Genomic DNA, 230,686 nt, shown 5'->3' with positions numbered 1-230,686 from the left:
CGCTCCGGCTTTATAGCGGGTGACGCGAATCTTCTCGCGCCGTTTAAGCGCTACCGCACCTATCACGGCTGTGCAATGTCGCTGCCGCTTCAGCACGCCTCTATCGCCGCTTGGCAGGATGAAACCCACGTACGTGCCAACCGGGACGCTTATCGCGAAAAATTTAGCGCTGTCACCAACGTTCTGGCACCCGTAATGGACTTCCCTACGCCAGAAGCTAGCTTTTACCTGTGGCCAGCAGTGCCCGACAGCGATGACATCGCCTTTACTCAGCGGCTATTTAGTGAGCAACACGTCAGCGTGTTACCTGGCAGCCTCATGGGCCGCCCAGGGAAAAATGGCCATAACCCCGGTTCGGGTCGACTACGTTTAGCATTAGTGGCGGAGCTTGCCCCCACCCTCGAAGCAGCTGAGCGACTTCGTCAACTGCTTGAGCGCGGCTAGACACCGTAGACTTGTTTAAGGAGGTTATATGCTGACACTCTATATCATCAACACATGCGACACCTGCCGCAAAGCACGCAACGTACTTGAAGAGAAAGGCATCCCTTTCAAGACCCATGACCTGCGTAAAGATGGTCTTTCAGCCGGCTTACTTGAGCACATTCTTGAGCGCGTACCGCTATTAGAAGCGCTTAATAAGCGCAGCAAAACATGGCGTGACTTACCCCAGGAAGAAAAAGACAGCCTGGATGCTACGTCTGCCCGCAGGCTAGTGCTTGAACAGCCCACGCTGCTCAAAAGACCACTGCTAGAAGTTGATGACGACACTATTTTAGTGGGCTACCGCGACGGCGATTACGACTCTCTCAGCGGCTAACACGCCACTGAATCCTAACAACTGATTGTTATTCAAAACTTTAAAGGAAGACGCGTTATGCTGAGCTTCGCGCTTGGAATCGGCACCCAAAACACCCAGGGCGACTGGTTAGAAATCTACTACCCAGCACCACTGTTTAATCCTGCAGACAGCTTGGTAGCCGCAGCCAAAGAGGCGTTAGACGCCCCCGCTGGCAATACGGCAATCAGTTTCCTGCCCGAAGATTGCACGCGCTTGGCCAAAGCATTGGAAGCGGCTGGTCACCCTGAGCAGGCAGCACTCGCCGAATCACTCGCCGCCAGCCATCGCCCTCTGGTCGCGATGTTTTTAGAAAGCGATCAGGCACCGCAAACCGTTCCTGAAGTTTACTTAAAGCTGCACTTACTTTCTCACCGCTTAGTGAAGCCTCACGGCTTGGATCTGACGGGAATGTTTGGCCTGCTGCGCAACATCGCCTGGACCAACGAAGGCGCGATTGATATCGAAGAGCTGCCCGCCCGCCGCCTAAAAGCGCGTTTAGCGGGTCGCGCGCTGTCAGTCGACTGCGTCGATAAATTCCCCAAAATGACCGATTACGTGGTACCCACCGGCATCCGCATTGGCGACACTGCTCGCGTGCGCTTGGGCGCTTACCTGGGTGAAGGCACCACGGTAATGCATGAAGGCTTCGTCAACTTCAACGCAGGTACTGAAGGCCCCGGCATGATCGAAGGGCGCATTTCTGCTGGCGTCATGGTCGGCAAAGGCTCCGACCTGGGCGGCGGCTGCTCCACCATGGGAACGCTGTCTGGCGGCGGCAATATCATTATCAAGGTAGGCGAAGGCTGCCTGATTGGCGCTAATGCAGGCATCGGTATTCCGCTAGGTGATCGCTGCACCGTAGAAGCGGGCTTGTATATTACCGCAGGTTCGAAAGTTACTCTGCTCGACGATCAGAAACAAGAAGTTAACACCGTGGCAGCGCGCGAGTTAGCAGGCCAAGATGACTTATTGCTGCGTCGCAATTCACAAAATGGCCGTATTGAGTGCCTAACGAATAAAAGCGCCATTGCGCTGAACGAGGCACTGCATGCCCATAACTGAGCCTGAAACGCTGTCGCCCACGTTGCAGCTCGCGTTTGAGCTACTTAGCCGGGCGTCGGTAACGCCGGATGACGAAGGCTGCCAGGAACTCATGATCGAGCGCTTAACGGCGCTCGGTTTTCATATCGAGCAACTACCGTTTGGCGATGTCAAAAACTTCTGGGCAATAAGAGGCCATCATGGCCCCGTATTGGCCTTTGCTGGCCACACCGACGTCGTGCCCAGCGGCCCCCACACGAACTGGGAATTCCCACCGTTTGAGCCGTGTATTGATGAGCACGGCATGCTCTGTGGGCGAGGCGCCGCAGACATGAAGGGCAGCCTAGCGGCGATGCTCACTGCTGTTGAGCGCTTTGTGGCTACCCATCCAGAGCACGATGGCCGGATAGCGTTTTTAATCACATCCGATGAGGAAGGCCCTGCCATTGATGGTACCAGCGCAGTGGTTGAGCATTTACGCGAACGCAACGAGCGCTTGGACTACTGCATTGTCGGTGAACCCTCATCGACCTCACGGCTGGGCGATATGATTAAAAACGGGCGCCGCGGGTCATTGGGCGGCGTTCTACATCTCAAAGGGATTCAGGGTCATGTGGCCTACCCACACCTTGCGCGCAACCCTATTCACCAAGCGATGCCGGCACTGGATGCGTTGGTTAACGAGCACTGGGATGCGGGCAATGACTTCTTCCCTGCCACCAGCTTCCAGATATCTAATTTTCGCGCGGGCACCGGGGCCACTAACGTCATTCCAGGTGAAGTAGAGGTCGTGTTTAACTTCCGCTACTCCACGGAAGTTACCCATGAGATGCTAAGAAGCCGCACCGAGTCGATTTTGGATAAGCACGGCCTTGAGTACCATATTGATTGGACGCTCAACGGCGAACCATTCCTGACCGCAGAAGGCGAATTAGTCGATGCTGCCATTCGCGGTGTAGAAGCCGTTACCGGCGAGCGCCCTGCGCTTTCGACCAGCGGCGGCACCTCGGATGGTCGCTTCATCGCGACACTTGGCGCCCAAGTGGTCGAGCTTGGCCCGCTTAACGACACTATTCATAAAGTGAATGAGCGCGTGCGCGCCAGTGACTTGGATGAACTAAGCCGCATTTATGAGGCAACGCTTCAAGCCTTGTTAACGGACGACGAGGTAAGCGTATGATGGAGCGGTTTCCGGATATCGAGGTATACCTTGCCAGCGTAGCGATAGACAAGCTCAATGCGTGGCTAAGCGAAGCTCTCGATGCGCCGCCTCTTAGCCCAGCCGGCAAGGGCAAATGGAAGACTCGCGGCCACCATCAAGGTGACGTTGTGCCCGTACTATTGGTGGACAAAGCGGCCGATGGTTTTGCCAGCTTGTGGTTTGATAGCCACCACACCCCGTGGCACACCGACCAAGAGTGCGCTCAGCACGCCGCCGAAGCTTTACAGACCGAGGTGCGCTGCTCGCTAGGTGGCTGGCACCCCGGCGATGACCCTGACCGCTTCTGGCAGGTATTGCCAGGGGGCCAGGAAAAAGCCATTGAATGGCCTGATTCAGGCCGTTAAACGCACAAGACCCCGCTAAGCGGGGTCTTGTTTTTCAGCAGTTGACGATGCCAGCGCGATTCAATCAAAGCGATTTACTAACGACTACTCAATAATACTAACGTCGTCTGCCTGAAGGCCACGGTCATTCTTAATCACGTGATAGCGAACAATCTGTCCTTCAGCAAGCATACGCGGGCCACGACCACGAATAGCACGAAAGTGAACAAACACATCCTCGCCATTATCTCGGGTAATAAAGCCGTAACCTTTATTGGTGTTAAACCACTTTACTTCGCCCTCTTCGCGACCATCATTGGGATCGATGATATCTTCCTCTTCATCATCTTCCACTTCAGGTACCGCTTGAGGCTGACGCGGCGCAGATTTAGTTCGAGAAACATCAGCTTTCACTACCATAGGCGGCGCCAGAGCAGCAGCGGCTAAAGTACCTATAAATAACGCAATAAAACATCCCAGAGCAGCGGCAATATACACACCACTTACCCCGCTGATGGCAAGCTCAGCCAGCCACTGCTCAGCAAGCGGTGCATTCGTTAAATGAACAATCCCCGCCAGAAGAAGTGGCGTGGGGGCGGCAAGTAAAACACTGATGAAGAAACAGCGAAAAACAACTTTTGGATTCATAGATGATAAAAGCTCTCTTGTTGTATGGGTAACAGACGAAGGACAATACTCGGCCAACTAGGCCCATTCCTAACAGTACCGAGCATACTACACAAGGTCACGATGTTATCATGACAAACGAATTATCGCCTGCAGAGCTAACCCAACTTCTTGAATCTTTAGAGAGTCGACTGGCTTACCAAGAGCATTGGCTAGACACCCTTGACCAAGCGGTTGCTCAGCAAGAGCGTCGGCTAGAAAAGCTGGAGCAACTGAGCACGCTGATGCGTGACCGCTTGCGCGAGCAGTATCAGGCGCTCCAGGCGGGTGACTCACAGGGAGATACCCGACCAGATGACGAAGTGCCCCCTCACTATTAGCACCACCACTAGCAGCACTACCCGGGCATCAGTAGTATCACCTACTACTAATTGACGTACCGATTATCACGCCACCGCACTCGCTGGGTCGATGCTCTTGAGTCCAAAAGCATCGGCAACAGCCTGATAAGTCACTTGACCATTATGGACGTTGAGCCCGGGCAGGAAGTGTGGGTCGTCTTTAAGCGCCTGTTGCCAGCCCTTATCAGCCAGCGCCAGTACAAACGGCAAGGTGGCATTGGTAAGACCCAAAGTAGATGTCCGCGCCACCGCGCCAGGCATATTGGCCACACAGTAATGAACGATGCCATCCACAATATAGGTCGGCTCGGCATGCGTCGTAGGCTTGCTGGTTTCAAAACAGCCGCCCTGATCGATGGCTACGTCTACCAATACACTGCCCGGCTTCATATCGGCCAGCATGGCACGGGTAATCAACTTGGGAGCAGCGGCTCCGGGGATAAGTACGGCGCCAATGATCATATCGGACTCTTTAACTGCCTGATCAAGGGCGTCTGCCGTTGAGTAGACAGTTTTGATGCGCCCCTGGTAACGGTCGTCAAGCACCTCTAAACGAGCGATCGACTTGTCCAGAATGGTCACCTCGGCTCCCAACCCTAACGCCATACGGGCGGCGTTTTCGCCGACCACACCACCGCCAATCACGGTAACTTTACCCGGCGCAACGCCTGGCACACCGGGCAATAGTACGCCGGAGCCACCCTGGGCTTTCTCCAAGCTATGCGCGCCCGCTTGAACGGCCATGCGCCCAGCGACCGTGCTCATCGGCGCGAGCAGCGGTAGCCCACCTTTTGCATCGATGATGGTTTCATAGGCAATGCAGGTAGCACCGCTGGCCATCAGCCCTTGCGTTAATTTTTCCTCAGCAGCCAAGTGCAAATAGGTGAACAGCGTTTGGTTAGCAGTTAGACGCGCCACTTCTTCGGCTTGAGGTTCTTTTACTTTGAGAATCAGTTCGGCGCTTTGCCACAACGCATCTACATTAGCTTCCACCTGGGCGCCTGCGGCTTCGTAGTCGCTGTCGCTAAATCCGGCTCCCTCTCCTGCAGCTGCCTGCACGCTTACCGAGTGGCCACGCCCTACTAGCTCCCGTGCACCTGTCGGAGTGAGTGCCACCCGATACTCGTGGTTTTTGATCTCTTTTGGGACGGCGATTTTCATTAGCGTTTTCCTTCTCTATTGATTGTTAGTGCTAAATCTCAACGGCTAAGTCTCAACTGCTAGATCGTCAGAGCCTCATCTTTACTATCTATCTTTACCATCTAACCGTTAGAGCCAGGCCATCAATAAGCGCTATTAAGCAAATTACAGCACAGCTGGCACTAACCACCACCCCAAGCAAGAAAAACAAAAAAAACGCCGGCTAAGGCGTTTTTTGGGAGAAGAATCTAGCGTTTAACGAAAATCAGCAAAAAAATCGACGGCATTTCAGCATTAGCTACTCCGCCACCACCGCACCCCCGTAAATGCGCTGGTACTCATCAGGCAGCCGCGTGGGCCGCCCACTGCTAAGCGCCACACAGGCAAACCTGGTGCGGGCATTTAGCAGTGTTTTGCCATTCTCCGCACGCTTAAGCTGAAACCGGCGGGTCAAACTAAAACGGCCATCGCAGACAACAATCCATGTCGCCAGTTGCAACTTATCATCGACAAAGGCGGGAGCCAGATAGTCCAGCTCATGACGATGAACGACCATGGCACGGTCAAGGGACTGATAGCGCTCAAGGGATAGCCCCAAGGCTTCGGAGTGGGCCCAACTGATCTGCTCAACCCAGCGCAAATACTCGCTGTTATTGACATGCTGGTAAGCGTCAATGGCCTCCGGCGTCACCTGAAGGTCGATCACAAAAGGATCTGGTAGTGCCCACTCCATAATGCAACTCCTTGTGGTTACTCCTTGATGCTATTTTTTTGTCTTGCCAATGTTCTTCAAGCAGCATCCTTGGCTTAGTCGCGGAATACCCGCACGCCCAGTGCCTTCAGGTACGAGGTTTCCGGGATAGCCGGATGAACAGGGTGATCGGGACCCTGATGCCCCTGAAAAATCACCTGGCCATGACGGTCTTGGTGGCGAACAGCACCACGAACCACATCCACCAAACGTTCAGGCGCGAGGTGCATAGAACACGAGGCCGACAACAGCAAGCCATCGCGGCCCAATAGCCGCATCGCTTCACGGTTTAGTCGTGCGTAAGCGCGCTCACCATTAGGGATATCCTTGCGCTTTTTGATAAACGCAGGCGGATCAAGAATGATCACATCGAACTGCTCGCCGTCAGCTTTCAATGCCGCTAACGCTTCAAAGGCATCGCCTTCGGCTACCGCAACTTGCTCCTGCACACCATTTAGCTCAGCATTGCGTGCCACCTGATCCAGCGCTGGGGCAGAAGCATCAACACACAACACTTCCGAGGCACCGCTCGCAGCCGCCTGAACACCCCAACCGCCCACGTAACTGAATACATCCAGCACGCGCTTGCCCGCCACTTGGCTGTTCAGCCATGCGCGGTTGACGCGATGGTCGTAGAACCACCCTGTCTTTTGGCCATTCAGCACAGGCACCGCAAAGGTAACCCCATTCTCTTCCAGCAGAACCTCATCAGGAAGCGTGCCCTTTACCACTTCGACGTGGGCTTCAAGACCTTCCTGGCGGCGGCCGCCGGTATCATTGCGGAACACAATGGCGTTAGGTTTAACGACTTTTTCCAGTGCATCAACGATATCTTCCGCCAACGCTTGCATGCCCGCAGTATTCAACTGCACCACCAGCACATCGCCGAAGCGGTCGATCACCAAGCCTGGCAACAGATCACCTTCACCGTGAATCAAACGGTAAAAAGGCTTATCGAACAGACGCTCACGCAGCGCCAGCGCTTGGTTGAAGCGGTGTACGAATAACGAGCGATCTAGGCGCATCTCTGGATCACGCGACATCACCCGACCACAAATCAGCGAGTGCGGATTAATGTAAGCGACGCCAAGGGTCTTGCCATTGGAAGCCTCAACTAACGCAGGCTCTCCAGCCGCAAAGTTTTTTAGTGGCGTCTCTTTGATATCTACCTCATTAGAGTAGATCCACAGATGGCCCGCTTTCAGGCGGCGATCGGCATTTTTATTCAGGCGCAGGCGTTGAGTCACAACAATCTCCAAAAGAGCAATCTTACAAAGCACATAGACTCTGAAAGCATAGGCAAAACAGTTAATATCAAAGAGCGGCCGCTAACGCTGGCAACCAGGACAAAACACGCTGGCCCGCTGGCCTAGAGTGATACGACGCAGCTCAACGCCACAGCGCAGGCAAGGCTGCCCATGGCGCCCATATACATTCAGTTGCTGGGCAAAGTAACCTGGCTCGCCCTGCCCACTGACAAAATCCCGCAGCGTGGTGCCACCTTGGGTAATCGCTGCTGCCAGCACCTCTTTAACCGCCGCGGCTAGCTGCTGGTAACGGGCCAGGGAAATTTTCCCAGCAGCACGCCGGGGATCAATGCCCGCCATAAATAGCGCTTCGGCAGCGTAAATATTACCCGCACCGACCACCACGCGGTTATCCATTAAAAAAGGCTTTACCGCAACGCGTTTATTACGCGATGCGTTATAGAGCCAGCGACCGTTAAACGCGTCATCCAACGGCTCAGGACCAAGGTGCGCAAGGCGCGTATCCAAACTGCCATCGCCCTGCTGCCAGTCAACAAAACCAAAGCGGCGCGGGTCATGGTAGCGCAGCACATGCCCCTTGGCCGTCACCACGTCAACATGATCATGCTTTTTAGGCAAATCGCCGACGTTTGCAATCCTGAGGCTGCCCGACATGCCCAGATGCCACAACAGCGTGGCCTCACCTTCGAGAGTCGCCACGGGAATTTGTAGGTACTTAGCGCGGCGCTTTAATACGCCAACCCGAGCGCCTACTAGCCGCTCGGCTAGATCCTCGGGCACCGGCACGCGTAACCGGGTCTGACGCACCAGCACCTCGGTGATCTCCTGCCCTTCTAAATAGGGGGCAATGCCGCGTCGCGTCGTTTCAACTTCAGGCAATTCGGGCATGATGAAAGTCTATGATGACAGCACCGTGACAACCATTCTGTCGCCTAAGCGGTGCCGAAGCTTAGGGACAGATACCGCCCACCTACAAAGTAAGCGGCTAAATACCGGGCATGCAAAAACCCGGCTTAGGGCCGGGTTTTTCAACAGGCACTCGCCTGCGGTGAAAGCCGATCATTGTAATCGCGATTACTTGATCTTAGCTTCCTTGTAGATAACGTGCTTACGGACGACCGGGTCGTATTTCTTGAATTCGAACTTATCCGGTGTATTCCGCTTGTTCTTATCAGTGGTGTAGAAGTGGCCTGTACCGGCACTAGACACCAGCTTGATCTTATCGCGCATGGTTTAACTCTCCCAAAATGCTAGCTTAGATGGCGTCGCCGCGTTTGCGGATATCAGCCAGAACCGTTTCGATACCTTTCTTGTCGATGATACGCATTCCTTTAGAGGAAACGCGCAGCTTGACGAAGCGGTTTTCAGATTCAACCCAAAAACGATGGGTGTGCAGGTTCGGCAAGAAACGACGACGTGTCTTACGCTGGGAGTGAGAAACGTTATTACCAGTTACCGGACGCTTGCCGGTAACCTGACATACTTTGGACATGAGAGCCTCCAACCGCTTGGCGAGTTGTTCAAAACTGTCGGGCAAACCGGAGCAGGGAGGGAGTCGACGCAGTTAACTGCCTAGCTGTACCCAAATCCGTTATTCAACCCAAGTTTAAAGGTGGCACTTTATACCAGAGCACCCGGCTACCAGCAAGCAAAAACGCCCCAAAATGCCAAAAAAGGCATCTTTTGGACAATTTACTTAGGTAAACGACGAGATTTTGTCGTCGCACCGTTTTCATTAATTGCTATAGCCAACCGCGCTCGGCAAACGAAACCACGTTACCGTCCCCCACCACGAAATGATCAAGCACTCGCACATCGAAGAGTGCAAGGGCATCTTTTAGACGTTCAGTAATACGTCGATCAGCATCGCTTGGTTCAGCAACACCCGATGGGTGGTTGTGAGCCAGGATGACAGCACCAGCGTGTAATTCAAGCGCACGCTTGGCTACTTCGCGGGGGTAAACGGATGCGCTGTCTAGGGTACCGCGAAACAGGGATTCATAGCGAATAATTCGATGCTGTGTATCTAAAAAAAGCACGGCAAACTCTTCATGACCCAGATGACGCAGCTGGGAGCTTAAGTAATGACGCACAAGCGCCGGCGATGTTAGCGCATTGCCACGGGCAAGCTGGCTCGCCAAATGACGCCTGGAAAGCTCCAGGGTCGCCTGAAGCTGGGCAAATTTCGCACTACCAAGCCCTCGAGCCGCACAAAACTGATCCTGATCTGCCTCCAAGAGCTGCCTCAAACCACCAAAACTGGCCAACAGGTCCCGCGCCAAATCCACCGCAGAGCGCCCCTGAACGCCCACCCGCAGAAAAATAGCAAGTAGCTCAGCGTCAGAAAGCGCCTGCACACCCATGTTCAATAACTTCTCGCGTGGCCGCTCACCTTCCGGCCAGTGATTAATTCCCATCGCCGCCTCCTTGCCCACCCCTGATAGCGCCGTCCGCGTTTGCTACTGCGCCCACCCAAACTGGCTTTTCCAACCGCTGCTTGAGCATGCCAAAATAACCCGTCAAATGGTATGGTACTCACCTTTAACAAACGCTACATGGGACTACCCATCATGGCCTTATTATCGCCATCCCCGTTAACGTCGCTTGCTGGCAAGCGCCTGCTGCTTGGTATTAGCGCCGGCATTGCAGCTTATAAAAGCGCGCTGATTGTTCGGTTACTCAAGCAAGCTGGCTGTGAGGTTCGCGTGGTAATGACCGAGGGTGCTCAAGCGTTTATCACGCCGTTAACGCTTCAGGCGCTTTCAGGGGAGCCGGTACGCACTTCGCTGCTTGATCCTGAAGCAGAGGCTGGCATGGGGCATATTGAGTTAGCCCGCTGGGCAGATGCCGTATTGATTGCCCCAGCAACGGCTGATTTGATCGCCCGATTGGTACATGGCATGGCTGACGACTTGCTAACCACTCTGTGCCTAGCCTGTGAAGCACCCAAGCTGATTGCACCGGCCATGAATCAGGCCATGTGGCGACACCCTGCAACCCAACGCAATGTCTCTCAGCTAGCCAACGATGGCTGGCAGCTGATAGGGCCAGCAGCAGGCGACCAAGCGTGTGGCGACGTCGGCCCTGGGCGAATGAGCGAACCCGAGGTTATTGTTGATTGCTTAGCACAGCACTTTGCTTCTGCTGCAACATTACCCGCGCCAGCCTCTGCGCCGCACGTAGTGATTACTGCGGGTCCCACCCGCGAGGCGCTAGACCCCGTGCGCTATCTATCCAATCACAGCTCAGGAAAAATGGGTTACGCACTCGCCGCTGAAGCGGCGGCTCAGGGAGCACGAGTAACCCTGATAAGCGGCCCAGTTAATCTACCCACTCCTCTCGGCGTTGAGCGGATTGATGTGGAAAGCGCTGCACAAATGCATCACGAAGCGTTAACACTCGCACCCCATGCTGACCTATTTATTGGCTGTGCTGCGGTCGCTGACTACCGCGCTGCCAGCGCTGCCGAGCACAAAATCAAAAAAACCGACGACAGCGATACGCTAACGCTTACGCTGGTCAAGAATCCTGACATTATTGCCGATGTTTCCGCGCTGCCTACTGACCAACGCCCTTTTGTGGTGGGCTTCGCCGCCGAGACTCAGGATGTCGCACGCTATGCGGAAGACAAATTGACCCGCAAAGGGTTAGATATGATTGTGGCCAACGACGTTTCCCAGCAGGGGCTCGGTTTTGGCAGCGATAACAATGCCGCTCTGCTGCTTTGGCGCTCTGCGACGGGAACCAAACAACGGGAAGCCCCACCCCAGCCTAAAACCCAGCTAGCCGCGCTAATTATTCGTCACGCACTATCACTATTGCCTTCTCAACGACCATCTCAACCACCTTCTCAATTACCCTCTCAATCCTCCGGAGAATTATCATGAGCGGTTCTCGCCCACGCTTGCAGTGCAAAGTATTGGATGAACGCCTGCACGACTACCTCCCCTCATATGCAACAACAGGCTCAGCGGGGATGGATTTGCGAGCACTGCTAGATGAACCACTGGTGCTTGCACCTGGTGACTGCCAGTTAGTGCGAACAGGCCTTGCCATTTACATAGAAGATCCTGGTTTGGCAGGCATGATCTTGCCTCGCTCGGGGCTAGGTCATAAGCACGGTATCGTGCTGGGCAATCTCGTCGGTCTCATCGACTCTGATTACCAGGGCGAACTGATGGTATCCGTGTGGAACCGTGGCCAAAGCAGCTTTACGTTATCGCCCTTTGAGCGTCTCGCTCAGTATGTCGTTGTTCCTGTCGTGCAAGCGGAATTGACACTTGTCGATGCCTTTGAAGACTCCACTCGCGGCAGCGGTGGTTTTGGCAGCACAGGCAGCCAATAAGCCAAGCGCTGTTTTAGCGCATACCTAGGAGCGACAATGAACGTACCTGCGTCGATATTTCGTGCTTACGACATTCGCGGCATTGTGGACGATACGCTGAGCGAGGCCACTACTGAACTCATTGGCCAAGCCATTGGTTCCGAAGCCGCCGCTCGGGGCGAGCAAACGGTCATTGTTGCCCGTGATGGACGACTTTCCGGGCCACATCTACAAGCAGCGCTGATTCGTGGCCTAACAGCCTCAGGACGAGACGTTATCGATATCGGCATGGTGCCTACACCCGTGCTTTATTTCGCCACCCACACACTGCCTGAAAGCTGTTCTGGGGTAATGCTAACCGGCAGTCACAACCCACCTGACTACAACGGCTTCAAAATCGTCTTAGCGGGTGAAACGCTCTCCGGTGATGCTATCACCGCCCTCTATGAGCGCATCCAAGCAAACGACCTCACCAGCGGCCAAGGCAGCGTTCGCCAGCACGACCTACGCACGGCGTATCTGGAAAGAATTATTAGCGACATCCAGATTGAACGCCCACTGAGCGCGGTTGTGGATTGTGGCAACGGGGTTGCCGGAGAGCTTGGCCCGCAGCTTATCGAGCGTCTGGGGGTAAAAACCACCCCATTATTTGCCGACATTGATGGGCACTTCCCGAACCATCACCCCGACCCAGGTAAACCTGAAAACCTGCGCGACTTGATCCACAGCGTTAAGGAAACAGGTGCCGATATTGGCTTGGCCTTTGACGGCGACGGCGACCGTTTAGGCGTTGTCACACCAAGTGGCCGGATGATTTATCCTGACCATCTACTGATGGTATTTGCAGCTGATATGCTGTCGCGCACCCCCGATGCCAAGGTGATCTTCGACATCAAGTGCACCGGTAACCTGGCAAGAGTTATTAGCGACGCTGGCGGCGAACCGGAAATGTGGCGGACCGGGCATTCACTGATCAAAGCACGCATGCGGGAAACAGGTGCTGAGCTGGGCGGTGAGATGAGCGGGCATATTTTCTTCAAGGAGCGCTGGTACGGATTTGACGACGGCCTCTACGCCGCGGCCCGCTTGCTTGAGATTCTAGCGCGATACACCGGCAGTGCTGATGAATTGTTTGATCAATTTCCACAAGATATCAGCACGCCAGAAATTAATATCACGGTCGCCGATGAAGAAAAATTCGTGCTCATCAAGAAGCTTGCTAGAGAGGGCGACTTCGGCGAAGGTATCAAAACCACAATTGATGGCATTCGCGTGGACTATGCCGATGGCTGGGGGCTTTGCCGAGCCTCCAACACCACACCTGCGTTAGTACTGCGCTTTGAGGGTAGCGATGCCGCAGCACTTAGCCGAATAAAAGCGCGGTTTGCCAAGGCCCTGGCAGAGATCTCGCCAGCACTGACGATCCCTGAACCTCAATAATGTAAGCAAATACGACAGGGTGAACAGAAGAAAAATGATCGCGCCAGGAGAACGCGCGACACAATAAGAATGTTAAACAACACGCCGCATGAAAAAGCCAATGCTCGTGCTGTAATAACGGTCGTGATAAAAAAGTAGCGACGGAAAAAATCAAAAGGGACAACGTCATGAGTTCAACTAGCCGCGACCCCCAGGTCGTTGTAGAGGTATTGTCAGAAGCCCTCCCCTATATCCAGCAATTTTCGGGCAAAACGGTTGTCGTTAAATATGGCGGCAACGCTATGACTGAAGATACCTTGATCGACTCATTCGCGCGCAACATCGTGCTGATGAAAGAGGTCGGTATTAACCCAGTCGTCGTCCATGGGGGCGGGCCACAAATCGGCAGCCTACTGGAAAAACTGAATATCGAATCGCGCTTTGTGAACGGCATGCGAGTGACCGACTCCCAAACCATGGATGTCGTGGAGATGGTGCTAGGGGGCCTAGTCAATAAAAGCATTGTTAATCTGATCAATCAAAGCGGCGGCAAAGCCATTGGCTTAACCGGCAAAGATGGTGCGCAAATTCGTGCTCGCCAACTGAAAGTAGAGCACCAAAGTCCTGAGATGACCGCACCGGAAATTATCGATATTGGCCACGTAGGTGAAGTGGAGTCTATCTCCACCGACCTTATTGAGATGCTTGCCGCCAGAGACTTCATTCCGGTGATTGCACCTATCGGCGTTGACGGTGAGGGACACAGCTATAACATCAACGCCGACTTGGTGGCAGGCAAACTGGCCGAGGCACTCAACGCTGAAAAACTGATGCTATTGACCAACGTCGCGGGCCTGATGAACAGCGAAGGAGAGGTGCTAACGGGACTAACCACTGCTCAAGTTGACGCCTTAATCGCCGACGGCACGATTTACGGTGGTATGCTACCCAAAATACGCTGTGCACTAGACGCGGTAAAAGGCGGCGTTAATAGCGCTCACATTATCGACGGCCGCGTTCCCCATGCGGTCTTGCTGGAAATCTTTACCAATGCTGGGGTAGGCACCCTGATTACTGACGCAGGTTAACCGCGACGGAGTGCTAACGTCATGAGTGACGAACAAAAACCTCGCCGCCGCGAGCAAATCCTGCAAGCGTTAGCCGTTATGTTGGAAGAGGATAGCGGCAAGCGCATCACAACCGCTGCGCTTGCCCGCCAGGTTGGTGTCTCAGAAGCAGCGCTGTACCGGCATTTCCCCAGCAAAGCGCGCATGTTTGAGGGGCTGATCGACTTCATTGAAGAAAGCATCTTTGCGCGCATTACCCGCATCCTAGAAGATATCCCCGATGCGGCGTCTCGATGCGGCACTATCTTGGCCTTGCTTCTCGGCTTTGCCGAAAAGAACCCTGGGCTTGCCAGGGTACTGGGAGGCGATGTACTGACTGGCGAAACGGCTCGGCTGCGCCAGCGCGTTCACCAACTGTTTGAACGTATGGAAACCCAGTTAAAACAGATACTGCGGGAAGCTGAGCTGCGCGAGGGGCTACGCACTAGCATATCCGCTTCAGCAGCCGCCAACCTGCTGATCGCTCAGGCTGAAGGGCGTATTTCTCAGTATGTGCGCAGTGATTTCAAGCGTTTACCAACCGAGCACTGGGAAGACCAATGGGCGCTGCTGTCCAGCCAGCTGTTACGAGCAGCCGTACAATCGGCTTAGAAAACGTTGACACAGCATCCACGCCCAATAAAAACGCCCCAAAGGCAGAGCCTTCGGGGCGTTTATCTTATGCTTAACCGATATGTGTACGTGATTAAGCAGCGATAGCTTCGCCCATTTTTTGGCGCAGCTTTTTCATCGCGTTCTTTTCGAGCTGGCGAATGCGCTCAGCGCTGACGCCATAAACATCGGCCAGATCGTGCAGTGTCGCTTTGTTATCAGTGAGCCAGCGACGCTGCAAGATGTCCCGCGAACGCTCATCAAGGCCTTTCAAGGCTAGCTGTAAGCGACGCGTTGAATCTTCCTCAAAGTTGCTGTCTTCCAGCAGCGTTGCCGGATCAGCGGAAGCGTCATCTAAAAAATACGCCGGCGCTTGATAGGTGCTCTCTTCGTCGTCGCTAGGCGACGCATCGAAGCCCGCATCATAAGCCGACAGACGTCCTTCCATATCGCGCACTACTTCTGGCTTTACGTTGAGGTCTTCCGCAATCGCGTTAACTTCATCGTTATTTAGCCAAGCTAAGCGTTTTTTAGCGCTACGCAGGTTAAAAAACAGCTTGCGCTGAGCTTTCGTAGTGGCAATTTTGACAATACGCCAATTGCGCAGCACAAACTCGTGAATTTCCGCTTTGATCCAATGCACAGCAAATGATACCAAGCGAACGCCTTGATTAGGGTCGAAACGCTTTACGGCTTTCATTAGACCGACGTTACCTTCTTGAATCAGGTCAGCCTGCGGCAGACCATAACCCGAGTAACTACGAGCAATATGCACAACAAAACGCAGGTGCGATAGCACCAAACGGCGTGCTGCTTCCAAGTCACCTTCATCGTGGAGGCGGAATGCAAGCTCACGCTCTTCATCAACGCTTAGTACGGGGATGCCGTTAACCGCTTGAATATAGCCGCCCAGATCGTGACCTGGAGAAAGCTGACCCACCGGTAGAAGACTAGTGCTCATGTGCAGGTGGTCTCCCTTAAAACCTATCGTGGTTGGTGTTCCGTTAACTCTAAGACCTTAGCCTAAGCATAAGGTTCAAATGACCGATGCATTCACTGCATAAGACACAAAACGGGGTGGAAATTCCCGCTACTGACCGCATAACAAACATAATCAACGCGGGCGTATGCTAGAGAGATGGCGTGTAACAGCCAACCAAGCTCCCAGCCAGCCCAGTAGTGTACTGCAAGATAGCAGAATTGTAGAGCCTGTCACATCTAACTGCGGCAACACAAAGTTCGCTCCGTAGCTTGCCGCCAAGGCGGCAACAGGCATCGACAGCCAGTGGTTGCCAAATCCCAACAATCCCAGCGCCAGCAGACCGCCCCCCACGCCGTACCAAGCTCCGCTATAGAGGAAAGGTCGACGGACAAAGGCATGGGTCGCGCCAATGAGCATCACTACTTCGATTTCTCGTCGCCGGCTCTCAACCGAAAGACGGATAGTGTTGCCCACCACCAGCAGCACACCACAGCCAAACAGCACCCCAAGCGCGAGCGCCACCCGCCGCCCAAGATCCGCCAAATGACGCAAACGCTCTACCCAGGCCAAATCCACGCGCACCTCGTCTACCCCAGAGAACGCTTCCAAGCGCTGTGCCAGTTGTGCCATAGCGGCGGGCTCAACGCTGTGTGGATAAATCACAATACTGGCCGGCAGTGGATTATCGTCAAGTCCTGCCAGGGTGTCTTCTATCCCCAGCGACTGCTGAAACTCAACCATACCTTGCTCGGCGCTAATGAGACGCGTCGTTTCGACGCCTGCGTCCGCGATGACCGCTTCTTCAATGCGAACGGACTGTGCAGCGTCTACGGCCGTTTCCAAATAAACGGTGAGGGTTGCACTCTCATCCAGTTCTGCGTCTAGCAGCTTGGCGCTATCCAAGGTTAACCAAAGCGCTGCAGGCAAGACTAACGCAATGGCGATGGCCAGCATGGTTAGCAAATTACCCACAGGATGGCGTACCAGGCGATAAAGGCTATCCAATGCCATTGCACGGTGATGGCGTCCCCAGGCGCGTAAGCGGCTGCTAAAACGTGTTTGCTGTGAACGTGCGCCACGCCGCTCGGCGGGCGGCTCACTGGGGGTTTTGGCCGTTTGTCGTTTTCCCTTGGGCGCTGCGCCTATAGGACGGGGTGTCGCGGCACGTTTCATACGGCCCCCTCATCAGCCACCAGACGACCATCCTGCAAACGCAAAATGCGGTGACGTAGTCGCGCAATCAGCGCTAAGTCGTGACTGGCAACCATCACGGTGGTGCCAATACGATTGAAGTCTTCAAACAGCGCCATAATGTCGGCAGAAAGCTGTGGATCAAGATTACCAGTAGGTTCATCAGCAAGCAGCAGAGCTGGCTTATTAACCACCGCGCGGGCAATGCCCACTCGCTGCTGCTCACCGCCGGAAAGTTCTACCGGTAGCGCTTTTTCGCGGTGTAAAAGCCCGACTTTATCCAATGCTGCACGAACGCGCCGCGCCGTTTCGCGTGGTTCTACCCCCTGGATTTCTAGCGGCAGAGATACATTGCGGAACACGCTGCGATCAAACAGCAGTTGGTGATCTTGAAACACCACGCCAATTTGACGACGGTAAAACGGCACTTGGCTGGCGTGGAGCTCGGCAATATCGTGCCCAGCCACCACGACTCGGCCCCGGCTAGGCTTTTCGAGGCGCATAATCAGTCGCAGCAACGAGCTTTTACCAGCACCAGAATGCCCGGTCAGGAACACCATTTCGCCTCTTGCAACGCGAAAGTTTAGGTGTGCCAGCGCCTCAAAGCGCCCTCCATAGCGCTTACCCACATGTTCAAAAGCGATCATGCGCGGCCATCATCCCCTTGCCGATCAAACAGCGCGTTAACAAAGTCACCTGCCTCAAAGGGGCGGAGATCATCCAGCCCTTCACCCACGCCAATAAAGCGAATCGGTGTTTTTAGCTGCTTCGCCAATGCGAAAATAATCCCGCCCTTGGCGGTACCGTCCAGCTTGGTCAGCGTAATACCACTGATCGGCACGGCGTCGTTAAATGTGCTGGCTTGGGAAATAGCGTTCTGCCCTGTCCCTGCATCCAGCACCAACATCACCTCATGGGGAGCAGTGCTATCCAGCTTCTGCATGACCCGATGAACTTTTTTCAGTTCTTCCATCAGATGGCTCTTGTTGTGCAGCCGTCCTGCTGTGTCGGCAATCAGCACATCCACGCCACGTGATTTGGCAGCCGCCACCGCGTCGTAAATCACGGAAGCGCTATCAGCCCCCGTGTGCTGCGCAATCACCGGCGCGTTGTTACGCTCGCCCCACACTTTAAGCTGCTCAACCGCCGCTGCACGAAAGGTGTCGCCTGCGGCGAGCATGACGCTTTTACCTTCACGCTGAAAACGCTGGGTCAGCTTACCGATAGTCGTTGTTTTACCTACGCCATTAACACCTACCACGAGAATGACAAACGGCCCTTCACTCTCTTTTTCAAAACTTAGCGGCGTCGCTACCGGCGCTAGCATCAACGCCAGCTCTTCTTGCAACCCGCGATAAAGCGCTTCCGGGTTATTCAGTTCTTTGCGCGAAACGCGCGCTTCAAGGCGCTCAATAATCTCGCTAGTGGCTTCAATGCCTACATCCGCCATCAGCAGTTGGGTCTCAAGGTCTTCCAGCAGCTCATCATCAATCTGCTTTTTACCCAGAAACAGATCGGCAATACCGTCCGTTAGATTGGCGCGGGTTTTGCCTAGCCCTGACTTAATACGAGCGAACCAGCCTCTCTTTTCGCCTTTTTCGGCCACGGGCTTCTCTTGAAGAGCCGGCTTAGGGGCAGGCATTGTGGCTGGCTCTGGCTCTGGCTCTGGCTCTGGCTCTGGCTCTGGCTCTGGCTCTGGTTCTGGCTCTGGTTCTGGCTCTGGTTCTGGCTCTGGTTCTGGTTCTGGTTCTGGTTCTGGTTCTGGTTCTGGTTCTGGTTCTGGTTCTGGTTCTGGTTCTGGTTCTGGTTCTGGTTCTGGTTCTGGTTCTGGTTCTGGTTCTGGTTCTGGCTCTGGAACAGAGGCTAACTCAAGCTCTGATTCAATTGTTTGTGCCTCTTCAGCGGTTTCTTCAACGGATGCCTTGTGATCCGCTGGCGCGGTTTCAGGCACTGACGTTTCTTGCACAACCGCTTCCGTCGTTGGCGAGGCCTGCTCTGTTTCATGCTCTAGCGCTGGCTCTTTGGTAACCTCTACTTCGCCATGCTCCTCCTGAGACAGCGCCCGCCGATCTTGCTGCTCCTGTTGGGAGTCGTGCTTTTTCTTACGTTTGAAAAAACCGAACATAGGTGTCATCCGACTAAATAGGTGAACATTGCGATTATCCTACCACCGCAGACCAAGACTTTGGATAAGTAGCCCGCTACAATCCGCGTTATGAAACGACAACGCTCTTCTCGCCCCTCTACTTCTCGCTCATCGACGGCGCAGCGCGGACCTGCCAAACCGCCGGGTAAGCTACGCATAATCGGCGGCGACTTTCGCCGCCGTCAGTTGCCTGTACTCGACCACCCAGGGCTACGCCCCACTCCTGATCGTGTGCGCGAGACCCTATTCAACTGGCTAGGCCAACACCTGTTTGGCAAACAAGTGCTAGACCTCTTTGCCGGCACGGGAGCGCTAGGCTTTGAGGCCCTTTCCCGCGGCGCCAGCAACGTGACGTTTGTCGAGCGCGATTCCCGGGTAGCCGCGCTAATTAGTGAAAATATTATCACCCTTGGCGCCAGTAATGGCCGAGTGGTATCTACCGATGCACTCGCTTTTCTCAACCAACCCTGCCAACTGCCTGCGGATGTTGTCTTCCTTGATCCACCGTTTCATCAAGGCTTAGCCGATTCCTGCTGCTCAGCATTAGAAACCGGCGGCTGGCTTGCAGACGATGCCATGATCTACCTGGAAACTGAAAAGTCGCTCTCTCCAAACGTGCCCACTAACTGGCAGCTGTATCGGGAAACCCAGGCGGGCGAAAGTGCGGCTCGCCTCTATCTTCGTAAACCCGTGTAAACTGCGCTTGCCGCAATCTTGCAGCGGCGTTACGCTCGCCTAACTGAATTACGTTTTTGTCCCCGTTATGACAGGTAGTGTGCCTGTCGACGTTATTGGAGGTAGGCATGAGCCTTGAGTTATTTAACCAGTTGGAACAGAAAATTACCGACACCGTTGAGGCGTTGGAATTAATGAAGCTTGAAAACGAAGAACTGCGTGGCGAAAACGCGCTGCTAAAGCAGGAACGTGAGGAGTGGGAGCGTCGCTTACAGGGCGTACTCAGCAAATTTGAAGATATCGAAAGCGATAGCGTGTCTTAAAGCAAGCGCGACATCAGTAGCGCATCTTCTCTCCCGGCTGCCCCCCGTGCAGCCGGGTAGTAATCTCGCCGCCGACCATCTTCATTGAACTCGTAGTGCTGATAGAGCTTTATCGCACGCTGGTTACTTGCCCGTACTTCGAGCAGTAAGCGCTCGCTTTGCCACTGCCTAGCACAGGCGACCACTTCGCCAAGTAGCTCGCCACCGATCCCCTGCCCCTGCTGCTGTGGAAGCACCCCAATCGCTTGAAGCTCTGCCTCAAATGGCAAACGCACCACGATGGCATAACCAAGTAATATATCGCCAACGGACACATGGCCAACTGGTACAAGTTGTTGCCAGTAACCAATCACCTGTGAACTAGGGTCGTTTAGCGCGTCATGGAGATGCAGCGAACTTATGCCACTGTGAGCTTGCGCTTCTAACGCCTGTAACGCAGCACTATCAGCAACGCTTAATGGGCTTATCACTGGGTGGCAACCTCAGCACGCCACTGCTGACCAAGCGACACCAGCGCAGGCCAAAGCTTACGCTTGGCACTCGCCTGTTCGACAAGTGTCCTCAATGCAGGGCCCTGCCACACGGGCAGCGACAACGTTTGGCTGCGTTGCTGGCTAGCAGCTATGACCCGCGCTAAGGGGGAATCATCGGTTAGTTCGTCAGCTCCCCACCACAACAAGCGTTCCAACTGCCAGCCCTGCCTACCTGCCGCGCCAGCAATAAAGGCAGCTACTCCGTCTTGCGCTTCTTCCAGCGGCTCCTCCGGCGTGAACGTGTTGGCCATTGGCGGCCATTTAAAATACGTCACTGCGGGCATTTCAGCGCTCAACACGCCTGCTGCCCGCAGCATATTAGCCAGCAGTTGCTGCTCAATAGGCGTTATTTCCCCCTCATGAAGGCTTAACCAGCGCCCACCAACACATATACAGGAAAGACTGAACGTCAGAGGCTCAACTTTGCTAACCGGCTTTTTTTCCGGCGTAGAATTTTCCAGTGTAGAAGCAACGGGGGCGTCGGCTGGCTTACTGGCAGGAACAGGAGGCTGGCCCAACAGCGCGCGCACTGCCGCCGGGGCCGAAGAGGATGCCGATGCCGTACCAGTGGTAGCAGCACTATCACCTTTCGGTGACTGATGACGCGGGCGAGGTGCGGGTGCATCGTCTAATAGCGCATGAAGGCGCTCTCGCGGCGGAGTAACAGCAGGCGCATCCTCCCACTCGCACGCCTCCGTAGGTCGTGCGTTAGGCAGTTGATATTTGGCTGCCCAGGCTGTGATACCCATTGCATCCAAATACTGCCGACGGATAACGTCTGGCGTCACTGGCCACCGCCCCGACAGTTAGGCGAATTCGGGCGCTCGCCGCCACGTGCCTGCCACTCTGTTGGAGTGTACAGATGCAACGCCAATGCATGCACGGGCCCAGACAGCTCATCGGCGAGCAGCGCATAAATCTGCTGATGGCGCTTCACCGGCATTATGCCATCGAAGCTATCGCTTACCAGGGTGACTTTAAAGTGTGTCTCAGCGTTAGCCGGCACGTTGTGCATGTGGCTTTCATTTTCTACGTGCAGCACGTCGGGCGTTAACGCCGCTAACTTCTGCTCAATCTGTGTCTGCATCGCCATGAGTACTTTCTCCTTCAATCAGCAACCAATTTATTGTACGCCCTTACTTACTAACAGACGATGCCCGTCGCTCAATGAGAGCACGCTGGGCTAACGCCACCCGGGAAAGGCTCGCCACTAACGCTAGCAGCGTGGTGCCAGCTCCCAGCCATAGGGTTATCTGTACAGGCGAACCCAACGCCAAGGCCGCCCCTACCAATGCCACCCCAAGTGATTGTCCAACGGTACGGGTAGTGCTCATCACGCCGGAGACATTAGCACTTCGCTCAGGCGGAAGACTGCCCATCATTTCGCGGTTGTTAGGTGGCTGAAACAGACCAAAGCCGATGCCACACAAGGCGGTGCGCCACAGGCTGCCTGCCACGCCGGTAGATTCATCCACGAGTGCTAGCGCCACTAATCCCATCATCAGCATTATCAAGCCTGCGCTTGAAAGAAGACTCGGGTTGATCCGGTCAGCTAAACGACCAGCCAGGGGGCCAACCACCATAATCGCTAACGGCCAAGGGGTGAACAACCAAGCTGTTTCCAGTGGCGAGAATCCCATCTGCTCCTGATAAAAAAACGACAGCGCAACAAACGTTAGCCCCTGACCGATAAAGGCCAACCCTGACGCTGAAACAGCCAGCGTAAAGCGTTTCTCAGCAAATATACTCAGCGATAACAGCGGATAAGGTGCGTAGCGCTGGCGTCGAATAAACAGCCCACAAGCCAGCACCGCTATCACCGCCCAGCCACCGCTTTGCCATAGCGGTGCAGCATGGCCAACTGCATCCATCGCGAGAAAGAAACTGGCTAGCATCAGCATAGACAACAGTGCACCCAGCACATCAAAGCTGCCCCGACGTGGTTTATCTCGGGGCAACGCACGACTAGCCAGCCATAGTGAACACACACCAAGCGGAACATTAAGTGCAAACAACCAAGGCCAGTCGACAAACGAGAGGATGACGCCGCTCAACGTTGGGCCGGCTGCATAGCCACCGGCTACCACTAACGCGCTAAGCCCTAAAGCGCTACCCAATAGACGTGACGGAAAAATTGCCCGATACAACGACGGACCGATGGACAGCGTGGCCGCTGCCCCCAACCCTTGCAGGGCGCGGAATATCAGTAGCGTTTCTAGATTACGCGACAGCGCCGCCCCTAACGCCGCGAAAACGAAGGTGGCCAAACCAAATAAATAGAGCCGCCTGCGGGTGATCAGCTCACTTATGCCTGCGAACACTAATAAGAACGCCGCGCAGACCACTTGAAATAAATTGGTGATCCATACCGCTCTGGAGGCAGGCACATTTAGATCTGCGGCAATCGTCGGGAGTGCTAAATTAATCATGGTGGTGTCGACCACCGCCATTAGCGTGCCGGTGACGAGTGCCAGTACGGCAAGCGCACGCGCGGGGCCCGGCAAACCATCGTCACCCGCCCGAGTTTCAAACAATCGCATGGTGGTTCGTTCCTAAACTGCACCATTAAAAACAATAAAACCGGCCTGGGCCGGTTCCACAATACGCTTACATTAAGACGGCAATGCGCTAGTCTTGCTCATTGTCGAGCAGAAGTGCGTCATCAACCTCTGAAATTTCGAGGGCGGTTTCGTCGTCAAGGTCAATCGCAAGGTAGCTATGCTCAATGCGTAAAAAGTCTTGAAACAGTGCCCAGTCAAGCTTTTCTGGCCATTGGCGCTCATCCTCTTCCCAAGCACGCAGCTCGGTCTCTAGGATTTCTACATAGCGCTCACGAACAAACGTTTCCAGCGCTTCAGGGGTATCCATCTCTGGGATAAGGTATACCGTACTTTCACGTTCGACGTCGTCCAGGGTCAGGTCGTCGTCTCCCATGGTGGGTTCGAGCGCATTGATCCAGTCCACGAAGGTCTGGGTCGGCCTGACGCTCAGGGCAGAGCGATTTAGCAGTTTCATGGGATTCTCCTCGCCGTCGAAACGTTGATCATTATGGGTGCTAACGGATTAGTTTGCCATCGGTGCAGACGCAATATCGATTGATTCGGTAAAATGCTGAAGAATTTTTAGCTAACAACACCGTTACTTACCGACACGGCTGTTACAGTCCTATGTACAGCCCTTGCCGGATAGACCATTAGGATACGCTCAATGAATACACAGACACGACTTGAAGCGATTAAGCACAGCGTCGAACAGAACGAGCTGACCTGGCCTAACGCTGACATCACTCTCGACCAAGACAACGATTCACTGGTATTTACGCTCAAGGACTACGGCGACTTACCTGTTACCCTGACGCATTGCGAGCAAGAGTGGTTGGTGATGACCGAAGTGGCTCCCACCAGCGCGGTTGAGAATATCCATACCTTCAACGATGCTTTGTTACGTTTAGGCATGACCCTACCGTTAGTGAGTGTTGGTATCCACACCCTGGGTGACGAAGATTACTATGTGGTCTATGGCCAACTGTTTGCAGATTGCAAACTTGAGGCCATCAGTGCTGAAGTCGAAGCTTGCGCTCAGGCTGCACTGGAAATTGCCGATTTAATCGGTTGATTCAAATACTCACGAGTTAACGTGATCCAGGCACCAGCCAAGTATCGCCTGTTGTTAAGTATCACCCTGTTGTTCGTCCCGCGCGCAAGCGTCGGATTGGCTCGACTTAAGGAGTTACCCAATGTTACTACGCAAAATGTTTACCGCCCTGCGCGGCAAAGCCACTGAAACCGGCGAAGCGATTGTCGATAGTCAGGGGATTCGTATCATGGAGCAGGAACTGCGTGACGCTAAAACAGCCATGAACCGGGCCAATGAAGAACTCACGACCATCATGGCCAGGCGTAACCTTGCCGCCAAGGAAGTGGATACGCTGTCGGACAAAATGGCCGAGTATGAAAAAAGCGCCATGGCCGCGCTTGAAAAAGGCGAGCAGAGCTTAGCTGAAGAAGTCGCAGGGGAAATTGCCCGCTTGGAAAGCGAGCGCGAAATCTCTCAGGCCAATGTCACCCAATACGATGGCACTATCGAAGCACTGAAGTCGACCATCGCTAAATCGAAAAGTGAAATTCGCCGCGTTGAGCAGCAGATGTCCCACGTCAAGGCCACTGAAGCCGCGCAAAAAGCACAGGCTGCTGTCGCGTCTCAACACGCTGGACAAAACGCTAGCATGAACAGCGCCGTTGCCTCCCTTGAGCGTATTAAAGAGCGCCAAGCCCTACAGGCTGAAAAGCTCAAGATCGGCGAATCAATGCAAGCGCAAGACTCCGGCGCTGACTTGGAAGCACGCCTTTCCCAGGCGGGTATCGGTAAACAGCAAACATCAGGAAGCGATGTTCTGGCTCGCCTAAAAGCCAAGCAAAATGCTGGCAACTGAGTGCCAACGTTAATACAACCGTCTGAACGCAAGGAAGACTGACGCCATGCCAGTGCTACAACGGCTACTGAAAGTTCTTAAAGCCTCTACGATTAACGTCAGTTGGACATTCTTGCTGTTGCTGGCGCTGGCACATATGGCAACCTCATGGATGTTAATGGGGCTCTCCGGCGAAGAGGTTGCCAACTCACTACCATTGTGGCTGTATTTTTACGTCGTTACAGCCTCCACGGTGGGCTATGGAGACTTCTCACCAAGCTCAACCGCGGGGCAGTTGATCGCTGTGTTTTACCTGATCCCGGGCGGTATTGCGCTATTTGCTGCCCTGATTGGCAAGGCAACCGTCACGGTAGGCAACTTTTGGAGGCAGCAAATGCAAGGAAAAGGCGATTACAGCGATCTTACCGGTCACACGGTCGTGCTGGGCTGGCATGGAGAAACCACTGAAAAAATTATTGATATTCTCAAAGCTGATCGGCAGCTCCCCGATGAAATCGTGCTATGCGTCACCAAAGATATCAATAACCCTCGTCCAGGCGACCTAAAATTCGTCAAGGGCGATAGCTTCGCCAACATCGAGCTTCTCAAGCGCGCCGGTGTTGAAAACGCCAGCCGTATTATTATCTATGATGGCAGCGATGAACGCGTGGCTACCGTAGCGCTTTCCGCTTACAGCCTGAAATCACCTGGCTGCCATATCGTTGCCCACTGCGAAAACCCTAATACCGCAGCGATGTTGCGCCGAACATTGCCGGGCATCGAATGCACCGAGGCCCTGGCACTGGAAATGCTCGTGCGTTCAGCCACCGATGCAGGCATAAGTCGCGTCGTGAATGAGCTGCTCGCCGTCAATCATGGTGCCACTCAATATCAAACGCGGCTGCAAGATATTCCTAAAGGCAGCACATTTGGCCAATTATTCGCCCTAGCCAAGGAAACGCATAATGCCACCCTGCTCGGCGTCACTTCCGTTAGCGGCGAGGCGAATATGCTCAACCCGCCCTCCACCCGTGAGCTAAGCGACGGTGATGTGCTGTATTACATGGCCTATGAGCGTCTGACGTCGGCACATTTTTCATCGCTGCTGGCATGATATCCCACCGTTCCATGGAGGTTCATCACCATGCTTGGTTCACTTAAATCACTGTTTCGTGCCAACAGTAAAGGCGTGCAGCAAAAGCATGCCAGCGACACCGCCCAACGCTCTAGCGGACTGCCCGTCGGCATGACCCCTGACGACTTCAACGGTCTTCGGCTTGGCGGTATGGTGTCGCTCAATATGCTGTCGCTGAAAGCGTTCGACAGCCTGAACTTTGATGCCAGTTGGAGTGGCGCAGCGCAGGAAATAGCCGCGATTGGCGTCGTCGAACTCGGCCAGGGCGAACAGCTCGCGCGCTTTTATCTGGAAAATGACACCTGGATCCAAGCCTCCATTGCTAACGGCAAGGTGTTTGAATACAAACTGTTCGATTTCCTGTCGTCACAACATGTTTCTAATCTTGAATTTGATGGCCTGATCAATCAGCCGGATAGCCAGGCACCCGCTCATCCACTCGGCCAGAGCAGCTTTACGCTGGAAGCAGGCGACGACATTCCAGACGACCTTAAACGCTATCAACGCGTATGGGGCGCTGAAAGCAGCGCATGGTCAGCCCCGGTAGTGCTTGAGGAAACAGTGACTCGCGCTAATGGCAGCGGGATTTCCCAAGTCACGCACCACTGCATGCTTTATGAGCGCCAAGATCAGGCCTCAGAGCGCTTTGAATATATCCTACTCAGTGCTGAAGCAGATGAGCTGGAAGGCAGTTATCAATTAGTCACCAGCCTGGGCATCGATATCAGCGCAGTGATTATCGAAGCGCATTGATGGCCACCGGTAAGACTCACTGATCACCATTCACGACTTACGCTCACCACGTACGGCTTACGATTCACCACTCACAATTGACGACTAAAAAAGGAAACGATAATGGGCAATATCGGTATGTATTTGGCAGGCCTGCCAGCATTTTTCGCCTATCTGGTCACCGCCGCCATCCTGCTGGTAGCGTTCATGGTCGCGTACAGCAAGATTACCCCGCATCATGAATGGAAGCTGATCCAGGAAGGCAACGTCGCAGCGGCAACCGCCTTTGGCGGCGCTACCCTAGGCTTTACCATACCGCTCTACAGCGCTATGGCGAACAGCGTGAGTTTCATTGATTTTATCGCCTGGGGCATCATCGCCTTTATCGTGCAGATCGTTACCTTCTTTGCCATCAAGCTGGTGTTGAAAAGCAAAGGACAGAGCCTTTCCGGACATATTACCGATGGCCACGTCGCATACGGTATTTTCGCGGCAACTATCGCTATCGCGGTTGGCCTGCTCAACGCCGCGTCCATGATCTGGTAAGGGGAGACTTTCATGCAATCATCTAACCAGCCACCGCGCCGCAAGCGCAGTTCTCGGCTAACCCTGGCCTTGATGGGCGCGGCCGGAACAGCCGCGTTAGCCGGCTGTGGGCAGTCATCTCCGCCGCAGGACACGCTATCGGACATCAACTTTTCTGAGCCTAAGGCCTACCAGAACGTCGACGAGTGCGTAGCAGACGAGCTTTACACGCGCACCGCCTGTGAAGCGGCGTTTACGGCAGCCGTTGAAGCGGTTCCGCGCTTTGACTCCTTAGAAGCTTGCGAACAGGTACATGGCGAAGGTGCCTGTGAGCCCCCTCCCCAATCAGCTCAACAGGGGCAAGGTGGCAGTTGGTTTGGTCCCGCACTGATGGGCTATATGGTTGGCAATATGATGGCCAACCGCAATGGCGCGCGGGTACAAAGCCTGTATCAAGAGCCGGTCTACCGTACCCGTCAGAATCGCGGCGACTGGAACGCTGCGTCGTCTTCGGCTTCTTCACGGGTGGATCAACGTAACAAGGCCTTCCGCTCATCGGTTATGCAGTCCAACCAACGGGCAACCCAACGCTCTGGGTTTGGTTCGCGCTCCAGCGCGCGAGGTGGGTTTGGCTCCTAAGCTAACCACCGTTTGGTTACTATCTTTCGACGCACTCACCTGCGCCAGCAAGGAGCCGTTTTATGTTGCGCGTTGCCATTACTGAACGCCCTCAATGGCGCGAACTGGCGCACCAGCTAGGGTTTCACTTCCATACTATTGAAGGGGAGCCCTACTGGACAGAGGATGCCTATTACCAGTTCACGTTGGCCCAGATCGAACAAGACATTGAGGATCCCACCGAGGCGCTGCACGAGATGTGCATGGATGCCGTTGACCGGGTCTGCCAGTCTGATGCCCTGCTTCACCAGTTAAATATTCCCGAGCAGATGTGGGGCGTTATTCGTGCCTCCTGGCACAATGGCCAGCCACACCTCTATGGGCGCATGGATTTTGCCTATAGCGGTAATGGGCCTGCCAAACTGCTAGAGCTTAACTACGATACCCCCACCAGTATTTACGAGGCGGGCTTCTTTCAGTGGCTGTGGCTTGAGCAGGTGATCGAACAGCGCCTGCTGCCTGCCCACGCCGACCAATTCAATTCGATCCAGGAACGCATGATTGCTGCCCTCGCCCACATCGGGCAGCGCCTTGAACGCGATCCACCAGCCTCTCCGGCACTGCACTTCGCCTCCATCAAAGCGCATGAAGAAGATCGCGCCACCGTTGCTTACCTGCAGGACTGTGCCCTACAGGCAGGGCTGAATGCCCCTTTTATCCATATCGAAGACATCGGCTATCAACCCAACACCGACCACGGCTGTTTTGTTGATCTGGAAAACCGGCCCATCCGCGCACTGTTTAAGCTCTACCCCTGGGAAGAAATGAGCGATGACGCTTTCGGTGAGCTGCTGCCCATGATGCAAACCCACTGGTTCGAACCACCGTGGAAAGCCATTCTCAGCAATAAGGGCATCCTGCCGTTGCTCTGGCAGTGGCATGAAGGTCACCCCAACCTGTTACCGGCGTATTTTGACACTAGTGATGGCACGTCGCTGACACCCGGTTGGGTGCGCAAACCGTTTTTCTCTCGAGAGGGTAGCAATATTGAGCTGATGACCACGAGTGGCCAGTACGAAGCCGTTGATGGCCCCTATACCGACAACCCGCGTATTTTGCAGGCCTACCACCCACTGCCGCGCTTTGGTGAGCGGCATGCCCTGATCGGCAGTTGGGTAGTCGGTGACAAGGCGTGCGGCATTGGTATTCGTGAAGACGTTGGCAAAATCACCAAGGACTCCAGCTGCTTCGTACCGCACGCTATTGTCTAGAGCTTGTCAGCGTTACTCGCTAGCTTCGGGGCGCATCGCTGGGAACAGCAGTACGTCCCGAATAGAGGGGCTATCGGTAAACAGCATCACTAAACGGTCAATGCCAATTCCCTCACCCGCCGTTGGCGGTAAGCCATACTCCAACGCGCGGACGTAGTCAGCGTCAAAATACATCGCCTCCAGGTCACCGGCATCTTTCTCGGCTGCCTGTTCGCGGAAGCGTTCAGCCTGATCTTCGGCGTCATTAAGCTCCGAGAAGCCGTTGGCAATTTCTCGGCCACCAACAAAGAACTCGAAACGGTCGGTAACGAAAGGATTAGCATCGTTACGACGCGCCAGCGGGCTAACTTCTGCGGGATATTCAGTAATGAACGTCGGCTGGTCCAGCTTGTGCTCGGCCACCTCTTCGAAGATCTCGGTCTGAACTTTACCCAGTCCCCAGCTCTCCTTCACTTTAATGCCCAGCTTTTCTGCAACCACTTGTGCGGCTTCCAGCGTGTCCAAATCCGCATCGGTGATGCCGTCGCCATGATCAAGAATCGCTTGGCGTAGCGTCAGCCGTTGAAACGGCTTCCCGAAGTCGTAGCTCGCGCCTTGGTACTCTATCATCGTGGTGCCCAGCACTTCTTGGGCCGCCGTGCGCAGCATGGCTTCGGTCATATCGAGCAGGTCACGATAATCCGCGTAGGCCCAATAGAATTCGACCATGGTGAACTCAGGGTTATGTCGTGTAGATAACCCTTCGTTACGGAAATTACGGTTGATTTCAAAAACCTTCTCGAAACCACCCACCACCAGACGCTTGAGGTAAAGCTCCGGTGCAATACGCAGGTACATATCAATATCCAGCGCATTGTGGTGAGTAATAAACGGCCGTGCTGCCGCACCGCCGGGGATCGGCTGCAGCATCGGCGTTTCAACTTCCATAAAGCCGCGAGCTTCAAAGAAGCGGCGCATGGAGCTGATTACCGCCGCGCGAGTTTCAAATACCTTACGTGACTGCGGGTTCATGATCAGGTCCACGTAGCGCTGGCGATAACGCGCTTCCTGATCGGTCAGGCCGTGGAACTTATCCGGCAGCGGACGCAGGCTCTTGGTCAACAGCTGCGCCTCAACCATCATCACGTACAGATCGCCCTTACCCGATTTGTGCACTGGGCCACGGGCAGCGACGATATCACCGATATCCCACCCTTTGATGTCCTCAAGCACATCAGCAGGCAAGCCCTTTTTATCCACGTAGAGCTGGATTTGGCCAGCCACATCTTGAATCACGATAAACGGGCCACGCTTACGCATGACGCGACCAGCCACCGACGCCTGATGATCAAGCGTTTCAAGCTCCGCTTTATCCTTTTCGCCCAGCAGGTCGTGTAGCTCAACCGTGAGGCTGTCACGGCGAAAATCGTTCGGGAAAGCGCTCTTACCTTGCTCAGCGGCGCGCTCACGGCGAGCCGCGAGCTTGGCACGGCGCTCAGCGATTAGGTGGTTTTCGTTATCGAGAGAAGACGCGTCTTGGTTAGCCATCGGGCACCCTGTTCAATGTTCAAACGCTAAAAAAATTACAAACCCTGCTTTAGGCTAGCGACGATAAACTGGTCTAAATCGCCGTCGAGCACTTTGTCGCAGTTACTAGACTGAACGCCAGTGCGCAGGTCTTTGATGCGCTGATCGTCCAGTACATATGAGCGAATTTGGCTACCCCAGCCGATATCGGCTTTAGAGTCTTCCGCTTCCTGCTTGGCCGCATTGCGCTTTTGCATTTCGTGCTCCCACAACTTGGCCTTCAACTGCTTCATGGCGAAGTCGCGGTTAGCGTGCTGGCTGCGCTGATTCTGACATGCCACCACGATACCGCTGGGCTCGTGGGTAATCCTCACCGCTGAGTCGGTGGTGTTAACGTGCTGACCACCTGCACCGCTGGAACGGTAGGTATCTACTCGCAGATCAGAGGGATTAATTTCAACCTCAAAACTGTCGTCAATTTCAGGCGACAGAAACACCGATGCAAACGACGTATGACGACGGCCGCCGGAATCAAACGGGCTTTTACGTACTAAACGGTGAACACCTGTTTCGGTGCGCAACCATCCGAAGGCATAGTCACCTTGAATATGCAGCGACGCCGATTTAATGCCTGCTACTTCGCCAGCAGAAATTTCGATAATCTCTGCTTTGAAACCGTGGCTCTCTGCCCAGCGTAAGTACATACGCAGCAGGATATTCGCCCAGTCTTGAGCTTCGGTACCGCCCGACCCCGACTGAATATCCAGATAAGCGTTGTTCTCATCCATTTCACCGGAAAACATGCGACGAAACTCAAGCTTCTCCAGTGCTACTTGCAGACCATCGAGCTCTTTGCGCACCTCATCAACGGTGCCTTCATCCTCTTCCATCTCAGCAAGTTCAAGCAGGTCACGGCTATCAGCCAGGCCCTGATCAAGCTCATCGATGGTGGCGACAATCGCTTCAAGCGATGCGCGCTCTTTACCCAGCTTCTGGGCATAGTCTGGATCGTTCCAGACATTAGGGTCTTCAAGTTCGCGGGATACTTCTTCTAGCCGATCTTTGCGTTCGGCATAGTCAAAGATACCCCCTAAGAACGTCTGTCCGCTCAGACAGGTCCTTGATCTGGTTATGAATCGGATTAGTTTCCAACATGGATCGCCTAGCCTTGGTCAGTATCGCACGGTTCAAAAGAGACAGGCGCCGCTGGGGCAGCTAGGCGCCTAGGCTTAAAAATGCCAACGCTAGCCGCCCCAGCGGCGAAATTCTGAGACACATTGTAACGAAAGCCAACGCTTACCGCACCCACCCTGAAAAAGGATCGCCATGCAAAAAACCCGGCTTACGCCGGGTTTATAGGTAAAGCGAGTCAAACAGTCAGCTTATGATCAGAAGCGATAGGTAAGCTGAGCACCGAAGCCATGGGCTTCGTTTTTGAAGTCGGCCGAGTAGTTAGAGGTAATCGGTGGTGTTTGCTGCCCCGCCACGGTGAAGCTGTCGGTTTTGCTTTGATCAACATGGGTGCTGCGCTCGGTAAGGTACGAGTAGGCAACGTCCAAGGTTAGATCTGGCGTCGGGCTCCAGCCTGCACCAATCGAGAAAATACGGCGGTCGTCAGAGGGAATACGCACGCTGCGCGTGGCATCCTGGGTGGGTGTAAAGTCCAGTGCTACCCCGGCACGCAGTGCTAGCGTTGGCGTTAACTGATACTCGCCACCGGTAGAGAATGCCCACGCATTAGAGTAGTTCTGCTGTTCGTTGGTAATCTCACCACGCTCAGTACCGGTGACCAAAATCTGGTCAAAGCGGCTCCAGCGTGCCCAGGAAACACCAAACATCAGCTTCAGCTTGTCGCTCATTTGCTGAGTCAGCGAGAAGTTGACTGTTTCAGGCGTTGTTAAATCCAACGCTGCCGTATCTGTTACTGTACCGATCCCTAGCTGATCCAGCACAGGTGAGTTCGCCGCAAAGCTGCCTTCTAGATTGAAATCTACTTTTGAACGGTACGTTAAACCAAAGGTAGTTTCAGGTACTGGCTGATAGATGACACCCAAGTTATAGCCCCAGGCCTCATCATCACCTTCTACACGTGAATCCACTTCAGAAAGGCCCAGCGGTGTTGCCACTGGTACCTGACGGCGAAGTTCGCCTTCTACGCGGTTATAGGTAAGACCCGCACCAACAGACCACTGCTCGTTGAAGCGATAAGAGACCGTCGGCTGAGCTGTCATCACTTTTACTTCGGTGTAGTTGCCCTGGTTACGCCCCTGAAAATCATTTTCGTATTCGGTTTTAGAACCAAATGGCGCGTAGACGCCAAAACCGAATGCCAGTTGCTCGTTAACAGGGTGTGCATAAAAGGCGAAGGGAACTAATGTACCTGGCACCATATCGCCATCGTTAGAACCTGCCACTGGCAACGTATCTGTCGCGCCTCCTGTCGCCTGAAGAAAAGCAGGGCTACTCTGTGAGGCACGGACATTAGAAATGTCACTATTCACGTTTAGGAACGTGCCACCTACTGTAATTTGGGCACGATCAAGAAACGACATACCCGCCGGGTTACCGTACACAATAGTTGCATCATGCACATTTGAGCTACGTCCTGCATGACCATACCCCTGTCCGCTGACGCTCTGCTCATTGATTTGATAACCGCCTGCTTGCGCCTGACTGGCAAAAGCGACTGATGCTACTGCGGCCGCCAAGGTGAGCTTTTTAAATTTATTATGCATAGTGGGCCTCTCTTCCCGATGATCCGATGGATACTTCCATCCACCTTCTTTGTTCTAACACCTCAGTTTTCGCCCAATGGCCGCTTGGGATCAAGGGCAAACGAGCGTTTTATTCCAGTTTTGACTTATACATTAGTCGAACGGTTGTTTTAAATCAGTGTTTTAGTCATTTCGACCGAAGGCGTCAATATCGCTTGACCTGTGTGTTACCCATAGGTTTTACACTTAAAAACATCACAACTTCCACGCAGAGGACGTTATGCAGCCTGGAACGATGAAGGTCGGCGAACTTGCCAAACGCGGTAGCGTTACCGCAGAAACGGTTCGCCATTACACCCGTGAGGGGTTGCTGGCACCAACACGCCACCCCGAGAACGGTTACCAGTTATTTTCAACCACTGACTTAGAGCGACTGCACTTTATTCAACGAGCACGCAAGCTCGGCTTTAGTGTAGCGGAGATTCGCGACATCCTGGCTCACGCCGACCAAGGCGACTCGCCATGTCCATTGGTGCGCGACCTGCTTACCCACCGGCTACCACAGATCCGCGCACGCATCGCCGAGCTTGAAGCGCTCGCCCAACGCATGGAACAGGCATTAGAGAGCTGGCAGCACATGCCCAATGGCATACCAGACGGTCATAGCCTATGTCGTTTAATTGAGAGTTTTCCTGAGGAGGCACCATGCAGTCACGAACCCTGCAGCCACAAACACTGAGGCGCACTGTGCCGGGCATGACCTGCCAGGGCTGCGTTAAGCGCATGCGCGAGGCGGTTCAAGCCGTAGACCCCAACGCCTACGTAGAAGGTTTTCCCGCAGAAAAACGCTTGGAAGTTACCAGTACGTTAGAAAACGATGCGCTGGATAGCACGCTAAGTGAAGCTGGTTATCCGCCGGGTGCCCACAGCGGCGAGACTCAACCATCTACAGAAAGTGATACTGCGCCAACGGTCGATAAGGGTAACGACAAACAGGCGGCTGGAAATGAGACGCTCACCCACGCGCCTCAGCAGAGACTGTTGATTAGTGGCATGACCTGCGCAGGCTGTGTGAATAGCGTCGAAAAAGCGTTGGCCAACACCCCGGGCGTTACCGATGCCTCGGTGAACTTTGGCACCCATACCGCCCAAGTAACCGGCAAGGTTGAGCGCGAGGCTCTGATTAACGCGGTGGCGGCAGCAGGCTACCGCGCCGAGCCCATAGTCGACATGCGCGAGGCCGAACGCATTCGTGAGTCCCAAGAGGCTGCAACCTATCGCCAGCGTCTGCGCGGCAGCATGCTGTCATTAGCGCTGGCTATTCCGCTCATGCTGAGCATGTTTGTTTACCACCCACACCCCATGGGAATGGGTCGTCTTTATTGGCTGGTCATTGGCCTGCTTACCCTGGCTATTTTGGCATTTCCAGGGCGGCACTTTTTTACCAACGCTTGGAAACAGTTCAAGCTCCACCAGGCCAATATGGACACGCTCGTGGCCATGGGCACCGGTACCGCCTGGCTGTATTCGATGATGGTCGTGGCGTTTGCTCCTTGGCTACCCGAGGTCGCTCAAGGCATCTACTTTGAAGCATCGGCCATGGTGGTGGGGCTCATCCTGCTCGGCAATGCCATGGAGCTGCGTGCCCGCGGACGCACCAGCAGTGCATTAAAACGCTTGCTAGACCTACAGGAGAAAACAGCCCGCGTGATCCGTAATGGCCAAGAACAGGAGTTGCCTGTTGACGACGTAGCGATAGACGATCATATCCGCGTACGCCCCGGCGAACGACTGCCTGTGGATGGCATCGTACTCGATGGTCAAAGCTATATTGATGAGTCCATGCTGACCGGTGAACCGCTGCCCATTCATAAAAGCGCGGATGACGATGTCAGCGCGGGTACTGTTAACGGCAATGGCAGCTTGGTCTATCGCGCCACTCGCGTGGGCAGCGACACCCGCCTGGGTCGTATAACCGAACAGGTCGCCAGCGCACAAAACTCCCGTCCGCCAATTGGTGAACTGGCCGATAAGGTATCGGGAATTTTTGTTCCCAGCGTGATGATCATCGCCGTACTGACCGCACTGATTTGGTTTAACATCGGCCCCGCTCCCGTGATGATCCATATGCTGGTGACCGCCACCACGGTGCTGATTATCGCCTGCCCCTGCGCCTTAGGGCTGGCAACACCGATTTCCACCATGATTGGGGTGGGTAAAGCCGCCGAGCACGGCGTATTGGTAAGAAGTGGTGAAGCGCTGCAAACCGCCAGCCGTATTAACACCCTGGTGGTGGACAAGACCGGCACGCTGACTGAGGGCAAGCCTCAAGTGACCGATGCGACTGTGCTACATAGTGATTCCTCGCAAGTGCTCGCTTGGGTAGCCGCTTTGGAAAGCCGTTCAGAACATCCGTTAGCCAATGCCTTAACAGCTTATGCGGAAGCGCATAATGCCCCCGCTGAAACACTGGATACGTTTGATAGCGTCACCGGTGGCGGCGTGAAAGGTAGCACCCAAGCAGGCGACTCACTGCTGTTGGGCAATGCCCGCCTACTAGAAGAGGCTGGCGTGGACCTAACCCCCGCAGAAGAGAGCGTACGCCAGCTAGAGGCGAAAGCACGCTCATTGGTATACCTGGCAGCCAATGGCAAGCTAGCCGCTCTATTCGGCATCAGTGACCCACTGCGTGCTGACGCGGCTGCCGCAGTGAAACGCTTACAAGAAGATGGCTTAACCGTCGTCATGCTTACCGGAGATAATCAACACACCGCGGCCGCCGTGGCACGGGAAGTGGGCATTAGCGAGTTTAAAGCAGGCATGACGCCAGATGATAAACACGCGGAAATTGAGCGTCGCCAGCAGGCAGGAGAGGTTGTAGGCATGGTGGGTGATGGCATTAATGATGCCCCAGCACTGGCACGTGCCAACGTTGGCTTTGCCATCGGCCAGGGCACCGACATCGCGATGGAGAGCGCCGGGATTACCTTGATGCGCGGTTCGCTACATGGTGTGGCTACGGCTATCGAGTTAAGCCGGGCGACGCTCACCAACATCAAACAGAACCTAGTCGGAGCCTTTGGCTATAACGTACTGTGCATCCCGATTGCTGCGGGCGTGCTTTACCCCTTCACCGGCATGCTGCTGTCACCCATCATTGCCGGTGCCGCCATGTCGCTATCGTCAATCACCGTGGTGAGCAACGCCAACCGCTTACGGCTTTGGAAACCCGCCCAACAGGAGGCCTTATGAGCCTATTGATCAACCTGGCAGGAATCGGTCTTATCGCCGCTATCGTATGGTGGTTTTGGCTTAGCGCCTGATCAGTCATTTCAGCGTGGCTGTAGCATCATGGGTAGGCCGCCTTGTGGGCGTAATGTCAGTCGACACTCAATGTTCACTTGGTGGCCTGTCACCAGTTTAGGTGTGAAATGCTGTGCCAATGTTGCCAAGCAGAGAACACCTTCGTAAAGCCCAAAGCGTTTGCCGAGACAAACACGTGGCCCCACGCTAAAGGGTAGATAAGCAAATTTGTCTGGACGTGGAGCCTCTGGAAGAAAACGCTCAGGTACAAAATGATCGGGCGCTTCCCACAATTTACGGTGCCGGTGCAGCAGCCAAGGGGATACGAGCAAAACGGTCCCCTCGCGCACATCGCGATTGCGCACCTTATCGTCTCCTCGCGCTTGTCGGCTCAGCATGGGTACCGGTGGATATAGCCGCATGGCTTCCTCAAATACCGCCATTGTATAAGGCAGCTTAGCGACATCTTCAAAGCACGGTGTTCTACCACCGAGCACGTCATCAAGTTCATGCTGCAGGCACGCCATAGCCTGAGGGTCATAATCAAGCAGATACCAACACCACGCCAATGCGTTAGCCGTCGTTTCATGGCCTGCCATAAACATGACAATCGCTTCATTGCGCACTGCTTTTCGGCCCATCGGACAGCCATTATCTCCGCCATCTTTCATAGACGTCATAAAGCTCTCAATCAGGCTATGCTGCCCTTGCCCTGATCTGTGCGTATGACGATCAATAATACGGTCAATAATTTCATGCACTTGTTTTGCTGAATAGCGCGTACGCGCTCTTCGCAGTGGATTACCTAGCAAACTTAAAAACGGCAATCCCAGCATATTGGCCATATCTAAATGTTCAGAATGACGCTGATATTCGGTAAAGCCAGCCACCACCTGCTCTGCTTCTTCGTCGGTGGTGTCATCCCCAAAAATCGTTCGGCCAATGATACGCGCTGTTAAATGCGCCATCTCAGTCAGCATATCAATAGGCGCATCTGCGGGATGCTGGGCCCATCGCTTGGCAGTCTCCTCCGCCGAGGCGGTCATGGTGGTACAGAAGCCAGGTAACAGAGCGTTGGTTAGCGATGGCGCGCACTGACGTCGGCGCTGGTGCCACAAATCGCCATCGCTGACAAACAGCCCATCATCAAGAAGCGGTTCCAGAGCACGGCGCATTTGCGGACTTTTACGATCATAGTTGTCGTGCTGCTCAAGAAAAACACGACGAACCGTATCAGGGCTATTACACAGAACATAGTCTTGCTTCATCAGCGCCATGCGCGAGGTACGTATTGAGTAATCTTCCTCCCGCCAGACCGAAAGCAAATTTTGCTGCGCCAAACGCAAGCGATGCACAATGCCTTTACTGGATGAAACAGGCGTTACCTTGACCGGAGGTTCCAAGCCCTTAGCCCGGCTCAATGCCTCTGCAAGCCCCTGTTGGCCATTCACACTGTTGGTTGTTACCGTTTCGCATAAAACACTATCGTGGTGCATTGTCCCCTGCCCTACTTTATATGTTTGGAAACCGACTCTTATTTGCGGGACATACTTTTTAACTAAATTTAACGACGTCTACCTTAACAGTAACAGCCGGCTTGGCGCATCGACGGTTAGTTACCCTGCTTGATAAGAAATCTCTAGCGACCTGTCTCGTTAGTTCTATTTAACTAACACCGATATACCGCCCTGGTTTGTGATTCAAGGCAATAATCAAATTCAGCGTCAGCGCCCCCAACACGGAGTAACCCACGCGATCCAGCGGTAGCTGGGTCAGCGCCACCAGCAAAATTAGCCCATCGATACCCAACTGCACATAGCCTGCCCGTAGACCGTGCTTTTCTTGCAGATAGAGCGCGAGAATATTAATTCCCCCAAGGCTGGTTCGATGCCGGAACAACATCAACATGCCTATGCCCATTAAAGCGCCCCCCATCAACGCAGCGTACAGCGACGGAACATTGGCGAACTGTACCCAGCCTTGGGTGAGTTCAGAAAACAACGACACCAAGCCAATCGCCGCAAACGTGCGCAGCGTAAAACTCCACCCCATGCGCTTAATCGCCAAATAGTAAAAGGGTACATTGATGGCAAAAAACCAGAAACCAAATCCCCACCCAGTCACGTAATTCAGCAGTAATGCCAGTCCAGCGGTGCTGCCAGTGATCAATACTGAATGGGTATAAAATGCCACACCTAAAGCAACAAACAGCGTGCCAAGTACCATGGCCATCATATCTTCATAGTATTTATGCGGATCTTGAGGCAGATCGTCCCGCATGAGAATGTCCTTTAGTAGAATTATTCGAGCACTTATTCCAAGAGACTCTGTAACGTCAGTGTCCTTACAGAGAATCACCGGGAAGGGAGCAGGTATTTCCGACGCAATGGCGCTTATTTCATCAACGCCCCAGAGCACTCTCTAGTATATTCGCGGCATTGACTGCCCCATTTGCTTTCTGCACGGCGCTTGAAAAACGCTGGGCAGATTGACGAAACACGGGCTCATGCATTAGCCGCTCTAGCTGTCGCACCAATTTATTGGGATTAATTCTACGCACTGACATCTGCAAGCCGAATTTTTGGCGCACGCCAATTTGAGCATTGAGACGCTGCTCATAGTGGGCAGGCAGCGCCAGCATTGGCACACCCGCCGCTAATGACTGATACATACTGCCATTGCCACCGTGATATAGCATTGCTTGAGCATGAGCCAAAAGCTGTGAGCCAGGCGCATAGCGCGTAAAACGAAAATTACTCGGGGCAGCGTCCATCACCTCTTCGCTTACCTGACCACCGGTGGTCACCATAAAACGGTAAGGCAGCGCTCCCAACGTGGGATACGTGCTGCGCAGGAAGTGCTCTAACAACCCGGTTGACCCCATGGTGATATAAATATTGGGCGTGCCATCTTGAAGTTCATCAAACCATTCAGGTAACGGGGCCGTTAGATCCGGGGAGATCGGCCCTACCATATGATAATCGCGAAACCGTTTAGGCAAGTTGTAGAGCCCTGGTAAATCAGGCGAAATCATTGGCATGTGATAGAGCATGTCAAAGGCATTTCGGTCTGGCCGCTGATACTTCTGATAAAGTCGCCGTCGGATACCAGACAGTAAATAGCGGTCTAAGCCTTTAGCAGCGTAGTAGGTAGGTGTTGGCGGCGTTAACAACCTCGCGGCATAGCCATTCATGATGCCAGCACACGGGACGCCGGCAATGTACGCAGCGGTACTGGCACTTACCGTGGCATCACCCACCACTAGATCAGGTTTGACCTGTTCGATAGCCTGCAATTGGGACTCAATAATCTTGGTCAGAGGCGCCCAATAGCGTAGGTGCACCATATCCCAAAAGGAGGCTTTCCAGCCAAGACGCTGAAAGCGTGACCATATATCAGGAAGATTCGGCTCCCGAGCATAGAGCAGAGGGAACCCAGCTTCCTGAACAAGGTTCAAGCGAGAGCTGGGATGGTTAGGATCATCACCCGCGAAAATCACCTCGTGCCCGCGTTGGCGCAGCACGTTGGCTATCTCGATACAACGCACGGTATGCGCAAGCACCCACCCCAGAGGGAAAAACAGGATACGTGACGGTCTGGCAGCCACATGGCTACCACTAAGCGAGTCTGACATACCAAGTTTCCTGTCTTATTCAACCATCAAACGATGTTGTCCACTGACTAAAATCCGCGAATAGCAACGAGGATTAGACGGGGCTGGCGTGTTCTACCATCAACTGCAATGACTCTCGTCCTCGCCAGCGGTTGCGATTGAGCTTATAGGCGCAGTGCAGCGTGTCGCCCACGCTAAAGGAGGGGAGCTCCCCTGGCGTTAACGCCCGGAACCAAATTGCTTTGCTGGTCACTGCGCCCATGGAAAGCTCCATCATCAGGTGAGCACCTTCAGCACCGACTGGACGCAGTGCTTCAACAATAAAGCGCCCTTCAAATAGTGGCGGGTCAAACTCACGCCCGTAAGGGCCAAGCGCTTCAACTTCGCTTAGCGTTAACAGCGATAGCTGCGACGTAGAGAGCTCGCCATCTGTCCATAGCCGCGGGTAAAGCGGTGTATCGCCCAGTTGCTCACCAACGGCCTGTAAAAATGCCGCTTTAAAGGCCGCTAACTGTTCTCTTGGTACACCGACACCCGCCGCTCCACTATGGCCGCCAAAGCGCGGTAGCGACTCAGGGGCTAACTCAAAGGTGCGTTGCAGCGCATCCCGTAGGTGCAGGCCATCAATCGAGCGACCAGAACCGGTCAACATATTGGGCGCCGACGCGCGGGTCAGCACCAACGCGGGACGGCCATAGGCCTGCACTAACCGCGAAGCGACAATACCTTGCACGCCAGGGTGGCCATCTTCCAGCAGTACCACCACCGCCGGCTCATTAGACTCCAGTGACGAAACGGCAAGCGCACGCGCCTCTTCGGCCATGTCCGCTTCAATCGCCTTGCGGGACTGGTTGTCTTGATCAAGCACTTCTAGCTGACGATTGGCGACACTATCTCTTTCCGCGAGCATAAAGTGTAACGCCGCATAGGGGTCATCCAGCCGTGAGCGAGCATTAATTCGTGGCCCCATTTGAAACGCCAGCGTTTCAGCGTTAAACGGCACACTATCTGCCCCAAGCCGCGCCGCCATGGCGCGCCAACAGGCAGCGTCCATACGGTTGATCAGCGTTAATCCGTAGTTAACCACTGCTCGGTTAGCCGGACTACCGCCCAGCGAAACACAGTCCGCTACGGTGCCCAACGCGACGTAAGAGAGCCACGGTGAGAGCTTAGGTGTCGCATCAGGCAATGCCCCCCACTCAATCAATACGCCGCGGGCGAGTGACATCAAAAGCCATGCCACCATGCATCCGGCGATCGTTTTATCGGGGTAGTCACAATCACTGCGTGTCGGGTTAACGCAGGCATAGGCAGAAGGCGGTGGGCCTTCCAACGGCAGCGCGTGGTGGTCGCTGACCACCACATCAATACCAGCAGCTTTCAAGCGTGCAATTCGCGGCTCATCCGAGCTACCGCAGTCAGCGGTAATCACCAGCGTGGGCAGCGGTTTTAAACCAAGTGTGCGCTCCACCAGCGGCAGGCTAATGCCATAGCCATCGTGGATACGGTGACCAATCAAACTATGTAATTTGTGTTCGGATACGCCAAACAGCTCCACCAGCGTACGCCGAATCACCACATGGGAGGTGATGCCGTCCACATCGTAGTCGGTGAGAATGCCGATGGACTCCCCTTCTGCCACTGCCTGGGCAATACGTTCAGCGGCACGGCGACCATCGGCTAGCCTTTCTGGATGCGCCAAGTAACGCAAGCTCGGCGCCACCAGTGGTGCGAGCTCGCCCTTATAGCCCGGCAATCGTGAGGCCAATAGCCGCGCTTGTAGCTCGCTTAAGCCTTCCGCTTGGGCACGCACATAGATAGCCTCGTCCAGTGGACGAGGCTCTAAGCGTGGCTGATTGGCGTTCTGCTGCGTGAGTGCTGGTTCGTCGGCCATGACGCCTCAGCGCCGATTGTCAGCGACAAACTGCTGCACGGCACTCAGCTCAGCGGGCAGCACCGTGTAACGCTCTTCGCGCTCAAGCAAATCATCCATATGAGTGGGCAACGGCACACCCTGGAAACCTGCCTTGACCACGGCTTCAGCGAATTTCGCCGGATGCGCGGTAGCAAGCGTAATCACCGGCGTCGTGGTATCCACTCGTGCGCGCTCTGCAGCGCGATAGCCAGTGGCCGTATGGGGGTCAAGGATCTCCCCAGTACGGTGATGGGCTTCACGAATGACTTCCAGAATGGTCGCATCATCAACGCTATGGCTGGCGAATTTTTCGCGCAGCTTGGCCAGCGGTGCATCGGCAAGCGCGGTAGGCTCTTGCTGGAAACGTTCTAGTAACGCTGCCACAGCGGCACCATCGCGGTCGTAAGCGTCAAACAGCAAACGCTCAAAATTTGACGAAACAACGATGTCCATTGACGGCGCGAGGGTCGCTGCCAACTCTTTCTTGGAGAAATCATTGGCGGCAAGGGTGCGATGCAGAATGTCGTTGGCATTAGTAGCAATAATGAACTGCTTCACCGGCAGCCCCATCTTAAACGCCATATAGCCTGCGAAGACGTTACCGAAGTTAGCCGACGGAACGCAGAAGCTCACTTCCCGCTGAGGCGCGCCCAATGCAACACCAGCGGCAATGTAGTAAACGATCTGCGCCATGATGCGCGCCCAGTTGATCGAGTTCACCGCCACTAAGCGCGTGCCATTCAGGAAATCCTGATTAGCAAAGCTCGCCTTAACCATTGCCTGAGCATCATCAAAATTGCCTTCGATAGCAATATTGAAGACGTTGTTGGCGAGCACCGAGGTCATCTGACGACGCTGTACTTCTGATACGCGGTTGTGCGGGTGGAGAATAAAAATATCGAGGTTATCGCAGTGGCGGCAGCCTTCAATGGCCGCTGAGCCGGTATCCCCAGAGGTGGCGCCCATAATGACGGCACGTTCACCACGCTTTTTCAGGAAATGATCCAGCAGCCGCCCTAATAGCTGCAGTGCGACATCTTTAAACGCCAGCGTTGGGCCGTGGAACTGCTCTAGCAGAAAGTGATTGGCATCCAACTGCTTTAACGGCACAACGGCGTCATGATTGAACGTGGCGTAAGCTTCTGTCACCAAGCGACGGAAGGTATCGTCGTCAATTTCACCATTTACAAACGGCTTCATGACCCGAAAAGCAATCTCAGCGTAGGAAAGGCCAGCCATGCTGGCCAGCTCTTCCTTAGAAAACTCGGGCAGCGTTTCCGGCACATAAAGTCCGCCGTCGCTGGCCATTCCAGTTAACACGACCTCTTCAAAGGAGAGCGCGGGCGCTTGGCCGCGCGTGCTGATATAACGCATGAGTTACTCCCCTTCGCTCAGGCTTTCAACGCGAATACGGGTAACCGGCCCAGCAATATCCGCCATGGACTCGATTTCACGGATAGCATCGTTCATCTGTTTCTCTTTTGTGCGATGCGTCAGCAAAATGATCGGCACCAACTCACCTTCAGTCGCCTCTTTCTGGATCAGCGCTTCAATAGAGATGCCCTGCTCGGCCAGAATGGTAGCAACACGCGCCAACACACCCGGGCGATCCACCGCCAACAGACGCAGATAATACGCGGTGGTGATATCTTCCATCGGCATAATGGGCAGTTGACTGGCATCATCATCGATGCCACTAAACGCTAGGTAAGGCACTCGATAGTGGTGGTCCGTGGCGATATCACGGGCAACATCTAGAAGGTCGGCTACGACGGCAGACGCTGTCGGCTCAGCACCGGCGCCAGCGCCGTAATAGAGTGTTGGACCAACCGCATCGCCCATCACAGCAATCGCATTTTTAACGCCGTGCACATTCGCCAGCAGGCGCTCTTTAGGAATCAACGTCGGGTGAACCCGGAGCTCTAGCCCTTGGTCGGTCCGTTTAGAGATACCCAGGTGTTTAATCACGTAACCCAGGTTATCGGCCTGTTCGACGTCTTCTGCCGTAATGCGAGAAATACCTTCGGTGAAGGCTTTATCAAACTGCAGCGGCACGCCATAGGCAATTGACGCCAGGATGGTCAATTTATGGGCGGCATCAATACCTTCCACGTCGAAAGTGGGGTCAGACTCCGCGTAACCTAGTGCTTGAGCTTCAGCCAACACGTCTTCAAACGCGCGGCCTTCATCACGCATATGGGTAAGAATGTAGTTGCCGGTGCCGTTTATGATGCCCGCCACCCACTCGATACGGTTAGCACCAAGGCCTTCGCGTAGCGATTTGATGACTGGAATACCGCCCGCCACAGCCGCCTCAAAGGCAACAATGACGCCTTTTTTGTGCGCGGCGCGGAAAATTTCATTACCGTGAACAGCAATCAAGGCTTTGTTGGCAGTCACAACGTGCTTGCCGTTTTCAATCGCCGTTAGCACCAGCTCACGAGCGAGATCGTAGCCACCAATCAGCTCTACCAACACATCCACGTTAGGGTTATTAGCCACCTCAAACACGTCAGAGGTCGCATTAATGCCGGTAATATCGCAGTCAGGGTGAATACTGCGGTGGGCAACCTGCTCAATCACAATCGGGCGGCCAGCACGACGGCTAATGTCATCAGCGTTACGTGTTAAGACGTTAAATGTACCGCCACCGACCGTACCTAACCCACAAATGCCTACTCTTACCGGTTTCAAAATACTTCCCCTTTCGTGATGGGCACCCATAGGTGCCGCCTCTTAAATCAGTGTCTCAGCGTTATCGTTCGTCACTACTCGTGACGTTATTCGTCTTCCAAGCCTAACATGCTAACGAGCCGGTCGGGGGGTACAAACCCTGGCACCATTTTCCCGTCGGGCAACACAATCGCAGGCGTACCCTGCACGCCCACAGCTTTACCTAATTCGTACTGATCGGCAACGGGGTTATCGCAGTTTGCCGATGCCGCAAGCGTTTGGCCTTGTTTAGCTTGAGTCATGGCCTCGCTACGGTTATCCGAACACCACACTTGCTCAAGCGTCGTCGCAGCACCACTTCCCATGCCTGCGCGTGGAAAAGCCATATAGTGAACTGCAATGCCGCGCTCGTTAAGCTCAGGCACCGTTTCATGTAGGCGCTCGCAGTATGGGCAGGTAGGGTCCGTAAACACAATTACCGTGGCTTTCGGCTCACCCACACCTTGAAAAACGACTCGCTCGCTCGCTGGAATGGCAGAAAGCACTGTAGCCCTTTCCTGATTACGCGCCTGCTCGGTTAAGTTAACCAAACCATTATCCGCATTTTGATAGAGGTCCCCTACCAAAAAGTGGCTGCCATCGGCATTGGAGTAAAAAGACTCCCCACTTTCCAGGACGACGTGATACACCCCGTCCATTGGCGTTGCGTTTACCTGCTCCACCGGCATTGACTGGCCATTAACTTGTAAATTCTCCATCAGCTGCTCGGACACTGCATCAGCACTGGCAACAGCAGGCAGTAAACACCCTGCCAGCGCTAGCCAAGAAACACAGGATTTAGCAACGAAAGACATATGTTGATGCATTGTATCTTCAACCTCGCGGATGGTGTTCTGCATGCAGTTGCTCCAGGCGCGCCTGGGCAACATGCGTATAAATTTGCGTTGTAGATAGATCGCTATGACCTAACAACAGCTGTACGACCCGCAAATTAGCGCCATGATTCAATAAATGGGTCGCAAATGCGTGGCGTAACGTGTGAGGCGACAAGGGCCGAGTAATACCCGCAGTGATAGCGTGGGCTTTAATGCGGTGCCAAAACGTTTGCCGGGTCATGGCTTTATCCGCCCGCCCAGGAAACAGCGCGGGCCGTGTAGGATCTTGCATCAACGCGGGCCGCGCCGTTTTTAGGTAACGCTCTATCCACTCGGCAGCCTCTTCACCCATTGGCACCAGCCGATCTTTATCGCCCTTGCCCCTAACACGAACAACCCCTTGGCGAAGATTGACCGCATCGCCAGTCAATCCAACCAGCTCCGACACGCGTAGCCCGCAGGCATATAGCAGCTCAAGCATGGTGCGGTCGCGAACGCCAAGCGCGGTGCTGATATCAGGAGCGAGCAACAGACGCTCAACCTCTTCCTCTTCCAGGGTATTCGGCAAACTAGGGCGTACCCGCGGCAGTGACACATTGGCCAATGGGTCGCTGGCAATATGCCCATAGAGCCGTGCCCAACGGTAAAAACTGCGCAGCGACGAGAGTAGCCGTGCATTACTGCGTAATTGATAGCCCTGTTCTCGACGTACTTCCAACCACTCGCTAAAACGCTCTGACGAGGGAGTTAACAGTGTTTCTCCCGCACTTTCGAGCTGCTGTTGCCAAGCAGTTAAGTCATGCCGATAGGCCGCTAGCGTATGGTCGCTTGCCCCTTGCTCTAACCATAAGGCATCTAGATAGGCATCTATCACGCTCATAGGCTAACGGTCTCTTGACGGTGGTACCACAAACAAAAACCCCGCCCCGCAAAGCGGTGACGGGGTCTTGGTATCCGAGCGCGACGCATGTCAAAAACAGCGTGCGCCCGTGAAAAAGTGGCGGTTAAGCCAGCTTTTCCTTGATACGCGCCGACTTGCCGCTGCGCTCGCGCAGGTAGTACAGCTTGGCTTGACGAACGTCACCGCGACGCTTGACTTCAATAGAGTCAACCAACGGGCTGTAGGTCTGGAAAGTACGCTCAACACCAACACCGTGAGAAATTTTACGTACGGTGAAAGCGGAGTTCAGGCCACGGTTACGCTTACCGATGACCACACCTTCAAACGCCTGCAGACGCTCACGAGTACCTTCCTTTACTTTAACCTGAACGACGATGGTGTCGCCCGGTGCAAAGGCCGGAATCTCTTTGCCCATTTGCTCGGATTCGATCGCCTGGATCACCTTGTTCTTGCTGCTCATTTTCATACTCCTAAATAACGTAATGGCTTGCCACGCAGTTGTGGAAGGGGCAAACCGTGATCCCGGCGCTCGAAACGAGCTACGCGGGAGTCGTTATGGGTGACGCAGGTGCGTAGGCTAAGTCTCGTAGACTAACTGTCTCATAGACTATCTGTCTCACAGACTACCGGCCTAATTTGCCCTGCACCGCCGCCCTGTTCTATGCAATTGAAAAACAATCACTTAGTTGACAGAGCGTGTTCCTCGATAAACTCGTCTAGAAGCCGCTGTTGCTCGGCATCAAGCGTACGCCCCGCTAATAAATCAGGACGGCGCTGCCATGTACGGCCTAACGACTGTTTTAACCGCCAGCGCTTGATGGCCGCATGATTACCACTTAACAGCACATCAGGCACTTGTCGCCCGTCGATCGTTTCAGGACGGGTATAGTGCGGACAGTCTAACAAGCCATCATTGAACGAGTCTTCGATAGCGGAATCCTGGTGGCCCAACACACCGGGTACCAGCCGTGCCGCCGCGTCAATTAGCACCATTGCTGGCAACTCACCACCGCTCAGCACATAGTCACCAATTGACCATTCTTCATCAATGTCACTTTCCACCACGCGCTCATCAATGCCTTCATAGCGCCCAGCGACCACTACGAGAGGGCCTGCTGAGGCGAGCGCTTGAACTCCCTGCTGATCCAGCTTACGCCCTTGGGGCGAGAGATAGATCACGGTAGGCGATTGTCCCGTTGCTTGCTCTGCTCGTTGCCGAGCATCAAAGATAGCAGCCCGCAGGGTGTCTACCTTCATCAGCATACCGGGGCCGCCGCCGTAAGGGCGATCGTCCACGCTGCGGTGGCGGTCGGTGGCGTAATCGCGCGGATTCCAAAACTCCAGGGCAATACGCTGTTTCTCTACCGCTCGACCGACCACACCTTGTTGGGTAATCGCATCGAACATCTCTGGAAACAGCGATACCACGCCAATCCACATCGCGGGAGCATCCGTTAAGCTGCTTTCTTCACCGTTTGCTGCAGTAACAGTTGAATCAGTTACTGTGAGCTCGCTCGACAACTGCTTACTCAAACTTGTTTTCAAAACTCAGGATCCCAATTCACGACCATACGGCCATCTTCGAGGCTGATTTCAACAATCACATCATCGGGTAAGAAAGGTAGCAGCCGCTCGCGCTTATCAATTGCGTCGTTATCACCGCGCACCACCATGACATCGTTTGCGCCGGTTTCAAACAGGTAACTGACCTGCCCTAGCCGCTCGCCTGACTGAGTGAAGACGGTTAAGCCTTCAAGCTCATGCCAGTAATACTCATCATCGGAAAGCGTAGGCAGTGCCTCTTTCGGCATCAGAATGTCCGTTTGCGCCAGCGCTTCGGCTGCCGTTCGGTCATCAACACCTTTTAGCTGCACTACAAGACCCTTGCCTTGCCGACGTCCCTGAATCACGGTCATACGCGTGAGGGATTCCCCTTGGCGCACCCACCATTCTGGGTATTCCATGATGCTGTCTATGGGATTGGTATAGGAGTAGACCTTAAGCCAACCTTTAATCCCGTGAGGGCTAGTTAGCTTACCAAGCACCACATGTGCGTCGTCTGTATGGCTAGTTTCAAAACGCGTCATCGACGACCGCTCCAACAAATTACAACGACAACATCACCTGCTATCACTTACTGACAGTCACGCATTAACCGGCTTAAGCCTGTTTACGCGCTTCTTTAACCAGCTCAGCAACACGACCAGACAACTGGGCGCCTTGGCTCTGCCAGTGAGTAACACGCTCAAGATCAACGCGCAGACGCTCTTCTTGACCACGGGCAACCGGGTTGAAGAAGCCGATACGCTCGATGAAACGGCCATCACGGGCGTTGCGTGAATCAGTAACAGTCAGGTGATAAAAGGGACGCTTTTTGGCGCCACCACGTGCCAAACGAATGGTAACCATACGATAACTATCCTTCGGTTGAGGTTACGAGAGTGTGCAATAGCGCAGATCGCTAACAGAACACTCGTCATACTATTTTCTCGGCACTGCAGACTAAAATCAGTGATTTGCTGCGTACCATCAGGTTCTTCACTGGCAGATGGTAAGGCGATGCTCGCGCATTTTTGCCAACACCCACGCATGAAGAGGCCGCATTCTACGCAAATGCGCTCTGCTTGGAAAGCCTGACAGCCAGAAAACTCTTAAGCCGTCAACCTTGCCAAGCACGTTACAACGTTGCTAACAATGGCTTAACGCCAGGGAAGACCGCCGGGGCCACCCATACCGCCCATGCCACCTGCGCCGCCAGGACCACCCGGCCCGCCGCCGCCCATCATGCCCGACATGCCGCGCATCATTTTCTGCATCCCGCCTTTTTTGCCGGCTTTTTTCATCATTTTCTGCATCTGCTTATGCTGTTTTAGCAGGCGATTCAGGTCAGGTACTTGCAGGCCAGCACCCGCTGCAATACGGCGTTTGCGCGAACCATTGATAATATCGGGCTTGCGGCGCTCTTTGGGGGTCATTGAGTTAATCAATGCCTCCAGCTTGCCAAGCTCTTTTTCCGGACCAGGGCCTTGTGCCATATCAGCCATTTGCCCCATGCCAGGCAGCTTGCCAAGCAGGCCACCCATGCCGCCCATTTTTTTGAGCTGCTGTAACTGATCGCGGAAATCTTCCAGATCAAAACCGTCACCCTTCTTGACCTTGCTGGCCAGCTTGGCGGCTTTGTCTTTATCTACCGTGCGCTCGGCTTCTTCGATCAGCGACAGCATGTCGCCCATACCCAGAATCCGTGATGCCACACGGTCCGGATGGAAGGGCTCTAGGGCGTCTACTTTCTCACCAACCCCCATAAACTTAATGGGCTTACCAGTGATATGGCGTACCGAAAGTGCTGCACCACCACGGGCATCACCATCAGCCTTGGTGAGAATCACCCCGGTCAGTGGCAGTGCATCGTGAAATGCTTTCGCCGTATTCACCGCATCCTGGCCGGTCATGGCATCGACCACAAACAGCGTTTCTTCCGGTGAAATTGCCTTATGCAGTGCCTGGATTTCGGCCATCATCGCTTCATCGATGGCCAGCCGCCCGGCGGTATCGACTAATACGACATCATGGAACTGAATTTTGGCGTGTTTGATTGCCGCCGTGGCAATATCCACTGGCTTCTGATCGGAACGAGACGGAAAGAAATCAACCTGGACTTCTTTTGCCAGTGTCTCTAGCTGATCAATCGCTGCCGGACGATAAACGTCGGCGGAAACCACCAGCACTTTTTTCTTTTCGCGTTCACGCAGGTAACGCGCCAGTTTAGCAACAGAGGTGGTTTTACCCGCCCCTTGCAAGCCTGCCATCAACACGACCGCAGGTGAGCCTTTTAGGGATAAACCTTCATTGGCTTCGCCCATAATCGCTTCCAGCTCTTGCTGGACGATTTTAACGAATTGCTGGCCTGGCGAGAGGCTCTTCGAGACTTCCTGACCAACAGCACGTTCACGAACACGCTCAATAAATGCCTTCACCACCGGCAAGGCGACATCTGCCTCTAACAGTGCTTTACGCACTTCGCGCAGGGTGTCTTTGATATTGTCGTCAGTTAGCCGCGCTTGGCCTTTGATCGACTTCAACGTCTGGGAAAGACGCTCACTCAGATTCTGAAACATGGGGCCTCTGCCTCCGTCGTTGTCGCCGGGCGGTTACACCGGACGAATGTAGGATCGATTATACGCGCTCGCCGCGCGAGTCTCCATGGTCGTCAACATTGGTTATCGATGGCTGTGCGACGCCGCTATGATTGGTTATAGTAGGCAGACTGTTCTAGCTTGAACGATTTAGCACCGCTGACTTTCACAGCGTTGATTCAATGACTCTGGATTCAACAACGCGCTGCAAGGCGCACGGATAGCATCATGCAGGCGCTCCCTTTCGCCACGATCGCTTTTATACTCTATGTCGCCGCTGCTATTTGGCAGGGCATGACTCTATTTCGTCGCGTACCACCACGCCAGGGCATGGTGCGCCTACTTGGTGCGCTTGGGCTTTTACTGCATATCCCAGTAGTTGTGGAGCTTGTTAGCTCAGCCCCAGGGCTACTGCCCGGTTTCACTACCAGCGCAACGCTTCTGATGGCCGTGGCCGTCAACGTTGTGCTCGTCGCCAGCCTGTTTAAGCCGGTGCTCAACGCTGGCATTGTGCTATTCCCTCTCGCGGGTATCGCGCTTATTTTTGCCACTTGGTTACCAAGCCAGGGGAGCCAAAGCGGCTTAACGCCCGGCATTTTACTGCATGCCGTCAGCTCTGCGCTGGCGTTTGCCGTCTTGGCAATTGCGGCGATTCAAGCGGTGCTGGTCGGCCTACAGAACCAAGCACTGCGCCATCACCATATTCGTGGCATCGTGCAATCGCTACCACCGCTCACCACCATGGAAAGAGTGCTGTTTGAACTGGTATGGTCGGGCATTATATTGCTGACACTTTCGATCATCAGCGGACTAATCTTTCTCGACAATATGTTCGCGCAGCATTTGGTGCATAAAACAGTCCTTTCGTTGGGAGCGTGGATTATTTTCACCACACTTTTAGTGGGTCGCTATCGTTTTGGCTGGCGTGGCATGCGCGCTGTGCGCTGGACGCTGGGTGGGTGCATACTGCTACTGCTGGCTTACTTTGGCAGCAAGTTTGTACTGGAAGTCTTGCTCAATCGCTAAACATATACTCACCGCATTATCAGCACCGATTTAATTTGGCGTTGATAACAGTGGCCTTGACAGGCCACTTCCATACTTCTAAAAATCGAGCCTAATACGCCATAAAGGAACTTTCGACTTGAGCGACGACTTCCCCCTGGGGTTACTGTTCGGCCTGCTAGCCATTTTGATATTGCTGTCTGCCTTTTTCTCCAGCTCTGAAACAGGCATGATGTCGATAAACCGCTATCGACTAAGCCATCAAGCTAACAGCGGTGATCGCCGCGCAAAGCGTGTCATGCGGTTATTAACGCGTCCCGATCGACTAATTGGCGTTATTTTAATTGGCAATAACTTCGTCAATAACTTAGCCGCCTCAATTGCGACCATCATTGCCATCCACTTCTTTGGCGACGTCTCCGGCCCCGCTATCTCAACGGCGCTGCTGACGATTACCATCCTTATTTTTGCCGAAGTCACACCGAAAACCTACGCGGCCATCAAGCCTGAGCGGATCGCTTACCCTACTTCCCTGGGCCTGGAACCCCTGCTCAAACTACTTTACCCATTGGTATGGTTAGTCAACGTCATCTCAAATGGCCTGCTACGCCTAATGGGCGTTAAAAGTGTTGAGAACGGCGGCGACAGCTTAACCCGCGATGAACTGCGCACTGTCGTTCACGAAGCAGGCACGCTAATTCCCTACCGACACCGCGCTATGCTGCTGTCGATCCTTGATCTTGAGAATGTCACGGTTAACGACATCATGGTGCCCCGACACGAAGTTCTTGGCATCGATCTTGACGACACGCTGGAAGATATTCTGACCCAGATCCGCACCAGCCAACATACCCGTTTACCGGTGTATAAAGGCGATATCAACAATATTATTGGCATGCTGCATCTACGCAATGCAGCACGCTTTTTATCGCGTAGCGAAGTCACCAAAGCGGCGATTGTTCAAGAAGCACGGGAGCCGTATTTCATTCCCGAATCCACACCGTTACATACACAGCTGCTGAACTTCCAAAAGCAGAAGCGGCGTATTGGTATTGTGGTGGATGAGTACGGCGACGTGGAAGGCTTGGTAACCTTAGAAGATATTCTTGAGGAGATTGTCGGGGAGTTCACCACCGATGTCTCAGAAGATGATGAAATTCATCAGCAAGATGATGGTAGCCATGTCATTGAGGGCACTGCCAATATTCGTGAAATTAACAAAATGCTTGGCTGGCAACTGCCCACTGACGGCCCCAAAACCCTGAATGGCTTAATCCTTGAGCACCTGGAGGCGTTTCCGGAAGGGCCTGCCTGCTTGCAGATTGGTAATACGCGGATGGAAATTTTAGAAATCCGTGACAACCTGATCACTTCAGCACGCTGCTGGCAAAAGCTGCGCCTTGCACGCCGAACGTAGCGACTGACCGTCTAACCAATTTGGCGGTGGGTGATTTCGCTATCACCCGCTGCCTTCAGCGCCCTCACACGGGCCTCTAAATAGCGACGCAAGGCAATATCCTCCACCTCATGAACCAATACCGGCGGCCCGAAGTGTAAGCTGACCGGCGCACGAAAACGTGACGGCCATTTTTTAAGTGCCTTGCCACCGTAGTGTGATGTCCAAGACCCCCACAGCCCCGCCAAGCCAGCCGGAATCACGGGCACATTATCGCGAGCAAGAATGGTTTCGAGCCCGCGCCTAAAGGCGTGGATATCGCCATCTGGGGTGATGCGCCCTTCAGGAAACACCATTACGATATCACCTTCGCGAAGCGCACGGCTCACCTCATCCAGCGTACGACGCAGCGCACCAGGACTATGCCGCTCTGACTCAATCGGAATCGCGCCCACGAGCTGGAACCACCACTTTAGCCAACGAGATTCAAAGATGGGCTGATCCATCACAAACCGTAGTGGCCTGGGACTACCGCCGCCTAACACCAACGCATCCATAAAACTGACATGGTTACAGACTACCAGGGCAGCACCGCGCTTAGGTACATTCTCTTGGCCATGTACAGAGAACCGATAACACACACACATAACGACATAAATGGCGCGACGCAACGCGCAACGCACCATTTCCAACCACCACGTCACGTCGCCGCCTCCCGGAGGCGCAGGCCAGCCAGCACCGTGCTCATTAGCTGATCCAGCAGTTCATCCACCTTCAACTGCTGGCCTTGCCAATAGCCTAAGCGCTCGTTTAATCCAAGCTGTACCAAGCCGTGTACGCTCCCCCAGAGGGTGCGACCTAGACGTCGTGCTTCAAGGTCATCCAATGCTGGCTGATACCGTTTCAACGACGTCTCCACCTGAGTGAACAGTGCTTCAATAAGATCGCTCTGGCGCTGATCCAGCTCGCCTTCTTGGGCCAGTGGATAATCAAATAGCAGCTGCCAGCGGTAGCAACCTTGCTCAGCGAAGCGCCAATAAGCGAGCGCTAGCGAGCGCAGCCATGGCTCAGGATCATCTTCTGCCAGGCTAGTAATGGTATGCTGTAAGCGTGCCAACGTTTCAACGTTGACGTGCTGCAATAAGTTATTAAAGCTGCCATATAATTTAAGCAGCGTACTTGGCGCGCAGCCCACTTCTCTGGCCAGGGCACGCAGTGACAAACCATGGACTGGCTGCTTAGCCAACCACTCATCACAAGCGTGCATGACCTGCGCGTGGAGGGCATCGGGCGCATGCTGTCTAGGACGGGCCATGGCGATCTCTTAAGGTCAACGGCAAACAGGAAGAATGCCTCATCGCGCTTTAGCGTGAGCAAGGGATACGCTAGGATACCTTACATCGAACACTGTTTTCGACACTAAAACACGACATTTAACCTATTGTTGCGTTACCCCGCCATTTTGTACTCTCACGACCCCCATTTCGCATAAGGAGACAGGCATGACGGGACGCCTTCACGTGCAGCGCCTCACGCTATCACGCCTTGTGCCCTCGCTGACTGATACTGAACCACTTATCGAATCGCCTAACTTAGCGCCCCGGCAGCCTGTATCGGCAATACGGCTTGAGCAGGGACGTTTGCGGCTTCAGCCATTATTTTGGGGGCTAACGCCTCCTTGGCTGAAAGTACTCGACCACGCGCCCCATTGCGCTAGAGCAGAAACGCTTAACCAACGCGCTATGTTTAACGAGGCGTTTAGCGCCCGCCGCTGTGTCATTCCAGTCAGCGGGTTTTATATCTGGAAGATACAAGCACACAGCAAGCAACCCTATTTAGTGACCCACGTTAACCGAGGACCACTGTTACTGGGTGCTTTATGGTGCCGTTACCACACAACGCTCACCGCATTTACTGACTCGACGGCGCTGATCAGCGTACCTGCCAACGCCTGCCTATCTTCACTGACTGACCGATTACCTGTCGTTATCCCTCCTGAAGCGTTAATGCGCTGGCTGGACCCGACGACCGACCTTGAAGCACTCAATGCGCTATTAATGCCTGCACCATTGGAACTGTTGGGCGCTTTTCCGGTATCAAAACATGTTAATAATCCTGCCTATCAGTCATCATCCTGCGCCCACCCGGTGGGGCCGATGCTGCGCTGGGCTGTGCCATAGGAACCGTAATGTTACGATCTAATGAACCTCTGCCTAACCGTCACGCTGTACGGCAGGCCGTCATCGGCGTCGTGATTGGCGTCACTTGGTGCACTCCTTTTTTCGCCTTCGCTCAAGACACCCCTGTGAAGGACGCCATCACGCCCATCGTCAGCCCATTTGACGAACGCGATTACCGCGTACTGACGCTGGAAAATGGCCTTCAAGCGCTGCTAGTTAGTGATCCAGAGGCCGATAAAGCTGCCGCCTCAATGAACGTTCGCGTAGGCAGCGCTCAAGACCCTGACGACCTGCAGGGGCTAGCCCACTTTTTAGAGCATATGCTGTTTTTAGGCACTGAACCGTACCCTCAGTCCGATGCCTACCAGCGCTACATTTCTGATAATGCGGGCTCCCACAACGCGTTTACCGCCCAACAAGACACCAACTATTTTTTTGATGTTGAGCCTTCGGCTTTGCCAGGCGCGCTGGACCGCTTTAGCGAGTTCTTCCTTTCGCCGCTATTTAACGCCGACCACTTAGAAAGCGAACGGAATATTGTTCACTCTGAGTACATGGCACGCATTCGTGATGAATCCCGCCGTGAAAACGATGTGTTGAATCAGCTACTAAATCCTAGCAACCCCACCACGGGCTTTGCAGTGGGCAGCCGTGACACCCTCGCTAACCCAGCCGAGGGTGAAGCCACTCTCCGCGAGCGGGTGATTGATTTTTATCATCGCTACTATGATGCCAACGTCATGAACCTGGCCATTGTTGCCCCCCAGTCACTCGATACTCTTGAGGCATTAGTTGTCGAACGCTTTGCAAGTCTTCCCGATAATGACCTAAGCGTTCCCACCATTGACACGCCGCTGATCGATCCAGACACGCTGCCTCGCTACATTGAGCGTCAGTCATTACAGGATCGCCGTCAGCTACGCTTCTATTTTCCGATCCCCGACCCTATCGACGACTACCGCACAAAGCCGTCTCAGCTCCTTTCCCACCTGCTTGGCGATGAAGGCGACGGCAGCTTGCTGGCAGCGCTACGCAACGAGGGTCTTGCAGATGCACTTTCGGCGGGAGTAAGCCGAGGAGACGGCAATGAGGCGCTCTTTGCCATCTCGATTAGCTTAACGCCAGCCGGGGCACAACGACTGGACGATATTGAGGCTACTCTATTTGCTGCCATTGAGCAGATACGCGAGGAAGGGTTAGCTGAGTGGCGCTACGAGGAACAAAAAAACCTGAATGAACAAGCGTTCCGTTTCCAGCAGCATGGCGCACCTCAGCAGGAAGCCACCCGCTTAGCTATGAGCCTTTCTCGTTATCCGGTGGATGATGTCCAGTATGCGCCCTACCGGATGGATGGTATGGATAGTGAGCGTCAGCAGCTATATCTCGATGCACTAACCCCAGATAATATGCTGCGCTTTTACTCTGCGCCAGACGTAGAAAGCGACACCGTCTCACCCTGGTTCAACACCCAATGGAAAGAGCAACCACCCACTCAACTGGGGCAAGCACTAAGTGGCCTAGCGTTACCGGAACCCAACCCTTTTATCGCCAGTGACCTTACTCTCAAAGCGGGGCAAGATGAGCACCCAGAGGTGTTGATTGATGCGCCTTCATTTACCTCATGGCACATGCAATACAGCCGCTTTAACACGCCAAGCGTTGAGTGGCGGGTAAGCCTTCAGCACCCCAGCGCCAGCTATTCGCCGGAAGAAGCGGTACTTACACATCTCTTAGCGGGATGGCTAAATGACAGCCTAAACGAGTCGTTATATCCAGCTTGGTTGGCTGGCCAGTCGTTCAGCGCCTATGCTCACGGGCGTGGTATGACGCTGTCATTTTCAGGCTGGCGCGATGGACAAACACCACTGATAGAGCAAGCGATTGAACAGCTTAAGCGCGCTGACATTTCCCCCAGCGCCTTTGAACGTGTGCGCTATCAGCTCCAGCGCGAGTGGCGAAACGCCCCCCAAGCATCGCTTTATGGCCAGGCAAGCCGTGCACTGGGCGAAGCGCTACTGGCCCCCCAGTGGTCAGCGACTGAATTACTTGATGCCAGCCAGCGGTTAGAGCGTCACCACTTAGAAAACTTCCGCAAGCGGTTTTTAGACGCGCTTTACATCGACGCAATGGCCGTTGGCAATTTGGATAAAGAGCTGGCTCGTGAACAGGCCAGTGTAATACGCGGCGCGTTATCACCACGTCTCTCTCGTGAGGATATCCCTGCGCTTGAAGCGCTACAGGTGAGCAATCAGCCTGAGGTGCTTCACCCACACAGCAGCCGCGAAGAGTCGCTTGTGCTGCGTTATTTACAGGGTCGCGACACGTCACCTGAAGAGCAGGCGCGCCTCAGCGTATTGGCTCAATGGCTGGATACGCCCTTTTATCAGCAACTACGTACTGAGGAGCAGCTTGGCTACATCGTTAATGCGGGTTACTCACCGCTGTTAGAAGCGCCGGGAATTGCCTTGGTAGTTCAGTCGCCGGATGTTGAGAGCGGCATGATCGCCGAGCGCATGGACGCCTTTATGGCGGCAGCAGGCGAGCGCCTGGAGACATTAACCGAGGAAGCGTTAGCAGCGCATCGTCAAGCGGTTCATTCTCGCTTGACCCAGCGAGACACAAGCCTACAGGGCATGGCAAACCGCTACTGGCAAGCCACAGCACTGGAGGACGTGCGCTTTGATCGCCGTGAACAGCTCGCCACACTAGCGCTGGGTGTTAGCGTACAAGAACTGCAGGCCCTGTGGCCTACGCTTCAATCGCACCAGTTAGATATTCGCTATAACCCTGGCGACTCACCCAGCGATATCGCTGCCTACCGAGAAGTACGCATGCCGTTTAGCGACGCACAATGAGTGCTCACTAGCGACACAAATTCGCTTAACTAAGTATTGATTTAGCTAGGCCCACCAGCTCAGGCATCAAATGCCTGAGCTGGCATCATCGACTCAACGTACATCACCAACTCTTCCAGCACTTGGCGCTCGCGATCCGATAGGGTCTGCTGGTTATAACGCTCTATCTCTCGCGCAAATGCTTTCAGCGTAAAGCCCGCCAAGGCCGGATCATTAATGCGCATCCAGCGAAACGCGTCCCACTGATCCCGCTCTTCGCCCTCCAGCGTGTCTGGATAACTACGCGCACGGTAGCGAAACAGCATTTCCTCCAGGCGAGGATCTTGAAAGGCAAAGCGCTGGCCGACTAAATCCCAGGGATCCATTGCCAATGCTCGCTCCATTTGCTGGCGATCAGCCGCAGAGAAAAAGCTGCCGGAATAGAGCATTAGGTCAGGGTCTTGAGGCACATCTTCGTAGGCTGCGTTAAATACTTCAGCTACTTTTTGCGCCACACCGCTAGCCTCTCGCAGCGTTTTCCAATGACCGCGACAGGCATCAATATCAATCGTTAACCGCTCAATGATCGTGCCGTATTCACCTTTATGGGGGCCATCCACATCCTTTAACGCCGTCGCTGGAAAGATGACTGGACAGCGATTGATGTGGATCACTTTCAGCGGTATACGCACTTCCCCCTCGGAAAGGTCCTGCTGACTGACGAACACACGCTCTCTGATTTGCTCGGCACTCATGGTCAGCAAATCACTAGGATCAACGCTTAAATCGTAAACAATAACGCCATTAGGATTCGTCGGATGCTCGGCCAGCGGCATGACTAATGCACTACAGCCACGGCTAGCAGGGTAACGACGGGAGATATGCAAAAGCGGTTTAGCGCTAGGCAAGTCTAACTGCTTGGCCACTGCACGCTTGCCACGCATGCCCAGTAAATAGTCGAATAATTTTGGGTTTCGGGCTTTTAGCAGACGTGCCAGCGCAATGGTGGCACGTACATCAGCTACCGCATCATGCGCGCCTTCATGGGCAATATTGTTGGCCGCTGTTAAGTGCTCAAGTTTAAAGCTAGGCGCACCATCTTCCCGCTGCGGCCACTCAATGCCGTCGGGACGCAAGGCGTAAAACGCGCGCACCACATCAATCAAGTCCCAACGGGAATTGCCGTTTTGCCATTCACGGGAATAAGGGTCAAGTAGGTTGCGATAAAACAAGTGGCGGGAGATTTCATCATCAAAACGAAGGCTGTTATAGCCCACCACGCAAGTGCCTGGCTCACTCATAAAGCCTTGGACTTGGCGGGCAAACTCCCCCTCAGGCAAGCCTTTCCGCTGCGCTTTTTGCGGTGTAATGCCAGTAATCAAGCAAGCAGCCGGGTGCGGCAGGTAGTCATCAGCAGGTTTGCAGTAGAGCTCTATCGGCTCACCGATTTCATTAAGCTCGGCGTCAGTACGTAATGCGGCAAACTGAGCGGGCCGATCACGACGCGGATCAGCACCAAATGTCTCATAGTCATGCCAGAGAAAACTGGCAGGGGCAGCATTAGGTGGCGCCATTGATGAAATCTCCTTGAGCGTAGCTTCCCGCCTACAAGCCAACGAAGCGCTTGCCGAAGCGGGTACAAAAGCCCAAGCCTAGCACAACCGCAGCGCCTCTCGCCGCCCCTCTTAGCGAATAGCCACGCTTAATGACTGGCTATGCTGCTTCCATATGGAAACGTCAACCTTTCGGCAGCGTAACGTTGAGCTCCAACACTGAGCAATTGTCTTCGCTATCCAGCGAAATTTGAATGGCATCATCATCGACCTGTACATAACGACGAATGACTTCCAACAGCTCGCGCTCGAGCAGCGGCATATAATCTGGCTGACCGCGCTGGCCGCGCTGATGCGCCACGATAATTTGCAAACGCTCCTTAGCCACCGAGGCGGATTTCTTGCGCTCACGCTTCAAGAACTCCAGCAATTTCATCGCCGACCACCCCCGAACATACGGTTCAACAATCCCTTACGCTGTACTTCATGGAAGCGCAGAGGCATATCTTCACCTAATAGGCGCGATACAGTATCTGAATACGCCTGACCTGCATCGCTCGCCGCATCGTGAGTAACGGGAACCCCCTGGTTCGATGCACGTAATACCGCTTCGGACTCAGGGATTAAGCCAAGCAGATCGATAGACAAGATTTCACGAATATCATCAAGGGTCAGCATGTCCCCAGACGTTACGCGAGAGGGGTTATAGCGCGTAATCAGCAGATGCTCTTTAACAGGATCTAAGCTTTGTTCAGCGCGCCGCGTCTTGGAGCCAAGCAATCCCAAAATGCGGTCAGAGTCACGCACTGAGGAAACTTCAGGATTCGTGACAACAATCGCTTCATCAGCGAAGTACATAGCGAGTTGAGCCCCCCTCTCGATACCTGCGGGAGAGTCACACAAGATAAAATCAAAATCTTGTTTGAGCTGCTCAAGGATTCGCTCTACGCCTTCCTGCGTCAGTGCATCTTTATCACGGGTTTGAGAGGCTGGAAGAATAAATAAGTTTTCAACGCGTTTATCGCGAATCAGCGCTTGGTTAAGCCCTGCTTCCCCTTGGATAACGTTTACCAAGTCATAAACAACGCGGCGCTCACAGCCCATGATCAGGTCGAGGTTACGTAGACCAACGTCGAAATCAATAACGACTGTTTTTTTACCGCGCAGGGCAAGTCCTGTTGAAATAGCGGCAGCGCTAGTGGTCTTACCAACCCCCCCTTTACCGGAGGTCACTACAATAATTTTGGCCAAGAGTTACTTCCTTCTTGAAGTCGTTCATCGCGAGCGCGTTTTAAGGGTCGCACTGCGCATAACGGGAACATCAATGTCAACAACATGACATACTGTAACGTATAGCGCTTGCGACGTCGCTAGGCATTAAGCACCAACACACGCTCATGCGTTTGAATTAACCCAGCGGCTTAATTTCCAGCTGCTCTTTAGCGAAATGCACCTCTGTGGCACGGCCAAGCAACTGTGAATCAATGTCTTCTAACCGTTTGTAATTGCCTGCCACAGAAAGAAGCTCTGCTTCTAATTCTCGACAGTAAATACCCGCCTGGGTATTGCCATGAATACCCGCCAAGGCACGTCCGCGAAGCGCTCCGTAGACGTGGATACTACCAGCCGCCAGGACTTCAGCGCCCGCATTTACTGCCCCAATAACCACTAAATCGCCTTCTGATGCGCTTACCTGCTGGCCAGAACGCACCGTACCGCGAAATAATCGCGTTGCTACCGCAACCACTTCCTGGTCGGCAGCTTCCACCTCGTCTATGGCGTCATCAGAGGTAGCAGTAGCATCAACGCTCTCTAATAGCCTAGCCCGCCCTTCTTCAACAGGGGCAAACCAGCCTAGTCCTAATGCCCAGGCGGATTGACGTACTGGCTCGGCTCCGCCACGTACAGCTACCGGCAGTAATTTATGATCGCGACATACCGCGCAAATGCGCTCAAGCGCCAAGTGAGGTTCATCGAGTTTTTCCACGCTCAGCACAACCGGTGTATGCTGAAAGAACGCGGGGGATTGCGACAACTTGCCAGCTAGCTGACTTCGTATGTGTTCCGGGTCAGCACTGCTCAATTCCATGACGGTCATTGGCAGCATGCCACCTTTAAAGGTGAAGGCAATGTCGGCACTGTTGGCGTTGAGGCTCATGGCCGAACTCCATGTCATGTTCAGGTAAGATAAAGGTAGCGCAATCTCGCGCTGGGTGTTGTGAAGAAGTATTAATCATCACAGCGCCTACAGCAAAGCTAAGCGACAGCGCCGATGACTGCAACTATCTGTCATCGGTAGTTGATTTTTTTTCACGCTACGCACCTCTCTGCAGGATGATCCATGCACGGACTGTTAAGACGCCTGTTCGCTCCTCGGTGGCAGCACCCTGATCCCGAGGTGCGTCTCAAGGCACTCGACCAGCTTGACCCTCAACAACCAGAACAGCAACAAGCGCTAAAGCAATTAGCACAGGATAACGAGAGTAACATCCAGCTTGCTGCTCTACTGGCCCTTGATGACTTAGCGGAGCTTGTCAATGCGCTTCCAGAGCATCGTCAAGACGAGGCTTGGTTTAACGCAGCTTGCCAGCGCTTATGTGGCGCACAGGGCCATACCGACCTACAAAAGCGGCAGGCTATCGTGTCAGAGCTATCGGAGCCTCGGTTGCTCAACGCCATTGCGCTTCAGGGAGACAATCTTAACCTGAGGCTCGCTGCGTTAGAGCAATTAACCGATGAAAACGACCTCGTTCACCAAGCTTGCCATAACGGCGTGGCAGCGGTGCGCCATCAAGCAGCTCAACGAATTGACAGTGAAGAGAGTCTCAAAAAACTATTAAAAGAAGCGCGTCGTGACCGCCAGGTCATTCGTCTGGCGCGAGAAAAGCTCACCCAACTGCGCAATGATGCTGAGTGGCTAGCGGATCAGCAAGCCCAGCGTGAGCATCTGCTCAGACAGTTAGAACAGCACGCCAGGGCTCCCTGGGAGCCGCTGTATGGTGGTCGTTTCCGTCATTTGGAGCGTGAGTGGCAAAGCCTTTCCCACCCACCCAGCGTGACGCAAGAGCAGCGTTTTCATCAGGCAGCGCTTAGCTGCCGAAAAACACTGCATCATCATGAAACGCAAGAACAAGCGCGTCAGCAGAGCATTGCTCATCGCGAAGAGATTGAACGAACTCGCGATCAACTGCTGGAAGGCCTTGAAGAAACGTTAGAGGGCCTGACACATGCAGAGCAGCTAACAGTTCAGGATATCGATAGCCTACGGGCTCAACGCCATCTACTCGGCCAGCGTTGGCAGTCCCTGTCAGATCAACACCCGCCTGGTGAGAGTGTTCAGCAACGCTATAACCAAGCACTGAAACGCTATGAAGTATGCATGGAAGCATGGCAGCGCTGGCAAACCATCAGCGCAGATATAGAAACAGCCATTGCCAACCAAGATAACGTAGCCATTGCCAGGTACGTTAAGCAGTGCGCTTGGCCTAAACACATAACGCCTCCAGAGCTACTCAAGCATGCACAAGCGCTAAAAGATGCTGACGTTTCTACCAAACCCACCCCTACCGCGTCACTTAACGCGCTTAGCGCCGACGTGGATAACTTTGAACACTTGTTAGAGCGTGGTGCCTTTAAAAGTGCCAGCCGCCTCTATCAACGCCTCAAGCCCTCCATCGACGAACTGATAGGGGAAGAAGCCAAGCCGCTAAAAGCACGCGTGAAACAGCTAGGCGCACGCTTGGCAGAACTACGCGATTGGCGCGGTTTTGTGGCCGGTCCTAAACGCGAGCAACTCTGCGCTAGCATCGAAGCGCTGGCTGACGATCAACACATGGCAGACGTCGCCTTAGATCGCCATCATCGCCAGTTGGTAAAGGAGTGGAAATCGCTCGGCGATGCCGCTGCTAACCGCGAACAGTCGGCACGCTTTCGCGCGGCTTCTGATCGCATTCACGAGCTTTTGGCTCCCTGGCGAGAACAGCTTAATCAAGAGCGTGACGCCAACCTTAAAGGCCGTGAAGCACTCTGCGAACAACTTGAAACATTGCTTGATCAGCCAGCAGAGGATGCCGACCCCGATGTATTGCGCGAGATCCGTGATAAAGCCCGCCACCAGTGGCGTCACTACTCTCCAGTTCCTCGGGATCAATCAGAAACCGTTGGCCGTCGCTTCGGGGCTATCCGTCATCGCCTTCAAGCGCTTATTGACCAGCGAGCGGAACAGATCGCCAGTCAAAAGCGCATGCTTATCGAACAAGCTAAAAGCTTACAAGATGACGCCGAGTCACCCTTAGCCGCCCGCATCGCAAGCACAAAGCAGCTACAGCAGCAGTGGCGCGCGCTGGGTCGTGCTCCAAAAGGCGAAGAACAAGCCCTATGGAAAGCCTTTCGTCATACCTGCGATCAGCTCTTTGCTCAGCGTGACGCCCATAAGCATGAGCAGGCAACTCGCCAACAACAAAAGCTCGATCAGCTGCAAACATTAATTGACGAAATGGATAGCTGGCAGCCGACGCAAGCCGAAGAATCTGCCACCCTTGAGTCTTATCTAGAAAGCATAAGCCAGCTTGAGCCGTTGCCGCGTAATCGACGAAGTGACGGCATGCAGAAACGCCTTAGCGGCATTGTAAGAGCTAAACGCGAGCGCTTAAGCCGCCTGGAAATTGCTCATACCGTGCAGCAATGGCACAGCGCCTTACCGCTGGTAAATGCGCATATCGCCGCAGACCAACAAGCGCTAGCAGGCGAAGAGCCACAAGCAATTAATGCGAAAGAGGTATTGAGTGGGGAGCTGCCTGCTATTTTTATGGAGGCTCATCAGCAGCGCAATCATGCGCGGCTAACCACTCCCACTCCCCTCTCAGCCGAAAAACTTACTGAGCTAGAAGATGGGCTGGCTCGCCTGAGAGTGCATTTGTCTTTGCTCGCGTTAGGTAGCGTTAAGCAGCGTGATGAACCTCTCCGCCTGGCGATTCAAGTAGAACGGCTAAATGAAGGAATCAATAACGAGCGTAGCCGACCAGATGAGATCATCGGCATATTAGCAGCACTCATAGCGCTTGGCCCCATGCCTAACCAATTGTGGCGCAAGGAAGCAGAAGAGTTTGACAATCTTTTTAGTCGCCTAGCGCGGGTACCACATCCCTAACCTCTATTCTATATAGGTATTTTATCCCCAGTAATGACAACGGGAGGCGAATGGCCTCCCGTTTGCGCTTTACCGTAATTGAATAAATCAGCTAATCGCGTTGGGCGATTAGCCCATAAACTGACCGCCGTTAATATCAATATTGGCGCCAGTAATAAAGCCTGACTCTTTATCTGCCAAGAATGTTACCAAGCGACCGATCTCCTCCGGTGTACCGTAACGCTTCACTGGAATAGTTTCACGAATGGCTTCACGCACCTGCTCGGGAATTTTCATGATCATATCGGTGGCAATGTAGCCGGGCGACACGGTATTCACCGTAATACCTTTGGTTGCCGTTTCTTGAGCCAGCGACATGGTCAACCCATGCATACCTGCTTTGGCAGCCGCATAGTTCACTTGCCCGAATTGACCTTTACGGCCATTGATAGAAGAAATATTGATGATGCGACCGTAGCCCTGCTCCAGCATCATTTCAATAACGCTGCGGCACGTGTTGAAGACGCTATTAAGGTTGGTATCGATCACTTGATACCACTGCTCATAGGACATCTTCTTCATGGTGCCATCGCGAGTGATGCCAGCGCAGTTAACTAACACGCTGATAGGCCCATATTTTTCTTGGATTTCGCGAGCACCTTCTAGGCAGGCATTGTGATCGGAAAGATCAACACCCGATAACGCGATGTTGTCGTAACCGGCGGCTTGCTGGGTTTCCAGCCAGGTTTTGGCTTTTTCAGGATTATGATATCCCGCGACTACCAAATAACCCGCATCCGCCAATGAATGGCAAATTGACGTTCCGATTCCACCAGTTCCACCAGTTACCCAGGCGACGGGGGCTTGATTGGCCATTGACTACCTCCCTGATATGACAAACGGCTTGGACGCTAAGCACTATGATGATGTCGCAAGCCATTCTTAATAAGCGCCGTAGCGCTTCAGCATTCACAGCACGTCGTATTGTTAGTTGGACGACATACTGACAGTAAGCTTTTTGTTATCCCTATTGGAAGCATAGCTTTACTCTTCCAATGTTGCAGCACGATGAAGGTCGTGCCTAACAATATAAGCGTTTTATGCAGGGGGTTGACTTCGCGCTAAAAATGCGTAGAATACGCCACACGTTGATGCGGGGTGGAGCAGTCTGGTAGCTCGTCGGGCTCATAACCCGAAGGTCATCGGTTCAAATCCGGTCCCCGCTACCAAACATAGAAAAAGCCGTTACCGAAAGGTAGCGGCTTTTTTGTGTCTGAATTTTGTGAAGAAAACGCTCAAAGACATCGACTTAGCCCTTCATCATTCCACGTATGTCATCGGTTCGCTTTTGTTTTCACGTCGGCGGTCCCCGCTACCAAACATAGAAAAAGCCGTTACCGAAAGGTAGCGGCTTTTTTGTGTCTGAATTTTGTGAAGAAAACGCTCAAAGACATCGACTTAGCCCTTCATCATTCCAAGCAGGTCATCGGTTCGCTTTTGTTTTCACGTCGGCGGTCCCCGCCACCAAACATAGAAAAAGCCGTTACCGAAAGATAGCGGCTTTTTTGTGTCTGAATTTTGTGAAGAAAACACGCAAAGACATCGACTTAGCCCTTCATCATTCCAATCAGGTCATCGGTTCGCTTTTGTTTTCACGTCGGCGGTCCCCGCCACCAAACATAGAAAAAGCCGTTACCGAGAGGTGAACTACACCCCAAAAGTTGAATACTCATCCAACGATTGGGGTGTTTTTCATGACGAAATACAATGAAGTGTTCGAGCTGTTAGTCGTACAAAGCTACAAAGTAGGGTTATCAGGAGAGACTTCGCACCATAACCACTAGAATCATTAATGGGCAGACCACACGGATATACCATGGCCACAGCCGCCAAAATAGAGTGCTCTCGATCTCCGGAGCGCCTTGACACAACTCTTTAAGCTTAGCGTTTCGAGACATCAGCCAGCCTACATAGAGACAAACTAAAGCGCCAATCACCGGCATGCTATTAATGGTGAGACCGATCGCCAAACCAAACAACAGATCAAAATTAAGCAGGATGAGCGTCGATCCTGCAAACGCAACTCCGCCAATCAGAAATGTTGAAAAACGACGTGACAGACTGCCTGTTTCCTCCAGCGTCGATACTGGCACCTCTAGCGCAGGAAACATTGACGTCAGTGCCGCAACCGCTAATAACCCAAAGAACAACACTTCCATCACGCCACCTATGACACCCAACCGAGTAAACATCGCCGGCATCACATCGAACAGCAACGTCGCAGAGCTGGTCAGTTCCCCCTGCTCATTCAAAACCTCAACTCCAACAGCCTTGGCCACATAGAGCGACGGAATAATCAAAAGGCCAGCGATAAACGCCACTCCCATATCAATAAACATCACCTGGGCCCCCACTCGGGGTAAGTTCGCTTTGCGGCTCAGATAAGAACCATAAACCACCATGGCACCAATACCGATGGACAGTGAGAAGAAAGCCTGCCCCATGGCATCCAGCATCAGCTCGGCATTAATTTGTGAAAAGTCAGGCAATAGATAAACCATTAACCCTTCTATCGCCCCGTCGAAGGTGAGAATAGTTAAAATCAATACCAGCATGGTAACGATCAGTAGAGGCATCAGACGTTTGGTCCAGCGCTCAATGCCGCGATTAACCCCCAGTAGCACCACGCAAATCGTCATGGCCATAGCCACCAATGCCAACCACCAATCGCGTCCGATGCTACTCTCCGCCAACCAGCTCTCCACCGTGCTCATTCCAAGCACATGTGCTACAGGCCCTAATGCTTGGCTAATTAGCCATCCTGTAACAATGGCATAGAAGGTCAAGCCTAACGTAGCCACACAGATGGCTCCCAGGCCAATCAGTTGCCCCGCTCGTCGCGGCACTCCCTTTCCTCCCAGCTGCCCCATGGCATTTATAACGCCACTTTGGGCATAACGCCCTAAAGTCAACTCCGCCATCAACGCGGGATAAGCGAGGACAAAGGCCATCCCGACATAGATCAACAGAAAAGCGCCACCACCGTTATTGGCGGCCATTGAGGGAAAGCTCCATACATTACCAAGGCCCACCGCCGCGCCCGCAGCAGCCATTAAAAAGCCGAAACGGCTTTTGAACTGGGCACGACCACTAGGAGCAGCTTTATTATCTGCATTTTCAGTTTGAGATTTTGTCATTGGAATTATCTCATCACGTTAAGAAATCAGCTCAGAAAGGTAGTGCCTCGAGCCGTTCGAGAATGTCGAAATGATCACAATTGGGCAGCGGACATAGCTCTGCCGCCACACCAGCTGCTAAAGCGCGCTCATATAACGCCTCTCCCTGGCTACGAAAGCTCGGTGGATCAAATTCACCATGCACAAGCATTAGTGGCGGCAGGCCTTGCAAGTCATGACATAAAGGACTAAGCCGTTCAGCCTGTGCGCCATCCAACTGAAGAGGTTCATCGATATAGGTTCCTGCCAGTGGGCGTAGATCATAAATACCGCTGATCAACCATAGAGCATCAATCCCCGCCAGACGCCCATCCCCCAGGCAGCTCATGATAGCCAGTTGAGCACCGGCACTATGGCCTCCCAGGTAGATACGACCATTTAACCCAAGGGTGCTGGCTTCGCGTTGCAAATGCCTCACGCCCCGCTGACAAGCGGCTACCATGGTCTCGATATTGACCTCTGGGGCCAGTGGATAATCCAGCGAGGCAAAAGCCCATCCTCGAGACAGCCATGACGCAGCCATGAAATCAGTCGCCATCGCGTCCAACTGCTGCCAATAGCCACCATGCAAAAAAACCATCAACGGCCAGGGACCCTGGTTTTCGGGAAGAAAGAGATTGAGCCCCTCCAATGCGTGGGTTCCGTAAGCCAAACGCCTCGGCTGATGACGCGCCCGTAGACAAGCCCCACGTTCAGCTTGGCGATCCAGAGTCGCTTCGAAGTCCCGTGCCCAAAGGCTTGGTGAATAGGCCCGTCCTCGTGCAGCACGTTCCTCACAGGAACTCACCTCAGGTGACCTCTGAGCGCACTTGGAAACGTGTCTCTAGATATTCACGATGCTCCATCACCTCACGGAAATGGCGTGCGGCCTGCCAAACATCTTCATAACTGAGATAGAGAGGAGTAAAGCCAAAGCGCATTAACCCAGGCTCTCGGTAGTCACCGATCACACCCCGAGCAATTAACGCCTGAACGATGGCATAACCATGCTCAGGGTGAATTAATGCCACCTGACTACCGCGTTCAGCATGAGGCGGGGTGATGTCTTCGATACCCTCGGCTTTAATGAGGTCGGCTAGACAGTTGCGGAACAAATCCCCCATGGCTAAGCTTTTTTGCCGCAGGGCATTCATATCGACCTCCTGCCAAAGCCGCAGTGAGGCTTCTAGGGGAGCGTAAATAAGTGCCGAGTGGGTGCCACTGCGAAATCGAGTGATGCCCTGAGCCGGCACATAGTCACCATCGAAGGCAAACGGAGCAGCGTGGCCATGCCAGCCGGAGAGTGGCTGCCAGCCGCCATCCTGATGATCCCGATGCACGTAGATAAAGGCAGGCGCTCCAGGTCCTCCGTTGAGGTATTTGTAGGTGCAGCCAACTGCGTAACGAACACCACAACCGTTCAGATCAACCGGTATAGCTCCAGCGGAGTGAGCCAGATCCCAGATGACTTCGGCGCCCTGCTTATGCACTTCAGCGGTAATGGTAGCCATATCGCGCTGGCGCCCGGTGCGATAATTGACCTGGCTCAGCACCACGGCGGCCACTTGCTCATCCACATAGTCCGACAGCGCTGCGCCCTCGGGAAGAACCCGATGCTCGAAACCGGCGAGACGGCATAACCCCTGTGCGATATAGCCATCCGTCGGGAAGTTGCCACCCTCGCTTAAAATCACTGGACGTGAATGCCCTTGAGAATCAGCGATATAGCCTAATAACTTAAATATATTAAGCGAAATATTGTCATTGATAATGACCTCTCCAGCCTGAGCACCGATCAGCGGTGCCAGCAGATCCCCTAAGCGTTCAGGCGCATCAAACCAACCTTGGTTCCAGCCCTTAATCAGCTCATCGCGCCATTGATCCAAGGTGGCTGCCAACGCATCTCTGGCAACGACTGGCTGGGCACCTAGAGAATTACCGTCCAGGTAGATCATGCCCTCCGGAAGGGCAAAGCGAGCCTTAAAACCGGCCAAAGGGTCATGGCGATCCATTTCATGCACGTTATCAAGGGTTGTTGTCATCGTGTGCTCCAGGTAATTGAGTTGGATACCTGTGCAAAATTCTAAAAGGAATACGTGGGGAAAGGTTTGCGTAATTCAGCGCTAAAGCGCCAATATATGCAAAATTCTTGCATTAAACCAAAGGGAAATACATTGGAAAACCTAGATCGCTTTGATCGACGAATTCTTCACGCTCTACAGCGTGATGCACGCCTGACCCTGACCGCTCTGGCCGAGACGGTAAATCTCTCTCCCAGCCAGTGCTCACGACGCATCGTCCGACTGGAGGAGAGCGGAGTTACCCAGGGGCACGCCCTGCGCCTCGACCCGGAAGCGCTAGGGCTTAAAGTCACCGCCTTTATTTTTCTCTCGATGGATAAAGCCCGCATGGCTTCACCCAGCGACGCTGTGGCAGAGTTATTAACCAGGGATGAAGTTATCGACTGCCACGCAATTACCGGCAACCACGACTTTATCCTCAAAGTCATGGTGGAAGATTTGAGCGAGCTATCGCGCTTTCTCTCCACGGCAGTAACCAGCCTGCCCGGGATACGTGACATTGCCACTCAGGTGGCCATGAACACCCTCAAGGTGGGTGGCCCGCTCAAGATTATGATCTAGCCGACGGCCAGACGCCTGGAGCAGCAGGAGTGTCTCCAGGCTCCTCTTTACCTCTTTCCTCTTTTTCAGCGCGCCCCTCGCCAACACATCATTCGAATTCTTCTAAATAAGCCCTGGGCTAATCCCCCTCGTCACGCTAGTCAGCAGCCCAGTATTACCTGAAGGAATACCAGAGCCATATTTTTTTATTCAATCGTCATGACGAATTGAGGCTAGCATCACTTTAGAAAAATCAGACCACCCACCAGAGGAGTATTAAAAACACTTTCATCTCCAGTAAAAACAATACATCCAAAAGTTAGGGCGCCTACTTCGTCACAACACTCACAATAAAAAAGGCTAACAATGAACAATAAACCTTCTAGGGTTGATTCAATTATTTCCAGCAACACATACCGATATAAGCTAGCCATAATGATCGCTCTCCTATCGAGCCCAGTGCTCCAGGCAGCCGAACATGGCCCGATCAATATTATTGATCCTCATGTAAAGAGCCAGGCATCACTAGCTCCAGGAAAGGAAACTCCCCATCCCACCTCAGACAGCTATGGCATGGACCCACAAACAGGTCGCTTTACACACCCTGTGGCTACTCCCTTCTCACACGATAACCATCCTTTCGAGGGACAGCTAGATGAGTGGGATACCCGTAGCTATATCCATAACATGGCAATTGAGGCTTACTATCCGATTACGGTGGAGCCCTTTCACACTTGGCAAAACATAGTCGATTTCGATGGAAAGCGCTTTCTTTATCAGTATGTTAGACGTGACCTAAAGATATTCGATATCACTAACCCAAGAGACGTTCAGCTTGTCTATACCAAGGGGGCTACCTGGGATGAAAATGGTTCAGGTGAAGAGATCAACCCCTACCCCGAAAATGATATGTTCGGTGCCGCTTCCATTCAGTGGAGTAGTAGCCTCGGCAAGTACATCATGGTTCAGGCCTTCGAAATAAGGCGCTTCGGGGTTCTCGAAGATAAGTACCGACAACCGGAAGAAGTCGAGGAGATCAGAAACGCTAATCACCTCAAGGGTTTCAAGGTATATGAGATGAATGGTCCTCTTCCCGAAGACTGGGAGCTGATCGCCACTCGCACGACAGACATCAACAATCCCGACGCTCCCAATGATCAACAGGAAGGGTCCGGTGTACGTGATATTCCCACCTACTTTGGTGGTGATGTGATGTATGTCGCTGCCGCGCCGAGTGATAGCCATGCACTCACCGAATACCCCAACGACCTTTACAATGCCGGCTACCAGTCCTGGGATATGTCTGACCCCAGGAACCCAAGACTACTCGATGTACTCACCGTCCCTGGGCAGATCGTTGGTGATCCGGAGCACGAGGCGGCTTTTCTGGCCAACCCCAGAGCCGGCAACCGTAGCTCATGGATGGGAGCGCGCATGTCACTATTTGTTCCCACTCCCGTCGAGGAAGGCGGCCAATATGGCTATGCCGCCATGGGGGGAATGGGGCTATATGTTGTGGACATTACCGATTCGCAGAATATGCGGGTCGTTGGCCACCTTGATTTCCCAGTCAGCTTAGCGGGTACCGAGGGAGACAACATCGATGTCTCTCAGGTAGAGGCGACAGGATTAATCTATTACAGCGGCTATCCATTGGCAGAGGATTGCTATGAAGCCTACAAGGATATCTATGCAGTAGATGTCAGCGACCCTACTAACCCACATATTCGACATCTACTTCCTCGCCCGACACCACCAGCCGATGCCGAATTTACCGATTTCTGTCAGCGGAAAGGTAGCTTTGGCCCGAAGAGAACCGGCTATTACACCCAGCCGGGTTCATCTCGTGAGGGCATCCTTCCCTATGCCTTTTACAATGCCGGCGTTCAGGTTTTCGATGTCAGCAACCCCGATGAGCCATCTATCGAAGCCTATTTTGTACCCCCTTTCGCCCCTGACAGGGTCGTCAGTTACGCCATGGGCAACTTGGCGCATGGCGTATATGTCGAATACGACAGAAATATTATCTGGCTCTTTACCAACCATGGGTTCTATGCCCTTTCCACCCCACTTCTTGGGGAACCAAGCTTTTCCCCTCCCGAGACCTCCTGGCCTTCTCGCGATTAACAAAAATTAAACAATCACAAAAATATTGAGAATGGATCGCGGCAGCGAATACCAATCTGCTGCCGCGTACCTCTTCCTATCGGAGAAAATCATGCGAAAACTCCTACTCGCGCTTCCTTTCGTGAGCGGATATGCCTGCGCCGACATTAAAGTTTCCGGAATACTGGATATCGCCTACGAAGTAGCAACATCGGGAGGGGAAACCGTTGAGCGATTCACCGGCGCAGGCCTAAGCGCCAATAGAGTTCAATTAAAAATTCAGGAAAACCTGAGCGATGATATTTCCATTCTGGGCATTTACGAGGCCATGTACCGACCGCACTCAGACGATGACATAGGTCAGCGCGAGGCATTCGCTCAGATAACCTCCCAACGTTTTGGAACACTGAGCATCGGTCGTCAAGATACTCCTTCAGCCAATGCTTATGGCTATGCAGACCCCTTGTTCGGTAACGAATATAGCTTGGTCAATAATGTCGCTGTCTTCTATGCCCCATGGCGTGAAGACCGTTCCTTAATGTATATCAGCCCTCGCATCGAAGGGTTTCAGTTTAGAGGGATGGCAACCCAGGGAGAGCGAGACGGGAGCCGAAACGGTCGTGTCTATAGCATATCTCTGGATTACTGGAATGACAGCCCCTGGTATTTCTCTATCGCTATGGATAAAAAGTATCAGAGAAACCTATGGGACCGGGATACGATAGAGCAGTCCACAGATATCTACCTGACGTCGGTATACTCTATAGAAAACACCGATTTCACGGCCATTCTTCATCGTTACTCTGGGTATTATGCCTATGCACCTTGGGTAGACTTCGAATCAAGTGGTAATGACCTTCAGTTGGGCATAAGGCACAATTTTGGAAATAAGCACAATATAGCCGCGAGCCTGATTTATAAAAACGATGACAACAATGACGCACTTAGCGATGCTGCCGGAATAAATCTTGGCTACATTTACAATTACAGACAGAATATTGACCTATATGGTGTATATGGCTACATCCATCACCAGAGCAATACAGATATCAGATACCCGATCAGCTGGAACCTTGACTCTCCTCTAACGGACGAGAATCCACAAGGAGTTCAACTTGGATTTCGCCTGAAGTTCTAAGTCTCCAGCCCCGGGTATAAAACATCTTATTAAATTCCAATAATAAGCGGCATGAGGTAATGCTCATGCCGACTTTGCATCTTTGCAGTCATGTCTAGAAGTGAATCGAGCACAATATTGCCGGGGTACACTCACTCCGTGGGAGGTATTGGCCAAGAGTAAGATACAATCCAGTCCCAGTAGCGCACCGATAGCCGCCATCATTAGGTAAAGCCAATACGGCGCTAACGCGTGTAGACAGGAGAAACGTTGGCGAACAACGCGCAATAGAGCAAAGCGCGTTGTCGTTTCGGGAACAAGGCGGGAAAGACTAGAGCAGCGCCAGGGTCAACCAGGGCTGCCAAGCCAGCAGCACCAGGGCCACCAGACTCATCAGCAGAAAGGGTAATAGAGCTCGGAAGATGCGCAGCGGCGGCACGCCGGTCATAGAGGAACTGATAAACAGCCCAGCGCCTACCGGCGGCGTCAACAGCCCCAGCACCAGGGCCAAAGAAACCACCACGCCGAATTGATAGGGGGTGATATCAAACTGCTGGGTGGCGATAGGTAACAGAATCGGCACCACCAGGATGAGCGCAGCGATGCCGTCGATGATCATTCCCACAAGCAATAGCACACCGATTACCAACAGCAGAAAAATAAAGGGATCCGTGGTCAGCGAGGCGATCCAAGCGGCAGCCATCTGCGGCAGTTGTTCATAGATGATCACCCAGCCGAAGACACCGGCAGCAGCGATCAACATAATCACCAGGCCAGCATTAAAGGCCGTACGCCGCAGAATATCAGGTAAGCGCGCGAAAGTTAGGTCGCGGTAGACATAGCGGCCGATCAGTAGGGCCGCCAGGGAAGCGAGGGCTGCCGACTCGGTAGGTGTGGCCAGACCGCTGAGGATGCCACCGATGATGATCAGCGGGATCGACATCGCCGGCACTCCCATCAGCAGGTAGGCGCGCGCCTGTGCACGACTTGGCCAGTCACCTTTGGGATACTGCTCCACTAAGCCGATGACAGTGATGGCAATAAAGAACAGCAGCCCCATCAACAAACCAGGCAAAATGCCAGCGACGAACATATCGGCGATGGGCACCTGGGCGATCACTCCATATAGCACGAAGAGCATTGATGGGGGGATAATCGGTGACATCAGCCCACCCGCAGCGGTAATCGCGGCACTAAAGGGTTTGTCGTAACCCTCTTGCTCCATGGCAGGCACCATGGCCCGCGACATGATAGCGATCTGCGAAGCCGCCGAGCCAACAATGGCCGCCATCATCATATTGGCCACTAGGTTGATATACACCAGCCCCCCGCGGAAGCCACCGACCAGGATTCGCGCTAGATCTATTAGCCGCCGAGTCAAACCTCCTTCGTTCATCAGCTCGCCTGCTAGCATAAAGAGTGGAATCGCTAGCAAACCATAGTGCTCGATGGCACCGAATAACTGTTGGGGATAAGAAACGAACAGCAGGGTGTTGCCGGAAGCGACGATATACCAAGCAGCGGTTAACGCCAGTACAAGAGCAATCGGTACCGCTCCCAGTAGCAATAAGGTAAATACGGCGAGCGTCATACCAGACTCCTATTTCCAGACAACAGCCTCTTCAGGCTGTCGATCAAGTTAACCAGCCCGTGCAGTCCCAGCGAGATCGAGAAGACCGGTATACAGAGCCAAGACAAGTATTTGGGCAGCCCTAGGGTTCTAGTTCGCTCGGAGTAGATGAAATTAAAACTTTCCGCCTGGAAGGCACTGGTATCGAAGCCCACCCTCCATAACGTTAGTGGGTCATACCAGCGCCAGCACAACCACAGCATCAGTGCGGCAAACAACAGCACAATGGCATCTACTGTGAGCCGGGAAAGCACCTTAAACCGGGGTGGAAGCGAATCAGTGAGTAGTGTCACCGCGATGCCTTCGCGGCGCTTGAGCACTACCGAGGTAGTCAAAAAAGTCATCCATACCATGGCATGAATGGCCAGTTCTTCGACCCAATAGAGCGGGCTGCCTAGCGTCCGGGTCACGATATTGAGCAGAATCAGTCCGGTGACAGCTGCCGCCAGCAGCGCCGCAACAGCGACCTCGAGCCGAGCCAGTCCATGGGAAATTTGCTTGAGCATAGATGGCTCCAACCCCGAGCTACCCCGGGGCACTTATTAACACGTCAAGAAGAATTACTCAGCCTTCAGCTGAGCAGCCGTTTCACGCAGTTCTGACAGGACCGGTGCCTTATCAGCCCAGATGCCCTCCCAACGCTCAACAGCTTCCTGGAAGAAGCTTCCGTTAACCTCGACCACACTGATATCTTGCTCGCGTAGCGAGGCTTCCTGTGCTGGCTCACGCTCTAACACGCTGTCAATGACGCCGTTCAGGTGCTCTTGCATAGTGGTTCTGATCAGTTCCCGATCGGTTTCTTCAAGCTCACGCCAGACGCGCCCAGATACTACCCCTACCATCGGGAACATCATGTGGTTGGAGATCAGCAGATGCTCTGCCTGATCATAGAATTTAAGTGCCTCGATAGCCTCGAAATCCATGTCAATGGCATCCACTTGACCGTTTGCCAAAGCGTCATAAACATCCGGTAAGGGCAGCGGTGTAGGCGCTGTTCCGGCCGCTAAGTAAAAGTCGCGGATCGGCTCGAAGGGAGTGATGCGCAGCCGCAGTCCCTCGAGATTCTCAGGTGACTTAACACTATTGCGGCTGAGGATTTGACGCATTCCAGACATACCATAGCCAATGCCGACTAATCCCGTTTGGGCTGGCAGCAGTTCAAGCAGGTCGGTTGCGGTATCGGAGCGTAGCAGGCGCGCAGCATGTGCCACATCTTCTACCAGATAGGGTGCATAGAGCGCTCCGAAATCAGGCACTCGGTTAGACATTTCAGCAATGGTCAGAAAGGCCATATCCAGCGAACCTGCTTGCAACTGCTGTACCATTTGTGCCTCGTTGCCAAGTTGCTGAGAAGGAAAGACGCTGACGCTATGCTCACCGCCACTAGCAGTGGCCAGATCATCGCCAAAGGCTTCGGCTGCTTGCGTCCAAAGATGGGAAGGCGGCGTAATCATGCCCAAGCGAAAATCCCGCGCCTGAGCGCTCCAAGAAACCATAGTCAGGCCAATGGCAAAGGTCGCCAATACCAGTTTGTTGACGTTATTCATGAGGATATCTCAGCTTTTTTATGTTGTTAGAATCACGCCTGGATCTATCCCAAACGCGGCAGGTGGATGCTTAAGAAGTCTAGCTGGGACGGCTATTATTTATAAATCAACCATTCCGCCTCAGATATTGCTTTATGGAATACCTGAGGCGTATGCGCTTTCTGTACTGGCGTTAAATTCCAAAAAAGTCGCGGGCATTACCGGCCAGAATTCTTGCCTTATCCTCTGCCGCCAGCGTTGGGTGTTCACTAACGCCTGCGCCAATAGACTGCTCTCCCAGAGGGAAAGGAGCATCCGAACCAAGCATCACTCGATCACTGCCCATCACGTCGACTAAGAGGCTCAGCGCGCCATCATCGAAAACCGCCGAGTCCACATAGAAACGTTTTACATAGCTGGAGGGCAGATTGGGGCAGTCTTCGCGCACGATGTCGCGATGGCGCCAGGCGTTGTCGGCCCGTCCCAGCAAATAAGCAAAGCCACCACCCCCATGGGCAAAGCAGAGTTTTAGCGACGTAGGGATACGCTCAAAGGCGCCGGATAGGATCAGTGACAGAATTCCTAGCTGGGTCTCCGCGGGCATTGCCACCAGCCAGGGCAGCATCCACTTCTTCATGCGCCCATCGGTCATCATGTCCCAAGGGTGCACAAGCAGCGGTATGCCCTCCGCAGCACAGTGCTGCAGAAAGGTAACCAAGCCCTCTTCATCTAAGTCTTTGGGGCCGACATGGTTGCCAATCTGCACACCTAAGTGGCCATCCTCCTTGGCGCGGCTCGCTTCCCGGCAGGCAGCATCAATGTCCTGCAACGGAACCTGGGCGAGAACCTTGAGGCGATCCGGTGCCGTGACTGTCATCTCAAGGGCTTTATCATTCATTAGCCGAGCCCAGGGCATCGCTCGACTAACCGGTTGGTCGTAGCCAAACATCACCGGCGTGGCACACATGATCTGCACGTCGAGGCCCTGCTCGTCCAGATAACCCAGACGCTGCTCAGCATCCCAGAGCAGATCATTGACCGGCCGGAAAGGCTTGTCGCCGACCATGATCTGACCATTACGTCCCTCGGTTTTCAGCCAGGGGGCGCGCTCGGGATCAAGCTGTGCCGCTTCCGCCTGACTGATCCGTGGCATGAAATGAGAGTGAATATCAATTTTCATTGGCCGTGCACCTCGCTGAGCATGCGGTGCCAGGTCTCCCAGTCACGCCCGGGATGAATTTCGCCACAGTTGCTGCAACGACGCTCCTCCTCGCTCGTGGCATAGAAGCGCTCGTAAACCGGCGGCAAGTCCGTGACAATGCTCTCCAACTGCATTTCGTAGCGCTTGATGAGGTTGCCACAGCGCGCGCAGGACCATTGCAGTGCGTCATGCAGCCCCGGGGGGCGAGTCTTTTCGATAACCAGACAAAGACTGCCGGGTTCTGGACGCTGAGGGGAATGAATCACATGAGGCGCCATCAGATAGATATCTCCCTCCTTGAGATCAATTCGCTCATAGCGACCATGGTTCCAAATATTCAGGTAGGCGTTGCCTTTGAATTGGTAGAAGAACTCTTCTACCGGGTCGTCGTGGAAGTCGGTTCGCTGATTAGGTCCCCCTACCACGGTGACCATGTAATCGCTGTCTTTCCAGACCTGCTGATTGCCTACCGGCGGCTTGAGCAGATGGGCATGCTCTTCAATCCAGCGATTAAAATTGAGCGGTGCGCTGTAGTGATGCTTATCCATGGAAGTCACCTCACTGAACTGGGGCATAAGCGATCGCTTTGATTTCGATACGCAAATGGGGATGGGGGAGCTGATGCACGGCCACCGTCGTACGGGTCGGGCCCTGCTCGTCAAAATATTCGGCATAAACGGCGTTGTAGCCGCCGAAATCGTTCATATCGACCAGGAAAGTGCTGATTTCCACTACGTTAGACAGGCTCGCTCCTTCGCTAGCAAGAATGTCGCGAATATTCTCAATCACCGCTTGAGTCTGAGCGCGAATATCAAGCTGGGTGGTTCCCATCTCATCTACTTCTACCCCTTCGAAACTGTTGTCAGGGCGGCGCGAGCTGGTGCCAGAGACAAACAAAAAGTCTCCGGCACGCTTGATATGAGGAAAGGCGCCCCGGGGCTTGGCCTTACCCTCAACCAGGGTGGCACGACGGGTATGCATGACATGCTCCTTATTATTGGATTAGCGACAGGTGAAAGCGGACTCACCGAAACCGGCGACTTCTACACTGACGTGGACGCCTGGGTGCAATGCTTCAGCGGCAGTGGCGGCTCCCGCCATGATCAGGCTGCCTGCGGGCAGGCTGAGGCCGGCCTCACTAACTAATTTGGAGGCCTCAGCCACGCTGCGCAGCGGGTTGCCGAGAATTGCGGCGGTGGAGCCGACCTGCGCCAGTTGACCATCCAAGCGCATTAGCACTCCGGCGTTGTCCAGGCCAGAGAGGTTCCGGGACCAGGCCCCCACCACCACGCCGGAGGAAGAGCAGTTGTCTGCTACCACGTCTTCAAGGCTAAATTTGAACGCTTCATAGCGAGAGTCGATAATTTCGATGGCCGGCGCGACTGCCTCGATATGCTCGGCAGCTTCCAATAGGGTCAGTGGGCGGTCGATAGCGCGACCAACCAGGAAGCACACTTCCGGCTCGGCACGAGGGTGGATATAGCGTGACAGCGCCACGTCGCCACCGTCCTCTTCCAGCATGGCGTCGGTAAGCCAGCCCCAGATTAGACTGTCCACACCCATTTGCTGCATTTTGGCGCGGCTAGTGAAGCCCAACTTGATACCAATGCTGCGCTCGCCGTCTGCGTAGCGGCGCTGCATGGAAACGCGTTGGATCTCGTAGGCCTGTGCCAAAGAAAAAGGCGTATGGGTGCTGAACTGAGCCAGCGGCTCGGCGTGTCGAGCAGCCTGATCCAGTGCCGTGGCGATAGTGGAAATATTGATGTTCATGCGGGCTCTCCCTGTTTGGCCAGAAGATCCAACGCCACGTCGACGATCATATCTTCCTGGCCACCCACCATCTTGCGGCGGCCCAGCTCCACTAAAATATCAATCGTTTTCAAATCATAACGCTCGGCGGCAGCCTCTGCGTGGCGCAGAAAACTGGAATAAACGCCCGCATAGCCTAGCGCTAGGGTCTCGCGATCTACCCGCACTGGACGGTCCTGCAGCGGGCGCACTATATCGTCGGCGGCGTCTATCAAGGTGTAGAGGTCAGTGCCATGATTCCATCCCATACGCTCAGCAGCGGCAATGAATACCTCCAGGGGAGCATTGCCAGCGCCGGCTCCCATCCCTGCAAGGCTGGCGTCAACTCGGTCACAGCCTGCTGCCACCGCAGCCATAGAGTTAGCCACGCCGAGGCTCAGGTTATGATGGGCATGGATGCCTAGTTGAGTCGCTGGATTGAGCACTGCTTTCATGGCGCTTACGCGATCACGCACGCCATCCATAGTCAGGGCACCGCCAGAATCCACCACGTAAATGGTCTGGGCACCGAAGGACTCCATCAGCCTACCCTGCTCGGCCAGCCCCTCGGGTGTCTGCATGTGGCTCATCATTAAAAATCCTACAGTATCCATACCCAGCTTGCGGGCATGCTCGATATGCTGGCGAGAGACATCCGCTTCAGTGCAGTGGGTAGCAATCCGTGCACCTCGGGCACCCGCAGCATAGGCGGCGTCTAGGTCATGTACGGTGCCAATTCCAGGCAACAACAGGGTGGTGATCATGGCATGCTCGACCACCTCGGCCACTGCGGCAATCCACTCCAGATCACTGTGGGCTCCAAAGCCGTAGTTGAAGCTGGACCCCTGCAAACCGTCACCATGGGCGACTTCAATAGAGTCCACTTTAGCTGCGTCGAGCGCGCGGGCAATTCGCTGGACATCCTCAATGCTGTACTGATGACGCACTGCATGACAGCCATCACGTAAGGTCACATCAGAGATATAAAGTTTCTTGTTCATCATGAAGTTCCTCAGACAATGGCGTCCAGCAAGCGGGTTTCAGCGAGGCGCTCAGCACAGCTCTTCGCAGCGGAGGTCATAATGTCCAGGTTGCCGGCATAGGCCGGTAAGTAGTGGGCAGCCCCTTCGACCTCTAGAAAAATCGAGGTCTTGAGACCGTGAGTTAGGCCAAGGCCGGGTAAGTTAACCGGACGCTCTGCGGGCACTGACTCGAACTGCACCTGCTGTTTAAGGCGATAGCCCGGCACATATTCCTGCACCGCAGCCACCATTGCATTGATAGAGGCTTCAATGGCGTTTCGGTCTGCCTCCTCAGAGAGTACAAAAACGCTATCGCGCATGATCAATGGAGGCTCGGCAGGATTGAGTACAATGATTGCCTTACCCTTGGCAGCACCGCCACAGGATTCAATTGCCTGGGAAGTGGTTTCGGTAAATTCATCAATATTGGCGCGGGTACCCGGGCCAGCAGACTTGCTGGAAATAGAGGCGACAATCTCGCCATAGTGCACCCTAGCAACCTGGGCAACTGCTGCTACCATGGGGATGGTGGCCTGACCGCCACACGTCACCATATTGATATTCGGGGCGTCCAGATGCTCATCCATATTGATCGACGGAATCACATAGGGACCAATGGCTGCCGGGGTCAGGTCGATGACGTTGATGCCGCGATCTTGTAGCATCTCGTTGTGACGCTTATGGGCGCCAGCAGAAGTGGCGTCAAAGACGATTTTGATGTCGTCAACATTCTCCATAGCCAGCAGACCATCAATTCCCTCGGCAGTCGTAGGGACGCCGAAGCGCTGGGCGCGCGCCAAACCGTCCGAGGCCGGATCAATTCCCACCATAGCTCCCATTTCAAGGTACTGGCCGTGCCGCAGAATCTTAATCATCAGATCGGTGCCAATATTGCCGGAGCCAATGATGGCCACTTTGACTTTTTTGCTCATGATTTTTTCTCTCATTGTGGCTTGGCGAAAGCAGCGGTCACACCACCCAGGCCTTGTATTTCGGCGTGAAAGATATCGCCTGCTGCTGCGGACACCATGGGGCCAAGAGCACCGGTGAGCAGAATGTCACCGGCGCGCAACGGCTCCCCGAAGCGGGCCATGGTATCGGCCAGCCATACGGCGGCATTCAAGGGATTGTCGAGACAGGCAGCACCCGCGCCCACTGACACTGGCTCACCGCGCAAGGTCATCTTCATACCGCAACGCACTAAGTCGAGGGCTTCCAGCGTCACTGGACGACTGCCGAGGACAAAGCAGCCCGATGAGGCGTTGTCGGCGATAGTGTCCTCAAGGCGGATATCCCAGTTAGCGATGCGACTCCCCACCACCTCAATGGCAGGTAAAGCGAAGGCGGTAGCCCGAATCAGATCCGCTAAGGTATGGCGCTCGTGATCCAAGTCATGTGCCAGCACCAGAGCGATCTCCGCTTCCACTTTGGGCTGAAGCACGGCACCTACTGCGATAGGCTGACCGTCACCCACCGCCATGTCGGCGAAAAGCACTCCGAAATCAGGCTGATTCACCCCTAACTGCTGCTGCACGGAGCGGGAAGTAAGCCCTACCTTAAAGCCCACTTGGCGACGCCCCTGGTTCCGGGCTAGGCGAGTGTTGTACTGCTGGACGGCATAGGCTAAGGCCACCGGGTCAGCGGCGTTCTCCTCCACCTGGGCACGGGCAATCAGCTCACGCACCGGCTTACAAGGTTGTCCCGTCGCCTGGGCTTGGCTGAGGCACTCTGCGGCCTCGATCAGGGCAGTATGCATAGCAATCTCCTCGCTCACGGGTTAACGCAGATGGTGGTCAGTTCGGAATAAAAATCGAGGGAATGGCGGCCGCCCTCGCGGCCAAGGCCAGAAAGCCGCGCTCCTCCGAAGGGCGTGCGCAAGTCGCGTAGGAACCAAGTGTTGATCCACACCATGCCTACATGGAACTGGCGAGAAACTCGGTGGGCACGGCCCAGATCCTGGGTCCAGAGGGCGGTTGCCAGGCCATAAATGGTATTGTTGACCCGCTCGATCACCTCATCCTCACGGTCGAAGGGGGCGATATGGCAGACAGGGCCAAAGACCTCCTCCTGAACACAACGAGCATCGTCGGACAGGCCGGTCCAGATAGTTGGTCGCACATAAGCCCCCTGATCGCGAGCATCGCCAAACGTTGGCACTTCGCCGCCAGTCACTACAGTGGCGCCCTCTTCCCGAGCTAATTCAAAGTAGCTGAGTACCTTCTCGCGATGCTGACGAGAGATCATTGACCCCATATCAACACCGGGCTCGTCCGGATAGCCGATTTTGAGCCCTTCGGCTTTCTCTTTGAGAGCGGCCACGAAACGCTCAAAAATAGGACGCTCTACATAGACTCGCTCGGAGCAGAGGCACACCTGACCGGCATTGGTGAAACTGGAGCGGGCCACGCCAGCCACCGCCGCCTCAAAGTCGCAGTCAGCGAAGACCACGGCGGCATTCTTGCCGCCCAATTCGAAGGAAACGTCACGAACACCCTCAGCGGCCACCTTCATGATTTCACTGCCGGTGCGAGATTCACCGGTAAAGGTGATAGCGTCTACGTCGGGATGTTTGGTCAAAAACTCACCGGCAGAACCTGGACCGAAGCCGTGGATCAGGTTGAATACGCCTTCAGGCAGCCCCACGTCATGAATCACTTCGGCCAACAGCGTAGCTGTGGAGGGAGACTCTTCAGAGGGCTTAACCACTACCGAGTTGCCGCAAGCCAGGGCGGGGGCCACCTTCCAGGTGAGCAACAGCATCGGTAGGTTCCAGGGGGAGATAATTGCAACCACACCGTGGGGTTTACGCACCGAGTAGCTGAAAACATCGCTGCCGTCGGGAGCACGCATCTCGAAGTAGTCGCCGCCAGACTGGCGGATAAGCTCGGCAAAGGTACGGAAGTTGTGCACGCCACGTGCGATATCCAGACGGCGGGCCTGCTCCACCGGGCGACCGGTGTCGGCCACTTCGGCGGCCACAAACTCTTCAAAACGGCTCTCGATACCCACGGCGATGCGCATCAGCACATCGGCTCGTTCACTGGCACTGGTGCGGCCCCAAGGGCCAGTTTGGGCGGCTTTGGCGGCACTAACGGCGCGCCCCACTAAGGCTTCGTCGGCTTCACAGACCTGACTCAGCAAACGGCCATCAATGGGTGAGATATTGGGGAAAGTCTGTTCGGTGGCAAGAAATTCACCGCCGACATAATTGAGAAGCTGGGGCGCTGTGGTCGACACGGTTGTCTCCGAAACGTTGTTTTAATTCATTTCGGAAAGAGTGTAGGCAGGGCAGATATCATTTCATAATCAATAAAAACCCATTAGATATCTAAAAAAGGAATACCTGGCATTGTCAGCTCCCGGCTCCCATCAAACCGCTAATCCAAAAAGGGCACCTGGTTATATAAACGTTGTAAATTCATAGCAGTAGAATGCTGTTCGCAAAAATTCACTGTTGTCACGCCTCCTTGAGGCATTCACGAAACAGTTTTGCAGCAGGGCCTAGCTCACGACCAGAAGCGGAGAAGCAACCAATATCGCCAAAAGCCAGCGACTTTCCAAGCTTAAAAACCTTGAGAAGCCCAGCCTCAGCGAAAGGAAAAGCCGCCTCGTAAGGCATCAAAGCAACGGTCTCCTGGTCTTGCATCAGGGTTAAATTGGTCAGAATGGATAAAGACTCCACTACATTGCTGGGAACAGACAAACCCTCTTCAGCAAAAAGCTTGTCGGCAGTACGTCTTAGTAATGACTCTCGGGTAGGCAGGACCCATGGAAAGGGATGTAACTTCTCAAGGGTCAACGATTGGCTTGCGTGTAGGGGGTGTTTCGCACCAGCGACAATGCATAGCTCTTCGCTGTAGAGGGTTTCCACCGTAAGGCTATTAGCCTCATCTCTCCAACGCCAATCATCAGGAACACGTCCGACCACCAAGTCAACGTCGCCCACTTCCACTGCAGGAAACAGTTGATCCATCTGACCGACACGCAAAGACACCATGACGTTGGGTGCTCTTTGCTTAAGCAATCGAATTGCTTTTGGAAGTAAGGAAACTGAAGCCGAAATCAACGTGCCGACGACGACATGACCACTGGTTCCCTCCTGAAAAGCATTCACTTCGTCTGTCAGACTACGCAGCTCTGCCATCAGCAGCTTTGCACGTTTCAAAACAAGCTCACCTAGCTCAGTGGGAACTACCCCTCGGTTTCCCCTGACGAGAAGCGGGCTGTCAAAATACACTTCTAAATCATGTATCACTTTGCTAACGGCTGGCTGTGTCAGATTGAGCATCTGGGAAGCGCGTAGCATTGAGCCGCTTAACACCACTTGCTCAAAAACCATTAGCTGATGAAATTTTAACTTACGCGTAATAGAGGAATCTGTGTATTTCATAGCTTTATGGCATACCGAGTGGTTGGTAATCTTGAGACAAGCAAACCGCCATGGAACATGGTCATGCCGTGCAAAACAACGCTGCCAGCGTTAGAGCCAGTAACGCTTCCATGGAGCAACCACTCAAAAAGTGGGTAACCGTAAGTACACCCTACTAATGGTATGAGTATCAATCATTTCTCAAGTATTGTTGGAAAAGCTCATGGTGCAACACTCCAACACATAGAAAAGCCGCTACTAAAAAGTAGCGGCTTCATACTGCCAACATGGCACTAACGTTTCAGAAACTGAATACCGGAATGGCCGGGTCGCGCATCATCTCTGCCATTGGTCCTGGAGCCGCAACACCAACGCCTTCAAGTAGATCTTCTTGGGTGTAATCGGTGTTGGGTAAGTAGATGGCACATACATCGACACTGACGCCTTCACCCATCAACATTTTCAACATACCTTCAGGTTTAACCTGCCCTGCTGGGTTACTGGGCGGGGTATTGACCGCTGATTCACTTTCATAGCCATCTACCGCGAGATCGCCCGCGGCGTCACACAGCAAGATATGTAGATCCGTGCCCTGCTGACGCATCGCATTACCTAAGATCATTGCCATTGATTGCGTTTGTACTGCGCCGCTGGTCAGAATCATTAACGCTTTATCGCTCTCGGCATCGTGGTTATCTGCGGTAGCCACCATCGGTACTAAAGCTAACACACCGGCCATTACTAATGTTTTATGCATCGTTATCTCCTTATCAATAGGTGCGATTCGCTGCTTTAAATGCTTTTCTGCGCTATTTCGACTCATACCAAGCAATGTCAGGATCAACGTCATAACTCCAGGGCAATCCCGAATTACGCCACCCATCACGCGCCCTCACACCTTTTGAGTCACCTTCAGCAAGCGTCCCCCCTTCAAAACCATCGCTAACCGAATACACCTGCGAAAATCCCATCTCTGTGATCAAGTCTGCAGCGGGTGCGCTACGGGTTGCTCCAGAGCGGCACATTACGATGATTGGAGTATCGTCTTTTGTTTGATGCGCCTCGAGCGCGGCACGGATTTGTTCGGCAAAATTGACATTACGTACCGTTGGCCATGTTTTGCTATCAGCATCGAACTGAGTCGTGTCCGTTAGTACCCATGGCACATGAATATCAGTGGGTTCTGCAAAACCAGTGAATTTAATTTCGACGGGATCACGCACATCAATCAACAATGCATCGTCTTCTTGCTGCAGCAGGTCATAGGCTTTCACATACAAGCCCAACTGCGTTTCTCGATAAGAGGGCGTATCTTCAGCCTGAGCGACGGTAATTACACTCATGTTCAGTGCAATCAAGGTGGCAAGGGCAGAATTACGGTACGGAAGCTCAGCAAAATAGTTTGCAACTCTAGCCATAACAAAAGCCTCTAAATAAATAACCTAATGGACTTAAGATAGCTGAAAAGATGCAGAACTACCTGCGGCGCTTTGTCACTAGCCAGAAGTAGGAGGCTGTTAGCTAGCCTTGACGTAACAATGCCAGACACCATCGCTAACAGCCTTCGTTGTGCCTAAACGAAGCAGATCGCTTTTAATCATTCAGTGGCGTTAAAACAACGCACCCAAACGACTGATAATTTAACTACCCTGCCGGATACATTAGCGATTAACATTCAATAGCATTGACGGCCAGTCCACCTTTGGAAGTTTCCTTATATTTATCAAGCATGTCTCTACCCGTATCGCGCATAGTGCGAATGACCTTATCCAACGATATAAAGTGAGTGCCATCACCATGCAACGCCATTTGCGCTGCATTAATGGCTTTTACGGTGGCAATAGCGTTGCGCTCGATACACGGCACCTGAACCAGCCCTCCCACCGGGTCGCAGGTTAATCCTAAATTGTGTTCCAGGCCGATTTCGGCCGCATGCTCTACTTGCTCGGGCGTTCCTCCCATCACATCCGCTAAGCCAGCTGCCGCCATGGCACACGCCGAGCCGACTTCACCTTGGCAGCCCACTTCCGCCCCCGATATCGACGCGTTCTTCTTACAGAGAATGCCAATGGCACCTGCCGCTAGCAGGAAATCCACGACGTTTTTCTCGCAGGCGTTGGGCTGAAATTTCATATAGTAGTGCAGCACGGCGGGAATAATGCCTGCAGCGCCGTTAGTGGGCGCCGTTACCATGCGCCCTCCTGCGGCATTCTCCTCATTAACCGCGAGCGCAAAAATATTGACCCACTCCATCGCTGAAAACGTCGTTGCGATTAGGCAATCATTCTGTTCAGCCGCTAAAAGCCGCTGATGCAGCAGCTTAGCTCTGCGTTTTACGTTTAACCCACCCGGCAATATCCCTTCATGGGCTAACCCGTTGTCAATGCATTCACACATGACTTGCCAGATTCGCCACAACTCATTTCTGACCTCGTCTTCCGTCCGCCATACTTTCTCATTCTCTAGCATTAAGCGGCTAATACTCAGCTGCTCTTTTTTACATAATGCTAGCAGCTCTTCAGCCGTATCGAAGTTGTAGGGAATAGTTGCCCCATCAAAGTCCTCTAACGGCATATCCACCTGGGCTTGTTCAACAACAAAACCGCCCCCCACCGAGTAGTAGATATTTTCATGCAGCAATTCACCTTGATGTGTAAAGGCAGCAAGCCGCATGGCATTAGGATGATGAGGCAAACTCTCTTCATGGAAATAAATATCGCGATTCCAATCAAAAGCGATTGTTTTTTGGCGTCCAAGTTCTAATAACTGACTCTCTTTAAGCGACGCAATGGATGGCCCAATAATCAAAGGATCAATCGTGTCGGGGCGCTCACCCATCAGCCCCATAATAATCGCGTGATCCGTTGCGTGCCCTACACCCGTCGCGGACAGTGAGCCATAAAGATGAACGTCCAGGTGGGCCACTTGATCAAGAAGGTCGGCTTCGCGTAGTGATGTAACATACTTAAAAGCGGCCTGCATGGGCCCGACGGTATGGGAACTGGAGGGGCCTACTCCAATTTTAAAAAGGTCGAAAACACTGATAGGCATTGGAGCACCTCTTGACGTATAAACAGGGGAAACTCAGGCGGTGCCTGAAAGTTTTAATAAGTTATTGATGTAATGAAAAATAAAACGAAACTATCTTTTATGGATAAGTTTTTATTTTTATAAACCGAAATTCTTAAGCACGCATTAGCATGCTTATACATAACTAAGGGCTACCTAGCGAACTGAAAAACGCTTAGTGCTGACAGTAGCCCAGTTATAAAAGCGCGCTCGAACTGTGTATGTTTATCGTTAACAGCTATAAGCCAAAAACCTTAGTTACCAAACACCACTGTACGCCCAGAATAAAAGAACACACGACGTTCCAAGTGATAGCTAATCGCTCTAGCCAGCGTCAGGCACTCGATATCCCTTCCCTTGGCAACCAGATCCTCTGGGTAGTGGGTGTGATCCACTGGCTCGACCCCTTGAGCAATAATGGGCCCTTCATCAAGGTCATTATTAATATAATGCGCCGTTGCCCCCACTAGCTTGACGCCTTTTTCGTACGCCTGGTGATAAGGCTTAGCGCCTTTAAAACCGGGCAGTAGTGAGTGATGAATATTGATAGCCCGTCCGGCTAATAGTTCACACATTGAGGGGGAGAGTACCTGCATATACCTTGCCAGCACCACCAGCTCAGCGTCAGTATCCGCGATGATTTCGCGTATCTGCGCTTCCTGCTGCAATTTCGTCTCGGGCGTGATCGGCAGGTAGTGATAGGGCAAATCGTGCCATGCTGCCAACGGCTCCAGATCAGGATGGTTGGAAATCACCGCTTTGATATCCAGCGGAAGCTGGCCCGTCCGATAACGGTAGAGCAGATCATTCAAGCAGTGATCGGCCTTGGAGACCATAATCACGGCGCCTGTGCGTTTGCCCGGCGCCGTCAGCTCAAACTGCATATCGAATTCGCCTGCCCGCGCTGCAAAATCGGCGTGGAAGCGCTCTTCATGGAAGTCGTCTCGCTCTGGACGAAACTCGGCACGAATAAAAAAGCGTCCGCCAAGCCGGTCATCGAAAGAGTTGAGCTCAGTGATATAGCACTGCTGCTCTTTTAAAAAGCGCGTGACGACGTCTACCGTTCCCAAACGGCTTGGACATTGGGCGGCAAGTATCCAGGTATCACTCATTCGGCTCATAGTGCATGTATCTCTGTTAGCGGCAGAAGATAGCGGCCGAAACAGTGTTTCGGCCTGCCTGCTTATTGTTCTACGTTCACGCCATACTCTGCTGCTGCATCCAGTAGCCAGCGGTAGCAGTAGTCGGCAAAACTGCGCCGCACGACTAACTCCCAACGCTCCTCACTGGGCCGACGAAGGATGGTCGTGGCCTTGGCGAAAACGGTAGTAACGCCCTTGCCCACTGGAAAATGGCGAGGATGAACGTCGTAGATCACCGCTTTCATCAACAGCTCGCGGGCCGCCTCTCCGGTAATCTCTAACACCGTCTGCCCACCGCTGACATCGCTGATGGCGTAATGGGAATCCCCCAAGCGCTCCCGCAACTGCGTCTCTAGCGGGAACTCCTCACCGCCAGGCACAATCACCAGCCACTCGTCAGGGGAAAGCCACTGAATAGAGCGTTCGCCGCTGGCATCCTGCACCAGCGCCTGGGGTTTGCCAGGCAGACTGATCCCCAGCACGTCGCGCACCGCCTCGTCGAGAACGATGGCACCGCCTCGTAGGATCAAATGCCCAAGCATTGACCGCTCGCGTAGCTGAACCCGACTTGAACTACCAGCACGAGGAGCGCCGCTATGACGGTAGCTAAAGGCTAACGGAGACTCTACCGGGATAGCGGTATCAGTACGGGTATCGAAAGTGGCCGCATTAGACATTTTGGCGCTCTCCCTTGGGATCATAAAAAATGGTGCTGACGATTTCGGCTTCGTGAACTTGGCCGTCTGCCATGGGCAGATAGACGGTTTCGCCCATTTTCTTGAGGCCGCCCTTAACCACCGCTAAGGCAAATCCAGAGTCCAGAATTGGGCTGTAGTAGCTTGAGGTCACATGCCCCACCATGGGCATTGGGATCGCATGCTTGGGATCAAACACAATCTGGGCGCCCTCTTCCAGCACCACCGTAGGGTCCTTCGGTTTGAGCCCCACTAGCTGTTTGCGGTTTTCACGCTTGGTATCCGTTCGCGTCAGGGCTCGCTTGCCAATCCATGAGAAAGGCTTGTCGTAACCTACGCACCACTGCATGCCCAGGTCTTCCGGCGTCACGGAACCGTCGGTTTCCTGGCCAACGATAATAAAGCCTTTTTCAGCGCGCAGGACGTGCATGGTCTCTGTGCCATAGGGCGTCAAGCCATACTTCTCACCATGCTTGAACAGGGTCTGCCACACGTGCATGGCGTAGTTGGCTTGGACGTTAATCTCAAAGGTCAACTCACCGGTAAAGGAGATCCGATAGACACGTGCAGGCACCCCGGCCACTTTTCCAGCACGCCACTCCATAAACTTAAAGCTATCGCGGTCGAGATCGATATCCGTCATCTCAGCCAGCAGCTTGCGCGCTTCGGGTCCAGTGATCGTCATGGTGGCCCAGTGGTCAGTCACTGATGAGAAGTAGACATCCAGTTCTGGCCACTCGGTCTGATGCCATAACTCCAACCATTCCAATATCGCTGCTGCACCACCGGTGGTGGTGGTCATCAAAAAGTGATTTTCAGCAAGACAGCTGGTCACACCGTCATCGGTGACCATGCCATCATCTTTGCACATCAGGCCGTAGCGGCATTTACCAACCGCCAGCTTCTCCCACTTGTTGGTATAGACACGCGCCAGGAATTCACGCGCATCCGGCCCTTGAATGTCGATTTTGCCAAGCGTCGAAGCATCGAGAATACCCACCTTCTCGCGCACCGCTAAACATTCGCGGGCAACCGCTTCGTGCATGGTCTCGGTCTTGCCATTCACTTTCTGTGGGTAGTACCAGGGACGCTTCCACTGGCCGACATCCTCAAACTCGGCGCCGCGCTCAACGTGCCACTGATGAAGAGCGGTATAGCGCTCGGGATCGAACAGATCACGGCAGTGGCGCCCCACGATGGCGCCAAAGGTCACCGGCGTATAATTAGGCCGAAATACCGTGGTGCCCACCTCGGGGATGGAGCGATTCAGGCAGCGAGCAGCAATGGCCATACCGTTAATATTGCCCAACTTGCCTTGGTCGGTACCGAAACCCATCGCGGTATAGCGCTTAATATGCTCGATAGACTCAAAGCCTTCCCGGGTAGCCAGTTCGATGCCCGCTGCGGTGACGTCGTTCTGCAGGTCGACGAATTGCTTCGGCCCGCGCAGCGTGGGTTTCTCATGAGGAACCTGGAAAAGTGCCACCGCAGGCCCCTGCTGAAGACGTTCAACGCTAGGCAGGTTAACCGGCTGAGCTGCGTGGCCTGTGGCTGCCGCTGCTTTAATACCCGCTTCAACACCCTCGGCAAGTACATCTCCCAACGCATAGGTGCCATTAGCGCCACCACAGGCATGAACGCCCTTCACTAGCCCTGGCACAAAGCCGAGGATATCGTCACGCCAAGTAGGCCGCGCACCGGTATGGGAAGCCAAGTGGATGACCGGGCTATAGCCACCTGAGCTAGCAATAGTGTCGCAGGCCAATTCCTGGACTGGGCCACTGACTCGATAAGCGCCAATATCGATCTTGGCCACCCGTGCGGCAGTGACTCGGTTGCTGCCTTTCGCCTCGATAACGGCACTGCCGGTGATGATCTTGATACCTTGGACACGGGCGGCATCGACCCAATCCCCTGCAGGCGCTTCGCGGGCATCAACAACCGCCACCACTTCGCAGCCTGCTTCCTTCCAGTCTAAGGCGGCGCGATAGCCATCGTCGTTGCTAGTGGAGAGCACCAGTTGGCGACCTGGCACAACACCATAGCGTCGAATGTAGGTAGAAACAGCGCTTGCCAATAGGTTGCCTGGAACGTCATTTCCCGCATACACCAATGGCCGCTCGTGAGCGCCTGTGGCTAGGATCACCTGACCAGCGCGAACTCGATGCATACGGGAACGTACCGGGCGGCGGCCATTGACGACAGGCGCCGTTTCGCCCAGATGCTCAGTACGCCGCTCGTGCAGTGTCACAAAATTGTGATCGTGATAACCGTTAGCCGTGGTGCGTGGCAGCAGTGTGACGTTCTCACATCCGGCTAGCTCTTCAAGCACTCGAGCAACCCACTGGTCTGCCGACTTGGCATCCAGCGTTTCGCGGCTACCCAACAGTGAGCCGCCCATCTCTTCTTGCTCATCGGCAACGATCACCCGCGCACCGCCACGGGCAGCAGCCAATGCTGCAGACAAGCCAGCCGCACCCGCGCCAACGACCAGCACATCGCAGTGTTGATGAAGGTGGTCATAGCTGTCTGGATCGGCTTCCATCGGGCTGCGGCCCAGACCTGCCGCCTTACGAATATACTTTTCGTAGGTCAGCCACATCGACGCCGGTGCCATAAACGTCTTGTAGTAGAAGCCCGGCGGCATAAATTGCCCACCTAACTTACCTATCAAGCCCATCAAGTCGCGCTGTACATTAGGCCAACCGTTGGTGCTACAGGCGGCTAATCCATCAAACAACGCTTGCTGGGTAGCGCGGACATTAGGCACCTGTGCCGCTTCAGTACTGCCTAATTGAACAATGCCATTGGGCTCTTCGGCGCCTGCGGCGACGATGCCTCTGGGGCGCGAGTACTTAAAGCTGCGGTTAACGATATCCACACCGTTAGCCAGCAGCGCCGAGGCCAGGGTATCTCCAGGATGCCCTTGATAATGCTGACCGTTAAAGGTAAAGCTCAACGTGCGAGAGCGATCGATTCGTCCGCCTGCCTTTAGGCGGAACACTTGTTGCTTAGACTGACTCATGCCCGCACTCCTTCCTGATGGCTTACCGCTGCCGCCTCGCGAGGCTGCTTTTGGCTGTCGGCAGTTATCGTCGGCTGCTCGCCCATTTTGTAGGTTTCGAGAATCTCGTAGCTCACCGTGTGGCGCGTCACGTTGAAGAACTTGCGGCAACCTACCGCATGCACCCACATTTCGTGATGCACTCCTCTGGGGTTGTTGCGAAAGAAAAGGTAGTCTCCCCACTCTTCATCGCTACACGCCTCAGGCTCTTTGGGTCGCTCAATATGCGCCTGGCCCTTGGGGTGAAACTCCTCTTCCTCACGGTGCTCGCCGCAGTAGGGGCAATAAATATAAAACATGACGAATACTCCTCTCGTATGAACCCTAGTGGGCCACGCCGGCGGCGCCGTGCTCATCAATCAGCGCACCGCTATGGAAGCGGAACATGGAGAACGGCTCAGCAATGGGGTGCATCTCACCCTTAGCCAAACTGGCAGCGAACACGTGCCCCGATCCTGGAGTAGCTTTGAAGCCACCTGTGCCCCAACCACAGTTGAAGAACAATCCCTTCACCGGTGTTTTAGAGATAATCGGACAAGCATCCGGACAGGTATCGACAATCCCGCCCCACTGACGATTCATACGCACCCGAGAGAAGATCGGGAACATCTCGACGATCGCCTGAAGGGTGTGTTCCACGGTAGGATAGCTACCGCGCTGACCATAGCCGTTATAGCCGTCAATGCCAGCGCCAATGACGAGGTCGCCTTTATCAGATTGACTGATATAGCCATGCACGTGATTAGACATCACCACGGTATCGAGAATCGGTTTGATCGGCTCGGAGACCAGGGCCTGTAGCGGGTGGGATTCCAAAGGCAACTTAAAGCCGCCCATGTTGGCCAACACGCCAGAATTACCGGCGGTCACACAGCCCACTGTCTTGGCCTCGATATCGCCACGGTTGGTGTGCACACCGTAGATCCTACCGTCACGGATTTTGAAGCCGGTCACCTCGGTCTGCTGGAGAATGTCCACCCCGTGAGCATCAGCACCGCGCGCATAGCCCCAGGCCACAGCATCGTGCCGCGCTACCCCAGCACGCGGCTGCCAGGAAGCGCCCATCACCGGGTAGCGAGCGTTCTTGGAGCAATCCATGATCGGCACCAGTGCCTGCACACCCTTGGTGTCCAGCACTTCGCCATCAATGCCGTTTAGGCGATTCGCGTTAACCCGACGCTGGATATCGCGCATATCTTGCAGGGTATGCCCCAAGTTGAGCACCCCACGCTGGGAGAACATGACGTTGTAGTTAAGGTCTTGAGAAAGCCCTTCCCACAGCTTCATGGCATGTTCGTAAAGAGCAGCCGATTCGTCCCATAAGTAGTTCGAACGCACGATGGTCGTATTACGGGCGGTATTACCACCGCCCAACCAGCCCTTCTCGATCACCGCGACATTCTTGACACCGAACTCTTTGGCCAAGTAGTAAGCCGTGGCCAAACCGTGGCCACCACCACCGACGATGATTACATCGTACTGCTTTTTAGGCGTGGGATTGCGCCATTGGCGCTCCCAGTTCTCATGGTGGCTCAGCGCGTGCTTGACCAGGCCGAAGCCGGAATAGCGTTGCATAGTGGTCTCCTTAGTTCAGCCGCGCCGGGCCTTGCCGGCAAGCCGATTCAAGCAATAGATTCGACAGCTTCAGCATAGACAGGGTGCCGGGCACACACGTCACTCACTTTAGCCAGCACTTCGGCCTCGATGGCAGCGGTATCACTCCCAGCAGCTAATACGTCGAGGATGTCGCAAATCCAGCCAGCGAGTTCGCCACACTCTTGAGCATTGAAGCCACGCGTGGTGACCGCGGGGGTACCAATACGTAGACCCGATGTCACGAAGGGGCTCTGCGGATCGTTGGGCACCGTGTTCTTATTAACGGTGATATGCGCGCGGCCCAAGGCAGCATCCGCATCCTTACCCGTGACGCCCTGCTGGATAAGCGAGACTAAGAAAAGATGATCTTCGGTACCACCCGACACAACATCATAGCCGCGCTCCATGAATACGTTGGCCATGGCTTGGGCGTTGTCAATCACCTGCTGCTGGTAACGCACAAACTCCTGGCTCATGGCTTCCTTGAACGCCACCGCTTTCGCCGCGATAACATGCATCAATGGGCCACCTTGCTGGCCTGGGAAGACCGCACCATTAAGCTTTTTGTAGAGCGCCTCATCGCCATCCGCAGACAGAATCAGGCCGCCGCGGGGGCCACGCAGTGTTTTGTGGGTAGTCGTAGTGACGACGTGGGCATGAGGCAGCGGGCTCGGATAAAGGTTAGCTGCCACCAAACCTGCAACGTGGGCCATGTCGACCATTAAGTAAGCACCCACTTCATCAGCGATAGTGCGGAAACGGCGCCAATCCACCACGCGAGAGTAAGCAGAGAAACCGGCAATGATCATTTTCGGCTGATGCTCGCGAGCCAAACGCTCAACTTCTTCGTAATCGATCTCACCGGTTTCCGGCTTGAGGCCGTACTGAACAGCGTTGTAGTGTTTGCCCGAGAAGTTAGGGGCGGCGCCGTGGGTTAAATGGCCGCCGTGGGCAAGGCTCATACCTAGAATCGTATCACCAGGTTTGACCAGCGCCATAAACACAGCGGCATTTGCCTGGGCGCCGGAATGCGGCTGCACATTGGCATAATTGGCACTAAATAAGTTGCAGGCACGTTCAATGGCTAAGGCCTCAACCTTGTCAACGAATTCACAACCGCCGTAGTAGCGACGGCCTGGATAGCCTTCCGCATACTTGTTAGTCAGTTGGGTACCCTGCGCTTCCATGACAAGTTGACTGGTGTAATTTTCGGAGGCGATCAGCTCAATATGCGCTTCTTGGCGTACCGTTTCTTCAGCAATTGCTTCTGCAAGCAAACTGTCGTAACTGGCCAAACGTGCTTTGGGGGAAAAATTACTTTGAAGCATTATCGCCTCCTGATGAGTGACTTTTTTATTAAGTGCTGGACGTTCTATTTAACGCTGACAAACCAAGGTTTCTATCAACCAGAGTTTCTATCAACGTTTTCTTACCGCGATACTATCGTTGGTTTCCTGGCCCAAGATACTTGTTGACGTCACCACTCGATGCATTTGCGACATCGACATCAATTAGCCAAGCTGCGCAGATAGACCGTCATTGATTACCCATAAAAAAGCGCCCTAAACGGCAAAAACCATAAAGGGCGCTTTACTGAAGCATTAAAAAAGGACTGCGTTAAAAATCGACGACGAGATCCCCTTTAGGGCGACTGCAGCAAGATAGAATGTATCCTTCTGCGACATCCTCATCCGTAATGCCACCGTTGTGCTCCATATCTACCTCCCCCGACTTGAGCTCTACGCGGCAAGTACCGCATATCCCCATACCACATGCTTTGGGGATATGCAGACCCAATTTCGCCGCGGCTGCATGCACCGTTTCGCCAGGCTGAATGCGCACACTTTTGCCGGTCGATGCGAACTCAATACTATGCAAGTCATTGCTATCAACATTTTCAGCATCAACTTCTGCTTGCTCGGCCAGCTCACGCACATCATCACGAACATCGACAGGCGTGGCGCCAAACGACTCTTCGTGATAATGGCTCATATCAAAGTTATGGTGCTGCAAAATACGCTTGATGGCGTTCATATAGGGAGTCGGGCCGCAACAAAAGATCTCCCTCTCCATAAAGTCCGGCACCATTAATTCAAACAGCGGCTCGGTAAGATAACCCCGGTAGCCAGCCCACGCCTCTCCAATATCCTCTTTACTCTCACAGATAATATGCAGTTTGAATTCGGGGATACGCGAAAACATATGCACCAATTCACGATGATAAATGACATCGCGGGGAGCTCGAGCACTATGTATAAATTCAACATCAACAGCGGCATTAGTATCAAAAAGCCAACGTGTCATGGACATTAAAGGGGTAATGCCAACACCGCCAGAAAGGAACAACACTTTCTCGGCGGGAAAATCGATCGAGTTAAAGTTACCGACTGGCCCATGCACCACCAGCTCGTCGCCTATTTTTAAATTGGCATGCAGCCAATTGGAAACCTTGCCTCCCGGCACCTGCTTAACAGTGATCGAAAAGCTGTAAGGAATAGAGGGTGAGCTTGAGATTGTATAGGAGCGCATGATCGGCTGATTATCGATCTCAAGCTCAAGGGTCACAAACTGGCCAGGCTTGAAGAAGAACAGTACGGGTTGCTCCGCCATAAAACAGAACGTGCGTACATCTTGGGTTTCTTGGATCACCTTAACGCAACGTACCTGGTGGCGGCCGTTAGTCCAGGTTTGGGTCGTGACCGGGTTAAAGAAATTAGTTGTCATTATCGCCTCTGCCTGACCAGCCTTCATCGCTATGCATTACCGAACCATATTCGCTATAGCCCAGCACCGTTGATGTGCATTTTGGGGACGCTCCTCTTAGCCGACTTACCTGACAACGACGCGCACTTACCTCGTGCCACTTTTTATTGCTTAGAAAGCTCTTCTTTAGTCGCCGTTACGCCACCTGATGTCGCGGGCAGATAACTGGTAGGGGTTAGCCTGCAACACAATCAGACACTGACATCAGGCCCCATTCGAATAAAACGCCAGGTTACGCAACAGAACAACAAGATAAACAATCTTGACTAACGGCCGCCACGCAGCCCTTGAGGGGAAAGCGGAGGTTTACGAGGATACTGGTATGGAAAAAAGTGTTTCTAATATGATGGACGACCCACTCGCTGCGGCTCGTGAATCAACGGCCCATATGCTGCAGGAAAGGGCGCGTACCTTTTCTCTCCCGCAACCGTTTTATAACGATGCCCGACTGTTTGCTCTTGATATGCAAGAGATTTTCGAAAAAGAGTGGTTGTTCGCAGGCATGACATGTGAGATCCCCGCCAAGGGTAACTTCATCACCTTGGATATTGGCGACAACCCCATCGTTATTGTGCGCGGTAGTGAAGGCGTTATTCATGCGTTTCACAATGTGTGCCGCCATCGCGGTTCGCGCCTGTGCGTAAAAGATAAGGGTAAGGTAGCAAAACTTGTCTGCCCGTATCATCAGTGGACTTACGAGCTTGATGGCCGATTGCTGTTTGCCGGTAGCGACATGGGCACTGACTTCGACCTCAACCAGTTTGGCCTCAAGCCGGTCAACGTCCAAACAGCTGGCGGCTTCATCTTTATCAACCTGAGCGATGAACCACCTGCCATTGACGACTTCCTGGCAACGCTTGAGCATTATCTTGAGCCATACCAGATGGATAACGTCAAGGTTGCCACTGAATCCAGCATCGTCGAGCAAGCCAACTGGAAACTCGTGATCGAAAATAATCGCGAGTGCTACCACTGTAACGGCGCGCACCCTGAACTGCTTAATTCGTTGCAGGAGTTTGATGATACCGACGACCCCCGTGCAACACCCGCTTATAAAGCGCTGGTGGCACGTAAACAAGCAGACTGGGATGCCGAGCAAGTGCCCTACGAGTTGAAGCGGTTTGGTAAACGCAACCGCCTGACGCGTACGCCACTGCTGGATGGCATTGTTTCCATGACAATGGATGGTAAGCCCGGCAGCAAGAAACTGATGGGACGTTTATCAAGCCCCGATATGGGCTCACTGCGTATCCTTCATCTGCCCAACTCATGGAACCATTTCATGGGCGATCACGCAGTGGTATTTCGCGTATTGCCAATTGGTCCGCAGCAAACCGTGGTGACCACTAAATGGCTGGTTCACAAGGATGCCGTGGAAGGCGTCGACTACGACCCCGAGCAGCTTCGCCGAGTATGGGATGCGACCAACGACCAGGATCGCCAGCTCGCCGAAGAGAACCAACGCGGCATCAACTCAAAGGCTTATCAGCCTGGGCCTTATTCTGAAACCTATGAGTTCGGTGTTATCGACTTTGTCAATTGGTACGCCGCGCGCATGCTTGAGAATCTAGGCCACGAGGCTCCCGCGTTACAGTTAGCGCAAGGCTGACGTTTTGCTGAGTGATTTCCCCATCTATCTGGCCCGCTTATGCGGGCCAGACTTGTTGAGCGGCGCACATAGAGCCATTGATCGTCACCTTCACCAGGACTCAGCCGAGAGCGCTAACTACGTGTACACATAAAAGACACATGTGTACACTACATCGCAACATTTCTAAAGGTTAGCCCAATGCCCTCCCCCAATACGTCCGCCACCAAGGGCTCCCAAGACGTCTGGCTTGATGCGGCGTTTGAAACGCTACTGGAATCAGGCATCGATAGCGTCCGCATTCTGCCCCTGGCCAAGCGCCTAAAGCTTTCTCGGACCAGTTTCTACTGGTTCTTTAAGGACCGTGAGTCACTGCTCGAAGCACTGATCGCACGCTGGCGTGAAAAGAATACCCAGGGACTAGTGCATCAGACGGAAGCTTATGCCGAGAATATCGTCGAGGCGATGCTTAATGTCTTCGACTGCTGGTTGAACCCTGACTTATTCGACTCTCCGCTAGAGTTCGCCATGCGCAGCTGGGCGCTGCAGTCGGCGCCGGTGGTGAGTGAAATCGAGACTGCCGATGCCACACGCATTGAAGCCCTGACACGCATGTTCCAGCGCTACGGTTATGATTCATTGGCAGCTAACGTTCGTGCCCGCACGATCTACCTAACCCAGATCGGCTATATCTCGATGAAGACGCAGGAGCCGATCAAAGTGCGTATGCAGCGCATCCCCGCCTATGTCGCAATATTCACCGGCCAGTCTCCTGACGCAAGGGAGCTGCAACGCTTCCATGCCCGCCATGGGTACATAGAAGAGTAGTAGGCCGATACGATAAGCGACGGATTGATGTCAGTTACCGCCCCATCAACGTACACCAATGAACATTAAATTGACAGATATGAACACTGGCACCTAACTTTGTTAAATACACAACAAAATAGAGTGCTATCCATGGCTAACGATCCGCTGTTGCAACCCTTCCAACTCAAACACCTGACCTTAAAAAACAGGCTTATGATGACAGCTCATGAGCCCGCTTATCCTGAGGATGGGATGCCCAAAGCACTCTACCGTGCCTACCACGTCGAACGGGCCAAGGCAGGTCTTGGCCTGACCATGACGGCAGGATCCGCGGCGGTAGCAAAAGACAGCCCGCCGGTGTTCAACAATATTCTCGCCTATAAGGATGAAGTCGTACCTTGGATGCGTGAGCTGACCGATGCCTGTCACGAGCACGGTACCGCGGTGATGATCCAACTGACTCACTTGGGTCGACGTACCCGTTGGGACAAAGGTGACTGGTTGCCAGCAGTGTCGCCTTCGCATCGCCGCGAGGCTTCCCACCGCGCCTTTCCCAAACAGGTCGAGGACTGGGATATCGAACGTTTGATTCGTGACTACGCCGATGCTGCCGAACGCATGCACGCTGCTGGTCTCGATGGCATCGAGCTGCAGGCCTACGGCCACTTGATGGATCAGTTTTGGTCTCCACTGACCAATACCTTAGAGGAACCTTATGGTGGGGATCTCGATAACCGACTGCGTTTCACCTTTGACGTGCTGCGCGCCATTCGCCAGCGAGTTGGTGAGGCGTTCATCGTCGGCGTTCGCTATACCGGCGACGAAATGCTATCGGGTGGACTGACCTCCAATGATGGGCTGGAGATCTCACGACGCTTAAAAAATAGCGGACTGATAGACTTTCTCAACGTGATTCGCGGCCACATCGACACCGACGCAGGGCTCACCGATGTGATTCCCATACAAGGCATGCCCAGCGCCCCGCACCTGGATTTTGCCGGAGAAATACGTCGTGAGACCGATTTCCCCACTTTTCATGGCGCCAAGATCCAGGATGTCGCCACTGCCCGTTATGCCATCGCTTCCGGCAAGGTCGATATCATCGGCATGACCCGTGCCCACATGGCCGACCCGCACATCGTGTGCAAGATCGTAGAGGGGCGAGAGGAAGAGATCCGCCCCTGCGTTGGCGCCAACTACTGCCTTGACCGCATCTATCAAGGCGGTGCCGCCTATTGCATCCATAACGCTGCCACTGGGCGTGAAACCAGCATGCCCCACACCATTTCCAAGGCGGCACAGCAACGGCGAGTCGTCATTATCGGCGCAGGGCCAGCGGGATTAGAAGCCGCTCGTGTTGCCGGCGAACGTGGCCATTCGGTGGTGGTATTAGAAGCCGCCAGCGATGCTGGGGGGCAGATACGGCTCACGGCACAGAGTGAGCGACGTCGCGAGATGCTAGGTATCATCGATTGGCGCTTGGCACGCTGCGAGGCGCTTGACGTCGAGATCCGCTATAACGTCTGGGCCGAGGCCGAGGACGTGCTCACCGAAAAACCGGATGTGGTGATCGTGGCCACCGGCGGCTACCCCATGGAAGACCAACCCACCGTCGGCCACGACTTAGTGATCAACACCTGGGACATTCTTTCCGGACACGTGCCGCCAGGCAAGCGGGTATTGCTGTTCGACGATGCCGGCGACCATGCCGCCCTGCAGGCGGCAGAGATCATTGCCGCCACGGGAGCAGCGCTTGAGATTATGACGCCGGACCGCACCTTCTCCGCAGAGGTCATGGCCATGAACCTGGTGCCCTACATGCGCTCCCTACAGCGCGCCAACGTCATATTCACGCCGACTTACCGGTTGAAGTCCGTGCAGCGCGACGGCAACCAACTGCTCGCCGAAATCACCAGTGATTATATTGTTCACGGCCAACAGGACATGGATCATGCACGGCGCATCGACCAAGTGGTGGTCAACTACGGCATTACACCGATGGCCGAACTCTATTTTGAGCTAAAGCCGCACGCCAGCAACCGCGGCGAGGTGAATTACGATGACCTGATCGTGGGCGCCCCTCAGAGCATAACGAACAACCCAGATGGTCGCTTCCAGTTGTTCCGGATTGGTGATGCCGTCGAGTCCCGGAACACCCACGCGGCCATCTACGATGCGCTTAGGTTGGTCAAAGACCTTTAGTTTTCGCATCAAATCGGGCGGTAAAAACGCTGTTTGGGCTTAGTCGGGAGAGAGCCCCCGTAGACGCTCACTGCGCCGACGTAGCAGCTCAAGCGTGGTCAGCAGCAGCATCGAGAGCAGCACCAGCAGGGTCGCAACCGCGAGGATCGTTGGGCTGATCTGCTCGCGAATGCCCGACCACATCTGGATCGGCATGGTACGTTGCTCGGGCCCAGCAATGAATAGCACCACCACCACCTCGTCGAAGGACGTAATGAAAGCAAACAGCGCTCCTGATACCACTCCCGGTGTCACCAGTGGCAACACCACCTTAAAGAAGGTTCGTGTCGGGTTAGCCCCAAGGCTATGTGCCGCGCGAATCAGCGTGGTATCGAAGCTCGATAGCGTAGCGGTCACGGTGATGACCACAAAGGGAATGCCGAGCGCCGTATGCGCGAGGATGACGCCCACGTAGGTCTGAGCGAGATTGACCTTGGAAAAGAAGAAGAACATCGCCGCCGCCGAGATGATTAACGGTACGATCATCGGCGAAATTAACAGCGCCATGATCGCGCCACGCGCTGGCATATGCCGACTAGACAACCCCAGCGCGGCCACCGTCCCTAGCACCGTGGCTAGCAGCGTGGACGCAATACCGATGATGAAGCTGTTCTTGATGGCATTGAGCCACTCGCTCGATGTAAAGAAGTCCTGATACCAGCGCAACGAATAACCGGCCGGGTCGAAAGTCAGCATTTCCTTGCTGAAGGTGAAGTAGGGCTGCGCATTGAATGACAACGGTATGACCACCAATAGCGGTCCGATCAGAAACAGGAACACCAGACCGCAGATAGCCAGAAAGATGTAATGCCAGATGCGCTCGCCACGGGTGGCGTAGGAAGGAATAGCCATCGTTTACCCCAGCTTGACCTTGTCGACGCCAATCAGGCGATTGAATACCAGATAACAGATAATCACCACGAACAGCAGGATGGAGGCAATCGCAGCCGCCAGCCCCCAGTTGAGCGATGTTTGCATGTGGTAGGCGATGTAATTAGTGATGAAGCGACCCGACTGCCCACCCACCAACGCCGGTGTGATGTAGTAGCCAATCGATAGTATGAAGACCAAGATGCCACCAGCGGCAATGCCTGGGATTGTCAGCGGAAAATAGACTCGACGGAAACTGAGAAACGGCTTGCCCCCCAACGAGCGGGCGGCGCGCATATAGCTGGGTGGAATGGTCTTCATCACCGAGTAAAGCGGTAGAATCATAAAAGGCAGCAGAATATGCGTCATGGCGATGATCGTGCCCATCTTGTTGTGGATCATCTGCCACCGCGCCTCATCGGCGATCACGCCGAGGGCCACCATGACGTCATTGAGCACCCCCTGTGACTGCAGGATGGCGATCCAGGTGGTGGTGCGTACCAGCAACGAGGTCCAGAACGGTAGCAATACCAAAATCATTAGCAGGTTAGAGTGACGCGTCGGCAGATTCGCCAGCAAAAAGGCCACCGGAAAACCGAGCGCTAGCGTCAGGCCTGTGATGACAGCGCTCATCCATAGCGTTCGCCAAAACAGGGTGGCGTGGATCTGCATATGTTCCGGCACTTTGACGATGTCGCCGTCCGGATTCAACTGACGGTCGACCGCTGCCAGATAATACGAAATGGTGTAGGGCGACGCCTCACGCTGAATCAGCTTCCAGGTATCGAGTTCTCCCCAGGTATCGTTGACCTCGATCAGCGACTCGCGATAGGGCGGCTCCAACCCACCAACGCGTCGCGCCGTGCGGCTAATGGTCGAACGCATGCCCGACTTTTCATAGTTCAGCCGGCTGGACAACAACCCCAGGTTGCGTTCCTGCTGACCAACGCGGAGGTCCTCAGCCAAGGCGGCAAAGGCGGCTTCATCGGGTAATGACTCCCCATTCCAGCCTTCCAACGCCGCAACGGTTCGTGATAGATGGGTAGACACTTCAGGATTATCGACACTACGCCACAGCATTTCGAACAAGGGCATCAGAAAGGCGATAAAAAGAAATGCCAGTAGCGGCGCAACCAGCAACAGCGCCTTGATTTTAGAGCGTCGCACGGTGCGACGCAGGCTAACCTTGAGCGGCACACCATCGGCCGTTGTCAGAGGAGCTGCAGGCGGTTGGGACACGTAGATCTCTCCGTCAGGCAAGAAAAGCGATCAGCAACGATCGGCTATCGGTACGCCGCCGTCCGATTGTCGACGGACGGCGGCAGCGCCTTACTGGGATAGCCAGGCGTTGAAGCGCTGGGTCAGCTCATCGTTGTAGTCAGCCCAAAACAGGTCATCTTTTTGCAGTGCCGTTGCGAAATTCGGTTCGTGGGTTGGCATGTGCGGCGTCATGTCGATACCGGTTTCAGCATGGGTGGACACCAACTCAGAGGAAGAAAGACGTGCCGGCCCATAGGAAATGTACTGAGCCTGATCGGCGAGTCGCTGGGTATCAGTGGCGAAATGGAGATAATCCTTCACCTTGTCGAGCTTGCCGGTGGGTACCACCCAGCCATCCAGTTCGAACACCTGCGCATCCCAAATGATCTCGAAGGGTTGGTCTTCAGTGACCATGGCATTGAAGATCCGACCATTGTAGGCGGAGGCAAAGGCGACTTCCTGATCGGCCAACAGTTGAGGCGGCTGGGCACCCTCTTCCCACCAGATGACTTCATCCTTGATGGTATCCAGCTTGTCGAAGGCACGCTGCACGCCTTCTTCGGTCTCAAGCATGGCGTAGACTTCATCACGCTCGACACCATCGGCGATCAAGGCCCATTCCATATTGTTAATCGGCTTGCGCAGCAGAGCCCGCTTGCCGGGGTAGTTTTCCAGGTCGAAGACATCCTCGATGGTGCTGGGCTGAGCATCCTCAGGGAACATCTCGCTATTGAAGGCGACAATATTGGAATAGACGATGGACGCCACAAAGCAGTCCCCCAAGCCCCCATCGACGAAGTCCTCACTTGGCGGCGTGCCATCCGGGGCGTCGGCCAGCAGCTCATCGTGGTCGAGAGGCTCGATAAGCCCTTCGTCACAAGCGATCATGGCATCGGCGGGGAGCATGTCGACTAAATCCCAGGTCACGTTGCCAGCCTGGGATTGAGCGCGCAGACCGGCCAAAGCGTTACCACTGCGGTCGATATTGACAATCTCGTCACCCGTCTTCTCTATCCACGGCTTATCGTAAGCCTCGTGCTGGCTCATACTGTAAGCACCGCCCCAAGAAACAATATTCAGCGTCTGCTGAGCATGGGCACTAACCGCCACGGCAAGTGCCGACATCCCCACGGCAGCGATACTTGTCTTAACAACGCGATTGCTGAGTTTCATAAAAATTCTCCGTTTGCTGTTGTCATCGCCGCCGGCACCATCGGATACCGAGAAACGGCGCACTTGACTGCCGTCCGGCTCATGCATCCAACGCGCGGCAATCGGCACTCGACCAACCAACCTGAATTTGCTGGCCGGGGCGCATCACCCCACACCCTTGGGCATTGGGCGTTTTCAAAATAAAGTCCTCGTTACCGCACACCGACACCCGCGTGCGTAGATGGTCGCCAAGGTAGATAACTTCCTGCACTGTGGCAGTGAACTGGTTGTCGAACTGCGCGCCGTCGGCATCATCCGGCAGGATGCTGACCCGCTCGGGTCTCAGTGATAGCGTCGTACGCGAGCCTACGTCGCCCGCCGCCACCGCTTTGGCAATCACCATGTCGCCGCTATCCAAGCGCACCTTGCAGTCACTACCGAGGTGCTCGATAACGTCACCCACCAAGCGGTTGTTCTCGCCGATGAAATACGCCACAAAGGCATTTTCCGGCCGTTCGTAGAGTTCATCCGGAGAGGCTAACTGCTGCACAATGCCATCGTTGAAGACCGCAATCCGGTCAGACATGGTCAGTGCTTCGGTCTGGTCGTGGGTGACGTAGATCATGGTTACCCCAAGACGGGCGTGAATGCGCTTGATCTCGTACTGCATCTCTTCACGAAGATTCTTGTCCAGCGCGCCCAGCGGTTCGTCCATCAGCACCAGATCAGGCTCAAAGACCAGCGCGCGAGCCAATGCCACCCGTTGCTGCTGGCCGCCAGAGAGCTGCGCTGGGCGGCGATCACCAAACTCTTCCAGGCGTACCATGGCCAGTGCTTTAGCCACTTTCTCCTTGATCTCCGCTTTGCTGAGATGACGAACCTCAAGCGGAAAAGCAAGATTCTCGGCCACCGTCATGTGCGGGAATAACGCATAGTTCTGGAAGACCATGCCAATGCCACGCTTGTGCGGCGGCAAGCCGCTAATTGGCTCGTCGTTGAGTAGAATCTCACCATGGGTGGGGGTTTCGAATCCTGCCATCATCATCAGACAGGTGGTCTTTCCAGAGCCCGAAGGGCCCAGCAGGGTGACGAATTCGCCCTTGCGGATATCAAGATTGAAGTCCTTGACGACCAGTTCAACACCGTCATAGCTCTTTTGGACATTGACGAAGCGGGCAAAGCTCGACGGCACTTCTGTCGTTGCCGCCGTCGTCCCCCCAGCGTCTGCAAGGGTCTCATTCATGCACATTCCCCGGTAAAAGTCCCGTTGCGCCAAGGTAAGTGCACGATTCAACACATACCTCCACACATCCCCGGGCCCCCTATTGATTTATATTTTTTTCCTAATACTTAGTAATGACCATAAGGCGAGTTTGTAGCGCATTACAATTTCCGGGGAGGACAATTAGCGTTGAATATCAACCTATCATAGGCATAGCAAAGTCAACTATGGGAGATAGCTTTTGGCATCGAGACACAGCAATGTCCATGGAGGATTCCCCCATGGACAGGAGCGGCGCTATCGGTTAGGTCACATTCGAGCGGCAAGCGGCATACTTATACACACAATGGCATCGTTGCGTTCATCTTCGCACCATTCTTTGCACTATGTATTGCTTGCCTGTCAGTTTCTGTCCATCTGCAGCTCTTTGACGACAATATCACCATCAATCACGATGGGTTCATCATCAAGAAACAATGAGCAATTACGCATCGGGATATCCAAGTGGCAGGCGGTATCATTTGTGCCACCTAGCTCGCTGTTCGGGCCGGTGGAGAACATCACGTTGCCATAAAAGCTGCGCGGCTCCATCCCCATGCCACCCGGGAACTCCCCCGGCACCATGCGGTGCCATTTGGCGTTCGGGTTCATGCCCCAGCCCACATGGCTCATGCCCATGCCGCGTGGGTCGTTAAAGCTATCCATATAGGATTTCACTAGCTCCGCATCGAGCCCACCACGTATGTCGGTAATCCAGCCCTTCTCAATCGTGTAGGTAATCGGCTCTCTGACATACATGTTCTGAGGTAGCAGGATATCGCCCGGTGCCACCACAATGGTGCCATCAACGCCATCGTCATCCCCTCCGGTAAACACAAAGCCAGAGGGCCAGTGATCCCAACGCCCCGGTTCGTCGGTACAGGCATATTCAGCAACCGTCTCATAAGTATTCAGTTGGTAGGTGACATCAGTGCCATGGCGCGAGGTAATGCGCATCACTTTGGCTTTTTCCAGCAGCGCGGCGGCCAGTTCAACCTTTTCCCTTAGTTCCTTGGTGGGCAACATTCTGGCCAGTAATTCTGGCGGTTCAACCGCCGTCAATATACGTGTACCCGCGGCTTGGATCGCCATTTGCTCGGGAGAGAACAGCAGGAAAATACAATCGATCAACATGTCGCAGTTTTTAAGCGCTTCCACCGCATCGGGCATGCTAGCAAGCCCCGTTGTTCCCACGGCCCAGCCACCGGTAGGCAACGGCGCGGGTAACCGCATGTGGTACATATTGGCGCCTAAACGCTGTCCCGCCGCCATAAAGGCATCCGCATAATCAAGGCGTTCGCTACCCTGGGTCAGTACGACGAGTTTTTCGCCTTCATGTACGCCGGACATTTTTAGCTGATGGAGGCAAATTTCGGCAAAGCTTGCGTGATCCATACATACTCCTAATTCCCCAGGCGAAAGCACAGCTATAGCATACCGGGGAGTGTTAACTGAGAGCGCTCGTGCTCACCTTTGGGCACACCAAGCGCTCTATGGTGTTATCGGTTCAAAGCTGAACGTCAATTAGGCAGCCGCCTCTTTCGTCGCTTGATCGGTGGTAGTACGGCGCTTTTTACCCAGCTCTTCCGCGATGGCGGTAAAGAAAGCGTCCGAAGAGGCTTGATGAGGCTTAGTCATAAGGCTAACGCCAACAAACAGCACACTAGCGACCACAATTCCCCATACGCCAGCGGGTAGGCCCAGCAGCGAATTGCCAGTGGCATACATCAACAGCACAAAGGCGCTGGTGCCCACTACGCTTACCAGCGCACCGACGCCAGTACCGCGTTTCCAATAGAAGGCACCTATAAGCGCAGGCACCATCGCTACCAGACCCGAGGAAGCGGCCACCGACAGCACTGCAATCAGGTCAAGCTGCAGCTCGGCAAAGGCCAGCGCCATCAGTGCGATCACCGGCACCACAAACTTGCCCACCAGCAGTTGGCGCTTTTCACTGACGTTCGGTTTAACGTTTGCATAGACGTCGCGGGAGACCATGGACGCCAGCGTCAGCATGATCGAATCAATGGTGGAGACGGCGGCGGCCATGATGCCGATCATCACAATCACCCCTAATACGGGCGGTACAAACTCCGAGGCCAGCAGCGTAGGCGTGGCTAAATCTGCACTTGCAAGACTTGGGAAAGCGGCTAAGGCAGAGAAGCCCCAAAGCACAGAGACCATGGTGTAGATAAAACCAAACACCAGGAAGCCAATCAGCATGTGGCGCATGGAGCGCAGCGAGGAAGGCATAAACAGGCGTTGACTGACCTGCGGGTTGGAAATACTAAAGAAGAACCAGGGAATAGTAAGCCCCAGGAAAGTGACAAAGCTGAACAAGCCAGGGCCAGGCACCGTCAGCGACTGTGGATGTTCCGTTGCCAGCGTATCGAATAGTGCGCCGAAACCACCCAAGCCTTGGATCACCAAGAAGGCCACTAGGGTTGAGGCAACAATCATCATGATGGCCTGGAGCGAGTCGGTCCACATCACCGAACGAATGCCCGCAATATAGGAGAAGAAGATAGCGATGACAGTGGCCAGCACCACCCCGGTAGTAAAGGTAATCGCGCCATCCGTAATCCCCTGCAACAGGTAACCGACACCCGCGAGCTGAACGGCCGAGTAGGGAATCAGGAAGATACAACTGGCAATCGAGACAGCCATGGCCACATGTTTGCTGTTGTAGCGGTGGCCCAACATCTCGCTGGGGGTTACAAAGCCAAACTTCTTGCCCACCGCCCAGAATTTTGGCCCGAAGATAGCCACAAGCGACACACCGGCGAAATAGATGATTTCAAAACCGAGCGCTCCCACGCCGCCGGCATAGGTAAGGCCTGCCAAGCCCACCATCATAAAAGCACTGTAGGTAGTGGCACTGTAACTCAGCGCCGAGACAAAGCCGTTCATTTGTCGGTTACCCAGGAAGTATCCCGACATACTTTCGGAAGGGCCCTGGCGAGACATAATCGCAATGCCAATAGCGATCAATAAATAGATGGCAATGGACCACCAGATGAGTGACTCAGTCATTGCTGTGCTCCTCAAAATCTTTAGTGATAAACACATTCAGCGCAATGATGATCAGCCCTGCCAACATCCAAAACAGGAAGCTGCCGTACCAGAACGCGACCCCGCTCAAGAGGGTGTAAGGCACTAGGTAGCTCAGCAGGACAACTGCCCATACTAGCCATATCCATTTACTGCGTTTCATAATCCACCTCGTTTTATTACGTCAGGGAGTAGAGTGAGTGTTGTTGTAGTGAGGCTGGCGTAACTCTGTGATACGTTGTTTTACTTGTTGCCAAGGCGCTTTCTCTGGGGCAAAGCGCGCTCGGAGATAGGTCGTCAAATCAGCGACCTGGGTATTACTAAAGCTGTCGGCAAAGCCTGGCATGCTACCGATACCGGGAACGTGTTCGGCATGAACACCGCCCAAAATTGACTGAATAACGTTATCGGGATGGTCGCTGTGCAAATTGGTATTCAGCGCCAGATTAGTGCTCGCCCTCGAAAAGGTAGGAACGCCAGAATCGACATGGCACGCCGCACAGGCGCCCTCGAAAAGCCGCTCCCCTGCCTCAAGCCCTGTTGAGCTAACGGCTGCACTGGTCACGCGCTGCGTAGCGTCCACCACAGTCGCATCGCTATTACCTGCTGGCGCCTGCATCTGGGCGGCCACATAGTGAGCAATCGCCCGCACATCGTATTCAGGTAGCTCCGCCAGCCCCGCTACCACCGGGGCCATAGGGCCAGAGGCAACGCCGTGAAGCTCTGACTCACCGTGGCGCAGATAGTCGTAAAGCGATGTTTCACTCCACGGAATGGGCGAACGCGACAGCGTATTAAGCGGCGGTGCTTCCCAACCATCTACAAAGGCACCGGCAAAATACGCCTCGCCATTTTTCTCAGCGCCCATGGCATTGCGGGGGCTATGACAGGCGCTGCAGTGGCCCAACCCTTCGGCAAGGTAGGCTCCCCGGTTATACAGTTCGCTTTGCATGGGGTCAGGCTGGAAAGGAGTTGCATCGTGATAAAGCGTATTCCAGCCTGCCATTAAGCTACGCACGCTGAAGGGGAAAGTGAGCGCATTGACGTTTTTTTCAGTCGCGACAGGAGGCTGAGCCATTAAGTAGGCGTAAAGCGCCTGTAAATCGGCATCACTGGTCTTGGCAAATGCCGTATAGGGGAACGCGGGATAAAGGTGGCTGCCATCACGGCTAATGCCGTGGCGCATGGCGCGTTCAAAGGCTGCGTAGGACCACTGACCAATCCCCGTCGCTTCATCCGGGGTAATGTTCGTGCTGTAGAGCGTCCCGAAAGGTGTCTCAAATCCACGCCCACCGGCATTGGTCACGCCACCTTCTGTGGTATGACATGCCGCGCAGTCGCCTGCAGCCGCCACGAGTCGCCCGCGCTCAATGGTCTCGGCGGAATAAAGGTTGGCGGCTGGCCGTGAGACAGGCGCAATAGCCCCTTTCCACGGCCACGCCACGGCCGCAGTGCCTGCAATGGTGGTAAACGCTGCAGCGGCTAACCAGCGCCGTTTCACTGACCGCGGCGGTTTCAATGTAGTTGGGCGCCTTGCCTCCTCGATGGACGAAGCTTCGAGTGCCTGGCGCACGCGCTTGGCGGTAAACGGTGGCTGGCGAAAACGCAGCCCGGTGGCATCAAAAAGCGCATTGGCTATTACCGCAACACCTGGCGATAGCTCCGCACCGCTTAATACGTCTTCACCGGCGGTTTTATTAATGTCTTTATCGGTAGAGCATGGCGCAGAAGCGCTGGCTGGCAATACGGCGGAATATTCACGTTCACTTAGCGTACGACTGCCGTCACCCCACTCGTCGAAACTGGGCGCTTGCCCCAAGAGGGGGCGCGCTTCGCCCAATACCCGGGCCTGTAGCGTTTGCTGCAGGCGATCAGTGTCCACATCAGGGCCAGCGTCCTGCCCCACCACCAAACGGGTAAGCTGAACATCGCCGGTAACAAGATTGACCTCCACATCGGCAATCCAGGCAGAGCGTACTCCCGACTCCATGCGCTGATTCCGATCGGGCAGCTGAGAGTAGGCAAAGCCCCGCCCGCGCAGTAGATCCTGGGGTAAAGCGTCCGCTGATGGATTGGCTGCCCTTTGCCAATCGGCCTGTTTAGCCACGGACTCAATCAGCTCTATGCCACGTGCATCGTCAAGATGGCGAAGTCGCAGCACGATAGGGTCTTGGTCGCTCTCGCGGGCAACCTCATCTAAAAAGGATTCCCGCGCAAACGTCTGCTGTATCCCCATCAAGGTGGAATTGGTGGAGAGCGAAGCTGGCTGGGAGCGTGCAGCAAGGTATTGATCGCGAAATACATAGGGAGAGAACGGCGTGGTGTCTTGCTCGCCAACGCGGGCCTCAGCGCTAGGCGTTGCTATCATGGCCTTGCCACTTAACAACAACCCTATGGCAGCCACCTCCCCCGTGAGATTGGCCTGCTGATAGTGATAACGGGCTATCTCACCACTACTGGCAATGTCTGCGTTTAGGCTAATTCGCTGCGCTTGGCCTAATGCCTGAGCATCCTTGGCGTAGCGGGCATCGAGCCAAACGGCTACCGGGCCACCCACCGTCCGCGACATCAACGCCGCATCCACGGCGGCATCGTCACCGCAATGGCGACCCAGCCCTGAGGCCTGATTTGATGCGTGCTTACCATCGGCGCTGTAAAGTTCAATCTGGCTAATATCCAGCGCGGTTAACTGGCTTAGGTCCTGTTTAAGTGCCGCTGGAGTGACGGTTTGCCCCCACACGCTCAATTGTTGGTCGCGACAATCGGCAATTACCCAACTGGGGTGATTGCCCCAGCGCATGCGACTCGGCCAGCCATACGTATGGTTCGAATGCATGTCCGACTGGCTAGGCTTTACAAGAGGCAACTCAGAGGGCCATTGATCGCCTTCAGGAACTTTTTCGGACGCCTGGTGAACGGCCTGCCACTCAACCTTCAACTGTTTAGCGGCATCGGTCGCCAAGGCCAAACTATCGGCAACCACCGCCACAAAATTTCCTTCCACCACGACTTCAATAGAGCCAGAGAGTGAGGCAATGCTACTGCGAACGACGCCAACTAAGCAGTCACTCTCAAAACGCTCGCCATTCCACCGATAGTAAGGTGGACGCACCACGACACCAAAACGTGCCTTCGCTAGCAGCGCAGGGATGTCGGCCTGTTTTTGCTGGCCATGGAGCATCGACCCTTCACTCATGAGAAGCCTCCTGCAACGCGGCCGCGTTAATGCCCACGGCACGCTCCGCTGCCTGGAGAATTTCAACATGGGTGCCACATCGGCAGAGGTTATGCTCTAAAGCGGTGCGAATCTGCTGCGCAGAGGGTTGAGCATTATGGTTTAGCAACGCACGAATAGTGATGATCATGCCGTTCAAACAGTAGCCACACTGGGCTGCCTGAGCATCGATAAAGGCTTGCTGAACAGGATCAAGCTCATCGCCACCGGAAAGACCATCAAGGGTGGTTACCTCATGACCAACAGCAGCAGACACGGGCAGCACGCAGGTGCGTGCGGCCATGCCATCAATCAATACACTGCATGCCCCACACTCACCCAAACCACAGCCATACTTAGGTCCATTGAGCGCCAAGTCGTTACGCAACACATTGAGCAATGGTGTCTGTGGCGGCACGGCCAACTCGTGTTCGTGCCCATTGATAGTTAGCTTTAGCGTCATAGGGGATCATCATCGTTATTGTTAAGCCCGCCCTCTTGCTCTGAATAGGGCTTGGATATGACTTAGATATTACTAATAAGTACTGCCTGCCAAACACGCTTCGTAGCACCTTCAACCCGCCTATTTTCATCTCCCTTTCACATAGGCCAATCGACCTGCACCAGCTAAGTGCAGAGCCAACATCCATCGAGCATTAAAGGTGCGTACACTATAAAAACAAGCCTAATAAACGTATAGCACTCAATGGATGCGTTTTTCAAGTTTTTAAATAAAACCAAAAAAACAGACGTAAATCCATTAAATTCATATATTTATATAAAAAACTGACTTTTTTTCGTTAAAAAATAATTTCAAAACTAATTCTTGACCAAAAAATAAATGGTGTATACGTTGTTTTATAGCATTCTCGAACGCATGCATAAACGAGTGATAGGCGAATAAAACAGCGAGGAAACCAGAATATGAACAATAAACCCACCATAGCCGTTATTGGCGCGGGTCTTGGCGGCGCCGCTGCAGGCGCGCTACTACAGAAAGCGGGCTACCCCACCAAGGTGTACGAACAGGCACCCGCGTTTGCGCGCCTTGGGGCAGGCATTCACCTTGGCCCCAACGTGATGAAAGTAATGCGCCGCATTGGTATTGAAGAGCAGCTCAATACCATGGGCTCACACCCCGATTACTGGTTCAGCCGCAACGGCATGACCGGTGAGTACCAGTCTCGTATCCCGCTAGGCGAGTTTGCTCGCGAAAACTATGGCGCAGCCTATATCACCGTACACCGTGGCGATCTGCACGAATTGATGGTCAGCACGCTCGACCAGGACAACCTCTACTTCGATAAGCGCCTGGTCGATGTCGACGACAGCGGCGACAAGGTCGTCATGACCTTCGCTGACGGTACGACCGAAGAGGCCGACCTGGTGATCGGCGCCGACGGGGTCAATTCGCGGCTGCGCGAGAAACTGCTGGGCCCGGAGGCGCCGATCTATAGCGGCTGGGTCGCTCACCGAGCCATCATCTCTGCCGAAAAACTCAAGGCATACGACCTGGATTTCGAAGCCTGCGTGAAGTGGTGGTCGGAAGACCGACACATGATGGTGTATTTCGTGACCGGCGACGAGAAGGAGTATTACTACGTGACTGGCGTGCCTGAACCCGATTGGAACCACGGCACTTCCTTCGTCGACAGCTCCCGGGAAGAAATGCGCAAAGCATTCGAGGGTTACCATCCCACCGTACAAGCACTGATTGACTGCACTGAAACCGTTACCAAATGGCCCTTGCTGGAGCGCAACCCGCTGCCACTGTGGCATGAAAATCGACTGGTGCTGCTGGGCGATGCCTGCCACCCGATGAAGCCTCATATGGCCCAGGGCGCTGCCATGGCCATTGAGGACGCCGCCATGCTGGTACGCTGCCTGGAAGAAGTGGGCGCCGAGCACTACCAACAGGCCTTCGAGCTTTACCGCACCAACCGTTTTGAACGCGCTTCGCGGGTTCAGCAGGTCTCTCACGACAATACCTGGTTACGGGAAGACGAAGACCCGGCCTGGGTATTCGCCTACGACCCCTTTGAAGTACCGCTGAAGCAACCCACCAGCCAAGGGAGCCCAGCATGAGCAGCACCTATCTCTATGGCGCCAACGTACACGCCAATGGCATTCGTCAGCACTACCTGCGCTTTGGTGACAGCGTAGAGACCTCGCGCCAGCCGCTGGTGCTAATACCCGGCATCACCAGCCCGGCGATCACCTGGAGCTTTGTGGCCGAGCGCTTGGGTCAGCACTTCGACACTTATGTGCTGGATGTCCGAGGGCGCGGCTTGTCGTCCACCGGCCCCGACCTCGCCTATGACACCGACACCTGCGCCGACGACGTGATCGCCTTTATCGATGCGCTCGGTCTAAGCAATGTCATTCTGGCGGGCCACTCCATGGGGGCGCGCTTTGCGCTGCGCGCCATGAGTCGCGGCGCCAAGGGCATCGACAAACTGGTACTTATCGACCCACCGGTTTCAGGGCCAGGACGCCGTGAGTACCCCAGCAAGTTGCCCTGGTACGTGGACTCGATTCGCGACTGCAGCCGGGGCGCAGACATCGAGACCATGCGCCACTACTGCCCCACCTGGAGCGACGAGCAGCTGCGGTTACGCGCCGAGTGGTTACACACTTGCTTTGAGCCCGCCATTGTTCAGGCATTTGAAGAGTTCCACAGCGTCGATATCCACCAGGATTTCCCCGCTATCAAAGTGCCCACGCTGCTGATGTGTGCAGGCAAGGGCGGGGTTATCCAGGATGAAGATCGCGCTGAGATTCTCGACCTGCTACCGACCATTCGCATCACAACCGCGGCACAGGCGGGCCATATGATTCCTTGGGATGACTTCGACGGTTTTTTCGCCGCGTTTGAAGACTTCCTGGTCACACAACTCTAACCAAGGCCAATAATCATGACCCAGAGCACCAAAACATACCGTATCGGCCAGATCGTCCCCAGTTCCAATATCACTATGGAGACCGAGATACCTGCCATGCTCACTGCACGGCAGTTGATTCGTCCGGAACGCTTTACCTTTCACTCCAGCCGCATGCGCATGAAAACCGTCAGCAAGGACGAGCTGGCCGCGATGGATGGGGAGTCTGACCGCTGTGCCTTGGAACTCTCTGATGCAGCGGTAGATGTGATGGGGTATGCCTGCCTGGTAGCCATTATGGCGATGGGGCCCGGCTACCACCGAGCGTCGCAAAAGCGTTTGCGCAGCCGCACCGAAGAGAATGGCTGCGACACACCGGTGGTCACCAGCGCCGGTGCACTGGTCGATGCCCTGGGTGTGATGAAAGCCAAACGAGTGGTGGTAGTGGCGCCTTACATGAAGCCGCTAACCGAAATGGTGGTCGACTACATCCGCCAGGAAGGCATTGAGGTGCTCGACTACCGGGCGCTTGAGATCCCCAACAACCTGGATGTCGCTCGCCACGATCCCGCCAATCTCCCCGAAATCGTCGCCAGCCTCGATTTAAGTAACGTGGACGCGATCGTCTTGTCGGCCTGTGTGCAAATGCCCTCGCTACCGGCCGTCGCCAAGGTTGAAGCCCTGACCGGTAAGCCGGTGGTGACCGCAGCTATCGCGACCACCTACGCCATGCTCAAGGCACTCGACCTGGAACCCATCGTACCGGGCGCGGGTGCTCTCTTGTCAGGGGCTTACTAACGAGATCAGGTGCTTATTAACGATCTAGAGTGCTGATTAAGGAGACGACCATGTCGCAGCACAATACTGATAATACGGCCTCGGACAACTACAAGGGCGTGTGGGATGGACGCATTGGCTTTGGCAAAAGGCCCGCACTGCTGGTGGTTGATTTTATGCAAGGCTACACCACGCCAGGCTCGCCGCTATTTGCCCAGGGCGTGGTGGATGCGGTGGCCAATATGCCACCGCTACTCAATACCGCGCGGCGCACTGGCACGCCAGTCATCCACACCAACATCCTTTATCACGCCCCGGATCAAATCGATGGTGGCATTTGGGTTAAGAAAGCGCCGGTAATGCGAGCCATGGTGGCAGGTAATCCCTACGCTGACTTCTGTCCTGAAGTGACGCCTAACGACGATGAACTGGTGATGACCAAGCAGTATGCCAGCGCCTTCTTTGGTACTTCGCTTGCTTCCACGCTGGTCGCCATGGGCGTCGACACGCTGATCATTACCGGCTGCTCCACCAGCGGCTGCATTCGCGCCACCGCCGTGGATGGCCTACAGCACGGCTTTCGGGTGATGGTGGTACGTGATTGCGTGGGCGACCGCCACCCCGCGCCCCATGAAGCCAACCTGTTTGATATCGATAGCAAATATGGCGATGTGATTAGACTGGATGAAACACTGGGTTACTTAATGAAGCGTTAGGAGTGCCCGAAAACACAGGTGAAGCGGGCACCTCTGTTGTGTCATCCGTCCGCGTTCATTTTTTCCAGCAGATGCATTAAGGCAACCCGCTCTGCCGGGTTGAGATTTTTCATGGTCTGATCGCTAATTTGCTTGGCGCTGGGCACCATGCCCTCGACTAATGTCTCCCCAGGCTCGGTGATCACGACCATGACTTTGCGTTGATCATTGGGGTCGGTGGTGAGCGAGATCCACTCACGTGCTTTAAGGCGTTTAATGACGCCACGGATGGTGGCTGGATCAATCGCCGTGGCGTTGACGATATCGGTTAACGAGCTGGGACCTCGCTCCATCACCGTGCACAGCGTGACAAACTGAATGGCCGTAAGCTGCTTATCACTGCTGTAGCGCTGAAAAATAGCCGTATGCCGCTGGTAGGCTTTGCGCAGTAGATGGCCTACTTGCTCAGAAAAATCATACCCCTGCTCTGAAGGCGTGGGGTGCTCGCCGGAAGACGAGTGTTTGAGCGCACTATCCGTTGTCATTCCATCTCCTTAATCTATTAGCGACGACGTGTATCGAGTATGGCACTGGTTAACAAAATGATGCATCAACGTGTTAAATACTGCTTGCGCTGGATCAATTCACCATGATTTTATGGCGTACACACTATAATTTTACCGTAATTTTCGCTCATTGATCACCTCAAATTCATCTGCACTGATTACCTAAAACGCTAGCGCGGGAGGCAAGCATGGTCGATAAATCAGACTATACAAGAGAGTCACTGCTGTATGGATCTGATGTTTTGGTGATCTATCGCGATCCGGTTACGCCTCCTAAGCCCGCGCCCGGACAGCCAGGTACACACTCAAACTTCACCCCCCATGAGCCAGAAATATTTATTGCCGTACTGAACGATAGTCACATCGTGGCTTTCAACGGCCACGTAGACTTGGGCACAGGTATACGCACGGCGCTCGCTCAAATTGTTGCAGAAGAACTTAGCGTCGCGTTCGACAGCGTTACCATGGTGCTGGGAAACTCCGTTGAAGCTCCCAACCAAGGCCCCACCATTGCCAGTGCGTCGATTCAAATCACTGCCGAGCCTTTACGCCGCGCGGCGGCTCAAGCGCGGGAGTACCTATTAACACTGGCAGCAAAGCACTTTGACACTGAGCGCTCACTACTTAGCTGCCAAAACGGCGCTATTACGCCCAGTGATAATAACCACTCATCCGTGAGCTTTGGAGAGTTGCTGCGGGGCACCCGTCATGCATTAAAGCTTGCCGATGAGGTGCCGCTTAAGCCGGTCAGCCACTATACCCTGGTCGGCCAATCGACCTCTCGCGTGGATATACCCGCCAAGGCCACTGGGCAATTGACCTTTATCCACGACCTACGCCTGCCCGACATGCTGCATGGGCGAGTGATTCGCCCGCCTTATGTAGGCCATGATAACGGCGACTTTATTGGCAACAGTTTAATCGCAGTTGATGAACGCTCTGTGGCGCATTTGCCAGGCGTGGTAAGCGTCGTGGTGGTCGGTGACTTTGTTGGCGTGGTGGCCGAGCGTGAAGAGCAGGCTGCTGCCGCAGCCAAACAGCTAAAGATCCAGTGGCGCCCCATCGAAGGCTTGCCTCAGTTGGACAATATAGAGCAAGCACTGCTCGACTTACCCAGCAAGCAGCGCATACTTCTCGATGAGGGTGATCTCGACAACGCGCTGGCCGCCGCACAGCACTCGTTCAATCGTCACTATGTGTGGCCTTTCCAGCTGCATGGCTCCATTGGCCCTTCGTGCTCCGTCGCCGATGCCAATGAAAGTGGTCTTCACGTATGGTCGGGCACCCAAAACCCTCACAGCCTGCGCGCCGACCTCGCCCGCCTTACCGGTTTGGATGAAGGCGTTATCATCATTACCCGCATGGAAACCTCGGGCTGCTATGGCCGCAATTGTGCTGACGACGTTGGCGCGGATGCTGTGCTGCTGTCTCAGGCAGTTGGCCGCCCTGTCCGTGTGCAACTCACCCGTGAACAGGAACACACCTGGGAGCCTAAAGGAGCTGCTCAGTATATGGCGATCCAAGGTGGTTTAAATGCCGATGGCAGCCCAGCAGGCTATCGCTTTAATACGCGCTACCCCTCTAACAGTGCCCCCACCCTGGCACTACTGCTGACCGGTACTGCCTCACCAATTGATATCCCCTTTGAGATGGGAGATCGAACGTCGGTGCCACCCTACCGCTACCCTCATCGCCAAATAGTCTGCGACGACGTCCCGACTCTGGTTCGCGCCTCCTGGCTGCGTGGTGTCTCGGCGCTGCCCAGCACCTTCGCCCATGAAAGCTATATTGATGAGCTTGCCTATTTGGCGGATGAAGATCCGGTCACCTATCGGTTGCGCTACTTAACCGATAACCGCGCCAGCGAGCTTGTCGAAGCGTTAGCCGAACGTGCGAACTGGCAACCCTGCACCGCTAACACCAACCCAAGAAGCGAGGGTGAGTGGCGCTACGGCCGAGGCTTCGCTTACGCCCAGTACGTGCATAGCAAATTTCCCGGCTTTGGCGCCGCGCTCGCCGCCTGGGTAATTGAGCTTAAAGTCAATGTGAAGAGTGGACGGATTGTCGTCGAGAATTTATTTGTAGGTCAGGATGCGGGCTTAATGGTGAACCCCGCTGGCGTTCGCCATCAGGTGCATGGCAATGTGATCCAAATGCTCAGCCGCACGTTAAAGGAGCGGGTGTCCTTTGAGGATGGTTTACCGACCAGCAAAGAGTGGGGCGGCTACCCTATTCTGCGTTTCTCGGAGCTCCCTCCCATCAACGTCATGCTGCTTGATCGCCCTGAATTGCCGCCACTCGGCGTTGGAGAGTCCGCCTCACTGCCCGGCGCTCCTGCAATTGCCAACGCGCTTTTTGATGCCACGGGGGTACGCTTTACCCATCCCCCTTTTACCCCTGACACCATTCGCGACGCGCTGAAAGCCTCTCTTCAACTCCCCATGGAGGCGGCTAGTTAATGCAACACCTTGATCTACAGGTTATCGAACGCGCATTGAAATGGGCCAACCAGGGGCTGACTATTTGGTTGTGTACGGTGCTAAAAACCTTTGGCTCAGCCCCCCGAGAGCCGGGTGCCATGCTGGTAGCATGTTCGACAGGCGACTATCTGGGGTCACTGTCGGGCGGCTGTGTCGAAGAAGACTTTATCGCCAGGCTGCAAAAGGGAGAGTTCAACGAACCGGTTCAGCGGGTGCGCTATGGCGGTGACGCTGGTTCAGCGAATATTCGTTTACCCTGCGGTGGTAGCCTAGAAATACTGGTTGAACGGCTAGCGCCCAACACCGAAAACCTCACTCACTTAGAAGTGGTGCATGCCACGCTACTGGGTCGCCAACCGCTAACCCGCTGTATCAAATTGGATGGCAGCGGCAAGCGCTTTAACCCCTCGAAAAACACCGAGCCCACCGTTACTTTTGACACCGCTAGCGCCAATATTCGCATAGGCCCAGCGCTACGGCTGATTATCGCGGGGATCTCTTCAATCTCTTCACCCTGTGCGCTGTTTGCCCAATCGCTGGGGTTTGAAGTGATTGTCTGTGACCCCAGAGACGAGGCTAGGCAAAATTTTGCGGTCGCGGGAGTGGAAGTACAGGCAGTTCTACCTTCGGTGTTTATTTCATCAGGTGGCTGCCATGCCAATACCGCCATTGTTGCCTTGACCCATGACCCACGTATTGATGATTTGGCCATGATCGAAGCCGTCCGTACCAATGCATTTTACATTGGGGTCATGGGCTCTCATCAGACCTCACAACAGCGCGCAGAGCGGCTGCTGCGTTCTGGCGGCCTAACAAGTGCCCAAGTAGCACGAATAAACATGCCCATTGGGCTTAATTTAGGCAGCAAAACACCGGCTCAAATTGCGTTAGCCGTCATGGCCGACATTCATCGCATTTATCGTGGAAAAACACGTCATGAGCTGTAGTGATATCATCGTGATTGTCATGGCGGCTGGCCAGTCTCGTCGTTTTGGTAGCGATAAAAGAATTGCTAAATTAAGCAATGGAAAGACACTACTTACCTCCACGTTGTTAACCATTCAGCAACACTTTCCAAATATTACCGTTGTGCTTAAAGAAGATGATAAGGCTCAATCACTCGGTCTTTCTCCAATCACCCCAACGCTGGTTAGCCAGCGCAGTCATTTAGGACTTGGATACAGCATTAGCGATGCTTTCAAATATCTATGCTCAGACGAAAAATTTAATCATTACCGATCCGCAGCGATTTGGCTTGCCGATCTCCCTTGGGTGACTCAAAAAACGTGTAAGTTATTAGCAGACATTTCTAGCGCAGAAAATATCGTTCAACCAACACACCTACAGATCCCAGGCCACCCGGTTATTTTTGGTAGAAAATTTTGGGAACATATCGCTGATTTAAGCAATCCCAGCGGCGCATCCGCTATTCTCCAGCGGTATAGTGATCATATTGTAAAAATCTCACTAAATGATCCTGGCGTATGCTATGACATTGATACTCCAGACAGTTTATCTCCACCCTTCTGACATACTAACTATGACGATATTATAAAAAGAGACCGTCAACTAAGACGGCCTCTCTTTCCACTATTGAAGCTGATCTAGCCGTCATATCAATGGGTTTTCACACCATATTTAAGCGCTCGTAGACCTTTACTGGCTCTAAAATTTCGAGGCAAACAACGCTACAACCTGGCCCAACCGACCATTTCGAGTCGCTGGTTGATAGACGCCCTTTATTGAGCGCCTGATCAACCGCTACTGTCTTCAGTAAAAGCTGACTAGCTAACTCGCTTTATATGGGTTTCCGGGCGGCTCAACCGGCAAGCAGCGTACTTGAACTCTGGAATCTTTCCATACGGGTCCAGCGCCGGGTTAGTGAGTAGATTCGCCGCCGCTTCCTCGTAGCAGAAAGGCACGAAAACCATCCCCTCAGGCATGCCCGGATCCGTCCTGACCTTGAGGGTGATGGCCCCTCGCCGGGTGGTGATCGTCAGGTCATCGCCTGGCGCCAATCCCAGCCGGATAAGCTCAGCGGGCGCCAAGCTCGCCACGGCTTCCGGCTCCAGGTCATCGAGCACTTTGGCACGGCGGGTCATTGATCCGGTATGCCAGTGTTCTAACTGGCGGCCAGTGGTCAGCACCGTCGGATAGTCGTTATCGACTGGCTCATCCGGTGGCAGCGGGCGCGTAGGCGCGAACTTCGCCCGACCACTGACGGTTGGGAAGGCCTCGCTGAAGACTACGTCTTGTCCCGGTACATCCTCCGCTGGGCAAGGGTAGGTCACCGATTGCTCGCGCTCCAAACGCTCCCAGGAAATATGGTCGAGAGAGGCCATACCTTGCTTCATCTCGGCGAACACGTCCTGCGGATGCTGGTAATTCCAGTCGAGGCCGAAGCGTTTAGCCATTTCCTGAATGATCCACCAGTCCGGCTTGGCCTGGCCCGGTAGCGGCAAGGCCGCACGCCCCATCTGCACTTGCCGATTGGTGTTGGTGACGGTGCCATCCTTCTCAGGCCAGGCGGAGGCCGGCAAGATAACATCGGCGAATTGAGCGGTCTCAGTGACAAAAAGATCCTGTACCACCAGGTGTTCCAGCTTGGCCAGCGCGGCTCGAGCATGGGCCAGATCTGGATCGGACATCGCCGGGTTCTCACCCTGGATATACATGCCGCGAATGGTGCCCGCAGCGATAGCATCCATAATTTCAACCACGGTGAGCCCCGGCGTGGGATCCAGCTTGGTATTCCACAGCTCTTCGAAAGCACTGCGTACCTGCGCATCGCTAACCGGCTGGTAGTCCGGCATTACCATGGGAATCAGGCCGGCATCAGATGCCCCTTGAACGTTGTTCTGCCCCCGCAGAGGGTGCAAGCCAGTCCCAGGGCGACCGGTCTGGCCGCAAGCCAGCGCCAGCGAGATCAAACAACGGGCGTTGTCGGTCCCATGGGTGTGCTGGGAAATGCCCATGCCCCAGAAAATCATTGCCCGCTCGGCGTTGGCATAGAGCCTGGCCACTTCGCGAATGGTCTCTGGTTCAACACCGCACAGGCCGCTCATCGCTTCGGGGGTCATATCCACCGTATGCGTTTTGAGCGCCTCAAAGCCTTCGGTATGCTCGGCGATATAGGCCGTGTCATAAAGTTCTTCGCTGATGATCACATTGAGCATGGCATTAAACAGCGCCACATCAGCACCCAGTGAAAAGCGAACGCTGCGATGGGCGTAGGCATCCAACGCCTGACCACGGGGGTCGAGGATCACGATCTTGGTGCCACGCTTGGCGGCCTGCTTGAAGAAGGTGGCCGCCACCGGGTGATTCACAGCCGGATTACAGCCGGTAAGAATCACCACGTCAGCTTGGCTGGCCTGCATAAAGGAGGCGGTTACTGAGCCTGAACCGATACACTCCATGAGCGCTGCCACCGAACTGGCGTGACACAAGCGGGTACAGTGATCCACATGATTGGAACCAAAGCCGGTACGCACCAATTTCTGGAACAGCCACGCCTCTTCGTTGGAGCACTTGGCACTGCCGAACCCCGCCAAGGCATCAGGGCCATGATTCACTTTAAGGTTCACAAGCCCGCTGGCGGCCACCTCAAGGGCTTCGTCCCAGCTCGCCTCGCGGAAGTGTGTTAGGGGCTTGGCGGGGTCGAAATCTGGATCGATTCCCTTTGCGACACCCTCGCGACGAATCAGCGGGGTAACAAGCCGAGATGGATGGCGTGGATAGTCATAGCCGAAGCGACCTTTAACACATAGCCTGTTCTCGTTTGAAGGACCATCGCGGCCCTCCACATAAAGGATCTTATCGTCCTTGATATGGTAGGTAAGCTGACAGCCAACCCCGCAGTAGGGACACACTGAGTCAACCTTACGGTCAGCCACAGCAGAGTCTCCGTACCCTTGCTCATCCACTAGGGTGGCAGGCATTAAAGCACCCGTGGGGCAGGCTTGAACACACTCGCCACAAGCAACACAGGTGCTGTCTCCCATGGGGTCGTCGAAATCAAATACGATCTTGGCTGCCGCACCTCGATGCGCCAGACCGATAACATCGTTGACCTGCACTTCACGACAGGCGCGCACACACAGATTGCACTCAATGCAGGCATCAAGATTAACGCGCATGGCAGAGTGGCTGCTGTCTTGCTCCAGGCTACCCGTCCTAGGCGCCACATGATGCACGGTAGTCGTCTCACGCTCTGCGCGCTTGGGCAGCTTGCGGCGCACTGCCGTGGCATCAATGGCCAACTGGTCAGCCATGGCCCAGAAATGGCTTGAGCTGTCGGGGCTCTCTTCGCGCTCAGGCTGGTCGACCAGCAGCATTTCCATGACCATCTTGCGGGCCGTGTGTGCGCGTTCAGAGCTGGCACTATTAACCACCATACCGGGCGCCGCTTCGCGCAGACAGCTTGCGGCCAAGGTGCGTTCGCCCTCGATTTCCACCATACAAGCACGGCAGTTGCCGTCGGCGCGATAGCCGCTGGCATCCTTGAAACAGAGGTGCGGAATGGTCTCGCCGGCACGCTTGGCGACTTGCCAGAGGGTTTCACCGGGGTAAGCGCTGACGTCAACGCCGTCCAGGGTCAGGGTAAAGCTTTGATTTAAGCTCTGTTCACTCATGCTGATCTCCCTTATCCCTTGACGATAACGTTCTGGGCAGCCAGTTCACTGCGAAAATCCTTGAGCAAGCCCAATACTGGGTTAGGTGCCGCCTGTCCCAGCCCGCAAATAGAGGCATCTATCATCACTTGGGAAAGCTGCGTCATAAGCCCAGCATCCCATTCATTACGCTCAAGCAGGGTGAGCATTTTTTCGGTTCCCACCCGACACGGCGTGCATTGGCCACAAGACTCATCGGCGAAGAAAGCCAGTAGGTTGGTAGCAACCCCGCGCAGATTGTCCTGATCAGAAAGCACGATCACCGCGGCCGAGCCGATAAAACAACCGTGCTCCTGGAGGGTGTCGAAGTCGAGAGGAATATTGGCTTTAGTGGCGGGCAGAATGCCGCCAGAGGCGCCACCAGGCAGATAAGCCGCCAAACGGTGACCTTCCGCCATGCCGCCACAATACTCGTCAATTAACTCGCTTAGCGTGATGCCAGCAGGCGCCAGATAAACGCCAGGATGCTTAACGCGCCCCGACACCGAGAAACTGCGCAGCCCCACGCGGCCATGGCGTCCTTGACTGGAGAAAGACTCAGCGCCGCGCTGCCAGATCATCGGAATCCAGTAGACGGTCTCGACGTTATTGACCAGCGTTGGGCGGTCAAAGAGCCCTTTCTGAGCCACAAACGGAGGACGATGGCGGGGCTTGCCCGGCTTGCCTTCGAGGGACTCAATCATCGCCGACTCTTCGCCGCAGATGTAAGCACCCGCCCCGCGGCGTAGCACGATATATCCCGGCGCCACTAGGCCAGCGGCCTCAAGCTCACCAATCGCCTCGCGCAGCACGACATGTAACGCTGGATACTCATCGCGTAGGTAGATATACAGCGCCTCGGCGTCTATCGCCCAAGCACTGATCAAGGCGCCTTCAAGAAACTGGTGCGGCGAACGCTCCAGATAATAACGATCCTTAAAGGTACCGGGTTCGCCCTCGTCGGCATTAATGGCACAGTAGCGGGGGCCAGCCTCCTGACGCACAAAGTGCCATTTCTTAAAAGTAGGAAAACCCGCGCCCCCTAAGCCGCGAAGGTTGGCCTGCTGCATCACTTCCATCAATGCTTCAACCGTTACTTCCCCGTTGCGGCAGGCCTGGAGCAGTGCAAAACCATCCTCGCTGCGATAGTTATCAAGTCGTTGCCAATCGATAGGTTCGGGGTGAGTGTCGTCGCCATCAATAGCTGCCTGAACTTGAGCCGCATCGGCTCGACCCAAGTGGTGATGGCCGACCTCCACGACGGGCGCTGTGTCGCAGCGCCCCATGCATGGCGCGCGCAACACCCGTACCTGCTCGATATCGACGTTTGCTTCCAACTGCGCTTTAAGCGCCTCAGCGCCAGCTAACTGGCAAGCCAGAGAGTCGCAAACGCGGATGGTCAACGCCGGGGGCACTTCCTGGTCGTCATGAATGACATCGAAGTGAGCATAAAAGGTCGCTGTCTCATAGATCGCCGCCATAGGCAGGTTCATATAAGTTGCCAGGGCACGCAGGTCTGCCAACAATAAATGCCCTCGGGCATCCTGAAGAGCATGCAGGTGTTCGATCAATAAATCGCGTCGGCGCAATGCAGCATCGTTGCGTTCATCGCCCAGCAGTTCACGCAATCCCTCAAGACGGATGGGATCGAGTTCACGGCCGCGGGGCTTGCCGCGAAAGCGGCGCTTGGGGGTCACGGTCTGGACGGTCATGGGTCACTCATTATTATTTTGATCGGCGTGATGCCGAATGAACGAAGACGGCACCCCGCGGGGTGCCGTCTAGGGTCTTACTATCAATCTTGAACTATCTATACCGAACTATCTACCTCGAACTATCTATCTCGTATCCCCTTGCGGACAGGCAGGTACTTCCGGCTTATGCAGGCACGCTGCCGTGGGGATCAATGACAAATTTCTTGGCGGCTCCGCCATCGAAGTCGGCATATCCTTGGGGCGCCTGATCCAGAGTGATCATCTGTACATTGACCGCATCGGCGATCTTAACTTTACCGAATAGAATAGCCTGCATCAGCGGGCGGTGGTACTTCATTACCGGGCACTGTCCGGTATGAAAACTGTGGGATTTGGCCCAGCCGAGGCCAAAGCGCATGCTCAAAGCACCCTGCTTAGCGGCATCATCAGCGGCACCAGGGTCTTCGGTCACATACAGGCCAGGAATACCGATTTGGCCGCCCGCGCGAGTTAGCGACATCGCCGAGTTAAGCACGGTCGCAGGTGCTTCTTTACCATGGTTGCAGCCGCAGGCGTGGGCCTCGAAACCAACACAGTCGACAAAGGCATCGACTTCACGCTCGCCGAGAATCACCTCAATCTTGTCGGCCATGTCGCCGTCCTGGGTCAGGTCAATGGTCTCGCAGCCAAAGCTTCGCGCTTGGGCTAAACGGTCTTCGACCATATCGCCGACAATCACACAAGCCGCGCCAAGCAACTGCGCAGAAACTGCCGCCGCCAAGCCCACAGGGCCAGCACCTGCAATATAGACAGTACTACCGGGGCCAACACCGGCAGTAACGCAACCGTGGAAGCCAGTGGGGAAGATATCGGAAAGCAGGGTTAAATCTTTGATTTTCTCCATCGCTTGATCGGTGTCCGGGAACTTCAGCAGATTGAAGTCCGCGTAGGGAACCATGACATATTCGGTCTGGCCACCCACCCAGCCACCCATATCGACATAGCCATAAGCAGCCCCTGGACGAGAGGGGTTCACGTTCAGGCAGATGCCGGTACGGCCTTCTTTACAGTTACGGCAGCGGCCGCAGGCAATATTAAACGGCACCGAGACGAGATCGCCGGGCTGGATAAACTCGACGTCGCGACCACACTCGACCACCAAACCCGTAATTTCGTGACCTAGCACCAAGCCGGATGGCGCAGTGGTGCGGCCGCGTACCATATGCTGGTCGCTGCCACAGATATTGGTGGTGACGACTTTAAGAATGACGCCGTGCTCACACTTTCGATTACCGATGGCGAGCTCAGGATAGGCAATAGATTCGACGGCGACTTCACCCGGCCCTTTATAGACCACTCCGCGGTTGGCTGCATTCATGGCTAGCTCCTGTTGTTTATTGTTGTGCGCTTGATGGTGGATTGCGCTTTCCCACCCTATCCCCTCCGTGCCTAAGGACTTACCCCAAAAAGGCATCCGCATATCTATTCAAGACATCCTAGCCAGGATGAATAGATGAAGGTCGTTTTCACGACACTCCTCCTCCAAAACAAGCCCAACAATTCGTAGCGTCGGCGATCGTGACTCATACCCGACACCTAACAAGAACCACCAAGGAAACCCAATGAAGAACAATGACGACCCGGTTCTGTCGCCCGGACAGGACAATACCCAGATAATGGGGTTGGATTTTCATAACCCCGTCTTCCCTCTCTCCGCTCTCGCCATTCTGCTGTTCATTCTTTACGCACTGGTTTACCCAGATGCCGCTAATACGCACCTAGGGCTTGCCAAGAACTGGTCAATTGAACACTTTGACTGGCTGTTTATGATTGCAGGCAATACCTTTGTGGTGTTCTGCCTTGTACTGATCTGCTTGCCGCTCGGGCGAATTCGTTTGGGCGGCAGCGATGCCAAGCCGGAGTACTCGCGCACGTCCTGGTTCGCCATGCTATTTGCGGCGGGTATGGGTATCGGCCTAATGTTCTGGAGCGTTGCTGAGCCCGTGGCCTATTACACCGACTGGTATGGTACGCCCCTCAACGCCCCCGCAGGCACACCGGAAGGCGCTAGTGCTGCCATGGGCGCGACCATGTTTCATTGGGGGCTGCACCCCTGGGCAATCTACGCAGTCGTCGCACTCTCGCTGGCGTTCTTTGCCTATAATAAGGGCTTGCCACTCACGCTTCGCTCCGCCTTTTATCCACTTCTAGGTGAGCATACCCGCGGCTGGGCAGGTCATATCATCGATATTCTTGCCGTACTCGCCACCATTTTCGGCCTAGCCACCTCGCTTGGCTTTGGCGCTACCCAAGCGGCAGGTGGGCTCGCCTATCTGTTCGGCATCCCCAACACTATTGGTACTCAGCTGGCGATTATCCTAGTGGTCACGGTGATTGCACTATTCTCGGTATGGCGGGGTATCGACGGTGGCGTAAAGCTATTCTCAAACATTAATATGATCATCGCGGCGATACTGTTGCTATTCGTTGTGATAGCAGGCCCGACCCTGATGATATTGACAGGGATTGGCACCACAACGCTAGACTATGTAAGCCACCTTTTGCCGCTGTCGAACTGGATTGGACGCGAGGACGACACTTGGTACCACGGCTGGACCATCTTTTACTGGGCGTGGTGGATTTCCTGGTCTCCGTTTGTCGGCATGTTTATCGCTCGCGTATCGCGTGGACGCACCGTTCGGGAGTTTCTCATTGCCGTACTGCTGGTACCAACACTAGTCACCTTGGTTTGGATGAGCGCCTTCGGCGGAACAGCGCTTTTTCAGGCGACTAACGGCGTAGGCGAACTGGCCAACGGCATTGGCGATGTCTCGCTTGCCATGTTCCATATGCTGGAACAGTTGCCTCTCACCAGCATAACGTCAACACTAGCCATTATCCTGGTGCTGGTTTTCTTCATCACTTCATCAGACTCCGGCTCGTTGGTAATCGATAACATCACGGCCGGTGGCAAAACCGATGCCCCTAAGGGCCAGCGTGTTTTCTGGGCCGCACTTGAAGGTGTCATTGCTGGAGTACTGCTGTATGGCGGCGGTAGCACTGCGCTCAGTGCGCTTCAGGCGGGCGCGGTAGCCACAGGGCTGCCCTTCACACTGGTACTACTAATGATGTGCGTCAGCCTTTACGTAGGCCTTAATAAGGAGTGGCAACAGCTTAACGCGATACCCAAAACCGCCAAGTAATCTCCCCCGCAACCGCCCGCCCAACCAGCGGGCGGTTGCTCTCTTTTACCGACCAGGAACCAAGACAATGCAGTCAAATTCTTACCAGCGCGGTCTGGCCATGGTGATACTGGGCGTGGTGTTCCTCAGTTTCGACGGTCTGCTGATCCGCCTAGCTAATACCGATGGCTGGACCATCGTATTCTGGCGCGGTTTTTTGATGTTCTGCGTGCTGGGAGTCCTATGCTGTGTGGGTAATCGATTAGGGGCACTGAGAAGCCATCCGTTTTCTTCACTCGCCTCAGCGCTGCTGCTGGGTCTAATGTCGAGCCTCTTCGTGCTAGCCGTGATGAACGCCAATGTGGCCAACGTGGTAGTAATACTGAGCACAGCGCCACTGTTTGCCGCACTGTTTTCACGGGTTTTCCTGCATGAAAAGGTGCCGCTAAGAACGTTGGTAGCCATTGCCGTCTGCATGCTGGGTATGGGGTTGGTGTTCTTGGGCGAAGGCGCCATGGGAATGCTGGCGGGTAACCTGTATGCCTTAACGGCCGCGGCGACCATCGGCGGTAACTTGACCTTGCTACGCCGCTATCCAGCCATTGACCCCATGACGGTGATTGCTGGTGGTGGACTGCTCTCAGCAGCAATTGCTCTGCCCATGGCCTCGCCGCTAGCGCTTGATGCCGAGCGTTATGGCGTACTGGCACTGATGGGGCTAGTGCAGATGCCCCTGGCCACGGTGCTGATCAATAGCGCCACCCGTTACCTGCCGTCTACCGAGGTGGCACTGTTTTACCTGGTGGAAACCGCATTGGGCACACTATGGGTTTGGTGGCTACTAGGCGAGACGCCGACGGCATCAACGCTACTGGGCGGGGTCATCGTCATCACTGTGTTAGTGCTACACGCCTGGATGGGGTTACATCTAGAAAGACAGCGCCTACGGCTTTACCCTGGCTTTGCTGGCAAATAGGTCATAACAACATAGAAGAAGATAACGACAGCGAACGTAAAGACTTAAAACGTAAAGGCTTCGAAAATAAAGACTCAGAGATTAAAAAAGAGATAACAAGAAGCCCGCCAATAAAGGGCGGGCTTTAAGATTGCTAACATGCCGTGATCAAAAAAAGCTTCAGCGCAGCACGTCCTCTTCCTTGAGCAACTTGTAGATCGCCTCGGCGCCCTGCTCAGGGGTAACGTCGGTAAGCACTTGCCCGCCCTTGCCCTCGGCTTTGGAAGCCGCCGCTTTAAAGCGGTCTCTTGCTGAGGCGGCTTTGATGATTTTCAGACGCTTAGGCCGTTTACGTGCGGGGCTCAAGTGCCACTGGGCCAATTCACTGTCAGCTTCAGAGGTAGTGGGTGCCACCGAGAAGGTGGCTCGACGAGCCGGGCCAAAGGCGCTCTGACGCGCCGCCGGCGCCGCTTCATCCACGCTGATGATGGCGGGCAGGCGCACCTTGAGACGACGACGTTGGCCCCGTGGCAACGCCTGAAGCAGCGTTACCACGCCATTTTCCACCGTCTCTATCGATGCCAAGCTATTCACTAGCGGCCAACCGAGATGCTCCGCCAATGCATAGGGCAAAAGCCCAGAGCCTTCTCCGCGCTCGGCCCGGGCACCGGTGATCACTAGCTGAGGTGAAGTAGCGGCCAAATGCTCCACCAGAGGCAGAATAGCATCGCTGCCTTCAGGCTGCTCCAGCAAGGTCATGGACTCAAGCCCCATGCCAACACCCGTGGCCATTCCTAAGTAACTGCGCAGAGCTGCCTCGCTGTCGACATCTTGAGAACCAGCATGCAGCACGTCAATCCGGCTACCCGGCAGCTCTGCTTCCATGGCCAAGGCAAGTTCCAGACCCCGTGCATCCTGTTCGGCGCGCCTCGCACGACCGGTTGTGGGGTGACGGCCTATGGAGACCAGTACCGCTACGTCGATACCCGGTTTTTGTTGTTTTTGCTGTTGTTCAGGCCGCATCGCGCTGCCCTCCTCGCTGCTGTTCCACCATCGCCACTAACGCAGCAAGAATTTGCGTGCTGTCGCCTATCACCGCCAGGTCTGCGCGTTTGATCATGTCGCACCCTGGATCGAGATTGATTGCCACTACCTTGTCGCAGCGCTGAATGCCCTGTAGGTGCTGGATCGCACCTGAAATACCCACCGCCATATAGACTCGGGCGGTTACCCAGGTGCCGGTTGCACCTACCTGCCGATCACGCGCCATAAAGCCGTCATCCACCGCGACACGCGAGGCCCCTTCGGTAGCACCCAGCACTTTCGCAGCATGATGGAAAGCGTCCCACTGTTTAACACCATTGCCAGCAGAGAGGATGAACTCAGCCTCCGCCAGCGCCACGCCAGCGGGGTCCACTGCCACCTGCCCCAGGTCTTCAATGCGCGATAGAGCGGTGGGAATTGGCGCTGCCAAGGTCTGGCGCTCGGCCGCATGCCGCGTCTCATCCACCGGCTCAGCGCACTCGGCCAATGCCAGGGCAACCCGTGGCAGAGGGCGTTGGATATCCAGGCTCCCAGCGGCGCCACGGGCAGTGCAGCGCCAACCCAAGGAGGCCTCATTATCAGCTTCCACCTGCCACACCCCCGTGGCAGCGCGTTCACCCAGGCGTAAGGCAAGCCGCCGCCCCAGATCAGCTCCGCCTAGGGGGGAGTCCGGCAACAGCCAGAAACGCGGCGTCATCTCACGTTCGACGGCACTTAACACTGCCAGCCGTGCCTCGGGAGCAAACCCAGCGTAAAGCTCATCATCAAGATGCACCACGCGATCGATTCCGGCTTCGCCAAGCGCCTCCTCCTTATGCTCGCCGAATAAGATCGCCACCACAGCGCCAGGCTGTTCGGCGTCGGCATCCGCCACGCGTCTGGCTAGTCCCAACAGATCCTTGTCATGGCTTGAAAGGCGGCCACCGGTCAGGTCGGGTACCACGGCGACCATAAAGGCAGGCTGATCAATGGTCACGCTGCGGCGGCTATCATGGGCCGCCGTGGTGGTCGCGGCGGCCTGCCCACCTTGCTGGAGGCCGCTACGATCAATCCGTTTGACGCCATTGGGGCCGATAAAACCAATGGCGCGAGGATTTTTACGCACCACGCCATTGGGGCCCAGCCACTCACTAACTGCTCCGCCACCCTCACTGTTGACACCAAGAGCGGCGAGCACACTGGCGTGGTCTGGATGAAGACGGTTCCGGGCGATCCACTCGCGACGCGGATCGCGGCGAATAATCTCACTCATAAGCTCACCTCTTCAGCAGTCGTCACTGAGCCGGTTCGGCGGGATACGCCAGACACATCGCCAGCGGGACGCTCTACCAGGGCATCAGCTACCAGTTCGGCGATATCGCGCACTTCGGCGCTAGCATCCACCACGCCTTCCAGCATAGCAGTGCACTGTGGGCAGCCCACCGCCACCAGCTCGGCGCCGCTCTCTTTGACGTCATTCATGCGCATATCAGGGATGCGGCGCTCACCAGGAATATCCGTGATTGGCGCTCCACCGCCGCCGCCGCAGCAGCGCGAACGGAACCCCGAGCGCTCCATCTCGGCAACTTGGATACCCAGCGCCTTCAGCACTCGCCGAGGGGCTTCGTATTCACCGTTATAGCGCCCCAAGTAACATGGGTCGTGATAAGTAACGCTGCCACCTTTCCAGGGAGCAAAGGTCAGCCGTCCGGCGTCATACAATTCAGCAATAAAGGTACTGTGGTGACGCACTTCGTAGTTGGCATTGAAATCGCTGCCACCCTGCCCTTCTTGAAGAAAGTCGCCATACTCATTGCCCAGCACATGAAAACTATGTGGATCACAGGTGACAATCTGCTGGAAGCGATACTTAGCCAGAGTGGCAATATTGCGCTTAGCCAGAGACTGGAACGTCGCTTCATCACCTAAGCGTCTTGCCACATCACCGCTATCGCGCTCTTCAGCACCTAACACGGCGAAGTCCACTTCAGCCGCACGCAGCACTTTAACCAGGGCACGTAGGGTTCGCTGGTTACGCATATCAAAGGCGCCATCCCCCAACCACAACAACACATCAACCTGCTTTAGGTCGGCCATTAGCGGCAGGTTAAGATCCGCCGCCCAGTTGAGCCGTGAGCCTGGGTCGAAACCGCCGGGGTTATCGGTGGCAATCAGGTTGTCGAGCACCTCGGCACCTTTATTGGGTGTCTTGCCCCGCTCCAAGGTCAAGTGGCGGCGCATATCGACAATCGCATCCACGTGCTCAATCATCATTGGGCACTCCTCGACACAGGCACGGCAGGTGGTGCACGACCAGAGAGTCTCAGCGTCAACTAACGCCTTTCCCTCTTTCATGACAACAGGCGCTACGATAGGCGCATGGGGAGCGCCTTGGTGCTCTCCCACTGGCTTACCAGGATAAGGAGAACCGGCATAGCCAGCATCACTACCACCGGCAAAACCCACCACCATATCCTGAATCAGTTTTTTAGGATTGAGCGGTTGGCCAGCGGCAAACGCAGGGCACACTGCCTCGCAACGACCGCACTGCACGCAGGCATCGAAGCCCAGCAGCTGGTTCCAGGTGAAGTCGGCAGGCTTTTCCACGCCCAAAGGTGCCGCTTTATCCTCAAGGTTCAGTGCTTTGAGCCCCGTTGACCGGCCACCACCAAAGCGCTCGGCACGACGGTGAAAGGCGAGATGTAAGGCGCCAGCGAAGGCGTGCTTCATTGGGCCGCCCCAGGTCATGCCAAAGAACATTTCGCCCAGACCCCAAACCACGACGCCCGCCAACACCAGCGCCAGAAGCCAGCTGCCGCTGCCTTCTACTAACCCTTCAGGCAACAGACCTACCGTGGGCAGCGTGATCAGGAAGACGCCTATCGAAAACGCCATCAAGCTCTTTGGCAGCCGCATCCAGGGGCCTTTGGAGAGCCGTGCAGGAGGGTTAAGCCGCCGACGAGCTACGAAGAGGCTACCGACGAACATGGAGGTGCTAGCCAGTAACAGCAACCCGCCTAGCAATGGGTTAGCGATACCCAGACCATGCACCAGGATCATCAGCACGGCGGCAGCCACGAAGCCCCCTGCGGTGGCTACGTGGGTATTGGAGATCATTTTATCGCGCCCCACGACATGGTGCAGATCCACCAAATAGCGGCGCGGCAGGGCCATCAACCCCTTGAACAGGTTCACCCGCGAGGGGCGCCCCTGACGCCACAGGCGTATACGGCGGACAGCGCCGATTGCTGCCAGGGCCAGGGCAGTAAAAATCAGTATCGGCAAGAGCGTATCGAGCATGGTACTCACCTCATCTTTCGCGGCGGGGCTGCTCCGGCGGCAGACCTCTGCGAGGGCGCTGTAAACCCATCCCTGGGCGCTACATTTGCCATCTGACCGCCATGGATGGCGGAAATGCCGTAAACGTATGGAACTGTTTTACGGCCATGGCAAATGACCCTCGCTACGGTCTACCACCGGCGCCCCGGCTCTCGCTCAGGTCAAAAGTCCTTGCAGATTCGCAGGGCGTCGTAGATGGCCGCATGGGTATTACGCGGTGCAGTGCAGTCGCCCAGGCGGAAGAGTAAAAAGCCGTCACCCTCTTCGCTCAGGCTGGGCTGAGGCTGGATGGCATAGAGCGCCTCCAGATCCACCTGCCCTTTGTTGCGGGACTGCTCTTTGAGGGCGTAATAAAGCGCCTCGTCAGGACGCACGCCGTTTTCGACGACCACCTGATCAACCACGCGCTCTTCCAAGGCACCGGTGTACTCATTTTCGAGCACAGCCACTAGGCCGTCGCCCTCGCGGTAGACCTTATGCAGCATCAAGTCAGAGGACATGATCACTTCTTTCTCGTACAGGCTGCGGTAATAAGTGGGGAAGGTGGTTCCCCCCACCGCCGCGCCGGGCTTGATATCGTCGGTGACGATCTCGACCTTGGCGCCCTTATCAGCCAGATAGTCGGCCGCCGAGACGCCAGAGAATTCGCAGATAGCGTCATAAATCAGCACGTTTTTACCGGGTGCCACCTTGCCTGAGAGAATATCCCAAGTGCTGACCACCAGACTCTCCTCGGCATTCTCCGAATAGCCCCACTCCGGGTGCTGGCTAAGGAAGGGTTGGCCACCGGTGGCGAGCACCACGATATCGGGACGTAGATCAAGCAAGGTCGCCTCATCGGCACGAGCCCCTAGTCGCAGATCGACTTTTAGGCGTGCCAGCTCCAACTGATACCAGCGAGTGATACCGGCGATTTGGTCGCGCTGCGGAGCCTGAGCGGCGATAGTGATCTGCCCACCCAGGGCATCAGCCGCCTCAAACAGAGTGACATCATGACCGCGCTCAGCAGCAACACGAGCCGCCTCCATGCCGCCGGGGCCACCGCCTACCACCACGACTTTGCGCTTAGCGCCCTCGGTCTTTTCGATGATATGCGGCAGGCCCATGTATTCCCGCGAGGTGGCAGCGTTTTGAATACACAGTACATCCAGGCCCTGGTATTGGCGGTCGATGCAGTAGTTAGCCCCCACGCACTGTTTAATCTGATCTATCTGCCCCATCTTGATCTTGGCAATCAGGTGAGGATCAGCAATATGCGCTCGGGTCATGCCTACCAGATCCACGTAGCCCCCGTCAAGAATACGCTGGGCCTGATTGGGATCTTTAATATTCTGGGCGTGGATCACCGGCACATTCACCACTTCCTTGATCCCCGCCGCCAGATGTAGAAAAGGCTCCGGTGGATAAGACATATTGGGGATAACGTTGGCGAGCGTGTTGTGCGTGTCGCAGCCAGAGCCAATGACGCCGAAAAAGTCGACCATTTTAGTGGCATCGTAATAAGCCGCGATCTGCTTCATGTCTTCATGCGAGAGACCATCCGGGTGGAACTCATCACCACAAATGCGCATACCCACCACGAAGTCATCGCCCACTTCGGCACGTACCGCTTTGAGTACTTCCATGCCGAAGCGCATGCGATTTTCGAAACTACCGCCCCATTCGTCCTCGCGTTTGTTGACCCGTGGGCTCCAGAACTGATCGATCAGATGCTGGTGAACGGCGGACAGCTCGACGCCGTCGAGGCCACCTTCCTTGGCCCGGCGCGCGGCCTGGGCGAAGTCGCCGATAATCCGCCAAATCTCTTCCACCTCGATCGTCTTGCAGGTGGAGCGGTGTACCGGTTCACGGATACCAGAGGGGGATACCAGGGTCGACCAATCGAAGCCGTCCCAGCGTGAGCGGCGCCCCATATGGGTAATCTGGATCATGATCTTGCCACCATGCTTGTGCACGGCGTCCGCCAGATTCTGAAAGTGTGGAATGATGCGGTCGGTGGAAAGGTTCACCGAACTCCACCACCCCTGCGGGCTATCAATGGACACCACTGATGAGCCACCGCAGATACACAGGCCACAGCCACCCTTGGATTTTTCTTCGTAATACCTGACGTAGCGCTCAGTCGTCATACCACCGTCAGTGGCATGCACCTCGGCATGGGCGGTACTGACCACACGGTTGCGGATGGTCAGCTTGCCGATCTCGATTGGCTCAAAGATTGCGTCAAATGCCATGGTTATCTCTCCTCGTACCCAGGGTTAGTGGGCAGCATCGGGCAGCGGTTTGACAGCGAAGACGCCGACATCACAGCCGGGTTCGGCAGCGCTCTGCGTCTGCTCAGCAACGGTGCGCAGCGAACTACCCCGTGCAGCGAGAATTTGATTCATGGCCCCAGCAAACCAGCCAGTGAACATGTACTCGACCTTGCGCCCAACCTTACCCAGTTGGTAAACGAAGGCGCTATGTTCTAGCCGCACCTGAGCCGTGCCAGCGTCAAGATCAATTTGTTCGGTGATAAAGTGGCCCCAGCCACGCTGAGAGAGACGCAGCATGTAGTGCTCAAAAACGGCCTCACCTTCGAGGCCATGGCACTCGGCTTCTTTCTCACACCAGTGCCAGGCGCTCTTATAGCCAGCGTGGTAGAGGATTTCAGCGTACTTTTCAGCACCTAACGCCTCTTCAACGGCCACATGGTTGTTGATAAAAAAGTGCCGTGGTACATAGAGCATCGGCAGCGCATCAGTCGTCCAGACGCCGGTTTCACTATCGACTTCGATAGGCAGTGCGGGGGCCAGTTTGGTCACGGGTATCATCCTCTACATCATTATTCTTGGCTAAGGAGCAGGCTTATCCCATCGCTCCTATCAATCTTATGGAGCAAGCGTTTAGGCGCCCCAGACATCCTTAAGGACGCGCACCCAGTTCTCACCCATGACCTTCCTGACCTGAGTTTCACTAAAGCCGCGCTTAAGGAGCGCCTCGGTGAGATTGGGGAACTCTCCGATGGTGCGAATGCCTTTGGGATTAATGATCTTGCCAAAGTCTGTCAAACGACGGGCGTAGCCCTTGTCGTGAGTCAGCCACTCGAAGAACTCTTGACCGTGCCCTTGGGTGAAATCAGTGCCAATGCCGATAGCATCTTCACCAACGATATTCATGACGTACTCGATCGCTTCACAGTAGTCTTCGATGGTGGAGTCGATGCCCTTTTTGAGAAAAGGCGCGAACATGGTGACACCGACGAAACCGCCGTGATCAGCAATGAACTTGAGCTCTTGATCGGATTTGTTGCGCGGGTGCTCTTTGAGGCCGGAGGGCAGGCAGTGGGAGTAGCAAACCGGCTTTTTGGATTCGAGAATCACCTCCTCAGAGGTTTTCGCACCAACATGAGAGAGGTCACACATAATGCCAACACGGTTCATTTCGGCGACGATCTCACGGCCAAAGCCAGACAGGCCTCCGTCACGCTCGTAACAGCCGGTTCCCACTAGATTCTGGGTGTTGTAGCACATCTGCACGATGCCTACGCCCAACTGCTTGAAGATCTCTACGTAGCCGATTTGATCCTCAAACGCATGCGCATTCTGGAAACCAAAGATGATCCCAGTCTTGCCCTCTTCTTTCGCACGCGTGATATCAGCGGTGGTGCGTACCGGGCGTACCAGGTCGCTACACTCGGCCATCAGTTGGTTCGACTTGACGATATTATCGACCGTGGCCTGAAACCCTTCCCACACCGAAACAGTGCAGTTAGCCGCCGTCAAACCACCGCAACGCATGTCCTCAAGCAGCTCACGATTCCATTTGGCGATAATCAAGCCATCGATGACGATAGCGTCATCGTGCAGTTCTGAGGGTGTCATAGCTAAGCTCCAACATTGATTTATGTAGCGAGCATAGCGCTGACGTTGGGTTGGGCTGCTCTTGGAAACGACGACGGAAATTCCAAAAACGTCATTGTGTCGTGAACACGACAGCTACTTGGGATCTTTTGATATTTGCAGCAGCGTGGCATCGATATAAAAAAACGTGCTACCCGACGCTGGGTAGCACGTTCTCATCATTGGCTGCGTAGGAGATATCAGTCCAACAGCGTCACGCTGGCAAAGGTAGGCTCTCCCTGAGCACACGCAAGTGCCTGCTGAGCGCTTGAGAAAGGCTCATTGGTATTGGGTTCGCATCCCCACCGTTTGATCAGCGGTGGCGACTTGGCGTGATTATTGCCCTGCCGATCGTGCACTCCGAGGCGCTCATTTCTTGGCGGTACGCCAAAGTATTCACGGTAACACTTAGAAAAATGGGGCGTAGAAACGAAGCCACAAACGGAAGCAATCTCAATGATCGATAAAGGCGTTTGCTTGAGCAGCTGTCTAGCGCGCACTAAGCGCAGCTTGAGATAATAACGCGATGGCGAGCAGAGCAGATAGCGTTGGAATAGACGCTCCAATTGGCGACGCGAAACATTAACATAACGAGCGAGCTCATCGAGTTCGATCGGCTCCTCAAGGTTGGATTCCATCAAGGCGACGATTTCCAACAGCTTAGGCTGGGTAGTACCCAACACATGTTTAAGAGGAACGCGCTGCTGATCCTGCTCGTTACGCACACGCTCATAGATAAACATCTCGGAGATACCTGCCGACAGCTCGCGTCCATGATCATGAGCAATCAGGTTCAGCATCATATCGAGCGGTGCTGTGCCGCCAGACGCCGTGAATCGATCCCGGTCAATCGAAAACAGAAAGGTCGTCAGAATGACATTCGGGAAAGCTTCCTGCATGGAAGCCAGGCACTCCCAATGGATGCTGGTCTCATAGTGATCAAGCAGCCCTGCCTGACCCAGCGCCCAACTCCCCGTACATACCGAGCCTAAACGTCTTAGTTGACGCGACTGCGACTGAAGCCAACGCACATGCTCACGAGTAACACTATGCTGAGGCCCCACTCCTCCGCACACAACGACCCACTCTAGCGACAAGGGGGTGTGCATAGAAGCATCAGGCGTCACCTGCAACCCATCACTGGCACGTACCGGCAGGCCGTCTTGGGTCAGGGTATACCAGCGGTATAGTTCACGGCCGGCCAATTGATTGGCCATCCGCAAAGGATCAATGGCTGAAGCCAGGGAAATTAGCGTGAAATTATCTAACAGGAGAAAACCAAGGGTTTGCGGCTCGCCCGCACGATGGAAATTTGCTGTCAGGTCTTTTGCTTTGTCTGATGTCATCGATTTACCCTCCGTCACCTTTAGATCATCAGTTTTTCTTTTTATTAGTATAGGTGGCGCTGGCGCTTCTTAGTTTCCCATTACTGCAGTGAACACTCACTCGTGCCGGGGTGGCATTACTCTTAAGTCGCATTTTGGCACGAATACGCCGAATAGCGACAAAACCATCTTGCAAACTAAGCGACACGTCGCAAACGCAACAGTCGAGGTCGTTATCGACACGCCTGACAAGTGACCCAGATTTCGATTCATGAGGAGCACTTTTTGTGATGGGTACTTTATTTACCACTGTTTCCTTGAATCCTTACCCGGTTGCCTGCATATCATGACGTAATCCATTTCAAGCGATGCAGAGCTTAGCCATGTCCATTATTGACCCCCGTACAGGCAATCCGTTGACCACGGAACCCGCTAGTATCGACAACGAAGAAGCGAGCACAGTTCGCCCTTCCGTAACAGCTGAAGAAGTTATTATTGAGCTTAATGCTGGCAATATTCAGCAAGTGCTCGAGGCATCGATGCAGGTGCCAGTGCTACTGGGCTGCTACTCACCTTCAAACGCCAGTGGCAATGCTCTGCTATCGGTGTTGGAAAAGTTAGTTGTCGAATACGCGGGTGCTTTCCTGCTTGGCAAGCTGGATATTGAAGCCAATCCGGAAATTGCTAGCCAGTTAGGCGTGCGCTCAGCCCCCGATGTTAAGCTCGTTAGCCAAGGCGGCTTGGTCGATAGCTTCCAAGGCGTATTACCTGAAAAGGAAGTGCGCGAGTGGCTAAACCGCTACTTCCCAGCCCCAGGTGATGCACCACCCAGTCCAGAAGATCAAGCCGAGGAGGCATTAGCAGCGGGCGATGCAGCAGGCGCGCGCGAAATCTATCAAACCTTGATTAGCCAGTATCCAGAGCATTACGCCTACCAGATCGGCCTTGCAAGAGCACTCGTGGCTGAAAAGCGCGGAGATGATGCCCGCAGCGTGCTCGACAACTTGCCCCCCGAAGAGCGTGATGCGGCACCTGCCCGCGGTGTGCGAGCCAGTATCGAATTTAGCGAGCAGGCCCTTTCTGTAGAAGAAGTCGCCGCGCTGGGTGATCGCAACGACAGTGAAGCGCGGTACCAGCGTGCACTGCGCCATGTTGCCGATGGCCAATACGAAACAGGCCTTGAGGGGTTGCTTGGTTTGATGAAGGATGACCGCGCCTATAACGACGACGCGGCCCGTAAAACCTTATTGCAAGTATTCGACGCTCTGGGTGCCGACCATCCGCTAACCGTTACCTATCGGCGCAAGCTATTTGCCCTGCTGTATTAATTAGTTACAGGCCAGTGCTGATCAGGCTTTCAGCAGCATATCCATTCTTGCTAATGCCGCTTCCAGTTGCGAAGCGGTAGTACCAAAATTAAGCCGCACGAACCCAGGGCAGCCAAACGCAGCCCCATCAGAAAGTGCCACGCCCGCCCGTTCCAGTAATGCTTTGGCGGGCGAATCGCCTAGTCCCGCCTCGCGCATATCCAGCCACGCAAGGTAAGTAGATTCCGGCTCGCTCATGGTCACTCCCGGCCATAACGCTACCCGTGCCTGCAGCGTAGCGCGGTGATCACGCAGTACCGCTAACAGCGCTTGGCGCCAGGGCTCACCTTCGCGATAAGCCGCTTCAGCAGCAACGAGCCCCAGTACATTGCCATCCGGCAAAAAGCCTTTTGTGGCCTCAGCAAAGCGCTTACGCAGCGCAGCATCAGGAATAACGGCACAGGCACTGGTCAGCCCCGCAAGGTTGAACGTTTTTGACGGCGCCCACAGCGTGATCGTTCGTTTAGCCAGTTCCGGGAACATGGCAGCCAGGGGGCGATGTTGGGCTCCCTCGTTTAGCAGCAGATCGCAGTGCAACTCATCAGAGACCACCCATAAATCATGCCGCTCAACGACCGCGGACAACTTGGTAAGCTCTTGGTCACTCCATACACGCCCTGTTGGATTATGCGGGTGGCACCACAGCAGTAGACGGGTTTGCGGCGTTATCGCGGCTTCTAACGCGTCAATATCCAACTGCCAAGGCTCGCCAGGGGACGTCGGCTCAGCTAACATCGCTTGCTGGGCCAGCCGTCCTGTGCGCTCTGCAACGGCCAGAAAAGGTGGATAAATCGGGGCAATCGTCAGAACCCCTTCACCTGGCTTGGTGAGCGCCATCGCCGCAAAGTGCAACGCGGGCACAACCCCAGGCAACCACTGTTGCCAATCGGGCTGAATAGGCCAATCGTAATGGTGGGCGCTCCACTGGCAGAGGGTTTCGGTTAACGTATCGGGCACTTCACCATAGCCATAGACACCGTGCGCCACCCGAGCGCGTAGCGCCTCAATCACGGCGGGCGGTGAGCAAAAATCCATATCTGCCACCCACAACGGCAGTACGTTTGCAGCATAGCGATGCCATTTTTGCGAGGCATAATCCCCTTTTGGAGAGCGTCGCTCGACGGGCGTGGCAAAATCAAACGCCATAATTAATCTCACTTATGTTCTTGGGAGTAACTATTGAGCATGCCGCAAGATGACTTTTATACCAAGATGCGCGCGGGACTATCGGCGTTGTTGCGGCAATGGCGTTCACTTGGCCAAGCCGATACTGACCAACTGGCACTCATTTTGGCTGAAACGGCACGGGTCGCCAAACTAGGCACCCCCGATGAGACACCAAGTGGTGCCACACTTGAACAGTGGAGCCGCGAAGAGCATGGCGAGATACCGCTCTGGGCACCTCGCACCGCAGTATTTTTGCTCAACCAAATGCCTGCCCGCCCCACCCCACAAAGTGATGCGGAGGCCTGCGCCTGGGCTTACTGCTGGCTGCGCAACCGATCATTTGATTCGCTGCACGCCGCCCATGATGCATTGCCGTCCCACTTAAAAGTGCCGCTCGAAAATGCCTTAGAGGCTGCTTGGCGCGACCAACAAGGCCTACGTCTGGTGTAGCTAGCGAAAATTTCCACTAACGATGTGTGTCACTAACGGCGCTTGCGCACCCGCGACTTTGTGATTCGATAACAGCAAGGAAAACACCGCATGATAGAGGTTCCTCTCACTTGGCAACTGGCAAAACTAGGCCTCTCGATTAGCATGGTGCTCGGGCTTGGTGCCATCGCGGTGCGTGCCAGTCCTCGTATAGCAGGGCTACTGGCGGGTTACCCATTAGGAACCGCGTTAGCGCTGTTTTTTATTGGTTTAGAAATTTCCCCGCTGTTTGCAACTCAAAGCGCGGTACATACACTGGCAGGCTTCACTGCGACAATGGCGTTAGTCGCAGGCTATTTAGTGGCAGGTCGCCAACCAGGATTCAAAGGCATTGCTGGCGGCTTAGCAGGCGGTTTTATTGCGTGGCTCGCGGTTAGCACCGTGCTTGCCCAGTTCAATTTTACGCGGCTTAGCGGCACGCTACTAACACTCTGTGCTATCGCTGTGTTTAGCCTGTTATTCCGCAGTATTCCTGATGTAAAAAGTCCCGCCAGTCGCGCCTTTTCGCTTCCCGCACTTGCCGCGCGAGCATGCTTGGCCACCGCCATCGTTTTTGTGATTACCTGGCTCGCGCATTGGCTGCCACCCGCTTGGGCGGGCACACTAGCGGCGTTTCCAGTCACCATGCTGCCTTTTCTGCTCATTCTGCATCTAAACTATGGGTTCGCGCCAGCGGCAACCGTGATCAAACACTACCCTATGGGGCTTGGCTCGTTGCTGAGTTATACGCTATGCGTTTCTTTGACTTACAGCACGTTAGGTCTTTTCTGGGGAACATTAGCGGGGTTCGCAACTGCCACACTGTGGCTACTTGGCTGGATGCAGTTCTCTGCCTGGTATCAACGTCGCGCCACTTGACCAAGCGCTCGCTAGGGGTAATTCTGGTTAACCTGAATTGCTAATAACCAATAAGGATGACCTGATGTTCACCCGTATGATTGAGCCAGCTTTTTACGACACCGATGCGCTAGGCCATATTAACAATACCCGTCTGCCAGCTTGGTTTGAGTTGGCACGTAACGACTTATTCAAACTATTTACGCCAGACCTCAACCCTAAACAGTGGCGTTTGATTATGGCGCGGATGGAAGTCGATTACCGTGCTGAACTGTTCTACGGCCACGACATCGAATTACGTACCTATTTGACACGTTTAGGTACCAGCTCGTTTACAGTGACTCAGGAGGCGCGCCAACATGGCACGCTGACTAATGTGGGGCATACCATACTGGTGCAATACGACCATCAAGAAAAGCGTGCGGTACCTATTGAAGGTGATTTGCGTGATGCGCTATCCGCACACTTACACAGCGCGCCAACGCCGGCTTAATTCACTCCCCTCCGTTCGGTGGGGCGCTGGGAGATCCCCATGGCAATCCGTTATAATCTTTGGATCGATCCGGATAATACGGCGCAGCACCGCGCCGTTGAAGCCGACCTTGAGCGCTATTTTATGGAGCGCTTTGCAGACTACCCGCATATCCGCTTGTTCGGCGCAGATCCTTACGATTATGATGCCCCGTTCAATCGGCTTTACGATGTGTTAATGGCGCGGGCCGCAGAGTACTGCGAGCGGACATGGTGCTATGTGGCGTCTCCCGAACAGCTGAACCGCTGCTTCTTCCGTGCTGTTGGCCGCTCAAATAAGTTTATTCAAGATGACCGACAGTGAGATACCCACGTAATGGTAATTCGTACCGACCAAGCGCCCGATGAGCGCCAGCTAGCTATTATCACTCAACAGCTCGGGCGCGCTCCCCGCGGTATTGAAGCCGTTGCGGCTACCGATGCCCACGGCACTCCGCTGGTGCTGCGTATGGCGCCGATTGTCGATGGCAAACCGTTTCCCACCCTTTACTGGCTATGCTCCGATCTGCTCAAAATTGAGATCTCACGGATTGAAGCCGTGGGTGTTATTAAGTCGCTGGAACAACGCCTTCAGGAAGAACCTGAATTTCTAGATGCTTACCAACAAAGCCATCACGATTACGTTAAAGCACGCTGGGCGTATATGAGTGATGCCCAACGCGATGAAGTCGCTAAGCTTGGCTATAGCGATGTTCTCACCGAACGTGGCGTGGGCGGCATTAGCAACTGGCAACAGGTACGCTGCCTGCACACTCAGTATGCCCACCATTTATGTAGTAATAACGTGATCGGGCAATGGATGGATGAACACTATAACGTTCAGCGCTGCCTAAGCTAACGGCACATTCATGGCTTGATAACTCACCGCTCATTTATAAGCAGCTGATCTGTCATAAGGACGCTTACCATGGCACGAATTTGTGTATATCTCGGCTCGCGTGAAGGGAACACACCCGCTTTTCGCCAAGCCGCCAACACGCTTGGCACCGCCATTGCCGACCGCGGGCACACGCTTGTTTATGGCGGTGCACGTATTGGTTTAATGGGGGCACTCGCCAATGCGACGCTGGATGCAGGCGGCAAAGTGATTGGCGTGATGCCAGATCACCTTGTTGAGCGCGAGCAGGCACACTTTGGCTTGACTGAGCTTATACGCGTGCCAAATATGCACGAACGCAAAGCGACTATGGCCGCCAATGCTGACGCTTTTATTGCCCTGCCTGGCGGCATAGGCACCTTTGAAGAGCTGTTTGAAATCTGGACCTGGGGCTATTTAGGGCTTCACGAAAAACCCATGGGTCTACTCGACACCGATGGCTTTTATGCTCCACTGCTTACCTTTTTGGATAGCACCGTCAGCCACGGCTTTTTGGCCCAAACAACACGCGATATGTTGATGGATGCGCCCACGCCCAACCAACTACTGGCTGCATTAGAAACACAGCTTGGCTCAGCGTAAGCCGGTAGTGTTAAAGAGAGATAATGGAAAGGGCAGCGTTTAAAACCAGTACTTAAGAACCGTCTAAGAACGCTCCCAGCATCAGCGCTTAGTGCCTTCAGTTAGCATAAAGGTACGCTGATAAGTGAGCTGTAACAGACGAGCATCTTCGCCCGCGCGATGACGGTGTATACCACGTTCAGCGATGACAGCTTCCTTTGTGTTACTCCACAATGCTTGCTGCTCTTCGCTGAGCAAAATCCGTAATGCTTCTAAACGAAAGCGCGGCAGCATTCCCGCATGGTGAAACAGCAGCGATAGCCAGGTGTTATCGTACCCCCAACTATCACTATAGGCTTTGCCTATCTCACGCAGTTCGTCGTTTAACCACTGTGCCACTTGGCGCACAGGGTGGCCTTCTCGCTGCAAGCGAGCTCGGGAAATTCCGTGTAAAAGTTCAGCTTTGGAGTCCCAATGCGTCCACTCCTCCAACGGCTGAATGAGAAACGCACAGCAGCTACCGTCGGCACGAGCAATGCCAACTTCAATAGGATAGCTGCCGCGCCCAAATCCGGACGCTTCAATATCTAGCACTGTCGGTAGCGTCTCGGACACTGATTTCCTCATTCACTGATCTCAGCGGCCAAACCACTGACTTATCTTCTAGGCTGCCGCCATTTCCGTCGTTGACTGACGATCAGCCAAGCGTTGCCAATAGGCTGCTTGCTCGCCGTCTACTGCCAAGCCTAGCTCACCTAACCGATAGGCGCGCGCTAGTCGCTCTGCGGCCAAATAATGGCCTGACTGGGCAGCTCGGGCATACCACGTCACCGCGTAATCCTCGCGCCGCGGATACTGAACACAGCCATGCTCATGAATTTGCGCTGCTTGATACTGTGATCTTATATCACCAGCCTGAGCCGCTTCTAACACATAACGCGCGCCACGCGCCTTATCCTGCGGTGACAGGCTGCGATGAAACAGCATGTGACCGTAGATCGACTGTGCGTCCGGATGCCCCGCTTCTGCACAGCGTTTAAACAAGCGCATCGTCAAACGTTGGGTGCGCGGCGAACGCGGCAATAACCAGCGAGTATGAAACAGCTGTTCGGCTAGGCGAAACTCTAACCGGGTAAACAAAGTTGATGCCTGCGGCATGGCAAACCACCCTGCCTATCTGTTGAGATCTTCGGCTAGCCATCGTTCCTGCGATTTGACCGCTAACCATACGATTAACCAGCGCTAGGCTGGTCGATGGGCTGGCAAGCATACGCCTGCCTTTGCGCTTACTCAACCCTATTGATTTGCTGCTTTTGTAGCGCCTCGCTAACATGCCTGTCACGCGCCGTTATTAGCGGCGTTTATCACCGAATATCCTGAGGCAATTTCGCTTCATTGAGGAGACGATAATGCAAACGCGCCCACTGGGTAGAACCGGGATGGAGGTCAGCCGACTTTGTTTAGGCACCATGACCTTCGGCGAACAAAATAGTGAAGCAGAAGCCCACGAGCAGCTTGATCGCGCAGTCGCTTTTGGCATCAACTTTATTGACACCGCTGAAATGTATCCGGTTCCACCAAAGGCTGAAACGCAAGGGCTTACAGAGTCTTATATTGGCAGTTGGCTGAAAGCCCGTAGTGCCAGAGACGATGTCATTATTGCCACCAAAGCCGCAGGCCCTGGCTTAGACCATATTCGTGGTGGTCCAAGAATGACTCGCGACCATCTACATCAGGCTGTTGAAACCAGCCTTGCACGGCTCAACACTGACTATATCGATCTCTATCAATTGCACTGGCCAGACCGCAAAACCAACTTTTTTGGCCAACTGGGTTATGCCCATGAAGAGCAAGAAGACGCAACGCCGCTAGAAGAAACACTGTCAGCACTAAAAGAACTTGTTGATGCCGGAAAAGTACGCGCCATAGGCCTTTCTAATGAAACGCCGTGGGGAGTTATGCGCATGCTGCAGTTATCTGAGCAGTTGGGGCTGCCACGGGTAGCGTCTATTCAAAATCCCTATAACTTGCTTAACCGTTCGTTTGAAGTCGGTCTCGCTGAGATAGCTCACCGTGAAGACGTGGGCTTACTCGCTTACTCGCCGCTGGGCTTTGGTGTGCTGTCGGGTAAGTACCTTGATGGTGCACAGCCGCCGAAAGGGCGCTTGACGCTCTATGAGCGGTTTAAACGCTATACCTCGCCAGAAGCAGAAGCGGCAACGCAGGCGTACGTTCAACTGGCCAGGGAGCATGACTTGGATCCTGCCCAAATGGCGCTGGCATTTGTGAACTCTCGCCGTTTCCTGACCAGCAATATTATTGGCGCCACCACGATGGATCAGCTTGAAAGCAACCTCGACAGCGAGAGCCTTAAGCTGGATGAAGAAGTGCTCACCGCGATCGACGACATCCATCGTCGGATGCCTAACCCCTGCCCCTAATCACGTTTTCACTATCAAACCGATAGCCTCGGCCATTGCCGAGGCTTGGTATAATCGCATCAGTTACTTCTTCCTCTTTTCTGTCACGGCATAAGGAGCACGCCATGCTGAGCGTTATTTCCCCCGCCAAAACGCTAGACTTTGAAACACCCTCAACAACCGATAAAGTCACTCAGCCCAACTTTCTCGACCATAGCAAACCATTAATTGAGATTCTGCGCGATTATTCACCACAACAACTCAGCGATCTAATGGGCATCAGCGATAAATTGGCGGGCCTTAACGCTGCCCGCTTCGCTGACTGGCAACCACCGTTCACCTTGGATAATGCCAAGCCAGCGGTTCAGGCTTTCCAAGGAGATGTCTACACAGGGTTGGAAGCCAACACCTTTAGCGATGACGACAATCTTTTTGCCCAGCAACATCTACGTATTCTATCGGGGCTATACGGCTTGCTACGTCCGCTGGATCTGATCCAGGCCTACCGGCTGGAGATGGGCACCAAACTGCCCAATGACGCTGGCAAGGACCTTTACGCCTATTGGAAACCAACGTTAACGCAAGCACTTAATAGCGCCATTGAAGAAAGTGGCTCAAACGTGCTGGTCAACCTTGCATCTAACGAATACTTCAAGGCGATCGATACGAAGAAGCTAGCCGCTCGGGTCATCATCCCCGTTTTCAAAGACGAGAAAAACGGCTCTTTCAAAATCATTAGTTTTTATGCAAAAAAAGCCCGCGGCTTGATGAGCGCATGGATTATCCAACAACAAATCAACGATCCCGAGCAACTCACTGCTTTTGACGTGGCTGGGTATCGGTTTGATCCTGCGGCCTCTCAAGGAGACACGTTAGTGTTCACCCGTAACGAAAATGCTCGTCCATGAACGCGCTCATTAGAAAAAAGTCACAGCGCGCGGCGAGCGCGGCTTTAGAAAGCGTTGGTGGACATCTTTGAACAGTGGCGTATCACAGCGATATAGCCATTCATAGGCAACCATGTCTGCTGTCACCGCCACTGCTCCGTTAGCACAAGCGCGCTCCCTAGCAAGGCGGGCCTCATCACTGCGACGGCTCGCCGTCGCTTCGCTCAGCCAAAACACTTGATACCCCGCCTCTAACAAGCCAAGCGCACTTTGCAAAACGCAGATATGAGCTTCTGTGCCGCAAATGATCACTTGTTTACGCCCCTGTTCTGCAAGCGCTTCAGCAAACGCTGTCTCTTCCATTGCGCTGAAATGATGCTTTTGCCAAATGCGATGATCGCCTAGTGCATTTAATAACGCAGGGGCAGTACCACCGAGCCTCTCTGGATACTGTTCCGTTAGCCAAACAGGTACTTTTACTGCATTAGCAACACCAGCCAACCAGGTAGCTTCTTCAATCGCTGATTGGCCTCCATCAATCACGGGCAAAAGTCCCGCTTGAAAGTCGACAATTAGTAACAAACTTTGAGCTTGATGTAAGCGCACGTTTTCACCCTCTTTTTGTCGTTATACACAACAACACCTTAACCCGTTTCCCCACTTACACGGTAAACTTGTCACTGCTTATTTCCTACACGCCTCTCCCGAGGTGGATAACCTTAATTACTGCATCTCTCATGGAGAATCAGAATGTTACGACAGTTTTTTGCCATGTTCCTGGTCAGCGTTATAGGCATAAGTGCCGCCGTTGATTATGCCGAAGCACGACGCTTAGGCGGTGGTAGCAGTATGGGTAGTGTTTCTCGCTCGGCGGATAAGCCCGCCAGCACTCCGGCACAACAACAAGCTCAGAGCACTCAGCAACAAGGCCAAGCTACTGCCACTCGTCGTGGTGGTATGGGCGGCATGGTGGGAGGCCTGCTGGCGGGAGGCTTACTAGCAGCGCTTTTCTTCGGCGGCGCCTTTGATGAGCTACGCCTTATGGACATATTGCTAATGGCTGGAATTGTTGCCTTAGCAATCTTCGCTTTCCGTGCCTTTATGCGACAGCGACGCCCAGCATCAGCCACGGTGGCAGGCTATCAGCGTGAACACCAGGAGACTCAGCACACACCGAGCAGCTTCACCGCAGCACCTGGCAGTTTGGCGAGCAGCTTACAGAGCACGCCTGCTTGGTTCGATAAAGAGCGCTTTTTGGGCGGTGCCAAAGAGCACTTTATGACGCTGCAACGTGCCTGGGACAATAATGATCTGCCCCAGATTCAAGAGTATGTAACGCCAGAATTTTACAACTTGCTACGTAAAGAGCGTGCCGAGCAGCCTGCCAATAATCGTACCGAGGTGGTACGTCTGTTTGCTGAACTAGGCGATATCAATGAGTACGATGGCTATGCCGAAGCCAGCGTTATTTTCCACGGCATTTTGGAAGAGAACGGCGAGCAAACCGAGTTCAACGAAACATGGCACCTGACTCGCAGTCTGCGCGATCAAGCGCCCTGGTACCTACAGGGTATTGAGCAAAATCCGGGTTCATAGCCCCTGATCAGTTAGCATGACTGCCTTAGAACGCAAAACAGCCGCTTCTTAGCGGCTGTTTTTGTATCGATACGTATCAATACACGGTGAAGAGGCGCTCGCTTACTCCTTAGCAGACTCTTCGATATTCTCGCCCATCTCTTCTAGGCTTTCGCCCGCATCTTCCATGCTCTCATCAATATTTTCACCTGCTTCTTCAGCAGGGCCCTGATTATCACAGGCAGCTAGGCCGCCCATCATCATGGCCATCAGTAGTGCAACCGCAAGCTTCTTCATCAACGGGGTACTCATATCGCTTCTCCTCCTGAGATGCTGCTTGAATGATAGGTACCCGCTCATACTAGTTGCTAGGCAGTACTTCCGCCACCACGGACCAGTAACTCCCTGTTATTTAATTTATTAAAACGGTTGCTTTAAGGAAGTTCTATGCACTTCTCCGCGCCGCCCTCGCCATTCCCGCAGGCCCTTAGCGGGAATCCATGTTGAACTGAGGCTTCGGGCTGCTGCAGACCAAGGTCAAGGTGGATTCCCGATAACCCCACTCGGGAATGACGGTGCAATGGCTCAGGAATGACGTGTGGCGACTTGAGCATGACGTGCGGTGCACGCTTCGGGTGGTGGCCAGCCATCCTCGTCATTCCCGCAGGCCCTTAGCGGGAATCCATGTTGAATTGGGGTTTCGGACTGCTGCAGGCCAAGGTCAAGATAGATTCCCGATAACCCCACTCGGGAATGACGGCGTAGTGGCTCGGGAATGACGGTGCGGTGATTCGAGTGTGACGTGCGGTGCATGCTTCGGGAGGTAGCCGCTTTGTGATAGGGGCTAGGAAGTGTTTTTTTCTTTCGCGCAAAACAAAAAACCCAGCCGGTTGGCTGGGTTCTTTGTTAAATAAGTGCCTGACGATGACCTACTCTCGCATGGGGAGACCCCACACTACCATCGGCGCTAAGCGGTTTCACTTCTGAGTTCGGCATGGGATCAGGTGGTTCACGCGTGCTATGGTCGTCAGGCGTAACTGGTCATGTATATCATGCTGAACATGTAACTGATGTTTTGTGGCGTCTCTTGTTTCCTGTCACTGACAGGAAGCGCGTATCCGGTTTTCATTATCACTGCGACCAGACCCCTTGGGTGTTATAGGGTCAAGCCTCACGGGCCATTAGTACACGTTAGCTCAACACCTTGCAGCGCTTCCACACCGTGCCTATCAACCAGCTGGTCTCGCTGGGCCCTTCAGGAGGCTCTAGGCCTCAGGGATGTCTCATCTTGAAGGGGGCTTCCCGCTTAGATGCTTTCAGCGGTTATCCCGTCCGCACATAGCTACCCGGCAATGCCACTGGCGTGACAACCGGAACACCAGAGGTGCGTCCACTCCGGTCCTCTCGTACTAGGAGCAGCCCTTCTCAAACATCCAACGCCCACGGCAGATAGGGACCGAACTGTCTCACGACGTTCTAAACCCAGCTCGCGTACCACTTTAAATGGCGAACAGCCATACCCTTGGGACCGACTTCAGCCCCAGGATGTGATGAGCCGACATCGAGGTGCCAAACACCGCCGTCGATGTGAACTCTTGGGCGGTATCAGCCTGTTATCCCCGGAGTACCTTTTATCCGTTGAGCGATGGCCCTTCCATACAGAACCACCGGATCACTAGAACCTGCTTTCGCACCTGCTCGACGTGTCTGTCTCGCAGTCAAGCACCCTTATGCTCTTGCACTCACTGCACGATGTCCGACCGTGCTGAGGGTACCTTCGTGCTCCTCCGTTACTCTTTGGGAGGAGACCGCCCCAGTCAAACTACCCACCACACACTGTCCTCGATCCGGATAACGGACCTGAGTGAGAACGCCAATGATGCCAGGCTGGTATTTCAAGGTTGGCTCCCCTCGAACTGGCGTCCGAGATTCAAAGCCTCCCAGCTATCCTACACAGGCAACATCAGCGTCCAGTGTGAAGCTATAGTAAAGGTTCACGGGGTCTTTCCGTCTAGCCGCGGGTACACCGCATCTTCACGGCGATTTCAATTTCACTGAGTCTCGGGTGGAGACAGCGTGGCCATCATTACGCCATTCGTGCAGGTCGGAACTTACCCGACAAGGAATTTCGCTACCTTAGGACCGTTATAGTTACGGCCGCCGTTTACCGGGGCTTCAATCAAGAGCTTCGGACGAATCCTAACACCATCATTTAACCTTCCGGCACCGGGCAGGCGTCACACCCTATACGTCCGCTTGCGCGTTAGCAGAGTGCTGTGTTTTTACTAAACAGTTGCAGCCACCTGGTATCTTCGACCGGTTCGGGCTTAGAGAGCAAGTCTCGTCACCCTACGCCGGCGTGCCTTCTCCCGAAGTTACGGCACCATTTTGCCTAGTTCCTTCACCCGAGTTCTCTCAAGCGCCTTGGGATTCTCACCCTGACCACCTGTGTCGGTTTGGGGTACGGTCGCACATGATCTGAAGCTTAGAGGCTTTTCCTGGAAGCGTGGCATCAATGACTTCCTGACCGTAGTCAGTTCGTTTCGTGTCTCGGCCTTAAAGGGTCCCGGATTTACCTAAGACCCAAGCCTACTCACTTTCACCAGGACAACCAACGCCTGGCTCACCTAGCCTTCTCCGTCCCCCCATCGCAATCATGTCCGGTACAGGAATATTGACCTGTTTCCCATCGACTACGCCTTTCGGCCTCGCCTTAGGGGCCGACTCACTCTGCTCCGATTAGCGTCGAACAGAAACCCTTGGTCTTCCGGCGAGGGAGTTTTTCACTCCCTTTATCGTTACTCATGTCAGCATTCGCACTCGTGATACCTCCAGCAGACTTCTCAATCCACCTTCATTGGCTTACACGACGCTCCTCTACCGCTCACACATAGTGTGAACCCGTAGCTTCGGTACCTGGTTTAGCCCCGTTACATCTTCCGCGCAGGCCGACTCGACTAGTGAGCTATTACGCTTTCTTTAAAGGATGGCTGCTTCTAAGCCAACCTCCTAGCTGTCTGAGCCTTCCCACATCGTTTCCCACTTAACCAGGATTTCGGGACCTTAGCTGACGGTCTGGGTTGTTTCCCTTTTCACGACGGACGTTAGCACCCGCCGTGTGTCTCCCACGCTTGCACTCACCGGTATTCGGAGTTTGCCTCGGGTTGGTAAGTCGGGATGACCCCCTAGCCGAAACAGTGCTCTACCCCCGGCGGTGATACGTGAGGCGCTACCTAAATAGCTTTCGAGGAGAACCAGCTATCTCCGAGCTTGATTAGCCTTTCACTCCGATCCACAAGTCATCCAAATCTTTTTCAACAGATCCTGGTTCGGTCCTCCAATTGATGTTACTCAATCTTCAACCTGCTCATGGATAGATCGCTCGGTTTCGGGTCTATATCCAGCGACTGTGTCGCCCAGTTAAGACTCGGTTTCCCTACGGCTCCCCTAAACGGTTAACCTCGCCACTGAATATAAGTCGCTGACCCATTATACAAAAGGTACGCAGTCACAGAACAAGTCTGCTCCTACTGCTTGTACGCACACGGTTTCAGGATCTATTTCACTCCCCTCTCCGGGGTTCTTTTCGCCTTTCCCTCACGGTACTGGTTCACTATCGGTCAGCCAGGAGTATTTAGCCTTGGAGGATGGTCCCCCCGTCTTCAGTCAAGGTTTCTCGTGCCCCGACCTACTCGATTTCACATGATCAGATTTTCGACTACGGGGCTATCACCCACTATGGCCGCGCTTCCCAGCGCATTCGCCTAATCAGTCACATGCTTAAGGGCTGGTCCCCGTTCGCTCGCCGCTACTAGGGGAATCTCGGTTGATTTCTTTTCCTCAGGGTACTTAGATGTTTCAGTTCCCCTGGTTCGCCTCTTACGCCTATATATTCAGCGCAAGATACTCATCTTATGATGAGTGGGTTTCCCCATTCAGAAATGCCCGGGTCACAGGTTGTTTGCCACCTCGCCGAGCCTTATCGCAGGCTTCCACGTCTTTCATCGCCTCTGGCTGCCTAGGCATCCACCGTGTGCGCTTCATTGCTTGACCCTATAACCCGAAGGAGTCTGGTGTCTCGCAATGATAACGATTGCCGGATACGCTTGAGACGTATCACAAAACAATTACGTATAAACGTTTTAAAACGTTTATGTCAGCATGATATACATTGTTAAAGAGCGACTGTTCGATGAACAGTGATAAGGCAACGCAATTTCGGCGTTTGACTTATCAATGGTCACAAAACATCAACAAACGGTTGGTAACGTACAACATAATGGTGGAGCCAAGCGGGATCGAACCGCTGACCTCCTGCGTGCAAGGCAGGCGCTCTCCCAGCTGAGCTATGGCCCCATTTTTTTTGCCGACCTAACCTCTTGCCATTAATTTCTGTGAAACAAGGCAAAATGCAACGACGTATAGCCTGCTATACGAGGAGCATTTTAATGCAGTATCACAGGAATTTGGTGGGTCTGGGCAGACTTGAACTGCCGACCTCACCCTTATCAGGGGTGCGCTCTAACCAACTGAGCTACAGACCCAAGAGGGGATCGTGCTTAAACCGTTTGCTCTATTATCTGATCAGGTAATTCATTGTGAGCGCTTACCGCGAGGGATGATGCATCGTTTAAGGAGGTGATCCAGCCGCAGGTTCCCCTACGGCTACCTTGTTACGACTTCACCCCAGTCATGAACCACACCGTGGTGATCGCTTTCCCGAAGGTTAAGCTAACCACTTCTGGTGCAGTCCACTCCCATGGTGTGACGGGCGGTGTGTACAAGGCCCGGGAACGTATTCACCGTGACATTCTGATTCACGATTACTAGCGATTCCGACTTCACGGAGTCGAGTTGCAGACTCCGATCCGGACTGAGACCGGCTTTTCGGGATTAGCTGACTCTCGCGAGCTCGCAACCCTTTGTACCGGCCATTGTAGCACGTGTGTAGCCCTACTCGTAAGGGCCATGATGACTTGACGTCGTCCCCACCTTCCTCCGGTTTGTCACCGGCAGTCTCCTTAGAGTTCCCGGCATTACCCGCTGGCAAATAAGGACAAGGGTTGCGCTCGTTACGGGACTTAACCCAACATTTCACAACACGAGCTGACGACAGCCATGCAGCACCTGTCTCTGCGTTCCCGAAGGCACCAAGTGATCTCTCACAAGTTCGCAGGATGTCAAGAGTAGGTAAGGTTCTTCGCGTTGCATCGAATTAAACCACATGCTCCACCGCTTGTGCGGGCCCCCGTCAATTCATTTGAGTTTTAACCTTGCGGCCGTACTCCCCAGGCGGTCGACTTATCGCGTTAACTTCGCCACAAAGTGCGCTAGGCACCCAACGGCTGGTCGACATCGTTTACGGCGTGGACTACCAGGGTATCTAATCCTGTTTGCTACCCACGCTTTCGCACCTCAGTGTCAGTGTCAGTCCAGAAGGCCGCCTTCGCCACTGGTATTCCTCCCGATCTCTACGCATTTCACCGCTACACCGGGAATTCTACCTTCCTCTCCTGCACTCTAGCTTGACAGTTCCGGATGCCGTTCCCAGGTTGAGCCCGGGGCTTTCACAACCGGCTTATCAAGCCACCTACGCGCGCTTTACGCCCAGTAATTCCGATTAACGCTTGCACCCTCCGTATTACCGCGGCTGCTGGCACGGAGTTAGCCGGTGCTTCTTCTGCGAGTGATGTCTTTCCTAATGGGTATTAACCACTAGGCGTTCTTCCTCGCTGAAAGTGCTTTACAACCCGAGGGCCTTCTTCACACACGCGGCATGGCTGGATCAGGCTTTCGCCCATTGTCCAATATTCCCCACTGCTGCCTCCCGTAGGAGTTCGGGCCGTGTCTCAGTCCCGATGTGGCTGATCATCCTCTCAGACCAGCTACGGATCGTTGCCTTGGTGAGCCATTACCTCACCAACTAGCTAATCCGACATAGGCTCATCCAATAGCGAGAGCCGGAGCCCCCTTTCTCCCGTAGGACGTATGCGGTATTAGCCTGGGTTTCCCCAGGTTATCCCCCACTATCGGGCAGATTCCTATGCATTACTCACCCGTCCGCCGCTCGTCAGCGGGTAGCAAGCTACCCCTGTTACCGCTCGACTTGCATGTGTTAGGCCTGCCACCAGCGTTCAATCTGAGCCATGATCAAACTCTTCAGTTTAAAATCATTGTGATGCTTACTCGCCACCCAAAGGTAACAAAAGCGCATCAAACTTGGCTCAAGGTTCAAACGAATTCATTCAAACTTTCGTTTTCATGACCGCTTGCCTTGATATTTGGTGACTTATCACCCTCATCGGCAAGCGCCCACATGAATTACCTGATCAAATTGTTAAAGAGCTGTTTTCGCTGCTGAACTTCCGAAGAAGTAACTGACTAGCCGATGAACTGGCTTGCCTCAGCGAGGAAGGCGTATTCTACGCATTTCCTGGTGTTTGTCAATCACTGTTTTGAGTGAGTGAAGCGAGTGAGCGAAGAAAGCGAGATAACGTTGCTTTCTGGCGTGGCTCGTTTCAAAAAGCGTTGGAAGACATCGAAGCATGCTGCTGCTGAGTTCTTCTAACTCTCTGACAAACCGAAGGTTTTCACCTTCAATCACCGCTGGTAACGCTGTGCGTCCCCGGCAGCGGATGCGTACTTTACGGATTCGCTGCCGTCTTGGCAAGTGGTTTTTTGAGAAAGTTATCGAAAACGTTAGGTAAGCGTCACACGAGCATAACGTTTCTTACCTGCCTGGATAACGTAGGCGCTACCCGTAGCCAGCATCGTGTCCTGGGCAACAAAATCCCCATCGACTTTCACACTACCGTTTTTCAACATGTCTTTGGCTTGCGCACTGTTCTTGGTGAGACCAGAGCGATTGAGTACTGCCGCGATAGGCGCCTGCTCATTACCTTCGAAATCTACTTCTACTTCAGGTAGGTCTTCCGGCAACTCACCTTCCGCTAGCTGATTACCCGCCGACTTGTGTGCATTGGCGGCAGCTTCATCGCCGTGGTAACGGGCAATAAGCTCACGGGCTAGCTCCATTTTCACGTCACGCGGATTAGCCCCCGCCTCAACGCTCTGCTTGAGCGCATCGATCTCTTCGTTGGATTTCAAAGAGAGCAGCTCAAAGTAACGCCACATTAAGCTATCGGGCATAGACACTAGCTTATTGAACATAGAGCCCGGCGCTTCATCGACACCAACATAGTTGCCCAACGACTTGGACATTTTCTGCACGCCGTCCAGGCCTTCGAGCAGCGGCATGGTGATCACGACCTGAGGCTCTTGGCCGAAGTGCTTTTGAATTTCTCGGCCCATCAACAGGTTAAATTTCTGATCGGTCCCACCTAACTCAACATCCGCCTCAAGCGCGACTGAGTCGTAGCCTTGGACGAGCGGGTAGAGAAACTCGTGGATCGCGATAGATTGGTTAGCTTTATAACGCTTTTCAAAGTCATCACGCTCAAGCATCCGCGCGACCGTGCTTTGCGCTGCCAACTCAATCATTTTAGCGGCGCTTAATTCACCAAACCATTCGGCGTTAAAGCGCACCTCGGTCTTTTCGGGATCGAGGATTTTAAATACCTGCTCTTTATAGGTTTCGGCGTTGGCTTTTACATCAGCCTCGGTGAGCGGTTTACGAGTAACGTTTTTGCCAGTGGGGTCACCGATACGACCAGTGAAATCCCCGATCAAGAAAATAACGGTGTGCCCGAGATCCTGGAACTGGCGCATTTTCGTCAGCAGCACACTATGCCCAAGGTGCAAATCAGGTGCTGTCGGATCAAACCCTGCTTTAATACGCAGCTTACGGCCAGACGCCAGCTTTTTCTTCAGCTCATCCTCTACCAGGATTTCATGCGTGCCTCGCGACAGTAGCGCTAACGCCTGATCCACGTCACTCATTGCCTCTCTCTCCATGTAATATGTGCCATATAGGCGTCAGATATTGAATAACCGGCGATGTTACCATGCCCTATCGCCTTGGTTGAGCCTTCACTACGTTTTGGATGAGCAGCTTTATGAAAACGCCCCACCCTACCTTACCGTCGTATTATGTTGGCTTAATGTCGGGCACCAGCCTGGACGGCATCGATGCGGCGCTGGTCGCTATAACGCCGCACTCGCCACCTGAGCTCATTGCTACGCATGCGTCGCCCATGCCTCAGTCGCTTCATAACCTACTGCTGAACTTGTGTCATGCCGAGCAAGTGAGCTTTGCTGAGCTGGCAGCGGCCGAAACCGAATTTTGCCAGCTACAAGCAAACGCCGTGAAAGCACTGCTGACCCAAGAGGGTGTCACCGCAGAGCAAATTCACGCTATCGGTAGCCACGGGCAAACCATAGAGCACGCCCCCGGCGGCCACCACGGCGGCCCTGCCTATACACTACAGCTGGACAACCCCAGCCTGTTGGCCGAATTAACCGGCTGCACGGTGGTGGCTGATTTTCGCCGACGAGACTTAGCCGCTGGTGGTCAAGCAGCGCCGCTTGCACCAGCGTTTCATCAAGCCCTTTTTGGTCGCCAGACAAGCGAGCAGCTTGTTTTAAACCTAGGAGGCTTTGCGAATCTGACGTGGCTACCCAGCGATACCAGCATTCCTGCCATTGGCTTTGATACAGGACCCGCTAATGTGCTGTTAGATGCTTGGTTCTCAAAACATCACGACGGACGCTTTGACCAAAATGGCACCTGGGCCTCTCGCGGACAGGTCGATCAAGCGCTACTAAAACGCCTGCTAAACGAGCCGTTTTTTCATCAACCGCCGCCGCGCAGCACCGGGCGCGAACTATTTCACTTGGCCTGGCTAGAAAACAAGCTAACGGGCAATGAAACGGCTTGCGATGTGCAAACCACGTTAGCGGAACTGACCGCGATAAGCGTTGCCCAGGGCATTCAGCAATTGTCTGCGACCCACGATAGCATGACATTAATTGCTTGCGGCGGCGGTGCACATAACAGCTATTTAATGGCGAGACTAGCGGCGCATTTGCCCCATGCGACGTTTAAGTCTCCCGCCGACTTAGGCTGGCCCGAAGACTGGATTGAAGCAGGCGCTTTTGCCTGGCTCGCCCATCAACGTTTACATGGCCTGCCCGGCAACTTACCTTCCGTCACTGGTGCCAGTGGCCCGAGAGTTCTGGGTGGCATTTACGCCTGCTGATTGACACCAGCGCTCCCCATGGCAGGTAGATTAAGTCAACGGCTAACACCATCAGCACGTATCATAGGTGGAAGCCCAGCAGAAAGGTGCCGATTAGATGCATTCTGCTTTGCCGAGAACACCAGCAGTTCGGTAATATCCACCTCTCTTTTCCCAGCAGTGGTAAGGTGCTTGAGTATGACAGACATCGCGCTTCCCGAGTCACTCGCCCAGGCCCGCGAACGCCTGAATAACGCATTAAAAAAGGCTGAACGCCCACTCGATAGCGCAACGCTGCTAGCCGTTAGTAAAACAAAGCCCGCTTCCATGATTCGCCAAGCCTGGCAGCATGGGCAGCGTGAATTCGGCGAAAACTATCTGCAAGAAGCACTGGAAAAACAATCCGAACTGGCCGACTTAGACGATATTGTGTGGCATTTTATTGGTCCACTACAGTCCAACAAAACCCGCGCAGCGGCAGAAAGCTTCGCTTGGGTACATAGCGTTGACCGCTTAAAAATAGCCAAACGGCTTAGCGAGCAGCGCCCGGAACACTTACCACCGCTCAACATTTGTTTGCAGGTCAATATTAGCCGCGAGGCTTCTAAGTCGGGCGTCATGCCCGATGAGGTCATGGCACTAGCGAAAGAAGTGGCCGCCCTGCCACGGCTGTGTCTACGTGGACTCATGGCGATTCCGGCCCCGGCTAACAGCCTTGCAGAACAGCGGGCGCCGCTTGCGGCCTTGCGACAACTTTTGGAAACCCTTCAGGCAGCGCTACCGGATGCCCCTCTGGATACGCTATCGATGGGGATGAGCGACGATTTAGAAGCCGCTGTTTTAGAGGGCGCAACGCTGGTACGTTTAGGAACGGCGATTTTTGGCGCACGCACCACTCAACACGCTACTCAATAACACTGCTAATTGAAGAGCGTAAAGACGACTGACAGCCCATGCTGCCCGATGCAGCTTTTTTACCCAAAAGGATACCCACATGGCGAGCAAGATTACCTTCATTGGCGCAGGCAATATGGCCAGCGCCATTATCGGCGGCCTCATCGATAGTGGTGTGTCTCCTAGCGACATCACGGCCACCGCACCTAATGAAAGCGAGCTAACGCCTTTAGCAGCACGCTTAGGAATTAACACAAATACCGATAATAACGCCGCCGTCGAAGATGCCGACGTGGTCGTACTGGCAGTAAAACCCCAGATTATGCGCAGCGTATGTGAAGCGATGCGGAATAACGTACAACAGCAATCACCGCTGATTATTTCGATCGCGGCAGGCCTCGATGCAGCCACCATTGATCAATGGCTAGGCGGTAATAATGCGTTAGTTCGTTGCATGCCCAACACTCCTGCATTGGTCGGCATCGGTGCCAGCGGCTTATATGCCAATAGCGCGGTGAGTGAGGAGCAACGCACGCTAGCAACGCAGCTTATGGAAGCGGTTGGCATTGTGGAGTGGGTTGAAGAAGAGAGCCTTCTTGATGCAGTGACTGCGGTATCAGGCAGTGCGCCGGCTTATTTCTTTCTAATGTTTGAGGCGATGGAAGAAGCCGCTGTCAAACTAGGCTTGCCTGCCGCTACGGCGCGACGCTTGGCCATTCAAACAGCGCTAGGCGCCGCCACTATGGCCCAGCGCAGCGACAAAGACCCGGCCACGCTTAAACAAAATGTTATGTCGCCAGGCGGCACAACAGAACGCGCCATTCAGCACATGGAAGATGCGCAACTACGCGCCACCATCAGCGACGCCATGCAGGCCTGTGCCCAGCGCGCAGAAGCAATGTCCAAGGAACTTAGCGCTAACTAAATACGCAACTTTGCAACGGAGAGGCCGCAATGGGTAGTCAAGTGGGCAGTGCCGGGTTAATGCTTGTTAACTCGTTAATCAATATTTATTTATTCTTACTGATGCTGCGCTTTTTGTTGCAGGCATCGCGGGCGGATTATTACAACCCGCTTAGCCAGTCAGTGGTTAAAATCACCCAGCCTGTTGTGGGGCTATTTCAGGGCTTCTTAGGCCCCGTCGCTGGGCGCTTTGACCTTGCCACGCTGGCCGCTGGTTTCGTGTTGAAAGTGGTTAGCATGCTGGCCATTTTCATGGTGATTGGCGTTGGCATGCCGCCCATTCCAGGACTACTGATTGCCGGCGTTGCAGCACTGGCTAACGCCATATTAAAGATCTATTTCTTTGCCATGATTGTGATGATTATTCTGAGCTGGGTCGCCCCGAATGCTAGCCACCCAGGTGCTTTGCTGGTGATGCAGCTAGTCGAGCCCATTATGGCTCCTGTTCGGAAAGTCATTCCGCCGCTGGGCATGATCGATTTATCACCCATCGTGGTGTTTATTGCGATTAATTTAGTGGATGGCTTAGTAGTGGGATCCTTGATTCGCGCTGCGGGTATCTCTGGCGCACTGGTTGGGCTTTAACCGCGCAACATTCCCCAGGGCCTCTTTTTAGCAGGATTTATTTTTTGCAGGACTAGCGCTTTCGATGCCTGATTCAGACACTCTCACTTTCGTTGACCGGCCGGCGGACTCCGTTGGCCTCGTCACCCCCCATGTAGCGAAATTTGATACGCCGCTGCCGCTTGCTTGTGGCAAGGTGCTGCCTGAGTACGAGCTTATCTACGAAACCTACGGCACGTTAAACGCTGAGCGTAGTAACGCTGTGTTGATCTGCCATGCGTTATCGGGGCACCACCATGCAGCGGGCTATCACGGTGACGAAGACCGCAAACCTGGCTGGTGGGATGCTCATATCGGCCCCGGAAAATCTATCGATACCAACCGTTTTTTTGTGGTATCGCTAAACAATCTGGGCGGCTGCCATGGCAGCACAGGTCCTGTTAGCCACAACCCTGAAACCGGCCGCCAGTGGGGGCCTGATTTCCCCATGGTCACTGTCAGTGACTGGGTAGCCAGCCAAGCGCGCCTAGCCGATCAACTGGGCATTGAGCGTTGGGCCGCAGCAGTGGGCGGCAGCCTGGGTGGTATGCAGGTACTTCAGTGGACAATGACTTACCCTGAGCGTGTCGCCAATGCGGTAGTGATTGCCGCCACCCCCCGGCTTTCCGCCCAGAATATTGCCTTTAACGAAGTGGCTCGTCAGGCGATTCGCTCTGACCCTGAGTTCTTCGGCGGTTGGTATGCAGAGCACGACACGGTCCCCAAGCGTGGCTTGAAACTGGCACGCATGGTGGGCCACATCACCTACCTCTCCGAAGATGCAATGGGCAGTAAATTTGGCCGCGACCTACGCAGCAACGACTTGAACTTTGGGTTTGATGTCGAGTTCCAGGTTGAGTCTTATCTGCGCTATCAGGGCGATACCTTCTCCACCGCCTTTGACGCTAACACCTACCTGTTAATGACTAAGGCCCTTGACTACTTCGATCCCGCAGCCACTCAAGCAGGCGACCTAGCCAGTGCACTAGCACCAGCAAAGTGCCCTTTTCTGGTTGTTAGTTTTACGACTGACTGGCGCTTCCCACCTTCTCGTTCTCGAGAACTCGTCGACGCGCTCACCCGCGCTGGCAAATCGGTTAGCTATGCCAATATCGACTCTCCTCACGGGCATGATGCCTTCTTACTGCCCGAGCCGCGTTACCACGCTCTGTTCAGCGCATTTATGACGCGCATTGCCCGAGAGCTGAATATCGAAGAAACAGCCAGGGAGGAGCCCCTGTAATGCGTGCGGATCTTGAACTGATTTACGACTGGGTACCCCAAGGGGCTCATGTGCTGGATTTAGCCTGCGGTGATGGCGCCCTGCTTGAGCGCTTGGCACAGGAGAAAAATGTTACCGGCTACGGTTTAGAGATCGACCCCGACGGTATTACCCAGTGTGTCGCCAGGGGCGTGAACGTTATTGAGCATAACCTGGATGATGGCTTGGGTAGTTTCTGCGACAACAGCTATGATCAAGTCATTATGACCCAAGCGCTTCAGGCGCTACGTCGCCCGGATAAAATGCTTGATGAAATGTTACGCGTCGCCGAGGAAGGCATTATCACCTTTCCTAATTTTGCTTATTGGCGACACCGAATTCATCTTGGCCTACGTGGCTATATGCCGGTCTCTAAATCGCTACCCCATGCCTGGTATGACACACCCAACATCCATCTTTCTACCTTTAACGACTTCGAGCATCTGTGCCGTGAAAAAGGGTTGGTGATTGTTGATCGCGCAGTAGGGGTTGGCGATCACAAAGGGCACTGGACATCCAAGTGGTGGCCCAACTTGTTCGGTGAAATTGCTATTTTTAGAGTGCGCCGTCGCTAATTTATTTTACGTTGACTAGCCTTATCGACCCATAAGAGGAGACCTGCCATGGTTTATCGAGCGTTACGCAGAACGACCCTGCTTACTACGCTGCTTTGCTCACTGCTCCTCGCCACACAAGCGGTAGCTGAGCAGCTGGTTCGGATAGGCGACTACGAGATCCATTACAGTGCTGTGGCCACCAGCTTCCTCACCCCAGAAGTTGCCCAAGCGCACGGTATTCAGCGCAGCGCAGGTCATGGACTGGTTAATGTGAGCGTACGAGAACGCCAAGAGGACGGCAGCACCCGCGCCGTTAACGCTAGCGTACAAGGCCACGTGACAGGCCTCACCGACGTCCAAGAATCGCTAAGCTTTCGTACGGTGCACGATGGTGATGCCACTTATCACTTGGCCACCTTTGCCCTGCGCCACGACGAGCCCACACGTTTTAACTTGGACGTTCGCTACGACCGCAATGCCAGTCCCGAGCGGGTCAGTTTTATTCAGCGTTTTTATATCGAGCGTTAAATTCGCACCGGTAGCGGTCGTGCTAATCGCACCGCTACCGGCGCTCCTGCCTGCCAATCTAGCGTAATACCGTAAGCCAACACCTCAACCCCAGCATCCACCGCTGCGGCTAGCGCCGCCGCATAGATGGGATCGATATGGGCCGCTGGGGCTACATCGTGAATACCTTCATGGGCGACACAAAACAGCAGTACGGCCCTTTCTCCCTGCTCGGCAAGCGCAGTTAATGTATGCAAATGCTTGGTGCCCCTCACGCTGACCGAGTCAGGAAAATAACCATGGCCATCAGCTTCTTTAAGAGTGACCTGCTTAACTTCAATAAAAACCTCGCCCTTATCAGGATCACTCAGCCGGAAATCGAGCCTTGCGTCACTGATCTTCACTTCCCGCTTGAGTGTTTGATAGCCTGCCAGTGGCGCAATATCACCGGCTAAAATGGCCTCCTCCACGATGCGGTTGGCGCGGCCAGTGTGAACAGAAGCCAGCGCCAAGGCACCCTCTGTCTGTGGCAGCTCAATCCATTCCCAGGTCCAGGCCAGCTTGCGCTTGGGATTATCACTCCGTGACAGCCACACTTGACAGCCAGGCACATTCACCGCCTTCATCGAGCCCGTGTTGGGGCAATGGGCAACGACTTCCTCGCCAGTCTCCAGCCTTACATCGGCTAAAAAGCGTTTATAACGACGCAACAACACCCCAGACACCAACTCAGGATAGGTCGTCATAGCCGGCTCACGAAACGACCAATGCGCTCTACGGCCTCCTGCAACCGTTCAACGCTGTTAGTAAAGGCGATGCGCACATGGTGTTCGCCGCCCTCCAGCGCAAAATCAATGCCCGGAGTGATTGCCACGTTCTCCTCGACCAGCAACCGCTCACAGAATGCCTGGCTATCTCGGCTGTAATGGGAAATATCCAACCACAGATAAAAAGCCCCTTGAGGTGGCAGATCCGGGGCAAGCCCCAACTGCGCTAGCCCATCCAACAACACTTGGCGTCGCTGCTTGAGCGTCGACCTACGCGCTTCCAAAATGTCGCGACACTCTGGAGTGAAGGCGGCCAACGCCGCATGCTGGGAAGGGGTCGGCGCGGCAAGGAAGACGTTTTGCGCCAGCCTAGTAAGCGGCTCGACGGCATGTTCAGGCGCCACCAACCAGCCCAAGCGCCAGCCTGTCATGCCGAAATATTTAGAGAAACTGTTCACCACGAAGGCCTGGTCGGAAAGCGATGTCGCCGATAGCGGTGCATCGTCATAATTCAAGCCTTGGTAAATCTCATCGACAATCACCTCGCCGCCTTTCGCAGCTACCGTGTTGATAACTGCGGTTAGCGCCTCAGCGCCTAACGTGTGCCCCGTAGGATTAGACGGGGAGGCCAGCATGGCTAAACACGTTTTAGCTTGCCAGTGCTGCTCAATCAGCGGCGCCGTTAACTGCCAACCGCTTTGACGCCCCACGGGAATGGCATCAATATCTGCGCCAGCTAAAGCCATAAAGTGACGATTACACGGATAGTTGGGATCGGCCATCAACACACGGTCGCCTGTTTCGACCAGTAACTGGCTAGCCAGCAGCAGTGCTCCAGAGGCCCCTGGGGTTACCAAAATACGTGAGGGGTCAACGGTGGCATTAAAATGCTCGGCGTAATGTCTTGAAATCGCCTCACGCAGCGACGCTAGGCCTGCCGCAGGTGTATAGCGCGTTTTGCCTGTTGCCAACGCTTGCTGGCCTGCTGCTACAATCGGTGCTGGCGTCGCGAAATCAGGTTCGCCGACCTCTAGGTGAATCACATCGTGGCCGTCGGCCTCTCGAGCCTGGGCCATTTCCAATAGATGCATCACGCGAAAAGGTGCAACGTGATTTACACGTGAATTCCAGGCCATAACGGTTCCTTCACTAAATGGTAGAGAAATCATGACGCAGGTCGTTGAAGAGGCAAGACCATGGTCGAAAATACGCTATTATGCTTGCATAGCGCGCATTTTTCAGCTAAACAAGCATCCCTTTGGCGTGAGATCGTGACACACACTCATGGTCGATCAGCAGTCACATACGTAAGGGGCACTCCCATGCCAGTAGCGGAAAAGAAACCGGAAGCGTCCAAGTCCTTCACCCCGTATGAGCCAGCACCGGGCGAAGAGTATATGAACGAGAAGCAGCTCGCACACTTCCGCCAGCTCCTTCTAGACTGGAAACAAGATCTCATGGAAGAGGTGGATCGTACCGTACGCCACCTGCAGGAAGACGCTAATAACTACGCTGACCCCGCTGACCGCGCTACTCAAGAAGAGGGCTTCAGCCTGGAGCTGCGTACTCGGGATCGCGAACGCAAGTTGCTGAAAAAGATCAACGAAACCATCGAAAAAATCGATGAAGACGACTACGGCTTTTGTGAAGCCTGCGGCGTTGAAATCGGCATTCGCCGCCTTGAAGCCCGCCCCACGGCAACGCTGTGCGTGGACTGTAAAACGCTGGCAGAGCTTAAAGAGAAACAGCTCGGTGGCTAACCATCGGCGCGAATACGCTACAAGCTGCTAGTTTGTTACAAGCTAAAGCGTCCAACGGGCACCCTTGAGGTGCCCGTTTTTGTTTGTCATCTTGTATTTATCGCTGTACTTATCATCGTAGTTAATCGCTGGCGCTATTTGAACAATTGATTCGGGCTGTCATGACCCATACCACGCACTACCGAGGACGTTTCGCTCCCACACCGTCAGGGCCACTGCATCTTGGCTCGCTAGTCGCCGCCCTAGGCAGCTATTTAGACGCCCGCGCTGTTGGCGGGCAGTGGCTGGTGCGCATTGAGGATATCGACCCGCCCCGCTGCCCTGAAGGCGCTGCTGATACCATTCTGCGTCAGCTTGACGCCTTTGGGCTTCATTGGGATGAAGAAATCCGCTGGCAGCATCAACGTAATGGGGCTTATCAGCAGGCGCTCGATCAACTGGCTGCTCAAGGTTTAGCTTACCCGTGTAGCTGTTCGAGAAAGCAGTGGCAAGCGTTTTCAATCTATCCCGGCTGGTGCCGCGGGAACGTTCGTGATGCCACAAAGCCGGTTGCCTGGCGGCTGCGCAGCGACCTGGCAAAGCGCCCTATTACTTGGCAGGATCGGCTGTTTGGTTGCCAACAGTTCGACCCTGACGTTCTGGGGGATGTTGTGCTGAAACGCAAAGATCAGCTTTGGGCCTATCAGCTTGCCGTCGTAGTGGATGATGCGGATCAAGGCATTACCGATATTGTGCGCGGTTATGACCTGCTGGATAACACGCCCTGGCAAGGCCAGTTGCAGCAAGCGCTAGGCTTATCAACTCCCCGCTACCTACATTTACCGCTCGTGGTTACTCAAGAGGGTCAAAAGCTTTCTAAGCAAAACCTGGCCCCTGCATTAGCCGAAGACGCCGACGGCATTCGCCAACAGCTGTTTCAAGCACTGCAACTACTCGATCAGGCCCCACCTGAAACGCTGGTTCAAGAGCCACCCGAAACGCAACTAAACTGGGCAATAGCACATTGGTCTGTTGAAAAGCTTATCGCTACCACCCACCGCCGCTATCAATCAGAGTCTTAATATGTACGTTTATCGCATACTGCTGTTCTTGGTGTTTGGCGGCTATTTGCTTTCGCCGCTACTGATGGATGGCTGGGGAGATCCAAGCGTTGCCTGGTATCGCCCATTTGCCATTTGGGGCGGCCTGATCGCGCTAACGCTTTGGCTTGAGCAAAAAAGGAAGTTAGATGAGCGTTGAGCTGTTAGGAGTAGTACTGCTGGGCTTAGGCTATCTTGCCTTACTGTTTGCTTGCGGCATGGCCGTTGAGCGTGGCTGGGTACCCGTGCGCATTACGCGCCACCCTATTGTGTACACCCTGGCGCTGGGCGTATACGCCAGCGCGTGGGCAATCTATGGCAGTGTGGAGCTTGCGGCGCAAGCAGGCTTTGGCTACCTGGCATATTACCTCGGTGCAGCCGGGGCTTTTCTGCTGGCGCCCATACTGCTTGTGCCCATACAACGCATTACTCGTACCTACCAGCTCTCTTCACTGGCGGATCTATTTGCGTTTCGCTACCGATCCCGCTGGGCAGGCACTCTGGTAACGTTGATCAGCCTGCTAGCCGTGATGCCGCTGCTGGGTATCCAGGTGCAAACCTTAAGCGATGCGGTCTACTTGCTCACCGGCAGCCGCTATAGCGCGGCGGCTACCCTGCTATTTTGCGGAGTGATCGCAGGCTGTGCGGTGTTGTTTGGCGCACGCCACAGCCACCGACATCGTCACGATACGCTACTCAGCGTGATTGCTTTTGAATCGATCATTAAACTACTGGCGATGCTTGGGCTAGGTGCCATTGCACTGTGGTGGGTATTTGATGGGCCTCACGGACTACAGCAGTGGTTAGAAGGGCCTGGAGCCGCAGCCCAAGCCGCAACGCCGCAATTTGAAGCCCCCCAATGGCGCACGCTGCTACTGCTGTTCTTTGCGGCCGCTTTCATGATGCCGCACCTGTTTCAGATTACCTTTGCAGAAAGCCTTTCTCGCCACACCCTGCTCCAAGCCAGTTGGACATTACCGCTATTTTTGCTACTGATGGCACTTCCAGTACCGTTGATTTGGTGGGCTGCACAATCGACAAACGAGACGGTTCCCGTCGCTGCCTACGCCGCCTTCTTGATGTCAGAACATTGGTGGGTGGGAGCGCTAGCCTTCATCGGCGGCCTTGCCGCCGCCAGTGGCACCATGATGATGATCGCGCTGGCGCTTTCAGGCATGGTGCTAAACCACGTGGTGCTAGTGGCTCGCCCCCCAGAGGCGCGTAGCGATTTATACGGCTGGCTGCTCTGGCTACGTCGCGGTTTAGTCGTCGCTGTGATTGCGGGCGGGTGGCTATTTGCTGAAAGCGTCGGTCGCTACCATTCGCTGACAAACTTGGGGCTCGCTGCATTTGTAGGCATGGCACAGTGCCTGCCTGGCATGCTGGCGTTGCTGTACTGGCCCGGTGCGAACCGCAAGGGCATGATCGCCGGGCTAATGAGCGGCATCATCATTTGGCTGTGGGGCCTATGGTTGCCGCTTTTGCTTGATCTCCCCATGCTCTCACTGCCCCTCACCCCTCTGATGTCTGCGGATGCGCCCATTTGGTATAACGTTACACTTGTTTCTTTAGCGGTGAATATTTTACTGCTCCTCATTGTGTCGTTATTTACCCGTATCTCAGAAGGCGAACGCTCTGCGGCTGAAGCATGTTCCGTAGATGCGGTCATTCGTTCAAAACGCCTACCACTGGAAGCAGCGACGGCAGGAGATTTCCCTACTTATCTTGCCCAAGCGTTGGGCGATGAAGCTGCCAGCCGTGAAGTTGACCGCGCACTGGCAGCGTTAAACCTGACACCTCAGGAGCGCCGCCCCTATGCACTGCGCCGCCTGCGCGACCGAATCCAGGCGAACCTATCCGGTTTAATGGGGCCTTCAGTTGCGCGAGATATTGTTGACCGTTACCTGCCCTACCGCCACGACGACGCCCCGGTCACTGACGATATTCATTTTGTTGAAAGCCGCCTTGAAGCTTACCGCTCTAGGCTCACTGGGCTGGCTCGGGAACTGGATGGCTTGCGCCGCCATCACCGGCAAACGCTAGCCTACTTGCCCGTAGGCTTGTGCGTGCTAGGCGACGATGATGAGCTGTTAATGTGGAATGAGGCGCTTTCGTCACTCTCTGGGATTAGCGGCGATAGCGTGATTGGCTCACGCCGAGATAGCCTGCCCCCACCCTGGCCCAATTTACTCGGTAGTGTACTCAACGCCAGCCATACGCCGTTGTATAAACAAGCCGTGTCGCTACATGACAAGGATTACTTCCTCACCCTTCACAAAGCGGTGTTAAGCGGACACGACAGCCGTGGCGGCAGCGTGATTTTGGTAGAAGACCATACTGAAATGAAGTGGCTAGAAGAGGAACTTGTCCACGCCGCGCGTTTGGCATCCATAGGCCAACTTGCGGCAGGCGTGGCACATGAAATAGGCAACCCTATCACGGGCATTTCGTCACTGGCCCAAAACTTGCGCTACGATACCGATGACCCAGCATTACTGGAAACGGCTGACCAAATTCAACAGCTAACCCAACGAGTCACCAAGATTGTTAACTCGCTGGTCGGTTTTGCCCACGGTGGCCGTCAGACTCTGCCACTGCCAGCATCTCCCGCCTCGCTCTCTACCGTTAGCGAAGACGCGCTGCACTTGATCCATTTAGCGCGCTCGGGGGAGGATGTAAGCTTTACCAATGACTGTCCGGATGACATCGTGGTGCGTGGCGATGCTCAGCGATTAACCCAGGTCATGGTCAACTTACTCAGTAATGCCAAAGACGCTTGCGACGCTCAGGGCACGGTTCATATTGAAGCAGGCAAACAGGCAAGCCATGCTTGGTGGCGAGTCACCGATGATGGCCACGGCATTGACCCAAGCGTGAAGCATCGCCTTTTCGAGCCGTTCACCACGACCAAGCCTGCGGGCCAAGGAACGGGGCTTGGGCTCTCGTTGGCCTACCAAATTATCAATGAGCACCAAGGCAAAATAGAGGTTGCGTCGCTGCCTCCAGGAAAGCCTCGCGGCACTGCCATCACGCTTTGGCTACCGCTTTACCAACAGGATGATCACCTACCTCATGCCCAGGATACTGATTGTTGAAGATGAAGCGATTATTCGCAGCGCTTTAAAGCGTTTACTCGAACGTCACAGCTATACCGTCAGCGAAGCGGGTAGCGCAGAAGAAGCACGTGAGCTGGCGCCTAGCGAGTTTGATCTAGTCATTAGCGACCTGCGACTGCCAGGTGATCCTGGCACCGCCCTAATTGAGGCCGCAGCACCCGCGCCGGTACTGATAATGACCAGCTATGCCAGCATGCGTTCGGCAGTCGACGCGCTTAAGCAAGGGGCTGTGGACTATGTTGCCAAACCATTTGATCACACCGAGCTTTTAGAAACCGTCGAACGCATTCTGCATAAGCAGTCGATGCAGCAAGGCACGCCTCCGGATATCACCGATGAAGGAGGTGGGCGTCAAACGATGATCGGCAATTGCACGGCTATGCAGCAGGTTTACACGCGCATTCGCAAAACAGCCCCGGCAGACGTTACTGTGCTGATTCAAGGAGAATCCGGCACAGGTAAAGAGCTCGTTGCTCGGGCCATTCATCAGCAAAGCAAGCGCGCCAAAGCACCACTGATTTGCGTGAACTGCGCAGCAATACCTGAGACGCTGATCGAGTCAGAGCTTTTTGGCCATGAGAAAGGAGCGTTTACCGGCGCCAGCGCTGCCCGAACCGGGTTAGTGGAAGCCGCCGACGGAGGCACGCTGTTTTTAGATGAAATCGGCGAGTTACCACTGGATGCCCAAGCGCGGCTGTTACGCGTACTGCAAGAAGGTGAAATCCGTAAGATTGGTTCCGTCGAAACACGCCATGTGGACGTTCGTCTGATCGCCGCCACCCATAGGGACTTGCGCGCTCTGTCAAAAAGCGGGGAATTCCGACTAGATCTCTACTATCGCCTCAACGTTATGCAGATCGAACTACCACCGCTGCGCGACCGAGAAGAAGACGTATTGAAGATAGCCGACATCCTGTTAGATAAAGCCTGCAAACGTCATGATCGCCAGGGGCTTCGTTTGTCACGGGCTTCCCGACAGGACCTACGCGACTACCCTTGGCCTGGTAACGTACGCGAACTTGAGAATGCACTGGAGAGGGGTGTAATTCTAGCTGAGGGGCATTTGATTCACCCTGACGACCTCGGCCTTGGCCCTGTTACCAATCGACCTCACTCTTCAGCAGGTAACAGCTCCGCATTAGCCAATGAATCGTCTGCGCCAAGTGGCGATGACGACGACCTCTCTCTCGAGGACTATTTTCAGCATTTTGTGCTAGAGCATCAGGATCAAATGAGTGAAACCGAGTTGGCCCAAAAACTGGGAATTAGCCGTAAAAATTTATGGGAGCGGCGCCAGCGCCTAGGCATCCCACGTAAAAAAACCGCACGCCGCCCCAATTAGGTGGCGGCAATACCTATGATTAGTCATTCACCACCTCGCCTTCTACGACTAACGTCCAATAGATTGATTTGCATAAGAAATATCCAAAACCTCCCCATCAACCACTGTTACCTTCCCACACAACACGCCCCAAAAATCCCTTAAAAACGGGTAACACTATGCGTTGCGATTAGTTCCCTGGCATAGCCAATAAATTCCAAGCCCATGAAAATAAAAGAATAAAAAATGGGTGGCACAGCAAGTGCAATATTACTGGGCAAGAAGAACAAAATGGGCAGCGCGGACGTCGCTAACAAAAACAACATGACACCGCCCCAACCTGAGCCAAAACAAAAACAACAGGGCCAGGCAGAGATCATAGTACTAACAAGAACAACAGGCTTGAGTCTCACAACTTGCTAGCGCTAAGCAGAATAGGCGCAGCGAACAATAACAACAGTCAGCAAGTGCCCAAAAAAGGACGCGACGTACACAAAGAATCTGCTCCCAAACAAAAACAACAGCAGCATGTGTGTACACCCCGGAACCAATAACAACACGCCGGGAGAAAAAGTTCGCGGTTGGATTATTGTTTTGAATACGAGGCGGTCGGAATCAGACTGGTTCTCACGCCTACCGACTGCGGTGCGTATTCAGAGCGATGTGCCATCATGAAGAAAAACAACAGCATGGACGCTGATTGTCTGCTTTATAGGGGAGGCTCTTGTAGCCTCCCCTTTCCGCGTTTAAAGCAGTCGTCTTTTACAAACCCTGCTCCAGTGCTTTGCAAGCCTCAAGGGGTCGGCTACACTCAGCAACTTACCGCTATCCTTGCGGTCATTTTTTCGCTACGTTTTTCGATACTGTTTTCGATAATACTGTTTTCGATACCCTGCGAGTCGATATCGCCGCATGTTTAAAGGATTTACCCGTTTATTACATAGCCCGGGAGAGCACTTGAAATCCCTGCTCGATTCCCCAGAGAGCGCCGCTGATGCGCTCAGTCCCCGTATTATTCCGCGCTCCGAGCACCCTGTTTCTCGTCAGCAAATCAGCGAGGCCGCGTTAAAGGTACTCTATCGCCTTAATGGCGCTGGATTTGATGCCTTCCTGGTTGGCGGCTGCATTCGTGATGCATTGCTGGGCAAAATGCCGAAAGATTTCGACGTTGCCACGAATGCAACGCCGGAACAGGTGCGCGACCTGTTTCGCAATTCGCGGCTGATTGGTCGGCGTTTTCGCATTGTGCACGTGCGCTTTGGTCGCGAAGTCATTGAAGTTACCACTTTTCGCGGCAAGCCTCAGGACGAGCACGGCGATCATATCGCCCAGCAGTCTGACGATGGCCTGCTATTGCGAGACAATGTGTGGGGCAACATCGAAGAAGACGCTCTACGGCGCGACTTCACCGTGAATGCGCTTTACTACAATATCGCTGACTTCACGATTCATGACTTTGCCAACGGCGCGCGTGATATTGAGTCGCGTACACTGCGATTGATTGGCGACCCTGTTACCCGCTATCGGGAAGACCCCGTACGCATGCTGCGTGCGGTGCGCTTTGCGGCCAAGCTCGATTTCACCATCGAGCCAGCCACTGAAGAGCCAATGTACGATCTGGCGCCGCTGTTACTGCAAATTCCTCCCGCCCGCTTGTTTGATGAAGTACTCAAGCTATTCATGTCGGGGCACGGCTTAATTACTTTCCGTTTACTGAGCCATTACAACTTGTTTGGCATGCTGTTCCCCGAAGCGGAAGAAGCTATGGCGGATGCCGCCTGGGCCGAAGATCTGATTGAACAAGCGCTCACTAACACCGATAAGCGCATTGCGGAAGGTCGGCCAGTTACGCCAGCCTTTCTGCTAGCCGCCTTTTTGTGGGCGCCAGTGGCACACCGTCAAGCTGAGCTTGAGCGCGAAGGCATGCCCGCAATTCCAGCGCTGCAAACTGCCGCCCAGCAGGTAGTCACTCGCCAGTTACAGCATATTTCGATTCCCAAACGCTTTGGCATGCCCATGCGCGATATTTGGGAACTACAGGCACGCCTTCCTCTACGCCGTGGCAAACGGGCATTTCAAACCCGCGAACACCCACGCTTCCGAGCCGCCTACGATTTGCTGCTGTTGCGTGAACAAGCAGGTGAAATACCGCGTGGCTTAGGCGATTGGTGGAATGCCTTCCAGCAAGGTGATGAGCACGAGCAACTTCGGCTGCTGCAAAAAGTAGGAAGTGATCCGGCAAGCCAGGGGGATCGTCGACGTAAAAAACGACGCAAACCACGTAAAACAGAGCAGTAAGAACACAATGTCACTTGCTTATATTGGCCTAGGTAGCAATTTGGATGACCCCGTCAGCCACATTCGCCAAGCCTTACGAGAACTGGACAAACTGCCTCTTTGCCGGTTGGTGGCTCAGTCGTCCCTATACGCTACACGGCCAATAGGGCCACAAGACCAGCCTGACTTTATTAACGCCGTGGCCGCCCTTGAAACTACGTTTTCTCCGCTGGCACTACTAGACCAGCTTCAAGGGCTAGAACAACGCCACCGTCGTCGGCGATTACGTCACTGGGGGCCGCGCACGCTGGATTTAGATCTGCTGCTTTATGATCAAGACACAATCGTGCGCCCTAGGCTTCAGGTGCCTCATCCTCATATGCATAAACGCGCCTTTGTACTAGCGCCTCTTGAAGAACTGGTGTCTGCCGCTCAATCAGAGCCAATAATGCTTTATCAACAGCCGCTTGCTGAGTGGCTGAAGCAGCTTGAGCAAAGCGGGATACAACGCTTAGACAATCTAAATGCTACCGTGACTGCTACCGTCTGACACAAATCTCGACACCAAGCCCCCATTCAGGTAACAATTGCCAGTTACGCCACTTCACGCTTGCAAGGATGCAACGTTAATAATGGTCGGCTGCCCACGTTGCATCGACCCACTTAGAAACTACGAGAGCACGCCATGAAAACCGTCACCCTGAGCACTCTGCAGGCGTATAAGCGCGCCGGCGAAACGTTCAGTTGCCTGACCGCTTACGATGCCTCTTTTGCCCATGCCGCCAGCGCTGCAGGCGTTGATGTTCTGCTAGTCGGCGATTCCCTAGGTATGGTCTTACAAGGGCACACTAGTACGCTTCCCGTGACTATGGAAGATATTTGCTACCACACACGCTGCACGGCGCGTGGCAAAGGCCATAGCCTGTTGATGGTGGATTTGCCGTTTATGAGCAACGCCACTACGGAACGTATGCTAGAAGATTCTGCCGCATTGATGCGTGCTGGCGCTGAACTGGTAAAAGTCGAAGGCGAAGCATGGATGGCCGACGGTATCCGTGAGATGACCCGCCGCGGCGTCCCGGTATGCGCCCACCTTGGGTTAACACCGCAAACGGTCTACCAGTTAGGTGGTTATAAAGTGCAAGGCCGCGAAGCCGCCCAGGCCGAACAAATCATCAATGATGCAAAAGTGCTCGTTGAGGCAGGTGCTTCCGTGATTTTGCTGGAGTGTGTACCAGCAAGTCTTGGTAAAGCGGTAACTGAAGCCTTAGACGTCCCAGTGATTGGTATCGGCGCAGGCCCTGATACCGATGGCCAAATTCTAGTCATGCACGACGTGCTAGGCGTTACTCATGGCCGCACGCCGCGCTTCGTCAAGAACTTCATGGCTGATGCTGAAAGCATTCAAAGCGCATTTGCACACTACCATGAAGCGGTTAAAACCCGCACTTTCCCAGCCGCTGAGCACTGTTTTTAAGCGCCAACTGGAACGACCACGACCCTTTTATGCGCACTTTACGAGATATCCACGAATTACGCAGCACGCTCCGCGAATACCGCCAGCGTGGCCAACGCATTGCCTTAGTGCCCACTATGGGCAACCTGCATCAAGGTCACTTGGCGCTTGTGGCCAATGCTCGTCAGCACGCTGACGTCGTCATTTCAAGCCTGTTCGTGAACCCAATGCAGTTCGGTCCCGGTGAAGACTTGGACGCCTACCCACGCACATTCGAGGCAGACCAAGCGCAGTTGACCGATGCTGGCTGCGATATTCTCTTCGCCCCCACCGTCAGCGCGCTTTACCCCAATGGCCTAGCTGCCCAGACCCTCGTGCATGTCCCCGACGTAGGCGAAGGGCTGTGCGGAGGCTCGCGCCCTGGGCACTTTGATGGCGTTTCTACCGTGGTCAGCATGCTATTTAATCTGGTGCAGCCGGATGTGGCTTGCTTCGGTGAAAAAGATTACCAGCAACTTGCGGTCATTCGTAAGCTAGTGAGTGATCTACACATGCCTATCGAGATTATCGGCGTACCGATTGTGCGCGCCGATGACGGCCTAGCGCTCTCCTCTCGTAATGGTTATTTAAGTGCGTCTGAGCGCGCAAAGGCCCCCATGCTATATCGCACCTTATGCGAGCTACGCGATGCGTTAGAGCGCGGCACCCCCGCCGAAGAGGTACTACAACAGGGTAAAACGGCACTGTATGATGCTGGCTTTACGCCTGATTACCTTGAGCTACGTGACGCAACGCTTGCTCCTGTGGGCAGCTCGACACGCAGTGCCGTGCTACTAGCAGCGGCTAAGCTAGGCCCCGCTCGACTTATTGACAACATCAGCGTGCAGCTCCCAGACGCTGCCACTGACACTAGCGCGTAAGCTAGTTTCGCTATTTAGGAGTTTCTATGCACACGATTATGCTGAAAGCCAAACTGCATATGGCTCGCGTTACCCACGCGGTACTCAATTACGAAGGTTCCTGTGCTATCGACGGGGAATTGCTGGATATGGCCGGTATTCGCGAAAACGAGCAAATCCAGATCTATAACGTGGAAAACGGCGAGCGCTTCACTACCTACGCGATTCGTGGAGAAGAAGGCTCTCGGCTAATTTCCATCAATGGTGCAGCCGCGCATTTAGCCTCACCGGAACACCGAATCATTATTTGTAGTTACGCTCACTACTCTGAAGCAGAGCTTGAAAAGCATCAGCCAGCGCTTGTCTATCTGCAAGAAGGCAATCACGTTAGCCACACCAGTAACGCGATTCCTGTTCAATTAGCGTAAGCCAAGCAGTTGAGTAAGCAGCTATTTAACGGGCCGTTTAACGGCCCGTTTTTATTTGCCTAAAAAAGCGTATTGCCGCAATGCACAACCTTCCCCTATGCTGATAGATAAGTTCGACACAACATGCTAACAACAATGGAGAGTCCGCTTCCCCTGAAGCCTCTGTCCTCACTCGGAACGTTGCGTTACTTACCCAAGGAGTCATCATATGCAAGACGTGGTTATTGTCGCCGCTCGCCGCACCGCCGTAGGAAGCTTTGGTGGATCACTCGCTGGCATTCCTGCTAGCGATTTAGGTGCATTGGTTATTAAAGACATTCTCGCCTCTACCGGCGTTGCCCCAGAGCAAATTGATGAAGTGTTGCTAGGCCAAGTGCTGACAGCTGGCGTAGGCCAAAACCCTGCGCGCCAGGCAGCTATCAAAGCTGGTCTGCCTGATGCCGTTCCAGCCATGACGATCAACAAGGTATGTGGCTCAGGCCTCAAGGCCCTGCACTTGGCTACCCAAGCCATCCGTTGCGGTGACGCCAGCGTTATTCTGGCAGGTGGACAGGAAAACATGTCTGCGTCCCCCCATATCCTGCCTAACTCGCGTAACGGTCAGCGCATGGGCGACTGGAAAGCGATTGATTCCATGGTTCACGACGGCCTGTGGGATGCATTCAACAACTATCACATGGGTATTACCGCGGAAAACCTAGCGGAAAAATACAGTATCACTCGCGAAGCGATGGACGAGTTCGCGGCGGCCTCTCAGCAAAAAGCCGCGCAAGCTATCAGAGATGGTAAATTCAAAGGCCAGATCGTTCCTGTGGAAATTCCGCAGCGCAAAGGCGATCCAGTGGTGTTTGATACGGATGAGAACCCACGAGAAGTTACCGCTGAGAAACTAGGTGGTATGCGTCCCGCGTTCAAGAAAGACGGCACCGTTACCGCCGGTAACGCCTCATCCTTAAACGATGGCGCTGCAGTGGTAATGCTTTGCTCAGCAGAAAAAGCCAAAGAACTTGGCTTAGAGCCACTGGCGCGTATTGCCGCTTACTCTAACGCTGGCGTTGACCCGGCAATTATGGGCATTGGCCCAGCCCCAGCCACCCGCCGCTGCCTCGAAAAAGCGGGCTGGAGCCTGGACGACCTAGACCTTGTAGAAGCTAACGAAGCATTCGCTGCTCAAGCACTTTCAGTCAACAAAGAGTTGGGCTGGGATGTCAGCAAGGTGAACGTTAATGGCGGCGCTATTGCACTAGGCCACCCGATCGGCGCTTCTGGCTGTCGCATCTTGGTCAGCCTACTGCATGAAATGATTGCGCGTGATGCTAAGAAAGGCCTAGCTACCCTATGTATTGGCGGTGGTCAAGGTGTTGCACTGGCGATTGAACGTCCCTAAGCTCCACGTTTAGTGCGCTTAAACGTCATGCCCCCGCTACTTAGCGGGGGCATTTTTGTTAGCTTATTTTTACGGCTTTTTTTAAGGACTAGCGACGCTTCTCCCCTACAATGCTTGAAGGCGTTCGCCATACCAGTAAAGCACCGAGCAAAAACAGCACTGATGCCGCCCACATAGCAATCGGCAGGCTAGTACCATCGACGATACGTCCGCCAAACATGGCCCCTAAACCAATTGACATATTAAAGGTAAAGGCCATCAGCGCGGTGGCTGCCTCGGTATTAGGTGCCGTACGTATAATCCAGGTTTGAATACTCACTGACACGCTGCCAAAAACAGCTCCCCATACCATTAGCAGCAGGACGCCGCTGATAGGCTGAACACCCAGCAGTGGGAAAACAGCCACAACTAACAGTAACAGGCTAGGAATGGCCAGCACCGCCCGATAAGGGTGACGCCCAGCAAAGATACCTGCCGCGATATTACCCAAAATCCCGGCCGCCCCATATAGCAACAGCAAACTGCCAACATGGCGCTGAGCCACGCCACTAATCTCCTGCAGAATGGGGCTAATAAAGGTATAAGCAGCAAAGTGCCCAATAACAACAAAGCCAGTGGTTAACACCGCGACACGCACACCACGATTGCTAAACTGCTGCGCTAACATACGCAATCGTACCGGCTCTCTTGGCGGCAGTGGCGGTAGCCAACACCATAGTGCAATGGCGGTTAAAAGACTCAGCCCTCCTAGCGCGCCAAACGCCACCCGCCAGTTGCTCAGGTCCCCAAGCAGCGTGCCTAACGGCACCCCCAATACCGACGCAGCGGCCACACCACCGAAAATAATCGTCATGGCCTTGGCAACCTGATCGCTGGGCACCAGCCTTGGGGCAATACTGCCCGCAATGGCCCAAAACCCGCCGATACTAATACCCACCAATACACGGGCTGCCAGTAGTAACCCAAAGTTGCTGGCCACTGCTGAAAGCGCGCTGCCAATCACCATCACAATCATCATCACCGTGAGCATGACACGTCTATCTAAACGGCCTACCGCTACCGGCAGCAGCGGCGCAGAGAAAGCAGCAACCACTCCCGGCACGGTCACCATAAGGCCCGCCATACCTGGCGTGACACCCATTGACGACGCCACCTGGGACAATAACCCTATAGGCAGCTGCTCAGCTGTCACCAATAAAAAAATGCCGATCATTACGGCCACTACCGCCCACCAACGCGGCGCTTGCTCCTTCTCCATGTTCTCTTCTCTTTTCCTATACTGCCTATAAAACGACACCGCCCCCACAACTGAAAGCTGCGGGGGCGGCCGTTACGTCTACATCGCTTTAGCTAGCGACGTCCGCCTCGGCAGCGGCAAAAGCTGCTTTCTCTTCCTCGGTGATCTCTTTGATTGAGAGTTTCACACGATTGCGGTTGTCGATATCCAATACTTTCACAATCACATCATCGCCTTCATTTAAGAAGTCGCGCACGTTGTTAACGCGCTCGGCAACAATTTGCGATATGTGTACCAAGCCGTCAGTACCCGGCATGATATTAACGAAAGCGCCAAAGTCCGCAATGCGAACTACTTTACCGTTATAAAGCTTACCAATTTCCGCCTCTGCGGTAATTGCCAGCACGGTATCGATGGCTTTTTTGGCTGCGGCTTTATCTTCGGCGTAGATGCGCACGGTGCCATCATCATCCAGATCAATAGAGGCGCCGGTATCTTCGCAAATTTTACGAATCGTCGCGCCGCCTTTACCAATCACATCACGGATTTTGTCCGGATCGATTTTAATCGTCGCCATGGACGGAGCATTTTCCGACACATCCGTACGACTTTGACTGATCACGTCGTTCATCTGAGCGAGGATACTGAGACGAGCATCATGGGCCTGTTGCAGCGCTTTCTCCATGATCTCTTCATTGATGCCTTCAATCTTAATGTCCATCTGCAGAGCAGTAACGCCCTCTTCAGAACCGGCAACTTTGAAGTCCATATCGCCCAGGTGGTCTTCGTCACCCAGGATATCGGTCAATACCGCATAGCCGTCTTCATCTTTCACCAAGCCCATGGCAATACCGGCCACCGGTGCTTTTAACGGTACACCCGCATCCATCAGTGCGAGCGAGGAGCCGCACACTGACGCCATGGAGCTAGAACCGTTAGATTCGGTGATTTCCGATACCACACGGATGGTATAGGGGAAAACGTCTTCTGACGGCAGCATCGCTTGAACGCCACGGCGTGCTAAACGGCCATGACCAATTTCGCGACGCTTCGGGCCGCCCATAAAGCCTGCTTCGCCGACACAGTAAGGAGGGAAGTTGTAGTGCAGCATAAAGCGGTCTTTACGCTCACCTTCCAGGGACTCGATCAGCTGCGAATCGCGCAGGGTGCCCAAGGTAGCAATGGCGATGGCTTGAGTTTCACCACGCGTAAATACTGCCGAACCGTGTGTCTTAGGCAGTACACCTACCTCAATCGCTAGAGGACGTACAGTGGCGTTGTCGCGCCCATCAATACGGGGCTCGCCTTTTACCACACGAGAGCGTACAACGCGCTTTTCAAGGCCAGCAAACGCACCTTTCACGTCATCTTTGCTGAACTTACCTTCTACTTCTTCGCCTTCAGCAGCGGCCAACTGGGCAACCGCTTCATCTTTCAGCGCTGACAGCGCATCTTGGCGAGCCATTTTGTCAGTAATGCGATAAGCATCACCTACCTTGGCTTCAAAGGCATCGGCCATGGCCGTTTTCAGTGCTACATTTTCTTGGGCGGGCTGCCAATCCCAACGCGGCTTGCCAGCTTCAGCGACCAGCTCTTTAATCGCGCTAACGGCTACCTGCATTTCCTGGTGACCAAACAGCACAGCACCGAGCATTTCGTCTTCAAGCAGTTCCTGAGCTTCCGACTCCACCATCAATACGGCGTTTTCGGTACCGGCAACAACCATGTCCAGCTCTGAGGTAGTCAGCTCTTCAACGGTTGGGTTTAGGAAGTAGCCCTGCTCTTCATTAAAGCCCACACGTGCCGCGCCAATTGGGCCGTTGAACGGCACACCAGCAATACCCAGCGCTGCTGAGGTGCCCAGTAGGGCTGCGATATCGGGGTCATGATTACGATCAGTCGACAGAACAGTACAGATAACCTGCACTTCGTTCATAAACCCTTTCGGAAATAGCGGACGGATCGGACGATCAATCAGACGTGAGGTAAGGGTTTCTTTCTCAGTAGGACGCCCTTCGCGCTTAAAGAAGCCGCCGGGGATCTTGCCCACTGCGTAGGTTTTCTCTTGGTAGTGTACCGAGAGTGGGAAGAAAGGCTGATTGGGGTTTGCTTCTTTTTTGGCCACAACCGTACACAGTACGACGGTTTCATCCATGGTCACCATAACGGCGCCAGTGGCTTGGCGGGCAATACGCCCAGTTTCTAGGGTGACGGTGCTACGACCGTATTGAAACGTTTTTTTTACCGGATTCACGGCGACTTCCTTTAACATTAATATCTACTTGTCTTTTCGCTTGGGTCGTTTTGACTCGCCACCATTCTAGGCGCTGTGGCGCCATACGGCTACCAGAAACAAAAAAACGGGCAGCCCACAAGGGGCTGCCCGTTTTTGATCGTTGCCGTTAACGCTTAACGACGCAGACCTAAACGCTGAATCAGAGACTGATAGCGTTCAAAATCTTTACGCTTCAGGTAATCCAACAGCTTACGACGCTGGTTTACCATGCGGATCAGACCACGACGAGAGTGGTGATCCTGCTTGTTGGTTTTGAAGTGGTCCTGCAGGCCATTAATGTTGGCGCTCAGCAGTGCAACCTGAACTTCAGGGGAACCGGTATCGTTATCGCCGCGGCCGTATTCGTTGACGATCTCGGCCTTCTTCTCAGCGGTTAATGCCATCTGTCTCTCCAGTAAGCAATATGCCTAAAATTGAATGGGTGAGACCACGCATATTTGCAGTCTCATGCAACTATCTTCACGTACAATTTTCGCGCAAATCGCTACGTCCTTGCAACGCTTTACGAGATAGCGACGGTACTTAACAGTCGCTTGGGAGCTACTTCCTGCGCCCCTTTTACAACGCCAAGGCCGATAAACGTCTCAGCGTAATAAAGTCTTGCCAGCGCATCAGGCTCAAGTGCACCAATGGCTAAGCTAGCCGATTGGCCGTGTGCAAGACGCCCGAAAGCCGTTTCATCCACCGTCAGCGACGGCAAATGATCGACCAGCACATCCGCAGGCATTAGTTCAGCCTCGCGGGTAGCTTGGTCTGCCAGCGCCTCAAGGCCCTCTAGTGTCCACATTGCATCGCCGGTAAAGGGCCCCGTTTTGAGCCTTCTCAACTGGCTAATGTGGGCACCACAGCCCAGCGCATGACCAATATCTTCAGCCAAGGTGCGAATATACGTGCCTTTGCTGCAGCTGACTTCCATCTCAAAGGCAGTGCCCTCGAAAGCAAGCAGCCGCGCATCATACACGCTTACTCGCCGCGCTGCACGCTCAACGTGCTTCCCCTCACGGGCAAGCTCATAAAGCTTTTTGCCTTGATGCTTCAGTGCCGAATACATCGGCGGCACTTGGTCAATCTCGCCGTGAAAGCGAGCTAGGACTGACTCGACATCCTCAGCCGTTAAGCGGGGGATCTCGCGCTGCTCAATGACCGTGCCTTCGGCATCACCGGTGTCTGTAATCACGCCCAGTTCAACACGGGTGCGATACATCTTGTCGGCTTCTAACAGGTGCGCGGAAAACTTAGTAGCTTCCCCAAGGCAAATAGGTAACAAGCCTGTTGCCATAGGATCCAGCGTGCCGGTATGACCGGCTTTTTGCGCCTCAAACAGACGACGCACACGCTGCAGCGCATGATTGCTGGAAATGCCCTTCGGCTTATCCAGCAGCAATACGCCATTAACCGGCAATCCGCGACGGCGACGTGCCATTAGCGCGTCTCCTCACCGTTGTCTTTGTCGCTCCCCTCTTCATCATCCTGTTGACGTGCGCGGTCTGTTGAAACCGCTTCGTCGATCAGTGATGAGAGGTGTTGGCCACGCACCACGCTTTCATCGTAATGAAAGCGCAGTTCAGGTACGTGACGCAGCTTAATACGTTTGGCAATTTGGCTTCTTAGAAAGCCTCCAGCGCGCTTTAGCACCTGTAGGTTTTCTTTGATACGCGCGGGATCTTGCTCACCCAATAAGGTGACATAGATATCGGCGTAGCCAAGATCACGGCTAACGGTCGCGCCGCTCACCGTGATCATGCCCAAACGCGGGTCTTTCACTTCGCGCTGGATCAGTACTGCCAGCTCCTTTTGGAGCTGGTCAGCGACTCGGTCGGTACGCTTAAATTCGCGCATGATTGCTCCTCGCGGCCTTACAGGCTGCGCTCGACCTTCACTTGGTCAAAGACTTCGATCTTATCGTTGACCTGAACATCGTTGTAGTTCTTCACGCCGATGCCGCATTCCATGCCATTACGCACTTCTTGAACGTCATCTTTGAAGCGGCGCAGCGACTCGAGCTCGCCTTCGTAAATCACAACGTTGTCACGCAGTACACGGATACGCTTGCTGCGCGATACGGTGCCTTCGACAACCATACAGCCAGCCACTGCACCAATTTTCGGTGCGCGGAACACATCGCGTACTTCGGCCACGCCCACGATCTCTTCTTTCCACTCGGGAGCAAGCATACCGCTCATCGCCTGCTTAACCTCATCGATCAGCTGGTAAATAACGCTGTAGTAGCGCAGATCCAGACCTTCACGTTCGATGATTTCACGAGCAGCCGCATCAGCACGGACGTTGAAGCCGACAACGATGGCCTCAGAAGCAAGCGCCAAGTTGGCATCAGTACCGGTGATACCACCAACACCCGAGGAGACCACGGCAACTTCAACTTCACCGGTGGAGAGTTCTTCCAGGGCGCCTTTGATAGCTTCCAGCGAACCTTGAACGTCGGCTTTCAGAACGATGTTGACCTTGGCCACTTCGTCTTGGCCCATCTGGCTGAACATGTTCTCCAGCTTGGCCTTCTGCTGACGTGCTAGGCGCACTTCGCGGTATTTGCCTTGACGGAAGTTAGCCACTTCACGGGCTTTCTTCTCATCGGCAACGACCATGAAGTCATCACCTGCATCCGGCGTGCCATCCAAACCTTGGATTTCGACCGGCATAGCAGGACCAGCGGTATCCACTTGCTTGCCCAGCTCATTGGTAAGCGCACGAACGCGGCCGTAATGCAGACCGGCAAGAACGATATCGCCTTTCTTCAGCGTGCCGTTTTGCACCAGAACGGTGGCTACCGGACCGCGACCTTTATCAAGGCGCGATTCAACAACAACGCCTTTACCAGGTGCGGAAGGTACAGCCGTCAATTCAAGCACTTCTGACACAAGCTGAATGGCTTCCAACAGCTCTTCGATGCCATCGCCAGTCTTCGCAGAAACGTGAACAAACTGGGTGTCACCACCCCATTCCTCTGAAATCACGCCATGCTGCGAGAGCTCATTACGAATGCGGTCCAGATCAATGCCCTGCTTATCGATCTTGTTCACCGCCACCACCATGGGTACTTCAGCAGCTTTGGAGTGTTCGATCGCTTCAATCGTCTGGGGCATTACGCCGTCGTCAGCAGCAACAACCAGGATAACGACGTCAGTCGCTTTAGCACCACGGGCACGCATCGCGGTAAACGCCGCGTGGCCAGGGGTATCCAGGAAGGTAACGCCGCCGTGGTTGTCTTCCACGTGGTAAGCACCGATGTGCTGGGTAATACCGCCCGCTTCGCCAGTGGCGACTTTCGCGCGACGGATATAATCCAACAGCGATGTTTTACCGTGGTCAACGTGGCCCATAACAGTGACCACCGGTGAACGAGTGATCTCTTCGCCTTCATAGGAGATGCCTTCCAGCATTTCCGTTTCCAGCGCATCGTCTTTCACCAGTTTGACCTTGTGGCCCATCTCTTCCACAACGATAGCCGCAGTATCCTGGTCAATCGTTTGGTTGATGGTCACGGCCGCGCCCATGTTGAACATGGCCTTGATCACTTCATTGGCTTTGATCGACATTTTGTCGGCTAGCTCAGCAACGCTGATGGACTCAGGGATCGAGACTTCACGGACGATCGGCTGAGTCGGCTTTTGGAAAGCATGCTTGCCGTTGCCACTCTGACTGGCACCACCACCACGACGACCGCCACGACGCTCGGCACGTTTGACTTTCTTACCGCCACCACCGCGCTTACGCTCTTCGCGGTCGCCACGATCCTCATCGTCACTACGGCCTTTTTTCTTAGCCGCTGCCTTTTTAGGCGGCGCTGTACGACGATCCGTGCGGCCTTCTTTCGGCGGCGCAGGCGGCAAATCATCAGGTGCTGGAGTATCGTCGATTTGCAGCTCAGGCACAGCGATATCGGGCACTTCAGCCGCTTTTGCCTTGGCTTTCTCTTCCTCGGCTTTACGTGCAGCCTCTTCCGCTGCTTTCGCTTTAGCCGCTGCTGCCTTCTCTTCAGCTTCGCGGATATCGCGAGCTTTACGCTCCGCTTCCGCTTCTGCCATGTCGCCTACCAGCTGACGCGGGCCAGAATGCTTAGGCTCAGGCGCTTTCGGCTTATCGTCTTCGGCGCTCTTAACGTACGTTTTCTTCTTACGCACCTGCACTTCGATCGTTTTGCCACGCTCGCCCGTTTTAATACGGCTACGGGTTTTACGCGTCAGCGTAATGCGGTTTTTGCTTGCATCGCTGTCACCGCCGCCATGGCTTTTTTTCAAAAAGCTTAGCAGCGTTTGCTTATCGTCTTCAGACACGGCGTCGCTTTCTGACGCATGTTTTAAACCAGCTTCTTTCATCTGTTCCAATAGGCGGGGCACATCACGGCCCACCTTTACTGCAAAATCTTTAACTGTCATATCTGACATAGTGACCCTCCTCAGCCCGTGACCTTTTACTGTGTGTTCGAATCCGATACGCCATCGTCTTCAAACCAGGGCGCACGGGCAGTCATGATCAGTGCCGCTGCGCGCGCTTCGTCCAACTCCTCGATATCGACCAGATCGTCGACAGACTGCTCGGCGAGATCTTCCATGGTGACGATGCCTCGGCTAGCCAGAATGAAGGCCAGGTGGCGCTCCATGCCGTCCATGTCCAGCAGATCGTCTGCTGGTTGGGCACCGTCTAGCGCTTCCTCCGAGGCAATGGCCATCGTCAGCAGCTCGTCTTTCGCTCGTGCGCGCAGCTCTTCCACCAAATCTTCATCGAACTCTTCGATTTCGAGCATCTCTTCAAGCGGCACGTAGGCAACTTCTTCCAGGGTGGTGAACCCCTCTTCTACTAATAGGCGGGCAACGTCTTCGTCCACTTCCAGATGCTGAACAAAGGAGTCCACCAGGCTATCAATTTCCTGCTCACGTTTTGACTCAGCTTCATCTTCGGTCATCACGTTAATACGCCAGCCGGTTAGCTCAGAAGCTAAGCGCACGTTCTGGCCGCTACGACCAATGGCCTGCGCCAGATTGTCTTGAGCAACGGCAACGTCCATGGCGTGAGCATCTTCGTCAACCAGGATAGACGCCACATCGGCAGGTGCCATGGCATTTATCACCAACTGCGCTGGGTTGTCGTCCCACAACACAATATCGACACGCTCATTTTGCAGCTCTGACGACACTGCCTGTACGCGAGAACCGCGCATACCAACACACGCCCCAACAGGATCGATGCGGCGGTCGTTAGTTTTAACGGCGATTTTGGCCCGCGAGCCAGGGTCGCGCGCTGCACCTTTGATTTCAATCAGCTGTTCAGCAATTTCCGGCACTTCAATTTTAAACAGCTCAATGATGAACTCAGGACAGGTACGCGACAGCTGTAGCTGCGCACCACGTGCGTCTGGATCAACTTTTACTAGCAAGGCGCGTACCCGCTCATTCATGCGGTAGCGCTCACCGTGAATCATTTCGTTACGCGGCAAGAACGCTTCAGCGTTTTCACCCAGGTCGATAATCAATCCGTCACGCGTGGTTTTCTTGACGATACCTGCCACTAACTCGCCTTCGCGGTCAGCGTACTGGCGAACCACTTCAGCGCGTTCGGCTTCACGCACCTTTTGCACGATAACCTGCTTTGCAGTTTGTGCAGCGATACGGCCAAACACGGCATTTTCAATCTTTTTCTCAACCACATCGCCTAGTTTCAGCGGCGGATCACGCTGCTCAGCGATGGTTTCTTTAATTTCATAATCAGGTGTTTCAAATTCGTCATCTTCGACAACGGTCCAGTAGCGGAACGTATCGTAGTCGCCCGTGCGGCGATCGATATGAACGCGCACATTGGCTTCTTCCTGATCAAAACGCTTGCGTGACGCGCTAGCTAGCGCGGCCTCAACCGCTTCAAAAATAACATCGCGGGGGACGCCTTTTTCGTTAGAGATCGCGTCCACGACCATTAAAATTTCTTTACTCATGCGTTTGCCTCGCCAGAAAACCTGTCCTTTTGTGCATCATCCCGGCAGCCTGCCGGAAGCCGCCACCCGTTTATTCGTCGAATTGCGGGACGACGTGCGCAGAATCGATGCTTTCGATTGGAAAACAGTACTCTTCGCCATCCAGCTGTAGCAGTACCTCATCGCCTTCGACACCAGCGAGAAGGCCTTGATATTTACGCCGTCCATCAAAAGCCACGCGCAATTTGAGCGCAACGTGGTGGCCTTGATAACGAATAAATTGATCCAGGGTATATAAGGGACGTGCCATACCAGGCGACGAGACTTCCAAGCGGTATTCGCCAGGAATGGGATCTTCCACATCCATAACGGCACTGACTTGGCGACTAATATCAGCGCAATCTTCCACGCTGACGCCACTTTCGCGTTCGATATAAATCACCAGCCGCGAATGCTTGCCCTGGGAAAGATGGTCGATACCCCATAGCTCAAAACCCATGGCGGCTACGACAGGTTCGATCAGCGCGTGAAGCGCAGCGTGTTTTGTGGCCACAGACAAAGCTCCTATAGCCGTTGCATCAGGCACCTGGCCAGGAGTTGAATGAGAAGCTAGGTGGCTGATTGGCGTTACCCGGAAATGTGTCTCTGGCAATTCGGAAGACATCCGCTCTGGAGACACTCTTGGCTCTCGAAAAGCTACTAACAAAAAGCCCCTTCACAGGAAGGGGCTTTTCGAAAGAAACCTGTAATACCACCTAATAACATGACTTGGCTTTCGCCCTTGCCCAACCAGCATCAAGATTAACTAACATCAAGACTTCTTAGGCGATTAACATGCTACTAGTAAATGGTAGCGGGGACCGGATTTGAACCGATGACCTTCGGGTTATGAGCCCGACGAGCTACCAGACTGCTCCACCCCGCATCAATCTAGGTCGACGATAATAGACACTTGAACCACTTTCGTCAACCTTTCTTTTCAAGTGCATTTTTCGTCTTTGGTGCCAATCCCTACTTTTTGACAATAGCTCATTTAATGAAGCTTATTTGACAAAATAACTCTGGGAAGCTGGCGAGCCAGCAAAACAGATGGTGCCGAAGGCGGGACTTGAACCCGCACGACCATACGGTCACTACCCCCTCAAGATAGCGTGTCTACCAATTCCACCACTTCGGCAACAGGGGAGGCTAAAAAAAGCAGTATCAATATGTTACTCGCTGCTTTCCTCTAGCACTGGCGCGGTATTATCCATACTTGCAGGGCCATCGTCAAGCGTTGGAATATTGCGCTGCTGCTCAATCAGGCGAGAGTCGGGAATACCCGCTTCGGGCGCTTGTCCTGCCTGGGTCGCAAAATAAGCCAATGCCATTGAGGTAACAAAAAAGCCGGCGGCTAAAAGCCCCGTTGCGCGAGACAAAAAGTTACCGCTCCCCCGCGAACCAAACACAGTTTGCGATGCCCCGCCACCAAAGGCGGCACCCGCTTCGGCACCTTTACCCTGCTGAAGCAGGATGAGCACAACCAAGGCGATCGCAATCACCACGTGAACCATAAGAATTGCAACTTGCATGGGATTATCCTGCTGACTGACAAATGGCGTAGAAATCGTCGGTTTTAAGCGAAGCACCGCCCACTAAACCGCCGTCGATATCCGGCTGAGCAAGCAACTCAGCCGCATTATTTGCATTCATGCTGCCGCCGTAAAGCAACTTAAGCTGCTCGGCTAGCGTTTTATCAAACCCAGCCTGGTAGGTACGAATACCGGCCATTACTTCCTGAGCCTGCTCAGGCGTTGCTGTGCGACCTGTCCCAATTGCCCATACGGGCTCATAGGCAATAACAACCTTAAGCCGCTGTGCCGGCTCTAAACGCGCCATTGCATAGCCAACTTGCCGCAATACAACATCCATCGTGCTACCGGCATCGCGCTCTTCTAGGGTCTCACCCACACAAAGAATCGGCGTGATGCCGATATCAAGCGCGGCTACCAAGCGGTCAAACACCTGCTCATCACCTTCTTTGTATAGCTGGCGACGCTCAGAGTGGCCAACCAGCACATAGGCCACATCAAACTCTTTAAGCATACGCCCGCTGATCTCACCCGTATGCGCACCTGAGTGCTGAGGATTGAGCGTCTGCGCCCCTAACTGTAACGGCGTATTTTGGAAAGCACTTCGTGCAGCTTCCAAATAGGGAAACGGCGGAATAACTACAACGTCGATATCATTAGGTAGCTTGGACGCGGCGAAGGCGTCTCCGAACGCTTGAATCAACGCCGTGGAGCCGTTCATTTTCCAGTTACCGGCAATTAATGGCGTACGCATCGATTATCCTCACTCAAGGTGGAGCGAAATGGTATAGGAGCGGCCTTGTCAAGACAACCGCTGTTATACAGGTTCGTTAGTTGGGGACGTGGCAAGCATACTCGCCTATCAAACACTTTTACCAAGCTAGCTGAGCAACGCCTGGACCTGATCGGCAAGTTTATGCGCGAGACGGTCAACATCCAGGTGAGCCCGCCCTTCCACCATCACTCGGATTAGCGGCTCAGTGCCCGACGGCCGTAGCAACACTCGGCCCTGGTCACCCAGCTCATCTTCAAGGGCAGCCACTGCTTCGAGTAGCGGCTTTGCCGTCATGACATCTTTTGCGTTGGTACCCCCAGGCAGCCTGACGTTAACCAGCGACTGGGGCACCTTTTCCAACCCCGTCAAGAGAGACAGCAGCGGCTTTTGCTCTCGCACCATCAACGCCAACACTTGCAGCGCTGAAACAATTCCATCGCCCGTCGTTTGAGCATGACCACATACAATATGACCTGATGACTCGCCTCCCAGCTCCCAGCCGTTGGCAGCCATCATCTCCATGACAAATCTATCACCCACTTTCGCGCGCTGAAAGGGAATCCCCAGCCGCTCCAGCGCCATGGCAAGCCCGAAGTTGCTCATCAGAGTGCCCACCACGCCGCCTTCAAGCAGCCCCCGTTCGTGACGATCTCGGGCAATCAGGTAAAGAATATCGTCGCCATCCACCTCACGGCCATCGGCATCTACCAACAGCACTCGATCTCCATCACCATCAAAGGCAATGCCTAAATCAGCACCTTGCTGAATCACCGCTGCACGCAGCGCTGCGGGATGGGTAGACCCCACTTGATGGTTAATATTCACCCCATCAGGGGAGGAACCAATTGCGCTTACATCAGCACCTAGCTCACGAAATACGTTTGGCGCAATGTGGTAGGTAGCCCCATGAGCACAATCCAATACCACTTTTAGACCATGCAGACTGAGACGATCAGGTAACGTCGATTTGCAGAACTCGATATAGCGCCCTGCAGCATCGTCAATGCGCGTCGCTTTACCCAACTGAGCCGCGCTCGCCGTTGTCAGAGGTGCATCAAGCATCGTCTCAATGCGATCTTCAATCTCGTCGGGTAGCTTTTTACCCTCGGCAGAGAAAAACTTAATGCCGTTATCATCAAAGGGGTTATGCGACGCGGAAATCACTATCCCAGCGTCGGCGCGAAAGGTACGCGTTAGATAGGCGATCCCCGGTGTAGGCATTGGCCCCAGCAACGCAACATCGACACCTGCGGCAGACAGCCCCGCCTCCAAGGCTGACTCAAACATATAGCCAGAGATGCGCGTATCTTTACCAATTAACACACGCGTGCGGCCTTTTTCACGGCGCAACACCTGACCCACCGCCCACCCCAGTTTGAGCATAAAATCGGCAGTAATCGGCGCTTGCCCAACCGTACCGCGAATTCCATCGGTACCAAAATAACGTCGCGTCATGGCGTCATCTCCTTATTTAGCGGTGACTCGCAACCCTCCTGAAGCACCGCCCATGCCATATTGACGGCATCTACCGTGGGCCCGACATCATGCACACGCAAAATATTGGCGCCCCGCTCAACCGCCATAGCTGCTAACGCCAAACCGCCGGCCAAACGCTCCTCCACCGGGCGACCCAGCACTTTACCAATCATGCTTTTCCGCGACATCCCGACTAGCAGCGGCAACTCCAGCGCCTGAAGCTCTTCCATATACTTCAACAAGCGCAGGTTATGCTCAATAGTTTTGCCAAAACCAAAACCAGGATCGACCAACAGACGGCTTCGGCGAATTCCAGCGGCTTCACACGCCGCTACCCGTTCAGCAAGATAGTCGGCAACCACTCGCTCAACTGACTGACCGTAATAGGGCGACTGCTGCATATCCTGGGGCTCACCCTGGCGATGCATTAAACACACAGGCAGGCCAGTGCTTGCCGCAGCGCCCAGCGCACCCTCGCGCTCTAGCGATCGCACATCGTTAATCATACCAGCGCCAAGCGCGCTTACTTCTCGCATAACGGCAGGGCTACTGGTATCTACTGACACCAGCGCATCTAGCTCGTGCACTAACGCTTCAACCACAGGTGCCACACGATCTAACTCTTCTTGCTCTGATACAGGGCTAGCCCCTGGCCTTGTCGACTCCCCGCCCACGTCAATCATCGCGGCACCTTCCGCCAACATTTGCTCAGCGTGGTGCAGCGCACTATCTAGACCAATGTGTTGCCCACCATCAGAGAAGGAGTCCGGCGTAACATTCAGAATACCCATTACCCGTGGAAACGAAAGATCTAATGAATGGCGCCCACAGCGCAGGTGATATGCGCCATCCGCTGCCCGTGAAGGCGATGAAGAGTCAACGATCGGTTTCATGCTGCGGCCTACTAAAAGAAAAAACGTGTTTGCAATTGCTTCACAGCATAACAAAAAGGCGCCCCGTTATGGGGCGCCTTTGCCAACATCTCTAACACTCACACATGTTAAGGACCTGCGGGACCGCCTAACGGGTCAGAAGGACGACGGCGTGGCTCGTCATCATCTTCTTCGCCATCGTCGCCAGACGCATCAGAAGACGTACCGTCAGCCTTCTCTTCAGGCTTGTCGTCGCTAACACGCGTGCCGCCGCCCGATGAATCACCGTCGTTCCAGCCTTCTGGCGGACGCGGATCGCGCCCCTCCATAATATCTTTCAGCTGATCAGCATCGATGGTTTCGTACTTCATCAGTGCTTCGGCCATCGCGTCTAGCTTGTCGCGATTATCTTCCAAAATCTGACGAGCCTGCTCGTAACACTCGTCGATAATCTTGCGCACTTCTTTATCGAGACGAGACGTTGTTTCGCCAGATTTTAGCTTACCACCACCCTGACCAGGGCCACCAAGGAACTGGTGAGACTCATCCTCGTCGTACATGATCGGGCCCATTTCATTCGACAGCCCCCACTTAGCGACCATGTTATGGGCGAGCTCGGTGGCACGCTTAATATCGTTTGAAGCACCCGTTGTCACACCGTTAGCACCCAGCGTCATCTCTTCGGCGATACGCCCACCAAACAGCGAGCAAATCTGACTGAGAATTTGCTGGCGAGACAGGCTGTAACGATCTTCTTCCGGCAAGAACATCGTGACGCCTAGCGCACGGCCACGCGGAATAATCGTCACTTTGTAAACAGGATCATGCTCAGGCGCAATCAAGCCAATAATGGCATGACCTGATTCGTGATACGCCGTGTTGAGCTTCTCTTTATCGGTCATCACCATCGATTTGCGCTCAGCGCCCATCATGATCTTGTCTTTAGCAAGCTCTAACTCCTCCATGGAAACCAAGCGCTTGTTACGACGGGCGGCAAACAGCGCTGCTTCGTTGACCAAGTTCGCAAGGTCCGCACCAGAGAAGCCTGGCGTACCGCGCGCAATCAGCTGCGGCTTAACGTCATCCGCCAGCGGTACTTTACGCAGATGAACGCCCAGAATGTGTTCACGGCCACGAATATCCGGCAGCCCAACCGTTACCTGACGGTCGAAACGACCCGGACGCAGCAGCGCAGGATCAAGAACGTCAGGACGGTTAGTGGCCGCAATGACGATGACACCTTCATTAGCTTCGAAGCCATCCATCTCTACCAGTAATTGGTTGAGTGTCTGCTCACGCTCATCATTGCCGCCACCCATGCCAGCACCGCGCGAACGGCCAACCGCATCGATTTCATCAATAAAGATAATGCAAGGCGCTTGTTTCTTGGCTTGCTCAAACATGTCACGAACGCGTGAAGCACCAACGCCCACGAACATTTCAACAAAGTCTGAACCAGAGATAGAGAAAAACGGTACTTTGGCTTCACCCGCGATGGACTTGGCCAGCAGCGTTTTACCTGTTCCTGGCGGACCTACCATCAATACACCGCGCGGGATTGTGCCACCCAAACGCTGGAATTTAGTAGGATCACGCAAGAAGTCTACAAGCTCTTCAACTTCTTCTTTCGCCTCGTCACAGCCCGCAACATCGGCAAATGTTGTCTTGATCTGATCTTGGGAAAGCAGTTTGGCTTTCGACTTACCAAAGCTCATGGGACCGCCTTTACCGCCACCGGCTCCACCCTGCATTTGGCGCATAAAGAACATAAAGATGGCCAGAATAAGCAGAATCGGGAAGCTCGCAATCAGCAAGCGCGTCCAGATGCTTTGTTGTTCCGGCTCTTTACCGACAACGGTCACGTTGTTGCTTAGCAGATCATCCATCAGCTTAGGATCTTCCGCCGACGGGCGGATGGTCTGGAACTGAGAACCGTCCGTACGCTCACCAATGATGGTATAGCCATCAATCGTGACACTACGTACCTGCTGATTTTGCACCTGCTGCACAAACTGAGAGTAGTTGGTGGTTTGCGGTGCGCTTTCCGTACTGAAATTGTTGAACACTGTCAGTAGAACGGCCGCGATGACCAACCACAGAATCAGGTTCTTCGCCATATCGTTCAAGGGGCTACCCTCATTACAAGAATCCGTCAGTTAACCGTCAATACTCAGACCTTACACTAGAGCTTAACGTTCAACCATTGCCAAAGCACATTTTGCTTTGGGCCATCTGTGTCACGCTCGTCCAATGTGCATAATGTGACACAATTTACGCCTGCCTGTCTGGCAATCGTGGTGATAAATCTTTGCTATTACCCGCCAGTATCTACACGCTCGCACTCACTGACGAGTACAGGGCCACGTCTCGCTAGCCTCGAAATCCTTCCGCTAAAAAATAGACTTCCCGCGAGCGCGCCCTCGAAGCATCCGGCTTGCGAGTCACAACACGATCAAAGCTACTTCGGAGCTCTTTCAAATAGGTATCAAATCCTTCGCCTTGAAATACCTTAGCCAGAAAACGCCCGCCAGGCGGTAGCGTTTCTCGCGCAAGTTCCAAAGCGAGTTCAACAAGGTACATTGCCTGTGGCTGATCAATAGCCGCCATACCACTCATATTGGGGGCCATATCGGACATCACAAGGTCTACCTGACGATTTCCTAGACGTTCAAGAATCGCGTTAAGCACGCTCTCTTCAGTAAAATCGCCCTGGATAAAGTCAACGCCGGCTAGGGCATCCATCTCTAATATGTCTGACGCTATCACGACACCGTCAGGCCCCACCTTTTCTGCGGCAATTTGACTCCACCCCCCTGGGGCAGCGCCTAGATCAATTACCGTCATGCCTGGGCGAAACAGCTTATCCTTTTCATCAAGTTCAAGCAGTTTATAGCTTGCACGTGAGCGATAGCCATCTTGCCAGCGTTGTTTCACATACTGATCGTCGAAATGTTCTTTCTTCCAGTTGTTGCTGGTCTTGCTCACTGAATGTTTACGGCTTGGGGGCTTTTGCTGCATGTGGGAATCTAACACTGGAATAAGAGATGGGCGCATTCACGCGATTGCTTTCACTTAACGGCATTTCACCGTAAGATGGAGCGTTAAGCGCTAACCGGGATACCGCAAGATACCATGAGCTTGTCACAGGCACAAAAGAAAGCATTTCGTAGCATTGGCCACCACCTCAATCCAGTGGTCACCGTTTCTGAGAACGGCGTCTCCGAAAATTTGCTCGCAGAACTCAGCCGCGCGCTCAACGATCACGAGCTCATCAAAGTGAAGCTCGCTATTACAGAGCGGGACGACCGCGTCGCAATGCTCAATGAGCTAGTCGCCGACAGTAACGCCGAGCTAGTACAAACCATTGGCAAAATGGCGCTGCTCTATCGCCGTAACCCAAAGGTAAACCCCAAGCTTTCCAACATCACGCGTTTTGAAAACCACCACGGACGGCATTAACCCACACGTGGCTCGTTAACCAACGCATGATACTAAAAGGCCCGCGACGTCACCGTCACGGGCCTTTTAGTGTGCCTGGATTGCAGGCGCCTTCAAGACGCCTGCCCCGCGTCACCGCGGTAAATCAGAGATGTTCAACACTCTCAATTTCGTACTCAACATCGCCACCAGGTGTTTTTACCACCACCACATCGCCTTCTTCTTTGCCAATCATCGCTCGGGCGATAGGTGAGGTCACAGAAATGCGCCCCTCTTTAATATTGGCCTCGTCTTCACCAACAATGCGGTAGGTAACGCTGGCGTCGCTATCCAGGTTCAGCAACGATACGGTAACCCCAAAGATCACCTTACCGGTTTTTGGCAGCTTAGTAACGTCGATTACCTGCGCACCTGAAAGCTTGCTTTCAATTTCCTGGATACGGCCTTCAATAAATCCTTGCTGCTCGCGAGCGGCGTGGTACTCGGCGTTCTCCTTGAGATCGCCATGTTCACGCGCTTCAGCAATAGCAGCAATAACTTGAGGGCGGGCTTCGCCCTTCAAGTGATTAAGCTCTTCGCGAAGACTTTTTTCTCCCGCTACCGTCATCGGGACCTTGTTCATTGACTTGCTCCTGCATGCAGATCCTGAAGGCGCCGCACCGTAATCTCCCTACCGTACTCCAGCGCCATGCAAACAGCATTAGCGCCCGCCAAGGTGGTCGCATAGGGCACCTTGCGCGCGAGAGCAGTACGGCGAATAATTGAAGAGTCGTTAATAGCCTGACGACCTTCAGTCGTGTTCACGATGTAGGCGATTTCGTCGTTCTTCAACAGATCGACAATATGGGGACGGCCTTCGTAGACTTTATTGACGTGCTCCACTTCCAGTCCAGCAGCCTCAAGTGCTGCCGCTGTACCGCGCGTTGCACATAGTGTGAAGCCCAATGTTAGCAGAGAACGCGCCACTTCGATAATCCCTTGCTTATCAGGCTCGCGCACTGAAAGGAACGCTTTACGCTCGCCATCCAATGCTGGAATGGCTTCGCCAGCGCCCAACTGCGCTTTAAAGAACGCTTCTGCAAAGGTCTCGCCAGAGCCCATTACTTCACCCGTCGACTTCATCTCGGGCGACAGAATCGGGTCAACACCCTGGAACTTGTTGAACGGAAAGACCGCCTCTTTCACGCTATAGAAGTGCGGGATAATTTCGCGCTCAAAGCCCTGCTCGGCCAGTGTCTTACCCGCCATGCAGCGCGCCGCAATCTGTGCCAACGAAGTGCCGATGCACTTCGACACAAACGGTACGGTACGCGACGCACGAGGATTAACCTCGATGACATAAATTTCGCCATCCTGCCACGCCAGCTGCACGTTCATCAGACCTTTAACGCCCAGCTCAACGGCCATCTTCTTGACCTGCTCGCGCATTTCATCCTGCACATCGGCAGGCAGCGAGTAAGGCGGCAGCGCACAGGCGGAATCACCAGAGTGAACGCCCGCTTGCTCAACGTGCTGCATAATACCGCCGATTACCACCTGCTGACCGTCCGACACCGCGTCGATATCAATCTCGATCGCGGCACTCAAAAAGTGGTCAAGCAGAACGGGAGAGTCGTTAGACACCTTCACCGCATTGGTCATGTAGTTTTCAAGCTCGGAGGCGTCATAAACGATCTCCATTGCCCGTCCACCCAGCACGTAGCTAGGACGCACCACCAGCGGGTAGCCAATGGCCTCCGCCTTGGAAAACGCCTCTTCAAAGCTACGGGCGGTGGCGTTGGGTGGCTGCTTCAGACCTAACTTGTCGATCATTACCTGAAAGCGCTCGCGGTCTTCAGCGCGGTCAATGGCATCTGGCGTGGTACCAATAATCGGCACGCCTGCTGCCTCTAGCTCACGGGCAAGCTTCAGCGGGGTTTGACCACCGAACTGCACAATTACGCCAACCGGCTTCTCTTTATCGGCAATTTCTAACACATCTTCCAGCGTCACCGGCTCAAAGTAGAGGCGATCAGAGGTGTCATAGTCGGTAGAAACGGTTTCCGGGTTGCAGTTGACCATGATCGTTTCATAGCCATCATCGCGCATGGCAAAGGCGGCATGAACACAGCAGTAATCGAACTCGATACCTTGACCGATACGGTTCGGGCCACCCCCCAATACCATAATTTTCTGACGATCCGAGACGTCCGCTTCGCACTCCTCTTCATAGGTGGAGTACATATAAGCGGTGTCAGAGGCAAATTCCGCCGCACAGGTGTCGACACGCTTATAAACCGGACGAATACCCGCTGCCTGGCGCGTTTTACGAAACTCTTTTTCAGATACACCCAACAGCTTGGCTAAACGTGCATCACCAAAGCCTTTGCGCTTAAGCTGGTACAGCTCGCGAGCAGAGAAATCGACCAGGGCGCGCTTGGCGACGGCATTTTCAGTCAACACCAAATCTTCCAACTGCACCAGGAACCAAGGGTCGATATTGGTGAGCGCAAATACCTCATCGACACTCATTCCAGAGCGCATGGCGTCAGCCACGTAGAAAATACGCTCGGCACCGGCGGCCTGCAGCTCGCCCTGAATGATCGCCATGTTATCTGGCGTGAAATCGGTGATGATCGGATCAAGACCGTCGTTACCGGTTTCCAGACCGCGCAGCGCTTTCTGCAGCGACTCTTGGAACGTACGACCAATCGCCATCACCTCGCCCACCGACTTCATCTGGGTGGTCAGACGGTCGTTTGCCTGCGGGAATTTCTCGAAGGTAAAGCGCGGAATCTTAGTGACGACATAATCGATTGATGGCTCAAACGACGCGGGCGTACGGCCACCGGTAATATCGTTTTGCAGCTCATCTAAGGTGTAACCCACCGCTAGTTTCGCGGCGATTTTGGCAATCGGGAAACCAGTGGCCTTAGATGCCAGCGCTGACGAGCGTGATACCCGCGGGTTCATCTCGATAACCACTAGGCGACCGGTTTTCGGGTCCATACCAAACTGTACGTTGGAACCACCGGTTTCCACACCAATCTCGCGCAGTACCGCGAGGCTGGCGTCACGCATGATCTGGTACTCTTTGTCGGTCAGCGTTTGCGCTGGCGCGACGGTAATCGAGTCACCTGTGTGAACACCCATAGGATCGAAGTTTTCAATCGCACAGACAATGATGCAGTTGTCATTCTTATCCCGCACCACTTCCATTTCGTACTCTTTCCAACCCAGCAGCGATTCGTCGATCAGCAGCTCGTGGTTATTGGAAAGCTCGAAACCGCGGGTACAGATCTCTTCGAACTCTTCTTTGTTATACGCCACGCCGCCGCCGGAGCCGCCCATGGTGTAAGAAGGACGAATAATGGTCGGGAAGCCAAGCTCAGCCTGGATTTCCCAGGCCTCGTCCATGGTGTGCGCCACCTTGGCTTTCGGGCACTCCAAACCAATACGCTTCATGGCTTGATCGAACAGATCGCGATCTTCAGCCATGTTAATCGCATCGGCGTTGGCACCAATCATCTCGACGCGGTACTTTTCCAGTACGCCATGCTTTTCCAGGTCAAGCGCACAGTTGAGCGCTGTCTGGCCACCCATAGTGGGTAGAATCGCGTCCGGGCGCTCGGCCTCAATAATTTTTTCAACCGCTTGCCAGGTAATCGGCTCGATGTAGGTGGCATCGGCCATGGCCGGGTCGGTCATGATGGTGGCCGGGTTGGAGTTAACCAAAATAACCCGGAACCCCTCTTCACGCAGCGCTTTACACGCCTGGGCGCCAGAGTAGTCAAATTCGCAGGCCTGGCCGATGACAATCGGGCCAGCGCCAATGATAAGAATGCTGTTGATATCGGTACGCTTAGGCATAACGGTTCCCGCAAAATAGGTGACGATGAGCGACAAAAAAACGGCGTTACATGGCAGCGATCAAGGGCAGCGTTAGCGACGCGCCTGCATCATGGCAATAAAGCGATCAAACAGCGGCGCCACATCACGCGGGCCAGGGCTGGCTTCCGGGTGCCCCTGGAAGCTAAACGCCGGGCGGTCAGTGCGCTCGATTCCTTGCAGCGTGCCATCGAACAGCGAACGGTGCGTGGCACGCACGTTGGCTGGAAGGGTCGCTTCATCGGCAGCAAAGCCATGGTTTTGGCTGGTAATCATTACCGTGCCGGTGTCTAAATCCTGCACTGGATGGTTAGCACCGTGGTGGCCGTGGCCCATCTTGATGGTTTTGGCACCCGAGGCCAGCGCCAGCAACTGGTGGCCAAGGCAAATGCCAAATACCGGCGTATTGGTTTCCAATACGTCCTGAATCGCCTTGATGGCGTAATCACAAGGCTCGGGATCACCAGGGCCGTTAGCCAAAAAGATCCCATCCGGATTCATCGCCAATACGTCAGCAGCAGGCGTTTGTGCCGGTACGACCGTCAACCGGCAGCCGCGCTCGGCCAGCATACGTAGGATGTTAAATTTCACACCGAAGTCATACGCCACTACGTGGTAAGGACGCTCACCTTTGGTAGTATCAGCGTAGCCCTCGCCCAGCGTCCACTCGCCTTGTGTCCATTCGTAAGCCTCTTTGCACGAGACTTCCTTGGCCAGATCCATGCCCTTCAACCCGGGAAATGCCTTCGCTGCCGCCAGCGCCCGCTCTACCGCATCATCGCCCTCTGCTTCTGCACCCGCCAGAATCGCACCGTTTTGCGCGCCTTTATCACGCAGAATGCGCGTTAAACGGCGAGTATCGATATCCGCAATGCCCAGCACATTTTGGCTTTTTAGATAGTCAGAAAGGCTTTGCTCTGAACGGAAACTGCTGGCCAGCAGGGGTAAATCACGAATCACCAGGCCCGCTGCGGCAATCGATGCAGATTCCACATCTTCCGAATTAATGCCGGTATTGCCGATATGAGGATAGGTCAGCGTGACGATTTGGCGGGTGTAAGAAGGGTCAGTGAGGATTTCCTGGTAGCCGGTCATGGCTGTATTGAACACCACCTCACCGCTAGTGACGCCATCCGCGCCAATGGCAATTCCATGAAACACACTGCCATCTTCCAGGGCCAATATCGCGGGTTTGCTCAATGCGGGGTTATTCAAGACAAGTTCTCCCATGCTGGTGGGAGCCTGTGGGCGCAGGCTCGGCGATCCGGTTTGTCGGCGTTTGCGTGCAAACGTCGGGTCGTAAAAAAGCGGGACGAAGCCGATAGTAAAAAAATCGGTTTCATCCCGCTTGTTGTTCTCTTCCGTGGCGAATGGCCATGGCGCAGCATTTAGCTGACTATTTTCTCTAACCTGAGGCCAGTGCAACAAGCGCGGTGCTTACCCTACAACGATTCGTTCGCTGCAGATATTTTGCTGCTTTTTGCAGCCACTGGGCCAAAATTTTTGGAATGTTACAGGATTTATCGACCTTAGGCTAGCCCTAAAACTACCAGCCACTTTATATGCTCCGTTTTACCCGTGCAATCAATATGCCACGGTCTTCAGGTCATCGATAAATGAGGAGGATGGAAGTCACTCCAAAATTTTTTGTGTACGTAATTAATATATTTGGTTGCCTTCTTGATGTTTTTTTGTCTACGCTTGTCCGAGTTGACCAAATGGTCAAACTCGTTTTTTCGATAGCTCACCCAACAAATACAAAGAGAATATCGTCATGCCACAAAGCCCTACGCCGTATTCCGGCTCCCCACCCGTCCAGCCAACGAGCACCCTGGATAATTACTTCAATGTCAGCCGACGCGGCTCCTCGGTGAAGACCGAAGTGCTTGCAGGCATCGCGACGTTTCTAGCCGGGATGTATATCATCGTGGTCAACCCAGCCATCTTATCTGATGCGGGTATCCCCTTCTCTGCCGCACTCTCCGCTACCGTGGTCATCAGCTTTTTTAGTAGCTTGGCCATGGGCTTGTATGCCCGCAACCCAATTTTGGTTGCTCCTGGAATGGGCATGAATGCGCTTTTTACCTACACCCTGGTGCTTGGTGCAGGGTTATCGTGGGAAGTTGCTCTAGGCTGCGTATTCTGGTCAGGAGTACTGTTCGCTATTTTGGCACTGTTTAACGTTCGCGAAGCCATCATCGAGGCCATTCCAGCCTCATTGCGCTATGCCATCACCTGCGGGATAGGCCTATTCATCACCTTTATTGGGCTCAAGAATGCCGGGTTCATCGTCGCCAACCCAGCGACCCTTGTTAGCCTTGGTGATCTAAACGCAAGCCTAATAACCTTCTTTATTGGCCTAATGGCTACCGCGATACTGGTCATTCGCGGCTTCAATGGCGCGCTGATCCTAGGCATCGCCCTAACCACTCTGCTGGCAGCCCCTATGGGGCGGCTGTGGAGTGACGACGTATTGGTCGCTTGGCAAGGCCTAGCCGCATGGCCGGATTTCTCGGCAGTAATGAAGGTCGATATTTTAGGCGCCCTCAAGGTGGCTTACCTGCCATTCATTTTCGTGATGCTGTTTACTAACTTCTTCGACTCACTGTCTTGCTTTATGGCGCTATCCGAGTCAGCTGATCTCAAGGATGCCAACGGTAATCCACGCAACCTTAAGCGCTCCATGACGGTAGATGCTTTCGCATCGATGATCGCGGCCCCCCTCGGCACCAGCGCGGCACAAACCTTTATCGAGTCCGGTGCTGGCGTTGCCCAGGGCGGCCGCACAGGACTCACGGCAGTCGTTATTGGCGTGCTATTTCTGCCTTTTCTGTTTCTCTCGCCGTTGCTGTCCCTAGTTCCCAGCATCGCAACTGCTCCAGCTCTTGTTTTGGTGGGACTGTTCATGATGGCACCGATTGGAAAGATTGACTGGAGCCGTCTTGAGGAAGCCTTTCCCGCATTTCTGGCCATCATTTTAATGCCGCTGACGTACTCCATCACCCTGGGTATCGCCTTTGGTTTTATCAGCTTTGTGCTCATCCGACTTGCCACCGGCAAGCTGGACGAGATTAAGCCGGCTATGTGGGTCTCCGCCCTGTTAGCGGTGGTTATGCTGCTGACAGCACAATAGACGACTCCTCTCATGCTGAGTCATCAAGAAATACCCCGTTTCTCACGCACCACTTGACCGATCGGACAGCAATTAAGCAACCAATAACAACATAACGGGTAGGACTATGATTACATTTCACCTCAATGGGCAACCGCATCGTGTTACAGCGGATGTTCACCTTAGTGTTCTGGAACTGCTAAGAGAACAACTACACCTGACCGGCACCAAGGAAGGTTGCGCGTCGGGTGATTGCGGCGCTTGCACGGTAGCCATCGGGGCACCCGATGCCAATGGCGAGCTACGCTACCACAGCGCCAACGCCTGCATCATGCCCGCTCATCAGCTCCAAGGCCGCCATTTAGTCACCGTCGAAGGTCTCGCTGACGACCAGCAGTACCTGCATCCCGCCCAGGCCGCCATGGTCGAATGCCATGGTAGCCAATGCGGCTTCTGCACGCCGGGCATTGTGATGTCACTGTTCACACTGCACGAAGAACAGCACACTAACCCGCTCGCCACGCCCTTTAGCCCTGAGCGCCTTGAAGCCGCACTTGGCGGCAACCTGTGTCGCTGCACTGGCTATCGCCCCATTCGTGATGCGGCGTTAGCAATGAACAGTATCGATGGTCATCGCCCTATCTGGTTAGATGCCACACTGAATGATGCGCAAGATAATCAGCACGAGGCCAACCCGGACGAAACCAACAGCCGTTTCCATCAACCTCGTCAGTTGAATGACCTAGTACGCCTACGCGCAGCCCATCCAGAAGCACGCTTGGTTGCGGGTGCCACTGACCTTTGGCTTGAAGTCACCCAACAACTGAAGGACTTACCACGGCTTATCGATACCACGCGCGTAAGTGAGCTTCAGCAAATTGAACAAGGTCAGGATGCGAGCGGGCGCCCCGGTTGGTGGATCGGAGCAGCCGTCACCTATGCACGTTTGGAGCCCCTGCTCGAGAGTGAATATCCAACCTTTGCCCATCTCTTACACCGCTTAGGCTCGGCTCAGGTACGCAACCGCGGCACCTTGGGTGGCAACGTCGCTAATGCATCCCCCATTGGCGACACCCCGCCGGTGCTGCTGGCTCTTGATGCACAGCTTCGCCTTGCAGGCCCTAACGGCTCCCGCGAGATTGCCGCCAACAACTTCTTCATCGACTACAAAAAGACCGACCTGGCTGACAATGAAGTGTTAAGCGCGGTTTTCATCCCGGCCCCGCAAGCAGGCCGCCAGTTGAAAGTATGGAAACTCTCGAAGCGGCGCGAAGATGATATTTCTGCCGTGCTGAGTGCTTTTGCCTGGCATCTGGAGGATGGGTGTCTACGCGATGTACGCCTAGCCTTCGGTGGTATGGCCGGCATACCTGCCCGAGCCCGCAGGGCCGAAGCAGCTCTCGAAGGAAATCCCCCCTCACCAAGCGTCTTCGAGGCTGCACGCCAAGCGCTCGCGAATGACTTTTCACCGATGAGCGATGTTCGTGGCAGTGCCGACTACCGCACGCGCTCAGCGAGCGCGCTACTTGAACGCCTGCGCTTGGTCATAGAATCGTCTACCCACGCCCAACCACACACTCAGGAGGTGATGCTCCATGCGTACGCTCACTGATCTGCCAGCACCACAGCCTGAGCAGAAAGCATTTCAGCCCGCACAACATACCGGCCGTTTTTTTTCTGGCGCCTCAGCTAATCACGAGAGTGCTATCAAGCATGTCACTGGGCGTGCGGCTTATATTGATGACCTAGCCCTTCCGGCCAATGCCCTCCACCTAGCCGCAGGCCTGTCATCTGTCGCCCACGGCCGCATTACCCGCATGGACCTGGAAGCAGTCAGGTCTGCTCCAGGCGTGGTCGATGTTATTAGCGTGGCAGACGTGCCAGGCCATACCGATATTGGCCCCGTTTTCCCAGGGGATCCCATCATGGCCGACGGCGAAGTGCTCTACGCGGGCCAGGTGCTATTCGCCGTGGCGGCCGACAGCCACCGTGCGGCTCGTCAAGCAGTCGAAAAGGCAATTATCGAGATCGAAGAGCGCCCTGCGAGCCTCGACCCTGTTACCGCCGCCAACGCGGGTGACCTGGTTCGCCCTACTCATCAACAGATCAGTGGAGACTGGGAAAAAGCCTTTGCCGACGCCGCCATTGTCGTTGCCGGCAAACAGTTTGTCGGTGGCCAGGAACACTTCTACTTGGAAGGGCAGGCCTGCGTCGCCCATCCCAGCGAAGACGAAGGCGTCATGATTCACACCTCCAACCAGCATCCCAGCGAGACGCAGAAACTGGTTGCCGAGGTACTCGGTATTCCCTTCCATGCCGTTACCGTCGAGACTCGCCGCATGGGGGGCGGATTCGGTGGCAAGGAGACACAGGCTTCTCCTTGGGCTTGCCTGGCCGCCTTAATCGCCCGGCGAACCGGGCGCAGCTGCCGCTTCCGCTTACCGCGAGTCGATGACATGCGCGCAACCGGAAAGCGCCACCCTTTTCATAACGACTACCGCCTTGGCGTCGATGCTCAGGGCGTGATTCTGGGTGGCGATATCAATGTAATCGGCGACTGTGGCTATTCACCCGACCTTTCCGACGCCATTGTTGATCGCGCCATGTTTCACTCGGATAACGCCTATTCGCTGGGTGACGTCCGCGTTACAGGATATCGAGCGCGCACCCATACGGCCTCTAACACCGCCTTCCGCGGCTTCGGCGGCCCCCAAGGTATGATGGTTATCGAAGCGGCAATGGAGGATATCGCTCGCCGTCTGGGCGAAGATCCGCTGACGATACGCAAGCGCAACTTTTACCGCGACGGCCGCAACACGACGCATTACGGCCAGACGGTGGATCAGACCGTTCTACTGCATGAGCTGGTTGAGCAACTCGAAACCTCTAGCGACTACTGGCAGCGGCGCCGGGCAATCCGAGAGTTCAACGCCAAGAGCCCCGTCATTCGCAAAGGCTTAGCGTTGACCCCAGTAAAATTCGGCATTTCCTTCACCGCTCAGCACCTCAACCAAGCGGGCGCGCTCCTTCACGTCTATACCGACGGCAGCGTAATGATCAACCACGGCGGCACCGAGATGGGCCAGGGGCTGCACACCAAGATTTGCCAAGTAGTGGCACGTGAGTTGGGCCTGGATCTTGATAGCGTGCGCATCACCGCCACGCGTACCGACAAGGTGCCCAATACCTCTCCCACCGCCGCCTCCAGCGGCGCCGACCTCAATGGCCAAGCAGCTCGCGATGCCGCGCTCAAACTAAAAACACGGCTTTATGACTTTGCCGCCGAGCACTACCATCTCGATCGAGAAACCATCCACATCAAAGAGGGTTATTTAATAGCCGGCTTTGGCGAAAGTGAACGCCGCATCGCTTGGGGAGAGCTGGTTCAAGCCGCCTATCTATCGCGCATCTCACTCTCGGAAAAAGGCTTTTACGCTACCCCATTGATCCATTATGACCGCGCCACCGGCAATGGACGCCCTTTCTACTACTATGCCTTTGGTGCGGCGGTGGCCGAAGTTTCAATCGATACCTTGAGCGGCGAATACTTGGTAGATCGTGTCGATATTCTCCACGATGTGGGTGACTCCCTGAATCCGGCTATCGATATCGGCCAAGTCGAAGGTGGTTTTATTCAGGGGATGGGCTGGTTAACCAGTGAAGAGCTGAAATGGAATGGTAAAGGCCAACTGATTTCGAATGGCCCCGCGACCTACAAGATTCCCACTTACGGCGATCTACCCGCCACTTTTAATACCTCTTTAATGGAAGGCCACCCCAACTCCATGGCCAGCATCTATCGTTCCAAGGCCGTGGGTGAACCCCCTTTTATGCTTGGTATGTCGGTATGGGCGGCCCTGCGTGACGGCTTGGCCAGCCTTAACGGATACACCCAGGCGATACCTCTGGACACGCCAGCCACACCGGAGCGAGTCATGGCGGCAGCCGAAGCCGCACGCGCCAAACTTGACCCTGACGCTGACAAACGGCACAGCAATGGTCATTAAGCCTTCCCCCTCCAACTATCTTCAGGAGCAACACTATGAATGAAGAGCAAGGACAATGCCTGAAACAAGAGCAGGGGCAAGCCTGGTTAATACGTGCACGGGTCTTGAGTTTCGATGCCGACCCCGGCGATGGTGACATGCCCCGAGAGGGTAGCGTTGTCTACCACCAAGACGGTGCTCTGTGGTGGGCCGACGGTCGCATTCAGGGCGTCGGCGACTATCGCACCCTGGCCCCTCAGCTGCCCGCCGATATCAGTGTCATCGACCAGCGTGACAAGCTGGTCATGCCAGGCTTTATTGACAGCCATGTTCACTACGTTCAGCTCGATATCATGGCCTCTTATGGCCGCCAACTACTGGACTGGTTGAATGACTACACCTTTCCTGAAGAGTGCCGTTTCGCCCAGCGCGCACATGCCGACAACATGGCCGACGCTTTTCTCAAAGAGTTGATGCGAGTTGGGACCACCACCGCCCAAGTGTTCTGCTCAAGCCATCCCAATTCGGTAGATGCCTTCTTCAGTGCTGCCCAACGCCGCGGCCTATGTATGCTCGCTGGCAAGGTACTAATGGATCGCCACGCCCCTGAAGCACTTACCGACAAGACCCTCGGCGGCATTCGTGATACCGAGCGCTTAATCAGCGACTGGCATGGCACCGATCGCCTTGGCTATAGTGTTACGCCGCGCTTTGCTCCCACTTCCACGCGCACCCAGCTTGATGCCGCTGGCGGCCTGCTGCGCAACGATGAAAGCCTCTGGCTACAAACTCACTTATCGGAAAACCTCGGCGAGCTGGACTGGGTAGCCGAGCTGTTTCCAGAAAGCCGTGACTATCTTGAGGTTTACGAGCAGTCCGGCCTAGTTGGGCCACGCAGCACCTTTGCCCATGGCATTCATCTGGACAATGGTATGCGCAAGCGGCTGGCTGAACGCAGTGCCAATATCGCTTTCTGCCCCAGCTCTAACCTCTTTCTTGGTAGCGGCTTGTTCGACCGCCACGCAGCCCATGAAAACGGGTTAAATCTCACCCTGGCCAGCGATATTGGTGCTGGCACCGATCTGTCCGGATTAGCGACTCTCAAGGCGGGCTATCAGGTAGGGCAACTGCTCGGCCAGCCACTGACGGCCTGGTCAGGCTTCCATGCCCTGACCAGAGGCAATGCCGTATCCCTATCGCTAGATGACCGTATCGGCCGTTTCGCACCCGGCATGGATGCCGATTTTGTAGTCATCGACCTGTCAGCCTCACCGTTGATGGCACGTCGTATGGCACGATGCGAAAGTTTGGCAGAGGAGTTATTCACTCTAATGATGCTAGGCGACGACCGCGCTATCTTCGAAACCTGGGCCGGAGGACGCCTACAGCACCGACGTCAAAATTAAGCAGAGAATCGATCAGGAGGGGGCCAAAAGCAACAAAGCCCCCTCACCCTGCCAGCAGGTTCGGAGGCCATTCAAAAAGTTATGTTCAGCAGCCAACAAAGTGCATACCGAGACGCGCCCTGTTGTACTAAAACATTACTCTAAACCTAATACATCCTGCATATCGTAACGACCATGCGCCTTATCAGCGACCCAGCGAGCAGCGCGAACTGCACCTTTAGCAAAGGTCATACGGCTGGAGGCTTTATGGGTAATTTCGATACGCTCGCCTTCAGTGGCAAACATCACTGTGTGCTCGCCAACAATGTCGCCAGCGCGCACGGTGGCAAAACCGATCTCTTTGTCGGTGCGCGGACCACACTGGCCTACCCGCTCATAGACACCGTGCTCTTTTAACGTGCGGCCGATGCTCTCCGCGACCACTTCTCCCATCTTAATCGCCGTGCCAGAAGGCGCATCCACTTTATGACGATGGTGTGCTTCAATGACTTCAATATCGTAGCCTTCGTCACCGAGCGCTTTTGCAGCGGTCTCAAGCAACTTGAGGGTCAGGTTAACGCCGACACTCATATTCGGCGCGAACACCATGGCCACTTTATCGCGGTAGCTATCCAGCTCGGCCAGTTCGTCATCGCTCATGCCGGTGGTGCCAATCACAATGCGTTTGTCGTGCTCGGCGCAGAATGCCAAATTTGCCAAGGTGACTTGCGGCGCGGTGAAGTCGATTAGAACATCGAAGTCGTCCACAATCGCATCGAGAGAATCGACGGCCACCACACCGCGTTTGCCAACACCTGCCAGCTCACCAATGTCCGCACCCGCCAAGGAACTACCTGGCTCAACGATACCGCCTGCAAGTGAGGCATCTGCCTGCTGCTCTACCGCATTTACTAACGTGCGGCCCATACGGCCAGCGACGCCTACAATGGCAATTCGGGTCATGAGAACTCCTGCGCATGCGCCGTTCGGCACCAAGCTTGGTATAAGAAAAACAAGGATAAAAAAGTGGCCGAAATTATAACAGACCCCTGTTAATGATGCGGTGCTTGCTTAAGGCAGCGCGCACGCTGCTTCGAACGAGTTAGTTCTCCCAAACAATTTCCAGCGGCTCGTCTTTTGCCATGCGCATGAGATGACTTTCCACCACCCCTTCCAACTGATCCAGATGCTCCTCTTCCAAGGTTTCGAGGGACACAATCAAGCGGTCCTCCTCGACATGCATCAGGCAGGTGCCATTGGCAAATGTGATTTTAGCTTCCTGCTCATTCTGTTCAATCTCAAGCTTATGTGCCCAGTGCTTGCATAAGCGGTTTATCAAGCGCTCACCAGAAGGCGTTACGATTTCGGCACGGGATAAAGGCATGGTGTTTTCTCCAAAGATAGCGAGTGAACTCCTACTAGCGTAATGCCCACAGCGAAAAGCGCCAAGCGGCGAATAATAATGCCTTGCAACAACACGTTCCAACGACGCCTCCTTAGCAGCGTACCTCGACAAACAAGCCTGTTTTCGTAATAATGCCCAGCTCAGTGAATACGAATTACACGCATAATCAATTTCCTCTTGACGTTACCTCTCAATCGTCGCGCTGGCGACCCTCGGTTAGTTTCACTTACCAACTGGTGATCAATATAGTTATGTCTTCCCACGCTTCCAGGACGCTACTTAGCGCACTAACCGCCTTAACGTTCACCGCTGCCAATGCAGATAGCATCACCGTCACCGATGTTGCAGGCCGTCAAGTCTCTTTAGATGCGCCTGCCGAGCGGGTTATCTTGGGCGAAGGAAGGCAAATTTATCTGCTTGGCCTGCTAGAACCAGAAACGCCTTTTACCCATGTGGTTGGCTGGCGGGAAGACTTTTCTCAGGCGGATCCCGACAATTACGCCCGCTATCTGGAACGCTTCCCCGACATTGAAGCAATCCCCACCTTTGGTGGCTTCAAAGATGGCACCTTTGATGTTGAGCAGGCTGCGGCGCTTAACCCTGACGTCATCCTGATGAATATTGAGGCGAAAGCAGCCACTGAAGACGCCGCCTATGACGATAAGTTAGCCGAGCTGGATATCCCTATTGTCTATGTGGATTTCCGTGAAGACCCCATCGCACATACCATTCCCTCGATGCGGATTATTGGCCAGCTGATGGGAGATGAAGCCGCTGCCGAGGAATTTATCGCCTTTGCTGAAGAGCAAATGGCGCGGGTTACTGATGTTATTGAGGACGCCAACCCAGAGCGCCCGAGCGTGTTTATTGACCGGGCAGGCGGGTATTCAGATGAATGCTGCATGAGCTTTGGCCCTGGTAACTTTGGCGAGTATGTCACCCTGGCTGGCGGTAACAACATTGCCGAAGGCATTATTCCTAACAGCTTCGGCAATTTGAATCCTGAACAAATTATTGCTGCCAACCCCGAGCACGTCGTTGTCACCGGCGGCAATTGGGATGCTTACGTTCCCGGTGGCGCCTGGGTAGGCGTAGGACCAGGCGCAAACATGGATCACGCTCGCGAGAAACTCGAAGCGCTCACCGAGCGCACCGCCATGACCGGTATTGAAGCGGTCGACACTGGCAACTTCCACGCCATTTGGCATCAGTTCTATAACAGTCCTTACTATTTTGTTGCTGTTCAGCAATTGGCGAAATGGCTGCACCCCGAACTGTTTGACGATATCGACCCTGAAGCGACAATGCGCGAGCTGCACGATCGCTTTTTGCCTATCGATTATGCACCCGGTTATTGGATATCTTTAAATGACGACTGACAGCACTGCAATGAATAGCGTTTCCCACGGGCGCGCCTTCTATCGCACCCAGGTATTTCGCCGCCAAATGATCTTGGCGGCGCTGGTCCTAGCGCTGTTCTTAAGCCTGTGTATTGACCTTGCACTTGGCCCTGCACGTTACAGTCTTGGCGAAGTCGTTGCGGCCTTGTTTACCCCGGAGTCTGTTAGCCAGCAGGCACGTGTCATTTTGTGGGAAATTCGCATGCCCGTAGCGCTGATGGCGTTAGTGGTGGGTGCCAGCCTCTCGGTGGCCGGGGCGCAGATGCAAACGATCCTAAGCAATCCGCTGGCCAGCCCGTTTACGCTAGGCATTTCGGCTGGCGCTAGCTTTGGCGCCGCCCTGGGCTTGGCTTTTGGCGTTGCGATCATTCCTGCGGCCATTGAGTATGTTGTCCCCATCAATGCGTTTCTGATGGCGATGGTGACCGCTTTTTTAATCCATGCACTCAGCCTTAAGCGCGGCGTTACGGTGGAAACGATCGTACTGCTAGGCATTGCGATGGTGTTTATTTTTAACTCATTAATGGCATTGATTCAGTTTTTTGCCAGCCAACAGGCTGTCGCCGCCGTTGTCTTCTGGACCATGGGCAGTCTAACCAAGGCAACCTGGCCAAAATTTTGGATTGCACTCGGTGTACTGGCAGCCGTCATGCCGTTACTGGCGCGCCACGGCTGGGCGCTAACCGCCATGCGACTGGGGGATGCCAAGGCCGAAAGCATGGGGGTCAACCCGCGCGCACTGCGCTTAGAAGTTTTAGTGCTGGTGTCGCTACTGGCAGCGATTGCCGTCGCTTTTGTCGGCACCATTGGTTTTATCGGTCTAGTAGGGCCACACATTGCGCGCATTCTGCTGGGTGAGGATCAGCGCTTCTTCCTGCCCGGCTCTGCTTTATGCGGCGCGCTTATTCTTTCGGTTGGCTCAGTGATTTCCAAAATCATTATCCCAGGCACCATTATCCCCATTGGCATTATCACATCCCTCGTGGGCATTCCCTTCTTCCTATTTTTGGTACTCAACCATAAGAAGGCATCATGGTAACCCTACAACTTAACCAGGTTTCTGCTCGCTACGGGCGCCGTCCGATTATTCAGAACATAACCACGCCGCGCTTTCAGGGCGGCCAGGTTGTCGCCCTGCTTGGCCCTAACGCAGCGGGTAAATCAACCCTGTTTCGCCGTATTTTAGGCCTGCTAAAAGGGGACGGTGAGGTGATTGTCAGTGGCACCAGTGCTGAACGCCCAGTGGCGTATATGCCTCAAGATACGGGGGCAAAGGCGGTGCTAACGGTGTACGAGTCAGTGCTGCTGGCACGTATGCAAGGGCGCAGCCTAAAAGTGCAGCCTGAAGACCTTACCCAGGTTGATCGAGCGCTTGAAGAACTCAATATCAGTGCACTTGGCGAACGCGATATTGGTGACCTGAGTGGCGGGCAACGTCAATTGGTGAGTGCCGCCCAGGCGCTGGTTCAAGAGCCTGAAATTTTAATGCTGGATGAGCCTACCTCAGCGCTTGACCTTAACCGCCAAATCAATCTGCTAAGCGTACTGCGGCGTCTTGCCGATGAGCGCAACATGCTCATTCTGGTTGCCCTTCACGACCTCGGGCATGCGTTGCGCTTCACTGATGCAGCCATGGTGTTAGAGAACGGCCGCTTAATCGCCTGCGGCCCAACCGAGGAAGTAATCTCACCTGAGTTACTGCGCCAAGTTTACAAAGTGACGGCGCGTATTGAGCCATGCTCAAAGGGCCGCCCTCAGCTTATTGTCGAAGAAGCCGTTTAATCCGGCGGCCTTCCAGTGTGGCCAGCCCGACCCCGCTAAGTAGCAACGGCAGTGCCAGCAAAAAACCGCTGGAAACCGGCAGGCCAAACAGCAGCCAATCTGCTAACACAGGCCACACCAACGCAATGTATTCAAAAGGCGCTAGGCGTGACGCTTCGGCGTAACGCAGCGCCAGTGTCATCGCAATATGGGCCGAGCCGCCAAACAAGCCAGACAGCACTAACAACCACACCACATCACCCTTAAGCGGTGCCCAGCCCAAGGGCAGTGTTGCCAACCCCGCTAGCGCAGAGACCAGAATAAAGTAGAAGGCAATGGAACCGGCTGTTTCGGTACGTGAAATGCGCCGTACGGTTAGCAGCGCCCCGGCGGTTAACAGCGCGCTCAGCGCGCCTAGTGCGTAGCCAGCCAGCTGCCCTTGCTCGCGACTGGCCTCAAGCCCTGGCAGCACCAGCACCGCCACCCCAGCTAACGCCAACGCAATAGCGCCCGCACGATAAAGCGAGAAGCGCTCCCCCAGCAGCAAGACACCACCCAATGCCATAAACACGGGCGTCAGCTGGGCTAACAACGTAGTTTCCGCGACAGGCAACAAGGCCACCGCCGCGAACGACGCGAACATTGCCGCCGCCCCAAGCCCCGAGCGCAACGCATGACCCAGTGGGCGACGCGTTGCCAATCCCTGCGGAAATTCGCGACGCAGCATCAAAAACACAACAATCGGCAACAGCGCAAATAACGAGCGGAAAAACACCGACTGCCCTACCGGCACCTCGTCACTCACTGCTTTAATGCACACCAACATACCGGTGAACAGCACGCCAGAAAGCACCCGCAGCCCAATGCCCAACCCAGGGCGAGACTCTTCATCCGCTAGCATTTGCCCTCGTCCTTATGTGCTAATAAGTTATGTGCAAATAATCCACGCTTTAAAAGGGTATCGGTTAGCGATTAATCGATAAGCCCATCAGACCCGCCATTTTACACTATGCAACACAATGAGTTAGCGATAAGCAATCAACAAAAACGCCCCGGCATTTGAAAGTGCCGGGGCGCTGATGTGCTGTGAAGTGAATCGCCGTTACGGCTTCATCTCTTCAAAGAACTTCTTCACACTGTCGAAGAAGCCAGTTTTCTTCGGCGAGTGGCTGTGGCTATTGCTGCCATCAAAGCTCTCTTGCAACTGACGAAGCAGGTCTTTCTGCTCGTCATTGAGATTGACCGGCGTCTCCAGTACCACTTTGCAAAGCAAGTCGCCAGGGGCGCCGCCGCGTACCGGCTTCACGCCTTTACCGCGCAGCCTGAAGAGTTTACCGGTTTGAGTTTCCGGTGGAATCTTCAACTTCACACGGCCATCTAGCGTGGGTACTTCTAGCTCCCCACCTAATGCAGCGTCAACAAAGTTGATCGGTACGTCACACTGCAGGTGTTTGCCATCGCGCTGGAAGATGTGGTGTGGCTTGATCGACACCTGAACATACAGGTCACCGGGCGGGCCACCGTTAATACCACTTTCACCTTCGCCATTCAGGCGAATGCGATCACCCGTATCAACACCTGGCGGAATCTTCACCGACAGCGTGCGCGTTTCCCGCACGCGGCCTTCACCGTTACATTTGTGACACGGCACTTTGATGTGCTGGCCACTGCCGTGACAGGTCGGGCAGGTTTGCTGAACCGCGAAGAAGCCTTGCTGCATACGCACTTGGCCGTGGCCATGGCACGTGGGGCAAGTTTCTTTGCTAGAACCAGGCTCAGCACCTTCACCATCGCAGCGGTCACATTCGATATGGCGTGGCACGCGGATATCAACGGTTGTGCCGGAAACGGCGTTTTCCAGATCCAGCTCTAAGTTGTAGCGTAGATCACTGCCACGCGCGGGGGCGTTAGGGCCACGACGACGGCCACCACCGCCACCAAAGATATCGCCAAACACATCGCCGAAGATGTCGCTGAAGTCGCCAGCGCCACCACCACCGAACCCACCACCGCCAAAGCCACCGCCCTGGCCGTCAACACCGGCGTGACCAAATTGGTCATACGCCGCGCGCTTTTCGCCATCGCTTAAGACTTCGTACGCTTCTGACACCTCACGGAATTTTTCCGCTGCAGTGTTATCGTCCGGGTTTCGATCAGGGTGGAATTTTTGCGCCAAGCGGCGGTAGGCCTTTTTGATCTCTTTCTGATCAGCCCCTTTTTCGACACCCAGGACTTCGTAATAATCGCGTTTGGACATGGGTCCTACGCCTCCTGGTTAGCTACGCACTTAATTAGGCGTCTGCTTCGGAAACAGCAACGCGGGAGTTGTCTCCCGCGCCACCGCACTCTTTAGCAGATAGAGGTGATTTACTGTTTCTTTTTGTCGTCGTTGACTTCTTCGTACTCAGCGTCAACCACGTCATCCTCTGGCTTGGTGCTGGCATTTTCAGCACTTTCACCGTCCGCCTGCTGAGCAGCTTCCGCTTGCTCGGCGTACATTTTCTGCGCCAATTGGCCAGACACTTCGGTCAGCGCGTCCAGCTTCTGCTGGATGTTGTCCTGATCGTCAGTCTTCACTGCTTCTTCCAGCTCGCTGATCGCGGTCTCGATGGCTTGTTTCTCGTCATCGGTCGCTTTATCGCCCGCTTCCTGGACGGTTTTGCGAGTGGCGTGAATCATGCCATCTGCTTGGTTACGCAGCTGTACTAGCGCTTCGAACTTTTTGTCTTCGTCCGCGTGAGCTTCCGCATCGCGTACCATTTGCTCGATCTCTTCATCCGTGAGACCGCTGGACGCTTTAATGACGATAGACTGCTCTTTATTGGTCGCCTTATCTTTGGCCGACACGTTTAGAATGCCGTTGGCATCCAGGTCGAAAGCCACTTCAATCTGCGGCACACCACGCGGCGCTGGCGGAATGTCGGCAAGATCAAAACGACCCAGCGACTTATTCTGCGAGACTTGCTTGCGCTCACCCTGAACGACGTGAATCGTCACAGCCGTTTGGTTGTCATCCGCCGTGGAGAAGGTTTGCGTCTTCTTCGTGGGGATGGTGGTGTTTTTGTCGATCAGCGGCGTCATCACGCCACCCAGGGTTTCAATACCCAGGGTCAGCGGGGTAACGTCGAGCAGCAGTACGTCTTTTACGTCGCCGCCAAGAACACCGCCCTGAATCGCCGCACCAACAGCAACCGCTTCATCTGGGTTGACGTCTTTACGCGCTTCTTTACCGAAGAAATCAGCGGCTTTCTTCTGCACCATCGGCATGCGCGTCTGGCCACCGACCAAAATCACTTCGTCAATTTCAGAGGCAGACAAACCAGCATCTTTCAGCGCCATTTTGCACGGATCGAGCGAGCGCTGTACCAGATCTTCAACCAGCGACTCCAGCTTGGCACGCGTCACCTTCACGTTAAGGTGTTTCGGGCCAGTGTTGTCAGCGGTGATGTACGGCAGGTTAACGTCTGTCTGCTGGGCACTTGAAAGCTCAATTTTGGCCTTCTCAGCCGCTTCTTTCAGGCGCTGCATAGCGAGGTTGTCGCCAGACAGATCCATGCCGCTGTCCGCTTTGAACTGGTCAACTAAGTAGTTGATCAGCGCCAAGTCGAAGTCTTCGCCGCCCAGGAAAGTGTCACCGTTGGTGGCCAACACTTCAAACTGGGTTTCGCCGTCAACGTCAGCCACTTCGATAATAGAGATATCGAAAGTACCGCCACCCAGGTCATATACCGCGATGGTTTTATCACCACGGGATTTGTCCATACCGTAGGCCAATGCAGCAGCGGTCGGCTCGTTAATGATGCGTTTAACATCAAGACCGGCGATACGGCCCGCATCTTTCGTGGCCTGGCGCTGGCTGTCGTTAAAGTACGCCGGTACGGTGATGACCGCTTCAGTTACCGCTTCACCGAGGTAGTCTTCGGCGGTTTTCTTCATTTTCTTCAGCACTTCCGCACTTACCTGCGGCGGCGCCATTTTTTTGCCTTTTACTTCAACCCAGGCATCACCGTTGTCGGCTTCGGCGATTTTGTAAGGCACCATTTTGATGTCTTTTTGTACGACATCATCTTTGAAGCGACGGCCAATCAGGCGCTTGATCGCGTAAAGGGTGTTCTCAGGGTTGGTGACGGCCTGACGTTTTGCCGCCTGGCCTACCAGCGTCTCACCATCGTCGGTGTAAGCAATAATGGAAGGCGTAGTGCGGCCGCCTTCGGCATTTTCAATGACTTTAGCGCTGTCACCATCGAGCACTGCCACACAAGAGTTGGTGGTGCCCAGATCGATACCAATAATGCGTCCCATAGCAAAAACCTCGAATTCGGTTGTTACAAAACTGATGTTTGAAAGCTGATGTCAAAAAATCTGCTTTTTGAAATTTAAAGCGTTTGCGGGTTTTCCCGCGGGTTGCCCTTTATTTGGGGGCCGCTTGCAGCATTTCAAGGGGCTTTTTTTGCTTTGCGTCAGCCAATGCTTAATTGGCTTTTTGGCTAACTACCACCATCGCGGGGCGAACTAGGCGGCCGTTAAGCAAATAACCCTTCTGCATCACGTCCATGACGGTATTGGGTTCAAGCTCGGGATTCGGCACCATCGCCATCGCTTCGTGAACTTGGGGGTCAAAGGGTTCACCCTGGGGTTCAACGCTTTCCACGCCAAATTTATTCAATACGCCCAACTGCATTTTGAGGGTCATGGAAACACCCTCACGATGAACGTCAGAGGCTCCGTCTTCCATGCTCTCTAAGGCTTTTTCCAGGCTATCAACAACGGGCAACAGCTCCTTAACAAATTTTTCTAAAGCAAACTTGCGTGCCTTTTCAGCCTCTTGCTCAGCTCGGCGACGCACATTTTGAGCTTCAGCAGCGGCACGTAGCGCTTGGTCTTTAGCTTCCGCCAAGCTCTGCTCAAGCTCTTCCACCTGAGCGGCTAGCATATCGGCTTCCGGGTTTCCCACGCCGTCCTCTAACGCAGCGTCGTCCTCGATTAACCCTTCCAGCTCACCCTCGACCAGGCGCTCTTCAGCCGCTTGCTCGGTGACTTCCGCCTCTTGCTCTTGGCGGGCCAGCTCATCTTCTAATGGGGTTTGCGGTTCTTTTGCCATGCCTAGCTCCTGAAAAGTATGCAGCGGTGGCATTAACGGCCACCTCGGTTAAGTAACGAATATTAACCACGTATGGACGCTATATGGGGGCCATAAAAGCCATCTCAAGAGGGGCATTGAAGTGAGTTATAGACTACTGTATAAAACAACAATTATTGGATAAGTATCCAGCTTCTGTGCCGCACCGCCTCAGGAGGCCTTATGCTCACGCAGCTAGCAATCCAAGATTACGCTATTGTTGACCGCCTTGAACTCGACCTAACCCGTGGTATGACGGCGATTACCGGGGAAACTGGGGCAGGCAAATCGATTCTACTCGGTGCCCTTGGCCTATGTTTGGGTGAGCGTGCCGACGCTGGCAGCGTGCGCCATGGGTGTGAACGCACCGACCTTTCCGCTCGTTTTGATATTCAACACCTGCCCGCTGCCACTGAGTGGCTGACTGCTCGTGAGCTGCCTGCTGAAGAGTGCTTGCTGCGCCGTGTGGTTACCGCCAGCGGTCGCTCCAAAGCATGGATCAATGGCCACCCTGCTACCATCGCTGACCTAAAATCGCTGGGCGAGCAGCTGATTCAAATCCATGGGCAGCATGCTCATCAGGCACTTATGCGTGAAGAAACCCACCTCGCCCTGCTAGATGATTATGCCGGGCTACGTGAGCGTAGCCAGCAGCTGGCTGAAACCTTCCGCGAGTGGCGCGGTGCCCGGCGGCGATTAAAAAAACTCAGCGAAGAAGGCAGTGAAGTTGAGGCAAAGCGGCAACTGCTGCGCTACCAAGTAGAAGAATTAGATCAACTGGCACTGGCAGAGGGTGAGCTGCAAACGCTAGAAGAGGAGCAACATACCCTCGCCCATGCGGAAGAGACGCTGCGTGAAACCCAGTTTGCCGCCGACTGCTGCGCAAGCGACGAGGGCGGTGCTCTGTCGCTGTTAAATCAAGCCTATGCTCATTTAAGCGCGCTACCCGGCAGTGACAAAGGCACACTGGCCAATACCTTGGCCATGCTTAGCGATGCGCGCATTCAAGTAGAGGAAGCTTCCAGTGAGCTAAATCGTCTTGCCAGTACTACTGAACTAGACCCGGAACGCCTAGCCTGGGTAGAAGAACGGCTTGGCGATGTCCACCGTATTGCCCGTAAACACCACGTTGCCCCGGAAGAGATTTGCGCACTGCATGCCCGGCTCAGCCAGGAAGTCGAACTGCTAGAAGCCAGCGACGACGACCTGGAGTCGTTAAGCAACCAAGTGTCAGAATACCGCGAGCGCTATCGCAGCGATGCCAAACAACTAAGCGAGGCGCGACAAAAAGCCGCCGTTCGCTTGGGCAAAGAAGTGCAACAACAGCTGGGGTTCTTGGCCATGGGTAAAGCACGCTTTGAGGTGGACGTTACCCCGCGTGAAACGCCTACGCCGGAAGGCCTGGACCACGTCCAATTCCTGATTAGCGCGAACCCAGGCCAGCCCGCTAGGCCGCTAACCAAAGTGGCTTCGGGCGGTGAGCTATCGCGCATCAGCCTTGCCATTCAAGTGGTGGCCGCCTCCCACTCCACTATTCCCAGCTTGGTCTTCGATGAAGTGGACGTGGGTATCTCGGGAGCGACGGCCGAAATCGTCGGTCAACTGCTACGCAAGCTCGGCGAAAACGGCCAAGTAATGACCGTCACCCACCTGCCTCAGGTCGCTGCTCAGGCGCATCAGCATCTGCATATTGAAAAACGCGCCAAACGAGATAGCACGCTGACCCATATGGCGCTACTAGACGAACAGGGGCGCATCAGCGAACTCGCCCGCATGCTGGGCGGTGTAACGCTATCTGACCAAACACTCGCCCACGCCCGCGAAATGCTGCACGCGAGCCAACGGCCACCGCACTAAGCGCTTTTTTCAATCGACAACGCGCTAGCAAACGTCACAAACTATAAAAAACGCCCCTAGGGCGCGAATGAGTCATCACTCGCACCCTAGGGGCGTTTTATTTGGCGCGACTATTTTTTATTTGTGGGGCCGCTGTCCTGTCGCGTTACGTCCGACCCACGGGGGCGTACGTAAAGCACCAGGGCATGGTCCACAAGTTCATAGCCGTGCTCTTCGGCGATCTCTTGCTGACGACGCTCGATGATTTCATCGACAAACTCAATGATTTCACCACTTTCTAAGCACACCATATGGTCGTGGTGGTCTTCTTGAGTCATCTCGAACACCGCGTGGCCACCATCAAAATTATGACGGATCACCAAGCCTGCTGATTCAAACTGAGTCAGCACGCGGTACACGGTAGCCAAGCCAACATCCTCGCCCGCATCAATCAGTGTTTTGTACACTTCTTCTGCGCTAAGGTGGTGTTGACCCGAAGCATTTTCGAGAATCTGCAGGATCTTGACGCGCGGCAGGGTTACTTTCAGCCCGGCTTTGCGCAGTTCATGGTTCTGATCGGCCATGGTTGCTCTTCGCAGTAACAGGTTAGGTCGGGTATGATCGACCGAAACCACGATAGTGAAGAATAGGCTCAAATGCAAAAATTGACTCGCATCATTACTCTTTCCGTTGCCCTAACCGTTGTTAGCGGCTGCAGCTACGTTGGCGTTTACAAGCGCGACATCCCTCAGGGCAACTTGGTGACCGAAGACATGGTCAGCCAATTACAGCCAGGAATGACGCGTGAACAAGTCACTTATGTGATGGGTCGCCCACTGCTGGAAGCCCCATTCGACACGCGAGAATGGGATTACGTTTATCGTATTGATAAAGCGTACGCGGATGTTGAGCAGCGGCGTGTAACCCTCACGTTCGATAACATGGGGCGTTTGGTGAACGTTGAGCAGCAAGGCGATTTCTCTAATGATCTGCCGATCAGTACAGACACCGGCGTAGGCCCTGCAACAGAAACAGCAGATCCAATCACCGGTATCAACACGCCTACTCAGCGAGTACCTTCGTCAGAAAATGCCACAGCGCCATAGCCAATGATGCCTCCCGAATAAATTACCCGCCTCTGGCTTGACGCTTTGCCCGCTCCAGGCGGGCAGCTTTGGGGTCTATCTCTAATGGACGATATACCTCAACGCGGTCGCCTGGACGCAGCGCTTCTTGTTCGGGCTGGCGCAGCGCTTTGCCAAAAATTCCCAGCGGTGCCTGTTCAAAGGTGTTGCTGGGAATCTCGGGAAACAGGCTGGGGAGATCTGCCATCATTACCGCTTGGCGTGCGGTTGTGCCTTGGCGCACCTGTAAGGCCACTAGACGCTGTTTGCGCGGCAAGGCAAAGGCAACCTCTACCGCGAACGTATCAACGGCCATAGCGCTCGTCAGCACGCTTCGTAAAGGCATCGACAAGCTGCCCTGCAATTTGCTGAAATAACTTTCCAAACGCCATGCTAAGCAAGCGATTGGCAAATACAAATTCCATTTCCAAGCTGACTTTGCAGGCGTTTTCCCCCATCGGGATAAATAACCAACGCCCTTTAAGCTGCTTGAATGGCCCTTTTACTAACGACAGCTCAATCCGCTCGGGGGCATATAAATCATTTCGAGTAGTGATTGTTTGTTCCACACCCGCACGTCCAAGGGTCATCTCGCCAATCAAATGCGCCTCGTCATGCTCTAACAGGCGCGCACGGCGACACCCCGGCAGGAACTCGGGATAGCGTTCGAAGTCATTAACCAGATCGAACATTTGTTGGGGGGTGTGCCGCACCAAGGCGGTACGATTAACGGTTGGCATTGACCTCTCCGCTGACTTCACAGTGCCCAAAGCGTATCATGGGAAACATTTTTGTAGACCTTGAATGGTATCACGCCTCCCCACATAACGAAGGGGGTGCTACTGACAGATCAACGATGAGGTTCCATGGCCACTAAGAAAGGTAACAGTAAGGGCCCTAGCAGCAGCGTTATTGCCCAAAACAAGAAGGCTCGGTTTGAGTACCATATCAACGAAACCTTAGAAGCAGGTTTGGTACTCGCGGGCTGGGAAGTTAAAAGCCTTCGCGCTGGTAAAGCACAGCTTACCGACACCTATATTTTGGTTCGTAACGGCGAGGCTTTTTTACTAGGCAGCCATATCATGCCGCTTAATACAGCAAGCACCCACGAAATTGCTGACCCGACGCGCACGCGTAAGTTGCTTTTGCACCGCAAGGAAATTGCCAAAATTTTCTCGGTGACCCAGGACAAAGGCCACACTTGCGTACCGCTCAAGCTCTATTGGAAACGCAACAAGGTGAAGTGTGAGCTGGCATTGGTGACCGGCAAACAGCTGCATGACAAGCGCGCCACCGAGAAAGATCGCGACTGGAGCCGTCAGAAAGGTCGGATAATGCGGGAACATAACAAGGCATAACTGGTCAATTCGGTGTGAGCACGTTAGAATGCTCATCTGTAATCAGGGGGCGACATGGTTTCGACGCCGGTGACAACCCTTGCGGTGCATGCCGAGAGCGTGATGTATCTCGTAAATCCCACATCACGAAAAATAGTCGCAAATGACGAAAACTACGCTCAAGGCGCGCTAGCAGCTTAAACACTGTTAGCTTCTTGTCTGGCCCAAAGGTGATGTGCCTATTCATCACTGATGGGATACGAGCTAAAGCTGATAGGACCGCGGTTGGTGGTGTCTTCTCATCAATCGTTAAACTTAGAAGGCTCGCGTGACTGAATCCTGATCGTCGGAGTCAGTTGCGTTAAAGCAAATGACGAAATCTAAGCATGTAGAGCCAATAGGCGCGTGCTGGCGGACGCGGGTTCAATTCCCGCCGCCTCCACCAGACACCCCTACAAATCAAGCACCTACGGGTGCTTTTTTTGTGCCTGCAGCCTGAAAAGGACCTGTTTAGGCATAGCGTAGTCAACATTTTGGTCAGCTTTTCTTAAACGCCTCACATATCCCTCGAAGCTAGCCGCGTGCAGCGACAGAATTCAGCGCAATTGCATTATTGATACAATATAACATATCATTTTATGCACTTAATTCTAACGTTTAAGGGAATACACCTGTGCCACGCTCATTGTTTCTGCTTACACCACTTGCCACTGCTCTGCTTATTAGCTCCTCTGCCTATGCAGATGATCACCATCATGGGCACGACCACGCCCATGATCATACTGACCATGCTCATGAGCATGGCGACGCTGAAAACAGCATCAACGTTTCCTTAGTTGTGGAAGGCATTTACCACAATCGTTTTTCAGGAGATGAGAACTCGCCTGCTGGCTTCAGCCATGGGCACGAAAGCGGCCACGATCATGAAGGAGGACATGACCACAGCGGCCATAGCCATGATCTCGACAATGGATTTAACCTAGGACACTCTGAAGTTGCCATCGAAGGACAAACCGCCCACCTTGAGGGCAAGGCCGTTGTTTCGCTAACGGAGGACGATATCACGCTGGAAGAGGCTTTTATTGCGACGCGTACGCTGCCTAACGGGCTGCGCTTACAAGCCGGTAAGTTTCTTTCTGATATAGGCTACATTAACAGCCGACATCCTCATGCTTGGGATTTTGTTGAGCGCCCACTGGTCAATGAGTATTTGTTTGGAGAGCATGGTCTGCTCGATACAGGCTTACAGCTAACCTGGTCACCAAACAGCACCTTGACGCTGGGTAGCGAGCTGTTTCAAGGCGAGGGAGAAGGCTTCAGCCGCTTTGATGAAGGGGGCTATGAGGATCGCGCCAGTGGCCCTCGCGTGGGCACAATTTTCGCTAAATACCGCCCAGATCTCGGTGCGAATAAGCAGTTAACGCTGGGAACGTCTGCGGGTATGAACCGTCAGTATGTGCGTGTCGATGACCATGGCCACCATGCCCATACTGCTGAAGGCGACAACTGGTTCGCAGGCTTAGATGCGCGGTTTAACTACGATGCGGAGCAACCCGGTCACCAGGGCAACTGGCAATTAGGTGCGGAATACTTCTATAGCGAACGTGACCTGCAAGAGCATGTGCAACACCATGATCACTTTCATGCACACGATCATTACACTGAGCAACAAGATGGTGCTTACATCGACGCTATTTACGGTATTGCACCACGTTGGGAAGTCGGCCTGCGGGCAGAAGCATTAGGGTTAACCAATAAAGTGATGGGAACCCATCCTACCGCTATCGTCTCAGAAGACACGTCCTGGCGGCAAAGCGCGCAGCTCACTTGGCATGTACGCGATAACATGTTCGTGCGCACGCAACTGACCCGCGAAGACTTTGCAGGGCATGATGAGCAGTGGGTGGGAATGATTCAGTTCAACGCAGCGTTTGGCAGTCATGCAGGACATAACCACTAAGCGCGCTAAATCGTAGATAAACAGCCCGTCTCATACTCAAGAGACGGGCCCTACTCTTAGCCTGCACACCGCGCAGCCGGCAATCAACCACCAGCCAATGTAAAGCGTGATGCACTGAAAGGGCTAATATCCAACTGACTATCACGCCCTTGCAGCATGTCAGCTACCAAGCGCCCCGTCGTGGCACCTAGCGTTAGCCCCAACTGGCCATGACCAAAAGCCATCGCGACGTTTTTAAGCAATGGCGATTTATCAATCACAGGTTTAGTGTCTGGCAAGAAGGGGCGCCAGCCAGCGCCAAACTCCATACCAGCCGTATTCAACGATGGCAGTATCGTCTTGGCTTTTTCAAGAATGATCTCCGCACGCTTGAAGTTCGGTTCAGCATGGTTGCCAGCAAACTCAATCGTGCCGCCGATCTGTAGCCCTCGCTCCATAGGAATCAGGCCGAAGCCGCCGTCAGCATAAAAAGTGGCGTGGGTTAAATCGACGCCAGGGTTGGGTAACAACACCTGATAGCCGCCGACCTTAATCAACGGTACCTTAATGCCTAATGTTTCAAAAAACGCCGAACTGCCGTTGCCTGCGGCGACCACCACCTGCTCGACCGGCAGCCTCTCACCGCTGGCCAGAGTCACACCAACGGCACGCCCTCCCTGGGTCTCAATACGCGACACACTATCCTGAACAAGCTTGCCGCCCTGCTCTACAAAACTGTGAGCAAGCTCGATGAGGAAGGTTTCGGTATCGCACACCGTGCGCCAATCTGACAACAACAAGCCGTGAGAAAAGCGCCCCGCGAGCGCTGGTTCCATAGCGGCAATCTGTTCGGCATTCAGCGTTTCGGAAACAAACCCTAGCGCGCGGCGTAGCTCTACATAAGTTTGCTCATCGGCTAGCCCAGCTGCATCGTCAAACAGTTCAAGGGTTGGTTGGTGACCAATCAGATCGTCACGACGGCACTGCGCAAGCAGGGGCTCATAATCCTGGAAGGCACGACGCGTTAAAGTTGCTAGCTCATGGGCGATAGTATCGATGCGTGAACGCCGCGCGTGGGTGATAAAGCGCAGCATCCAGGGTAATAGCCCTGGTAGTGCTGATGGCCGCAGCGCCAGCGGCCCTTTTTGATCCAGCAGCCATCCAGGCACTTTTTTGATAATACCAGGCTTGGACTGAGGAATAATTTCGCTAACCGCAATCTGCCCGCAGCTCCACTTAGCGGTACTATCGCCGGACATAGCGGGCTCTACGAGCGTTACGTCGAGCCTCTCTTTTTGCAGAGATAACGCACAGCAAATACCCACGATTCCACCACCAATGACCACGGTTGGATGCGTTGTAGTCATTACTATCCTCCTGGTTTTATTCGGGCGTGCTTGCAAGCAAACACAAGTCGCAGCGATTCGATTGTCGGCAAAAAACGCCTAGCTCAAAAGACAAACACCCCGCCTTTCGCAAGCCGGGGTGCTGTCTTATCGGTAAAACACGTAACGACTAGTGACGATCAACTCGAGCTAGGAGCTGGCGTCGGGCTAGTAACGGCTGCGTCAGCAGCAGCACCCAATGCTTCGGTAGAGGCAATCGCTTCCCCCTGTTTTTCCCACAGGGCACGCTCTGCATCAGTTGCCTTGGGCGAGAAAAAGCCCATCTGTGCGTAAAGAATACCGATTAAGGGCGATAACCAGCAGGCAAAGGCCAGTGGTATATACAGAAGGTTCTCAACGTTACCTTCGCCAATGCCTAGCCCTAATACGCTAATGACGAAGGCACCACCTGCGTTCCATGGAATGAGCGGCGACATCAATGTTCCACCTTCCTCAACACCACGCGATAGGTTCAGGGTTGAGTAACCCAGCCCACGGTAGGTAGGCGCGTACATACGCCCCGGTAGCGCAACGGATAGGTAGGGGTCGCCTGCCACTAGGTTAGTTGCAAAGGAGGTAGCAATTGCCGAGGTTTGAACGCCTTTGAACGAGCGCACCTTGGACATAATGGCCTTGATGATGGTCTCCAGGCAGCCCGTTTTCTCCAACGCACCGCCAAAGGCCAAGGCAATCAGAATCAACGAGATGGTCCACATCATTGACTGAATGCCGCCACGGTTTAACAGGCTATCCATGGCTTCCACGCCCGTTTCAATGGAGTAACCATAGTTAGCGTAAGTAACGATATCGTGCAGACCTACCCCCTGAACCGCCATGGCGGTTACCGCACCTGCCATTACACCAGCAAACAGGGAAGGAATCGGCGGCATTTTCTTGATGGCTAGACCAATAACCAGCACCGCTGGCAACAGCAGCCAGATAGAAATAGTAAAGTGTTCGTCTAGTGACGCAGTGATGGCATCAATGCGCTCAAAAGATGCCGCTTGATCATCAATCATGGTGAAGCCCACCACCAGATAGATGGCTAACGCGATCAGCATGGCCGGAAGCGTCGTTGGCATCATGTTTTTGATATGCGAGAACACATCGTTACCGGTAACCGCCGCCGCCAGGTTTGTGGTGTCGGAAAGCGGTGAGACTTTGTCGCCAAAAAAGGCGCCAGAAACAACCGCACCGGCAGTCCAGTAAATCGGAATTTCAAATCCAGCGCCGATACCAACAAGCGCTAAACCTACCGTACCAACGGTTCCCCAGGAGGTCCCCAAAGAAACGGACACCACCGCACAAATCAGCATCGCCGCGGCAAGGAAGAAAGCCGGAGACAACAGAAGAAGGCCGTAATAGATCAGACTGGGCACGGTACCGCTGGCAATCCAGACGCCAATAATCATGCCCACTAAGATCAACACCGAAACCGAAGGCAAAGACACGTTGATAACGTGAAACGCCCCATCTTCAATCCGCTTCCAGCGGAAGCCAAGTTTGATACCCACTAGTGAGGTTATCGCCAGGCCGATGGCCAGCGGGATATGTGGTGTGAAATCACCAAAATAGAAAATTTGTACCCCGATAGCGATTAGTGTCAGCACAACGGGCACAAGAGCAAGCCCGAGACTGGGTTTTTGACGGACCCTTTTTGGTTTATCTTCCATCTTATAGACCTCGTTATTATTGAGTTTTTAATAGGTTTATCAGCAGCGATGTTTTTCGTTCAGCAGGAGTTTTTTAGATTTATCATCTAAGGCGTTAGCAATAGACAAGCTTTCTAGAGGTATACTGCCCTTTCATCTATACCAGCTAATTAAGCACAATGCGTCATCGCACTTTCAACACTTCAACAGCATTGCGATCACATCACTGTTACAAAAGAATACGAGGGTAACGATGACTTAACGTGTCTATTCCTCGGCTTTTCGTGCTGCTTCCAGGGGAAATACACATGGGCCAGCAAAATAGTGCGGCTGAACTAAGCACGTTAATAAATTATTAAAATTTATCTATTGAAGCTTACAAAACAGAAAAATAAACTAAAAAACGCCAGCTTTATAAGCAATAAGCTGGCGTTAAATTCCAATTAAACAACAAATTACTCCAATGACTGGCAGATCAAATTGAAGCGATAGCGCGACCCATTTGTTAGTTAAATAAGTGCTCCAGCAGCCTATGGTAAAGAGGGATCCCAAGCATCACGTTGAGAGGAAAAGTAATGCCAAGTGACGCTAGCATCGCAAGCCCAATGTTCGCTTGCGGGATAGCTGCACGCATTGCAGCCGGCGCCGCTATATAGGAGGCACTAGCAGCCAATGCGGCAAGAATCACCACAGAGCCCACTGGCAAACCAACCAGTGTACCTACCAGAATCCCCAGCAGTGACAGCAGCAATGGCGTGACCAGCGCAAAAGTCACTAAGCGCCAATGATGCCAGGGCATTGGGCGCAGCGTTTGCGCGGCGGTTAAGCCCATTTCTAGCAGGAACAACGCCAGCACGCCTTTGAAAGCTCCAGTAAACAGTGTGGTGACTTCCTCTCCTTGAAATGGCCCGTATAGCGTGCCGATCACGACCCCACCTGCTAACAGGATAACGCCACGGTTGGTTAAAGTTTCATGCCATAACTTGCTGGTGCTCTCTTTAACAGCGGCGCCTTGATAGCGTCTAAACAGGGCGATCGCCACCATGATCGCGGGCAGCTCCATAGCGACCAAATAGAGCGTTACTTCACTACCCACCGCTAACTGACGTGCTTCTACATACGCCAGTGCGACCGCAAACGTACCCGCACTGACCGAGCCATAGTGAGCAGCAATGCTAGCGCTGTCGGCGGCGGAAAGACGCACCCAGCGGCGCAACACGGGCATCAGCATCAGCGGTATAAACGCTGACAACAGCGCTACGCCGGTAAGCTCTGGCATCAATCCCCAGTGGATATTGCCATGCAGTGCCATTCCTCCCTTTAAGCCAATGGTGAGCATTAATAACAGGCTTAGGGTGTCGTAAGTAGCTTTAGGTACCTGAAGATCCGACTTCACAGCTCCGGCGACTAGCCCCAATAAAAAAAACATCACCACAATATCTGGCATCACCACTGCTCCCTAGGGTTAAAAGAGACTGCATTTTGCGAGCGATGGCACT

At 54.3% G+C, this 230,686-nt stretch carries 204 protein-coding genes, 5 tRNA genes, 3 rRNA genes, 1 other RNA gene and 1 pseudogene (1 of these 214 cut by a window edge); 84 read left to right on the top strand and 130 right to left on the bottom strand.

Translation table 11 applies throughout. The features are described 5' to 3' along the window. The 5 genes in view from dapC to NDQ72_02800 are tightly spaced (at most 57 nt apart) and all read left to right on the top strand, a layout consistent with a single transcriptional unit that may run on beyond the window. Positions 1–444, top strand: the end of a protein-coding gene (gene dapC, locus NDQ72_02820; protein WKD28891.1) for a succinyldiaminopimelate transaminase. Its footprint begins 753 nt before the window's first position; the window shows 444 of its 1,197 coding nt (coding positions 754–1,197); its start codon lies beyond the left edge, outside the window; the stop codon is at positions 442–444. A 28-nt stretch (positions 445–472) separates the two neighbouring features. Further along, positions 473–820 (top strand): Spx/MgsR family RNA polymerase-binding regulatory protein, encoded by a 348-nt coding sequence (locus tag NDQ72_02815; GenBank protein WKD28890.1) that lies wholly within the window; start codon positions 473–475, stop codon positions 818–820. 57 nt (positions 821–877) lie between these two features. Further along, the gene (gene dapD / locus NDQ72_02810; GenBank protein WKD28889.1) at positions 878–1,903 is read left to right on the top strand and encodes a 2,3,4,5-tetrahydropyridine-2,6-dicarboxylate N-succinyltransferase; all 1,026 of its coding nucleotides are present in this window, start codon (positions 878–880) and stop codon (positions 1,901–1,903) included. Beyond that, a complete protein-coding gene (gene dapE, locus NDQ72_02805; protein WKD28888.1) occupies positions 1,890–3,062 on the top strand; it encodes a succinyl-diaminopimelate desuccinylase in 1,173 nt (390 codons plus the stop codon). Before dapD ends, dapE begins: the two co-directional genes overlap by 14 nt. Continuing rightward, entirely contained in the window at positions 3,059–3,448 is a 390-nt protein-coding gene (locus NDQ72_02800; GenBank protein ID WKD28887.1) for a hypothetical protein, read from the top strand. The genes dapE and NDQ72_02800 overlap by 4 nt, the downstream gene beginning before the upstream one ends. An 84-nt stretch (positions 3,449–3,532) precedes the next feature. Here the strand turns inward: NDQ72_02800 and NDQ72_02795 are convergent, their stop codons facing one another. Next, positions 3,533–3,754 carry a cold-shock protein gene (locus NDQ72_02795; GenBank protein ID WKD30338.1) on the bottom strand — a complete coding sequence of 74 codons (222 nt, stop codon included), beginning with the start codon at positions 3,752–3,754 and terminating at the stop codon, positions 3,533–3,535. A 431-nt stretch (positions 3,755–4,185) separates the two neighbouring features. On the opposite strand from NDQ72_02795, the gene NDQ72_02790 reads away from it, so the two are divergent. Further along, positions 4,186–4,434: a SlyX family protein gene (locus tag NDQ72_02790; GenBank protein WKD28886.1), complete on the top strand. Its 249-nt coding sequence runs from the start codon at positions 4,186–4,188 to the stop codon at positions 4,432–4,434. Between the two features lie 66 nt (positions 4,435–4,500). On the opposite strand, the gene ald is transcribed toward NDQ72_02790, so the two are convergent. The 7 genes from ald to radC form a co-directional block, all read right to left on the bottom strand. After that, a complete protein-coding gene (gene ald, locus NDQ72_02785; protein WKD28885.1) occupies positions 4,501–5,616 on the bottom strand; it encodes an alanine dehydrogenase in 1,116 nt (371 codons plus the stop codon). 277 nt (positions 5,617–5,893) lie between these two features. Then, positions 5,894–6,328: an acyl-CoA thioesterase gene (locus NDQ72_02780; protein ID WKD28884.1), complete on the bottom strand. Its 435-nt coding sequence runs from the start codon at positions 6,326–6,328 to the stop codon at positions 5,894–5,896. 74 nt (positions 6,329–6,402) lie between these two features. Beyond that, entirely contained in the window at positions 6,403–7,593 is a 1,191-nt protein-coding gene (locus NDQ72_02775) for a class I SAM-dependent rRNA methyltransferase (protein ID WKD28883.1), read from the bottom strand. Positions 7,594–7,674: 81 nt separating this feature from the next. Continuing rightward, positions 7,675–8,502: a bifunctional DNA-formamidopyrimidine glycosylase/DNA-(apurinic or apyrimidinic site) lyase gene (mutM, locus tag NDQ72_02770; GenBank protein WKD28882.1), complete on the bottom strand. Its 828-nt coding sequence runs from the start codon at positions 8,500–8,502 to the stop codon at positions 7,675–7,677. A gap of 186 nt (positions 8,503–8,688) precedes the next feature. Further along, on the bottom strand, positions 8,689–8,844 hold the full coding sequence (gene rpmG / locus NDQ72_02765; protein ID WKD28881.1) for a 50S ribosomal protein L33: 156 nt from the start codon (positions 8,842–8,844) through the stop codon (positions 8,689–8,691). Positions 8,845–8,869: 25 nt separating this feature from the next. Beyond that, complete coding sequence (gene rpmB / locus NDQ72_02760; GenBank protein ID WKD28880.1) at positions 8,870–9,106, bottom strand: 50S ribosomal protein L28; 237 nt, start codon at positions 9,104–9,106, stop codon at positions 8,870–8,872. 250 nt (positions 9,107–9,356) lie between these two features. Then, complete coding sequence (radC, locus tag NDQ72_02755) at positions 9,357–10,031, bottom strand: DNA repair protein RadC (protein ID WKD28879.1); 675 nt, start codon at positions 10,029–10,031, stop codon at positions 9,357–9,359. 153 nt (positions 10,032–10,184) lie between these two features. Here radC and coaBC point away from each other — a divergent pair, with 153 nt between their 5' ends. The 5 genes from coaBC (at position 10,185) to slmA (ending at position 15,075) form a co-directional block, all read left to right on the top strand. Continuing rightward, entirely contained in the window at positions 10,185–11,501 is a 1,317-nt protein-coding gene (coaBC, locus tag NDQ72_02750; GenBank protein WKD28878.1) for a bifunctional phosphopantothenoylcysteine decarboxylase/phosphopantothenate--cysteine ligase CoaBC, read from the top strand. Continuing rightward, on the top strand, positions 11,498–11,959 hold the full coding sequence (gene dut, locus NDQ72_02745; protein WKD28877.1) for a dUTP diphosphatase: 462 nt from the start codon (positions 11,498–11,500) through the stop codon (positions 11,957–11,959). The genes coaBC and dut overlap by 4 nt, the downstream gene beginning before the upstream one ends. A 36-nt stretch (positions 11,960–11,995) precedes the next feature. After that, entirely contained in the window at positions 11,996–13,378 is a 1,383-nt protein-coding gene (locus tag NDQ72_02740) for a phosphomannomutase/phosphoglucomutase (protein WKD28876.1), read from the top strand. Positions 13,379–13,545: 167 nt separating this feature from the next. Beyond that, positions 13,546–14,445, top strand: coding sequence for an acetylglutamate kinase (argB, locus tag NDQ72_02735; GenBank protein WKD28875.1), 900 nt, complete (start codon positions 13,546–13,548; stop codon positions 14,443–14,445). Positions 14,446–14,466: 21 nt separating this feature from the next. Beyond that, on the top strand, positions 14,467–15,075 hold the full coding sequence (slmA, locus tag NDQ72_02730) for a nucleoid occlusion factor SlmA (GenBank protein WKD28874.1): 609 nt from the start codon (positions 14,467–14,469) through the stop codon (positions 15,073–15,075). 94 nt (positions 15,076–15,169) lie between these two features. Here slmA and rpoH read toward each other — a convergent pair whose 3' ends face one another. The 4 genes from rpoH to ftsY form a co-directional block, all read right to left on the bottom strand. After that, positions 15,170–16,036, bottom strand: a complete 867-nt coding sequence (gene rpoH / locus NDQ72_02725) for an RNA polymerase sigma factor RpoH (GenBank protein ID WKD28873.1) — start codon at positions 16,034–16,036, stop codon at positions 15,170–15,172. 153 nt (positions 16,037–16,189) lie between these two features. Continuing rightward, entirely contained in the window at positions 16,190–17,230 is a 1,041-nt protein-coding gene (ftsX, locus tag NDQ72_02720) for a permease-like cell division protein FtsX (GenBank protein ID WKD28872.1), read from the bottom strand. After that, positions 17,227–17,895 carry a cell division ATP-binding protein FtsE gene (gene ftsE / locus NDQ72_02715; protein ID WKD28871.1) on the bottom strand — a complete coding sequence of 223 codons (669 nt, stop codon included), beginning with the start codon at positions 17,893–17,895 and terminating at the stop codon, positions 17,227–17,229. Before ftsE ends, ftsX begins: the two co-directional genes overlap by 4 nt. Further along, positions 17,892–19,373, bottom strand: coding sequence for a signal recognition particle-docking protein FtsY (gene ftsY / locus NDQ72_02710; GenBank protein ID WKD28870.1), 1,482 nt, complete (start codon positions 19,371–19,373; stop codon positions 17,892–17,894). The genes ftsE and ftsY overlap by 4 nt, the downstream gene beginning before the upstream one ends. 90 nt (positions 19,374–19,463) lie before the next feature. Here ftsY and rsmD point away from each other — a divergent pair, with 90 nt between their 5' ends. Next, complete coding sequence (gene rsmD, locus NDQ72_02705) at positions 19,464–20,090, top strand: 16S rRNA (guanine(966)-N(2))-methyltransferase RsmD (GenBank protein WKD28869.1); 627 nt, start codon at positions 19,464–19,466, stop codon at positions 20,088–20,090. A gap of 107 nt (positions 20,091–20,197) precedes the next feature. Continuing rightward, on the top strand, positions 20,198–20,392 hold the full coding sequence (locus NDQ72_02700; GenBank protein WKD28868.1) for a cell division protein ZapB: 195 nt from the start codon (positions 20,198–20,200) through the stop codon (positions 20,390–20,392). Here the strand turns inward: NDQ72_02700 and NDQ72_02695 are convergent. The 5 genes from NDQ72_02695 to NDQ72_02675 form a co-directional block, all read right to left on the bottom strand. Continuing rightward, the gene (locus NDQ72_02695; GenBank protein ID WKD28867.1) at positions 20,389–20,862 is read right to left on the bottom strand and encodes a GNAT family N-acetyltransferase; all 474 of its coding nucleotides are present in this window, start codon (positions 20,860–20,862) and stop codon (positions 20,389–20,391) included. The genes NDQ72_02700 and NDQ72_02695 overlap by 4 nt on opposite strands. Beyond that, entirely contained in the window at positions 20,859–21,713 is an 855-nt protein-coding gene (locus NDQ72_02690; protein ID WKD28866.1) for a hypothetical protein, read from the bottom strand. The genes NDQ72_02695 and NDQ72_02690 overlap by 4 nt, the downstream gene beginning before the upstream one ends. Continuing rightward, positions 21,710–22,018, bottom strand: coding sequence for a BolA/IbaG family iron-sulfur metabolism protein (locus NDQ72_02685; protein WKD28865.1), 309 nt, complete (start codon positions 22,016–22,018; stop codon positions 21,710–21,712). The genes NDQ72_02690 and NDQ72_02685 overlap by 4 nt, the downstream gene beginning before the upstream one ends. A 43-nt stretch (positions 22,019–22,061) precedes the next feature. Continuing rightward, positions 22,062–23,465 (bottom strand): MFS transporter, encoded by a 1,404-nt coding sequence (locus tag NDQ72_02680; protein WKD28864.1) that lies wholly within the window; start codon positions 23,463–23,465, stop codon positions 22,062–22,064. A gap of 88 nt (positions 23,466–23,553) precedes the next feature. Continuing rightward, positions 23,554–23,940 (bottom strand): hypothetical protein, encoded by a 387-nt coding sequence (locus NDQ72_02675; GenBank protein ID WKD28863.1) that lies wholly within the window; start codon positions 23,938–23,940, stop codon positions 23,554–23,556. Between the two features lie 192 nt (positions 23,941–24,132). Here NDQ72_02675 and NDQ72_02670 point away from each other — a divergent pair, with 192 nt between their 5' ends. From NDQ72_02670 to NDQ72_02640, 7 genes are all read left to right on the top strand, one after another. After that, positions 24,133–24,540: a YjfI family protein gene (locus NDQ72_02670; GenBank protein WKD28862.1), complete on the top strand. Its 408-nt coding sequence runs from the start codon at positions 24,133–24,135 to the stop codon at positions 24,538–24,540. A 121-nt stretch (positions 24,541–24,661) separates the two neighbouring features. Next, a complete protein-coding gene (locus NDQ72_02665; protein ID WKD28861.1) occupies positions 24,662–25,357 on the top strand; it encodes a PspA/IM30 family protein in 696 nt (231 codons plus the stop codon). A gap of 46 nt (positions 25,358–25,403) precedes the next feature. Further along, the gene (locus NDQ72_02660; GenBank protein WKD28860.1) at positions 25,404–26,450 is read left to right on the top strand and encodes an ion channel; all 1,047 of its coding nucleotides are present in this window, start codon (positions 25,404–25,406) and stop codon (positions 26,448–26,450) included. A gap of 30 nt (positions 26,451–26,480) precedes the next feature. After that, positions 26,481–27,224, top strand: a complete 744-nt coding sequence (locus tag NDQ72_02655; GenBank protein ID WKD28859.1) for a YjfK family protein — start codon at positions 26,481–26,483, stop codon at positions 27,222–27,224. A gap of 102 nt (positions 27,225–27,326) precedes the next feature. Then, entirely contained in the window at positions 27,327–27,749 is a 423-nt protein-coding gene (locus NDQ72_02650; GenBank protein ID WKD28858.1) for a DUF350 domain-containing protein, read from the top strand. A gap of 12 nt (positions 27,750–27,761) precedes the next feature. Beyond that, positions 27,762–28,367, top strand: a complete 606-nt coding sequence (locus NDQ72_02645; GenBank protein WKD28857.1) for a DUF1190 domain-containing protein — start codon at positions 27,762–27,764, stop codon at positions 28,365–28,367. A gap of 62 nt (positions 28,368–28,429) precedes the next feature. After that, positions 28,430–29,617, top strand: a complete 1,188-nt coding sequence (locus NDQ72_02640; protein WKD28856.1) for a glutathionylspermidine synthase family protein — start codon at positions 28,430–28,432, stop codon at positions 29,615–29,617. A gap of 12 nt (positions 29,618–29,629) precedes the next feature. Here NDQ72_02640 and lysS read toward each other — a convergent pair whose 3' ends face one another. The 3 genes from lysS to NDQ72_02625 all read right to left on the bottom strand — a co-directional run bounded on the left by lysS (position 29,630) and on the right by NDQ72_02625 (position 33,858). Further along, on the bottom strand, positions 29,630–31,144 hold the full coding sequence (lysS, locus tag NDQ72_02635; GenBank protein WKD28855.1) for a lysine--tRNA ligase: 1,515 nt from the start codon (positions 31,142–31,144) through the stop codon (positions 29,630–29,632). A gap of 35 nt (positions 31,145–31,179) precedes the next feature. Next, positions 31,180–32,275 (bottom strand): peptide chain release factor 2 gene (gene prfB, locus NDQ72_02630; protein ID WKD30337.1). Its coding sequence is split into 2 segments (ribosomal slippage): positions 31,180–32,202 and positions 32,204–32,275, totalling 1,095 coding nucleotides; the frame shifts between segments, so codons are not numbered across the junction. Positions 32,276–32,511: 236 nt separating this feature from the next. Further along, positions 32,512–33,858 (bottom strand): OmpP1/FadL family transporter, encoded by a 1,347-nt coding sequence (locus tag NDQ72_02625; GenBank protein WKD28854.1) that lies wholly within the window; start codon positions 33,856–33,858, stop codon positions 32,512–32,514. A gap of 274 nt (positions 33,859–34,132) precedes the next feature. Here NDQ72_02625 and NDQ72_02620 point away from each other — a divergent pair, with 274 nt between their 5' ends. Next, complete coding sequence (locus NDQ72_02620; GenBank protein ID WKD30336.1) at positions 34,133–34,576, top strand: MerR family DNA-binding protein; 444 nt, start codon at positions 34,133–34,135, stop codon at positions 34,574–34,576. Then, positions 34,543–37,089 carry a heavy metal translocating P-type ATPase gene (locus tag NDQ72_02615; protein WKD28853.1) on the top strand — a complete coding sequence of 849 codons (2,547 nt, stop codon included), beginning with the start codon at positions 34,543–34,545 and terminating at the stop codon, positions 37,087–37,089. The genes NDQ72_02620 and NDQ72_02615 overlap by 34 nt, the downstream gene beginning before the upstream one ends. 80 nt (positions 37,090–37,169) lie before the next feature. On the opposite strand, the gene NDQ72_02610 is transcribed toward NDQ72_02615, so the two are convergent. The 13 genes from NDQ72_02610 to ffh all read right to left on the bottom strand — a co-directional run bounded on the left by NDQ72_02610 (position 37,170) and on the right by ffh (position 51,235). Further along, positions 37,170–38,636 (bottom strand): cytochrome P450, encoded by a 1,467-nt coding sequence (locus tag NDQ72_02610; GenBank protein ID WKD28852.1) that lies wholly within the window; start codon positions 38,634–38,636, stop codon positions 37,170–37,172. A gap of 169 nt (positions 38,637–38,805) precedes the next feature. Beyond that, positions 38,806–39,420 (bottom strand): YitT family protein, encoded by a 615-nt coding sequence (locus NDQ72_02605; GenBank protein WKD28851.1) that lies wholly within the window; start codon positions 39,418–39,420, stop codon positions 38,806–38,808. Between the two features lie 121 nt (positions 39,421–39,541). After that, positions 39,542–40,774 carry a hypothetical protein gene (locus NDQ72_02600; GenBank protein WKD28850.1) on the bottom strand — a complete coding sequence of 411 codons (1,233 nt, stop codon included), beginning with the start codon at positions 40,772–40,774 and terminating at the stop codon, positions 39,542–39,544. A gap of 73 nt (positions 40,775–40,847) precedes the next feature. After that, positions 40,848–42,647: a DHHA1 domain-containing protein gene (locus NDQ72_02595; protein WKD28849.1), complete on the bottom strand. Its 1,800-nt coding sequence runs from the start codon at positions 42,645–42,647 to the stop codon at positions 40,848–40,850. A gap of 6 nt (positions 42,648–42,653) precedes the next feature. Continuing rightward, a complete protein-coding gene (thrC, locus tag NDQ72_02590) occupies positions 42,654–44,042 on the bottom strand; it encodes a threonine synthase (GenBank protein WKD28848.1) in 1,389 nt (462 codons plus the stop codon). Positions 44,043–44,045: 3 nt separating this feature from the next. Then, a complete protein-coding gene (locus NDQ72_02585) occupies positions 44,046–45,362 on the bottom strand; it encodes a homoserine dehydrogenase (protein ID WKD30335.1) in 1,317 nt (438 codons plus the stop codon). A gap of 86 nt (positions 45,363–45,448) precedes the next feature. After that, positions 45,449–46,240 carry a DsbC family protein gene (locus NDQ72_02580; protein WKD28847.1) on the bottom strand — a complete coding sequence of 264 codons (792 nt, stop codon included), beginning with the start codon at positions 46,238–46,240 and terminating at the stop codon, positions 45,449–45,451. Then, complete coding sequence (gene xerD, locus NDQ72_02575; protein ID WKD28846.1) at positions 46,215–47,096, bottom strand: site-specific tyrosine recombinase XerD; 882 nt, start codon at positions 47,094–47,096, stop codon at positions 46,215–46,217. The genes NDQ72_02580 and xerD overlap by 26 nt, the downstream gene beginning before the upstream one ends. 124 nt (positions 47,097–47,220) lie before the next feature. Continuing rightward, positions 47,221–47,577 carry a 50S ribosomal protein L19 gene (gene rplS, locus NDQ72_02570; GenBank protein ID WKD28845.1) on the bottom strand — a complete coding sequence of 119 codons (357 nt, stop codon included), beginning with the start codon at positions 47,575–47,577 and terminating at the stop codon, positions 47,221–47,223. A 218-nt stretch (positions 47,578–47,795) separates the two neighbouring features. After that, complete coding sequence (trmD, locus tag NDQ72_02565) at positions 47,796–48,557, bottom strand: tRNA (guanosine(37)-N1)-methyltransferase TrmD (protein WKD30334.1); 762 nt, start codon at positions 48,555–48,557, stop codon at positions 47,796–47,798. A 101-nt stretch (positions 48,558–48,658) separates the two neighbouring features. Further along, positions 48,659–49,204: a ribosome maturation factor RimM gene (gene rimM, locus NDQ72_02560; GenBank protein ID WKD28844.1), complete on the bottom strand. Its 546-nt coding sequence runs from the start codon at positions 49,202–49,204 to the stop codon at positions 48,659–48,661. Positions 49,205–49,277: 73 nt separating this feature from the next. Beyond that, on the bottom strand, positions 49,278–49,526 hold the full coding sequence (gene rpsP, locus NDQ72_02555) for a 30S ribosomal protein S16 (protein ID WKD28843.1): 249 nt from the start codon (positions 49,524–49,526) through the stop codon (positions 49,278–49,280). A gap of 290 nt (positions 49,527–49,816) precedes the next feature. Then, the gene (ffh, locus tag NDQ72_02550; GenBank protein ID WKD28842.1) at positions 49,817–51,235 is read right to left on the bottom strand and encodes a signal recognition particle protein; all 1,419 of its coding nucleotides are present in this window, start codon (positions 51,233–51,235) and stop codon (positions 49,817–49,819) included. Positions 51,236–51,481: 246 nt separating this feature from the next. On the opposite strand from ffh, the gene ccsA reads away from it, so the two are divergent. Further along, positions 51,482–52,279 carry a cytochrome c biogenesis protein CcsA gene (gene ccsA, locus NDQ72_02545; GenBank protein ID WKD28841.1) on the top strand — a complete coding sequence of 266 codons (798 nt, stop codon included), beginning with the start codon at positions 51,482–51,484 and terminating at the stop codon, positions 52,277–52,279. A 118-nt stretch (positions 52,280–52,397) separates the two neighbouring features. Continuing rightward, a complete protein-coding gene (locus NDQ72_02540; GenBank protein ID WKD28840.1) occupies positions 52,398–53,675 on the top strand; it encodes an HlyC/CorC family transporter in 1,278 nt (425 codons plus the stop codon). 11 nt (positions 53,676–53,686) lie between these two features. On the opposite strand, the gene NDQ72_02535 is transcribed toward NDQ72_02540, so the two are convergent. Both NDQ72_02535 and NDQ72_02530 read right to left on the bottom strand, forming a co-directional pair. Then, positions 53,687–54,358, bottom strand: coding sequence for a 1-acyl-sn-glycerol-3-phosphate acyltransferase (locus tag NDQ72_02535; GenBank protein WKD28839.1), 672 nt, complete (start codon positions 54,356–54,358; stop codon positions 53,687–53,689). Continuing rightward, positions 54,355–54,969: a WHG domain-containing protein gene (locus NDQ72_02530; protein WKD28838.1), complete on the bottom strand. Its 615-nt coding sequence runs from the start codon at positions 54,967–54,969 to the stop codon at positions 54,355–54,357. The genes NDQ72_02535 and NDQ72_02530 overlap by 4 nt, the downstream gene beginning before the upstream one ends. A gap of 187 nt (positions 54,970–55,156) precedes the next feature. Between NDQ72_02530 and NDQ72_02525 the strand changes: the two genes are divergently transcribed. Both NDQ72_02525 and NDQ72_02520 read left to right on the top strand, forming a co-directional pair. Then, positions 55,157–55,834, top strand: a complete 678-nt coding sequence (locus NDQ72_02525; GenBank protein WKD28837.1) for an SOS response-associated peptidase — start codon at positions 55,157–55,159, stop codon at positions 55,832–55,834. An 8-nt stretch (positions 55,835–55,842) separates the two neighbouring features. Beyond that, a complete protein-coding gene (locus tag NDQ72_02520; protein WKD28836.1) occupies positions 55,843–58,689 on the top strand; it encodes an insulinase family protein in 2,847 nt (948 codons plus the stop codon). 59 nt (positions 58,690–58,748) lie between these two features. On the opposite strand, the gene sbcB is transcribed toward NDQ72_02520, so the two are convergent. The 4 genes from sbcB to minC form a co-directional block, all read right to left on the bottom strand. Beyond that, positions 58,749–60,242: an exodeoxyribonuclease I gene (gene sbcB, locus NDQ72_02515; GenBank protein ID WKD28835.1), complete on the bottom strand. Its 1,494-nt coding sequence runs from the start codon at positions 60,240–60,242 to the stop codon at positions 58,749–58,751. Positions 60,243–60,405: 163 nt separating this feature from the next. Further along, complete coding sequence (gene minE, locus NDQ72_02510) at positions 60,406–60,657, bottom strand: cell division topological specificity factor MinE (GenBank protein ID WKD28834.1); 252 nt, start codon at positions 60,655–60,657, stop codon at positions 60,406–60,408. Continuing rightward, complete coding sequence (gene minD / locus NDQ72_02505; GenBank protein ID WKD28833.1) at positions 60,654–61,472, bottom strand: septum site-determining protein MinD; 819 nt, start codon at positions 61,470–61,472, stop codon at positions 60,654–60,656. The genes minE and minD overlap by 4 nt, the downstream gene beginning before the upstream one ends. A 157-nt stretch (positions 61,473–61,629) precedes the next feature. Continuing rightward, complete coding sequence (minC, locus tag NDQ72_02500) at positions 61,630–62,379, bottom strand: septum site-determining protein MinC (GenBank protein WKD28832.1); 750 nt, start codon at positions 62,377–62,379, stop codon at positions 61,630–61,632. 183 nt (positions 62,380–62,562) lie between these two features. On the opposite strand from minC, the gene NDQ72_02495 reads away from it, so the two are divergent. Beyond that, the gene (locus tag NDQ72_02495) at positions 62,563–65,370 is read left to right on the top strand and encodes a DUF349 domain-containing protein (GenBank protein ID WKD28831.1); all 2,808 of its coding nucleotides are present in this window, start codon (positions 62,563–62,565) and stop codon (positions 65,368–65,370) included. 108 nt (positions 65,371–65,478) lie between these two features. On the opposite strand, the gene phbB is transcribed toward NDQ72_02495, so the two are convergent. Then, positions 65,479–66,225, bottom strand: a complete 747-nt coding sequence (gene phbB, locus NDQ72_02490) for an acetoacetyl-CoA reductase (GenBank protein WKD28830.1) — start codon at positions 66,223–66,225, stop codon at positions 65,479–65,481. Positions 66,226–66,501: 276 nt separating this feature from the next. On the opposite strand from phbB, the gene NDQ72_02485 reads away from it, so the two are divergent. Further along, a tRNA-Met gene (locus tag NDQ72_02485) sits at positions 66,502–66,578 on the top strand. A gap of 585 nt (positions 66,579–67,163) precedes the next feature. On the opposite strand, the gene NDQ72_02480 is transcribed toward NDQ72_02485, so the two are convergent. The 3 genes from NDQ72_02480 to kynU are packed head-to-tail and all read right to left on the bottom strand — an operon-like array spanning position 67,164 to position 70,606. Further along, the gene (locus NDQ72_02480) at positions 67,164–68,546 is read right to left on the bottom strand and encodes a sodium-dependent transporter (protein WKD28829.1); all 1,383 of its coding nucleotides are present in this window, start codon (positions 68,544–68,546) and stop codon (positions 67,164–67,166) included. A 31-nt stretch (positions 68,547–68,577) separates the two neighbouring features. Then, entirely contained in the window at positions 68,578–69,372 is a 795-nt protein-coding gene (locus NDQ72_02475; GenBank protein ID WKD28828.1) for an alpha/beta hydrolase, read from the bottom strand. 1 nt (position 69,373) lies between these two features. Continuing rightward, positions 69,374–70,606: a kynureninase gene (kynU, locus tag NDQ72_02470; GenBank protein WKD28827.1), complete on the bottom strand. Its 1,233-nt coding sequence runs from the start codon at positions 70,604–70,606 to the stop codon at positions 69,374–69,376. A 96-nt stretch (positions 70,607–70,702) separates the two neighbouring features. Between kynU and NDQ72_02465 the strand changes: the two genes are divergently transcribed. The 3 genes from NDQ72_02465 to NDQ72_02455 all read left to right on the top strand — a co-directional run bounded on the left by NDQ72_02465 (position 70,703) and on the right by NDQ72_02455 (position 74,429). Beyond that, the gene (locus tag NDQ72_02465) at positions 70,703–71,206 is read left to right on the top strand and encodes an Lrp/AsnC family transcriptional regulator (GenBank protein ID WKD28826.1); all 504 of its coding nucleotides are present in this window, start codon (positions 70,703–70,705) and stop codon (positions 71,204–71,206) included. 414 nt (positions 71,207–71,620) lie between these two features. Then, a complete protein-coding gene (locus NDQ72_02460; protein ID WKD28825.1) occupies positions 71,621–73,312 on the top strand; it encodes a hypothetical protein in 1,692 nt (563 codons plus the stop codon). Between the two features lie 91 nt (positions 73,313–73,403). Next, positions 73,404–74,429 (top strand): porin, encoded by a 1,026-nt coding sequence (locus tag NDQ72_02455; protein ID WKD28824.1) that lies wholly within the window; start codon positions 73,404–73,406, stop codon positions 74,427–74,429. Positions 74,430–74,739: 310 nt separating this feature from the next. On the opposite strand, the gene NDQ72_02450 is transcribed toward NDQ72_02455, so the two are convergent. The 22 genes from NDQ72_02450 to NDQ72_02345 form a co-directional block, all read right to left on the bottom strand. Further along, positions 74,740–75,999 (bottom strand): TRAP transporter large permease, encoded by a 1,260-nt coding sequence (locus NDQ72_02450; protein ID WKD28823.1) that lies wholly within the window; start codon positions 75,997–75,999, stop codon positions 74,740–74,742. Next, positions 75,996–76,544 (bottom strand): TRAP transporter small permease, encoded by a 549-nt coding sequence (locus tag NDQ72_02445; protein WKD28822.1) that lies wholly within the window; start codon positions 76,542–76,544, stop codon positions 75,996–75,998. The genes NDQ72_02450 and NDQ72_02445 overlap by 4 nt, the downstream gene beginning before the upstream one ends. Positions 76,545–76,598: 54 nt before the next feature. Next, positions 76,599–77,585, bottom strand: coding sequence for a TRAP transporter substrate-binding protein (locus NDQ72_02440; protein WKD28821.1), 987 nt, complete (start codon positions 77,583–77,585; stop codon positions 76,599–76,601). A gap of 172 nt (positions 77,586–77,757) precedes the next feature. Further along, entirely contained in the window at positions 77,758–78,744 is a 987-nt protein-coding gene (locus NDQ72_02435; GenBank protein WKD28820.1) for an amidohydrolase, read from the bottom strand. After that, a complete protein-coding gene (locus tag NDQ72_02430; protein WKD28819.1) occupies positions 78,741–79,313 on the bottom strand; it encodes a 3-hydroxyanthranilate 3,4-dioxygenase in 573 nt (190 codons plus the stop codon). The genes NDQ72_02435 and NDQ72_02430 overlap by 4 nt, the downstream gene beginning before the upstream one ends. A gap of 10 nt (positions 79,314–79,323) precedes the next feature. Continuing rightward, positions 79,324–79,746 (bottom strand): RidA family protein, encoded by a 423-nt coding sequence (locus NDQ72_02425; protein WKD28818.1) that lies wholly within the window; start codon positions 79,744–79,746, stop codon positions 79,324–79,326. Positions 79,747–79,767: 21 nt separating this feature from the next. After that, positions 79,768–80,535, bottom strand: a complete 768-nt coding sequence (locus tag NDQ72_02420) for a fumarylacetoacetate hydrolase family protein (GenBank protein ID WKD28817.1) — start codon at positions 80,533–80,535, stop codon at positions 79,768–79,770. Beyond that, the gene (gene dmpG / locus NDQ72_02415; protein WKD30333.1) at positions 80,532–81,554 is read right to left on the bottom strand and encodes a 4-hydroxy-2-oxovalerate aldolase; all 1,023 of its coding nucleotides are present in this window, start codon (positions 81,552–81,554) and stop codon (positions 80,532–80,534) included. Before dmpG ends, NDQ72_02420 begins: the two co-directional genes overlap by 4 nt. An 11-nt stretch (positions 81,555–81,565) precedes the next feature. Further along, a complete protein-coding gene (locus NDQ72_02410) occupies positions 81,566–82,507 on the bottom strand; it encodes an acetaldehyde dehydrogenase (acetylating) (protein ID WKD28816.1) in 942 nt (313 codons plus the stop codon). A gap of 11 nt (positions 82,508–82,518) precedes the next feature. Next, a complete protein-coding gene (locus tag NDQ72_02405) occupies positions 82,519–83,349 on the bottom strand; it encodes a fumarylacetoacetate hydrolase family protein (GenBank protein ID WKD28815.1) in 831 nt (276 codons plus the stop codon). After that, positions 83,346–84,812: a 2-hydroxymuconic semialdehyde dehydrogenase gene (locus NDQ72_02400; protein ID WKD28814.1), complete on the bottom strand. Its 1,467-nt coding sequence runs from the start codon at positions 84,810–84,812 to the stop codon at positions 83,346–83,348. The genes NDQ72_02405 and NDQ72_02400 overlap by 4 nt, the downstream gene beginning before the upstream one ends. Before the next feature lie 220 nt (positions 84,813–85,032). Beyond that, on the bottom strand, positions 85,033–85,965 hold the full coding sequence (locus tag NDQ72_02395; protein WKD28813.1) for a LysR family transcriptional regulator: 933 nt from the start codon (positions 85,963–85,965) through the stop codon (positions 85,033–85,035). A 280-nt stretch (positions 85,966–86,245) separates the two neighbouring features. Further along, positions 86,246–86,701, bottom strand: a complete 456-nt coding sequence (locus NDQ72_02390) for a DsrE family protein (GenBank protein ID WKD28812.1) — start codon at positions 86,699–86,701, stop codon at positions 86,246–86,248. A 52-nt stretch (positions 86,702–86,753) separates the two neighbouring features. Then, complete coding sequence (locus tag NDQ72_02385) at positions 86,754–87,362, bottom strand: rhodanese-like domain-containing protein (GenBank protein ID WKD28811.1); 609 nt, start codon at positions 87,360–87,362, stop codon at positions 86,754–86,756. A 250-nt stretch (positions 87,363–87,612) separates the two neighbouring features. Further along, positions 87,613–88,995, bottom strand: coding sequence for an L-serine ammonia-lyase (locus NDQ72_02380; GenBank protein ID WKD28810.1), 1,383 nt, complete (start codon positions 88,993–88,995; stop codon positions 87,613–87,615). Positions 88,996–89,267: 272 nt separating this feature from the next. Continuing rightward, on the bottom strand, positions 89,268–90,134 hold the full coding sequence (purU, locus tag NDQ72_02375; protein ID WKD28809.1) for a formyltetrahydrofolate deformylase: 867 nt from the start codon (positions 90,132–90,134) through the stop codon (positions 89,268–89,270). A 62-nt stretch (positions 90,135–90,196) separates the two neighbouring features. Then, complete coding sequence (locus tag NDQ72_02370; protein WKD28808.1) at positions 90,197–90,832, bottom strand: sarcosine oxidase subunit gamma family protein; 636 nt, start codon at positions 90,830–90,832, stop codon at positions 90,197–90,199. Beyond that, complete coding sequence (locus tag NDQ72_02365; protein WKD28807.1) at positions 90,825–93,875, bottom strand: sarcosine oxidase subunit alpha family protein; 3,051 nt, start codon at positions 93,873–93,875, stop codon at positions 90,825–90,827. The genes NDQ72_02370 and NDQ72_02365 overlap by 8 nt, the downstream gene beginning before the upstream one ends. Beyond that, positions 93,872–94,213: a sarcosine oxidase subunit delta gene (locus NDQ72_02360; protein WKD28806.1), complete on the bottom strand. Its 342-nt coding sequence runs from the start codon at positions 94,211–94,213 to the stop codon at positions 93,872–93,874. The genes NDQ72_02365 and NDQ72_02360 overlap by 4 nt, the downstream gene beginning before the upstream one ends. 25 nt (positions 94,214–94,238) lie before the next feature. Beyond that, positions 94,239–95,489, bottom strand: coding sequence for a sarcosine oxidase subunit beta family protein (locus tag NDQ72_02355; protein ID WKD28805.1), 1,251 nt, complete (start codon positions 95,487–95,489; stop codon positions 94,239–94,241). Positions 95,490–95,536: 47 nt separating this feature from the next. Next, positions 95,537–96,838 carry a serine hydroxymethyltransferase gene (locus NDQ72_02350; protein WKD28804.1) on the bottom strand — a complete coding sequence of 434 codons (1,302 nt, stop codon included), beginning with the start codon at positions 96,836–96,838 and terminating at the stop codon, positions 95,537–95,539. Positions 96,839–97,127: 289 nt separating this feature from the next. Then, complete coding sequence (locus NDQ72_02345) at positions 97,128–98,234, bottom strand: hybrid-cluster NAD(P)-dependent oxidoreductase (GenBank protein WKD28803.1); 1,107 nt, start codon at positions 98,232–98,234, stop codon at positions 97,128–97,130. Positions 98,235–98,595: 361 nt separating this feature from the next. On the opposite strand from NDQ72_02345, the gene NDQ72_02340 reads away from it, so the two are divergent. From NDQ72_02340 to NDQ72_02330, 3 genes are all read left to right on the top strand, one after another. Beyond that, positions 98,596–99,882 (top strand): aromatic ring-hydroxylating dioxygenase subunit alpha, encoded by a 1,287-nt coding sequence (locus NDQ72_02340; GenBank protein WKD28802.1) that lies wholly within the window; start codon positions 98,596–98,598, stop codon positions 99,880–99,882. A gap of 180 nt (positions 99,883–100,062) precedes the next feature. After that, positions 100,063–100,689, top strand: a complete 627-nt coding sequence (locus NDQ72_02335; protein ID WKD28801.1) for a TetR/AcrR family transcriptional regulator — start codon at positions 100,063–100,065, stop codon at positions 100,687–100,689. A gap of 132 nt (positions 100,690–100,821) precedes the next feature. After that, complete coding sequence (locus NDQ72_02330) at positions 100,822–102,873, top strand: NADH:flavin oxidoreductase (protein WKD30332.1); 2,052 nt, start codon at positions 100,822–100,824, stop codon at positions 102,871–102,873. Positions 102,874–102,912: 39 nt separating this feature from the next. Here NDQ72_02330 and NDQ72_02325 read toward each other — a convergent pair whose 3' ends face one another. From NDQ72_02325 to NDQ72_02285, 9 genes are all read right to left on the bottom strand, one after another. Further along, positions 102,913–103,764, bottom strand: a complete 852-nt coding sequence (locus NDQ72_02325; protein WKD28800.1) for an ABC transporter permease — start codon at positions 103,762–103,764, stop codon at positions 102,913–102,915. Between the two features lie 3 nt (positions 103,765–103,767). After that, on the bottom strand, positions 103,768–105,021 hold the full coding sequence (locus NDQ72_02320; GenBank protein ID WKD28799.1) for an ABC transporter permease: 1,254 nt from the start codon (positions 105,019–105,021) through the stop codon (positions 103,768–103,770). A gap of 90 nt (positions 105,022–105,111) precedes the next feature. Beyond that, entirely contained in the window at positions 105,112–106,323 is a 1,212-nt protein-coding gene (locus NDQ72_02315; protein ID WKD28798.1) for an extracellular solute-binding protein, read from the bottom strand. Then, the gene (locus NDQ72_02310; GenBank protein WKD28797.1) at positions 106,295–107,437 is read right to left on the bottom strand and encodes an ABC transporter ATP-binding protein; all 1,143 of its coding nucleotides are present in this window, start codon (positions 107,435–107,437) and stop codon (positions 106,295–106,297) included. The genes NDQ72_02315 and NDQ72_02310 overlap by 29 nt, the downstream gene beginning before the upstream one ends. A 381-nt stretch (positions 107,438–107,818) precedes the next feature. Beyond that, positions 107,819–108,850 carry a leucyl aminopeptidase gene (locus NDQ72_02305; protein WKD28796.1) on the bottom strand — a complete coding sequence of 344 codons (1,032 nt, stop codon included), beginning with the start codon at positions 108,848–108,850 and terminating at the stop codon, positions 107,819–107,821. Positions 108,851–108,979: 129 nt separating this feature from the next. Then, the gene (locus tag NDQ72_02300; GenBank protein ID WKD28795.1) at positions 108,980–110,488 is read right to left on the bottom strand and encodes a sodium:solute symporter family protein; all 1,509 of its coding nucleotides are present in this window, start codon (positions 110,486–110,488) and stop codon (positions 108,980–108,982) included. Next, positions 110,481–110,669, bottom strand: a complete 189-nt coding sequence (locus tag NDQ72_02295) for a hypothetical protein (GenBank protein ID WKD28794.1) — start codon at positions 110,667–110,669, stop codon at positions 110,481–110,483. Before NDQ72_02295 ends, NDQ72_02300 begins: the two co-directional genes overlap by 8 nt. 21 nt (positions 110,670–110,690) lie before the next feature. Then, the gene (locus tag NDQ72_02290; protein ID WKD28793.1) at positions 110,691–113,702 is read right to left on the bottom strand and encodes a molybdopterin-dependent oxidoreductase; all 3,012 of its coding nucleotides are present in this window, start codon (positions 113,700–113,702) and stop codon (positions 110,691–110,693) included. Then, on the bottom strand, positions 113,695–114,183 hold the full coding sequence (locus NDQ72_02285; protein WKD28792.1) for a (2Fe-2S)-binding protein: 489 nt from the start codon (positions 114,181–114,183) through the stop codon (positions 113,695–113,697). The genes NDQ72_02290 and NDQ72_02285 overlap by 8 nt, the downstream gene beginning before the upstream one ends. Positions 114,184–114,644: 461 nt before the next feature. Between NDQ72_02285 and NDQ72_02280 the strand changes: the two genes are divergently transcribed. The 4 genes from NDQ72_02280 (at position 114,645) to NDQ72_02265 (ending at position 118,092) form a co-directional block, all read left to right on the top strand. Beyond that, positions 114,645–115,805, top strand: a complete 1,161-nt coding sequence (locus tag NDQ72_02280; protein WKD28791.1) for an FAD-dependent monooxygenase — start codon at positions 114,645–114,647, stop codon at positions 115,803–115,805. After that, a complete protein-coding gene (locus tag NDQ72_02275) occupies positions 115,802–116,620 on the top strand; it encodes an alpha/beta hydrolase (protein WKD28790.1) in 819 nt (272 codons plus the stop codon). Before NDQ72_02280 ends, NDQ72_02275 begins: the two co-directional genes overlap by 4 nt. 75 nt (positions 116,621–116,695) lie before the next feature. Beyond that, positions 116,696–117,397, top strand: coding sequence for an Asp/Glu racemase (locus NDQ72_02270; GenBank protein WKD30331.1), 702 nt, complete (start codon positions 116,696–116,698; stop codon positions 117,395–117,397). 50 nt (positions 117,398–117,447) lie between these two features. Next, positions 117,448–118,092, top strand: coding sequence for an N-carbamoylsarcosine amidohydrolase (locus NDQ72_02265; protein ID WKD28789.1), 645 nt, complete (start codon positions 117,448–117,450; stop codon positions 118,090–118,092). 41 nt (positions 118,093–118,133) lie between these two features. On the opposite strand, the gene NDQ72_02260 is transcribed toward NDQ72_02265, so the two are convergent. After that, positions 118,134–118,616 carry a MarR family transcriptional regulator gene (locus NDQ72_02260; GenBank protein ID WKD28788.1) on the bottom strand — a complete coding sequence of 161 codons (483 nt, stop codon included), beginning with the start codon at positions 118,614–118,616 and terminating at the stop codon, positions 118,134–118,136. A gap of 209 nt (positions 118,617–118,825) precedes the next feature. Here NDQ72_02260 and NDQ72_02255 point away from each other — a divergent pair, with 209 nt between their 5' ends. From NDQ72_02255 to NDQ72_02245, 3 genes are read left to right on the top strand one after another with little or no spacing between them, the layout of a single operon-like run. Then, positions 118,826–121,096, top strand: a complete 2,271-nt coding sequence (locus NDQ72_02255; protein WKD28787.1) for a molybdopterin-dependent oxidoreductase — start codon at positions 118,826–118,828, stop codon at positions 121,094–121,096. Then, a complete protein-coding gene (locus NDQ72_02250; protein ID WKD28786.1) occupies positions 121,096–122,064 on the top strand; it encodes an XdhC family protein in 969 nt (322 codons plus the stop codon). Before NDQ72_02255 ends, NDQ72_02250 begins: the two co-directional genes overlap by 1 nt. Next, on the top strand, positions 122,054–122,647 hold the full coding sequence (locus tag NDQ72_02245) for a nucleotidyltransferase family protein (protein WKD28785.1): 594 nt from the start codon (positions 122,054–122,056) through the stop codon (positions 122,645–122,647). Before NDQ72_02250 ends, NDQ72_02245 begins: the two co-directional genes overlap by 11 nt. A gap of 254 nt (positions 122,648–122,901) precedes the next feature. Here the strand turns inward: NDQ72_02245 and fdhF are convergent, their stop codons facing one another. From fdhF to fdhA, 3 genes are all read right to left on the bottom strand, one after another. Beyond that, the gene (gene fdhF, locus NDQ72_02240) at positions 122,902–125,751 is read right to left on the bottom strand and encodes a formate dehydrogenase subunit alpha (protein WKD28784.1); all 2,850 of its coding nucleotides are present in this window, start codon (positions 125,749–125,751) and stop codon (positions 122,902–122,904) included. A gap of 11 nt (positions 125,752–125,762) precedes the next feature. Continuing rightward, the gene (locus NDQ72_02235) at positions 125,763–127,481 is read right to left on the bottom strand and encodes an NAD(P)H-dependent oxidoreductase subunit E (GenBank protein ID WKD28783.1); all 1,719 of its coding nucleotides are present in this window, start codon (positions 127,479–127,481) and stop codon (positions 125,763–125,765) included. 166 nt (positions 127,482–127,647) lie between these two features. Continuing rightward, the gene (fdhA, locus tag NDQ72_02230; protein ID WKD28782.1) at positions 127,648–128,841 is read right to left on the bottom strand and encodes a formaldehyde dehydrogenase, glutathione-independent; all 1,194 of its coding nucleotides are present in this window, start codon (positions 128,839–128,841) and stop codon (positions 127,648–127,650) included. Positions 128,842–129,085: 244 nt separating this feature from the next. Here fdhA and NDQ72_02225 point away from each other — a divergent pair, with 244 nt between their 5' ends. Together NDQ72_02225 and NDQ72_02220 are read left to right on the top strand one after the other, a co-directional pair. Further along, positions 129,086–130,666 carry a BCCT family transporter gene (locus NDQ72_02225; GenBank protein ID WKD28781.1) on the top strand — a complete coding sequence of 527 codons (1,581 nt, stop codon included), beginning with the start codon at positions 129,086–129,088 and terminating at the stop codon, positions 130,664–130,666. A gap of 67 nt (positions 130,667–130,733) precedes the next feature. Next, entirely contained in the window at positions 130,734–131,621 is an 888-nt protein-coding gene (locus NDQ72_02220; GenBank protein ID WKD28780.1) for a DMT family transporter, read from the top strand. 159 nt (positions 131,622–131,780) lie between these two features. Here NDQ72_02220 and NDQ72_02215 read toward each other — a convergent pair whose 3' ends face one another. The 7 genes from NDQ72_02215 to NDQ72_02185 all read right to left on the bottom strand — a co-directional run bounded on the left by NDQ72_02215 (position 131,781) and on the right by NDQ72_02185 (position 141,189). Beyond that, positions 131,781–132,623 (bottom strand): electron transfer flavoprotein subunit beta, encoded by an 843-nt coding sequence (locus NDQ72_02215; protein ID WKD28779.1) that lies wholly within the window; start codon positions 132,621–132,623, stop codon positions 131,781–131,783. Next, entirely contained in the window at positions 132,613–133,896 is a 1,284-nt protein-coding gene (locus NDQ72_02210) for an electron transfer flavoprotein subunit alpha/FixB family protein (protein WKD28778.1), read from the bottom strand. Before NDQ72_02210 ends, NDQ72_02215 begins: the two co-directional genes overlap by 11 nt. After that, a complete protein-coding gene (locus NDQ72_02205) occupies positions 133,893–135,923 on the bottom strand; it encodes a (Fe-S)-binding protein (protein ID WKD28777.1) in 2,031 nt (676 codons plus the stop codon). The genes NDQ72_02210 and NDQ72_02205 overlap by 4 nt, the downstream gene beginning before the upstream one ends. Positions 135,924–136,123: 200 nt before the next feature. Beyond that, entirely contained in the window at positions 136,124–138,196 is a 2,073-nt protein-coding gene (gene dgcA, locus NDQ72_02200) for a dimethylglycine demethylation protein DgcA (GenBank protein ID WKD28776.1), read from the bottom strand. A gap of 24 nt (positions 138,197–138,220) precedes the next feature. Next, positions 138,221–138,766, bottom strand: a complete 546-nt coding sequence (locus NDQ72_02195) for a 4-vinyl reductase (GenBank protein ID WKD28775.1) — start codon at positions 138,764–138,766, stop codon at positions 138,221–138,223. An 81-nt stretch (positions 138,767–138,847) separates the two neighbouring features. Next, on the bottom strand, positions 138,848–139,825 hold the full coding sequence (locus NDQ72_02190) for a dipeptidase (protein WKD28774.1): 978 nt from the start codon (positions 139,823–139,825) through the stop codon (positions 138,848–138,850). Between the two features lie 218 nt (positions 139,826–140,043). Further along, a complete protein-coding gene (locus NDQ72_02185) occupies positions 140,044–141,189 on the bottom strand; it encodes a GlxA family transcriptional regulator (protein ID WKD28773.1) in 1,146 nt (381 codons plus the stop codon). 362 nt (positions 141,190–141,551) lie between these two features. Between NDQ72_02185 and NDQ72_02180 the strand changes: the two genes are divergently transcribed. Further along, complete coding sequence (locus tag NDQ72_02180) at positions 141,552–142,496, top strand: tetratricopeptide repeat protein (protein WKD28772.1); 945 nt, start codon at positions 141,552–141,554, stop codon at positions 142,494–142,496. Positions 142,497–142,517: 21 nt separating this feature from the next. Here the strand turns inward: NDQ72_02180 and NDQ72_02175 are convergent, their stop codons facing one another. Beyond that, positions 142,518–143,681, bottom strand: coding sequence for a PatB family C-S lyase (locus tag NDQ72_02175; GenBank protein ID WKD28771.1), 1,164 nt, complete (start codon positions 143,679–143,681; stop codon positions 142,518–142,520). A gap of 39 nt (positions 143,682–143,720) precedes the next feature. Here NDQ72_02175 and NDQ72_02170 point away from each other — a divergent pair, with 39 nt between their 5' ends. The 6 genes from NDQ72_02170 (at position 143,721) to NDQ72_02145 (ending at position 147,018) form a co-directional block, all read left to right on the top strand. Beyond that, positions 143,721–144,152, top strand: a complete 432-nt coding sequence (locus tag NDQ72_02170; GenBank protein WKD30330.1) for a hypothetical protein — start codon at positions 143,721–143,723, stop codon at positions 144,150–144,152. Between the two features lie 90 nt (positions 144,153–144,242). Beyond that, complete coding sequence (locus NDQ72_02165) at positions 144,243–145,049, top strand: hypothetical protein (GenBank protein ID WKD28770.1); 807 nt, start codon at positions 144,243–144,245, stop codon at positions 145,047–145,049. 64 nt (positions 145,050–145,113) lie between these two features. Beyond that, on the top strand, positions 145,114–145,521 hold the full coding sequence (locus NDQ72_02160; protein WKD28769.1) for an acyl-CoA thioesterase: 408 nt from the start codon (positions 145,114–145,116) through the stop codon (positions 145,519–145,521). Between the two features lie 39 nt (positions 145,522–145,560). Continuing rightward, positions 145,561–145,863 carry a hypothetical protein gene (locus NDQ72_02155; GenBank protein WKD28768.1) on the top strand — a complete coding sequence of 101 codons (303 nt, stop codon included), beginning with the start codon at positions 145,561–145,563 and terminating at the stop codon, positions 145,861–145,863. A gap of 12 nt (positions 145,864–145,875) precedes the next feature. After that, positions 145,876–146,397 carry a DUF501 domain-containing protein gene (locus NDQ72_02150; GenBank protein ID WKD28767.1) on the top strand — a complete coding sequence of 174 codons (522 nt, stop codon included), beginning with the start codon at positions 145,876–145,878 and terminating at the stop codon, positions 146,395–146,397. 69 nt (positions 146,398–146,466) lie between these two features. After that, complete coding sequence (locus NDQ72_02145; GenBank protein ID WKD28766.1) at positions 146,467–147,018, top strand: TIGR00730 family Rossman fold protein; 552 nt, start codon at positions 146,467–146,469, stop codon at positions 147,016–147,018. A gap of 81 nt (positions 147,019–147,099) precedes the next feature. Here the strand turns inward: NDQ72_02145 and NDQ72_02140 are convergent, their stop codons facing one another. Together NDQ72_02140 and NDQ72_02135 are read right to left on the bottom strand one after the other, a co-directional pair. After that, positions 147,100–147,612, bottom strand: a complete 513-nt coding sequence (locus tag NDQ72_02140) for a hypothetical protein (GenBank protein ID WKD28765.1) — start codon at positions 147,610–147,612, stop codon at positions 147,100–147,102. A gap of 48 nt (positions 147,613–147,660) precedes the next feature. Then, positions 147,661–148,155: a sel1 repeat family protein gene (locus NDQ72_02135; GenBank protein WKD28764.1), complete on the bottom strand. Its 495-nt coding sequence runs from the start codon at positions 148,153–148,155 to the stop codon at positions 147,661–147,663. A 251-nt stretch (positions 148,156–148,406) separates the two neighbouring features. On the opposite strand from NDQ72_02135, the gene NDQ72_02130 reads away from it, so the two are divergent. Both NDQ72_02130 and yaaA read left to right on the top strand, forming a co-directional pair. Further along, positions 148,407–149,438 carry an NADP(H)-dependent aldo-keto reductase gene (locus tag NDQ72_02130; GenBank protein ID WKD28763.1) on the top strand — a complete coding sequence of 344 codons (1,032 nt, stop codon included), beginning with the start codon at positions 148,407–148,409 and terminating at the stop codon, positions 149,436–149,438. A gap of 104 nt (positions 149,439–149,542) precedes the next feature. Then, positions 149,543–150,325: a peroxide stress protein YaaA gene (gene yaaA / locus NDQ72_02125; GenBank protein WKD28762.1), complete on the top strand. Its 783-nt coding sequence runs from the start codon at positions 149,543–149,545 to the stop codon at positions 150,323–150,325. Between the two features lie 9 nt (positions 150,326–150,334). On the opposite strand, the gene NDQ72_02120 is transcribed toward yaaA, so the two are convergent. Next, the gene (locus NDQ72_02120; protein WKD28761.1) at positions 150,335–150,910 is read right to left on the bottom strand and encodes an isochorismatase family protein; all 576 of its coding nucleotides are present in this window, start codon (positions 150,908–150,910) and stop codon (positions 150,335–150,337) included. A gap of 144 nt (positions 150,911–151,054) precedes the next feature. Between NDQ72_02120 and NDQ72_02115 the strand changes: the two genes are divergently transcribed. Continuing rightward, a complete protein-coding gene (locus NDQ72_02115; GenBank protein ID WKD28760.1) occupies positions 151,055–151,900 on the top strand; it encodes a Tim44-like domain-containing protein in 846 nt (281 codons plus the stop codon). A 102-nt stretch (positions 151,901–152,002) separates the two neighbouring features. Here NDQ72_02115 and NDQ72_02110 read toward each other — a convergent pair whose 3' ends face one another. From NDQ72_02110 to tyrS, 7 genes are all read right to left on the bottom strand, one after another. Next, a complete protein-coding gene (locus tag NDQ72_02110) occupies positions 152,003–152,191 on the bottom strand; it encodes a hypothetical protein (protein ID WKD28759.1) in 189 nt (62 codons plus the stop codon). Between the two features lie 604 nt (positions 152,192–152,795). After that, a 5S ribosomal RNA gene (gene rrf / locus NDQ72_02105) occupies positions 152,796–152,911 on the bottom strand. A 128-nt stretch (positions 152,912–153,039) separates the two neighbouring features. Further along, a 23S ribosomal RNA gene (locus NDQ72_02100) occupies positions 153,040–155,932 on the bottom strand. A gap of 227 nt (positions 155,933–156,159) precedes the next feature. Next, positions 156,160–156,235 (bottom strand) — tRNA-Ala (locus NDQ72_02095). 111 nt (positions 156,236–156,346) lie between these two features. After that, a tRNA-Ile gene (locus tag NDQ72_02090) sits at positions 156,347–156,423 on the bottom strand. Between the two features lie 87 nt (positions 156,424–156,510). After that, positions 156,511–158,045 (bottom strand): 16S ribosomal RNA (locus NDQ72_02085). The 16S, 23S and 5S rRNA genes sit together here with 2 tRNA genes alongside, the layout of an rRNA operon. 533 nt (positions 158,046–158,578) lie before the next feature. Next, positions 158,579–159,778: a tyrosine--tRNA ligase gene (gene tyrS / locus NDQ72_02080; GenBank protein WKD28758.1), complete on the bottom strand. Its 1,200-nt coding sequence runs from the start codon at positions 159,776–159,778 to the stop codon at positions 158,579–158,581. Positions 159,779–159,894: 116 nt separating this feature from the next. Between tyrS and NDQ72_02075 the strand changes: the two genes are divergently transcribed. Beyond that, a complete protein-coding gene (locus NDQ72_02075; protein WKD28757.1) occupies positions 159,895–161,037 on the top strand; it encodes an anhydro-N-acetylmuramic acid kinase in 1,143 nt (380 codons plus the stop codon). Between the two features lie 38 nt (positions 161,038–161,075). Here the strand turns inward: NDQ72_02075 and NDQ72_02070 are convergent. Then, positions 161,076–161,180 (bottom strand): annotated as a pseudogene (locus tag NDQ72_02070) (twitching motility protein PilT). Between the two features lie 34 nt (positions 161,181–161,214). Here NDQ72_02070 and NDQ72_02065 point away from each other — a divergent pair. From NDQ72_02065 to NDQ72_02040, 6 genes are all read left to right on the top strand, one after another. Further along, a complete protein-coding gene (locus NDQ72_02065; GenBank protein ID WKD28756.1) occupies positions 161,215–161,931 on the top strand; it encodes a YggS family pyridoxal phosphate-dependent enzyme in 717 nt (238 codons plus the stop codon). Positions 161,932–162,010: 79 nt separating this feature from the next. After that, positions 162,011–162,835 (top strand): pyrroline-5-carboxylate reductase, encoded by an 825-nt coding sequence (proC, locus tag NDQ72_02060; protein ID WKD28755.1) that lies wholly within the window; start codon positions 162,011–162,013, stop codon positions 162,833–162,835. Between the two features lie 29 nt (positions 162,836–162,864). Then, on the top strand, positions 162,865–163,458 hold the full coding sequence (locus NDQ72_02055) for a YggT family protein (GenBank protein WKD28754.1): 594 nt from the start codon (positions 162,865–162,867) through the stop codon (positions 163,456–163,458). A gap of 64 nt (positions 163,459–163,522) precedes the next feature. Beyond that, positions 163,523–164,719 (top strand): homoserine O-acetyltransferase, encoded by a 1,197-nt coding sequence (locus tag NDQ72_02050; protein WKD28753.1) that lies wholly within the window; start codon positions 163,523–163,525, stop codon positions 164,717–164,719. Further along, the gene (gene metW, locus NDQ72_02045; protein ID WKD28752.1) at positions 164,719–165,312 is read left to right on the top strand and encodes a methionine biosynthesis protein MetW; all 594 of its coding nucleotides are present in this window, start codon (positions 164,719–164,721) and stop codon (positions 165,310–165,312) included. The genes NDQ72_02050 and metW overlap by 1 nt, the downstream gene beginning before the upstream one ends. 48 nt (positions 165,313–165,360) lie before the next feature. Beyond that, a complete protein-coding gene (locus NDQ72_02040) occupies positions 165,361–165,822 on the top strand; it encodes a DUF4426 domain-containing protein (GenBank protein WKD28751.1) in 462 nt (153 codons plus the stop codon). Here the strand turns inward: NDQ72_02040 and sfsA are convergent. Then, positions 165,819–166,547 carry a DNA/RNA nuclease SfsA gene (gene sfsA / locus NDQ72_02035; protein ID WKD28750.1) on the bottom strand — a complete coding sequence of 243 codons (729 nt, stop codon included), beginning with the start codon at positions 166,545–166,547 and terminating at the stop codon, positions 165,819–165,821. The two genes, NDQ72_02040 and sfsA, sit on opposite strands and share 4 nt — an antisense overlap. After that, entirely contained in the window at positions 166,544–167,704 is a 1,161-nt protein-coding gene (locus NDQ72_02030) for an aminotransferase class I/II-fold pyridoxal phosphate-dependent enzyme (protein ID WKD28749.1), read from the bottom strand. Before NDQ72_02030 ends, sfsA begins: the two co-directional genes overlap by 4 nt. 186 nt (positions 167,705–167,890) lie before the next feature. Between NDQ72_02030 and dksA the strand changes: the two genes are divergently transcribed. The 11 genes from dksA (at position 167,891) to NDQ72_01975 (ending at position 180,291) form a co-directional block, all read left to right on the top strand. Next, entirely contained in the window at positions 167,891–168,328 is a 438-nt protein-coding gene (gene dksA, locus NDQ72_02025; GenBank protein ID WKD28748.1) for an RNA polymerase-binding protein DksA, read from the top strand. Between the two features lie 161 nt (positions 168,329–168,489). Continuing rightward, complete coding sequence (gene gluQRS, locus NDQ72_02020; protein ID WKD28747.1) at positions 168,490–169,389, top strand: tRNA glutamyl-Q(34) synthetase GluQRS; 900 nt, start codon at positions 168,490–168,492, stop codon at positions 169,387–169,389. 1 nt (position 169,390) lies between these two features. Beyond that, the gene (locus tag NDQ72_02015; GenBank protein ID WKD28746.1) at positions 169,391–169,567 is read left to right on the top strand and encodes a hypothetical protein; all 177 of its coding nucleotides are present in this window, start codon (positions 169,391–169,393) and stop codon (positions 169,565–169,567) included. Further along, positions 169,557–172,502: an ATP-binding protein gene (locus NDQ72_02010; GenBank protein ID WKD28745.1), complete on the top strand. Its 2,946-nt coding sequence runs from the start codon at positions 169,557–169,559 to the stop codon at positions 172,500–172,502. Before NDQ72_02015 ends, NDQ72_02010 begins: the two co-directional genes overlap by 11 nt. Continuing rightward, on the top strand, positions 172,480–173,865 hold the full coding sequence (locus NDQ72_02005; protein ID WKD28744.1) for a sigma-54 dependent transcriptional regulator: 1,386 nt from the start codon (positions 172,480–172,482) through the stop codon (positions 173,863–173,865). The genes NDQ72_02010 and NDQ72_02005 overlap by 23 nt, the downstream gene beginning before the upstream one ends. Before the next feature lie 891 nt (positions 173,866–174,756). Then, positions 174,757–176,142 carry a polynucleotide adenylyltransferase PcnB gene (gene pcnB, locus NDQ72_02000; GenBank protein WKD28743.1) on the top strand — a complete coding sequence of 462 codons (1,386 nt, stop codon included), beginning with the start codon at positions 174,757–174,759 and terminating at the stop codon, positions 176,140–176,142. A gap of 7 nt (positions 176,143–176,149) precedes the next feature. Continuing rightward, positions 176,150–176,671: a 2-amino-4-hydroxy-6-hydroxymethyldihydropteridine diphosphokinase gene (gene folK, locus NDQ72_01995; GenBank protein WKD28742.1), complete on the top strand. Its 522-nt coding sequence runs from the start codon at positions 176,150–176,152 to the stop codon at positions 176,669–176,671. Between the two features lie 135 nt (positions 176,672–176,806). After that, a complete protein-coding gene (panB, locus tag NDQ72_01990) occupies positions 176,807–177,598 on the top strand; it encodes a 3-methyl-2-oxobutanoate hydroxymethyltransferase (protein ID WKD28741.1) in 792 nt (263 codons plus the stop codon). 29 nt (positions 177,599–177,627) lie between these two features. Continuing rightward, positions 177,628–178,497 carry a pantoate--beta-alanine ligase gene (gene panC, locus NDQ72_01985; protein WKD28740.1) on the top strand — a complete coding sequence of 290 codons (870 nt, stop codon included), beginning with the start codon at positions 177,628–177,630 and terminating at the stop codon, positions 178,495–178,497. Positions 178,498–178,523: 26 nt separating this feature from the next. Then, complete coding sequence (locus NDQ72_01980) at positions 178,524–178,904, top strand: aspartate 1-decarboxylase (GenBank protein WKD28739.1); 381 nt, start codon at positions 178,524–178,526, stop codon at positions 178,902–178,904. Between the two features lie 208 nt (positions 178,905–179,112). Next, positions 179,113–180,291 carry an acetyl-CoA C-acetyltransferase gene (locus NDQ72_01975; GenBank protein WKD28738.1) on the top strand — a complete coding sequence of 393 codons (1,179 nt, stop codon included), beginning with the start codon at positions 179,113–179,115 and terminating at the stop codon, positions 180,289–180,291. A gap of 88 nt (positions 180,292–180,379) precedes the next feature. Here the strand turns inward: NDQ72_01975 and NDQ72_01970 are convergent, their stop codons facing one another. The 16 genes from NDQ72_01970 to rlmE form a co-directional block, all read right to left on the bottom strand. Next, positions 180,380–181,549 (bottom strand): MFS transporter, encoded by a 1,170-nt coding sequence (locus tag NDQ72_01970; protein ID WKD28737.1) that lies wholly within the window; start codon positions 181,547–181,549, stop codon positions 180,380–180,382. Positions 181,550–181,637: 88 nt separating this feature from the next. Next, the gene (gene pnp / locus NDQ72_01965; protein ID WKD28736.1) at positions 181,638–183,800 is read right to left on the bottom strand and encodes a polyribonucleotide nucleotidyltransferase; all 2,163 of its coding nucleotides are present in this window, start codon (positions 183,798–183,800) and stop codon (positions 181,638–181,640) included. A gap of 137 nt (positions 183,801–183,937) precedes the next feature. Continuing rightward, positions 183,938–184,207 carry a 30S ribosomal protein S15 gene (gene rpsO / locus NDQ72_01960; protein WKD28735.1) on the bottom strand — a complete coding sequence of 90 codons (270 nt, stop codon included), beginning with the start codon at positions 184,205–184,207 and terminating at the stop codon, positions 183,938–183,940. 119 nt (positions 184,208–184,326) lie between these two features. Beyond that, positions 184,327–185,247, bottom strand: a complete 921-nt coding sequence (truB, locus tag NDQ72_01955; protein ID WKD28734.1) for a tRNA pseudouridine(55) synthase TruB — start codon at positions 185,245–185,247, stop codon at positions 184,327–184,329. Next, the gene (gene rbfA / locus NDQ72_01950; protein WKD28733.1) at positions 185,247–185,663 is read right to left on the bottom strand and encodes a 30S ribosome-binding factor RbfA; all 417 of its coding nucleotides are present in this window, start codon (positions 185,661–185,663) and stop codon (positions 185,247–185,249) included. Before rbfA ends, truB begins: the two co-directional genes overlap by 1 nt. 17 nt (positions 185,664–185,680) lie before the next feature. Beyond that, complete coding sequence (gene infB, locus NDQ72_01945; GenBank protein ID WKD28732.1) at positions 185,681–188,227, bottom strand: translation initiation factor IF-2; 2,547 nt, start codon at positions 188,225–188,227, stop codon at positions 185,681–185,683. Positions 188,228–188,253: 26 nt separating this feature from the next. After that, entirely contained in the window at positions 188,254–189,768 is a 1,515-nt protein-coding gene (nusA, locus tag NDQ72_01940) for a transcription termination factor NusA (GenBank protein ID WKD28731.1), read from the bottom strand. Between the two features lie 70 nt (positions 189,769–189,838). After that, positions 189,839–190,300, bottom strand: coding sequence for a ribosome maturation factor RimP (gene rimP, locus NDQ72_01935; protein WKD28730.1), 462 nt, complete (start codon positions 190,298–190,300; stop codon positions 189,839–189,841). 295 nt (positions 190,301–190,595) lie between these two features. Then, positions 190,596–190,672, bottom strand: a tRNA-Met gene (locus tag NDQ72_01930). Between the two features lie 165 nt (positions 190,673–190,837). After that, positions 190,838–190,924: transfer RNA gene (locus tag NDQ72_01925), tRNA-Leu, on the bottom strand. A 34-nt stretch (positions 190,925–190,958) separates the two neighbouring features. Next, positions 190,959–191,318: a preprotein translocase subunit SecG gene (gene secG, locus NDQ72_01920; protein WKD28729.1), complete on the bottom strand. Its 360-nt coding sequence runs from the start codon at positions 191,316–191,318 to the stop codon at positions 190,959–190,961. A 4-nt stretch (positions 191,319–191,322) separates the two neighbouring features. Beyond that, complete coding sequence (tpiA, locus tag NDQ72_01915; protein ID WKD28728.1) at positions 191,323–192,072, bottom strand: triose-phosphate isomerase; 750 nt, start codon at positions 192,070–192,072, stop codon at positions 191,323–191,325. A 126-nt stretch (positions 192,073–192,198) separates the two neighbouring features. Further along, complete coding sequence (glmM, locus tag NDQ72_01910) at positions 192,199–193,548, bottom strand: phosphoglucosamine mutase (protein WKD28727.1); 1,350 nt, start codon at positions 193,546–193,548, stop codon at positions 192,199–192,201. Beyond that, positions 193,545–194,462, bottom strand: coding sequence for a dihydropteroate synthase (gene folP, locus NDQ72_01905; protein WKD28726.1), 918 nt, complete (start codon positions 194,460–194,462; stop codon positions 193,545–193,547). Before folP ends, glmM begins: the two co-directional genes overlap by 4 nt. Before the next feature lie 107 nt (positions 194,463–194,569). Beyond that, entirely contained in the window at positions 194,570–196,567 is a 1,998-nt protein-coding gene (ftsH, locus tag NDQ72_01900; GenBank protein ID WKD28725.1) for an ATP-dependent zinc metalloprotease FtsH, read from the bottom strand. Between the two features lie 244 nt (positions 196,568–196,811). Further along, on the bottom strand, positions 196,812–197,459 hold the full coding sequence (gene rlmE / locus NDQ72_01895) for a 23S rRNA (uridine(2552)-2'-O)-methyltransferase RlmE (protein ID WKD28724.1): 648 nt from the start codon (positions 197,457–197,459) through the stop codon (positions 196,812–196,814). Between the two features lie 114 nt (positions 197,460–197,573). Here rlmE and yhbY point away from each other — a divergent pair, with 114 nt between their 5' ends. After that, complete coding sequence (yhbY, locus tag NDQ72_01890) at positions 197,574–197,900, top strand: ribosome assembly RNA-binding protein YhbY (protein ID WKD28723.1); 327 nt, start codon at positions 197,574–197,576, stop codon at positions 197,898–197,900. Between the two features lie 124 nt (positions 197,901–198,024). On the opposite strand, the gene greA is transcribed toward yhbY, so the two are convergent. From greA to carA, 3 genes are all read right to left on the bottom strand, one after another. Next, positions 198,025–198,501, bottom strand: coding sequence for a transcription elongation factor GreA (gene greA / locus NDQ72_01885; protein ID WKD28722.1), 477 nt, complete (start codon positions 198,499–198,501; stop codon positions 198,025–198,027). After that, positions 198,498–201,728: a carbamoyl-phosphate synthase large subunit gene (carB, locus tag NDQ72_01880; protein WKD28721.1), complete on the bottom strand. Its 3,231-nt coding sequence runs from the start codon at positions 201,726–201,728 to the stop codon at positions 198,498–198,500. The genes greA and carB overlap by 4 nt, the downstream gene beginning before the upstream one ends. A 72-nt stretch (positions 201,729–201,800) precedes the next feature. Continuing rightward, positions 201,801–202,946: a glutamine-hydrolyzing carbamoyl-phosphate synthase small subunit gene (gene carA, locus NDQ72_01875; protein ID WKD30329.1), complete on the bottom strand. Its 1,146-nt coding sequence runs from the start codon at positions 202,944–202,946 to the stop codon at positions 201,801–201,803. A 574-nt stretch (positions 202,947–203,520) separates the two neighbouring features. Here carA and NDQ72_01870 point away from each other — a divergent pair. The 4 genes from NDQ72_01870 (at position 203,521) to guaD (ending at position 210,250) form a co-directional block, all read left to right on the top strand. Further along, positions 203,521–204,879: an NCS2 family permease gene (locus NDQ72_01870; GenBank protein ID WKD28720.1), complete on the top strand. Its 1,359-nt coding sequence runs from the start codon at positions 203,521–203,523 to the stop codon at positions 204,877–204,879. A gap of 106 nt (positions 204,880–204,985) precedes the next feature. Then, positions 204,986–206,470 (top strand): xanthine dehydrogenase small subunit, encoded by a 1,485-nt coding sequence (gene xdhA, locus NDQ72_01865; GenBank protein WKD28719.1) that lies wholly within the window; start codon positions 204,986–204,988, stop codon positions 206,468–206,470. After that, positions 206,454–208,865 (top strand): xanthine dehydrogenase molybdopterin binding subunit, encoded by a 2,412-nt coding sequence (xdhB, locus tag NDQ72_01860; GenBank protein WKD28718.1) that lies wholly within the window; start codon positions 206,454–206,456, stop codon positions 208,863–208,865. The genes xdhA and xdhB overlap by 17 nt, the downstream gene beginning before the upstream one ends. Positions 208,866–208,900: 35 nt before the next feature. Further along, positions 208,901–210,250, top strand: coding sequence for a guanine deaminase (gene guaD, locus NDQ72_01855; protein WKD28717.1), 1,350 nt, complete (start codon positions 208,901–208,903; stop codon positions 210,248–210,250). A 135-nt stretch (positions 210,251–210,385) separates the two neighbouring features. On the opposite strand, the gene dapB is transcribed toward guaD, so the two are convergent. Further along, positions 210,386–211,192 (bottom strand): 4-hydroxy-tetrahydrodipicolinate reductase, encoded by an 807-nt coding sequence (gene dapB / locus NDQ72_01850; GenBank protein ID WKD28716.1) that lies wholly within the window; start codon positions 211,190–211,192, stop codon positions 210,386–210,388. A gap of 139 nt (positions 211,193–211,331) precedes the next feature. Next, positions 211,332–211,613 (bottom strand): DUF2218 domain-containing protein, encoded by a 282-nt coding sequence (locus NDQ72_01845; GenBank protein ID WKD28715.1) that lies wholly within the window; start codon positions 211,611–211,613, stop codon positions 211,332–211,334. Between the two features lie 272 nt (positions 211,614–211,885). On the opposite strand from NDQ72_01845, the gene NDQ72_01840 reads away from it, so the two are divergent. The 3 genes from NDQ72_01840 to NDQ72_01830 are packed head-to-tail and all read left to right on the top strand — an operon-like array spanning position 211,886 to position 214,816. Continuing rightward, positions 211,886–213,013, top strand: a complete 1,128-nt coding sequence (locus tag NDQ72_01840; GenBank protein WKD28714.1) for an ABC transporter substrate-binding protein — start codon at positions 211,886–211,888, stop codon at positions 213,011–213,013. Further along, on the top strand, positions 213,003–214,073 hold the full coding sequence (locus tag NDQ72_01835) for an iron ABC transporter permease (GenBank protein WKD28713.1): 1,071 nt from the start codon (positions 213,003–213,005) through the stop codon (positions 214,071–214,073). Before NDQ72_01840 ends, NDQ72_01835 begins: the two co-directional genes overlap by 11 nt. Beyond that, entirely contained in the window at positions 214,067–214,816 is a 750-nt protein-coding gene (locus tag NDQ72_01830; GenBank protein ID WKD28712.1) for an ABC transporter ATP-binding protein, read from the top strand. The genes NDQ72_01835 and NDQ72_01830 overlap by 7 nt, the downstream gene beginning before the upstream one ends. Here NDQ72_01830 and NDQ72_01825 read toward each other — a convergent pair. From NDQ72_01825 to grpE, 4 genes are all read right to left on the bottom strand, one after another. Then, entirely contained in the window at positions 214,794–215,696 is a 903-nt protein-coding gene (locus tag NDQ72_01825; protein ID WKD28711.1) for a DMT family transporter, read from the bottom strand. The genes NDQ72_01830 and NDQ72_01825 overlap by 23 nt on opposite strands. Before the next feature lie 201 nt (positions 215,697–215,897). Beyond that, positions 215,898–217,052 carry a molecular chaperone DnaJ gene (gene dnaJ / locus NDQ72_01820; protein WKD28710.1) on the bottom strand — a complete coding sequence of 385 codons (1,155 nt, stop codon included), beginning with the start codon at positions 217,050–217,052 and terminating at the stop codon, positions 215,898–215,900. Positions 217,053–217,162: 110 nt separating this feature from the next. Continuing rightward, on the bottom strand, positions 217,163–219,097 hold the full coding sequence (dnaK, locus tag NDQ72_01815) for a molecular chaperone DnaK (GenBank protein ID WKD28709.1): 1,935 nt from the start codon (positions 219,095–219,097) through the stop codon (positions 217,163–217,165). A 169-nt stretch (positions 219,098–219,266) separates the two neighbouring features. After that, positions 219,267–219,896 carry a nucleotide exchange factor GrpE gene (gene grpE / locus NDQ72_01810; protein ID WKD28708.1) on the bottom strand — a complete coding sequence of 210 codons (630 nt, stop codon included), beginning with the start codon at positions 219,894–219,896 and terminating at the stop codon, positions 219,267–219,269. A gap of 201 nt (positions 219,897–220,097) precedes the next feature. Here grpE and recN point away from each other — a divergent pair, with 201 nt between their 5' ends. After that, positions 220,098–221,771, top strand: a complete 1,674-nt coding sequence (gene recN / locus NDQ72_01805) for a DNA repair protein RecN (GenBank protein WKD28707.1) — start codon at positions 220,098–220,100, stop codon at positions 221,769–221,771. Positions 221,772–221,881: 110 nt separating this feature from the next. Here recN and fur read toward each other — a convergent pair whose 3' ends face one another. Then, positions 221,882–222,334 carry a ferric iron uptake transcriptional regulator gene (fur, locus tag NDQ72_01800; protein ID WKD28706.1) on the bottom strand — a complete coding sequence of 151 codons (453 nt, stop codon included), beginning with the start codon at positions 222,332–222,334 and terminating at the stop codon, positions 221,882–221,884. 72 nt (positions 222,335–222,406) lie between these two features. Between fur and NDQ72_01795 the strand changes: the two genes are divergently transcribed. Then, complete coding sequence (locus tag NDQ72_01795; GenBank protein ID WKD28705.1) at positions 222,407–222,856, top strand: outer membrane protein assembly factor BamE; 450 nt, start codon at positions 222,407–222,409, stop codon at positions 222,854–222,856. A gap of 22 nt (positions 222,857–222,878) precedes the next feature. On the opposite strand, the gene NDQ72_01790 is transcribed toward NDQ72_01795, so the two are convergent. Together NDQ72_01790 and NDQ72_01785 are read right to left on the bottom strand one after the other, a co-directional pair. Further along, positions 222,879–223,190: an RnfH family protein gene (locus NDQ72_01790; protein ID WKD28704.1), complete on the bottom strand. Its 312-nt coding sequence runs from the start codon at positions 223,188–223,190 to the stop codon at positions 222,879–222,881. After that, on the bottom strand, positions 223,180–223,614 hold the full coding sequence (locus NDQ72_01785; GenBank protein WKD28703.1) for a type II toxin-antitoxin system RatA family toxin: 435 nt from the start codon (positions 223,612–223,614) through the stop codon (positions 223,180–223,182). Before NDQ72_01785 ends, NDQ72_01790 begins: the two co-directional genes overlap by 11 nt. A 126-nt stretch (positions 223,615–223,740) precedes the next feature. Between NDQ72_01785 and smpB the strand changes: the two genes are divergently transcribed. From smpB to NDQ72_01770, 3 genes are all read left to right on the top strand, one after another. Continuing rightward, positions 223,741–224,232: an SsrA-binding protein SmpB gene (gene smpB / locus NDQ72_01780; protein ID WKD28702.1), complete on the top strand. Its 492-nt coding sequence runs from the start codon at positions 223,741–223,743 to the stop codon at positions 224,230–224,232. Positions 224,233–224,277: 45 nt separating this feature from the next. After that, positions 224,278–224,656, top strand: a transfer-messenger RNA (tmRNA) gene (ssrA, locus tag NDQ72_01775). Positions 224,657–224,884: 228 nt separating this feature from the next. Beyond that, positions 224,885–226,171 carry a TonB-dependent receptor gene (locus tag NDQ72_01770; protein WKD28701.1) on the top strand — a complete coding sequence of 429 codons (1,287 nt, stop codon included), beginning with the start codon at positions 224,885–224,887 and terminating at the stop codon, positions 226,169–226,171. A gap of 83 nt (positions 226,172–226,254) precedes the next feature. On the opposite strand, the gene NDQ72_01765 is transcribed toward NDQ72_01770, so the two are convergent. The 3 genes from NDQ72_01765 to NDQ72_01755 all read right to left on the bottom strand — a co-directional run bounded on the left by NDQ72_01765 (position 226,255) and on the right by NDQ72_01755 (position 230,634). After that, positions 226,255–227,517: an FAD-dependent oxidoreductase gene (locus NDQ72_01765; GenBank protein ID WKD28700.1), complete on the bottom strand. Its 1,263-nt coding sequence runs from the start codon at positions 227,515–227,517 to the stop codon at positions 226,255–226,257. Positions 227,518–227,675: 158 nt separating this feature from the next. Further along, a complete protein-coding gene (gene nhaC / locus NDQ72_01760) occupies positions 227,676–229,208 on the bottom strand; it encodes a Na+/H+ antiporter NhaC (GenBank protein ID WKD28699.1) in 1,533 nt (510 codons plus the stop codon). A 484-nt stretch (positions 229,209–229,692) separates the two neighbouring features. After that, a complete protein-coding gene (locus NDQ72_01755) occupies positions 229,693–230,634 on the bottom strand; it encodes a sodium-dependent bicarbonate transport family permease (protein ID WKD28698.1) in 942 nt (313 codons plus the stop codon). Positions 230,635–230,686: the final 52 nt, after the last annotated feature.

Source organism: Halomonas sp. KG2 (genome assembly GCA_030440445.1).
Taxonomy (GTDB): Bacteria; Pseudomonadota; Gammaproteobacteria; order Pseudomonadales; family Halomonadaceae; genus Vreelandella.
Note: the sequence above shows the minus strand (reverse complement) of the source record. Positions and strands in the feature narration are given on the sequence as shown.

Coding starts and splice junctions, on each gene's coding strand:
- NDQ72_02815 (WKD28890.1), top strand. CDS start 473: ATGCTGACACTCTATATCATCAACACATGCGACACCTGCCGCAAAGCA.
- dapD (WKD28889.1), top strand. CDS start 878: ATGCTGAGCTTCGCGCTTGGAATCGGCACCCAAAACACCCAGGGCGAC.
- dapE (WKD28888.1), top strand. CDS start 1,890: ATGCCCATAACTGAGCCTGAAACGCTGTCGCCCACGTTGCAGCTCGCG.
- NDQ72_02800 (WKD28887.1), top strand. CDS start 3,059: ATGATGGAGCGGTTTCCGGATATCGAGGTATACCTTGCCAGCGTAGCG.
- NDQ72_02790 (WKD28886.1), top strand. CDS start 4,186: ATGACAAACGAATTATCGCCTGCAGAGCTAACCCAACTTCTTGAATCT.
- ald (WKD28885.1), bottom strand. CDS start 5,616: ATGAAAATCGCCGTCCCAAAAGAGATCAAAAACCACGAGTATCGGGTG.
- NDQ72_02780 (WKD28884.1), bottom strand. CDS start 6,328: ATGGAGTGGGCACTACCAGATCCTTTTGTGATCGACCTTCAGGTGACG.
- mutM (WKD28882.1), bottom strand. CDS start 8,502: ATGCCCGAATTGCCTGAAGTTGAAACGACGCGACGCGGCATTGCCCCC.
- rpmG (WKD28881.1), bottom strand. CDS start 8,844: ATGCGCGATAAGATCAAGCTGGTGTCTAGTGCCGGTACAGGCCACTTC.
- rpmB (WKD28880.1), bottom strand. CDS start 9,106: ATGTCCAAAGTATGTCAGGTTACCGGCAAGCGTCCGGTAACTGGTAAT.
- radC (WKD28879.1), bottom strand. CDS start 10,031: ATGGGAATTAATCACTGGCCGGAAGGTGAGCGGCCACGCGAGAAGTTA.
- coaBC (WKD28878.1), top strand. CDS start 10,185: ATGGCCTTATTATCGCCATCCCCGTTAACGTCGCTTGCTGGCAAGCGC.
- dut (WKD28877.1), top strand. CDS start 11,498: ATGAGCGGTTCTCGCCCACGCTTGCAGTGCAAAGTATTGGATGAACGC.
- NDQ72_02740 (WKD28876.1), top strand. CDS start 11,996: ATGAACGTACCTGCGTCGATATTTCGTGCTTACGACATTCGCGGCATT.
- argB (WKD28875.1), top strand. CDS start 13,546: ATGAGTTCAACTAGCCGCGACCCCCAGGTCGTTGTAGAGGTATTGTCA.
- slmA (WKD28874.1), top strand. CDS start 14,467: ATGAGTGACGAACAAAAACCTCGCCGCCGCGAGCAAATCCTGCAAGCG.
- rpoH (WKD28873.1), bottom strand. CDS start 16,036: ATGAGCACTAGTCTTCTACCGGTGGGTCAGCTTTCTCCAGGTCACGAT.
- ftsX (WKD28872.1), bottom strand. CDS start 17,230: ATGAAACGTGCCGCGACACCCCGTCCTATAGGCGCAGCGCCCAAGGGA.
- ftsE (WKD28871.1), bottom strand. CDS start 17,895: ATGATCGCTTTTGAACATGTGGGTAAGCGCTATGGAGGGCGCTTTGAG.
- ftsY (WKD28870.1), bottom strand. CDS start 19,373: ATGTTCGGTTTTTTCAAACGTAAGAAAAAGCACGACTCCCAACAGGAG.
- rsmD (WKD28869.1), top strand. CDS start 19,464: ATGAAACGACAACGCTCTTCTCGCCCCTCTACTTCTCGCTCATCGACG.
- NDQ72_02700 (WKD28868.1), top strand. CDS start 20,198: ATGAGCCTTGAGTTATTTAACCAGTTGGAACAGAAAATTACCGACACC.
- NDQ72_02685 (WKD28865.1), bottom strand. CDS start 22,018: ATGGCGATGCAGACACAGATTGAGCAGAAGTTAGCGGCGTTAACGCCC.
- NDQ72_02680 (WKD28864.1), bottom strand. CDS start 23,465: ATGCGATTGTTTGAAACTCGGGCGGGTGACGATGGTTTGCCGGGCCCC.
- NDQ72_02675 (WKD28863.1), bottom strand. CDS start 23,940: ATGAAACTGCTAAATCGCTCTGCCCTGAGCGTCAGGCCGACCCAGACC.
- NDQ72_02670 (WKD28862.1), top strand. CDS start 24,133: ATGAATACACAGACACGACTTGAAGCGATTAAGCACAGCGTCGAACAG.
- NDQ72_02665 (WKD28861.1), top strand. CDS start 24,662: ATGTTACTACGCAAAATGTTTACCGCCCTGCGCGGCAAAGCCACTGAA.
- NDQ72_02660 (WKD28860.1), top strand. CDS start 25,404: ATGCCAGTGCTACAACGGCTACTGAAAGTTCTTAAAGCCTCTACGATT.
- NDQ72_02655 (WKD28859.1), top strand. CDS start 26,481: ATGCTTGGTTCACTTAAATCACTGTTTCGTGCCAACAGTAAAGGCGTG.
- NDQ72_02650 (WKD28858.1), top strand. CDS start 27,327: ATGGGCAATATCGGTATGTATTTGGCAGGCCTGCCAGCATTTTTCGCC.
- NDQ72_02645 (WKD28857.1), top strand. CDS start 27,762: ATGCAATCATCTAACCAGCCACCGCGCCGCAAGCGCAGTTCTCGGCTA.
- NDQ72_02640 (WKD28856.1), top strand. CDS start 28,430: ATGTTGCGCGTTGCCATTACTGAACGCCCTCAATGGCGCGAACTGGCG.
- lysS (WKD28855.1), bottom strand. CDS start 31,144: ATGGCTAACCAAGACGCGTCTTCTCTCGATAACGAAAACCACCTAATC.
- NDQ72_02625 (WKD28854.1), bottom strand. CDS start 33,858: ATGCATAATAAATTTAAAAAGCTCACCTTGGCGGCCGCAGTAGCATCA.
- NDQ72_02620 (WKD30336.1), top strand. CDS start 34,133: ATGAAGGTCGGCGAACTTGCCAAACGCGGTAGCGTTACCGCAGAAACG.
- NDQ72_02615 (WKD28853.1), top strand. CDS start 34,543: ATGCAGTCACGAACCCTGCAGCCACAAACACTGAGGCGCACTGTGCCG.
- NDQ72_02610 (WKD28852.1), bottom strand. CDS start 38,636: ATGCACCACGATAGTGTTTTATGCGAAACGGTAACAACCAACAGTGTG.
- NDQ72_02605 (WKD28851.1), bottom strand. CDS start 39,420: ATGCGGGACGATCTGCCTCAAGATCCGCATAAATACTATGAAGATATG.
- NDQ72_02600 (WKD28850.1), bottom strand. CDS start 40,774: ATGTCAGACTCGCTTAGTGGTAGCCATGTGGCTGCCAGACCGTCACGT.
- NDQ72_02595 (WKD28849.1), bottom strand. CDS start 42,647: ATGGCCGACGAACCAGCACTCACGCAGCAGAACGCCAATCAGCCACGC.
- thrC (WKD28848.1), bottom strand. CDS start 44,042: ATGCGTTATATCAGCACGCGCGGCCAAGCGCCCGCGCTCTCCTTTGAA.
- NDQ72_02580 (WKD28847.1), bottom strand. CDS start 46,240: ATGCAGAACACCATCCGCGAGGTTGAAGATACAATGCATCAACATATG.
- xerD (WKD28846.1), bottom strand. CDS start 47,096: ATGAGCGTGATAGATGCCTATCTAGATGCCTTATGGTTAGAGCAAGGG.
- rplS (WKD28845.1), bottom strand. CDS start 47,577: ATGAGCAGCAAGAACAAGGTGATCCAGGCGATCGAATCCGAGCAAATG.
- trmD (WKD30334.1), bottom strand. CDS start 48,557: ATGTGGATTGGCGTGGTATCGCTGTTTCCAGAGATGTTCGATGCGATT.
- rimM (WKD28844.1), bottom strand. CDS start 49,204: ATGACGCGTTTTGAAACTAGCCATACAGACGACGCACATGTGGTGCTT.
- rpsP (WKD28843.1), bottom strand. CDS start 49,526: ATGGTTACCATTCGTTTGGCACGTGGTGGCGCCAAAAAGCGTCCCTTT.
- ffh (WKD28842.1), bottom strand. CDS start 51,235: ATGTTTCAGAATCTGAGTGAGCGTCTTTCCCAGACGTTGAAGTCGATC.
- ccsA (WKD28841.1), top strand. CDS start 51,482: ATGCAGGCGCTCCCTTTCGCCACGATCGCTTTTATACTCTATGTCGCC.
- NDQ72_02530 (WKD28838.1), bottom strand. CDS start 54,969: ATGGCCCGTCCTAGACAGCATGCGCCCGATGCCCTCCACGCGCAGGTC.
- NDQ72_02525 (WKD28837.1), top strand. CDS start 55,157: ATGACGGGACGCCTTCACGTGCAGCGCCTCACGCTATCACGCCTTGTG.
- NDQ72_02520 (WKD28836.1), top strand. CDS start 55,843: ATGTTACGATCTAATGAACCTCTGCCTAACCGTCACGCTGTACGGCAG.
- sbcB (WKD28835.1), bottom strand. CDS start 60,242: ATGGCGCCACCTAATGCTGCCCCTGCCAGTTTTCTCTGGCATGACTAT.
- minE (WKD28834.1), bottom strand. CDS start 60,657: ATGAAATTGCTGGAGTTCTTGAAGCGTGAGCGCAAGAAATCCGCCTCG.
- minC (WKD28832.1), bottom strand. CDS start 62,379: ATGAGCCTCAACGCCAACAGTGCCGACATTGCCTTCACCTTTAAAGGT.
- NDQ72_02495 (WKD28831.1), top strand. CDS start 62,563: ATGCACGGACTGTTAAGACGCCTGTTCGCTCCTCGGTGGCAGCACCCT.
- phbB (WKD28830.1), bottom strand. CDS start 66,225: ATGGCCAATCAAGCCCCCGTCGCCTGGGTAACTGGTGGAACTGGTGGA.
- NDQ72_02480 (WKD28829.1), bottom strand. CDS start 68,546: ATGACAAAATCTCAAACTGAAAATGCAGATAATAAAGCTGCTCCTAGT.
- kynU (WKD28827.1), bottom strand. CDS start 70,606: ATGACAACAACCCTTGATAACGTGCATGAAATGGATCGCCATGACCCT.
- NDQ72_02465 (WKD28826.1), top strand. CDS start 70,703: ATGCAAAATTCTTGCATTAAACCAAAGGGAAATACATTGGAAAACCTA.
- NDQ72_02460 (WKD28825.1), top strand. CDS start 71,621: ATGATCGCTCTCCTATCGAGCCCAGTGCTCCAGGCAGCCGAACATGGC.
- NDQ72_02455 (WKD28824.1), top strand. CDS start 73,404: ATGCGAAAACTCCTACTCGCGCTTCCTTTCGTGAGCGGATATGCCTGC.
- NDQ72_02450 (WKD28823.1), bottom strand. CDS start 75,999: ATGACGCTCGCCGTATTTACCTTATTGCTACTGGGAGCGGTACCGATT.
- NDQ72_02445 (WKD28822.1), bottom strand. CDS start 76,544: ATGCTCAAGCAAATTTCCCATGGACTGGCTCGGCTCGAGGTCGCTGTT.
- NDQ72_02440 (WKD28821.1), bottom strand. CDS start 77,585: ATGAATAACGTCAACAAACTGGTATTGGCGACCTTTGCCATTGGCCTG.
- NDQ72_02435 (WKD28820.1), bottom strand. CDS start 78,744: ATGAAAATTGATATTCACTCTCATTTCATGCCACGGATCAGTCAGGCG.
- NDQ72_02430 (WKD28819.1), bottom strand. CDS start 79,313: ATGGATAAGCATCACTACAGCGCACCGCTCAATTTTAATCGCTGGATT.
- NDQ72_02425 (WKD28818.1), bottom strand. CDS start 79,746: ATGCATACCCGTCGTGCCACCCTGGTTGAGGGTAAGGCCAAGCCCCGG.
- NDQ72_02420 (WKD28817.1), bottom strand. CDS start 80,535: ATGAACATCAATATTTCCACTATCGCCACGGCACTGGATCAGGCTGCT.
- dmpG (WKD30333.1), bottom strand. CDS start 81,554: ATGAACAAGAAACTTTATATCTCTGATGTGACCTTACGTGATGGCTGT.
- NDQ72_02410 (WKD28816.1), bottom strand. CDS start 82,507: ATGAGCAAAAAAGTCAAAGTGGCCATCATTGGCTCCGGCAATATTGGC.
- NDQ72_02395 (WKD28813.1), bottom strand. CDS start 85,965: ATGAAATACACAGATTCCTCTATTACGCGTAAGTTAAAATTTCATCAG.
- NDQ72_02390 (WKD28812.1), bottom strand. CDS start 86,701: ATGCATAAAACATTAGTAATGGCCGGTGTGTTAGCTTTAGTACCGATG.
- NDQ72_02385 (WKD28811.1), bottom strand. CDS start 87,362: ATGGCTAGAGTTGCAAACTATTTTGCTGAGCTTCCGTACCGTAATTCT.
- NDQ72_02380 (WKD28810.1), bottom strand. CDS start 88,995: ATGCCTATCAGTGTTTTCGACCTTTTTAAAATTGGAGTAGGCCCCTCC.
- purU (WKD28809.1), bottom strand. CDS start 90,134: ATGAGCCGAATGAGTGATACCTGGATACTTGCCGCCCAATGTCCAAGC.
- NDQ72_02370 (WKD28808.1), bottom strand. CDS start 90,832: ATGTCTAATGCGGCCACTTTCGATACCCGTACTGATACCGCTATCCCG.
- NDQ72_02365 (WKD28807.1), bottom strand. CDS start 93,875: ATGAGTCAGTCTAAGCAACAAGTGTTCCGCCTAAAGGCAGGCGGACGA.
- NDQ72_02360 (WKD28806.1), bottom strand. CDS start 94,213: ATGTTTTATATTTATTGCCCCTACTGCGGCGAGCACCGTGAGGAAGAG.
- NDQ72_02355 (WKD28805.1), bottom strand. CDS start 95,489: ATGCAACGCTATTCCGGCTTCGGCCTGGTCAAGCACGCGCTGAGCCAC.
- NDQ72_02350 (WKD28804.1), bottom strand. CDS start 96,838: ATGCTTCAAAGTAATTTTTCCCCCAAAGCACGTTTGGCCAGTTACGAC.
- NDQ72_02345 (WKD28803.1), bottom strand. CDS start 98,234: ATGACAACTAATTTCTTTAACCCGGTCACGACCCAAACCTGGACTAAC.
- NDQ72_02340 (WKD28802.1), top strand. CDS start 98,596: ATGGAAAAAAGTGTTTCTAATATGATGGACGACCCACTCGCTGCGGCT.
- NDQ72_02335 (WKD28801.1), top strand. CDS start 100,063: ATGCCCTCCCCCAATACGTCCGCCACCAAGGGCTCCCAAGACGTCTGG.
- NDQ72_02330 (WKD30332.1), top strand. CDS start 100,822: ATGGCTAACGATCCGCTGTTGCAACCCTTCCAACTCAAACACCTGACC.
- NDQ72_02325 (WKD28800.1), bottom strand. CDS start 103,764: ATGGCTATTCCTTCCTACGCCACCCGTGGCGAGCGCATCTGGCATTAC.
- NDQ72_02310 (WKD28797.1), bottom strand. CDS start 107,437: ATGAATGAGACCCTTGCAGACGCTGGGGGGACGACGGCGGCAACGACA.
- NDQ72_02305 (WKD28796.1), bottom strand. CDS start 108,850: ATGGATCACGCAAGCTTTGCCGAAATTTGCCTCCATCAGCTAAAAATG.
- NDQ72_02300 (WKD28795.1), bottom strand. CDS start 110,488: ATGACTGAGTCACTCATCTGGTGGTCCATTGCCATCTATTTATTGATC.
- NDQ72_02295 (WKD28794.1), bottom strand. CDS start 110,669: ATGAAACGCAGTAAATGGATATGGCTAGTATGGGCAGTTGTCCTGCTG.
- NDQ72_02290 (WKD28793.1), bottom strand. CDS start 113,702: ATGAGTGAAGGGTCGATGCTCCATGGCCAGCAAAAACAGGCCGACATC.
- NDQ72_02285 (WKD28792.1), bottom strand. CDS start 114,183: ATGACGCTAAAGCTAACTATCAATGGGCACGAACACGAGTTGGCCGTG.
- NDQ72_02280 (WKD28791.1), top strand. CDS start 114,645: ATGAACAATAAACCCACCATAGCCGTTATTGGCGCGGGTCTTGGCGGC.
- NDQ72_02275 (WKD28790.1), top strand. CDS start 115,802: ATGAGCAGCACCTATCTCTATGGCGCCAACGTACACGCCAATGGCATT.
- NDQ72_02270 (WKD30331.1), top strand. CDS start 116,696: ATGGAGACCGAGATACCTGCCATGCTCACTGCACGGCAGTTGATTCGT.
- NDQ72_02265 (WKD28789.1), top strand. CDS start 117,448: ATGTCGCAGCACAATACTGATAATACGGCCTCGGACAACTACAAGGGC.
- NDQ72_02260 (WKD28788.1), bottom strand. CDS start 118,616: ATGACAACGGATAGTGCGCTCAAACACTCGTCTTCCGGCGAGCACCCC.
- NDQ72_02255 (WKD28787.1), top strand. CDS start 118,826: ATGGTCGATAAATCAGACTATACAAGAGAGTCACTGCTGTATGGATCT.
- NDQ72_02250 (WKD28786.1), top strand. CDS start 121,096: ATGCAACACCTTGATCTACAGGTTATCGAACGCGCATTGAAATGGGCC.
- NDQ72_02245 (WKD28785.1), top strand. CDS start 122,054: ATGAGCTGTAGTGATATCATCGTGATTGTCATGGCGGCTGGCCAGTCT.
- fdhF (WKD28784.1), bottom strand. CDS start 125,751: ATGAGTGAACAGAGCTTAAATCAAAGCTTTACCCTGACCCTGGACGGC.
- NDQ72_02235 (WKD28783.1), bottom strand. CDS start 127,481: ATGACCGTCCAGACCGTGACCCCCAAGCGCCGCTTTCGCGGCAAGCCC.
- fdhA (WKD28782.1), bottom strand. CDS start 128,841: ATGAATGCAGCCAACCGCGGAGTGGTCTATAAAGGGCCGGGTGAAGTC.
- NDQ72_02225 (WKD28781.1), top strand. CDS start 129,086: ATGAAGAACAATGACGACCCGGTTCTGTCGCCCGGACAGGACAATACC.
- NDQ72_02220 (WKD28780.1), top strand. CDS start 130,734: ATGCAGTCAAATTCTTACCAGCGCGGTCTGGCCATGGTGATACTGGGC.
- NDQ72_02215 (WKD28779.1), bottom strand. CDS start 132,623: ATGCGGCCTGAACAACAGCAAAAACAACAAAAACCGGGTATCGACGTA.
- NDQ72_02210 (WKD28778.1), bottom strand. CDS start 133,896: ATGAGTGAGATTATTCGCCGCGATCCGCGTCGCGAGTGGATCGCCCGG.
- NDQ72_02205 (WKD28777.1), bottom strand. CDS start 135,923: ATGCTCGATACGCTCTTGCCGATACTGATTTTTACTGCCCTGGCCCTG.
- dgcA (WKD28776.1), bottom strand. CDS start 138,196: ATGGCATTTGACGCAATCTTTGAGCCAATCGAGATCGGCAAGCTGACC.
- NDQ72_02190 (WKD28774.1), bottom strand. CDS start 139,825: ATGACACCCTCAGAACTGCACGATGACGCTATCGTCATCGATGGCTTG.
- NDQ72_02185 (WKD28773.1), bottom strand. CDS start 141,189: ATGACATCAGACAAAGCAAAAGACCTGACAGCAAATTTCCATCGTGCG.
- NDQ72_02180 (WKD28772.1), top strand. CDS start 141,552: ATGTCCATTATTGACCCCCGTACAGGCAATCCGTTGACCACGGAACCC.
- NDQ72_02175 (WKD28771.1), bottom strand. CDS start 143,681: ATGGCGTTTGATTTTGCCACGCCCGTCGAGCGACGCTCTCCAAAAGGG.
- NDQ72_02170 (WKD30330.1), top strand. CDS start 143,721: ATGCCGCAAGATGACTTTTATACCAAGATGCGCGCGGGACTATCGGCG.
- NDQ72_02165 (WKD28770.1), top strand. CDS start 144,243: ATGATAGAGGTTCCTCTCACTTGGCAACTGGCAAAACTAGGCCTCTCG.
- NDQ72_02160 (WKD28769.1), top strand. CDS start 145,114: ATGTTCACCCGTATGATTGAGCCAGCTTTTTACGACACCGATGCGCTA.
- NDQ72_02155 (WKD28768.1), top strand. CDS start 145,561: ATGGCAATCCGTTATAATCTTTGGATCGATCCGGATAATACGGCGCAG.
- NDQ72_02150 (WKD28767.1), top strand. CDS start 145,876: ATGGTAATTCGTACCGACCAAGCGCCCGATGAGCGCCAGCTAGCTATT.
- NDQ72_02145 (WKD28766.1), top strand. CDS start 146,467: ATGGCACGAATTTGTGTATATCTCGGCTCGCGTGAAGGGAACACACCC.
- NDQ72_02135 (WKD28764.1), bottom strand. CDS start 148,155: ATGCCGCAGGCATCAACTTTGTTTACCCGGTTAGAGTTTCGCCTAGCC.
- NDQ72_02130 (WKD28763.1), top strand. CDS start 148,407: ATGCAAACGCGCCCACTGGGTAGAACCGGGATGGAGGTCAGCCGACTT.
- yaaA (WKD28762.1), top strand. CDS start 149,543: ATGCTGAGCGTTATTTCCCCCGCCAAAACGCTAGACTTTGAAACACCC.
- NDQ72_02115 (WKD28760.1), top strand. CDS start 151,055: ATGTTACGACAGTTTTTTGCCATGTTCCTGGTCAGCGTTATAGGCATA.
- NDQ72_02110 (WKD28759.1), bottom strand. CDS start 152,191: ATGAGTACCCCGTTGATGAAGAAGCTTGCGGTTGCACTACTGATGGCC.
- tyrS (WKD28758.1), bottom strand. CDS start 159,778: ATGAGTGACGTGGATCAGGCGTTAGCGCTACTGTCGCGAGGCACGCAT.
- NDQ72_02075 (WKD28757.1), top strand. CDS start 159,895: ATGAAAACGCCCCACCCTACCTTACCGTCGTATTATGTTGGCTTAATG.
- NDQ72_02065 (WKD28756.1), top strand. CDS start 161,215: ATGACAGACATCGCGCTTCCCGAGTCACTCGCCCAGGCCCGCGAACGC.
- proC (WKD28755.1), top strand. CDS start 162,011: ATGGCGAGCAAGATTACCTTCATTGGCGCAGGCAATATGGCCAGCGCC.
- NDQ72_02055 (WKD28754.1), top strand. CDS start 162,865: ATGGGTAGTCAAGTGGGCAGTGCCGGGTTAATGCTTGTTAACTCGTTA.
- NDQ72_02050 (WKD28753.1), top strand. CDS start 163,523: ATGCCTGATTCAGACACTCTCACTTTCGTTGACCGGCCGGCGGACTCC.
- metW (WKD28752.1), top strand. CDS start 164,719: ATGCGTGCGGATCTTGAACTGATTTACGACTGGGTACCCCAAGGGGCT.
- NDQ72_02040 (WKD28751.1), top strand. CDS start 165,361: ATGGTTTATCGAGCGTTACGCAGAACGACCCTGCTTACTACGCTGCTT.
- sfsA (WKD28750.1), bottom strand. CDS start 166,547: ATGACGACCTATCCTGAGTTGGTGTCTGGGGTGTTGTTGCGTCGTTAT.
- NDQ72_02030 (WKD28749.1), bottom strand. CDS start 167,704: ATGGCCTGGAATTCACGTGTAAATCACGTTGCACCTTTTCGCGTGATG.
- dksA (WKD28748.1), top strand. CDS start 167,891: ATGCCAGTAGCGGAAAAGAAACCGGAAGCGTCCAAGTCCTTCACCCCG.
- gluQRS (WKD28747.1), top strand. CDS start 168,490: ATGACCCATACCACGCACTACCGAGGACGTTTCGCTCCCACACCGTCA.
- NDQ72_02015 (WKD28746.1), top strand. CDS start 169,391: ATGTACGTTTATCGCATACTGCTGTTCTTGGTGTTTGGCGGCTATTTG.
- NDQ72_02010 (WKD28745.1), top strand. CDS start 169,557: ATGAGCGTTGAGCTGTTAGGAGTAGTACTGCTGGGCTTAGGCTATCTT.
- NDQ72_02005 (WKD28744.1), top strand. CDS start 172,480: ATGCCCAGGATACTGATTGTTGAAGATGAAGCGATTATTCGCAGCGCT.
- pcnB (WKD28743.1), top strand. CDS start 174,757: ATGTTTAAAGGATTTACCCGTTTATTACATAGCCCGGGAGAGCACTTG.
- folK (WKD28742.1), top strand. CDS start 176,150: ATGTCACTTGCTTATATTGGCCTAGGTAGCAATTTGGATGACCCCGTC.
- panB (WKD28741.1), top strand. CDS start 176,807: ATGAAAACCGTCACCCTGAGCACTCTGCAGGCGTATAAGCGCGCCGGC.
- panC (WKD28740.1), top strand. CDS start 177,628: ATGCGCACTTTACGAGATATCCACGAATTACGCAGCACGCTCCGCGAA.
- NDQ72_01980 (WKD28739.1), top strand. CDS start 178,524: ATGCACACGATTATGCTGAAAGCCAAACTGCATATGGCTCGCGTTACC.
- NDQ72_01975 (WKD28738.1), top strand. CDS start 179,113: ATGCAAGACGTGGTTATTGTCGCCGCTCGCCGCACCGCCGTAGGAAGC.
- NDQ72_01970 (WKD28737.1), bottom strand. CDS start 181,549: ATGGAGAAGGAGCAAGCGCCGCGTTGGTGGGCGGTAGTGGCCGTAATG.
- pnp (WKD28736.1), bottom strand. CDS start 183,800: ATGTTAAAGGAAGTCGCCGTGAATCCGGTAAAAAAAACGTTTCAATAC.
- rpsO (WKD28735.1), bottom strand. CDS start 184,207: ATGGCATTAACCGCTGAGAAGAAGGCCGAGATCGTCAACGAATACGGC.
- truB (WKD28734.1), bottom strand. CDS start 185,247: ATGGCACGTCGCCGTCGCGGATTGCCGGTTAATGGCGTATTGCTGCTG.
- rbfA (WKD28733.1), bottom strand. CDS start 185,663: ATGCGCGAATTTAAGCGTACCGACCGAGTCGCTGACCAGCTCCAAAAG.
- infB (WKD28732.1), bottom strand. CDS start 188,227: ATGTCAGATATGACAGTTAAAGATTTTGCAGTAAAGGTGGGCCGTGAT.
- nusA (WKD28731.1), bottom strand. CDS start 189,768: ATGAGTAAAGAAATTTTAATGGTCGTGGACGCGATCTCTAACGAAAAA.
- secG (WKD28729.1), bottom strand. CDS start 191,318: ATGCAAGTTGCAATTCTTATGGTTCACGTGGTGATTGCGATCGCCTTG.
- tpiA (WKD28728.1), bottom strand. CDS start 192,072: ATGCGTACGCCATTAATTGCCGGTAACTGGAAAATGAACGGCTCCACG.
- glmM (WKD28727.1), bottom strand. CDS start 193,548: ATGACGCGACGTTATTTTGGTACCGATGGAATTCGCGGTACGGTTGGG.
- folP (WKD28726.1), bottom strand. CDS start 194,462: ATGAAACCGATCGTTGACTCTTCATCGCCTTCACGGGCAGCGGATGGC.
- rlmE (WKD28724.1), bottom strand. CDS start 197,459: ATGCAGCAAAAGCCCCCAAGCCGTAAACATTCAGTGAGCAAGACCAGC.
- yhbY (WKD28723.1), top strand. CDS start 197,574: ATGAGCTTGTCACAGGCACAAAAGAAAGCATTTCGTAGCATTGGCCAC.
- greA (WKD28722.1), bottom strand. CDS start 198,501: ATGAACAAGGTCCCGATGACGGTAGCGGGAGAAAAAAGTCTTCGCGAA.
- carB (WKD28721.1), bottom strand. CDS start 201,728: ATGCCTAAGCGTACCGATATCAACAGCATTCTTATCATTGGCGCTGGC.
- NDQ72_01870 (WKD28720.1), top strand. CDS start 203,521: ATGCCACAAAGCCCTACGCCGTATTCCGGCTCCCCACCCGTCCAGCCA.
- xdhA (WKD28719.1), top strand. CDS start 204,986: ATGATTACATTTCACCTCAATGGGCAACCGCATCGTGTTACAGCGGAT.
- xdhB (WKD28718.1), top strand. CDS start 206,454: ATGCGTACGCTCACTGATCTGCCAGCACCACAGCCTGAGCAGAAAGCA.
- guaD (WKD28717.1), top strand. CDS start 208,901: ATGAATGAAGAGCAAGGACAATGCCTGAAACAAGAGCAGGGGCAAGCC.
- dapB (WKD28716.1), bottom strand. CDS start 211,192: ATGACCCGAATTGCCATTGTAGGCGTCGCTGGCCGTATGGGCCGCACG.
- NDQ72_01845 (WKD28715.1), bottom strand. CDS start 211,613: ATGCCTTTATCCCGTGCCGAAATCGTAACGCCTTCTGGTGAGCGCTTG.
- NDQ72_01840 (WKD28714.1), top strand. CDS start 211,886: ATGTCTTCCCACGCTTCCAGGACGCTACTTAGCGCACTAACCGCCTTA.
- NDQ72_01835 (WKD28713.1), top strand. CDS start 213,003: ATGACGACTGACAGCACTGCAATGAATAGCGTTTCCCACGGGCGCGCC.
- NDQ72_01830 (WKD28712.1), top strand. CDS start 214,067: ATGGTAACCCTACAACTTAACCAGGTTTCTGCTCGCTACGGGCGCCGT.
- NDQ72_01825 (WKD28711.1), bottom strand. CDS start 215,696: ATGCTAGCGGATGAAGAGTCTCGCCCTGGGTTGGGCATTGGGCTGCGG.
- dnaJ (WKD28710.1), bottom strand. CDS start 217,052: ATGTCCAAACGCGATTATTACGAAGTCCTGGGTGTCGAAAAAGGGGCT.
- dnaK (WKD28709.1), bottom strand. CDS start 219,097: ATGGGACGCATTATTGGTATCGATCTGGGCACCACCAACTCTTGTGTG.
- grpE (WKD28708.1), bottom strand. CDS start 219,896: ATGGCAAAAGAACCGCAAACCCCATTAGAAGATGAGCTGGCCCGCCAA.
- recN (WKD28707.1), top strand. CDS start 220,098: ATGCTCACGCAGCTAGCAATCCAAGATTACGCTATTGTTGACCGCCTT.
- fur (WKD28706.1), bottom strand. CDS start 222,334: ATGGCCGATCAGAACCATGAACTGCGCAAAGCCGGGCTGAAAGTAACC.
- NDQ72_01795 (WKD28705.1), top strand. CDS start 222,407: ATGCAAAAATTGACTCGCATCATTACTCTTTCCGTTGCCCTAACCGTT.
- NDQ72_01790 (WKD28704.1), bottom strand. CDS start 223,190: ATGGCCGTTGATACGTTCGCGGTAGAGGTTGCCTTTGCCTTGCCGCGC.
- NDQ72_01785 (WKD28703.1), bottom strand. CDS start 223,614: ATGCCAACCGTTAATCGTACCGCCTTGGTGCGGCACACCCCCCAACAA.
- smpB (WKD28702.1), top strand. CDS start 223,741: ATGGCCACTAAGAAAGGTAACAGTAAGGGCCCTAGCAGCAGCGTTATT.
- NDQ72_01765 (WKD28700.1), bottom strand. CDS start 227,517: ATGACTACAACGCATCCAACCGTGGTCATTGGTGGTGGAATCGTGGGT.
- nhaC (WKD28699.1), bottom strand. CDS start 229,208: ATGGAAGATAAACCAAAAAGGGTCCGTCAAAAACCCAGTCTCGGGCTT.
- NDQ72_01755 (WKD28698.1), bottom strand. CDS start 230,634: ATGCCAGATATTGTGGTGATGTTTTTTTTATTGGGGCTAGTCGCCGGA.